The following is a 224628-nucleotide window of genomic DNA, read 5'->3' as shown; positions in this document are numbered from 1 at the left end:
CGCGGCTCAACGAGTAACCGCCGAATTCGACACGGGGAACGCGGATCGCGTCCCCCACTGCCCGCCCGAACGCGTCGCGCAGACCTACACCGGTTCCCATTGCCTGCATGGCAAGGTAATGACCGAACGTGTCAGGCAACAGGTCGCGGTCGCCGTCTAGCGTGTCCCCCTGCCGCTGCACGGCACAGGCGGCAGCGTACAGCAAATCGAGCGAAAACACGCCATCCATTCGACACTTCGGATACGCCCGCGCGAGATCATTCGTCAACACGTCAGCAGCATGCAGCGCGGCCGGGTCGGTATCTTCGGGGGTCATGTCCATCCAATCGCGGCCGGACGGGTTAAGGCTCGTGTCCCCGGCTTCGTCCCACTGGTCAGCATACGCGGACGCAAAGAACGCGCGAGCCATCGCCGCTTTGATCGTGCTGTGTGTGGTCATGCTCGCGCCTCCACTACGAACAGCACTGGGTTGCACGCGTCGATGTCGCGCCGTGCGACTGCTTCAGCCAGCTCCCTATACATCAGCCGCTTCCATACGCTGAAGTCAGCGCGAAGAATCACGTAATGCCTCATATCTACCCCGTTCAAGTGGTCTCATCAGTAGCGGCACAACCGCTAGACCCCGCTTAGGGGTTTCGACCTCATCGACTCGCTTTACTTTCGGGCGTGCTAAATCCAGCGTGACGCCGTGAATCTGAGGCGCGGGAAAAGCTCCCGGACATGCGCCCGCGCCTCTTCGACGCTCTCGTGATCAAACGTCACCTCTTGCCATCCGCCGCCGTTACCGTCTTTCCAGCAGACCGCACGGCCGTGCATGACATCAAAGAGCGCTTGCGCGTTCGCCTCGCCTTGTAGCTTGACCGTTACTCGCATGGCCGTTCCCCTTACCGATACCAGTACGTAGAGCCATCAAATTCGACATCCGAATAATCTGCTTGGATGTTCATTGCGGTCGCTTCCTCATCGATCACGATGTAATGCGGGATGTTGCGCGGGATGTCCCCAATGTCCGCGAGTAGCTCCATTGCATACTCCGTGAAGTGTTCGTCGCGGATCAGCGTGACCGGATACCAGTCCCCTTCCCATTGGTGATCGCCGCCGTAACCCCGGATGTCATCAAGCAGGGATTCAAGCGATTCCAGCTCGGCGGCGTCGTCCGGGTGCGTCTCCGCCCACTTTTCACCATCGCCGGAACATTCTGCCCAGTCGTCGCGGGCCTCGCGCAATTCTTCTACGCGGTCCGTGATGTCGCGCACGTCGATGATGTCGTCATAGCTGGTAATGTCGGTCATGCTCTACTCCGTTTCGTTGGTCTCATCAGTACGCGCCTAACGCGTAGACACCGGGCCGTTACCACGTCTGCCTCCCGGCGTTTCGACCTGCCCGCGTATGCGGGCTAGGGAATTCAGAATGCGTCCCCGTACTGCGTGAGAACTGCACGCGCCGCCCCAAGTACGCAGTCACATGGCTTGTTGAGTTCGAAGATCGCCGCGCACGCGCCGTTGTGCTTGTTGCCGACACCAGCGACCAGCCGGTCAAGTGCGGCCCCCAGTTCGCTATACGTCGGCAGGCCCGCGTTATTCAGGTATGCGTCAGCGTTCGCGATTGCTTCCGTTTTTGCGTTCATCGTCTTTCCCTTGGTGGACTCATCAGCGCACGCCTCACGTGCGGACCCGGAACGTCACCGGGTTTCGCCCTTTACTTATCATTCACTCGCTTTACTTGCGGGCAAATCGATAACGTCCGCAACCTCATCAAGCGTCAGCGGTTCGACCAGCTCGGCTGGCATCAGGGTTTGTCGCTGGAACAGTTCAGCCACGACCATCACAACACCTGTACCCAGTAGACGCGCACGGGAGGTCCGAACGCCTTTGCGCCATAGTTCGCGCAATCTGCCGTCGCGCGAGCTTGTTTCAAATCTTGGTACTCCCGCACCGGTACAGGCGCGGCTTCGTTGCAGTCGAACACCCAGATACGTGCACGCATATAAACCCCTCAATTCTCATTAACTCGCTTTATTTTCGGGCGAGCGTTGGCCCGCCCCTCCCCGGTCAGTGCACAAACAGCTTTGCAATCGCGGTCACTGCGCCGACGAGGGCAACCGCGTACATCAGCGGCATCCACCGGCTTTCCCGGTTCAGTTTTTGGGTCTCAGCGAGCAGCTTGCCCGCCTCCACTTGCAGCTTGGCGATTTCCGCCTCAGTCTTGAGAATGTCCAAGGGCTTCCCCGTTTGTGATGCTGTCTGCGGCATTCTAACCTCTTCTTCGATTAAGTGACTCGCTTTACTTCGCGGCGCTTCGTGCGCTGCGTTAGGTCGAATAATGAACGCGCTTTAACGCCATGTCAACAACTCGCTTTATATCCTTTCGCTTTAGTCAGGTATTCCGTGCCGTCCCGTGACAGCCCGTGATGGTCCGTGAGTCATGAGGCGTTCGTGTTTGGTCAGGGTCGCGGCATACAGCGACAAACAAAGGGAAGCCATGCAGCCTATGCGGTCTCAGGTCCCCTATAGAGGCATAGCGTCCCGGCGGTATCACCCTGTGCTGAGTTATTCGGCGTCCGTGACGGCCCGTGCAGCGAGCGCGAAGCGCGAGCAGCCCAGAGAACAAAAAAACAGAGGCTCGCAAGTGCACGCGAGCAAACGAAAGCACGCGCCAGCCCGTGCCGTCCCCGTCACGCTCAGGCGTCGCCGTGACAGCCCGTGCAGCGCAGCGAAGCCCGTAGAACACGGCGCAGCGTATTAGTAGAACTTTGCGCTTGAGCTGAAGCCCCTTACGTATCAATGAGTTAGGCGCGTCATCCGTGAAACGTGCCGGGCACCGTGTACGCTCGAACGCATCCCGCGCCATCCCCGCCTGCACCAGGATTGCTTCATCCGGCCTCGGAAACGCCGGGGAGGCCATGGGGGGATTTCGGCTCGCGCGGCCGGGGACACCTTGTCACGCATTTCTGGGAGGAAAATGAGGCCGTGATGCCTTGGTGTACCATGCCCGCCCTAACCATCCTGGGGCGCCCTATGCCATTCAAGAGCATTCGCTGGAAACCAATCGCCGTCGCTGCGCTCGTCGTGGTTACACCGAGCATCAGTTTCGCGGGAAAGAAGTTTACAGACGCCGCCGAGTGCGGCATCAAGGGGGCAGTAACAGGGCGCGTCGCATCTGCCCTAGCCAGCGGCTCGGTAACGATTCCCCAGTTGCGGGAGGCAGCAGCCAAGGACGGGAACCGTGCAGTCGAACGCATCGACTTCGCAATCGGACAGGTCCAAGTTATGCGTCAGCAGGGGGAGACCGATCCACTCATATTCGCATCCCGCTCCGCTGCGCTCTGCATGCTGGACTAAAGCAGCCCCAAGACAAACCAAGACGACCCAGAACGGCTCCGTGACCTCCGGTGTAGGCGCACCTACGTCCCAGGGGTCCCAGGCCGTTCTTGAGCGTCTCAGCGACTCGCTTTACAGGTGTGTGAACTCCTCGTGTTGGTAGACGAGTTCGCCATCAAACGTCCGTAGTGCATAGTCCCCTGCCGCGCTGCGCAAGCACCCTTCGATGAAGTCTTCGAGCAGAGCCTCCTCCTCTGCGTCCTTCATCTCCTTCGCCGCTTGATCTACGTCGACGCGAAGCGTGCTCACCAGCTCGGCAACCGCGCCCGCCAGCGCATCCAAGCGGTCGTCGTGCGACAGGCAGTTCCGCTCACGCGTCACGTGCGTCAACTGGTACATCAGGACGCCATCGGCCGCTACGGATTCGTCCACGACCAGGCGGTGCGTGGTCATGACCGGCTCCAGCGTCTCGATGATGCGGACTTCCTTCTGGGTGCGGCTCCACTCAGCTTCCCGCACGGTACAGCCTGCGGTGTCACCCGGCTTCTCTGCGGGCCAGAGCTTCGCCAGGATCGGCTCAAACGCGTTGATCCAGATAGCGCCAGCGTAGTTCGGCTCGACCACGATCTCGTGGACCTTGTGGTTCTTGGCCGCTGCCGCGATCTGCGCCATAGCCGTCCCTGGATCGCCCGAGACGCCGCCGCTCGCCACGGCATACAGCATGCCGTTGAGCGTCTTCACGATGGCCCACGCGGTCTCGTCCTTCCCGCGCCCCGAGGGGTCAACGAACAGCAGGGACTGCTCGTACTCGCGCCACTCGGTATCCACAAACAGCGGAGCGAGCCAGTGGTCCCCAGTGAACCCGAAGTTCATGAGGTCGATGCGCTTGTTGCGCCCGTTAGTGTCGTGGCCCCACTGGACGATCTGCGGAGCCTTGAACGGGTTGCAGGCCATCACGATCAGGTCGTGCTGCTTCAGCGGGTAGCGCTCGGCGTCGGAGAGCGAGGTATCGAGCTGGAACTGGAGAGCGAAGTACGAACGGCCCTTGGCCTCCCGGTTCTGTAGCTCCATCTCGTTGAAGCGCTCGGGGTCCGTAGGCTTCCACTGGAGGCTCGGGTCGAGGTCCACTGCACGCGCACGCGGCGAGAGACAGTCGAGGTCCGACATCCCCTCGCGCTTGAACACGTATGACTGGCGCTTGTCCGGCAGGGGATACCGAGCAGGGAGAATCCATCCGGTCGCTCCCATCTCGCGAATGAGCTTCGTGTAGATCGACTCCTCGGTCTGCGGCGTCCCCAGGAAGATCACGTCCGCCCCGCCCGTCACCTTGATCGCGGCGAACTCGTTGGTCTTGTGGAGCAGACGCTCACGCGCTTCCTCCGTCCGAGAGTTGTCCGTAACCTCGATGTCGTCCGCGATGATGAGGGTCGCACGGGAGCCGGTAATCTGGCCCGTGATACCCACGGCCTTCACGGAAGGCGACTGCGAAATGGACGCGCCGTTGACATCGAATGCCCACGCGGTGTCGCGTTGATCTTCCCGTGGACGCATGTGCTCGAACACGTCCATCGTCATCAGGAGCGTCTTCGCCATCGAGACGAACTCCTTGGCCTTCGTACCGGATGCGGAGACCACGAGAATCTTCTCGCTGAACGCTTTCCGGTACAGTCGCCAGAGCGCGAAGCCGGCAGTCAGGTACGACTTCCCGATGCCCCGGAAAGCTTCGATGATGTCTTCGCGAAACTTCTTGTCCGGCTCGCCCATGCGGGTGCAGCCAGTGCGATCCGGTTCCACGTCCTCGGGACCGAACCACTCGAAGATACTGCCGTCATCACGAACGCCGTAGCCTGCCCATCCGTGCTGAAGGAAGTACGCGATGTCGTACTGAGCCGGCGTAGGAGCCGGGAGCGCCATGTGCTCCCAGATCAGGTAGGCCATGTTGCGGAAGTCCGCAGCGAGCGGGTCTTCCGTGTCCCACCACCAGGGGCGTCCGATCAATTAGGACGCGCCCCAAACGGCATGCGCTTCTCGAACTGCGCCAACATGCCCTGGGCCTGGCCGGTCTTCGGTAGCGGGTCCTTCTTCGCGTTCGGGTCCAGGAGGTCCTTGAGATACGCGCGGACCACGGAGAGGAACGAGGAGTCCGGGGTGTCCTTCAGAATCTCACCCGTCCCCGGATCGGTAACAGGGGTGCCGTCCTTCGTCAGGACCGGACGCCCCTCCAGACCATCCAGCAGGCACTTCTCGAACTTCTGCTGGATGGTCGTGCGGTTATCACTCACGTGTTGTGGATTGCTAGTTTCCTGCGCCGCCTGCGCGAATGTGGATGAGTTTCTCCAGGAACTGCTCGCCCAAGACCGACGATGCAGCCGCGAGGCCGAGGACGGCCATCTGGCTCATACCGGGGACGAACGCCAAGAGCGAACCTGCGGCGACTGCCAGGCCCGCGCTTACGATGGCTCGCCCAATTGCGAGCCGCCAGGTGAACTTCTCGTTGGAGGCCAGGAGCTTCCCCAGGCCGATGATGACGCCCATGCCGATCAGGACTGCGAGGAACTGACGGAAGGAGAACTGGTCGGTCATTACGCGGCCGGCGCTTCCGTCTTCTTCGCGGCCTTCTTCGTGCCTGCTGCGTCAGCTCGGGCGTCCTCCGGAGGGTAGATATCGCCCACGCCGACCGGCGTATCGATATCCACCTCTGCGGCCAGAGTACCGTACGTGTTGTCCGTACGCTCGCCGGGGAAAGTAATTGCGAAGACTTGGCCGTTCTTGGTCCAAATGAGTTTCGTGTCTGCCATGATGTTTGAGGAGTGGAAGTGTTATACGGTCGGCGTGGCTGCCGGCTCAATCGGATCGACTACGAGGCTCGAAGCCGTCAGTGCAGCCACCTGGGAAGTGAGGTCTGCAACCTGCGCCCCGAGGGCGGAGACCTGGGCCTTGAGGCGCTCGTTCTCGCTGAGGGCCGAAGCAGTCACTTCGCCCAGGACGCTGACGAGATCAGGGTCCCCCGCCGTAGCATGGGTGATGTCAATAGGCGACTGGACGGTCGCAGCGATCACGGTGGTGTCGTTCAGAATCTCGGAGATGCGTTGGTGCTGCGCACCCACGGTCCCGTCCGAGTTGTGCCGGATCAAGGTCTCGTAAGGACGCGTACGTTCGGTAAGTGCCATTAGCTGACTACAGTTGAAGTGTTGAGGAGACACCAGTTGGTGCCGTTGCTGTAACAGACCTTTGCGCCGCCCGTTGCGTTGGTGACGGTGATCAGGAAGTTCTGAAAGGCCGCTGCACTCGGGAGCGTCGTGAGGGTGTACAGACCGCTTCGGAGCGGCCCGGACGTGATCGTGCTGCCGCTTACTTGGAGCGTAGTTGCCCCATCATCGGCCACGCCCACGCCGACGAGCACACGCCCTCCCCATGCCGCAAGAGCAATGTTCTTCTTAACCGTGTTCGCCTTGTTGAATGCCTCTAGCGAAACACCACCTGCGTAGTTCGACGCAGAGATCGTGAACTGCGTGTCGTTCGCACTACTGTAGGCCGAGATGTTGTTCCCGAACATGCCTGTGCCGGCGACTTGCAGCAGGTTGGTTCCGTCGTCGCTTGTTGTGCCAACAACGACTCGCCCGTTCGACGGCATGAGGCGCATCGTGCCGACATTGACGCCACTGCCGCGAGTGATTTGAAGCGCATCCTGGGCAGCCGAGTAACCGTCGTTAGCGGTGCGAAGACTGACAGACCCGACGCCATCGTGCAGCAATTCCCAACGCTTCTGGTCTGTCGGAGCGCCTTCGCGCACTAGGAAAACTGATGTTTGGCCGGAGCCTCCGCCGTTTGACGCAATAAGGGCACCGGACGAATTACTGCCTTTCACCTGGCCCGCGACCTGAACTTTCGTGCCGCCATCATCTACCGTCGTACCGATCAGGACTCGGCCAGTGTTCATGATGCGCATGCGCTCAGTGAGTGCGCCGGCCGCACTGGTGCCATAGGGGCGCGTTAGGAAGGCCAGTCCGCCCTGATCGTAGGCTCCGCCCGTATAAAGATTGTCGAGTACCCCTTTAATCTGAGACATAGCCGCAGACCCGAGGTTTGCCGCGAACGAGACAGCGCCGCCCCTACCATATGCGTTACCGCCTGCCACCAAGAGCAAACCAGTTCCGTCCCCACTCGGGCTGTACGTTTGCAGCGCGTTCGCACCGTCGTCTGTCGTCGTCCCTAGCAGCACACGGCCACCGTAGGACATGCGCATCACCCGAGCCATCTTCGAATCGCTGCGCCCATCATTGACGGTGTTGTTCAGGTAGAAGTCCAGGTACTCCGTTCCCCATGAACCGCCGTTGAAGCCGGCACGCAGTGATGCGACCAGTCGGTTTCCCGTGTCGGCATTGGTCCCACTGAACGTGCCGCCTAGCCGGAGCTTGCCTTCGTTACCGAGCGATCCAGAAGCCCCGCGAATGTCCACATGCCCCGTCGTGTCAGACTTAGGCGCTTCTACGATTAGCGGGCCGCTCATCAAGTCGCCCGTCTTAGCCACGCGACTTGCGGCCGCCGCCCCGGCAGCAGAGGCAGCAGATGCCGCACTATCCGCTGCGGACTTTGCCGACGCTGCGACATCGGCCGGCACATTGGTGTACAGCGCGATCAGGTCGGATACCTGATTCGCCAATGACTTCAAGTACGATGCAGTCGGGACAATGCCGTACTGAAGACTAGTACCGCTCGCACCCGCGTAAGCCCGTCGAAGCTTCAACTGCGTCGCTGATACGACTTCAGCGATCTCGTAGATCGTGCCGTCCTTCTGGATAACGAAGATGTCACCAGGTTTTGTGTTCGTGATGAACTGAGTGCCGTCAGCGGTGACGGCATCGGAGCCGTTCGTTACCGAGACGGTTCCTGTCGAATACCATGCCATTCGTTATAGATTACTTACGTCCACAAAGAGGCCCGACCAGTGGGTGTATTTCCACGCCAGTATCGGATTTGTTAATGGAATTACGCGGCTAGTTGAATAAACTGCCGCCATCGTCACGGTGCCGCCCGAGTGTTGCCACGCTGACAGCATTGTCTTCACCCTACCTAGGCCCTGCCCAGGAGCTGTCAAACCCTGGCCGGCATATGCCGTCGCAGTAACGCCGACGACTGTCGCCACTCGCGCGACCCCGAATGACCACTGCTGCGTGTACGTGCCCCCGCCTTGCATAGCCGTAGTCGGCGGGGGAACATTCAGGTCGCCTGACGCCGCCCCCACCACTTTCAGGAACGGGATAGCCGAATCCGCAATCAGCGTTCCTTGCGAGTTGAAGGCTTGGAATCCGAAGCTACTACCGCTCGGAGGGCAAGCTGCCATCTCATCGAATATGTACACGTCGAATGTCGTGGCTGTTGGACTACCGAACGTAGCCGTCCAGGTCCCGTTACCGTTCTCCCTACACGCCAGCAATGCAACTGCATCCCCAGGTGAGTAGAGCGCAACAATAGGCGACTGCGCCCCGAACGTAAGCTGCGTCGATACTGGGTACAGCGAGTTATATCCGGCCCCACCGTCCGAGGTCGTGCATACCGAGTGTTGGCGAAATCCGAAGTTGACTGACTCGCCGTCAATCTGGAAAACGCCCGTGTCGGTAAATGCTTGGAAGCCCGCGCCGATTAGTACACCCCGACGAGGATTGAGCCGGGGATTGGTGTTCCATCGTTGTATGAGTAGGTCACTGAATTCCCTGAGATGGTTATGGTTGGCGGAAGAATCTTATCGACCGCCGTTGCAATCGGAATGCTGTCCGCCTGGAAACAGGCGAACGGGGTTCCCGTGGTAAGACGGTCGTCCCAGAATGTCCCTGAGCCACCACCCACGCGCTGCCTGAAGAGAACGCGTCCGACCCGAGTGGTCGCATCGAACGCGAGACTTCCCCACTGGTCGAAAATCTGAAGACCAACTGGCATCACCAAACTCCCAGGCGAATCCGTAGGACGTTGTTGCCGTCAAAGGTCTGAATCAGATTGTTCGAGATTTCAGTACGGGCACCCCATGTCGCGGTGCGCAGGAGGCCGATGTTCGCAGACAGAGCAGACAGGGAAGGCGTGGAGATGCCTTCGGGCGTGATGAGCGTCCCGAGACCACTGGGCTTATACGGAGAGAGCCGTGTGGCTGACGCATGCGTCTCGGCCATCATCGGTTGCGTGACGAACAGCCACGAGTCCGTATCCGGGCTAACATTCATACCCTTGCGCAGCCCGATCAGTCCCAAAGCCGCGTTGACGGGTGCTTGCGCTATCCCGCCGATGCGAACGTAACCGTTCAGAGTCTTGCCACCGGCTGCCTGGCCTACAGTGGTCGCCGTGCCGGCCGCCCCGTAACCGTTGCTCGAAATCGCCGCGCCATTGCTGTCATACCACTCGATCCCGATATTCGCTGCGCAGCGGTGAACGCCGACATACGCGGAATATTCATAGAAGCTTCCGCCTACCACAGGAACCTTCTCGGTGAACACCCCGAACAGGACTGCGTTCGGGTCCGTGTTGCCCCACGCTCCGGTGGAACGTACGTACATCGTGTGGCCGCCAGCCAGTGTCCATTCCGCACCATTGTCCAGCCCAAGCACTCCTGTACCACCGCCGTTTGACCAGGTGCCCCACCCAACCAGATTGACTAGCGTCGAGTTCTTCAGCAGATTGACGCCGAGTCCCACCTGGAGCTTATCGGTCGAGATGGAGCCAGCGACAAGACGATCCCCTGTCACGGAGTTCACCTTGATACTTCGCGCCTCCACTGCGCCGTCTACGAGGACACGCCCAGGGAGCACCTTATCGCCTACGCGTGCCGAAGGAACCACAAGCGTCGGTGCGCCATCGACCATCCCGGCTTCCAGGAAAGGGACTAGAGCGCCGTTCGGGTTGTTCGGATCAGCGAATACAACCGAATCGGCCATCAGCGCGATCACCGACCCCGTGTAGTCGTCACTGGCCGTTGCTGCAAGCCCGATACCACTGACAACGGGCGTCCCATCCGGCCGCTTTACCTGCGCTTTCAGCGTGTATTGAGCCTGAAGATTCGCCACCGTCCCGTTCACCTTATCGATCTGGGTGTGCATCTCCTGCGCGACTTGCGCGAAGTTTTCGCCCATCTCGGACTGAATAACCGTTAGCTGGTCCGCCAGGGATTGGTCGGCGGCAGCTCGTGTCTTTTGTTCCTCGCGAATCTGCGCAGTGATGTCGTTCCCGACTTGCGCCTGAAGCGAAGTGATCTGCTGCGCCAGCGCCGATACCGCATCTGCACGTGTAGTCTGTTCGACCTGTAGTTGTGCCTTGATAGCGGTGTCGTTCGCGACTACGGCTGCCGATAGGGTCGTAATTTGCTGCGTCAGTACAGAGTCCGCTTTCACGGATGCAATGGCCGAATTAATCAACGATGCCGCTGCTGCCTCCGCATCACCGTCCCTCTCTCCGATCCGTGCGGACATGTCGGTGTATTGCGCAGCAAGCGCTTGCTCGGCTGTTGTACGTGTATCGCGTTCTGTCTTCAGCGCCGCCTTCATGGCCGCGTCGTTGGCGTCAACCTCCGCCGTCAGTTCGGATATCTGCTGCGCCACAGCCGAGTTCACACCCGACTGAGCGATCTGCTGGTCCTTGAGCTGTGCTTTGATCGCGGTGTCATTCGCATCCACCTCCGCAGAGAGATTCGATATCTTCTGCGCCGTCGCCTCGTTGACCGTTGCCTGCGCGGTCTGATTCGCCTGAATCTGCGCTTTGATGTCGGCGTCATTGGCCGCGATCTCGGCCGAGAGAGATTCGATCTTTGTAGCTAGAGCCTCGTCAGCGGATGCCGAAGTCGCTTGTTGCTCCTTGAGCGCAGCCTTATACGCAGCATCGCTTTTCTCGACCTCCGCCGAGAGCGTCGTAATCTGCGCGGCCAATGCAGAGTTCGTGTCAGCCTGCGCCGACTGGTTCACCTGAATCTGCGCCTTGAGGTCAGTGTTGTTCGAGCGCACCTCGACTGCAAGCGACGTGATCTGCTGCGCCAGCGCGTAACCCTGCTTTGCCGCCGCGACCGAGCCGTTCACTAGCGAAGCCAAGGCAGCGTCCTCTGCATCCCGCGAGTTGTTGTCGCCATTCGCTTCGATATTTCCGACGCGAGCGGACAACCCGGAGACTTGCGAATCTGTAATCGCACCGCTGGATTCAAGAAGTTGAACCCGCGCTCGAAACGCGTCCTGCTGACCAGCGAGGTTCACATCCAGCTCGCTCAGGCGATCAGTGATCTTCGTCAGGTCCACCTGACGTGCCTGCACTTCTTGGGTGATCTGGTCCCTGAGCGCCGCCGCTCCGTTCTCCTGGATCGTCAGGCGCACCGAGATATCACGAAGGGTGCCGAGACCCGCTTCGAGCACACCTTGAGCATGCGACAGGGAATCGAGGGCACCGGAGATCGTCTCGATCTCGTTGACCATTCCTGAGATCACATTGCCCACTGAACCAGCCATACCTCCGCTGCGCTCTTGGATCAAGAGCAGGCACTGCAAACGCGCCCGATTGAGGTCGTCTGCGGTCAGCTTCGCCGCATCCTTGAACTCCGCCAGCGAGATAAGGTCGGGAGTAGCCCGAGAGATCGTCAGCTTCTGCCCAGGCGGGAAAGGATTCCCGAAGGAGTCAGCGCAGCGGATCGTATGATCGTCAACGAACGTGAAGGCCCGCGCTGCGTTGTTCACGACGACGAATACGTTCGACCGATCCAGATACGGAAAGTCGAACGACCAGACGGTGGTGGAGCCGTCCGTCTGGTACGTCTGAGGAAATGTCATTAGTTGGAGGAGAGTAGCCTCGATATCATCTGGATTTGCTGATTGAGTGGCGCGAGCTGGAGAGCCTTCTTGCCCACCTTGTCGAACTCGCCGTTCAGGGAGTTCGCGGTGATGCTTTCAAGCGTCTCCACGTTCCCCTTCCACGGACCCATGAGGTTCGCGAGCCAGGAGTTCTGCGAGAACTTCGAAGCACCGCCGCCGAGCGTCCATCCGAGGTGATCGTTGAGCACGGGGTCCATTAGCTTCACTGCGGCGTCCGTATAAGACCCCGCCATGCCAAGTAGCCCCGAGCGTTGGATCACGTTGTAGGCGAACTGCTGCGGCTCCTGGTCGTTGATGTCCTGTCCCTTGCGGAACGTCGCAATCGCGTTCATGAGCACGCCGGCAGCCATCACCGTTCCGAGGGCCGACGCAAACCGCATGTGGTCCCCGGTGACGAAGCCGTGCTGCACACCAGCCCGGATGAAGTTGTTCGAAAATTGCATCGCCATAGACTGGAACTGGAGAAACATCTTCCCGTACCACTTGTCCATGAGGAGCGGCTGGTTCCCGTAGCCCGACGTGTACGAGGCCCGCTTCTGCGCCTTGATGAGCGCTGACTCCAGCACGTACTTCATGTGGTCGCCGTCGCGCTCGTTGAGCCACTGCGACATCCCAGGCGAGAACAAGCCCCGGCGTTGCTCAGACCCGTACTGCGAGAACAGCTCGTTGAGCCGCTTGGCCTCGGATTCCCCGATGCCGAGTGCGCCTAGCTGCGCGATCTTGCTCTTGTCGAGCTTGTCGTATTGCGCGACCCACTTGCGGATGTTCGCGAGTTGAACGAGACCGGCCGTGCGCCGGATGTTGTCGGACCATCCCTTCATCAGGGACAGCTTGTTCCCGTAGTCGGCCATTGTGTTCATGGCCGTCTCGATGGAGCGCGTGACCTGGCGAGTCTTCCCCGTGCCGAAGCCCAGGATGCCCTCCGCCTCTCCGCGCCCGAGAGCGCGATCCGATGAGTTCAGGTGTGTCCCGGTCTCCAGAGAGCCGAGGATCATCTCCAACTCCTGCGCATCCTTGTCACCCTTGGCGGCCTGCTTCAGGATGTACTGGTAGTCCCGTGCACCCTTGAACGCAATGGCCCGCATCAGCGAACCCTTGGCTGTAAGCACGGCTGACGCCAGGTCTCCGATGGAAGAAAATACGAAGCCTCCCATATAGCGAATGACGCCCATCTGGCGGAGACGGTCTGCGATCCATACGACGCCGTTGTGATCCTTCACGTCGTACTTGCCGAGGATACGGTCATGCGCACGGCGCACGTCGTCCAGGGCCGCAGCCTTCTCGGCTTGGTGGGCCGTCCGCTGCTTCGGGTCCATCGTGCTACCGATGAGTGCGTCGTAGTCGTCTTGGACTTCACGCAGAATGTCGTCAATGCCCCGGCCGTCCAGTGCGCGATGTGCTGCGAGCTGCCCGCCCAGGTCCTTGTAGTAGCCCTGAAACGCATCGTCCGCGTTGCCGGCAAGGAAGCCGTCCTCAACGAGGCGGTTGTACTCGTCAAAGTTGAACTGGAACTGGCGCTCCTTCAGGCGACCGGAGGTAGGCGACTTGTCGAGCAGGATGCCACGCGGAGCACGGTCCGTGCCGCGCAGGGAATTCACCAGGTCGTCCACGTACTTCGTGAGCGGGGACATGCTGGCGACGCCCTTGCGGGCCTGGAATGCCACTTTGCGAAGCTGGCTCGTAGCGCGGTCAGCAGCCTTCGCCGCTGCTCGTGCTTCCATGCCGGTGAGCTTCATGATGTCGAACGCAAAGCGCCGCGCATCTCGCGCTTCATCCAGGTTCTTCTTCAGCTCGGCTACTGCGGCCAAGTGGTCATTGACCTCCTTGCGCAGCCCTGGGTTCAGCAGCGACTCCGCCTCGTTGTCGATGATCGTGTTCACCTCCTTTGCCGCAGCATCGTGCCAGCGGCGCATATCGGCCTGCTGACGCGCCAGCTTGTCGAAGGTCGCATTGGCTTCCCGGAGATCGGCCTGGGCAGCGGAGCGCTCGGCCAGGGCCTCGCGAATCTCCTGCCGCACCTTCTGAATCTCGGCACGAGTCGCCTTGCCCTGCGCGTTCAGCGCGTCCCGCTGCTGGTTGAGCGGGTTCTTGGCTCGGACGAGTTCGCCGCCCTCAAGGTTCGCGGAGACATCCTTGAGTTCCCCCAGGACATCCCGCTTCTCTGCGAGGATCGATTGGCCCTTGGCCTTCAGCGAGTCAACGAGAGCCTTGGCTTCGCCCGTGTCGGCAGCGACCTTCTGAGCCTCCGCATGACGCGCACGAGCCTTCGCTACCGCAACGCCCGCGTCGTCCAGTGCGTAGCCGCCATCGACCATCTGACGCTGAAGGTCGCCCAAGACTCCCTCGTCACCGCCCAGACGGTTAAGGGCAGACTGGACAGCTTCGCTTGCGCGTTGTGCCCGCAACTGTGCAGAGGCCACGGAGCGGAGCACCGAGCGGCGCTCGATGTCGCGAGCAGCCGTTCGCATCTCTTTGATCTTGGCGTCACGCCAGTCCTTCTCCGTACCCTTCAGCCATTCCAGGACGGTCGCTGCCTTGTCCTGCGCCTTGAGCTGGCGCTGCTGATAGTCAGCGAGTTTCGACAGGAGATACTGGTTCTTGAAGTCTTGCTGCTCCCCGGCCCACTGCCGGAGAATCGAGTTGACCGTCGTGTCGTCGCCGGACTTCTTCAGGGTGTCCCAGGAATCCGGCAACGCATCCTCGCCAGCGACACGTGGTTGTGCCGGGTCCGCGATGAATCCGTTCTCACGGAGCCAGTCGTCGGTAGGCTTCGATTCCAGGTGCTCCATGAAGAATGCCTTGAGCCGCTCGGCGTTCTCGTCTACCGCATTGCGCATCCAGCGCTGCGGCATGCCGTACCGGCCATCCACGAGGTTCTCCGGGTCCAGCAGGCCATGCTTGACGGCCTCGTTCTTCATGGACTCGTAGGCATCGTGGTAGACCTTCTCGGCGTCGTAGACGCGGCGGTGTACCGCCTTCGCCTGGTCGAGCGAGAGGCCGGACTGCGTGAGCCGATCCATCACTGCCTGCGAAATTTCATCGTTCGTCGCACGAGCATTCGAGCTGCGCTGGATCAGCGAGATTGCCTCGTTGAACGTCTGCTGCGGAACGACGTTGATGTCGCGAGAACCCTGTGTGATCGTATTGAGCACATTGCCCGTTGAGGTACGGACCCCGGACTGGCCCAGGTCCGCATTCGCCGCGCGATAGATTGAATCGACGCGGCGGCGTACGTTGTTCATCTGCTGCTCGTAGATCGTCTTCAGGGTCTCAGCTTCGAGGCCAGTGGACTTCCCCGCAGCCATTGCGCGAGTCAGGAGACCACCCGTGTCTATCAGGCGGAGCATGGTGTCGCGCGTGAGCGCGTTCGAGTATCCGCCCAGGCGTTGCAGCGGCGTGTAGCTGCCGAGCGTCGTTGCCCAGTCCACCGCACGAGCGATGGGGTTCTTCGACGTAGCGATAAGCGAATCGGTGTCTGCCGTAGAACGCGCCGCACCGATGGAGTCCGCGCCGAACACCTGACCTTCCTCGGGCGTCTGCCCGATGTGGTGCTCGTTGATCGGAATGGCCCGATCCAGGTTGTCGGGATGCAGCGGGTTGTCGGGGTGCCCTGCCATAAGCGGGCTGTCCGGTTTAGCGTGGCGGAAGACAGCCCCCAGGCCAGCGCCCAGGGTCATGCCGACCCCAATGTTCATGAACGCTTCCTCGCGGGTCTGAGCGTCGTTGAGCGCCGAGACGCCCGCCTGCTGGATACCGATCTCGGTCCCGCCAGCGACTGCGCCGCGCACGGCACCGGCCAGGAGACCCGAGCCGACACGTGCCGACGCGAGCATCCCGGCACCCTCAGCAACCGGGCCGAGCAGGAGCGTAGCGTCGAGCATGGCTACAGGCATCGTTGCCACGGACTGCCATGTGTCGGCGGCGACGAGCGCTTCGCGATCCTTCAGGTTTCGGCGCTGCGCTGCTGCCCATGCGTCGAACGCGGCGGGCGAGTCCACGTTCTCGAACGTCATCGAGCCGCCCGTCACCAGCGGCATGAGGTCCTGGTACTGGTCCTTGTTCCGCTCGATGTGCGCGTAGGGATTGAACGTCGGGTCCGACTGCGCCTTGATGTCGTCGTCGTGGTAGTTGTTGATGAGCTGCCCCACGAGCGTACTGGAGCGCCACATTGCGGCAGCCACGTCCTGGGTGTCCGGGCGATTCAGGTGTGCGTACTCGATGTCCTCGGGCACGTAGCCAGTCTGCGCCGCTTTGAGCGGGACGCCAGAGTCGGCGGGGACCGCCTCGACCACATTGGGTGTGATGTTCGTGTCTGCCATAGTTGAGAGACCCGCCGAAGCGGGAGGTGTTACTTGGTGTAGTTGGAGGTCGTGGAGGCCACTTGCGTAGCCGCGCCATTCACGCCGAGGTACAGGTTGGCCTCAGCATTGCGCCGCACCTGGAGGGCCTTCTGACTCGAAGACGCGCCACGAATCTTCTGCGCGACCACTTGCGGGTCAGCACCCTTCTTCACGAGATCGGGGATGCCCGTCTTCTGGAAGTTGCCGTAACCGAAGTTGTAGAGCATCGAGACCAGTGCGGCTCGCTGGTAATCCGGGAGCGGCTTGTTGCCGACCAGATGGTCAAGCTGTGCATTGACCTGATAGATCATGTACTGCCGCAACTTCAGCCCCTGCTCGGGCGTGATGCCTTGCCGGCCATCACGGATCGCGTCGAAGCCTGCCGAGTCGATCCCGAGGACCTTCTGGAAGACCTGGCGCGAGTCCGCATTGCCGGTCAGGTTGTAGCCATAGCCGATCGACACCTCCGACTTGGTTGCGTCCGAGACTTGCCCCGGCTTCACGAAAATGTCGCCGGGTTTGCGGAGCGGCGAGTACACGCCGTGATAGGCGCGAGCCTCGAAACCTTCGGTGCCGCCAATGGCCTTGTCAGCCTGCGAAAACCAGCCGTTGCCGTCTTGTGCGGCACCGGGGAACGGTGGAACCACTGAGGTGTTCTCCTTAAGGTATTGGAAAAACGACGGGAGGTCCCAGAGGGCACCAGCCGTCGCAGGTTGGTCTGCGACCTGCCGCTGCACACGAAGCTCCCCGCTCATCGTCTTGGTGTCGATGATGTTCTGGAGAGCGTCATGCGTGATCTGCGAAGGGTCGAGGGATTGGTCAGCCGGAAGGCCCGGTTGTTGAGTAGGTGTGTCGGTCATCGAACGAACAGCGGGTTCGCGTTGTGCGCCTTGACTGCTGCACGATCTGCTTGCTCGGCGCGGAACTTGCGTTCCTTCTCTGCGCGGATCACAGCGGCCTTGGCATGGTCCACCTGTAGGCGGAAACCGTAGTTAAGCGTGTACTGGTTGTGATCCCGGTCGTACACGGCGAAAACGCCAGGTGGCAGGTTGTCCTTGAAGAACGCTGCGGCGACCTTCGGGTCCGAGGGAATTTCACCAGCGACCTTTCCGCCGCCACGGCGCTGCTGTACTTCGCGCAGGGCCATGTCGGGGTTGTTCGGGTCCACGAACGGCGCTTCGTCTATCGTGGCCTCCTTGCCGAGGACCGTGAGCTTCTGGCCCGCGTGGAGGATGATGGGGTTGTCCATCGAGTCGTGAATCTCAGAGAGGCCTGTGCGATCCGGGCGCTTCAGGGACAAGCCAGCGGCGTCCGGGACAATTCCAGGGAGACGCTTGCTGAGGCCAGCGAGGTCATCCTGCGCCGTCTTGAACGGGTCCTCCTGCTCGTTGGCAGCGTTCGCCATCGGGAACGAGGAGTACATCGCCGGATAGCCCTTCGTGATCGAGTACGGGTGATCGGGTGACGCATTGAGCGGAGAAGCTGCTGCGCGGCCTTTGCCACCGAACGGGTCTTCGATAACCTTCACTGCGCCGTTCATGCCGACCGTCGCCATACGCGTACCCTTGAACACCGTTGCTGCGTTCGTCACGGCGGCATCCAGGTCCACCTTGCCGTTGGCACGTTGAGCCATGAGTTGCTGGATGACGATGCCTTGGAACTGCTGGCGAAGGTCTGAGGACATCGAGGTCGTGGGGTTCCAGAAGAAGCCCTTGCGCCCCACGTCCTCCAACATCGCCTTCGACATCGCCTTGTTGACCGCAGCATCCACGTCGGGCTGCTTCTTGCCAGGGAGCAGAGGCTCCCAGTTGATGCTCCCGCCGTTACCGATCTTCTCCAGGACCTTCGCGTCCATGCCGCCATCGCGGATGGCCTTGTAGACCTGGGACACGTCACCGTTCGTCGGTGCGATTGCCTTGACACCCCAGTACATCGCAGATGCTTGGTCATCCTTCCCGAGGTACTGACCGAACGCATGGTCCCCCACAACGTCGTGGAGACGGTCCATGATTCGCCAGGCCCGCGAGGCCCGATCCGGGTCCCCGGACTTGATGGCCGACTGGAGGTCGTTCTGGATACGCTCGGGCATCGTGCCGTCCGAGATGTCCCGGATGCCTGGGGCAGTAACCCACCCCACGAATTCCGAGCCAGCCTGATCCGACGCAAGCGGGTCCGGAAGACCGGCGTTGCCCTGCATCGACTGCATGAGCGCCGGAAAGCGTGCGCCACCATCCTCGCGCAGCTTCTGCACCATGTATGGATCGTAGGACTTCTTCACTGCCTCAGCCGGGTCCACGCCAGCCAGGGAAGCGATGGTGTGGATGTTGTGTGAGCCGTTGACGCCGCGCTCCGCAGCAGCCATGTAGTTGATTACCGCCTTCTGCTTCGCGGCGGCCTGGAGACCCTCAAATACGCTACCGAACTTGTCCATACCCACGCCGTGGTTGGCATCCACGCGTTGCGCTTGGTACACCAGCTTCGCCCAATCTTCGGGCGCTGCGTTCGGATTCATCTTGAGCGCTATGGCAGCCAGGCGAACTCCGTCCACCTCCTCGGCGGCCTGCACCGACTTGATGCTCTGAATCTGCCTCACGGCATCCTGGGACATCTTGTCGTACTCGACAGGATTGCGGTCAGCCCACCCGGATCGCTCCAGGATGTTGAGGAGGCCCAGGGCCTGAGTCTTATTGCGGACGCTACCCATGAACTGCCCGACCATCTTGTCGGCCAATGTCTGGTCGCCACGAGTCAACGCGAGCGTGCGCTGTTCCAGCGTTGCGAAGCCCGCTTCGGACAGGCCCTGCGGAGAGTTGATCTGGGCGTTGGCACTGTTCTGAATCTCCAACGCCTGATTCCGCTCCTGCGTCTGCGCGACCTGCTCCGTTGCCTGCGCGACCATCGTCTGCGCTGCGGGGGCAAAGCGTCCCACAAGTGCCGAGTCGAAATCCTGGTCGCCAGTACCAGCGCCGTAGAAGTCCTTCCAGACTTGCTTCGCGATATCCTGGGGATTCACTGAGCCGTCCTGTGGCATCTCGCGCAGGCGCTTGCTCAGTTCCTGCTGCATGTCGAACGCCTGGTTCTGGGCAAACGACTGCTGGTATGCGTTCCAGTAGGACTCGCGATTCGTGTACAGCTCGTCCGGGGTGCGGCCTGCGGCTTGGTCAGCCTGGGCCTTCTTCGCGAGCGCCTCGTTCTCCTTGTGGATGTCAGCGACACGAGCCTGCTCCGTGGCAGCGTTGACGCGCTGGAGATCGCCTTGGAGATTCCCGAAGAAATTCCCGAACGAATTGGACAGGGACTGCATGGCCGCGACCTGGCCCGATGCGTCAACGCGGGGGGCCACCGCTTGCGCGGAAGTAGTCTGGACGCTCGGGGCCGCCGTTACGTCTAAGGTCGGGAGACGCGCTGCGCCATCCCGGAAGGTTTGCTGCTGTTGGCCTGTCATTTATTTCCCCACGGTGAAGTACGGACGCGGAGCACGAAGGGCCTTGGCGGTGTTCTCCTGTTGCACATTGCTGTAGTACGACGCGCCCGCCTGCGCGGCAGCGCTCGCGAGGCTCATGCCAGTACCGACTGCATTCGCGCGGCCTTGAGCTGCGAAGCCGTCGATTGCGGACTGGTTCGAGATAGCTGCCGCCCCCATCTGCGAGCGGATGCTCGACTTCTGGTTTGCCGTGCTGGCGTCGATACGCGAGAAGTCGTCGGCCTGAGCACCAGTGATGTTGACCGCCATTGCCGAGAGGGAACCGCCACCCTGAGCTGCGAGGACGCGAGCCTGGGCAAGCTGACGAGCTGCCGCGCGAGCACGGTCAGTGCGTTGCTCGAACGCCTGCTCATCCAAAGCCTGTTGGTTCGCCTGAGCAGCCATGTACTGCATTTCGGTGTTTCGGTTGGCAGATTCGGCCTGGGCTTCAATCGCCCTGTTCTGCTGGCTGTTCTGGACCACTGCGCTCGCAGCCGACACGGCGAGCATTACCAGCGGGATCGCTGCGGGACCGCACATGTGTGTATCCGATGAATGGGCCGTGGCCCGGATCGAATGCGGTGAAGCCGCACCAGTTGAGCCACGCTAGGTGAAGGGTGTTCTCGCGCCACGGAGTGCAGGCGAGGATGTCGTAGGCGTCATGCGCCTGTTCAATGCGACCTGGGCAAGCGCGGAGGAACGGGAGCGCGATCCCAGAGATCGCAGGCGTCCCGAGCATCCAAATTAGGCCGACCCCATCGGAGGGGCCGGGGTTGGTTCCCCACATCCCCGCAACCACACCAGAGTCGGTCAGGATCGCTTCGGACGTGCCGCCGTCAATCCAGAGACCGAGGATGTGGTCGTAAGGGTCCGCACCTCCAATGGAGAGCCGGAGTTCCTCACGGTCACACACCCGGAGGTTCGCAGCGAGGGCCGCGATATGGTGAGGTTTTGCGGGAGTGAGGATCATGCGTTCGCAAACAGGTTGGAGTAGCGAGCAGCCAGGGTGTAGCCCGTGACCACCATCGGTGCCGTAGAGGACGTGGAGACCGTGAGGGCCGCCTTGTTCCCCTGGGCGTTGAACGGGATCGCGTAGGTACGGTCCACGCCGGCGTTGGCGACCAACGCATCACCAACTACTCGCGGAGAGAGCTGCACCGTCATATCGACCCGATCTGGACGCACGAGCGTTGCAGTGAAGTCGCCAGAGCGCAGGCAGTCCAAGATGACCTTGTGGACCTGGAAGCGCCCCATGGGCGTCTGCACCTGATTGACGCTCGGGTAAAACGGAGAGAAGCGGAACGCGCGGGAGAATCGCAGGCCAATGAAGCCCGAGGTTCCCGCGACCTGCGATGGGAAGTGTCCGATCCACTGCGAGCCGTCCCATACCTTCGTGATCGGATGCTCGGCAAACCACCCACCTGAATCCGGCGTACACACCACGAGGTCGTCGTGTTGGTAGTAGCCATCCGGGAGCACCACCTCGCTTCGATTACGCGCCGCATTCCAGGTAACTTGAATGCGCTGGCGCAGGTCCAGCCGCAAGTCGATGTCCGGGTTCTCGCCCAGGTTCGCATCGACCGGCAGAGACAGCAGCGACAGATAGCCGATGCTGGTCTGCGCCAGGACGTACAGCGTGCCCTCGTCCACCCAGTGATGCCAGATAGACGTGACGTGTGCGAAGTTCAGCTTGCACCAGGCGTTCTGCGCTCGCTGCTGGCCCTGCCAATACGACGATTGCACGTAGAGCGTGGCGGGGTCGAGAGGCGTCCAGAGAAACGTCCGGCCCGACTGAGCCGAGCCGGCGATTCGCCGGATGCTGCCGGGGCAGTAGCGCGGGATGTGCTTGCTCAGGTCCTCCGCGTAGTTGTTCATCGTCGCCTGCTCGAACTGGTACTCCCACAACACGGACCGACCTTCCTGCGAGCCGGTGTAGAGCAGGACCGTACCGACCACCGAGGGAGGGCACGCGTCGTCAACGTCGTAGCGCGTGGCAACACCGAGGGCCGCCGTGTCCGGCTTGACCGGCTGCGAGCCGTCAAGTGAACACTGCGCCCCACGCATGAAGACCATGAGATCGTCACGGAAGCCTACGAGGTGGTTGACGTTGCCCAGGTCCGCTTCGGCCTGGACCTTTACCGGGTCCGAGGCGACGACCTCGCGGGCGCTGCTTTGCCAGAAGTTGAACAGGTCGTCCGGTTGCGAACCGACAACCCAAGAGGTCGAGGAGAACCAGAGCCGCCCCTTCCACAGCGCCATGTCCGTAATGGGCGCGTCGCGAAACGGCGCGGCCTCATTGCTATTGTCGTCGCCTACCTTGCGCGGTGCCCAGTCAATGGGTTGAATCTCGAATGAGTTCACGCCCGTCCGATGGATGCGCATGGGCATTGTGGACCGATCCCAGGTTCCGGCCGTGGCGAAGTTATCCAGCCACGCCGTCTCCTTGTACGTGTTTGTCGTCCGGTCGTACGTGACCCAGTAGGCCGACTTGGCGTCGCCGTTACCGAGGTCAACCATGATCGGCTCACCGGGAAACATCTGCGCAGGGAGATCGGTGATCGCACTGACACGCCCCTTGATGAGCACGAAGGCAGTCTCGTCCCAGTCATTGCCCCCGGTAAGCGTCGCGATGACGTTCTCGGGGCCTTCGACCTTAACCACGTTGGCGACGCGCCAGAACGTCAGACCCGGCATGCGGGCGATGCACTGCTCCATGAGTCGTTGTGCGACCCACTCGCGAGTCTTCACGCCGGCCGAGCCGTCGTAGGTCGTCACTGCACTGCCCGCGTCCGAGTTCAGGTAGAACGACTGTGCGTTTGAGGACAGCTTGCGAATCACGGCATAGGCTCGCGTCTTCGTAATGCCAGCCGCAGGGGCCGCGAACTTCGTGGAGATGCCCGTGTTGAGCACGAGCGTTGTGTCGGCCAGCGTCAGGAACTTCAACTGGCTGGCCGCGTTGATGTAGTTCTGGGCGAACGGCCCCACCGTAACCGCCGCAGGCGTCCCATTGTCGAGGTTGCGAATCTCGGGGTAGCCCAGGTCGGCGCGGCGAATGAACAGCCATCGCTGCCCATCCGTCGTTCGGAACATATACGTCCCGTTGGACTGGTACGGCGCTGCGGCTACGTTTGCGATGCAGGAGGTCCCCACGCGGTCAGCGAGGCCCCCGATGTCCACCGAGGGGAGGAAGTTGATGATCTCGTCCATCTGGGACGGAGACCGGAGGAGCGGAGCTTGACGGCTCACGCCCGCGTGCAACGACCCGATGCGGGGTTGCAAGAGACCGTCGATGGGCATCAGTTGATCGAGCCGTTGTTGAATGTGCGGCGGCGGAGCCAGGACAACTCGTAGGTGTCCAAGAGGTTGTAGTCCTCCGTGTCCGCCTCGGCGTCCTCTGCGATGGACGTGGCAACAGCTTCGTCTTCCTTCAGGAAGCCATCGGCTGTCTGGGAGCCGACGTAGAACTTCTGGTAACGCCGAGCTGCCTTCGTGACGATTTCCAGTTGCAGGGAGAACGGGAGGTCCTCAAAGCGGAGACCGAGAGTCACAGAAACCGTTACCGGGGCCGTGAAGACATCCGTGGCATTCGCCCGGTCATACAGGCGTCCCGCGCGAAACGTTACGTCCAGGTACGGATCAACCGTGTCCACCTTCAGAACTTCGGGCGGAACCACGATGTTTCCGTTCGTGTCAGGGACGAGCGTGCGGGTCTCGGTGTTGCTCTTGTAATCCTTGAGCAATACCTCCTGCGTGACTTGATCGAGGATGTCGGAACAGTTGGCGTAATCGCCAGCGCCCGTGACCTCGACCAGGATCACGGACTCACCTACTGCCGTCAGCATTCGGTTGACGGCCTGGAGTCGAGTAAGAGGCATTGCTGAAGAATCGAAAAAAATGGGGACCACCAGAAATGAATCCAGTGATCCCCAAGGGGAGTTAAGCGGCCGGGAGCGCGAACTCGACGGCGCACTCAGCGCGGAGCGTGCCGTGGCCGACTGCCTGCTTCGACACGATGAAGTCCTCTTGGCGACGAACGTCGCGGAAGGTCTCCGTCGAGATGCCCATGAGCGTCAGGACAGCAACCGCTTCCGGTTGCCACATGAGCGCCGAGAGCTTCGAGAAGTCCGCACGGTACTTCGAGAACACATCCTTGTTGGCCGTGTCGTTCGTCTGCGGGATGAGGTTCGACGGGAAGATCGTCACGCCCTCGAAGCGGATTGCTTCGGTCGGCACTGCGCCCGTACCCGCCGTTGCCAGCGAGATCATCGAGTTCAGGTTGACGAATTGGCCCGCCGAGTTCTTCGCGTACTTGATCGCGTCGAACGTGGCGTACGTGACAGCCATGTACCACGGCGAGCTTGCCGGGATGTTCTTCGAAGCCTTTGCCAGCTTCGCCTTGCGAATGGCGTCCATCCACGCGAGGCCGTCGATGGACGTACCGCTCGACAGGAGCGCCGAATCCACAATGCGGTCGCCGCCAGGAAACGGACCAACCGCAGCGGTACGCGCAGCGAGCGCGAGCTGACGGAAGTTGTTCTGGTCGTACATGCGAGCCAGCGCTTGGCCCATGTCCGCCGTCATCGGCCCGCGCACGTCGAACTGCGACATTGCTTGGTCGAAGTCCCACAGGGCGTGATGGGCAACCATCGGTGCGTCGATGGTCACTTCCACTTCGCCCGTGGCGAACGGATTACCAAGCATCTCCTGGCCGCGCTGGAGGTACTCGGCCTGCGAGGTGCCCGTGCGCGGGAACTGGTACGACTTGCCCGACGTGATGTTCTTCTCTCGGACCTTACCCTTCGTCAGGGTTGCAGCCGTGAACGAGGTGAGGACCTCGCCCGAGAACATCTTCAGGAACAGCGAGCGATCGTCTGCCGGGTTCGATTGACCCGAGCCGAACGCAACCGGATTGCCCGGATTGGTCGAGAACGTCATTAAGTCTCTTTAGGAAGGGAGTGTTGCCAGCCCACGAGCGGGGATGGCGGAGGGAGGGGGGGGATTCCCCCGCATGGGTCGGTCCGGGATGGACGCCCAGAGGCGGGGGAGGTAAAGCAGGGATTAGATGCGGGAGATGCGGAGCTTGTCGGCAACTTCCTTGCGGAACGCCTCCGACGTTTGGTAGCGCGGATCGGCCATTGCGGCGACGAGTTCCGACTGGTCGCGGAAGGCCGCGACTGCGCTGCCCGTGCGACCGTTCACGTTGACCAGCGCCGGGTCCGCCGACGCCTGCATCCGCTGCTTCAGGATGCCGACAGCCGACACCGCGTCCGGGCCGTTCAGCAGGTTCTCGTAGAACACCTTTTGGTCCTGGGGCAGATTCTTCTGGCCCCAGGCGATGAGCGCGTTGAACTCGGCTTTACCGCCAGCGGCGTCGAACAGCTTGCCCTCGGTCTCACGGGTCAGCGCTTCCTGGCCTGCGCGGAACTGCGCCTGCATCTGGAGCACCTGGTCGTTCGAGATGCCCAGGGCCTTCGCCATACCGGCGATGAGATCGGCGTTGGGCTTCTCGGCGTTGAACTCGATGACGAGCGACCCGTCATCGAATGCCTTGGCGAAGTCGTAGGTAGCAGGAGCATCGCCCTCGCCGTCCTTCTTCTCCGTGCCTTCCGGTTTGTCGTCTGCCTTCGATTCGCCAGCCGGCGCATCCGTCAGCTTCGGCGTCGACGCATTCGGGTCCGTCTCGGTGGAAGCCGGAGGATTTGCCTCGCCGGTCTTCGCCTCGGGGGCCGTCGTCGTGACACCGTTGGCTTCGTCAGCCTTGGCGATCATGGCCGCGCGGTATTCCGGGGAGTCCGGGACCAGCGTCGGGGTTTCGGTTGCGCCCGGACTTACCGGGAGATTCGTGTTGGTGGTTTCGGTCGTCATTGAGCCGGTGTGAGTGTGTTAGCCGCAATCTGGCCCGCAACGGGGCCAGCAGCAGCGCGTGCCATATCGGCCTGCATCGCCTGCTCCTGCGCAGCCGCTTGTTCCTGCTGGACTTCCTGGGCCGTCTTGATGGACTGCGGGAAGCCGAGGGCGGCGGCAGCGGGCGTTAGGATCGTGTCGAACTTCACGTAGCTCGCAGCCTCCTCCTGGAACGCCTGCGGCGTATTGCTCAAGAGAGACAGGAACGACTGGACCTTCTTCAGCTTGGCGTCCTTGCCCAGGGCAGCGAGACCGGTGGTCACGGTGATCTGGGTCTGGTCCTTGCCGATAGCGGGGAGTTCGTCCTTCGTCTGCATCTGCGCGATCAGCTTCTTCAGCCTCCAGCCAACCATCTCTGGTCCGAGGTACGAGTACACGCCCCCAAGGGCTTGCTCGATCTCGGAGACGATCATCTGGAGTTCGTAGGTGGTCACGCGCTCCGCATCGCGGCGCAGGTCGTTGGTGAGAAGAAAGGCGACGGAGAGGTCGCGCTTAAGGTCCTGCTTCTCAGCGTTCAGCGCCTGCATCGCTGCGGTGTTGTTGAACTGGAATGGCTGCACATCGCCTTGCGTCCCGCCGCGAGCCGAGATGACGGAGCCGTTACGTGCTTCCGTGATCCGCTTGCGCAGGTTCCCGCCCGCCGCATTGGGCGCGACGAAGATCAGGTTCCTCGCAGCAATAGCGCCGCACTCCAGGAGCTGCTGCGATGTCTTGTCGAGCGCGAGGAGGTCCGCGTAGTTCTGCTCGACGTGCGAGCGCCCATAGGACTCGCCGGGGACCAGCTCCCACGCCAGAGCGTTCGCGGGCATCAGCCCGTTATGCGTGCTGTACGGGACTACCGGCGCGTCATCAAGGTCCTGCTGGACCGCATAGACATCCTCGGAGATGAACTCGAAGCGCGTGTACAGCGTAATGTCCTCGTGTTCTTTCTTCGCGGAGAGCGTACGCAGCTCGGGCGTCAGTTCGCGGACCTTGAGCTTCTCGGCCGTTACGACCTCCAGCACGCGACCGTTGAAGTCACGCACGCAGACGTACTGCGGCAACGAGAACAGCTTGAGGCGGCCGTCCGGCTGAATGTACTCGCAGACGTTCCCGGCCACCACAAGATGCAGAAGCGACAGGTACGTCTGACGACGCCAGTTGAGGGCCTCGATCTTCGCGTTGATGAGCTGCTCGCACTGCGCCAGGCCCTTGATGATGTCAGGCGGGGGCGACAGGACACCCTCTTGGAGCAACACCTTGGTCGAGACCTCGATGTTGAAAGCGGAGTCTCCAGGCGGCATGAACGCCATCATCAGCTTCGATGCCACGTTGGTCGCGCCGCGATGCCCGAAGGACGTGTACGACTGGGGGAGAATCTGCTGCGGGGTCTGCCCTTGAGGCGGACAGACCGAAGGCACCGTGAGAGCGGCGCACGCTTGGGCACGTCGCCAGTACGCATCACGGTCCGGGACCAGCTCTTGATAGCGGTCCTGGAGCTTCGTCGTCAAAGCTGGACGCCCACCCCTTTAGCGGTCGATTGCGAATCATCAGCCGTCAAGTAACGGCGCAGGTTCATCTTCTTCTTCGCCGCGTTCACCGGGCTATCCTCGGCCGGCTGGATCAGCCGCGCTGCCGGTGCGTCCGGCTGCGGCGGATCGGGGGTCTTCGGAATGTCGGGTTTGCTCATAGAGGCTCAGGTGGAATTTGGCCCCCGCCCTGGAGAAGCCGAGCCGCTCCAGGTAGGGAATGTGTTGGGGAAGTGGACTGGCCGTCAGTACGGTGAACCCGGATTGCCGAGCGCCGTCACTGAGGGATCGCAGGACGCGGGGGTGAATCCAGCGTCCTTGAGCGTCACGGGAGGCGCATAGGTGAAGCGCTGCGCGTCCGTATTCCAGTCGCTCCAGCCACACCGCAGCCTGAATGCCAGCGCTGCCACGGACAGTCCAGAGATCACAGCGGCGCAGTAGACGGAGAGGCCAATCCGCGTGAAACGGATACTGGCAGCGAGCCAGGAAAGCATGAAGCTCACTGAAGGCCCGCTTCCGTTGCTGCCGCGTCTGCGTCCCGTTGCGCCGCGTCCAGGTCATCCGCCAACTGGAAGACGGCTTGGATGGCATCGTGGGCACCGACGAGTTCATGGGCCGCCTGGTAGTCCCGTGCATGCACCAGGTCCACCAAGCCAGCCAGGGGGTATTGAGAGAGGAGCCAACCGCCTACGGTACGGAGATCCGTCGAGCTAGGGCAATCAACCGGGATTTCGTTCTCGTCCCCTTCTCTAAGAGTCTTAGAGGTATATAGGGACCCTCTACCATGTGCGGAGTTATTCGGCGTGGCCGGTTCGGAGCCGCTCGTACCAGTCCTGGACAGCTTCAAGCTGCGCAGAATTTTTCCGACAAATCGCGTAATTTTCTTCGTCATTCCGCATCAGGTCCGCGAGGGTGAAAGAGGCTTCAGCGGGAGCGGTTTCCTCGCCAGCTCTGGGGGCATCGGGGGCAGGTCCCGGACTACCACTGACTGCTGCGTCGTGCAGGCGGGCAAGCTGCTGAGACAGGCGCACACCATCGGCGCGAGCAGCAGCAAGCGCAGCCTCCAGGCGAGTCGCGCGAGCTTCGTGCGCATCGGTTTCTTCCTTGAGTTTGGCGCGGAGGTCGGCCTCCGCCTTGTCTGAGATGAGCCGGTCGGCCGTGCGGGCGAGCGCAAGTTCCGACGCATGCTTCTGTTGTTCGGCGTTCTGCCCCGCCGCGTACCCCTCGCCGTAGACGTGGGAGCGGTAGGTCAGCGCCCCAGCAGCGAGGCCCACCACCAGGAGAACTCCGGCGATGGCCTTGCCTGCCCAGGAGGGCACCGGGATCACCGAGGCGCGACCGTCTGCGCTTCGCGCTTCGCGATCTCCTTCTCGATGTACCACTTCGCCTTTTTCAAGTCCTCGATGGCATCGTGTTTCAGGTCACAACGCCAGATGTACTTCACTGCGTTGCCGAGGTTAAAGCCCATATGCTGCGTGATCTGGATGCACTCGATGCCCGAGGGGTGCGAGCGGTAGTGCGAAGGGTTGATCGGTGTCACGGCGACGCTCGGTGCGGCCTTCTTCGGCTCGTCCCAGGTGCCCACCTTGAGGCGCGGCGTATCGATGTGCAGACGGCCGGCCTCATGGGCGATTGTCGCGTCCAGGGATAGCGCAGGAATCTGCGGGAGGGTGTGGTGCGTCATCGGAATGTAGCCTTCACTTTGCGAATGCTTCTGCATTGAATGAGATGTCCTTCTGACCAGGGAGTGCGTAGCGCACGTCGCCTGTTTCGTTGTCGTAGTCGGTGGGTCGGAGGATTCGGGCGAGCACCGCCATGCGGCGGAAGTCCAGGGCCGTCTGGGTAACGTCCTTGTACTTTCCCTTCTTCGGTTCGAGAAAGCGGAGAGCCGCGTTGTGCGCCATCTCCCGGAGCGTGCGGCATCCTTCCAGAACCGCCTCGGCCCCAGTAGGACCGCAGCCAACGCAGCCGCCGAATCCGTCCGTCGAGTCGCCCATAAGCGTCTGGTACATCCACTGCCAGTCCGCGCGGGTCTCGGTGATGGTCACGAGCTTCTTCGGGCCAGTGACGTATAGGCGACCAGGGATGGTCTTCATGTCCTTGTCGTTGGAGCAAATGACCTTGCCCTCGCCCGACAGGACACCCATCACGTCGTCAGCCTCCAGGCCCGGATGCCACTGGATACGCTCGTTCTCGAACACCCAGTCTTCCAGAGGCCGGTACTGCTCGGGCTTCTCGCCGCGAGCGCCCTTGTACTGCGCGTAGATGCCACGCCGAAACAGACCGCGCTCGCGAGGGCTGAGGCACACGATGTACTCGTCGGCATTCACGGCGTCGCACCAGGTACGGACGATCTCGTGGAACTTAGCCTTCGCTTCCTTGAAGGTCGGGGGACGGTCGATTACAGTCTCCGCTTCCCAATCGGTCTCCTCGACCTTGATGACCGTGGCCTTGTAGATGGCCTCGTCACCGTCGATAAGCGCAATGGTCACGTGGTCAAATACTTGAACGCAGCCAGTACGATCATCACTGGGACAGCGGCGGCCAGTCCGATGTAGACCAGTGTGCCGCCGATCAGAAACGCTGCTTTCATGCGCCCCTCGCTTCGAGGCCCGCGCAGTTCACGAAGGTCCACAGCGGATATTTCGCCTTCAGGCGTTGCAGACGCTTGGCCGACGAGTCGATGCGCCACGCGGCCTTTCCGTTGTCACCCATGTAGGTGATCGTCATGTGCTGCGCGTCGCGGAGGTAGGCGTCCGTGCTGAGAACACCCCACGGCGTCACGGCGATCTGCGACAACCCGAAGTCGAAGTCGTGCAGGTTCTCCAGTGGGTTCGTGATCTCGAACGGGTTGAGGTCAACGACGTTGAGGCGCGGGCGGCCGTCATCGAAGTGAATCTCGTACTCGAACTCCTCGACGCCCGAGGGGTCCTGCGGCTCCGTCACGTCGAAGCGACCGCCAACGAGATGAGCGAGATGCTCCAAGCTCGCGCGATGAACGCTACGGCCGGTCATCACGTCGATATCCTTGACCGGCTTACCGTGCAGGATGTCACGCGGTGCGCCGCCTGCGATCACGGCGTCCGGATAGACGCGGCGAATCTCGGTGACGAGGCGCTGAAGGTCAGTGAGTTTCATCGTATTCCTTTTGGGCTTGCGCCATGATCGTGTTGTAGTCCCCGCGCCACTGCCGTCCAGCGACGGCGATCTCTTCGAACCTGGGGACGCGCCAAAAATGCACATGGGATTTCGCGCCCTTGCTTCGCTTCGCGAAGTGGGTGTCACCAACGATCTCCAGATACCAAGCGCCATTGATCACGTATCCGGATTCGATCGAACCATCCGGATACCGACTTATGTTTTCGAGGTAAAGCTGCGCACGGCCATGAACGAACAGGACTGCTTTAGTGGGTTTCATGCCAGTTGTTTCCGATGTCGAATGCGCCATCGAGACGGCACCGGAAATTCCAGTGCTCGCCTGCCTTGGTGATTGCGTTCTTGAAGGTCGTGCCGATCAGCTCGGCGTATTGAGGGAGGCACTCTTGCTGCACCTCGTCGTGGACGTTCGCCAGGAAGCCGAAGTCTTTCCCATGAACCAGACCGTGTACCTCGGTGATCTCATGCCAGTAGATCGCTAGGGCCTTCTTCATGATGATTGCGCCCGTCCCTTGAAGCAGGGTGTTGAGCGCGGCATGGGCGTGGCGCACGCGAATGCGGCGACCGTCGATGCCCTTGAGCCAGCCGCGAGCTTTCGCCGCTTTCTCGATGTCCTTGATGAGGGCGCGGAAGCCCTTGATACCGTCCAGGAGCTTGCCCTTGACCACCTTGCCGATAGCCTTGGCGGGCTTGAGCTTCCCGTTGACGTGGCACCATGACGGCCATTCGGACACGGGCTTACCACTGGCCCGCCAGTCGGCGATCCAAATGTTCCCGGCCTTCTCGTCGCCCGCCCCGTACAGTGCCCCGTACAGGAGAGTCTTCGCGCCGTCTCGGGAGAACAGGTCGGTGTTCTTCCGGTTCATCGAGTGTGCGTCGGTGCCCTGGGCCTTGTCGCCTTCGAGCAGCGCACGGGTCAGCGCCCCACCGTCGTATCGCGCGAGATAGTGCGCGAGCACGCGCAATTCCAGGCCCTCGGCGTCGCACCCAACCTGCTTCCACGACTCGCGCGGAATCCAGATGTGGCGCATCTCCTTGTCGATGTTGGCCGAGTTCGGACGCGAGTGCGTCATCCGGCCAGTCACCGCGCCGTTCGTGTTCACGTACCCGTGGACACGGTGGTTCTCATCCGCGTGATGAATCCATCCGCCGCCAGTGCCGTTCTTCTTCGGCGGGGCGGCCAACTGGGTCCACTGCTTATCGACGCGGGCGAAGTTGAGAAGCGGCTTTACCTCAGCGAAGTCCAGCTTCTTAAGCACGGCTTCCGTGATGTTCGGATTGCCCTTCTCAGTCAACGGCGCACGCCAGCCGTACTTCCGCTTCAGGCGGTTGGCTACGTGGTGCTCGGAGCCGGGGTTGAACTCCTGGAGCACGATCTTCGTGTAGGGAGCACCGGCCGTGTACGAGACGCCCTGGCGAACCTGAGACCGCTTCGGCGTCGCCACGCCCGCGCTAACGTAGATCGGCGGAAACACGCGCTGCATCTCGGCCAGATAGCCGTCCCGGCGTTCCCAGAGTTCAGCAGCGAGCGTCATGGCCTCGCGCATGTTCAGCGGGAAGCCGTTCTCAATCTGGAGGTCGATGAGATAAGCGACGATGTGTTCGAGGTCGCATGACTCGCCCCAGGTGCGAACGCGCTGGAGCCTCTCGTACAGAGCCTTGGTAACTACAACGTCCTGGATGTTGTACTCCATCATCCCATCGGAGTAGCGGTCCCACTCGCTGTGGCTGCCCTTCAGGATGCCCATCTCGACCCCGTAGGATTCGAGCTTGTGGCCGCCAGCCCGCTCAGGTTCTGCAAGACGGCCCATTACGAGCGTGTCGAGAATTGCGGTGAACGGGATGTCCACACCAGCGACCTTCAGCAGCGCCTTGCGGTCGAAGCCGATGCCGTTGTGAGCTACGGTCCGGCCGCCAGCAGCCACATGTCGGCGCAAGCGTTCGATGCCTTCAGCGAGGGGGCGGTAGTTCGGGTTGTAATCGGTGTACCCAGTAACCTCGTCCGTGCCGATCTCGCCCACCGCCATACACCAGATTTGTGTGAGGCTCACGAGGAGCCCGTCAGTCTCCAAGTCCCATGCAAGGAGAGGTAGTTCGGCAGGACGGGTCTGCATCACGCCCCCTGTTCGGGAGCGACGTACACGACGATCTCCACCATCACCGGCTGGCGCTTCTCCGCGTATGCGGCAGCGTAGGCGCGTTCGGCGGCGGACTTCATCGCGACCACGAACGGCTGCTGGTCAGTCACTGCCGCGTGGCGATGGATTTGATACTGCTTGTCTACTTGAACTTCTTCGGTCATGTCTTCCGGTCAGCTATGTGTTGGTAAAAGGAGCAGATGCGCTCCAGTTCTTCGAGGGAGGCGTCCTTCTTGACCTCGTTGGCCCGCCAGCTCACGACCACGACGTTCCCTGGCTCATAGCCACGGGAGGAATCGATGCGATCGAGAGATGGGGAGTTGGGACTGGCGCGTCCCGAGGAGGTCTTCAGCCGCACGCCCAGGACAGGGCAATGCGTCGGCACAACTACGTCAGCGAGGGTGATCGTGTGGCGGATGCCATCACGCTTCGAGCGGTATCTAGAATTTCGGAGCAGCGTTCGTGCAATGGCGAGGTCAGAACTCGCCGTGCGCTTCCGCTGATTCATCCATATCCAGCGACCCGTCGTCGCGAGGCAGAGGCTTCAATCGGCCGGTCTTGGCGTCGTACTTCAGTCGGTCGGCCGGTCCGGTCTTTCCGCCACGGCGCACCTTCAGCACGCGAATCTGCGAGATGTCACGCTCGGCCTGGTCTTCGGCCTGCTGGTTGCGCTCCTTGGCGATGATTACGTCCGGGATTTGCTTCAGCGACCCTGAGCCTTTGATGCTGCTCAGGGATAGCGCTGCGCCCTCCTCTGCCGTCCGTGCGCCCGACTGTTCCTTGCGGACGTGAGCGATAGCGACGACGCTACAGCCGGTCCGCTCGACCATCGAGCGCAACTTCGTGAGGAGTTCATCCTGGCCGTCGTTGTCCAGTCCCGTCGCCGCGATGGTCAGGTGGTCCAAGTAGAGCTGCTCGGCCCCGTTGAGGGCCATGAACTCCATCTTGCTCACCAGGCCATCCGGGTCGGTCGCCCCGAAGTGGTCATACGCTTGGTAGTTACCTGAGGCGAACAGCTTCTCGTAGCTCGACTGCCACTGTGCGTCCGTCAGGAGGCTAGGGTTGTCTTCGAGGTCCTCGGCCGGAACGCTATGGTCCAGGGCCACTAGGTACTTGCCCGTGTCTTCCACGGACTCCTCCAGGAACAGCGCCCCGACCCTCTTCCCTTCGCACAACGCGGCGTACATGAACTCGCGTGCGTCGGTGGATTTGCCCACACCCGTCCCTGCGGTGATGAGCCAGAGCTGGCGCGGACGAATGCCACGCGTCATCTCGTTCAGGAGCGGATACGGCGTCTGCCATCCCGGCGCGGCCTTCGCCTTCAGGCGGTCAGGCGTCAGGTCCTCACCTGCGATCACTCCGTCCGGGCGGTATTCCTTGGTCTCCCAAGAGGCACTCACCACCGCAGTCGGCCCGTGCTCGCGCAGGAGGTCGTTGGCGTCCTTCAGCTCGTAGGGCGTCGTGATGAACTTCACGCGGCCCATCGGCAGGACTTTCGCGCACTCCTCAACGGCCTTGCGTCCCGGCTCGTCGTTGTCGAACCATAGGACGACCTCATCGAAGCCCTTGAACCAGTCGAGTTGCGCCACGATGGACTTTGCGGCCCCCTGCGCCCCATTAGGCACCGAGACGACCGGCCACTTCAGCGAGAGCGCCTGGGCCACGGAAAGGCAGTCGATCTCGCCTTCCGTCACGATGACGCGCTTGCCCTTCGAGCGGAACAGGTGCTGCCCGAACAGGCCCGCCTGCTTCAGCTTGCCCAGGACTACGAAGTCCTTGTCGGGCGTGCGCAGCTTCTGGGCTACCGGGCTTCCAGTGGAATCGCAGTAGTTGGCGATCTGCACAGGCTCCCCGTCGCGGTCCTTGCCCACGAGGTAGCCGTAGCGTCGGCAGGTTTCCTCTGCGATGCCTCGCTTGCCAAGGGCACGGTACTCGCCACGGAGAAGCGAAGCGTCTCCGGGACCAGAGACAGCATCGTGACTCGGTACTCGTGCTCCGTTCGGCTGACAGGTGTTACCGCAGGAAAAGCAGTGCGTGTGACCATCGTCATACTCCGCGTTGGCGTCGGACGATCCGCAGTTGTCGCACGGACCCTTCGACACGAGATTGGATTCGGATTCGTGCGTGTGCTGCATCAGCTACCCTTCTTCTTGACCGGGTGCTCGACCGTTTCCACGAGCGCGTATTTCCGTTCCTCAATCCGTAGGTCGTTCGGGTGCGGCATCCACGGAAGCGCACCCATCTTGGCGCGGCGCTCGTGATGCTTCGCGCATCGATTGACTGTCGCCGTGGCAGGCGCACGACAGACGTAGGGGCCAGCATATGCATAGCCCGTATCACGGCGCACGACGACGAACTGCGAGAGATGCAGACTCATCGTGCACCGCCTTTGCGCTTCGGACGCGCATTGAGAAGGTTGAGGAGTTCGCCGTGCGTCACGAGGCGGCGCTCGCCGCGACCGCGCAGCTTCCACATGTTGTTCACGCCTTGCTCAGCAAAGTAGCCACGGAATCGAATCGTTGCGGGGGTGTGTTGTTGCTTCATACTTACCATCCGTAGGACGTGTCGGTGATGTAAACCTGCGCGTTGCTGCGCAGTTCGTTCTCAACTTTGTGTTTGGAATTCCGCGTGATGCGGATGAAGAATCGGAAGCCTCGGGCTTTCGCGGGCATACCCCGGTGCCACGAGTGAGCGTCGAACTGCACGATGTCGCCCGATGCCGGTTGGAGGTGAACGCAGTCCTTCGCAACCAGACCGCGCTCGATAAACGTGTCGGCTGACTTGTAGAAGGTTCTGCCGGACTCCTTGTAGGCCCGCTCGATGTCTCCCTGCGGGAGTTCGACGGGACCGTCCAGGAACTCGGTGAGCGAGCCGGTGCCCGCATCGACCACGCACAGCAGGTGCTCGGTGACGTACTCGGGCGTGAAGATATTCGGCTGGCCGTCGCAGTAATCCTTGCTGCGCGGCGCATCGTCCGTGTGCCAGCCGGGGATGCAGGGGACCATCCCAGGCATCAGCATGTGATGGCGGGAGTCAACGATGCAGCCGTCCAGATTGCCCCAGAGGTCCTTGGCCGCGTGTAGGAAGTCCATCGTCAGCAGGTCCCCGTGGACAAATGCGAAGCCGGGGTCGGCGCGGAACAGCATTGGCTCCGCTTTGATGTTCTGGATCAGGGTCTCACGCGAGACGTGCGCGTTCTCTATCCGATTGAGATGGATCGTTACTTTGCTTTCGTGTCGGCTCATGGTCAGCTTTCGGGTAGTAGGTGCGTTGGTACTGCTCCTCGCACACCTCATAGATTCGTTGCGCCAGGGAGTAGTCCCCGGCCTCCAGTGCTTGGTCCAGCGAGCATCCCGGCTGGACCAGGACATCGCGGTAGCGGCGCATTACTTGTCCTGGTTGCGCAGGCGCTCGCGGCGAGCACGCTTGCCCGAGGCGTCGCGCATGAAGTCGCTGTAGGCGGACGGGATTTCGCGCTCGAAGAAGACTGCGCGAGCAACCTCCGCGCACACCTCGTATGCCTCCTTCGCAGCCCCCTTCACCGCCACGTACACCGTGACGAACGGAAGAAGCACGAGGAGCAGCGCCACTTTCAGTGCTGCGATGTACTTGTCCTTCGACTTTTCGTAGGGTTGCTTCATTGCGGGTTGATCCAGATGACGTTCTCGCGTTGGCGACACTCGTGGGTGTCGGGGAACTGGTGGCCGAAGCATGCGTGGCTGGCGCACCGCTCATCGGCGTGGAACACGCAGTCGGTACACTCGGAGTAGTCCGCCGGGATGGCGATAAGCCCGTCGTCGCGCTCGATGACGAGTCCGTTGTGGGTCTTCATCGCTCACTTCTCCAGCGTGTAGCGGACGTACTGCTGGCCCGTGCAGTCACGGCGGCGGACCTTCGAGATGCGGACGCCCGCGCCCTGAATCTCGGTGATGCGGCGCGACAGCGAGCGCACACGATGCACGGCGTTCGCTTCAACGTTGGTGATGCTTCCCACCGACTTGAGATGGCGGAGGACGGTCTGGGCTTGCGGGGTGAGTTTCATGGTCTGCGTGTCTTTCACGGTGGGTGTGGTTGAGAGACGGCGGCTTCTCGGTCCGGTGCCGCCGATACCGGTGTTACTGCTGCGCTGCTTGGTCGGCCTGCGCGACCGTTGCCGGGCCTGCGACGACATCACGCAACGCCGATGCAACCTGGCGAGCCTGGCGCGTCGCTGCGCGGTGTGCGTTCGCCTTGGAGACCTTCACTGCTGCGGCCTGGAGCGCGGCTTCGCACTTCTTCTGCTCCTTCTCGGCGGCAGATTCGAGGGCGACAGCGAACTTGGTGAGGAGCTTGAGGAGGAACTGGATCATGTGAGTTCTCGGATGAAAATTCGGATGTGGGGGTCTTCGCCCAGAACGGGGAAGCGCTTGCGGACTGCGAGCTGCATGATCTGGCGGTCGTCTTCCCACCAGCCCTCGTCAGTGAGGGTGTCCATCACGCCTTTCGCGAAGTTGTCCACGTCTCCCATCGGCGTCGTGAACTTCGACTTGGCGATGGGCTTGCAGACGAACTCCAGGATCACTTCGAGTTCGCCCGTGTATTGGGAGTCCAGCTTGGGAAGCGCCGCCGCGATGGCCTTCTGATAGACCTTGTATGCAGCGGGCATGTACGTACTGCCGAACTTCGTCACACGCGGACGCGGAGCCGGGGTCGGCACCACGTCCACGCGCAAATCAGAAGTCTTGATCGTCACTCGACGTGCTCGAATCGTCCGATTCGTCTTCGTTCAGCGACGGCGTACCCTCGTCGTTCTCGTAGTCTTCCGACTCGTCCTCGAAGCCGAGGTCCGATTGAGCGCGGCGCTCCAGAAGCTTGATGCCGTTGAGGTAGAGCGTGACGCCCTTGTTGCTGCCCGTGTCGTACTCGGCAGCAGCAACCGACATACGACCGTAGTCGCCGCTCTTGGCGGATTCCTTCAGCGTTGTCTTGCCGTCAGCGGCCTTCTGTTCGGGCTTCTGCTTAGACTTGGCCGTGATGACCCAGAAGCCGCGCAAGCGCTCCTTCTTGTCGTTGCCATCTTCTGCTGCTGCGTCGGCCAGCGCCGAGCCGTCCTTCGCGGGCTTCGCGTCGTTCTTGCCCTTTGCCGCCTTGTGCAGCTCGTTGAGCTTCTTCGCGAACGCGTCGTTCTCCGCAACGCCCTGCTCCAGCAGGATCGCGCACTTGAACTTGCCCTTGCCGTATTCCGAGTTGTCCGGCTTGTCGAGCCACGCATACTGGAAGACACCCTTCGGAGTCACGAACTTTCCGACGATCTTGGACTTGCCTTTCTTTGCTTCAGCCATGTGTTTGCTTTGTGTAGATGTGAAAAAGCCCGCTTGCGCGGGCCGGGGTTGTTAGGGTCGTCACCCTGTGCGGGGTTATTCCTTTTCGGTGATCGTCGTCTCGCCAACCTTCGTCGCATTCGAGATGCCCCGGATGCTCGGGAGCACTTCGCCTTCGCGAATGACGAACAGCGAGCCATTGAACGCGTGGCGGTAGATAGCGACCTTGCGCTCCACCATCTTCGGCGGGAGCTTGCCTTCGACCAGGTTGCGCTCCGATCGGAACTTGTGGGTGCCGTCCGTGTTGTAGCGCGGGGTCACGCGCTCCTTGCCTGCCTCGTCGCGGAGCGTCACGTCGAGGCGGTTGTGGCCGCGCACGAACGCCACGCCCACCACGACCTCGCGGGTGTGCGGCGTGTGGAACTCGGTGCCCGCGATGAAGCGTTCGAGGAACGGCTTCGCCGGGACGGCCGCAACGTTCACCGTGGCTGTGGTCAGCTTGGCCTTGAGTTGGTCCGCCAGGCTCGGAGCCTGCGACTCCACGTAGATGAACGCCACACAGGCTCTGTTGGCGCCGTCCGGGGTGAAGCAGCCGTAGCTACTCGTGCTGCCCTCGTAGTACACGTTCGCCACCTTGCCCGACGGGAGCGGTTCGATACGCGTCACGCGGCGGTCCCTGCCGCCATCCTTGATGCGGAACACCGTGCCCGCTTCGAGCGCGGCCTTCATCTGGTGGAAGTCGGTGTACGGGAGTTTCTTGAAGGTCTGCATAGCGTTTATTCGGTTATCAAATCACTTATCAGTGACTCGCTTTACTTTACGAGAAGAAAAATTCGGAGTCGAGGACGCGTTCCACGTCCAGGTTGCCGAGCGGAGGGACTTCAGGGACATCCGGGCACCCTGAGTGTGCGATGACGGACTGCCGCCATTGCTCCAGGGTGTCGTTGTTGTACAGCGCGACGAATTGCTGCTTGGTGACTTCAAGGAGAATGTCGCTGCTCTCTGCATGACAGCCGAACGAGTCGTGGACGAACGCCAGGTCGCGAACGCCCCGGTGCTTCATCTCGACACACACGAGTGCCAGGTGGGCCGCGTCGAACGAATGGACCACGTTCGGGGCCGCACCGAGCTTCTGCTTACCCGGCTTGAAGCCCGCGTCTGGTTCCTCGAATCGCACAGTGACATCGCCGTGGAGCGTGCGGATGCGCTTCTCGCCGGTCTTGTAGTACGCCTGCTTCCCGGTGAAGCCACTGGGCGTATCCCACACGAGGGGAAGCCCGCGCTCCTCCAAGAACACGGCGACCGAGCGGAAGTAGTCCATCGCGCGGCGCGGGGCCTCGATGGATTCGTCCAGCGCACCGACGATCTTCTGCGTCAGGTACTCCGCAGCGGCGTAGCGCTCCTTCCCGTTGGCAATGTGATCCGCGAAGCCGTCCTGAACCAGTTGGGTCAGGATGCCGCGCTCGGACACGCCGTAGGGGGTCGTCATCACGGCCCGCTTCACGGTCTTACGCTCCACCTTGCCGACCCAGAGGGAGGCCATAGCCATCGTGGCGCTATTCACCACGTCGCGCTGCACTTCAGCAGCCACTACCTCACACACGGCCTTGTAGATGTCCTCGCGCTTGCCCGTGGGGAGCACGTTGACGCGGACGGCAGACTTCTCGTCCTTCATGAGGGCCGCGAGATGCTGGATACCGGAGCACGTCGCGTCGTAGCGGCAGACCATGCGCGACTCGAAGCCCTCGCACGTCCCGTTCGCCAGCATAAAATCAGCGACTCGCTTTACTTCCAGGCACGCTGCAAGGAACTCCCACGGGGAGTCGCACGTGCTCCAGAACTCGAACGCCTTGTGGTCGTCCAGCGGGTCTGTGGCGACGGCAAGGATGCCCTCCAGGTGATCCATCGTCCACTGCGCACGCTCCGCGATGGGGAGCTTGTCCTCACCGAAGTAGTTGGCCGTGTTGACGCGAATCCAGTACCAGCCCCGGTCGGTCAGAGGGACCGGCTCCGAAAACTCCAGGATGCCCTTGACGAGGGAATCGCCCTGCGTGTGAAGGTCCTGGGGACGCGGGTAGAAGCGGCCACGGAAGTCCGCGTAGTGCGGAAACCACAGCGCAGGAAATTCCGACAGCTCCTCGGCCATCTGGAGCATCCCCCAGAGCTTCAGGCGCATCCCGGCGTTGCGTGCGTTCTCCGTGTGGATGCGCTCGCGCTCGCGGATGTGCGCCTTGAACTCGTCGGACTTCTTGTCCAGGTGCTCCGGGTACTCCGGCAACGCCAGCTCGTCGCTGCTCGGGAAGCCCGGAACCTCCAGGCCGCGAGCCTTGCACTGCATCGCGACAGACAGCACATCACGGTTGATGCGCCAGCGGGTCTTCTGGATGTGGTTCAGGGCCTCCAGATGCGCTCCCTTCAGGGGCAGGTCCAGGGCGGAGGTGTGGGAGTTGGCGAACTCCGTGGACTTCACGGCGTCGGTCTTGAGGGTCAGGTAGCCGCCTTGCAGCTTCGTCATGGTTTCAGTATCCAGTCAGCGTCTTCGGGGTGCCCGGATGGGCGTGTGGTGTTACGCGGTGCGGCCTTCGGCTTCGAGTTGCTTCGCCAGCTTCTTGAACAGCTTCGCCATCTCGCGCAGTTCCGACGACGAGTGCCACTGCCCGTCCACCGACACACGAATCGGGTACGCACGCGTGCCGTCGTCATGGAGGGTGACGGTCGCGCCAGCGTTGGCGTGGAACTTCGCGTCGCGGGTCGTGGCGAGGTCGTTCACGGTCTTCTTGATAGTGCTCATTTCGTTTCCTTGGTGTCGAAGTGTTCGAGGACGGCTTCCGCGACTGCGAAGGCCAGCTTCTGTTCGTACTGCGCGTCGCCAACCCGCACGGGGACCGGCAACTTCAGGTCGATGGTTTGTCCGGCGACGGTCAGCGTCGCGCGGCGATGGTCAGTGGTCTGCATATCAGTAACTCACTTTACTTGTGGACGTACGAAGGCCACGGGAACCCCATGTGAGGCCCGTGATTATAAGTGACTCGCTTTACATCTGGACGCAATAATCCTGCGGCTCGCAGATCATGGGGGCCAGGAACGGTCGTTGCAACTCGCAGGTAGTCTGGAGCCTCTCCGTGAAAGCCAGGGCGGCCTCGGTCATCCCGAAGACGAGCTTGGGCCACTTGCTCCCCTTCTCGCGCTGCTCCTTCACCTCGAACCAGCCGTTCGATTCGACCAGGAGCGCCATCACCGAGTCCCCGATGTGGACCTTCTGCTCGTGAGTCCAGTCGAGCTTCACGAGCGTTTGGGTCTTCTTCGACCACTTGTCGAACACCCGCTTATCGACTTCGCCATTGTTCCGGCGCAGCATCAGCTTGAACATGTTCACGCCGTCGAGCGCGTGCTCCTTGCGATGCTTCTCGGCTTCTCGCTCGGCTCGCGCCCACTCCTGGTACTCCAGTTCGTGGCGCAGACGAGCTGCGCAAGTAACCCGAACGCTGGTCCAGCCGGCGTCCACCGGATTCGCCAGGGCTGTGAGGACGGCACATGCAGCGATGGTCTCCGCATCGAGTGCCCCGAACACCGCATGGGCGTCCGCGATACGTCGCGTGTTCGGGTCTTCCAGCTTGGCGGCGTAGTCGGCCTGGGCCTTCTTCACTGCCTCCACCATCGGACGGATGATGTCCGAGGCGATGCGCTGACCATGCTGGACTTCACCGAGGTCTCGGGAAGTCGTGGTGCCGTCCTCTTTCTCGCGGATGAGGGTCCTGCGGTAGCGCTCGATGCCGCGCTGAACCTGGAAGTGCTCCCAGGATCGCTGCGCTGCTACGTCGTGTGCCCCTACAGGGACCGGCTTTTCCGTGTACGAAAACGTGCCGGGTGTAACTACTTGATTCGATTCGCTGTCAGATGCGAGCAAAATCTTTCCCCTTAAAAATCAATTACATAGGGAATCGATTGCACCGAGCTAACGTTGTAGCAAATCTTTACACGGCGGCGGCCGCGCGGCCGAAGGCGGCGGGCTCAAAAGGCGTTTAGCCCGCGTCGCTCAACAACACGCCCTTCTTGAAGATGAAGCAGCCGTAGCCGCGCAGCTCGCCGGTGACGATCACCGCGTAAGCCTGCTGCGCGCGCTCGTAGAACGCGAACCGGTCGACACCCGTAAGCGGCACCGCACGCCCTTCCGCGCGGTCGATCTCGGCCTGCACCTCGCGCTGCACGGGCGGCACCGCCGCCGCATCGCCGACGACTTCCATCCGCCATGCAGGCGTGTCGACGAACGTGTCGAGCGGCAGCACGGACAGCACCGCGCGCACGACGCGCGCCGAATCCGCACCGTCGATCCGCAATGCGCGGCCGACCACCGTGTGCTCCGCGACGGATTCCGCCGGGAAGTTTGCATCGCAGATCGCGATTTCGTCGCCGTGGCCCATCGCGCGCAGCGTGTGCAGGATGTCGGCGTGCAGCAGCGGGTCGAGATTCTTCAGCATGTCGGCTAGTCTCCGGGATCAGGAACGAACCGCATAACGTTACCCGATCCCGGTGGCCGCTGCGCGTGCATCGCTCGCGTCACGACGCCGCGGCCGGCATTTCGTCGATGAAGCCCGTCACTGACGCGAGGCGGCCCGACGCGTCGACGGTGCCGAAGTCCGAACCCTTCACGATCGCCGCGCCATCGGGCGACACGAGCGCCCACGAGAAGCGCAGGTGCGGGCCGAACCCGTCGACGTCGGTCGTGCGGCGGAAGCGGAACGCGGGGAAGCGCGCCTGCACGGCCGCGATCATCGCGTCGATGCCGGCGTGGCCGTCGCCGGTCATCAGCGGATCGCGATAGGCCGCGTCGCTCGCGTAGGTCGCGTCGATCAGCGCGCGGCGACGCGCGACGTCGGGTTCGTTCCAGGCGTCGATGTAGCGGTCGATCAGGTCGGCGTGAACGGACGAAGCGGACGATGCGGATTGGGCGGTGTTCATGGCGAGGCTCCTTGGGTCGATGAGAGGACGATGTCGCGAACGTCGCGCGTTGCGTATTGCGTGTTCGCGTGCAGACATCGTCGCCGGCCTCGCACGGGCGGTCGATTACGTGACAGGTAAGGAATTCGCACCGTCTGCGCGAGAGGTGCTGCGTGCGCCGGATCGTGAATTCGCCGCCGCAATGACAACGGGCGCCCGAAGGCGCCCGCATCGTTCGGCGGCAACGGCCGCGCGCGTCAGGTCACCGGCGCCGGGTTGAACAGCGTCAGCGCATTCGCGAGCTTCCATTGCTCGGCCCACGTGCGGCGCTTGCCGCTCGCGACGTCGAGCATCAACCGGAACAGTGCCCAGCCCGTGTCCTCGATCGTGGCCGCGCCGGTCGCGATCTGCCCCGCGTCGAGATCCATCAGGTCGTGCCAGCGGCGCGCGAGATCGCTGCGCGTCGCGACCTTGATCACCGGCACCTGCGCGAGGCCGTACGGCGTGCCGCGGCCCGTCGTGAAAATATGCAGGTTCATCCCGGCTGCGAGCTGCAGCGTGCCGCAAATAAAGTCGCTCGCGGGCGTCGCCGCATACAGCAGCCCCTTCTGCTTCGCGCGATCGCCGGGACGCACGACGCCGGCGATCGGCGCGCTGCCCGACTTCACGATCGAGCCCATCGCCTTCTCGACGATGTTCGACAGGCCGCCCTTCTTGTTGCCGGGCGTCGTGTTCGCGCTGCGGTCGACGCGGCCGCGCTGCAGGTAGCGGTCGTACCAGTCCATCTCGCGGATGATCTCGCGCGCCACGTCCTCGTTCGCCGCCCGTGACGTGAGCTGCGCGACACCGTCGCGCACTTCCGTCACCTCGGAGAACATGATCGTCGCGCCCGCACGCACCAGCAGATCGGCCGCGAAGCCGACGGCCGGGTTCGCGGTGAGCCCCGAGAACGCGTCGCTGCCGCCGCACTGCACGCCGACGACGAGATCGGATGCCGGGCACGTCTCGCGGCGGCGGCGGTTGAGCCGCTCAAGATGCGATTCGGCCATCTTCATGATCGAGTCGATCATCGAGTTGAAGCCGACGTGCGCGGCGTCCTGCAGGCACACCACGCCGCCGTTGTCGGTCGCACCGTCGGCCGCGACCGGAATCGTGCCGGGCGGCAGCAGGCGCTCGGGCTGCAGCTTCTCGCAGCCGAGGCTCACGGTCATCACCTCGCCGCCGAAATTCGGATTCAGGCTGATGTTGCGCAGCGTGCGAATCGGGATGTCGGCATCGGGCGCGTCGATCGCCACGCCGCAACCGTACGTGTGTTCGAGCCCGACCACGTCGTCGACGTTCGGGTAGCGCGGCAGCAGCTCGGCCTTGATCCGCTTCACGGCGTGCTCGACGACGCCCGACACGCACTGCACGGTCGTCGTGATCGCGAGGATGTTGCGCGTGCCGACCGAGCCGTCGGCGTTACGGAAACCCTCGAACGTATAGCCTTCGAGCGGCGGCAGCGGCGGCGCGGCGCGGGTGGCAAGCGGCAGGTCGTCGAGCCCCGGCGGCTCGGGCATGCGCATCGTGCGTTCGTTGACCCAGCTGCCGCGGCGCAGCTCGACCAGCGCATAGCCGATCACCACGTTGTAGCGGACGATCGGGTCGCCGGCCGCGAGGTCGACCAGCGCAACCTTGTGCCCCTGCGGCACGCCTTCGCGCAACGTCAGCCCGTCGGCGAACGTCGCGCCCTCGGGCAAGCCGCCGTCGTTGACGACGATCGCGACGTTGTCGTCCGGATGCACACGGATATAGAGCGGGGAAGCAGTCATCGGAATTCCAGGAGTCTGTCTGCGATATCGTTAGTCATCATACGACACTCAACCTCAGTCGACGATGCTGCGTAAACCCTTATCTGGAAAGACCCTACCCTTGACCCGCCAGCAAACCGCTTGCGCCGCTCTTTCTTGCGTTGTACGATGACATACAACGACATCGCCAATTCGGCTCGTATGCCGTTCCCGACGAACCAGCACTCGCGCTAGACGGACGACACCCACCATGACTTCACCGCAAGAACTCAAACAGATCATCTCCCACGGCCTGCTGTCGTTTCCGCTGACGGATTTCGACGCCGACGGCAGCTTCCGCCCGTCCACCTATGCCGAGCGCCTGGAATGGCTCGCGCCGTACGGTGCGAGCGCGCTGTTCGCGGCCGGCGGCACCGGTGAATTCTTCTCGCTCACGCAGCGCGAGTATTCGGACGTGATCCGTGTCGCGACGGAAACCTGCAAGGGCAAGGTGCCGATCCTCGCCGGCGCGGGCGGTGCGACGCGCGTCGCGATCGAATATGCGCAGGAGGCCGAGCGCCTCGGCGCGAGCGGCGTGCTGCTGATGCCGCACTACCTGACGGAAGCCAGCCAGGAAGGGATCGCCGACCACGTCGAGCAGGTGTGCCGTGCGCTGAAGATCGGTGTCGTGGTGTACAACCGCGCGAATTCGAAGCTGAACGCCGACATGCTCGAGCGCCTCGCCGATCGTTGCCCGAACCTGATCGGCTTCAAGGACGGTGTCGGCGAAATCGAAAGCATGGTGACGATCCGCCGCCGCCTCGGCGACCGTTTCGCCTACCTCGGCGGGCTGCCGACGGCTGAAGTCTATGCGGCCGCGTACAAGGCGCTCGGCGTGCCGGTGTATTCGTCGGCCGTGTTCAACTTCATCCCGAAGACGGCGATGGCATTCTACGAAGCGATCGCGAAGGACGACCACGCCACGGTCGGCCGCCTGATCGACGAATTTTTCCTGCCGTACCTGAAGATCCGCAATCGCCGCGCGGGCTATGCGGTCAGCATCGTGAAGGCGGGCGCGAAGCTCGTCGGCCATGACGCAGGCCCGGTGCGTGCGCCGCTCGTCGATCTCACCGACGATGAAGCAGCGGAGCTCGACGTGCTGATCAAGAAGATGGGGCCGCAATAAGCGGCGTTCGCCGGCGGCGCGCGATCTTCATCGGCGCCGCACGCCGGCGCCCCCGCGCGCCGTATCCGCATCACGCAATGGCCGCGCGGCTCGACGAGCCGGCGCGGCCATTGCGTTACATCTGCGCGATCGCGCCGATGATCCGCTGACGCACGCCGGCGAGCGTGCGCTGCGTCTCGTCGATTCCCTTGCGCGCCGCGATCGGCCGGCCGCGCGCGGGCGACTCGGCACCCACGATCTGTTCCAGCACGTCGCGATCGACGACCGCATCGAAGAACCGCCCGACCGTCAACATCGCGTACTGCTTCGCGGTCGCGAGATGCGTGTTGGCCTGCGTCAGTTCTTCGGCGCGCTGCGCACCGTTGGGCTCGTCGATGCTGCGGCGGTGCTTCAGCGCGAACACCACCGCCTCCATGTCGTGCCTGAAACGCTCGACGGCCCTGCCGAAGGTCAACGAATGCGGATCGGAACCCGCGACGGGCCGCCCCTGGTTGATCGTCACATCGAATTCGCTGCCGCCCAACTCGCGCTGCAGGGCGAACAGCGCGTCGGCCAGCACGCGCCCTTCGCTGTATTCGCCGATCTGGGTACGGACCGATTTCGCGACGTCGCCGATCGCTTTCCACAACCCGGCCGCGAACAGGTGGTCGCCACGTTTGCTGATGTTCATGATGCCGTTCCCTCTTGGTCTTTTTCTGGATCTCTCAGGTTTCGCCTGCGGGTCGGTCGACCCGGGGCTCCGGTACTGTATGAGAAATTCCGGCGACACGGAAGACGGCGAGATCAACGACCGCCTTTGCCCGCACGACGACGCCGGCGCTCGCCCCGGACACCGGCCCCTCTATGCCGCCTCGGCACGATCCAGATTCATTGCACACTCGGGTGCAGGCATCAGCATCAGCATCAGCATCAATTGATGCGATAGTTGATGCTTCGATCCTTTCCGGAGGCGCGCCATGCGCACGACCTTGTCCCTTGACGACGCCCTGCTTGCCAAAGCGCAGCAATTGACTGGCGTGACCGAAAAATCGGCCTTGGTGAAAGAAGCGCTGCGCGCGATGATCGCCCGCGAAAGCGCCCGGCGGCTCGCCCGTCTCGGCGGCACCGAACCTGATCTCGAATCCATCCCGCGCCGCCCGTCGGAGCCAGCATGATTCTTTTCGACGGCTCGCCGCGCATCCTGCCCACTGACGCGGCGAGATCGGCACCACCCAAACCTGCCATGCAAAAAAGGCGGAAGCGGCTCACCGGCCACTTCCGCCTTTTCGTTTGTTGCAACCGGCAAGCCCCCAGGCTCACCGGTCGCAATGGATCGCTCCCTCAATCGAGGTGCGTCATCACTCCGCCTTCCCGTCCCGCAGCCGCGGAATCGCGAGCGGATTGCCTTCCTGCAGCCCTTCGGGCAGCAGATCGTCCGGGAAATCCTGATAGCACACCGGCCGCAGGAAACGGTCGATCGCCGTCGCGCCGACCGACGTGACGGCCGGGTTCGACGTGGCCGGGAACGGCCCGCCGTGCACCATCGCGTCGCACACCTCGACGCCGGTCGGGTAGCCGTTGACCAGCAGGCGGCCCGCCTTGCGTTCGAGGATCGGCAGCAGCCGGCGCGCGAGCGGCTTGTCGTCGGCGTCCATCTGCAGCGTGGCCGTCAGCTGGCCTTCGAGTGCTTCGAGCACGCGCGCGACTTCGTCGAGATCACGGCAACGCACGATCAGCGACGCCGGCCCGAACACCTCGTGGCTGAATGCCGGCTCGGCCAGGAACGCCTGCGCACCGACTTCGTACAGCGCGCCGCCGGCCTGGCAGTCGGTCTGCGCCGCCTCGCCCGCGCCGATTTCGCGCACGCCCGGCAGCTCGGCCAGCTTGCCGCGACCATTGCGATACGCATCGGCGATGCCACGCGTGAGCATCACGCCGGCCGGCTTCTTCGCGAGCGCCTGCGCGGCGACCGTCTCGAAGCGGTCGAGATCAGGGCCGTCGATTGCGAGCACGAGGCCCGGGTTGGTACAGAACTGGCCGACGCCGAGCGTCAGCGAATCGACGAAGCCCGTCGCGATCGCGTCGCCGCGCGCGGTAAGCGCCGCCGGGAACAGCACGACCGGGTTGATGCTGCTCATTTCCGCATAAACGGGAATCGGCTGCGGACGCGCGTTCGCGTGCTGCACGAGCGCCATCCCGCCCTGCCGCGACCCGGTGAAACCGACGGCCTGGATCGCCGGATGGCTGACCAGCGCCGCGCCGATCACACGACCGGGGCCGACCAGCAGCGAGAACACGCCCGCCGGCATGCCGGTTTTCGCGACGGCGGCGCGGATCGCGCGGCCGACCAGCTCGGACGTGCCGAGGTGCGCCTCGTGCGCCTTCACGATCACCGGGCAGCCGGCCGCGAGCGCCGACGCGGTATCGCCGCCCGCCACCGAGAATGCGAGCGGGAAATTGCTCGCGCCGAACACGGCGACGGGCCCGAGCGCGACTTTCTGCAGCCGCAGGTCCGAACGCGGCAGCGGCGTACGCGCCGGCTGCGCGGGATCGATCGACGCGGCGAGGAAGCGCCCGTCGCGCACGACACGCGCGAACAGCCGGAGCTGGCCGACGGTACGGCCGCGCTCGCCTTGCAGCCGCGCGACGGGCAGGCCCGTTTCGGCGTGCGCGCGCTCGATCAGCGCGTCGCCGAGCGCGACGATTTCATCCGCGATCGCGTCAAGAAACGCCGCGCGGGCCGCGAGCGGCTGCGTGCGGTACGCATCGAACGCGTCGCGTGCGAGCTCGCACGCGCGGTCGACGTCGGCCTGCGTCGCGACGCCGAACGCCGGGGCCTCGATCGGCGCGCCTTTCGTCGGGTCGAACGCCAGCAAGGTGCCTGCCGAGCCGGCCACCGCTTCGGCGCCGATCAGCATCTCTCCTGTCAGTTGCATGGGATGTGCTCCGTGGTTCGGGAATGGATTGCTCATTGTAGCGCAACAGATACGATGTCTGCCGACAACCTCGCATCATTCGCGCCGCCTGCGAAGGCGCCGACGATACACGCGCAAGCCTTGTCCGGCCAGCATATCGCGACTTTCCCACACTGTGATGACTATCCCCAAAGGGAAAACCCGAGGTTTCTGAATCCGGACATTCTCAATAAACTTTCGCTCATGTCATACGACGACGTACATTTAAAGTGAGCAATCAGACCTCCCCTCGCGAGCTTCCGCTCGACCTCGCGCGCACCGCGCGCCGGACCGCCGTGCGCTACTGGATCCTCGCGATGCTGTTCGTCGTCACGACGCTCAACTATGCGGACCGCGCGACGCTGTCGATCACCGGCACGCCGATCCGCAAGGCGTTCGGCATCGATCCGGTGACGATGGGCTACATCTTTTCGGCGTTCAGTTGGGCGTACGTGCTCGCGCAACTGCCGAGCGGCTGGCTGCTCGACCGCTTCGGCGCGCGACGCGTGTATGCGGCGAGCATCTTCCTGTGGTCGGCGTTCACGCTGCTGCAGAGCACGATCGGCCTCGGCGGCAGCGCCGCGTTCGCGGTCGCCGCGCTGTTCGCGATGCGCTTCGCGGTCGGCATCGCCGAAGCCCCGGCCTTTCCGGCGAACGCGAAGGTCGTGGCGAGCTGGTTCCCGACCGCCGAGCGCGGCACCGCGTCGGCGATCTTCAACGCAGCGCAGTACTTCGCGGCCGTGGTGTTCTCGCCGCTGATGGCGTGGCTCACGCATGCGTACGGCTGGCACCAGGTGTATCTGTGGCTCGGCCTCGCGGGCATCGCGCTCGCGTTCCTGTGGCTGCGGGTCATGAAGGATCCGGCCGACCATCCGGCCGTGAACCGAGCGGAACTCGAGCATATCGAGCAGGGCGGCGGACTGGTGCGCACCGCCGCGCGCAGCAGCAACGGCGCGCGCGCGGAGGGCAGCCGCGTGGCCGGCTGGTACTACGTGCGCCAACTGCTGTGGAACCGGATGCTGATCGGCGTGTACCTCGGCCAGTACTGCGTGAACGTGCTCACCTACTTCTTCCTCACGTGGTTCCCGATCTATCTCGTGCAGGCACGCGGGATGTCGCTGCTGAAGGCCGGCTTCATGACGTCGCTGCCCGCGATCTGCGGGTTCCTCGGCGGCGTGCTCGGCGGGATGCTGTCGGACGGGCTGATCCGTCGCGGCGTGTCGCTCACGCTCGCGCGCAAGATCCCGATCGTCGGCGGGATGGCGCTGTCGATGGTCATCATCGGCTGCAACTACGTCGACAGCGAAGTGCTGGTGATCGTGCTGATGGCCGTGTCGTTCTTCGGCAAGGGGATCGGCTCGCTGGGCTGGGCCGTCGTCGCGGATACCGCGCCGAAGGAAGCGATCGGCCTGTCGGGCAGCCTGTTCAACATGTTCGGCAACACGGCCGGCATCGTCGCGCCGATCGCGATCGGTTACCTCGTCGGCGCGAGCGGCTCGTTCAACGGCGCGCTCGTGTTCGTCGGGCTGAACGCGCTCGTCACCGTATTCAGCTATCTCGTGATCGTGAAGGACATCAAACGCGTCGAACTGCGTCATCGCGACGCCTGACGCTCGGCTTCAAGACAAAACGACGGCGGCCGCATAAAACGGCCGCCGTCGTTGCATTCGACCGCCGGTATCCGCGGTCAGATCGACGAATGCGCGACGCGCAGCATGTCGTGCACGCCCGACGTCATCAGCGCGAGGAACGCGAGCAGGCCCACGTAGCAGAGCGCGTACGTCGTCTTCGTCTCGATCGACGTCGCGTAGTACACGCGGTTCTCCGGCGCGTCGGGGTCGTAGCGCCACGCACGCTTCAGCTGCGGCAGCGCGAGGATCGCCATCACGATCAGCAGCGGGCTCGGGCGGTACACGAACAGCGCGATCAGCACCGGCACGCCCGCGAACCAGATGCGCGGCGACAGCACCGCGGTGATCCGCCCGCCGTCGAACGGCGACAGCGGAATCATGTTGAACAGGTTCAGGAAGAAGCCCGTGTACGACAGCGCGAGCAGCAGGTTGCTGTCATAGTGGCGCGCGGCCGCGTAGCAGGCCAGCGCACCGAGCGTGCCGACGAACGGCCCGGCGAGCCCGACGTACGCCTCGGTTTCCGCGTCGTGCGGCATCTCCTTCAGCTGGATCCACGCGCCGACGAACGGGATGAAGGTCGGCAGCCCGACGTCGAGCCCGCGCCGCTGCGCGGCGATGTAATGGCCGGCCTCGTGCACCAGCAGCAGCGCCACGAAACCGGCCGCGAACCGCCAGCCGTAGAACACCGCGTAGACCGCGATCGACGCCAGCATGGTGCCCGCCGACACGAGCACCTTGCCGAGCTTGAGGCCGCCGAAGATCAGCAGCAACAGCTTCGTCATTCCTTGCGCTCCGTGCCGGATGCGTCGGAGACGCTGGATGCCTCGGCGACGGCCGGCACCGCGGCTGCCTTCGGCTTGCGCCCGAAGAAGCGCTTCAACGCCGCGCCGCCGGCCAGCAGCGCGACCGCGCCGATCTTGAAGAACTTCACCGCGAACGCGCCGATCAGCGCGAGCAAGCCAAGCTTCTTCGCGCCGACGCCGACGATCAGCGCCGCAAGGCCGTACTCGGCGACGTGGTCGGTCGACTTGTTGAAATCGGCATAGCGCTTGCCATCGTTGAAGCGGATGTTCGACAGCAGCTCGTCGGCCGACGCCTTGTATTTCGGCAGATCGGCAAGCGTCGACGCCATCGTCAGCGACAGGTAGCCGTCACGGCCGAGCACGAGCGTCCGGTAGTTCACGCCGTCGTTCTCGGCATTCGGGGCCGCGCCCTTGTCGCGGATGATCGCGGACCACACGAGCCGGTGCGTGGCTGCGTCGTAGGCGGGCGCCTTCGCCCAGCCGACCACCTCGGTCTCCGGCAGGCCGCGCTCCTTGCGCCCCGGGTTGTCTTCCTCGGTGCCGGACTGCAGGCTCTTCAGCAGCTCGTCGGGTTTCCAGTCCTTCGCATCGTCATCGCGGATATAGCCGCTCGGCTCGAACGACACGACCGAGATCCAGTCGGCATCGGGATCGTCGGGCAGTACGAGGCCGACCAGCTTGGATTCGTCGATCGAGTTGCCCATCGAGCGCAGGTAGCGGCCGGCTTCGGCGGCCGGCACGAACGATTCACCGGCTTTCAGCTTCAGCACGGCTTCGTGTTTCACGTCGATGTCGGTCGGGCCCTTCACGACCGCGTCGTTGGCGGCCGCGGCGGCGGCCCTCATTTCCACCTGCGCAGATTCGGTCTGCGCGTGGCCGGTGGTCGCGGCGAATGCAAGCGTCGCCACGCAGGCGAGCCGGACGGCAAGTTTTTTCATTGTTGGATTCCCCTGGAATGCCTTGTCGTAAATATGCACGGCACCGGCCCAGGCGCTTTCAATCGCGGGTCCGGCGTCGTCTCTCAGTTGGCACGGGGGCTATGGTAACGCAGCGCGGTGACACGCCCGGGGAACGGCGAGATGCTTACGTCGCAGGTAATGTCCATGGTGCGCGGGATTGCCTATCATCTGCTGCATGAACCCGACCGCCGCCCTCCATTCGCCCTCCCCATCCGCCGGCCGCGCGCCCGGCATCGGCCCGCTGTTGCGCACGTGGCGGCAACGCCGGCGCCTGAGCCAGATGGCGCTTGCGCTCGACGCGGAAGTTTCCGCGCGCCATCTGAGCTTCGTCGAATCGGGCCGCGCGCAGCCGAGCCGCGAGATGGTGCTGCATCTCGCCGAGCGTCTCGACGTGCCGCTGCGCGAACGCAATGCGCTGCTCGTCGCGGCCGGCTTCGCGCCGCTGTTTCGCGAACGGCCGTTTTCGGATCCGCAACTGGATGCCGCACGCCATGCGGTCGAAGCGGTGCTGCGCGGCCACGAGCCTTATCCGGCGCTCGCCGTGGACCGCCACTGGACGCTGCTCGCCGCAAACCGGATGCTCGGCGCGCTGGTCGCGCAGGCCGACCCGGCGCTGCTGCAGCCGCCCGTCAACGTGCTGCGGCTGAGCCTGCATCCGGACGGGCTCGCGTCGCAGATCGTCAACTGGCACGAATGGCGCGCGCACATCCTGCATCGGCTGCAGCGGCAGATCGATGCGAGCGGCGACCGCACGCTGCACACGCTGCGCGACGAACTCGCCGCATATCCGGCGCCGGCCGGCCAGCCCGACGACACGCAGGCGCGCACCGATTTCGCGGATATCGCCGTGCCGCTGCGGCTGCGCACGGCAGCCGGCGAGCTGACGTTCTTCAGCACGACGACGGTGTTCGGCACGCCGGTCGACGTGACGCTGTCGGAACTTGCGATCGAGGCGTTCTTTCCGGCGAACCCGGAGACGGTGGACGCGATGCGGGCGCTGGCGGACGCGTTGCCGGCGGAGTAATGTCGGCGTGCGGGTCGGCGGCGTGCACATCCCGCTCTCGTCGGATCGTTGCGTTTGCACACTACAATGAGCGCCATCCGCGCCGGATCTCGCCATCGCGTTTGCCACGGGCCGGACGGCCCGTGTCAGCTCCTCCGTTGACGATGCCGGCATGTCCTGGCTTTGCCGGGGCAAGACTCATCATGAATCCGCTCAGGCACTCGCCGCTCCCATGATTCCTGCTCCGCTTTTCTCCGGCGCCTTCCTCGCCATTCTCGGCATTTCGTTTCTGGCGACTGTCGCCGTGCTGCTTTGGGTCGTCACGCTGACGTTTTCTCCCGATGCGCGACGCGCATTTCGCGCGCGCTGGATACGCAAGTCCGTCCTGCTCGGCGTGCTCTGCTGGATGAGCAGCTTGTTCGTCGCGTTGGCAATCGCCTATTTGAAGATCGATCTGGATGCACGAAAGAAAGACGCCGCGGAACATCCCACGCTGGAAAAGACCACCCGGCTGATGGGCATCGACATGCCGCCCGGCACCCAACTGTCGCTCGGCACCGCCGGCGACATGCATTCGTTCGACACAGCCGTGTTTCCGCGCGAGGTCGATGTCTACGGCATCCCCGCCAAGGCGGTGGAGGTCCGGTCGGAATTCGACGACGAAGCGCCGCGGAACGACCGGAACCCCGTCCACCTCACTGCGCTGGGGCTGACGATCACCGGCCCCCGCTCGCTCGACGGATGGGTGTGCGATGCAGGCCAACCGATGGAAATCGTCTTGCGCAACGACGCCCGGACCAGGTCGCTGTGGTGGTGTCGTCTGGCCGACGGCAATCGGATAGCCGACGCCATCGTTCCGGCTGGATCGGACTTGATCCGTGACACGACCACCTATGGCGACGGTCTGCGCGACGACGACTACTGGCGTATCGATGTTGCCCAAGGCGGCGTATTTCAACTGGCGGGGCTGGCGCTGCACGGCGCGAGACTGCGACTCGACCGGCAGCATCGCATCGTCGCCTTCACATCTGCGACGCTGGCACGCGCAATCGACATCGGCGGCATCCACTACCCCGCCGGGACCGCGGTCTCCTCCGCGTTGCGCGGGCTCCGCGAGAAGTATCCCGGCGCCTGGGTCTTCACACCGACGCGCAGTCAGCCGGCGATCAGCAAAACCAATGGGCCGATCGCCGAAGGCATGTCGATCGTCCAGGCGCCGTCGGGAAAGACCTACGCGCTCGTGCGGGATGCGGCTTACTGAGTGGACGCTGAACCGGGCCGCACATCGTTCGGGTCAAGCCACCGCATCAAGAAACGCGACCGGCTGCCCGACCGGCCGCCCATTCAGCGCCTCGTCGCGCACGACAACCTGCCCGCGCACGACCGTATGCACGGGCCACCCCGTGACCGCGCAGCCGTCGTACGGCGTCCAGCCGCTCACGCTCGCGATCCATTCGTCGCGAATGGTTCGCCGCGCGCGCAAGTCGACGATGCTGAAATCGGCGTCGTAGCCCGCCGCGATCCGCCCCTTCCCCGCGATGCCGAAGATGCGCGCCGGCCCGGCGCTGGTCAGGTCGACCAGCCGCGCGAGGCTCAGGCGGCCCGCATGCACGTGATCGAGCATCAGCGGCAGCAGCGTCTGCACGCCGGTCATCCCGCTCGGTGACTGCGGATAGGGCCGGCGTTTCTCATCGCGCGTATGCGGCGCGTGATCGCTGCCGACCACGTCGACCACGCCATCGCGAACGGCCTGCCACAGTGCATCCTGATGATGCCGCTCGCGCACCGGCGGATTCATCTGCGCGAACGTACCGAGCCGCGCGTAGCAATCGGGCGCGTGCAGGCTCAGGTGATGCGGCGTGACCTCGACGGTCACGCGACGCCGGTGCCGCGCGAGGAACGCCATTTCGTCGGCGGTGGACACGTGCAGCACATGCAGCCGCCGGCCCGTCTCGGCAGCCAGCCCGACGATGCGCCGCGTCGCCGCCAGCGCGCTTTCCTCGTCGCGCCAGCGATGATGGTCCCGCACGTCGCCGCTCGCTTCCACGAGCGCCCGGCGCTCGCGCAACCGCGCCTCGTCCTCCGCGTGCACGGCCATGCGCCGCCGTCCGTTGCGCGCGATCCGGCGCAACACGGCTTCGTCGTCGGCCAGCAGGTCGCCGAACGAACTGCCCATGAAGACCTTCACACCCGCGCAGCCCGGCAGGTTTTCGAGCGCCGGCAGCCGTTCGGCGTTCGCAGCCGAGCCACCGATATAGAACGCGTAGTCGCACCACGCACGGCCGCGCGCGAGATCCAGCTTGGCCTGCAGATCCTGCGCGGTCAGCGTCAGCGGATGCGTGTTGGGCATCTCGAAGATCGTCGTGACGCCGCCGAGCACCGCGCCGCGCGTGCCGGCCTCGAAGGTCTCCTTGTGCGTGAGGCCCGGTTCGCGGAAATGCACCTGGCTGTCGACGACGCCCGGCAACACGTGCAGGCCGCCGGCATCCAGCAGGACGTCGGCGCGCCACGTGCCGTGCAACGCGCCCAATGCGACGACACGGCCGTCCACGCACGCAACATCGATCTGCTCGGCCCCGTTGGGTGTCATCACCGTGCCGCCATGCACGAGCAGGTCGGCGTGACGTCGCTTCAGCGCGTCGCTCGCGCCTCCTTCACGTCGGTTGCGCTCGTCCATGACTCAGAACTCGTTCTGGATGTGCTTGTAGCCCAGCACCAGCGCATTGTTCGTGCGTGCAACGTCCTCTGAGAAATCGCTCGCGTCGGCCGTCACCTGCGGCAACGCGGCGAGATCGGTTTCCGGCCCGATGCGCTCGGTCGAACGCACGTAGAAACCCGGCGGCAGGTGGCAGCCGTCGACGACCGCGTTGTAGCGCACCACGCAGCCGTCGTCGATCGTGCAGTTGAACAGCACGCTGTTGAAGCCGACGAACACGCCGTTACCGACCTTGCACGGCCCGTGGACGATCGCGCGATGCGCGATCGACGTGTGCCGGCCGATGGTGACGCTCGCGCCCGACTTCGAATGGATCACCACGCCATCCTGGATGTTCGAATGCGCGCCGATCACGATCGGCGCGATCCGGCCGCCGGCATCCGTTTCGTCGGCACGGATCACCGCGTACGGGCCGATGAACACGTTCTCCTCGACGATCACTAGCCCGCACAGAATGGCGGTCGGATCGACGAAGGCGCTCGGGTGAATCTGCGGCAGGTCGCCGCGCGGGTTCTTTCTGATCATCAGGATTCCTGCCTTGAAATGGGGCGGCCGCGCTTGATCCGCTCGAACAGGCCCGGATCGCGCCACTGCCCGGCGATGGCCGGCGCGAACACGATGTCGTCCAGGTCGATGCGGCCCATGCGCGGGTTGAACGCATCGTCGCGAAAGCACTGCGCGTAACCGGTCTCGGTCTCGTGAACGATGATCGAATGCAGTCGCACGCCGGCTTCGCCGTTCGTCATGCGGGTGCAGGACAGCGCCGCATCGACGAGGCGAAAGAACACGCGCGAGAACTGCTCGGCGCTCGGCGACACGGGCAGCAGCACCCAGCGCTCGGAATGCCGGCGCATGCTCTCGACATAGCAAGGATCGTCATCCGACCACAGCGTCACTGCGTGGTCGAACGCGTCGATCAGGTCGCGCACGTCGCCCTTGAGCAGCCCGAAGTCGTAGATCATCTGCCCGTGATCCAGCGCATGCGCTTCGAGCAGCAGCTCGACGCGGTACGAATGGCCGTGGATCGAATGCGAGCAGCGTCGCGTGCTGCAGCCGCGCACGACGTGCGCGTTCTCGAACCGGAACAGCTTGCGGATCAGCATGCGTCGGCGCCTTCGCGAACCGGCGCGGCCCAGGCCACCGCATCGTGCGGATGCAGGCTTTCCAGATGGCGCACGTGCACGCGCGGGGTCGCATGGTGGCCGTCCAGCGCGGCCTGGACCCGTCGCGCGGCATCCTCGACGAACATCAGGTTGCCGCCGTTCAGCACCGCGAATGCCTGCTCGTCCGCGCGCTTGACGGCCGTCTGCACCGGCGTGCCGAGCGCGTGCTCGATGCGATCGATCAGGTCGATCAGCCGCAGCGTCGCACCATCGGCGGGCAGCGCCACGCTGACGACGGCTTCGCTGCGCTGGCTGTGCGGCGTGGCCGCCGTCGCGTGCCGTTTCAGCCACGCGGCGACTGCCGCCGGCTCCACGCGATCGTCGCGGCCGAACGCCGCCAGGAACGCCTGCTCGACCCAGTGCCGCGACAGCGCGGCGGAGCACGGGCACGTCGACGAATAGACGACTGTCACCTGCGCGCGCAACTCGAACCGGGAGCCGGTCAGCGTCGCGTCGATCCGGACCGGATAGGCTTTCCATCCGGCCAGCCCGTCCGTCACCAGCGCGGCGCGGCGTGCCAGCAGGTCGAAGCGCAACCGTAGCCGCGCGCTGCGCGTGTCGCAGTCGCGATGGCTGTCGACCATCGCGTGCAGCACACGCTGAAGGCCGGCCGGCGACAGCGCCGCGCCATCGCCGAGCCCGTCGAGCAGACGGTACAGCCGCGACATGTGGATGCCCTTCACGTGCGGCGCTGGGAGATCGACCTGCACGTCGGCGCGCGCATGCACGTCGCGCCGGCAGCCGGGCTCGGCCACTGCAACGGGCAGGTCGATGCCCTGCATGCCGACCCATTCGAGCGGGCGGCCGCCCGGCGCGGCACCGGTCAGGGAAATATCGGGAAGGGGTGCGTTCATGCTCGGAATCCGGTGGAGCGCCTTCTCCATCCGGATCGATGCAGGAAGCGCGTTCAGGTCAGGGCCAGTCGCGAAACGGGTTGTCCCACGTGGTCCAGTGTTCGGGGCCGGTGGCCATCTCGGCGTCGGTCAGCAGACACGCGTCGAAGCGCGCGCGCAGCGCGGGCTCGTCCATGTCCATGCCGATCAGCACGAGTTCCTGCCGCGCATCGCCGACGTGCTCGTCCCAGCGCGCACGGATCTGCGCGACGGCTTCCGCGTCCTGCGGCCAGCGCTCGGGCGGCGTGGCCGCCCACCAGTAGCCGGCCGGCCCGTGCCGCGCGACCGCGCCGGCCTGCGACCACGAACCCGCGACGGTCGGATGGGTGGCGAGCCAGAAGAACCCCTTCGAGCGGACGACGCCCGGCCATTCGCTTTCGACGAGATCGAAGAAGCGCTGCGGGTGGAACGGTCGACGCGCGCGATACACGAAGCTGCGGATCCCGTACTCGTCGGTCTCGGGCGTGTGCGTGCCGCGCATCTCCTGCAGCCAGCCCGGCGCACGCGACGCGGCTTCGAAGTCGAACAGGCCGGTGTCGAGCACGCGCTCGAGCGGCACCTTGCCGAATTCGGCGATCTCGATCCGTGCGCGCGGGTTCAAGCCGCGCAGCAGCGCAACCAGCCGCTCGCGCGCGCTTGCGTCGATCAGGTCGATCTTGTTGATCACGATCACGTCGCAGAACTCGATCTGGTCGATCAGCAGATCGACGACCGTGCGCGCATCCTCCTCGCCCATCGATTCGCCGCGCGACTGCAGGCTGTCGCGCGATGCGTAGTCGCGCAGGAAATTGAACGCATCGACCACCGTCACCATCGTGTCGAGCCGCGCGACTTCGCCGAGGCTGCGGCCGTCCTCGCCTTCGAACGTGAACGTCTCGGCCACCGGCAGCGGCTCCGAGATGCCGGTCGATTCGATCACGAGCTGGTCGAACCGCCCTTCGCGCGCGAGCCGGTCGACCTCGATCAGCAGATCCTCGCGCAGCGTGCAGCAGATGCAGCCGTTGCTCATCTCGACCAGCTTCTCGTCGGTGCGCGACAGCCCCGCGCCGCCGTCGCGCACGAGCGCGGCGTCGATGTTGACCTCGGACATGTCGTTGACGATGACCGCGACGCGCCGGCCCTCGCGATTGTTGAGGATGTGGTTGAGCAGCGTCGTCTTGCCGGCGCCGAGGAAGCCGGACAGGACGGTCACGGGAAGCCGCGTGGACGGGGAGAGTGCGGTGCTCATCGGGCGATTCCGGAAGGAGGGTGGGCGATCATCGAGTGATACATTGTATCGCAACGATATAACATATCATTTCAGACGTCCAGCATGCCGGTTAGGTTTTGTCCGGAGCGGACCGCGCCGCTCCGGCATCACGCCGATTACGCCGTCACGTATAGAGCGACGCCTGCGGCAACTCGCCCGTCAACGCGAACCGGCCCACGTCGCGCAGCCGGTAGTCGAGCGGATCGTGCAGCGTATGCGTGCGCGCGTTCCGCCAGAAGCGGTCGAGGCCGAGCGACGCGGCCGTCGCGCGTGCGCCGCACGCGTCGAACAGCGCCTCGCCGTTCTCGAGCGCCGCGCGCTGCGCGACGATCTTCGCCTCCGATACCGCGAGCGCCACCTCGGCGCGCTCGTCCGCCGTCAGCGCATCCTGCCGCGCCCATGCACGCTGCAACGCGGCGGCCGCGCGATCGGCCAGCGCCGCCGCGGCGATCGCCCGCACGCGCATGTCGCCGAAGCGCTGCAGCGTGTACGGATCGTCGCTCGCCTGCGCGACGTCCGACTGAATCCACGGGCGGCCATGCTTCAACACGTAGTCGCGCGCTTCCGCCAGCGCGCCTTCCGCGAGCCCAACGAACAGGTTGGTCAGCACGAGCTGCGACACGAGCGTGCGCAGCGTCGCACGCGGGGTCGGCGGCGCCTCGGAACGGTGCAGCACTTCGTCTGCTGCCAGCGCCACGCCGTCGAAGCGCACGCTGCCGCTGTCGGTCTGGCGCTGGCCGATCGGATCCCAGTCTTCGTTGACCGTGATCCCCGTGCGATCGGTCGGCACCACGCCGAACACGGTGCGGCCGGTCTCCGGATCGTGCGCGGACACCGTCATCCGCTGCGAGCCGCGCGTGCCCGAACAGAAGCCCTTCACGCCATCGAGCCGGTAACCGCCGTCAGGCGTCGCCGTGGCCACGAGCCGCGTGTCGAGCGGATTGACCGCATTGCCCCACCACCATTGCCGCTCGACCGTGCCGCGCAGATAGCGCTCGCGCTGCGCGGGGTTGCCCCACACGTCGACGCTCACCACCTGCAGGCACTGGAACCCGACGAGATGCGCGAGCGCGCTGTCGACGCGCGCGATCTGCCGGATCGCATCGTAGATCTCGGTCCACGCGGCTTCCCGCCCGCCGAACGCACGCGGCACCGCGAGCGTCAGCAGGCCCGCATCGGCGAGCCATTGCTTCTCCCGCGCCGCATGACCGCCCGCGCGGTCGCGCGCGGCGGCCGTGGTGCGCAACGCGTCGATCGCTCGCGCCAGCGCGGCGGGGTCGAAAGCAGGCGTATCGGTATCGGGCGCGAAGGTCGCCGGGCCGCGTGGATCGTTCATGCGACGGCTTCCTGCGCAACCGCTTCGCCCGACAGCGGGACGAGCGCGTCGAGCTGGCGGCCGGTCAGCCGCGACAGGATCTCGCGCCGCCAGTCGTCGTAGATCGCGCGGTATTCGGCGATATCCGCGCCGAATACGTGCGCGGTGTGCGCGTACTCGTCGTGCAGGTAATCGTCGAGCCGCGCCTGCGTTTCCTCGTCGGCCGCGATCACGCGATCGATCAGCGCGTCACGCTCGGCTGCCGGCAGCGCCTTCAACGTGTCGAACCACCACTGGACGATCTGCACACGATGCCACTCCTCGTCCGGCCGGATCCGGTTCTCGCCATGCTCGCGCATCGCGGAATCGCCGATACGGCCGCTCTTGCGCTGGATCCACAGCTTCGCGAGGATATGCAGCTCGTAGTGCCATTCGAATGCGAGAAAACCCGCGACGTCGCGCACCGCGATGTCGCCGATGCGGGCCCAATGCGCGGCGACGAGCCGGTCGACTTCCGGCAGCGGGTCACGCCCCGTCAGTTCGGTCACGCGTTCGCGGCCGATCACCGCGTGCGCGCCGTCGTCGCCGAGCTGGCGCGACAGGATCAGCTGGAAATGCGGATCGTCGCGGAACAGCGTGTCGATCGCCTTCGCGACGACCTGCACGATGAACAGGTCGTGCGACGCCATCTTCGTGTAGTAGTCGGCGACGGCGGCCAGTTCGTCGTCGTTGCGCGGCTCGCGCGGCGGCGTCGCGAGCTTGGCCGGGAAGTCAGGACGATGGCGTCGCGCCACGTCGAGAAACAGCGATTCCTCGAATTGTCCGTTCCATTCGCGCGGCGCGCCGATGGGCAAGGTCATAGTGTTCTTTCTCTCAGGATCATGAATGAAGCGAGCAGGCGCTTGTGGCGTCGCTCAGGTACGCCGGGTCACACGTCGGACCAGGCGGTCGCCCGTGATTTGCACGGCCGAGACGAGCGCGATCAGGATCACGATCACGGTCGCCATGACGGTGGTGTCGAAACGCTGGTAGCCGTAGCGGATCGCGAGATCGCCGAGGCCGCCCGCGCCGACGGCGCCCGCCATCGCCGTCGAGCCGATCAGCGCGACGACGGTAATGGTGAAGCCGCCGAGCATGCCGGGCAGCGCTTCGGGCAGCAGCACGTGCCAGACGATGTGGCGGCGCTTCGCGCCCATCGCGAGCGCGGCCTCGATCAGCCCGCGGTCGACTTCGCGCAGGCTCACCTCGGCGATCCGCGCGAAGAACGGGATCGCGGCGATCGAAAGCGGCACGACGGCCGCCCAAACGCCGATCGTCGTGCCGATCAGCACGCGCGTGAACGGCAGCAGCGCAACGAGCAGGATGATGAACGGTGTCGAGCGGAACACGTTGACGAGCGCGCCGAGCACCGCATTCACGCCGCGCCGCTCGTAGATGCCGCCGGGCGCGGTCGTCACGAGGATCACCGCGAGCGGGATGCCGATCAGCGCGGCAATCACGGCCGACGCGGCAACCATCGACAGCGTGTCGCGGATCGCGTCGAGCAGTTCGGGCCACCAGAGGTCAAACATAGCCGAGCACCTCCGCGTGATTCGCGTGGCGGCGCGCGCGTTCGAGCAGCGCCGCCACCGCGCCGCCGCGGGCGGTCGATTGGCTGACGTCGTCCGCACGCGGGGATGCCGCGATCACGAGCCGCCCTTGCGCATGCCCCTGGATGCGCTCGATCCCGCCGTGCAGGAACCGCACCGAGCCGCCGAGCGCCACCGCGAGCGCGCCGACATCCGGCTCGCCGCCGCTCTCGCCCGTATAGCGGACGTCGAGCACGACCTGCGCGCCGTCAGGCAACGCGGCCTGGTCGGGCAGCGGCTGCACGCGCGCGGCCAGTTCGGCCGGCAGGTCGTGCACGAGCGTGCTGAGCAGTGCGCGCGTCGCGCCGTGACGCGGATCGCCGAACACGCGCCACACGGGGCCCGTTTCGACGACTTCGCCCTGTTCGATCACCGCGACCGTGTCGCACACCGCGCGGATCACTTCCATCTCGTGCGTGATCAGCACGATCGTCAGCCCGAGGCGGCGGTTGATGTCGGCGAGCAGCGCAAGGATCGACTGCGTCGTCTCGGGATCGAGCGCCGACGTCGCCTCGTCGCACAGCAGCACCTCCGGATCGTGCACGAGCGCGCGGGCAATGCCGACGCGCTGCTTCTGCCCGCCCGACAGGCTGGCCGGATACGCGTCGCGCTTCGCGGCGAGCCCGACGAGTTCGAGCAGCGCCTCGACCTTGCGCACGCGCTCGGTCTTCGGCACGCCGGCGATCTTCAGCGGCAGCGCGACGTTCTCGAACACCGTCTTCGCGGACAGCAGGTTGAAATGCTGGAACACCATGCCGGTGCGGCGCCGCAGCGCGACGAGGCCATCCTCGTCGAGCGCGCCGACATCGACGCCCTGCACGCGCACGCGGCCCGAACTCGGCCGTTCGAGCCCGTTCACGAGCCGCAGCAGCGTCGACTTCCCGGCGCCGCTGCGGCCGATGATCCCGAATACTTCGCCGCGCCGCACGTCGAGCGTCACGTCGCGCAATGCAGCGGCATGGCCGCGCGGCGTCGCGAACACCTTGCCGACCTGCTCCAGCGACACGGCGGCGCCGCCGGCGCGGGTCGATTCGGCCGACGCGGCCGCTTCGTCATGTGCCGTTGCCTCTGCGCCCGCACGTACTGCCGATGTCTCGACGAAACCCAACGTATCGAACAATTGCGTCATCGCTTCGCTCCGTCACGTTCACGCATGCGCGGGATGCGCGGGTTCGGCCACGGCGGCCGGACGGTGCTGCGCGCCCGTGTGCCACGCGGGCAGGCGCGGGCCCGCGCCGAACAGCTTCTCGCGCAGCGTCGGCGCGGGATCGTAGTCTTCCTTGTAGACGCCGCGGTTCTGCAGCTCGGGCACGACCCAGTCGACGAAATCCTCGAACGACTCGGGCATCACGGTGCGCGTCAGGTTGAAGCCGTCGATGCCGGTCTCGTCGATCCACGACTGCAACTCGTCCGCGACCTGCGACGGCGAGCCGACGATCGGCGCATAGCGGCCGCCGAGCGACATCTGTTCGAGCATGCGCCGCACGGTCCACGTGCCGGTCGTGCTCTTGCGCGAGATCGCGTCGACGGCCGACTGGATCGAATCGGTCTTCACGTACGAGATCGGTTCGTCGAGGCCGTATTTCGCGAAGTCGATGCCGGTCGAACTCGCGAAATGCGCGAGGCCGGCTTCCGGGCTCGCGTAGCGCCGGTATTCGTCGAACTTTTCGCGGGCGAGCAATTCGGTCTCGGCGGTCACGACGCTCACGCCGGCAAAGATCTTGATCGAAGCCGGGTCGCGGCCCTGCCGTGCGGCGGCGGCGCGAATGTCGAGCGTGGCCGCGCGCGCGGCGGCCTTGCTTTGCCCGTTCACGAACACGCATTCCGCGTGACGGCCCGCGAACTCGACGCCGCGTGCGGACGAACCGGCCTGGTACAGCACCGGCGTGCGTTGCAACGACGGCTCGCTCAGATGAATCGCGTCGATCGAGTAGAACGGCCCGTCGTGCTTCACGCGCCGCACCTTGCCCGGCTGCGCGAACACGCGCGCCTGCGCGTCGCGGATCACCGCATCGTCGTCCCAGCTCTGTTCCCACAGCTTGTAGACGACGTCCATGTAGTCGTCCGCGCGCTCGTAGCGGTCGTCGTGGCCGATCTGCTGCGCGAGGCCCATCCCGCGCGCGGCGCTGTCGAGATAACCGGTGACGATGTTCCAGCCCACGCGCCCTTTCGTCAGATGATCGAGCGTCGACATGCGGCGCGCGAACAGGTAAGGCGGTTCATAGGTCAGGTTCGCGGTCACGCCGAAGCCGAGGTGCCGCGTGACCTGCGCCATCGCGGGCACGAGCAGCAGCGGATCGTTGACGGGTACCTGCACCGACTCGCGCAGCGCGGCGTCCGGGCCGCCGCCGAACACGTCGTACACGCCGACGATGTCCGCCAGGAAGATCCCGTCGAACTTGCCGCGTTCGAGCGTCTTCGCGAGGTCGGCCCAGTAGTCGAGATCGGTGTAGTGCGCGGAGCGGTCGCGCGGATGGGTCCACAGCCCGTGGTTGATGTGCCCGACGCAGTTCATGTTGAACGCGTTGAGCAGGATCTTCTTTCGGTTCGCCGTCGTCATGCCCGCCTCCGTCACCACGCGATTGCGTACAGCGAGCCGAACGCGTTGTCGAGCGCCTTGCGCACGGCCGGCGACTGCTGGTAGATCGCGATGAACTTGCGGATGCGCGGATCGTTCACGCTGTCCGGCCGCACGACCCACTGGATCGCGAAGATCTTGTTCTCGGTGCCGTCGAACAGCAGCGCGCTGTTCGGGTCGGTCGTGCCGGCGAGCTTGATGAAGCTCGGGTAGCCCTGCGCGAGATCGACGTCGTCGAGCGAACGCGCGAGCTGCGACGCTTCGAGCGGAATGATCTTCAGGTGCTTCGGGTTCGACACGATGTCGTGCGTCGTCGCGCGGTAGTCGGCGCCCGGCTTCAGCGTGATGAGCCCTGCACGCTGCAGCAGCAACAGCCCGCGCCCGCCGTTCACCGGATCGTTCGCGATCGCGACCTTCGCGCCGTCCTTCAGCTCGCTGAAGCTTTTCACCTTCTTCGAATAGAGGCCGATCTTCATGATCGTGCCGGGTGCGATCGACACGAAGTTGTAGCCGCCCTGCTTGTTCGCGTTCTCGAGGAACGGGATGTGCTGGAAGTAGTTGACGTCGATGTCCTTGTTCGCGAGCGCCGCGTTCGGCGTATTCCAGTCGGTGAATTCGACGATCTTCACGTCGAGCCCCTGCGCCTTCGCCTCCTTCGCGGCGACCTTCAGCGCCTCGATCTGCGGGCTGGTCGAGATGCCGACCTTCAGCGGCGCGGTGTCGGCCTGCGCGCCGTTGAGCAACGCGACGCCAAGCACGGCGGCAGCCAGCAGACGCGCGACGCGGCCGGCGGATAAGCGGGCGGAAAAAACGGCATGCAGCATGAAACCACTCTCCTGTCCAAAGACGGTATCGACGGATGAGCGACGCCGCGGCGAACGCGCGGGCGTTCTCCGGACAGTCGTCGTCGCATCGGAAATAGATCAGGCGATGATAGAGAGCGGCGCAGGGGCGGTCTACGAAGCGATTGTGCGAAGAAAATCGCGCGCGGCGATATGGCGGGCGGCCATGCGGGATCGGGGGCCTGACCGGGCGCCTGGCCGGCCTCTTGGCCGAAATCTCGGCCTGGGCGCCGGGCGAATTCCGAAATCTCGGCCAGCCGGTCGGGCCGCCCTTTCCGCAGACGAAACAAACCCCTTATAAATCAATGCATTAAAAATATTTCGGCAGGCCGGATTTCTGGCACGGGGGTTGCGTAATAGACGGGCACACGATGCCGCGAAGCCATGCAGGCATACCAACATCAGGAGACACGTCTTGCAGACCTCTATCCATACCCCATCCCATCCGGAGCCGGTTTCCGACGCCGTCGCCGCCCCGCGCGAGCGCTTCTGGCCGGAAGGCTGGTGGAAACTGATGGAAATCCGCATCGGCATCATTCCGCTGCCCGTCTACTTCATCCTGCTCGCGCTGATCGTCGGCTTCTCGGTGACCGGCAAGGTGCCCGGCGAGATCTCGATGGCGATCGCGGTGCTCGCGTTCTTCGGCTTCACCTGCGCGGAACTGGGCAAGCGCCTGCCGCTGCTGCGCAACATCGGCGCGGCCGCGATCTTCGCGACCTTCGTGCCGTCGGCGCTCACGTACTACCACGTACTGCCCAAGCCGGTGCTGAACCTGACCGTCGAGTTCACGAAGTCGACCAACTTCCTGTACCTGTTCATCGCGTCGATCATCGTCGGCAGCATCCTGAGCATGGATCGCCGCGTGCTGATCCAGGGCTTCGTGAAGATCTTCATCCCGCTCGCGGCCGGCTCGGTCGCGGCCGCGATCGTCGGCACGGCGGTCGGCACCGCGCTCGGACTCGGCGCACGCCACACGCTGCTGTACATCGTCGTGCCGATCATGGCGGGCGGCGTCGGCGAGGGCGCGATTCCGCTGTCGATCGGCTATTCGGAACTGATGCACCTGCCGCAAGGCGAGATGTTCGCGATGGTGCTGCCGCCGGTGATGCTCGGCAGCCTGACCGCGATCATCCTGTCGGGCGCGCTCGACATGCTCGGCAAGCGCCTCCCGCACCTGACCGGCAACGGCCGCCTGCAGGTCGGCGAATCGGGCGACATGACGCCCGAGAACGAGGAAATCCGCGGCCACGTCGACGTCTCGCACATCGCGGGCGCCGGCATCACGGCCATCACGCTTTACCTGGTCGGCCTGATGGCGCACAAGCTGTTCGGCCTGCCCGCGCCGGTCGCGATGCTGTTCCTCGCGGTGCTCGTGAAGCTCGCGCGCGCGGTGTCGCCGCCGCTGCAGGAAGGCGCGTTCGTCGTCTACAAGTTCTTCTCGACCGCGGTCACGTACCCGCTGCTGTTCGCGATCGGCGTCGCGATGACGCCGTGGGACAAGCTGACCGCCGCGTTCACGATCGTCAACGTCGTCACCATCGTGTCGACCGTCGCGACGCTGATGGGCACCGGTTTCGTGGTCGGCCGCCTGATGAAGATGTACCCTATCGACACCGCAATCGTGAACGCCTGCCACAGCGGGCAAGGCGGCACCGGCGACGTCGCGATCCTGACTGCCGCGAACCGGATGCAGCTGATGCCGTTCGCGCAGATCGCGACGCGTATCGGCGGCGCGATCGTCGTCACGGTCACGCTAATCCTGGTCGCCCACTTCGGATGACGCGCCGCCGCGCGCACCGTCGCGCAGGCCGCTTTGCACGCGCCGCCGCCGGCCTAGCCGGCGCGCGGCGCGCGTCGTTCGGGGCGTCGTTTCGGACGTCGCGCCGGGCGGACGATTGCGGGCTTCGATGAGGGCGAACGTGCAGAAGAGCTTCAAGGGAATCCCGTGGTGGGGCTGGGCATCGGCCGGCGTGCTGTACGTGTGCGTGGCGGCCGCGGCCGTCGATTTCGCGTGGGAACGTGCGATCGACGCGCTCGAGGAAACCGGTGCGCACCGGCTCGACCTGTATGCGTCGAGCCTGAAGAGCGAGCTCGGCCGCTTCGAGATCCTGCCCGGCCTGGTCGCGCGGCAGGACGGCGTGCGCACGATGCTGAAAGCCGCCCCGCAGGACGCCCCCGCGCTCGTGCACACGGTCAACACCTACCTCGAAGCCGTGAACCGCGACGCGGGCAGCGGCGCGGTCGACGTGATCGACCTGCAGGGCAATGTGATCGCCGCCAGCAACTGGAACGAGACGCTCAGCTTCGTCGGCACCAACGTGTCGTACCGGCCGTACTTCAAGGACGCGCTCGCGCGCGGCAGCGGCCGCTTCTTCGGCATCGGCACCAACACCGGCGTGCCGGGCGTCTACTTCGCCAGCGCGGTGCGTGACGACGGCGTGCCGATCGGCGTGGCCGCCGTGAAGATCAGCGTCGATCCGCTCGAATCGGCGTGGCGCGCGCCGGGCGTTGCCGCGATGGTCGTCGACAGCAACGGCGTGGTCGTGATCTCGACCGAACCGGCATGGAAATTCACCGCGCTGCGCCCGATCACCGCACAGCAGCAGCGCGACATCCAGGCGTCGCGCCAGTACGCAGGCCGCACGGTCGACGCGCTGCCGTACCGCCATATCGGCGACCGCAGCGCGGCCGCGTGGTTCGGCACCTTCCCCGATACGCACCACAGCGGCCGCACCACGCGCTATCTCGTGATGTCGCGCCCCGCGCCGCAGGCCGGCGATTCGCTGATGGTGCTGCTCGACATCGCGGGCGCGCGGCGCCAGCAGCAGACGGCCTTCGTGTTCGTCACCGGCGCGTTCCTGATCGCCGCGCTGCTGGCCGGCTATGCGATCCAGCGACGCCGCGCGATCGTCGCGCGGCTGAACGCGCAGGACGCGCTGCGGCGGGCGAACGACCAGCTCGAGCTGACCGTCGCGCAGCGCACGGCCGCGCTGACGGCCGCGAACGAACGGATGCAGCGCGAGATCGTCGAACGCGAACGCACCGAGCAGCGGCTGCGCGCGTCGCAGCAGGAAGTCGTGCATGCGGGCAAGCTCGCGGTGCTCGGGCAGATGGCCGCCGGCCTCACGCACGAGCTGAACCAGCCGCTCGTCGCGATCCGCACGCTGTGCGACAACGCGCGCACGTTCTTCGAGCGCGGCCAGCCCGCGCCGGCGCTCGCCAATCTCGAACGGATCGGCAAGCTCGTCGACAGCATGGCGGTGCTCACCGGTGAGCTGAAGACCTTCGCGCGCAAGCCCGACGTCGAACGCGTCGCGGTGTCGCTGAACGAGGCCGTCGCGCATGCGCGGCTCATCTACGATGCGCGGATCCGCGACGAAGGCGTGCAGCTCGACGTGAACATCGCACCCGGCACAGTCGTGTCGGCCGAATCGAGCCAGTTGCAGCAGGTGATCGTGAACCTGCTCGGTAACGCGCTCGACGCGGTGCACGACGCGAGCGTGCGCCGCATCGTCATCGAGGCCGCCGGGCCGGACGAAGCCGGCCGCGTGCGCTTCACCGTCGCCGACAGCGGCGCGGGCATCGCGCCCGAAGTGCTGCCGCACCTGTTCGAGCCGTTCGTCACGACCAAGCCGCGCGGCCAGGGCCTCGGGCTCGGCCTCGCGATCACGTCGCGCATCGTCGAGGCGTTCGGCGCGAAGATCGCCGCGACGAACCGCGACGAAGGCGGCGCGCAGTTCAGTATCGAATTCGCGGCGGCCACGCTGCAAAGGACAGAGCATGGAAGATGAGATTCGGGTGCTGGTCGTCGAGGACGATGAAAACGTCCGGATCGGCGTCGAGCAGGCGGTAGCGCTTGCCGGCTTCGCGGTCGATGCGTTCGCGTCGGCCGCCGACGCACTGCATCACGTCGCGCCCGGTGCGCCGGTCGTGATCGTGTCGGACGTGCGGATGCCGGGCATCGACGGGCTGCAGCTGCTCGATCGCGTGATGGCCATCGACGCGCAGATCCCGGTCGTGCTAATCAGCGGTCATGCCGACATCTCGACGGCCGTCGGCGCGATGCAGGTCGGCGCGTACGACTTCATCGAGAAGCCGTTCTCGTCGGACGTGATCGCGGGGCGCGTCGCGCGCGCGGTCGAGAAGCGCCGCCTGACGCTCGAGGTGCAGGGGCTGCGCGCGGCGCTGAATAACTGGCAGGGCATCGAGGCGTTCGTGCTCGGCAAGTCGCCCGCGATGGCCGACGTGCGCAAGAAGATCCTGCGCCTCGCCGATACGTCGGTGTCGGTGCTGATCACCGGCGAAACCGGCACCGGCAAGGAACTGATCGCGCGCAGCCTGCACGATTTCGGCGGCCGGCGCGACGCGCATTTCGTCGCGCTGAACTGCGGCGGTTTGCCGGAGCAGGTCTTCGAGAGCGAACTGTTCGGTCATGAAGCCGGCGCGTTCACCGGCGCGATCAAGAAGCGCATCGGCAAGATCGAATGGGCGGACGGCGGCACGCTGTTCCTCGACGAGATCGAGACGATGCCGATTTCGCTGCAGGTCAAGATGCTGCGCGTGCTGCAGGAGCGCGTGGTCGAGCGGCTCGGCGCGAACGAGCTGATTCCGGTCGACTGCCGCGTGGTCGCTGCGTCGAAGGCCGATCTTGCCGAGCTCGCGGCCGACGGCCGCTTTCGCGCGGACCTCTTGTACCGCCTCAACGTCGCGCAGATCGAACTGCCGCCGCTGCGCGAGCGGCGCGAGGACGTGCCGCTGCTGTTCGAGCATTTCGTGCTCGCGGCCGCGCGCCGCTTCGGGCAGCCGGCACCGGTCGTCACGGCTGCGCAGGTATCCGAACTGATGACGCATGCGTGGCCCGGCAACGTGCGCGAGCTGCAGAACGTGGCCGACCGCTTCGTGCTCGGGCTGACCGGCGACAGCCTGCTGTCGTCCGGCGGCACGCCGGCCGCGGGCGGCACGCTCGCGGAACAGCTCGCGTATTTCGAGCGGATGCTGATCGAGGACATGCTGCAGCGTCACAACGGCAACGTTGCGGACGCAAGCGAAGCGCTTGGCATGCCGAAGAAAACGCTCTATCACAAGCTGCGCAACCTGCGGATTCCCGCGCGCGGCGACGCGGCGGCCGATGGCGGCGAATGACGCGAACGAGGACACGCACTCCAGCATGGATCGCATCGAAGTCACCGAACAGGGCCGCATCACCGGCCACTTGATCCGCGGCGTCACGCACGCGCAGAAGACCTTCCGCCCGAGCGACTGGCCCGAGCGCCTCGCGGGCGTCATCACGCTGTTCGTCGGCGAACGGCGGCCCGGCTATCCGTGCGCGCTGTCGCGGCTCGCGATGCCCGTCGTCGACGGCAACGTCAAATGCCTGTTCGTGTCGGACGAATTGCGCACCGTGTGTGCGGACGCGTTCGATTTCGCGATGCAGTTCGCGGCCGACAACGACCTCCCCGTCGTGCTTCAGACCGCGCCCGCGTTGACCGTGCGCTGACGCGCGGGCCGCTTTCGCGGCTCGCGTACCTGCTTCCCGTTTTCCCAAGGTGCCATGCGCGGATGCGCAGGTCGCCGCACGCCTGTTTCTAGCGTTTCTGGCGTTTCCGGCGCCGCGACCAATCGTTAGACGATTGAAAGCATCGATACCCTTCCCCTTCCGACAAGGGTTTCCAGCCGAGCCATCAATAAAATTGATCGTCACGATGAAAATTATGCGTTTTCCTTGCAGGTCGCCGTGATGCATAGTTGCGTCGTGTTGACGCACCTTTGAGTCTTTCAGTCATGAACATGCGAATCGAGCCGTCCGTGCTCGCGAACCCCGACCTGCAATTTGCGACGCTTTCGTCAGGCATCAGCCTGCCGTATGTCGAGCGGGGCAGCGGCGCGCCGATGGTGTTCGTGCACGGCTCGCTGTGCGACTACCGCTACTGGGATCCGCAGCTCGCGTCGCTGTCGGCCCACTACCGCTGCATCGCGCCGAGCCTCAGCCATTACTGGCCGGCCGTCGAAGCGGGCATCCAGGACGAGTTCAGTTGGCAGAACCATGTGGATGAGCTCGCCGAATTCATCGACGCGCTCGATCTCGGCCCCGTGCATCTCGTCGGCCACTCGCGCGGCGGCAGCGTCGCGTTCAACGTCGCGCGCCAACATCCGCATCTCGTCGAATCGCTGACGCTCGCCGATCCGGGCGGCCCGCTGCAACAGCCGGGCGTGCGCGAAGCCGCGCTGCCGGCCGCCGCACTCGCGCTGCGCACGAAGGCCGTGAACCTGATCGATCAAGGCGAAGTCGAAGCCGGCCTCGAAATGTTCGTCGATTCCGTGAGCCTGCCGGGTGCATGGAAGAAGAGCACGTCGCGCTTCCGCACGATGGCGATCGACAACGCGAGCACGCTGCCGAAGCAGTTGCGCGACCCGCTGCCTGCGTACACGCAGCACACGGCCGGCGACATCGCATGCCGCACGCTGCTGATCGACGGCCAGCGCAGCCCGAAGATGTTCCGCAACAACGTCGACACGCTGTCGCAATGGATCGGCAATGCGCAACGGCAGACCGTCGCCGGCGCGTCGCACGGGATGAACGCCGCGAGCCCTGCCGTGTTCAACCGTTACGTGCACGAGTTCGTCGCCGCGTAAGTGCTCCCGGGCGGCTTCTGCGCCGCCCGTTCTCCTCGCTGTTCAACGACGATGCGGATACACGCCGCATCGCCGCTTCATCAACCGACGTGCGTCACCGGCGCGTCCGTCCCGTCAATCTGCCTGCGCCATTCCGCCAACGCGGCTTACCACACAGCCGGTTCCGGCTCCGCCTTGCGCGTGACCGCATCCGGCAATCCGAACACGCTGTCGAACGCCCAGTTGTACGTGAACGTGAAGATCGGGAAGAACACGATCAGCACCGCGTCGTACAAGAACGCCTGCAGCAGCGACACGTCGAGCCACCACGCGATCAACGGAATCAGGAACGTCACGAGCGCAACCTGGAAGCCGATCGCATGCAGCACGCGGCGCCCGACCGTGCGCGTCGTCGCCGCGCTTCTGCGCTCCCACGCCTCGAACGCGAGGTTGTACAGGAAATTGACGGTGACACCCGTCGTCGAGATCATCACGCCCATCGCGCCGCTCGTCGCCACGCTCGCGCCGCTCAGCATGCCGAGCACCGACGATGCGATCAGGATGCCGAGCACTTCGAACACCACGACGTAGACTATGCGTCTCTTCCACCCTTGCATGACCATCCACCTTCTATCGAACGAGGTGGCGAGACTATCAGCGGGTAGCGTGTCCGCAAAAGTCAGGTCCTTTCAATTTTTCTGACAGGAGGCCAGTGCATGCTGACCAGCGACCACATCGACATGCTGCTGACCGTCATCGACAAAGGCTCGTTTTCCGCCGCCGCGCGGGCGCTCGGCCGCACGCCGTCCGCGATCAGCATGGCGATCGCGAACCTCGAGGCCGAACTCGACCTCGTGCTGTTCGACCGCGGCACGCGCGAACCGACGCCGACCGCCGCGATGGCCGCGCTGCTGCCCGACGCGCGCTCGATCGCCGAGCGCCTGCACGCGCTGCGCGCGCATGCGCAGCACCTGTCGGAAGGCGTCGAGGATACGTTGCGGCTCGGCCTCGCCGCCGAACTCGACGGCGCGCCCGTCGCCCGCGCGCTGACGGCCGTCGCCGCGAAATACCCGGCGCTCGCGATCAGCATCGTCACGGCGCCGCAGGACGTGATCGTCGATGCGCTGCATCGCGGCGCCGTCGATCTCTGTGTCGCGTATGGCGGGCTCGACCTGCATCCGCAGGAACAGATCCACGGGCTGTGGACCGAGACGCTCGTCGCGGTCGCCGCGCCGAGCCATCCGGCGATCGCCGAATGCGCGCAACCCGAGGCGATCGAGCGGTTGTCGGGCTTCCGGCAGATCGTGATCGCCGATCCCGAGCGGCCGCTGACCGACGTGCGGCCGTTGATCGGCAACCGCACGTGGAAGGTGACCGACATGGCGACCGCAATCGCGCTCGTGAAGGCCGGACATGGCTGGGCGAACCTGCCCGAATCCGTGACCAGCCGATACGTCGCCGACGGCGAGCTCGCGCCGCTCGTGTTCGCGAACATCCGCAACGGGCTGCCGCTGCCCGTGTTCCTGAGGCGGCCGAAGCACACGGGGCTCGGCAAGGCGGCCAGCGAACTGGTTCGCGCGCTGCGGGCTGCAGGCGATGAAAAGTGACCGGCGTGGCGGCGAGCGCCGCCACGCCGTCGGTCAACGCCATACGGCTTGACCGTTAGTTGCGATCAATGCGCTGCCGCCGCCGCGCTCTGGATCGAATCGACGAGCGACGCGTTGTCGTAGCGTCGTCCGGCAATGCCCCATCCACCATCGACCGCATGGACGACGTTCACCCACACCTGCGCGGGCGTCAGCCGCCCGCCGGCGCGGTGCAGCACGATCGCCGTCGCCCGTTCGACGAATTGCCGCTGACGGTCGGGCGCCGCGAGCGCCACGGCGGGCAGCTTCAGCTCGACGAACGCGGCGGGTTCCGCGCGTCCATGCACGAAGGTCCGGTTTCGCGGCAGCACGTTGAGCGTGCCCACTACGTTCGGCGCCAGGAACGCATTCCCGGCCAATCCCTCGACTTCCAGCAGCGCATCGGTCAACTCGGCAAACACCGGCCCCTCGTCGTCCGGCGTGAAAACCCCTTCGGATACGGTCAGCGTAATCGGCATTGCACTTTCTCCTGTTCAGGTCATCGGTTGGGTGACGTGATATAAATACCAGTCACTCTCTATACATTAGACACTGATCACTCTCTATGCAAGATAAAGAGTGATCGCTCTGAAGCGAGCCTGTCATGCGTTATTCCGTCGAGCACAAGCACGAAACCCGTACGCGCATCCTCGATGCCGCGAGCCGGCTGTTCCGCGAGGAGGGGTATGGCGGCTCCGGCATCGGTCCGCTGACGAAGGCGGCGGGGGTCACCAACGGCGCGTTCTACGGCCATTTCAAAACGAAGGGTGAAGCGTTCCGGCAGGTCGTCCTCGATGGCCTCGCCCAGCTCCGGCAAGGCGTCGCGACGTTCAAGGCCGAGCATGGCGCGCGCTGGCGGCGCCCGTTCGCGTCGTTCTACCTCGGTCCGCGGCGCACCTGTGAACTCGGTGAAAGCTGTGCGCTGCCGAGCCTGTCCCCGGAAGTGATGCGCGCCGATGACGAAACGCGCGATGCGTATGAACAGGCACTGCGGCAGATCGTCGACGAAGTGTCGGCCGGGATGGACAACCCACCCGATGACGATCGGGCCATCGCGTTTCTTGCGCTGCTGTCGGGCGGCGTCACGCTCGCGCGCGCAGTGCGCGATCCCGAACTCGCGCAGCGCATCGCCGATGCGGTCGGCCGTTACGCGGTGGTCATCGCCGAACGCACGGACGTGAAACCGGAGCAACCGGCCTGACCGCCCTGACTGACCGCCAATAAAAAACCCCGATCCGCATCGTCACGGATCGGGGTTCTTCGATCGACCGCCGGTTTCGGCGAGCCGGTTCGTCAACGCGCCGCCACGTCCTCCTTGACGGACGCCGCATCGCCCACCGCCGTCGGCACCGGCCCCCATCCGCCGCCCAGCGCGCGGATCAGGTTCACGGTCGACACGGCCTGCGCGCCGGTCAACTGGTTCGACTGCAATTGCGACTGCAGCACCGAGCGCTCGCTGTCGATCACGTCGAGATACGCGACCTCGCCTTCCTGATACTGCGTGCGCGACAATGTCGCCGCGCGGCGCGACGCGTTGACGGCCGCATCCTGCGCGCGGATCTGGTCGTCGAGCAGGCGCAGGTCGGCGAGATTGTCCTCGACCTCGCGGAACGCGACGAGCACCTGCTGCCGGTAGTTCGCAACCTGCTCGTCGTACTGCGCGCGTGCCTGCTGCACGCCGGCCGCACGGCGCCCGCCGTCGAACAGCGGCAGCGTCAGCGCGGTGCCGGCGAACGGCCCGAGCAGGAACGTGCGGCTCGACCACAGGAACAGGTTGCCGAGCGTCGATGCTTCATAGCCGAACGCCCCCGTGATGTCGAGCTTCGGGAAGTACGCCGACTTCGCGAGGCCGATCCGCGCGTTCGCCGCCGCCATCGCACGTTCGGCCGCCGACACGTCCGGACGGCGCTCGAGCAGCGCGGACGGCAGGCCCGGCGGCACCTTCACCGCAACCGGCACGATCGGCGTTTCCTTGAACGCGAAATCCGCGGGCGCCTTGCCGAGCAGGATCGCGAGCGCATGCTCGGACGCCGCGCGCCGGCGCGCGACGCCGACCGCATCGGCCTGCGCGGTTGCCAGCTCGTTCTTCGCGCGCGACACGTCGAGCTCGCTGATGTCGCCTTCGTTGAAGCGGCGCTGCACGAGCTTCAGTGCCTGCTCGCGCAGCTCCACCGTGCGGCGGTACAGGTCCTGGTCGGAATCGAGCTGACGCAGTTCGAAGTAGTTCTGCGCGACGTCCGCCTGCAGCGCGAGCTGCACCGATCGGAACAGTGCTTCGCTCTGCGCCTGGTCGGCACGCGACGCCTCGACGTTGCGGCCGACGCGGCCGAACAGGTCGGCTTCATACGACACCGTGCCCTGCGCGCGCCACAGCGTCGCGTTGGTCGGGCCCGTGCCCTGCGGCTGGAACTGCGACGCCGACGACAGCCCTTCGCGCGTCGGCCCGAAACCGGCGCCGACCTGCGGGAACCACTGCGAGCGCGCCGAACGCGTCGCCGCGCGCGCTTCCTCGACACGTGCGGCCGCGGCCTTCAGGTTCTGGTTCGCGGCGAGCGCCTGCGTCTCGAGCGAATCGAGCACCGGGTCGCCGAACACCTTCCACCATTCGCCGCGATGCGCGCTGTCCGACGGCTCGGCCGTCTTCCACGTGCCGGCCTGCTCGCCGGCGGCAAGCGTCGGCGCTTCCTTGAATGCGGCGGGCGTCGGCGCATCCGGGCGCTTGTAGTCAGGCCCCACCGCGCACGCGGCGAGCAGCGTCGCGAGCAGGGTGCTCGCGGCCGCCACCTTTGCGAAGCGCATCAGGCCATTCGTGTTGTGCAAGTTATTCATCTTCCTGTCCTCAAGCATCCGAAGCCGGCACGTGCTGGGACGGCACACCGTAGCCGGCCGAGTCCTTCCCGGCGACGTGGATCTTGCCGCCCGCGAGCGTGCGCAGCACGACGTAGAACACCGGCGTCAGCATCAGCCCGAACAGCGTCACGCCAAGCATCCCGAAGAACACCGCGACACCCATCGCATGGCGCATTTCCGAACCGGCACCCGTCGACGTGACGAGCGGCACCACACCCATGATGAAGGCGATCGACGTCATCAGGATCGGGCGCAGCCGCAGCCGGCTCGCCTCGATCGCGGCCTCGAGCGGCGTCCTGCCGTCGTGTTCGAGTTCACGCGCGAATTCGACGATCAGGATCGCGTTCTTCGCCGACAGCCCCACCAGCACCATCAAGCCGATCTGCGTGAAGATGTTGTTGTCGCCCTGTGTGAGCCACACGCCCGTCAGCGCCGACAGAATGCTCATCGGCACGATCAGGATCACCGCGAGCGGCAGCGTCAGGCTTTCATACAACGCGGCGAGCACGAGGAACACGAGCAGCACGCTGATCGGGAACACGTACATCGCCGAATCGCCGGCAAGAATCTGCTGGTACGTGAGGTCGGTCCATTCGAACCGCACGCCGCGCGGCAGCGTTTCATGCGCGATGCGTTCGATCGCGGCCTGCGCCTGCCCCGACGAGAAGCCCGGCGCCGGGCCGCCGTTGATGTCGGCCGCCGTGTAGCCGTTGTAGCGCACGACCATTTCCGGGCCGAACGTCGGCGTCACCGTGACGAGCGACGACAGCGGCACCATCTCGCCCTTGTCGTTGCGCGTCTTCAACTGCAGGATGTCGTCCGCACGCTGGCGGAACGGTGCATCGGCCTGCACGCGCACCTGGTACACGCGCCCGAAGCGGTTGAAGTCGTTCACGTACAGCGAGCCGAGATACACCTGCATCGTGTTGAACACGTCGGTCACCGGCACGCCCAACTGCTTCGCCTTCACGCGATCGAGATCGACGTTGAGCTGCGGCACGTTGATCTGGTAGCTCGTGAACAACGGGCCAAGCTCAGGCGCCTGCTGCGCGCGCTTGATGAAGTCGTTGGTCGCATCCGCGAGCCGCGCATAGCCGACCGCGCCGCGATCCTCCACCTGCATCTTGAACCCGCCCAGCGTACCGAGGCCGAGCACCGGCGGCGGGGGGAACACCGCGACGAACGAGTCCTTCATCGCGCCGTACTTCTGGTTCAGCGCACCCGCGATCGCGCCGGCCGACAGCGCCTTGCCGTGCCGTTCCGAGAACGGCTTCAGCGTGACGAACACGATGCCCGCGCTCGAGCTGTTCGTGAAGCCGTTCACCGACAGCCCCGGGAACGCGACCGCGCTCTCGACACCCGGCTGCTTCAGCGCGATCGAGCCCATGTCGCGGATCACCTTCTCGGTGCGGTCGAGCGACGCACCGTTCGGCAGCTGCGCGAACGCGATCAGGTATTCCTTGTCCTGCGCGGGCACGAAGCCGCCCGGCACGACCTTCGACACGAGCACGGTCGCACCCACCAGCACGAGGTACACGCCGAGCATCAGCGTCTTGCGCGACAGCACGCCGCGCACGCCGCGGCCGTAGTTCTCCGCACCGCGATGGAACACCTTGTTGAAGCCGCGGAAGAAGCCGCCGAGCACGCGGTTCATCACGCGCGTGAGCCAGTCTTCCTTGTCGCCGTGACCCTTCAGCAGGATCGCGGACAGCGCCGGCGACAACGTCAGCGAGTTGAACGCCGAGATCACCGTCGAGATCGCGATGGTCATCGCGAACTGCTTGTAGAACTGACCGGTCAGGCCCGACATGAACGCGAGCGGCACGAACACGGCGACGAGCGTCAGCGCGATCGCGATGATCGGCCCGCTCACTTCCTGCATCGCCTTGTAGGTCGCCGCGCGTGCGTTCATCCCGCTCTCGATGTTCCGCTCGACGTTCTCGACCACCACGATCGCATCGTCGACCACGATCCCGATCGCGAGCACCATCCCGAACAATGACAACGCATTGATCGAATACCCGAACGCGAGCAGCAGCGAGAACGTGCCGATGATCGACACCGGCACCGCGATCAGCGGAATCAGCGACGCGCGCCAGGTCTGCAGGAACACGATCACGACGATCACGACCAGCGCGATCGCTTCGAGCAGCGTGTGCACGACGGCCTTGATCGACGAACGCACGAACTGCGTCGGGTCATAGACGATCTTGTAGTCGACGCCCGCGGGCATGTCCTGCTTCAGCTCGGCCATCGTCTTGCGCACTTCGTCCGAGATCTGCAGCGAGTTCGCGCCCGGCGACTGGTTGATCGCCATCGCGACGGCCGGCTTGTTGTCGAGCAGCGAGCGCAGCCCGTATTCGGATGCGTCGAGCTGGATCCGCGCGATGTCGCGCAGGTGCGTGACGCCGCCGTCCGGCGTCGTCTTCACGACGATGTCGCCGAACTCGTCTTCCGTCTGCAAGCGACCGCGCGCGTTCACCGACAACTGCAGCGGCGTACCCGGCAGCGACGGCGACGCGCCGATCACGCCGGCCGCGACCTGCACGTTCTGCTCGCGGATCGCCTGCACGACGTCCTCGGCCGACAGCCCGCGCTGCGCGACCTTCTGCGGATCGAGCCACACGCGCATCGCGTAGTCGCCCGAACCCCACAGCTGCACCTGGCCGACGCCCTGGATCCGCGACAGGCGATCCTTCACGTTGATCAGCGCGTAGTTGCGCAGGTAGGTCATGTCGTAGCGGTTGTCCGGCGAGATCAGGTGGACCACCATCGTCAGCGTCGGCGAGCTCTTCACCGTCGTGATGCCGAGCCGCTGCACGTCTTCCGGCAGGCGCGGCAGCGCCTGGTTCACGCGGTTCTGCACGAGCTGCGTGGCTTTGTCCGGATCGGTGCCGAGCTTGAACGTGACGGTGATCGTCATGTTGCCGTCGCTGTTCGCCTGCGACTGCATGTAGAGCATGTCCTCGACGCCGTTGATCTGCTCTTCGAGCGGCGACGCGACTGTCTCTGCGATCACTTTCGGGTTCGCGCCCGGGTACTGCGCCTTCACGATCACGGACGGCGGCACGACTTCCGGATATTCGGAGATCGGCAGCAGGAACATCGCGATCACCCCGCCGAGCAGGATGATCACCGATAGGACTCCTGCAAAGATCGGCCGGTCGATAAAGAATTTGGAAATGTTCATGTGTGGCTCTGTCTGGTTGAACGCGGATACGAAGCGGCGGGCCGCTTACGAATCCGCCTTCGCCGGGGCGGCCGGCTTCGCGTTGCCCGCCAAAGGCGCGGACGGCGCGTCACCGCCCGTCATCGGGACCATGTGCGGCTTCACCTGTTCGCCGGGGCGCACGCGTTGCGTACCGTTCACGATCACGCGATCGCCGGCGGAGAGCCCGCTCACGATCACGCGCCGGTTGCCGTGCTGCATCCCCTGCTGCACTTCGCGGTACGACACGCGGCCTTGCTGGTCGACGACGAACACGAACTTCTTGTCCTGGTCGGTGTTGATCGCCGCGTCGTCGACGAGCAGTGCCTCGTGCGGCGCGCTGCCGCCCACCTTCACGCGTGCGTAGAGGCCCGGGACGAGCGCGCCGTCGGCGTTGTCGAAGCGCGCGCGTACGCGGATCGTGCCGGACGACGTATCGAGCCGGTTGTCGACCGAGTCGATCTCGCCGCTGCGCGAGTAGCCGGTTTCGTTCGCGAGGCCGAGCTCGACCGGCACCTTGCGGCCGCTGCGCGCGCCGTTGATGTATTGCAGGTAGGTCTGCTCGTCCGCGTCGAACGATGCGTAGATCGGCGACACCGACACCAGCGTCGTCAGCGGCGCGGCCGCTGCGCCGGCCGACACGACGTTGCCGAGCGTGATTTCCGCGCGCGACACGCGGCCCGACACAGGCGCCGTGATCCGCGTATAGCCGAGGTTGATGCGCGCCGTTTCCAGCGCGGCTTCGGCGGCCTTCAGGTTCGCCGTCGCCTCGCGGGCCGCATTCTGCTTCTCGTCGTAGTCGCGCTTCGCGATCGCGTTGTCGCCGATCAGCCGCTGCGCGCGCTGCCAGTCGGTCTGCGCGTAGCCGTTGCGCGCCTGCGCGGCCGCGAGCTGCGCGGCCGCACGGTCGGTTTCGGCCTGGTACGGGCGCGGGTCGATCACGAACAGCACGTCGCCCTTCTTCACGAGCGCGCCGTCCTTGAAGTTCACCGCGACGATCGTGCCCGACACCTGCGGGCGCACGTCGACTTTCTCGACCGCCTCGAGGCGGCCCGAATAACTCTGCCAGTCGGTCACGGTCTGCGGCACGACGGTCGCGACGTCGACTTCGGGCAGCGGTGCTGCCGCTTTCTCCGGTGCGTTCGCGTTCACGCGCATCGCGCCGAACGTTCCGAGGCCGACGACGGCGAGCGTCACGATCGCCGCTGTCGCGATTCGGGAACGGGAGGTGCGTAGGATGGCCATGTGGATCTCCAGTAAACGTGGATTGGTTTTGGTTATTCGGAACGATTCGGCTGGCGCGCCTGGAAGCGGCACTGGAAGAAGCGCACGGCTTCCTCGAAGGCGGCTTCGTGCGTCGCGAGCGCGGCGTGCGTGATGTCCGGATAGCGGATCACCTGCGTGAGCACGCCCGACGAGATCAGGCAGCCCGCATATTTCTCCGCTTCGACGTGCAGCACGTCGTTCTGCGCGGTGACGACGAGCGTTGGCGGCAGCCCCGCGAGGCGCACCGATTCGAGCGGCGCCGCGTACGGGTGCATGCGTTGCGCGGCCTGCGGCAGATAAGCGCGATAACAGGCCGCGCATTCGCGCGGAGTGATGTCGGAGGCGAGGCGATCGGCATCGCCGATGCGCGTCATGCTCGGGTCGAGCATCGGCCCGAACAGCGCCTGCGCGACGATCGACACTTCGCCGCGATCGCGCGCGATGAACGCGAGGCAGTTCGCGAGCTGGCCGCCCGCGTCATGACCCGCGACACCGATCTTCTTCGGGTTGCCGCCGAACGCGCGGGCGCGCGTCGCGGCCCACACGGCAGCGCGATACGCATCCTCCGGCGCGGCCGGAAAAGGGAAGGCCGGCGCGAGCGAATAGTCGACCGACACTACGAGCGCTGGTAAGCGTTCTGCTAAAAAACGCGCGGCGAAATCGGCGTCTTCGAGCGAACCGCGGACGAAACCGCCACCGTGGAAATAAAGCACTACTGGCAGCCCGGTCTTGTCCGGGCGGCGGTAGAGGCGCAGCACGATGTCCTGCGCGTAGCCGGGAATTTCCACTTCGGTGACCGTCAGCGCCGCGCCCGCCGTGGCTTGCGCGGGTAATGCGGCCTTCAGGAATTTGCTGAATTCAGAAGCGTCCATGACGATGCAGCATCCATTTCGAGATGGAACGAATTCTGGGTCCGGCAGACATTGGGATAAATGCCTATAATCCGGCAACACAATTCAACGCCCCCGAACAATCCGAGGCTGCGTTTACCCACGAGGTAGCGCAGCCTTGTCGTTCCGGGGGCTCATTAGATTGCGGAGGTTGTGATGGACCGGCTTCAGGCCATGCAGGTGTTTACTCGCGTCGTCGATACAAGCAGCTTCACCAAGGCAGCAGAAACGCTCAGCTTGCCGCGAGCGTCCGTCACGACGATCATCCAGAATCTCGAAGCATTCCTCGGTGTGCGGCTGATGCACCGGACCACGCGCCGGCTGTCGCTCACGCCGGACGGCGCCGCGTACTACGAACGATGCGTGCGGATCCTCGCGGACGTCGAGGAAACCGAGGCGAGCTTCCAGGCGAACAACCGGAAGCCGCACGGAAAGTTGCGTATCGACATGCCGGGTTCGATCGGGCGGCTGCTCGTGATTCCGTCGCTGTGCGAATTTCATACGCGCTATCCGGACATCGACCTGCAGCTCGGCCTGTCCGACCGGCCGGTCGACCTGCTGCAGGAAGGGGTCGATTGCGTGATCCGCGTCGGCGCCCTGCAGGACTCGTCGCTCGTCGCGCGCCGGGTCGGCCTGTTCGAATGCGTGACGGTCGCGTCGCCCGACTATCTCGAGCGCCATGGCGAACCGCAGACGATCGACGACTTGAACCAGCACAAGGCGGTCAACTACTTCTCGAGCCGCACGGGCCGCACGATCGACTGGACCTTCCTGATCGAAGGCAAGGAAGTCGAGATGAAGATGGAGGGCATCGTGTCGGTGAACGACGCGGATGCGTACGTGACCTGCGGGATCGAAGGCTTCGGCCTGATCCAGCCGCCGCTCTTCATGGTGCTGCCGCATCTGCGCGAAGGCCGGCTCAAGGAAGTGCTGCCGGGCGTCAAGCCGCTGCCGATGCCGATCTCGGTCGTCTATCCGCACAGCCGCCATCTGTCGCCGAAGGTGCGCGTGTTCGTCGACTGGATCGCCGAGGTGTTCGATCGCTGCCCGCTGCTGAGCGGCAAGGGCAGCCTCGACGCGACGTGCAGCAAGCGCACGTTCGAGGAAGCCGAACGCGCGCCGGCGCTCGACACGCCGGTCATCAACGAGTGGGTCGCGTAATCGTCTGAACTGCACGCGCGGGCTGCGAGGCCTGCGCGTCGCCCCGCCTCCGCGCCACGTACCCGCCCGGCGCACCCGATCCTTCCCGAATCCGCAGCAAACCTTTGTGCCAGCCGACGCAATCGCCCGCAGGCGTCGTCGCGCCCCGTCGCCGCACCCGTGCGAGGCCCGCTGCAAGCAGGTGCGGGCGATTTCCGCATAACCCTGCCGAGCGTACGGATGTCGATTGTTCCACTGACACGACAATTCAATTCGCATCTGCCGCATTTATCGCGACGGAACAGATACCTAGAGTAAACCCTGTCGCGCACCTCGTTGCGCATCGAACAGATCCCGCTTGATGGGACCGGAGTAAGCGCTCTAGCGCCAACTCCGACTTGCTTTGCATGGGATCTGAGTAAGCGCTGAAGCGCTAACTCATATCGACATAGGAGTTTCGCCATGAACCGCCGCCATCTTCTCTCCGCCCTCGCCCTCACGCTCGCCGTGTCCGCCCCGGCCTTCGCCGATTCGGGTACGCCGTATGCCGGCGACTACGGCAACACGTCGTGGTACTCGCAGCACGCTGGCCCGCGCACGCGCGCCGAGGTGAACGCGGAAGTCGAGCAAGCGCGCAAGGACGGCACGCTCGCGTACCTGCGCAAGGCCAACTCGTATCCGCAAGGGCTCGAACTGGCGCAAGGCCCGTATCGCTCGATGCCGGAAAGCAACCAGCTCGCCGGCGGAGGCCGGTAAATGCGCAACGCCGCGCAACGGGTTGCCCCGCGCGCGGCGTCGAGACACACCTATCGACGACTCGCTGAGTCAGTTAGTTGCAGGAGTACATGATGAACGATCAACTTCCTTCGCCGCTCGATCACTGGGACGACACCACACCGGTCTGGACGCCGTTCCGTTCGGCCCCGCACTCGCATTGACCCTCGACTGAAACGTCGTGTGGATTTCAACGACGCGGCACGCCATCACGCCATTCACCCCAGTGCGTGACAATGTCCTGCACCAGCGGATTGCCCGCGCGGTACAGGTTTTCGGTTGCCGGGGCGAAGAAGGTGCATCTGGAGTCGCTCGTGCATTTGATGGATACACGGGACGGCCATTGTCGATAACGGGCGAGCGTGCTGCCATCGCAGCGCAAACATTGCCGCGTCGACACAATCTATAACATTGGACAGCCACGATGCGGACATCCAGATGCGCCGCCACTCGGCCTAGCGCTTGACGAACGCAGACTTGCCTGACAAGCGAATCTCACGAACAGGCTCCATTGCTGTAAGCCATGTCGGCCATTGCCCACAGCGGTGCTGATCGCGTTGCCGTCGCGTCGCGCTGCACGCGGAGGTTCGCCTCTGCGCCGAAACCACGCCTAATCGTCATCCTTCTCGTTCACAGTTTCCAATAATCGGTGCCCACGGAAGCACGCGTCATCGACTGGTTCGGCACATCCGACATCGAAACCCGACGCACGCTGATAAACGGACTCGACGCCCTGGCTGACGTCATGGCAAGGCTGGACGCCAGGAACTTCGTCCGCACAGGATCAGATGCCGACCGCGCCACCGGCTGTCTACCCAATTTGACGTCCTTCTCCGCCTAAAGGCGGAGGATTCCCACACCTGGCGATGCACGTCCGCATCGGAGAATGTTCAGCGCAGCGTTGATATCACGATCATGCACGACACCACAGTCACTGCAGGCCCACTCTCTTATTCTCAGTCCCGCGATACCTTTCGGCCGCGTCGTGCTGTCTTTCGACCCGCACGCCGAACAGGACTGGGTAGAACCGCTTTCGTCGACTTCCTCGAACGTGACTCCGTGCGCCATCGCCTTGTAACGGAGCTTGTCCCGGAAGGACGACCAGGATGCGTCGTAGACGCTCTTCGCCATCCTGGTTCCGGCGAGTTTGACAGCCGACACGTTGCCGACCGCGATGTAATCGAAGCGCTGCACCAGATCGAGCGCGAGCTTATGCTGGAAGTCGGCGCGGGCATTCGCGACCTTGACGTGCAGCTTCGCGATATGCCGCTTGTGCTTTCGCGCCCGTTGCGCTTTCGCGAGCTTCTCGGCCGCTCGTCGACCGAACTGGTCATTGGGCAGCTTCTCGCCGATCGAAAGTGTGGCGAAGTCTTTCAGGCCGAGATCGATGCCGACACCGGAACGGATAGGTCGGGCCGGAACATCGGGCATCTCGATCACGATGTTGAGAAACCAGTTGCCGCGTGCATCCTGCGCAAAGTTGGTCCCGTCCTTGATCTTGCCTTCGGGAAGCGATCGGCTGTTGAATACGCGAAACGTGTTGCCGGCGAAACGGAACGCGTCACCCTCGCGCTTCAGATCACGGCCCTTCAGTGGCACCCAGCCCAGCGATTTCCTGCCGCGATAGCGCAGGGAGGGCCGACGGTGTTGACTGCGCGACTTCGCATATTGCTCGCACGTCGCGTTGACCGTGCCGGAGTGAATGCCGAGCGCCCTGCTGCTCCCCGTCGTCAACACGTTCAGATCGAATCCCGTCGGCCACTTCTTGCTCCACTTGAGCGCGTGCTTCTGCGTGTCGTTGCAGAAGTTCCAGACGTAGTTCACCGCGCGGCTCTGCTTGTTAAGCAAGCCGTTGAGCGACTTCACCCGGTAGCGATAGACGAGGATCATGCTGGTGATCCTAACGCGTGGTAGAAGCTGCCTGTCAACAGCACGCCTTTCCTTCCCGCCATCCATGGCGGGGTTTCTCGGAGCAAATTCGTATGAAGCGCACCTTCTTCTCCTTGCTGATTGCCGTCTTGCTTGGCCCGGTGCAAGCAAACGCGTGCAAAGTCCTGCTCACCGACAGCATCCAGTTGCCGTTGCACTCGACCGAGATAAGCAACAGCGCGAGGCTCAGCCTCGTCAGGCACTATCTGACGGCGCGAGAGTGGACACAGGAAGGCGCGATGGCCACGATCGATGCGCTTGCATACGAATGGGAGCACAAGCCGGCTCAATTGGCCAGGCAACGTGGCGAACAGATGAAATCCTTTCTCGTCGGACTCGGTATGGCACCGGACGATGTCTACGTACAAGAACGCATCTTCGCTCGCAAGGACGGCGAGCTCGACGCCGACAGCGCGAAGCAAATCTGGGTGCAATTCGTTCCGAAATGTCCGCCGGCCGGATGTCAGCAACTTTGCAATACGCCGGGGCTGGAAGGAATCGCCAGCTACGCGATAACACCTGCCACGCCCGGACCGCCTCCGGATGCCGACCGTCTGACGTGCGGCGACGATCCTGCCCCTGCGCGCACCCGCGTCGTGACCACCACGCGCTGGACCGAACGAACGAGCGATAACCCGCTGACGCTTCTGGATGATCAAAAGCGACCGCTGGCACGGACCTGCTATCGGATCAGCACGAGCGCCGCCCGATATTCGGGCATGACCGATGAACGTGGTCGAACCAGGCCCGTGCAGTTATTGGGGCCCGAATACACGAAAATCGAAATCAGAATCGAGAGACCGGACAGGTCCACTCCGTAGCAGCCCCCGACCTTTGCTCATCGCCGGCGGCGCAGTCGCATCCTGCGCTGCCGGAGGCCATCCGGCCCACTTGATCAACGGGACAGCACATCAATCTGCACCGTCCCATCGGATCAAATCAACTCAACGACGCGGCACGCCGTCGCGCCATTCGCCCCAGTGCGTGACGATGTCCTGAACGAGCGGATTGCCCGCGCGGTACAGGTTTTCTGTCGCCGGGGCGAAGCCGCCCTGATCCGCGTAGTTCAGCAGGTTGTCGGCACTCGTCTGCCCCGCATACGGCCGGTCGAAATCGGACCCCGTGCGCAGCACCGCCACGCGCGACAGGTCGACCCGCTTCACGCTCGCCGCCCGCTTGAGCGCTTCATACGTCGCGTTGTCTTCCTGCGCGGTCATGCAGTACGTGCCCTTGCCGTCGGTCAGGATCTTCGTCCACTGGCGCGCGCGCTCGCCGATCAGCGTGCCCGAGAACCACGTGTTGCCCGATGACGTATCGCACTGGATCACCGTCGGCGGCCGGTTCGCCGGCGCGTAGTTGAACTTCGCACGTGCAGCCTGCGCCTGCGCGCTGTCGGCGAGCACGACGTTGCGCGACAGCGCGACCGCGGCGTCGGTCAGCTGCGGGTTGAGCTGGAACACCTCGGTGCGATAGTCGAGCGGCGGCTTGTCGTTCGGGCTCTTCGTGTTGATGCCGAGGAAGCCGGTATTCCAGCCGGCCGGAATCTCGCGTGCATCGAGCTCCCACTGCAGGCTGAAATCGACCAGGTATTTCGACCAGGCGGCCGAACCGACCGTGCCTTGCGCGGGGTCGACACCCGCGATGCCGGAGATCAGGAAGTACGTGCGGCGCAGATCGAAGCGCTGCGAGAACGTGAGCGCCATGATCGTCGCCGACGCATTCGCATAGCCCATGCCGGTCGTGACCACGCATACGTCCTGCTTGTTGCAATGCACGTTCGGGTAGTCGGGCGACAGGCCGGGCACGGCGATGTCGCGCCACGGGCCGATCCGGTCGAGCCAGGCCTGGCCCTCCGGACCGAACATCGTGATGATCATGACCTTGACCGGGCGGCCCTGTGCACCGGTCTCGGCGAATGCATTGTTGCCCTGGTTGTCCTGCGCGATCGACGGCGCGGTCGCACAGGCTGCGAGCGAGAATGCAGCGGCGGAAAGAATGGAGCGAGTCAGCATCGGCGTTCCTTGTTTCGATGATGTTGGGTGAGAACGGCTCTCGTAGACTGCGCGTCGGAGTATAGAACGGGCGTGCCCGATGCGGAACCCGACTACGAAACGGCGACGGTGCATCGGTGCGGGTCTGGTACACGCGGGAATGACGAAGGAAATGGTCTCCGCGCGTCGACACACCATCAGGAATACTATCCGGTTGCTCGGCACCGACACGTCAATCGCACTTGCACGCGTGTAACCCGGCAAACCGCTACAACCGCGCCAGCCCCGCCACCCCGTAACCCAGCACGACAAGCGCCGCAACCACATGGCTCGCGGCGAGCAGCGCCGGCGACTTCACGATCCGGCCGATCACGCTGCCGCCGAATGCGAACACGAGCTGCCCCGCGAGGCTGCCGGCAAACACGCACGCGGCACCGAGCAGCCAGTGCCGATGCGCACCGGCCGCAGCCGTTGCATAGCCGTAGAACAACAGGATCGTGAGCGGGTTCGCCAGCGTGACGAAGAACATCGATGAAAACGGCCGGCTGCCTGGCGGCCGCGCATCACCGTCGAGCGTGTGGCGGCGATCCCGCAGCGCCTGCCACAGCATCCGCGCGCCCATTGCGAGCAGCACGAGCGCGCCGACCAGGCGAAACAGCGACAGATGTGCGGCGAGCGTGCTCGCGAGCATCGCGCCGAGCGTGAACGCGACGACCGCATAGCAGCCGTCGGCCGTCGCGACGCCCACCGCCGCGCGCACACCACTCGCGGTGCCGGCGCGCATCCCGTAGTTCGCGATCATCAGCGCGACGGGCCCGACCGACAGCGCGATCATCAGCCCGAACAGGAAGTCGTTCATCGGTCGTCGATACCTTCTCGATGGAAGGCATCGATTCTAGCGACCGCAAAAAATCCTGTGTGTCGCTTGAGCGTCACGCGACGTCGACGCGTGCAGGCCCGTCCACCATCTCTCCGATCACGCCCGCGCGGTCGAAGCCGTCCGCCCGGAAGCACGCGAGCACGTCGTCGACGGCCTCGGGGGCGCACGCGACCAGCAGGCCGCCCGACGTCTGCGGATCGGTCAGCAGCGCCTGCGCGACGGGCGGCAGCGTAGCGGCCAATTGCACGTCGGCGCCATACGCGGCCCAGTTGCGGCCCGACGCGCCGGTAAATACGCCATCGGCGACGAACGCCTCGACGCCCGCGAGCCACGGCAACGACGCATAGTGCACGCGCGCGGTGAGGTGTGCGCCACGTGCCAGCTCGAGCGTGTGGCCGAGCAGCCCGAAGCCCGTGACGTCGGTCAGCGCATGCACGCCCGGCAGCGCGGCGAGCTCGGCGCCCGGCCGGTTCAGCTTGGTGGTAGTCGCGACCATCTGCGCGTAGCCCGCGGCATCGAGCTGGTTCTTCTTCAGCGCGGCGGACAGCACGCCGACGCCGAGCGGCTTGCCGAGCACGAGCACGTCGCCCGCGCGTGCAGCTGCGTTGCGCTTCACGCGCGACGGGTGCACGACGCCGATCGCCGCGAGCCCGTAGATCGGCTCGACCGAATCGATCGAATGGCCGCCCGCGACCGGAATGCCGGCATCCGCGCACACCGATTCGCCGCCGCGCAGCACGGCCGCGATCGTCTCGTGCGGCAGCACGTTGATCGGCATGCCGACCAGCGCGAGCGCGAGGATCGGCTTGCCACCCATCGCGTAGACGTCGGACAGCGCGTTGGTAGCCGCGATGCGGCCGAAGTCGAACGGATCGTCGACGATCGGCATGAAGAAGTCGGTGGTCGCGACGATCGCCTGCTCGTCGTTGAGGCGGTAGACGGCCGCGTCGTCGGACGTCTCGGTGCCGACCAGCAGATCCGGGAACAGCGCGGGCGGCGTCGCGCGCTTCAGCAGCTCGGACAGCACGCCCGGCGCGATCTTGCAGCCGCAGCCGCCGCCATGTGACAGGCTCGTGAGGCGCGGAACGGCAGGCTGGGCTTGGGTGGCTTCGGTCATGGTCGGCATCCGGTGAATAACAACACGCCATTATCGACAATTCCATGCGAGTGCGCCCGATACCCACATAATGACGGCGCCTCCTCCGCTCCCGCCCCTGTCCGCCTCTTCGTCCATGGACCACCTCTTCATCGGCCTCGTGCTGTGCTCCGCGTTGCTGCACGCGATCTGGAATGCCTTCCTCCACGTGAGCGAAGACCGGCTCGTCCAGCTCGGCACGATGTCGCTGCCGTATTTCGCGTTCGGTGTCGTCGGCGCCGCGCTGCTGCCCGCGCCGGCGCCCGCCGCGTGGCCGTACATCGCCGCATCGGCCGCGCTCGAGGTCGCGTACTGCTTCACGCTGGCGCGCGCGTACCGCAGCGGCGAATTTGGGCAGATCTATCCGATTGCACGCGGGATTTCTCCGCTGCTCGTGTCGGTGCTGGCGCTCGCGATCCTGCACGAGCGGCCGACGCCGTTCGGCTTCGCGGGCATCGCGCTCGTGTCGTTCGGCATCATGTCGCTCGCACTGCGACGCGGCTTCCGGTTCTCCGGCGAAGGCGTGCCGTTTGCGCTGCTCACGGGCGTGTTCATCGCCGCGTATTCGATCTGCGACGGCATCGGCTCGCGCGTGTCCGGCAGCGCGCTCGGCTACATCGCGTGGGTGTACGTACTGTGGAGCGTGCCGCAGTTCGTGCTGGTCTGCGCGGTGCGTGGCGGCCCGCGCGCGGTGCTCGGCTCGCGCACCGCGCTCACGCAGGGCGCGATCGCCGGCACGATCTCGCTCGCGGCGTACGGGATCGTGATCCTCGCGTACCGGTACTTGCCGGTCGGGACGGTGTCGGCGCTGCGCGAAACGAGCTCGATCTTCGCGGTCGCGATCGGCTGGCTCGTGATGCGCGAGCGGCCCGGCGCGCAGCGGCTTGCCGCGTGCGCGCTGGTGGTGGTTGGCGCGGCGCTGATCCGGCTGTAGGCAGCAAGCGCGCCCGCGCCTGCCACCGCGTCAGAACTTGTGGCGGATGCCCGTCACCGCGACGATCTGCGTGCGCGTGCTCGACGGATTCGAGATGCCTTCGATCGCGGCCACCGTGTTCGACGACGCACGCTGGTAGAACGCGTTCACGTAGATATCGGTGCGCTTCGACAGGAAATACTGCGCACCGACGCTCGTCTGCAGGTAGTGCGAGCTCGGCTTCGGCCCCTGCGACGCGAGCACCTGCGTGTAGGTTTCGCCGAGCGCGAACTGCAGCGCGGGCGTCATCAGGTAGCGCACGCTGCCCTCGTAGTTGTTGAAGCGCATCGCGCCACCCGTCTGCAGGTTGATCAGCGAACTCGTGTACAGCAGCCCGAACGTCGCGGCGCCCCACGCATACGCGCCGCCCGCGCCCCAGATCTGCTGGCGCGTCACGCCCTTGATGAACGTGTAGTAGTTGTCGGATGCCGCCGCGCCGGTGGTGTCGAGCGCCGGACGATCGACGCGCACGTAGGCCGCGCCGAGTTGCAGCGGCCCGTTCTCGTAGCTCGTGCCGATGCTCCACACGCGGTTTTGCGCGAACGACGTCGAATTCGAGAAGCCGTACAGGCCGACCGCGCGCAAGCCATACCAGGTGGGCGTCTGGTACTGCACCGAGTTGTTGGTGCGGAACGTGTTGTTCAGGTCGTCGGTGTCGAACGGGTGCAGCGCATATTGAGTAAGGGCGGTGGTCGCGCCGATCTGCAGCGGCTCCAGCACTTCCTGCGCCGCGTTGTACTGGCGGCCCATCGTCAGCGTACCCCAGCGGTCGTTTTCCAGCCCGACGTACGCGCGGCGCCCGAACAGACGGCCGCCCTGGCTCGCGGCGCCGCTCTCGATGTTGAAGCCGTTCTCGAGCCGGAACACCGCGCGCGTGCCACCGCCGAGGTCTTCCTTGCCGAGCAGCCCGAAGCGCGTGCCCTGCTCGTTGCCGCCGGTTGCCTGCCACGCGGCGTGGCCGTTCTGGTTGTTGGTGTACGTGATCCCCGAATCGACCACGCCGTACAGCGTCACGCTCGACTGTGCGTGCGCGTGCATCGCACCCGCCGCCGTTGCGATACCCGCCAGCGCGACTGCCACCCCTTTTCGCTTCATCTCCAACCCCTTTTATCGACTGAATATGGGGAGCGATTTGTTTCGCTCGACACGTGTTTTATTGAATAAAACATCGTCTTATTCATTGTCGAATTCTGCGATTTGAAGCGTCAAGCGATGCCAAAAATCGCACACGGGAGTCGAATACCCCTGAATCTACAGTCGTTTCAATGAATGAAACAAGCCCAATAACCACGGGCATTACAGCCCGATCTCGACGCGTAATCCCGGTATCGCAAAAAGCCCTTGACCGCGATTTTCAGTCGTTGTGAAATATTGATACGATGTTTTAATGATTAAAACAAACGCACGAGACGCTTCGAGAAACTAGGTAAAGAACCTGATCCCCATGCTGACGTTTAATTGCAACAACGCGACTGCCGGCGCATCGCTTGCGTATTTCGTCGCGACGCCGACTGTGCCGGCCCTGCCGATCGTCGTCGACTCGCCGCACAGCGGCATCGCGTATCCGCCTGACTTCGCCACCATTGCGCCCGATGACGCGATCCGCACGACGTGGGACGCGTACATCGACGAACTGTGGGCCGGCACGCCCGCGCGTGGCGGCACGCTGCTCGGCGCGACGTTTCCGCGCGCATACATCGATCCGAACCGCGCGGAAACCGACATCGACGCGATGCTGCTCGCCGAGCCGTGGCCCGAGCCGCTTGCGCCGCAGCCGTACACGCAGCGCGGGATGGGGCTGATCCGGCGCGACGCGCTGCCCGGCGTGCCGCTGTACGACCGCAAGCTGTCGCTCGAAGAAGTACGCAACCGGATCGACGCGTACTACCTGCCGTACCGCCGCGCGCTCGCCGGCATCGCCGAGCCGCTGCACGCCGCGCACGCCGCGCTGTGGCATATCGACTGCCATTCGATGAAGTCGCGCGGCAACGCGATGAACGTCGACGCGGGCGAATGGCGGCCGGACGTCGTCGTCAGCGACCGGCGCGGCACGACCGCGGATCCGGCCTTCACCGGGTGGACCGCGCAGTGGTTCGCCGACGCCGGCTATCGCGTGCAGGTCAACGACCCGTACCAGGGCGGCGACCTGCTGACCGCGCTCGCCGATCCCGCACGGCAGCGCCACAGCATCCAGATCGAATTCAACCGCGCGCTGTACATGGACGAGGCCGCATTCGCGAAACACGCGGGCTTCGCCACGCTGAAGCGCTCGGTCGACGCGTACCTCGATGCACTCGCCGATTACGTCCGCGCGCGCATCGCGCCGCAGGGAGACCCCGCATGACGACCTATATCGTCGACGCCGTCGACAGCGCGCTGAAGCTGCTGACCTACGTGGCCGAACACCCGAACCTCGGCGTGACCGAGCTCGCATCGCAGCTCGGCATCAACAAGTCACGCACGTACCGGATGCTGTGCACGCTCGAACTGCACCGCTTCGTCGTGCAGGACCCGCGCACGTCCACCTATGCGCTCGGCCCGCAGGCGTTCGTGATCGGCGTGGCGGCGTCGCAGCAGAACGCGCTCGTGCGCGCCGCGCACCGGCACATGCTCGCGCTCAACCAGGCGATCAACGAGACCATCGTGCTGCGCGTGCGCGAAGGGCTCGAATCGGTGTGCGTCGCGCGGTGCGAAACGACGCACACGGTGCGTACCGTCGGCGCGGTCGGCAATCGCCGGCCAATCAATTTCGGCGCATCGGGCAAGGTGCTGCTCGCGTTCGCGCCCGACCCGGTGCGCGACGAATATCTCGCGCAACTGCGCAGGAACGGGCAGGCCGACGATCCGGCGAAGCTCGCCGGCGAACTCGACGCGGTCGCGCGCAAGGGCTACGCGGTGAGCAGCGGCGAGGTGACGCCCGGCGCGGTCGGGATCGCGGTGCCGGTGCGCGACCTGACCGGCGCGACAGTCGCGTCGGTCAGCGTGACGGGGCCCGAGGTGCGCGTGAGCCACGCCGACATCCCCGACTATCTCGAGCGCCTGCAGGCATGCAGCCTCGCCATTTCCGCCGAACTCGGCTACGTCCCGGCGCGCGCCGCGCTGCAACCGGCCTGACGGCCCGCTTCTTCTTCGACGAGGATCCGATGTCCGCCTCTTCTCCGAACCCTGCCGGCGCACGCGCCTCCGACGCCACCCCGCTTGCGGCACCGGCTGATGCAGCGACCCACGACGCGGCCGGCAATGCGCCCGGCGACGCATCGGCCCACGCCGGCCGCGCGCCGCATCCGCGCGGCAAGATGCTGCATCCGGTCGTGATGATGCTGTGGGTGCTGGCGGTCGCGATCGCACTCACCTGGATCGTCGATTCCGGCCGCTTCGAGCGCAACGGCCGGCTCGTCGTGCCGGGCACCTATCACGTGGTGCCGAAGACCACAGCGCTCACGACGCTCGTTGCACCAACAATCAGCCACAGCACGCCCACGCATGCGATGCCCGCGAGCCTCGTCTCGGCATTCGTCGCGATACCGGAAGGATTGCTGAAGAACGCGCCGCTGATCGTGATGGTGATGTTCGTCGGCGGGATGTTCGGCGTGATGCGCCGCACCGGTGTGGTCGATGCGGGCATCGACCGGCTGCTGCAGCTCACCGGCAACAATGTGTACCTGCTCACGCCGATGCTGATGATCCTGATCGGGCTCGGCAGCACGCTGCTCGGCTTCATCTCCGAGTATCTCGTGATCATTCCGATGGTCGTCGTGATCGCGCGGCGCCTGGGTCTCTCCGACCTCTACGCGGTCGCACTGGTCGCGCTTGCCGCGAAGATCGGCTATATCGCATCGGTCACGAACCCGCTCGCACTGGCCGTCGCGCAGCCGCTGGTCGGCGTGCCGCTGTTCAGCGGCGTGGCGCTGCGCGCGGCCGTGTTCGTCGTTTTCCTGACGATCGGCATCCTGTACCTGCTGCGCTACGTGCGCAGCACCGGCTATCGCGCCGGACAGACCGCAACCGGCCACGCCGCGGACGCAACCGCGAAGCTGTCGCTGCGCCACAAGGCGACACTGGTCGTGTTCGCAGCGGCGGTCGCGATGCTGATCTACGGCACGCGCGAACTGAAGTGGGGCAACATCGAGCTGGCGGCGTTCTACACGGCCGTGAGCATCGTGACGGCCATCATCGGCGGGCTCGATTCGCGCAGCGCGGCGGACGCGTTCGTCGACGGGATGAAGAACATGATCCTCGCGGCGCTGCTGATGGGGCTCGCAGCGTCCGTCGAACTGCTGCTGCAGAACAGCCTCGTGCTCGACACGCTGATCAATTTCTTCACGCGACTCGCGGACGGGCAGTCGCCGGTGTGGGTCGCGAACGGGCTGATGGGGGTGCAGATGGTGCTCGACGTGTTCATTCCGTCGGTGTCGGGCAAGGCCGCGGTCAGCATGCCGATCATCGGGCCGATCGCGCAGCTGTCGGGCGTGAGCGGCCAGACGTCGGTGCTCGCGTTCGTGCTCGGCGGCGGGCTGACGAACCTCGTCACGCCGACGTCCGGGATGCTGCTCGCGTATCTGGCTACCGCACGCGTCGATTTCGGTGCGTGGATCCGCTTCGTGCTGCCGCTGTTCCTGGCGCTGCTCGCACTGTCGTGCGTCGTGCTGACGTTCGCGGTGTGGATCGGGTATTGAGGTTCACGGCAGGGTCTGCGGAATGCACGTGCTCTTCGCGGTGCGGAGAGCACACCGCCGTCCGGTATCGATGGCCGCGGCGGGCATCGCAACGCGATACCGCCACCGAATGCGCCGCTCAAGCCACCTCGACCACCCGGCCAAACGCCCGCTCGTCGATCGCCTCGGCGAGCGTCGCGAACGCGGTCGCGATCTCGTCCTCCGGCACGCACGCATACCCGAGCAGCAACCCCGACGCCGCACGTTCGCGGTCCGCGTAATACCCGGACAACGGCCGCACGACGATATTGCGTTCGAGCGCGGCCTGCGCGACCGCGCGATCGTCGACGCCTGCCGGCAACTGCGTGACCAGATGCAGCCCCGCATCGCTGCCGAGCGCGTGCAGCGTGTTGCCGTAGCGCTGCGCGACCGCGTCGAGCAGCACCTCGCGGCGCTGCCCATACAACGTACGCATCTTGCGGATATGCGACACGAAGTGCCCTTCCGCGATGAATTCGGCCAGCACCGCCTGCTGCAGCAACTGCCCTTCGCGATACAGCTCGGCGCTGGCGGTCGCGAAACTTTCCGCGAGCGGCTCCGGTGCAACCAGGTAGCCGACCCGCAGCCCCGGGAACAGCGTCTTGCCGAAGCTGCCGACATAGATCACCTGCCCGGCCGTATCGAGCCCCTGCAGCGACGCGAGCGGCCGGCTGCCGTAGCGGAATTCGCTGTCGTAGTCGTCCTCGATGATCCAGCAGCCGTGCTGGCGCGCGTATTCGAGCAGCATCCGCCGCCGCGCGAGGCTCATCACCATCCCGAGCGGATACTGGTGCGACGGCGTGACGAGCATCAGCTTCGGCGGTTCGGCGAGATCGGCGGCCGATGGCGCGATGCCTTCGTCGTCGACCGGAATCGGCCGCGTCGTCAGCCCCGACACGTTCAGCACGCTACGCACGCCCCAGTAGCACGGATCCTCGGTCCAGATCGCGTCGCCCGGGTCGGTCAAGAGCCGCACCGCGAGGTCGATCGACTGGTGGATCCCGGTCGTGATCACGATCTGCTCGGGCGTGCAGCGCACCGAGCGCGACGTGCGCAGGTAGTCGGCCAGCGCCTCGCGCAGCAGCGCGAGCCCGCCGCCCGGCGCGTAGGTCAGCAGGTCGGGACGCAGGCGCCGCCAGTACTTGTTGTGCAGCCGCGTCCACACGCGCGCCGGAAATCGCGACACATCGGGCACGCCCGGCATGAACGCGCCGCCCTGCCGCTTCGACACGCCGGCGCCTTCGACGAGCCGCGTGCCGCGCGCGGACAGCCGCCGCGCGGAGGCCTGCACGAGCGCCGGGCGCGCGGCGGCCGCGTCGGGCGGCGCGCCAACGATCTCGTCCGGCGCGCTGTCGGCGACGAACGTGCCGCGGCCGGTCGCCGAGTTCACGTAGCCTTCGAGCGCAAGCTGTTCGTAAACCTGCGTGACCGTGTTGCGGGCGATCCCGAGTTCGGCGGCCAGGAGCCGCGACGACGGCACGCGCGTGCCGGCCGGCAGTTCGCGCGACAGGATCGCCTGTTGCAGCAGCCGGTGAAGCTGCCGGTAGATCGGCTGTTCGCCGCCGCGCACGAGGCGCTGCGCCAGCCAGTCCGACAACACGCTCGCGCGCATGATTGGCTCCTGAATATTTATTGAAATGGCTCTGATTGCCAGAGCCAAATGTGATTATAGTCGCCTCCATGGGCTGTCGAAGCGCCCGATTTTCACCTCACCGGAAAGAACATCAAGGAGATGACCGTGAAGAATGCCGACCTGCAGGCCCGCAAGAACGCCGCCACCCCGCGCGGCGTTGGCGTGATGTGCGATTTCTACGCAGCCCGCGCCGAGAACGCGGAACTGTGGGATGTCGAAGGCCGCCGCTTCATCGATTTCGCCGCCGGCATCGCGGTGCTGAACACCGGCCACCGCCACCCGAAGATCGTCAAGGCGATCGCGGATCAGCTGAACAACTTCACGCACACCGCTTACCAGATCGTCCCGTACGCGTCGTACGTCGAGCTGGCTGAGAAGATCAACGACCGCGCGCCGGGCGATTTCCCGAAGAAGACCGCGTTCTTCACGACCGGCGCCGAAGCCGTCGAGAACGCGATCAAGATCGCGCGTGCAGCGACCGGCCGTCCGGGCGTCATCGCCTTCTCGGGCGGCTTCCACGGCCGCACGATGATGGGCATGGCGCTGACCGGCAAGGTCGCCCCGTACAAGCTGAACTTCGGCCCGTTCCCGGGCGACGTGTTCCACGCCCCGTACCCGAACGCCGTGCACGGCGTGACGACCGCCGACTCGATCAAGGCGATCGAGATGCTGTTCAAGGCCGACATCGATCCGAAGCGCGTCGCCGCGATCATCTTCGAACCGGTCCAGGGCGAAGGCGGCTTCAACCCGGCGCCGGCCGAGTTCGTGCGCGCGCTGCGCAAGATCTGTAACGAACACGGCATCCTGCTGATCGCCGACGAAGTGCAGACGGGCTTCGCGCGTACCGGCAAGCTGTTCGCGATGCAGCACTACGACGTGCTGGCCGACCTGATCACGATGGCGAAGAGCCTCGCGGGCGGCATGCCGCTGTCGGGCGTCGTCGGCCGTGCGGACGTGATGGACGCGGCGGCTCCGGGCGGCCTCGGCGGCACGTACGCGGGCAACCCGCTGGCCGTCGCGTCGGCGCACGCGGTGCTCGAGATCATCGACGAAGAGAAGCTGTGCGAGCGCGCGACGCAACTCGGCGACGTGCTGAAGGCGAAGCTGAACGCGCTGCAGGCCGACGTGCCGCAGATCGCCGACGTGCGCGGCCCGGGCGCGATGATCGCGGTCGAGTTCCTGAAGCCGGGTTCGGGCGAGCCGGATGCGGAATTCACGAAGCGCGTGCAGACGCGTGCGCTCGAGCGCGGCCTGCTGCTGCTCGTGTGCGGCGTGTACTCGAACGTCGTGCGCTTCCTGTTCCCGCTGACGATCCCGCAAGCCGTGTTCGACGAAGCGCTCGTGATCCTCGAGGAAGTGCTGAAGGAAACGGTCGGCGTGCCGGCCTGAGTGTCCGCCGACTTCATCCACTGAATGCGCCGCCGCCGTCTTCATGACGGCGGCGGCCGTTTCATCCGTCCTTTTCGAAGCAGGTGATTCATATGAGCACTGTGCAGGAAACCCTGGCACTGAAAGACCCGTCGCTGTTCCGTCAGCAGGCGTACGTCAACGGCGAATGGCAAGGCGCGACGAACGGCGAGACGTTCGAAGTCCGCAACCCGGCGACGGGCGGCCTGCTCGGCACGGTGCCGGCGATGGGCACGGCCGAAACGCGTCACGCGATCGAAGCCGCGAACGCCGCATGGCCGGCGTGGCGCAAGAAGACCGCGAAGGAACGTGCGGTCGTCCTGCGCAAGTGGCACGACCTGATGATGGAAAACGCCGACGATCTCGCGCTGATCCTGACCACCGAGCAGGGCAAGTCGCTGGCCGAAGCGAAGGGCGAGATCGGCTACGCGGCATCGTTCCTCGAGTGGTTCGCGGAAGAAGGCAAGCGCGTGTACGGCGACACGATCCCGACGCCGGCGAGCGACAAGCGCATCGTCGTGACGAAGGAAGCGATCGGCGTGTGCGCGGCGATCACGCCGTGGAACTTCCCGGCGGCGATGATCACGCGCAAGGTCGGCCCGGCACTCGCGGCGGGCTGCCCGATCGTCGTGAAGCCGGCCGAGGCGACGCCGTTCTCCGCGCTCGCGATGGCCGTGCTGGCCGAGCGCGCGGGCGTGCCGGCCGGCGTGTTCAGCGTCGTCACGGGCGACCCGAAGGCGATCGGCGGCGAGCTGACGTCGAACCCGATCGTGCGCAAGCTGTCGTTCACGGGCTCGACGCCGGTCGGCCGCCTGCTGATGTCGCAATGCGCGGCGACGGTCAAGAAGGTGTCGCTGGAGCTCGGCGGCAACGCACCGTTCATCGTGTTCGACGACGCCGATCTCGATGCGGCCGTGCAGGGCGCGATCGCGTCGAAGTACCGCAACAGCGGCCAGACCTGCGTGTGCACGAACCGCTTCTACGTGCATGAAGCCGTGTACGACCAGTTCGCGCAGAAGCTCGCGGCAGCCGTCGGCCAGCTGAAGGTGGGCCGCGGCACGGAGCCGGGCGTTACGCAAGGCCCGCTGATCAACGAAGCCGCCGTGTTGAAGGTCGAGGCGCACATCGAGGACGCGCTCGCGAAGGGTGCGACCGTCGTGACGGGCGGCAAGCGCCACGCACTCGGCCACGGCTTCTTCGAGCCGACCGTGCTGACGGGTGTCACGCCGGCGATGAAGGTCGCGAAGGAAGAGACGTTCGGGCCGCTCGCGCCGCTGTTCAAGTTCGGCAGCGACGATGAAGTGATCCGCCTCGCGAACGATACCGAGTTCGGCCTGGCCGCGTACTTCTACAGCCGCGACATCGGCCGCGTGTGGAAGGTGGCGGAAGCGCTCGAATACGGGATGGTCGGCGTGAACACGGGCCTGATCTCGAACGAAGTCGCGCCGTTCGGTGGCGTGAAGCAGTCGGGCCTCGGCCGCGAAGGCTCGCACTACGGCATCGACGACTACGTCGTGATCAAGTACCTCTGCCTCGCCGTCTGACGGTTCGGGGCCTGCCGCTTCGGTGACAGGCCCTGACCGCCCGGCCGGAACCGGGCGGTCCGACGCGGGCCGGTACCCCTCTCCGCCGTGCCCGCGTCATCTCCCCCTCCTCTCCTCCCCCTTTCCCTTCCCCCTCACCGTTTCACGGGACCGCGATCACCGCATCGGCTTTGGTCGAACGGCTGACCACCGTCATCGCGCCACACCAGGCCCGCCACGCCCCTCCTCTCGCACAAAGCCGAAAAACGAAAGCCATCCCGACATCGGTACAAGCCTGCACCCACCAACCTTTCAAATTTGATACGATTCAATTTCATTTTGAAAGATTCCGGGATGCCGGACCGAGGTTGCCGGCGCCCGGCGCGAACGTGGTTCGACCGACTGCGCACCAGGCGCAGGCGGTCGTCGTGGTTCTTCGAGCCACGCTCAACGAGGATGCTGTTCATGGAAAGCCACGTAGGATCAACGTGCCTGCGCGCCCAACTCAAGCGGGGGCTGCTCGAGATCAGAGTCGACGCCGCCGCCCTGCCCCCCGCGAACCTGTTCGGTTTCGCGGAGCGCCGGAATCCCAAGCGAGCATTCCTCTTCGTATCCAAGGTCCTGGGCCGCCACATCCCGGTGCGCCCGTCGATCATGGCGGCGAGCTTCGAGCGCCTCGCGGCCGGAATTCCGGCGGACCTGCCCGGACCGGTACTGGTGATCGGCATGGCCGAAACCGCAGTGGGCCTCGGTGCCGGCGTGCACCGCGCCTATCGTGCGGGCCGCCCTGACAGCGTGTACCTCACCAGTACCCGTCATCCGCTGGGTACCCGCGTCTTTGCTCGATTCGAGGAAGAACACAGCCATGCGAGCGCTCATCTGATCCACTTGCCGGTCGATCCCGAGATTCGTGACCTGATGCTGAAGGCTCGATCGCTGATCCTGGTCGATGACGAAGCCTCCACCGGCAAGACCTTCCTGAACCTGCACCGCGCGCTGGTCGAAGCAGGTCTGAGCAACGTCCAGCGAGTGGTGACCTGCGTCCTGACGGACTGGACTGCCGGTGCCGCTCGTCACGCCATCGGGGAACCGGTCACCGCGGTATCGCTGCTGACCGGCGCCTACCAGTTCCACGAGGATCAGTCGGCGCCCCTCCCGGACATGCCGAACGTCGGCACCGTTTCCATGGGCGAATGGCCTCTCTCGCCCTGCAATGACTGGGGACGTCTGGGCGTTCGGGATGTGGACGACACGCTCGCGCCGGACGTTCAGGTCCAGCCCGGCGAGAAAGTCATTGTCGTCGGTACCGGCGAGTTCGTCTGGCGTCCTTTTCTGCTGGCGGAACGCCTGGAGCGATCTGGCGCGGATGTCCACTTCAGCTCGACCTCGCGGTCCCCCATCGCCCTGGGCCACGCCATCGAGCACGCGCTGTCGTTCCCCGACAACTACGGCCTCGGTATTCCGAACTTCCTCTACAACGTGAAGCCCGGTCAGTTCGACCGGGTCCTGATCTGCACGGAAACCCCCGCCCAGGCACTCCCTGTGGAACTCGTCGACGCACTGAACGCAGAGGTGATTGTCGATGAGCGGTAACCGTCCCCTGGCATTCGTCGACCTCGACGACACCCTGTTCCAGACCGCCCGCAAGATGGCTGAAGGTGTCCCGCGCACGGCAGCCACGCTGGACGTGCACGGTCAGCCAAACGGCTTCATGGACCCAGTCCAGCACGCGTTCATCACGTGGCTGCTCGCCACCGCCGACGTCGTTCCGGTCACCGCGCGCAGCGTGGAGGCATACGGCCGCGTCATGCTTCCCTTCACCGAAGGCGCAATCTGCTCGCATGGCGGCGTCATGCTCCGCCCCGACGGGTTACGCGATCGAAGCTGGCACGGGCGAATGGCCGAGGCCCTCCAGAGCGTTCAGGACCGACTGCCGGCACTGTGCGAGGCCACGCTGGCGATCGGCAGGGAACTCGGCTACTCACTCCGCGGCTGGGTGGTGGAAGAAGAAGGCTTGCGCCAATACGTCGTGGTCAAGCACAACGCGTCCGACGACGCGGTGCTCGCCGAGGTGCTGGCCGGCGTTCGGTCCCGGCGCATGGTGGACGGCATGCACGTTCACGCCAACGGCAACAACCTCGCCTTCCTGCCAACGGGGCTGGCCAAGCGCGCGGCCGTTCACGAGTGGTTGCGCCGCGACCGTGAGAGCCACGGCGAGCGACCGGTCCTGGGCTTCGGCGACAGCATCACCGATCTGGGGTACATGGACCTCTGCCACATGTGGGCGACACCGGCGCGCAGCCAGCTTGCGAATTGGGTGACGGGGACGATCCATGGGTAATCGCCTCGCGAGCCTGAACACCGTCGGCAGCGGCAGCTACGCCGCCGAAGACGTGCACTTCCTTCTGCGACACGTGCGGATGAGCGTCACCGACATCGAGGAGAAGGAGCGCCTGATTCAGACGAATCAAAAACACTACTCGGAAATGATCGGCCTCGAGCAGGCGCCCTCCGACGTGCACAAGCTCCTTTATGCCCGCGCGCTGCTGCAGAACGGCGCCCGCATGGCTTCGGATGTGCAGTCCCTGGCGATGGCGCTGAGCGCCGCCTACACCGGGCCGGACGTCGCCCTGGTCTCGTTTGTTCGCGCCGGCCTGCCGCTTGGCGTGCTGCTGCGCCGGGCACTCGTGGAGATGGGGCGCGACGCCCGCCACTACGGGATCAGCATCATTCGCGATCGCGGGATCGACACGGTTGCGCTGGAAGCCATCATCCGGCTGCATGGCGCCGAAAACATCGTCTTCGTCGATGGCTGGACCGGCAAGGGCGCCATTTCAGGCGAGCTCGCACGGACCCTCGCGGACGACACGCGCTTCCCCGAAGGTCCGCGCCTCGTGGTTCTGGCCGATCCTTGCGGCCGCGCGTGGCTGGCGGCCTCCGCGCAAGACTGGACCATTCCGTCCGGCATTCTCGGCGCAACCGTTTCCGGGCTGGTGTCCCGCTCCATCTGGCCGACTCAAGGCGGGCTGCATGGTTGCGTGGTCTACGAACACCTGCGCGAACACGATGTCACGCGCGAGTTCATCGACAGGATCGACGCCGAACGTCGGGCCCTTGCAGACGCCCGACCTGCCGCTCCATGGACCAACGATCAGCGACTGACGCTCCAGGCGTCCGCGGACGGCGTGGTGTCCGCGTTGGCAACCCGCTTCGACATCGGCAACCTGAACCGCGTGAAACCGGGTATCGCCGAGGCAACCCGAGCGGTCCTGCGCCGTGTGCCGGATCGTGTGCTGGTACGTGACCGCAATGACAGCGACGTTCAGTTGCTGCTGCACCTCACCGAACGCGCGGGCGTGACCGTCGAGGAAGCGGGCGCCGATCTGGGTCCGTACTGCGCGGTCACAATCATTCGGAGCGCGAATTGATTAAGACCATCTCTCCGTTCGCCCTCGGCGCGACGCTGTACATGCCGGCCACCCGCAGCGACATTCTGGATGTGGTTTCCGGCACCAGGCTCCCGGAGCTGCGCTCGCTGGTGGTCTGCCTGGAAGACGCGGTGGCGGCAATCGACGTCGACGGCGCGCTGGCGAACCTGCGGGCGCTCCTCGTGAATATCGATGCCCGGGGTGGGCGCGCCGAATCCGGTCCCTTGCTGTTCGTTCGGCCACGTGACGCCGCGATGGCGGCGGTACTGAACGACTGGCCGCTGATGAAGCACGTCGACGGGTTCGTCGTACCCAAGTTGACGCTGCGATCCCTTTCATCGTGGGAAAACGCGGTCAGTCATCCTGACCTGTACCTCATGCCGACACTGGAGACGGCCGACGTTTACGACCCGGGCGCAATGGTAGAGCTTGGCTCGGCCCTGAAGGCCAACCTGAACCGACGCATCATCGCGCTGCGAATCGGCGGCAACGACCTGATGGGTTGTCTTGGTCTGCGGCGCAATCCGGCCACCACGCTCTACAGCACGCCCCTCAGCTACGTGATTCCCATGCTTGCCGGAATCATGGGGGCCCAGGGCTTTGCCCTGACCGCGCCCGTCTTCGAGCAACTCGCCACGCCCCATCTCCTGAACGAGGAGCTGGAACTGGACATCGCTCATGGCCTGGTAGGGAAGACGGCCATTCACCCGAGCCAGATCCGCATCATCCAGGAGGCGCTGCGCGTGAGCCTCGAGGACTTCAACTGCGCCACGCTGATCGTCAACGAGGCGGCCCCTGCCGTTTTCAAGCACAACGACGCGATGTGCGAGCCGGCAACCCACTACAAGTGGGCGGTCAACATCCTCGAACGCGCCAAGTGGCACGGCGTGAAGCCCACCGCCCCGAGTAATGGCGAGCACGGCGTCCGACTGGCGGAGGCCGGCTGATGAGCGTGGAAATGCGTGAGGCTGCCCTCAAAGGCGCACGGTCTACCGTCCGCCGGCTCGATGTCGGCCGAGTAGCAGCAGCGACCCGCATCCGGACCGCGAGTGAGCGGCTGCCGCGCAACACGATTCATGGCGACGCTTTCCCCGTGTGGCGGCAATCCCGCTCGCGGTTTAGCAAAGCCGGGGACTCTGGAATGTGACTCCGTCCGATCCCTCACACGAACACTGAACACCGAACACTGAAGATCAACAAGGAGCGTAAAGATGGCACTCACCCTGAGCAAGAATCAGAGCATCTCGCTGGAAAAAACCGCGGGCCGTGGCTTGACCTCGATTAGTCTGGGCCTGGGTTGGGACCCGGTAAAGTCCGGCGGCTTCTTCTCCAAGATGCTGGGCGGCGGCAGCAACGACATCGACCTCGATGCTTCCTGCATCCTGCTGGACGGCGACATGAAATCCGTCGACCTGGTCTGGTTCCGACAACTGGAATCCAGGGACGGCGCCATCGAGCACTCCGGCGACAACCTGACGGGTGAAGGTGACGGCGACGATGAAACCATCCATGTCGACCTGCAGCGCCTGCCGGGCACCATCCAGCACCTGGTGTTCACCGTGAACAGCTTCCGCGGTCAGACGTTCGACCAGGTCGAAAACGCCTACTGCCGCATCCTCGACGACGCCCAAAACAAGGAGCTGGCGCGCTTCAACCTGGCGGAGAAAGGTCGCCACACCGGTGTCGTAATGGCCAGCCTCAGCCGTGGCGGCGGCGGCTGGGAATTCAAGGCGATCGGCCAGTCCACCCACGGCCGCACCGCGGACGATCTCGTCAATCTGGCGATTCAGGCGGTGCGAGCATGACGACACTGGTACCTGGCGGCAATGCGCCGGTGGCCACCGGCCAATTGCGTGTGGACATCAACTACGCGCCGATTCCCGGCGCGGAGATCGATATTTCTGCATTCGCGCTCACTGCTGCCGCGAAGGTCCGAGGCGATGGCGACATGTGCTTCTACGGCCAAACCAGCGTCCTGGGTGGCGCGGTTCAGTTGACCACCACGACGGCCGGCCGGGCAACGTTCACCGTGGATCTCGCTCGGATCGACCCTGCCGTCGAGAAAGTCGCGCTCACCGCGACCATCCACGAGAACAAGGCGACCTTCGATCGCGTTTCGATGCTGGCACTGGCCGTGACGGGAGGGATCGAGGCGCAGATCCCGACTGCCGGGATGAATGAGACTGCGCTGATCCTCGGGGAGTTTTACCGCCGTCAGGACGCATGGAAGTTCCGCTGTGTCGCACAAGGCTTTGCGGGCGGCCTGGAGCCGCTGGCCAAGCACTTCGGAGTCGACGTTGCCGCGCCGTCCGGTAGCCCGACGCAGAGCCCTCCCGCGCCGCCCCCGGCGCCCGTACCGGCGCCGGCGCTCGCGCCGGTCCCGCCTGGCGCACCGGCGTCCACGATCCGACTCAGCAAGGTCACGCTCGACAAATCACGCCCCAGCATCAGTCTGGAGAAGACCGCGGCCGGCTTCGGTGAAATCAAGGTGAACCTGAACTGGAACCAGGGGACGAGTGGGCTGCTCGGCGGCTTCCTGGGAAAACACGGTGCCATCGATCTGGACCTGGGTTGCCTGTTTGAAATGCAGGACGGACTCAAAGGGGCCGTGCAGGCGCTCGGCAAGCGTTTCGGCGATCTGCGGGCGGAACCCTACATCCAGCTGATGGGAGATGACCGTACCGGCTCGGTTGCCGATGGCGAGTGGCTTCGCATCAATGGGCAACAGTGGAACAAGATCGAACGCATCCTGATTTTCGCGTTCATCTACGACGGCGCGCCGAACTGGAAGGCAACGGACGGTGTCGTCACCATTTTCGTGCCCGGCCAGTCCGAAATCGAAGTTCGCATGAATGAGGAGGGAGGCCGCCACGGCATGTGCGCGATTGCCCTGCTTGAAAACGTGAACGGGGCCGTCAAGGTCTCTCGTCGAGTCGACTTCCACCCCGGACACGAGGAAATGGATCGTGCCTACGGCTGGGGGATGCGCTGGAAAGCAGGCTCCAAGTAACCCATGACCCGGCGGGGCCGTCCGGCCCCGCTCACTGAGAGGAAACACATGCTCGACTGGCTGAAAACCAACGCGGCCAAAGCCCGCGAAACCTTGACCATCGAAGTCGCCAAATTCAAGAACCGAACGTTCATGGAGGCGACCGCCAATGCTTGCGCGCTGATCTCCGCCGCGGATGGCGAGATCAAATCCGAAGAGAAGCTGAAGATGGTCGGCTTCATCAACAACTCCCCGGAATTGAAGGTCTTCAACCTGAGCGACGTGATCGCGGTGTTCAGCGACGCCTGCGGCAAGTTCGAATTCGATTTCCAGATCGGCCAGGCCGAGGCGCTGAAGGCCATCGGCAAGATCAAGGGCAAGGACGGCGAAGCACGTTTGCTGGTGCGCGTGGCCTGTGCCATCGGCGCATCCGACGGCCATTTCGACGACAAGGAAAAAGCGGCTTGCCGCCTGATTTGCCTGGAGCTCGGCTTGAACCCGGTCGACTTCGAACTGTAGGAAACCGAAACGTGGAAACGACACACATTGGCTTCCCGCCGTTGACCATGGCGGTATTCGTCGGCCTGGCGCTGGCCGCCCTGCTGCTGGACATGGTTACCCACCGCGACGACAAGCCGGTCACCCTCGCCCGGGCGTCCATCTGGTCGGTATTCTGGGTGGCCATCTCCCTTGCATTCGCCGGCTTCCTGTACGTGCAGCACGGCGCGGAAGTGGCCAGCCTGTTCCTGACCGGTTATGCACTGGAGAAGGTCCTCTCCGTCGACAACCTGTTCGTCTTCATGGCGATCTTCGCCTGGTTCAAGGTCCCGGACGGCTTGCGTCACCGCATCCTGCACTGGGGCATCATCGGGGCCATCGTATTCCGTGGTGTCTTCGTCGTCATCGGTACCGGCCTGCTGGCATTCGGGCCCTGGGTCGAGATCGCCTTTGCGCTGATCGTGGCGTGGACCGCCGTCATGATGCTCAAGGGCGGTGACGACGATGACGAGGCGAAGGATTACTCGCAGCATCTTGCTTGCCGCTTCGCGAAAAAGCTCTTCCCCGTATGGCCCAGGCTGCACGGCCACCACTTTTTCGTGAGCCGCAAGAAGCTCGAGTCGGAAGTACGGACGGCCGAACGGGACATGAGCCTGGCGGCCAAAGGCGGCCTTTTCGCTACGCCGCTGTTCCTCTGCCTGGTCGTGATCGAAGTGTCCGACGTCCTGTTCGCGTTCGACTCGGTCCCGGCGGTCATCGCAGTCAGCCGTGAACCCCTGATCGTCTACTCGGCGATGCTGTTCGCCATCCTTGGCCTCCGCACGCTGTATTTCGTTCTGGAAGCGCTGAAGCGCTACGTGGTGCATCTGGAAAAGGCCGTGATCGTATTGCTGTTCTTCATCGCGGCGAAGCTGGGCCTGAACGCGACCGACCATCTGTTCCACCACGGTATCAGCATCTCCCCGAACACCAGCCTGCTCATCGTACTGGTGGTCCTGGCAATCGGAATCCTGGCCAGCGTGATCTTCCCGAACAAGGAAGACGCGCAAGCCGAAAATCAGTAACCCGTCACAACCCAAAGGAGCTGTTTTCATGGCACTGACTCTTCAAAAAGGCGGCAACCTCTCCCTGTCCAAAACCGACCCGAGCCTGACCAGAATCCTGGTTGGCCTGGGCTGGGACCCGCGCGCAACCGATGGTGCCGAGTTCGATCTGGACGCCAGCGCCTTCCTGCTGGGGGCCAACGGCAAAGTCCGCGGTGAAGCCGACTTCATCTTCTACAACCAGTTGCGCAGCCAGGACGGCTCCGTCGAACATACCGGCGACAACCGTACCGGCGCGGGCGACGGCGATGACGAAGTCCTCAAGGTCGACCTGAGCCGCGTTCCGGCCGACATCGACAAGATCGCCTTCACGGTCACCATCCACGACGCCGAAGCGCGCAAGCAGAACTTCGGCCAGGTCAGCAATTCGTTCATCCGTGTCGTGAACGAGATTTCCGGCGCCGAGGTGGTCCGCTACGACCTGGCGGAAGACGCCTCCACCGAAACCGCGATGATCTTCGCGGAGTTGTACCGCAGCAGCGGCGAGTGGAAATTCCGCGCCGTGGGCCAAGGCTACGCCGGCGGCCTGCGTGCCCTGGCCAACGGCTACGGCATGAACTTCTGAACGGTCTCCTCACCTGAACAAGGAATCACACCATGGCTGTAAGTCTGTCCAAAGGCGGTAACGTCTCCCTGTCGAAAGAGGCCCCGGGCCTGAGCGAAATCGTCGTCGGCCTGGGCTGGGACCCGCGCGTCACCGACGGCACCGAGTTCGACCTCGACGCCTCGGTCTTCGTCACCGGTGAAAACGGCAAAGTCCTGAACGACGCCAGCTTCATCTTCTACAACAACAAGAAGTCCGCGGACGGTTCCATCGAGCACCTGGGCGATAACCGTTCCGGCCAGGGCGACGGCGACGACGAGCAGGTCAACGTGAAGCTGGCCGGTCTGGCGGCCGACGTGAAGAAGCTGGTCTTCGCCGTCACGATTCACGATGCCGAAGCCCGCAAGCAGTCATTCGGCCAAGTGAGCAACGCCTATATCCGCGTCGTCAACAAGGCCGACGGCAAGGAAATCGCCCGCTACGACCTGTCCGAAGACGCATCGACCGAAACCGCCATGATCTTCGGCGAGCTGTATCGCCACAACGACGAATTCAAGTTCAAGGCGATCGGACAAGGTTTCGCGGGTGGCCTGAAGCCGCTGGCAGAAGCTCACGGTGTGAGCATCGGCTGATCCGAAAGGCAGGAAAATCCGTGGTTTGACCGATCACGCCGTTCAGTTCGCAACTGAACGGCGTACACCACGCGTGAGGTCGGTCGAAATGCGTGAAGGCCAACGAGGCAAGCCACACTCACCGAAACACGTTCACCGCATCCACCAGCCGCGTCGCCTGCTGCTTCAGGCTCTCCGACGCCGCCGTGCTCTGCTCGACCAGCGCCGCGTTCTGCTGCGTGATGTTGTCCAGGTGCACCACCGCCTGGTCGACCTGCGACACGCCCGTGCTCTGCTCGACCGTCGACGAGCTGATCTCCGCGATCAGGTCCGACACGCGCTTCACCTGCGCGACGATATCCTCCATCGTCTTGCCCGCCTCGTCCACGCGCCGCGCGCCCGATTCGACGCGCTCGACGCTCGCGCCGATCAGCGTCTTGATCTCCTTCGCCGCGTTCGCGCTGCGCTGCGCGAGCGCTCGCACCTCACCCGCGACCACCGCGAAGCCGCGCCCCTGCTCGCCTGCGCGTGCCGCTTCCACGGCCGCGTTCAGCGCAAGGATGTTGGTCTGGAACGCGATGCCGTCGATCACGCCGATGATGTCGGCGATCTTGCGCGAGCTGGCCGTGATGTCGCTCATCGTCGCGACGACCTCGCCCACCGCCTGGCCGCCGCGTCCGGCCGCCTCGCTCGCCGACATCGCGAGCCGGTTCGCCTGCAGCGCGGTCTCCGCGTTGCTGTCGACGGTCGCCGTCATCTCGGCCATCGATGCGGCCGTCTCCTGCACGCTCGACGCCGCCTGCTCGGTGCGCGCGCTCAGGTCGTTGTTGCCCTGCGCGATCTCGTTGCTCGCGCGCTGCACGTTGTGCACCTGCTCGCTGACGTCGTCGACGAGCCAGCGGAACATCAAACCGAGCTGGTTGATCGTGCGCAGCGTCATGCCGATCTCGTCGACACGGTTCATCCGCACGCCGCGCCGGCTTTCGCCGGTCGCGACGTTCAACGCCTGGTCGTGCAGCCGCTTCAGCGGACGCACGATCTGCGCGTCGAGCCACAGGCCGGCCGCCGCCGCCACGCCGACCGTCACGCCGGCAAACGCCGCGAGCGCGCCGCCCGCCAGCCCGCATGCCCAGCCCGCACCGACGACCGCCGGCGCGAGCACGCACAGCGCCGAGTGCACGCGCGCGCGCACCGACATCGTCTGCGACAGCGACGCGATGCGCAGCAGCCCCGTGCGGATCACCAGCCCCTTGTGGAACCGGCGCTGGCCGGCCTTGCCTTCGCGGAACGCGCGATACAGCGCATCGGCGGCCTCGGACTCGTCGTGCGGCGCCTTCGTCCGCACCGACATGTAGCCTTGCGGCTCGCCGTTGCGCATCACGGGAATCGCGTTCGCACGCACCCAGTAGTGATCGCCGTTCTTGCGGCGGTTCTTCACCAGCGCGGTCCACGGCTCGCCGCGCCTGAGCGTCGCCCACATGTCGGCAAACGCTTCGCGCGGCATGTCCGGGTGGCGCACCGCGTTGTGCGGCTGGCCGACGAGTTCCTCGTTCGTGAAGCCGCTCACCTGTGCGAACGTCGTGTTGGCGTAGGTGATGATGCTGTCCGCGTCGGTCGTCGACATCAGCGTGACGTCGTCGGGAAAATCGAATTCCTGTTGGGTAACGGGCTGGTTATTGCGCATGCAAGGCTCCGAAAAGCGGATCTGACGTCCGCGTCGCGCTGACTTCACGCTCAGTAGCCGAAAAACGGTTTATCGCTTTACGACGGTTTTCATCTTACTGTCGGCATATTGGGGAAAAACCTTACCCTTTCTTCGCATAAAATATTCAATTCGGCGGTCACCATGATTTCGATCAAATAATCCGGCAATATTCGCCGCGCGTGTTCATCCACATGTCACGCCACGCTGCCCGGTCAACCCGTGCGGCAGGACAATGCGTATCGGCCGTTGCACACGGCGAAACGATTCCGTCTATCCTGCTCCATTCAACCGGTATTCGAATTCGATGAAAAAGGAATTGCACGAACTGAATCGGCTGTCGTGGAATACGGCGACAGTCGCGCATAACAGCCATAAAGGCGATCAGGCCGTATTTTTTCGCGCAGGCGGCTCGACGCTCTTTCCGGAAGAACGCGAACTGCTCGGCGACGTCAGCGGGCTGCGGCTCCTGCACCTGCAGTGCAACGCGGGGCAGGACACGCTGAGCCTCGTGCGCGACGGCGCGAACGCGACGGGCGTCGACATCTCCGACGAAGCGATCACCTTCGCACGGCAACTGTCGGCCGACGCGGGGCTGCCCGCGCGCTTCGAGCGCGCCGACGTGCTCGACTGGATGCCCGAGGCCGCGGCGCGCGGCGAACGCTTCGATCGCGTGTTCACGTCGTACGGCGCCATCTACGGGCTGTCCGACCTGAACGCATGGGCGCGCGGGATCGCCGCGCTGCTCGCGCCCGGCGGCCGTTTCGCGATGGTCGAGTTCCATCCGTTCGCACTGTATTTCGACGAACACTGGAAGCCGCACTACGACTATTTCCAGACCGACGCGACCGAGGAGCCGGCAGGTGTCGGCGATTACGTTGCCGTATCCGGCACGGGGCTCGGCGCACAGCACGACCATCCGGGCGTCGTCGATTTCGCGAACCCGCATCCGAGCTACGAGTTCATGTGGGGCATCGGCGAAGTCGTGAACGCGCTCGTATCGGCCGGGCTCGCGATCGACCGCCTGACCGAATATCCGTATTCGAACGGCTGGAAAGGCTTCGACCGCATGCGCGAGCTCGACGGCCGCCGGATGGTGCCGCCCGACGGGATGCCGCGCCTGCCGCTGATGTATGCGATCGCCGCGCATCGGGAGGCCGCATGACGCGCCGCACCGCCGCCGAACGCGACGCACTGTCCGCCCGCCTGCTCACGCGCGACGACGTGCCGCTCGTATGGACCATCGACCGGCGCGAAATCATCGAGCACCTGTATGTGCTGCGCGACGGCGTGCTGCATCTGGTGCCCGAGTTCTACGACGTCCGTGGCTGGCCCGACGGCGAAGCCGACCACTACACGCCGATCCTGCTCGACTGCCACGATCGCGGCGGCTGGTGCGTCGGCATGTTCGACGGCGCGCGGCTCGTCGCGGCGGTCGTCGTCGACAGCCAGCCGCTCGGCCCGCACGGCGACATGCTGCAGTTGAAGTTCCTGCACGTGAGCCACGACTGGCGCGGCTGCGGGCTCGGCGAGCAGCTCTACCGCGCGGCCCGTGAGCAGGCGCGCGCGATGGGCGCTGCGCGCCTGTATGTGTCGGCGACGCCGTCGCAGAACACGATCGACTTCTACCTGCGGCTCGGCTTCACGGTCAGCGCATCGCCCGACCCGGCGCTGTATGCGCTCGAGCCGGAAGACATTCATCTGGAAGCGCCGACGGCCTGACGCACCGGCGCGCGGGTGAAGCGTAGAATTTCCCGCTTTGCCACGGCCGCCATCGGCCATCGCGGCATCACGGAGAGCGAAATTGCAGAACGAAGCGCGGCCGCAAGCCATGCCGAAAATCCTCGTCAGCATGTGCGTGGTCGGTCATCCGGTCCGCTACAACGGCTCGGCCAGGACCGCCGCACACGAGGCGCTCGAACGGTGGCAGCGCGAAGGGCGCCTCGTGCCCGTCTGCCCCGAGCTTGCCGGCGGCTTCAGCGTGCCGCGCCCGCCCGCCGAAATCGCCGGCGGCGAATCGGGGCAGCGGGTGCTGTCGGGCGCCGCGCGCATCGTCGACGTGAACGGCAACGACGTGACGGCGCCGTTCGTGTCCGGCGCGCACACCGCGCTGGCCCTCGCGCGCGCGCACGATTGCCGCTTCGCGATCCTGGCCGACGGCAGTCCGTCGTGCGGCAGCACGTTCATTTATGACGGGAGTTTCGAGAACCGGCGGCACGCGGGCGCCGGTGTCACGGCGGCGTTGCTGCGCGAGCATGGCATCGAAGTGTTCGCGGACACCGAGATCGACGCGCGCGATGCGCGCCTCGAGCAGTTGTCGCAGGCCGGTTAACGACGATGCGCGAAGCGGCGCGTGCGCTGCCGCTTCGCCGTGTGACGCAGGTCAGACGCGCTCGATCGCGATCGCGATGCCCTGGCCGACGCCGATGCACATCGTGCACAGCGCAAAGCGGCCGTTCGTGCGATGCAGTTGATACATCGCGGTCGTCACGAGACGCGCGCCCGACGCGCCGAGCGGATGGCCCAGTGCGATCGCGCCGCCGTTCGGGTTCACGCGCGGATCGTCGTCGGCAACACCGAGCATGCGCAGCACCGCGAGACCTTGCGACGCGAATGCCTCGTTCAGCTCGATCACGTCGAACTGGTCGATCGTCATCCCGAGCCGGGCGAGCAGCTTCTGCGTGGCCGGCGCGGGGCCGATGCCCATCACGCGCGGCGCGACACCCGCCGTCGCGATACCCAGCACGCGTGCGCGCGGCGTCAGGCCGTAGCGCTTCGCGGTTTCCTCGTTCGCGAGCAGCAGCGCGGCGGCGCCGTCGTTGACGCCCGATGCGTTGCCGGCCGTCACCGAGCCGTCCGGGCGCACGACGCCCTTCAGCTTCGCGAGCGTTTCGAGCGACGTCTCGCGCGGATGCTCGTCGCGCGAAACCACCACCGGATCGCCTTTCTTCTGCGGAATCGTGACAGCAACGATTTCGTCGGCGAGCGTACCGTCCTGCTGCGCACGCGCGGCTTTTTGCTGGCTGCGCAGCGCGAACAGATCCTGGTCGGCGCGGCTGACGTTGTAGTCGACCGCGACGTTTTCGGCCGTCTCGGGCATCGAATCGACGCCATACAGCTGTTTCATCAGCGGATTGATGAAGCGCCAGCCGATCGTCGTATCGTAGATGTCGGCCTGCCGCGCGAACGCGCTCGCGGCCTTGCCCATCACGAACGGCGCGCGCGTCATGCTCTCGACGCCGCCCGCGACCATCAGCGCGGCCTCGCCGGACTTGATCGCACGCGCGGCCACGCCGACCGCATCCATCCCGGAACCGCACAGGCGGTTGATCGTCGAACCCGGCACGCCCTGCGGCAGCCCTGCGAGCAGCGCCGACATGCGCGCGACGTTGCGGTTGTCCTCGCCGGCCTGGTTCGCGCAGCCGTAGATCACGTCGTCGATCGCCGTCCAGTCGACGTCGCGGTTGCGCTCGACGAGCGCCTTGAGCGGCACCGCGCCCAGGTCGTCGGCGCGCACGCCGGACAGTGCACCGCCGTAACGCCCGATCGGCGTACGGATCGCATCACACAGAAAAGCTTCGGTCATCAGTGTCTCCGGTCCCAGGACAGGCTGGGGGAATGAACAGGGCGCGCCCCTTGCATTGCCCGTCGGGATGCGCTTAAATGTTCTATATACGAACATAAGATCGTGTATCGAACGTTCAACGCATCATAGGGAGTGCGGGGACGACCTGTCAAGCGCGCGGTCCGCCGCGCGGTTGGCGTGTCAGGCCCCATGCGCTATCTTCTCGGCTGCACGATATTCCAGGCGCTCATGACAACCGAAGACACTCAGACGAAACCCGGCGACTCCTATGTCCAGTCGTTCGCGCGCGGCCTTGCGGTGATCCGCGCGTTCGACGCGGCCCGTCCGGAGCAGACGCTCACCGAGGTCGCCTCGGCCACCGGGCTCACGCGCGCGGGCGCGCGCCGGATCCTGCTCACGCTGCAGACGCTCGGCTACGTCGAGGCCGACGGCCGGCTGTTCCGGCTCACGCCGAAGATCCTCGAACTCGGCTTCGCGTACCTCACGTCGATGCCGTTCTGGAATCTCGCCGATCCCGTGATGGAGCAGCTGTCCGCGCAGATCCACGAAAGCTGCTCGGCGGCCGTGCTCGATCGCACCGAGATCGTCTACGTGCTGCGCGTGCCGACCCGCAAGATCATGACGATCAACCTGTCGATCGGCAGCCGGCTGCCCGCGTACTGCACGTCGATGGGCCGCGTGCTGCTGTCCGCGCTCGACGACGCCGAGCTCGACGAGACGCTCGCGCAAAGCGGCATCCGCGCGCATACGCCGCGCACGATCACCGATCTCGGCGAACTGAAGGCGGCGATCGCGCAGGTGCGCCAGCAGGGCTGGGCGGTGGTCGACCAGGAACTCGAAGTGGGCCTGATGTCGTTGTCCGCGCCGATCCGCAACCGGCGTGGGCAGATCATCGCGGCGATGAACATCAGCGGCAACGCGCAGCGGCATACCGCGAAGCAAATGGTGAAGGAGTTTCTCGGGCCGCTGCAGCAGGCCGCGCAGACGGTGTCGGAGCTGGTGGCGCGGCGGGGGTGAGCGCGAGCCGTCACGCAACGCTTCGGCCTCGTGGAACCCGCGCGCCTGGTCGTCCTGGGCCGACAGCAGCCCGCACATAGGCGGACCACGGTGGCGTGAAGCGCTGCGCCTGTTCGTCGAGCCTTCTCGACTGTACCGGTGCCGGGGACGATTCGCCAGACACTGTCTGGCGGATTGGCGTGGTTAAGAAGAATGATCGGTTCTGCTGCAAGTTCCGACGACCGAACCCAAGACCGTCCCAATGTGTCCAGCTCAATTGTCGTATCAGCGATACGACAATCTGCTCGTCCGGAAAGGTGACGGCAATCTGCACCACGCGGCGAAAATTCTTCACGGCGAGGCCACCGCCGTCATCTTCCGTCAACGGCGCCGACATCGGCGTGCTGCCGAACCGTCGTCGCAGTGAAATAAAAAAACGGGCGGCACAGGCCGCCCGCCAAACTCCAATCGCTCTGCAACATCTTTCTTTCAAAACACGGAGCGAACTCCGCGTCGCTCAATTTACGGGCATGCGTACGCCCGATCAATTTGACAGGAACGAAATTGCGTTCCGAATCCGTCGGACAAAGTATCGTCACGCGCCGAGCAACATCCCCTTGCGCACCGGCACCGTGCCCGTCACGCGGCCGAGCGGCGCGCCGGCCGTGACGAACCGAATCGCGCGGCGCATGTAGAACACGCCGTCGGTCGCGCTCGAGATCGTCGTGACCGCATCGGTCAGCGGATCGACGATGTCGAACAGCGGATCGCCCGCACGGATCGTCGCGCCGATCGCCGCACGGTGCACGAGAATCCCGCTCACCGGCGCATGGAACTGCTCGCTGCCGGCCAGCGGCGTGGCCGGCGCGGCGAGCGGCGGTAGCGGCTTGCGTTCGCCCTGCACCGCGCCGCGCCACACGAGATAATCGACGAGCGCATCGGCATCGCGTTCCGCGTAGTCGTACGTCACGTCACGCTGGCCGCGGCACTCGACGGTCACCGCCACGGCGCCGGCCGCCATCGGCGTGCCCGCCGGCAAGTGCTGCCGCAATTGCGACCACAGCAGGTGATGCGCATCGTCGAACGCGTGCCCGCCCGAATCCTCGGCAAGCAGCGACACCTCCGAGCCGAGATAACGCGCGAGCGGCTCGACTTCCGGCCATGCGGTATCGCTCGTGTACACGTGCATCACAGCTTCGAGCGAACAATGCAGGTCGATCACGACCTCGGCATCGAGCGACAGCTTCAGTAGCGCGAGCTGCAGCGCATCGAACTCCGTGCGCGGCGCGATCTCGTCGAGCGCCGCGCCGACGCATTCGCGCACGATCGCGCGATTGCGTTCGCCGTCGTCGCCTAGCCGGTCACGCGCACGCGCGGCGATTTCCGCAAGCGGCAGGAAGCCACGATTGAAGTTGCGGCCGCTCGCCAGGTCGAAACGGCCGATGAACTGCCCGAGCAGATGATGATTGAGACCGATCGGATTTGCGACCGGCACGAGCACGATCTCGGCCGCGAGCCGGCCGTCAGCATCGAGCTGTGCAAGACGCTGCTTCAGCACGAACGCCGCGAGCATCGCGGGCGTCTCGTCCGCGTGCAGCGCGGCCTGCAGGTAGATCTTGCGGCCGGTGTCGGCCGGCCCGAAATGAAAGCTCGTCAGCGTGCGCTGCGTGCCGATCGACGGCGACAGGAGCGGCGTGGTGCGAATCTGCATCGATGGTCTCGAACGAAATGAAAACGAAGAAGCGGGTGAAACGTCGAGGTGGCTCGGCGCTCAGTCGCCGTACGGGTTGAAGTCGAAATACTTCCTGGCGATCCGGTCGTACGTGCCGTCCTTCAGCATCGATGCGATCGCGCCGTCGATCGACGCCTTGAGCGCCGTATCCGACTGCCGCATGCCGATGCCGACGCCGCGATCGCCCATGTCGAGCGGCGCGCCGACGAACGCGAAGCCCTTGCCCTTCGGCGTGCGCAGGAAGCCGTAGTCGGCTTCCACGGTGCCGAGCAACGCCGCGTCGAGGCGGCCGTTGACGAGATCGGCGAACACGTCGTCCTGGCTCTTGTACGGCACCACGCTGACACCGGCCGCCGCCCAGTGCGCGAGCGCCCACGATTCGAACTGCGTGCCCGACTGCACGCCGACGCGCTTGCCCGCAAGCGACGCGGTCGTGCTGTCGACGCCGCTCCCGGGCCGGGCGACGAGCCGCGACTTGAAGCGGAACAGCTTCGACGAGAACAGGATCTGCTTCTCGCGCTTCTCGGTGATCGCCATCGACGACAGGATCGCGTCGATCTTGCGCGCCTGCAGCGCGGGAATCATCCCGGAGAATTCGAGCTCGACCCACTGGCAGCGCAACTGCGCACGGCGGCAGATCTCGTTGCCGAGATCGACGTCGAAGCCCTTCAGGCTGCCGTCGGGCGCCTTCGAATCCATCGGCGGATAGGTCGGATCGATGCCGAGGCGCACGGGGCGCGTATCGAGTGCGTGCGCGGAACCGGCCGCGAACGCAAGGCATAGGGAAACGAGCGGCAGGAAGGTACGTTTCATGGTCGACGAAGGCGGGACGATGGGCAAACGGCACGAGCCGGACTGCCTGCGATCGTAGTGCGCACACGCCGCCGCCGGAATCGCCCGCTGCCTTATCATGATCACTTTTCCCGATCACCGGCCCCGCGCTTGCCCATGGCGTTCACGCTCTCCCAGCTCCGCATCTTCCAGGCCGTCGTCGAGCACGGCAGCCTGCGCGCCGCCGCACGCGCGCTCGACCTCGCGCAGAGCGGCGTCACGCAGCAACTGCAGAGTCTCGAGGCGACGCTCGGCGCGACGCTGTTCACGCGCACCAATCGCGGGATCGTGCCGACGGCCGTCGGCCAGCGGCTGCTCGCGCGCTCCGGTTCGATCCTCGGCGAATGCGAACAGGTCGAGCGGGAAATCCGGCAACTGAGCGGCGCGTACGAAGGCACCGTCACGCTCGGCCTCGTGGCCGAGCCGCTGATCGACGCGTTCGCGCCCGTGCTGAGCGCGTTCCGCGCGCGCTTCGACAAGGTCGACGTGCACCTGCGCACCGGCACGTCGCGGATGATGATCGGCTGGCTGCGGGAAAGCGCGGTCGATTTCGCGATCGCGCTGGTCGCGAAGCAGACCGACACGACCGATCTCGCGGTCACGCCGCTGCGTACGTCGGCGCCGGTGGTCGTGTGTCGCAACGGTCACCCGGCGATGCACGCGCAATCGCTCGCTGAACTGGCCGACTACGCGTGGGTGTCGACGCGCTCACCGAACCTGAGCGCCGATCCCGTCGTCAACCGGCTGCTCGCGTACTTCGACGTATACGGCCTGCCGCCGCCGACAATCCTCGCCACCGTCGAAGGGATGTTCGAGACGCTGCAACTCGTCACGCAGACCGATTGCCTGTCGCTCGAAACCGAAGCCGTGACGCGGCACGGGCCGTTTGCCGGCGCGCTCGCGAAAGTGCCCGTGCGCGAGCAGGCCGAATCGCAGGACATCTGCCTGCTGCAGCGCGCAGCCGTGCCGCTGACGCCGGCCGCCCAGGAACTCGCGACGATGCTCGCGTCGTATCTGAGGATGGTGCGCGGGCGGTAAGCGCGTATCGCCGCTTGCCGCCCGTCGTGCTGCGCTGCGCCGCGCGTCAGTCGATCGAATCGCGCGCCGTCTCGCGCAGCATCGCGACCGCGATCAGCGACAGCACCACGCACGCGGCCACGTAGCCGGCCGGCGCGAGCTTGCTGCCGGTCGTCTTCACGAGCCACGTCGCGATCAGCTGCGCGGTGCCGCCGAAGATCGTCACCGCGAGCGCGTACGCGATCGAGATGCCGGTCGCCCGCACGTGGCGCGGCAGCGACTCGCACATCAGCGCCATTTCCGACGCCGAGCCGAGCGAATAGAACAGCAGCATCAGCGCGGTCAGCGGCAGGATCACCGACAGCGTCGGGTGATGATTCATCAGCCAGAACGCCGGGAACAGCAAGGCGACCAGCACGCCGCGGCCGACGAAGATCGGCAGGCGCCGGCTGCCGAGCCTGTCCGACAGCCAGCCGAACAGCGGGCACGTGACCAGCATCACGCAGCCCGATGCGACGCCGACGAACATCGACAGCTTCATCGGCAGGCCGAGCGTATGGATCGCGTAGGTCGGCATGTAGAACGTCAGGATGTAGGTCGACACCGTGCCGCCCATCACCGTGAGCATCAGCAGCAGCACCGTGCGCGTGTGCTTCGAGAACAGCTCGTGCAGCACGCCGCGTTCGATGCCGTGATGGCGGTCGCCGGGCGCATCGTCGGCGAGCCGGCGGCGCAGGTACATGCCGACCGGCGCGATCAGCACGCCGACGAGGAACGGCAGCCGCCAGCCCCAGCCTTCCAGCGCGTCCTTCGTCATCGTGTTCGACAGCAGCGCCGCGAAACCCGAGCCCATCAGCGCGGCGCCGCCCTGCGTCGCGAGCTGCCAGCTCGCGCGGAACGCGCGGCGCGACGTGCCGCCCTGCTCGAGCAGCGTCGACGTCGCCGCGCCGAATTCGCCGCCCTGCGAGAAGCCCTGCAGCAATCGCGCGAACACGACCAGCAGCGGCGCGGCCACGCCGACCTGCGCATAGGTCGGCGCGATCGCGATCAGGCCGGTGCCGAGCGCCATCAGCATGATCGTCAGGTTCAGCGCGGCCTTGCGCCCCTTGCGGTCCGCGTAGACGCCGAGCACGACGCTGCCGAGCGGCCGCGTGAAGAAGCCGGCGGCGAACGTCGCGACCGACAGCAGCAGCGACGTGGTCGGGTCGCTCGACGGGAAGAACAGCTTGCCGATCAGCACCGCGAAGAAGCCGTACACGGTGAAATCGAAGAATTCCAGCCAGTTGCCGATCACGGCCGCGGCGATCGCACCGCGCCGCGTGACGGCAGGCGTGCCGCGCGTGTCGGTGACGGTGGCTTCGGCCGGGCCGGGGTGCAGCGCGAGATGGTCTTTCTGCATCGCTATCCTCTACTCTGAATGCGGCCGGAAGCGCCGGCCGCTCGCCCCACCGCCGGCATCACTGCCCCAGGTAACGCTCCACGAGACGCGTCCAGAACGCCGCGCCGATCGGCAGATTGCGATCGTTGAAATCGTATTTCGGGTTGTGCACCATGCAGCCGTCCTCGCCTTCGCCGTTGCCGAGCCGCACGAACGAGCCCGGCCGCTGCTGCAGCATGAACGCGAAATCCTCGCTGCCCATCAGCAGGTCGGTCTGCTCGACCACGTGCGCATCGCCGACGAGTTCGCGCGCCACCTGTGCGGCGAAATCCGTTTCGGCATCCGTATTGACGACGACCGGATAGCCTTCGATGTATTCGACGTGCGCGGTTGCGCCATAGCTCGCGGCCTGCGTTTCGGCCAGCTCGGTGATGCGGCGCTTGAGCAGCGCGCGCACTTCCGGGCTGAACGAGCGCACGCTGAGTTCGAGGCGCGCGCCGTTCGGGATCACGTTGTTCGCGGTGCCCGCGTGCATCGAGCCGACCGTGACGACCGCCGGCTGCGACGGGTCGACGTTGCGCGCGACGATCGTCTGCAGCGCCATCACGATGCTCGCCGCGACGACCACCGGATCGACCGTCAGGTGCGGCCGGGCCGCGTGGCCGCCGACGCCTTCGATCGAGATGATCGCCTTGTCGCCGGCCGACATGAACGGGCCGCGCCGCGTGAGGAACACGCCCGGTGCCGCGCCCGGATGGTTGTGCATGCCGAAGACGGCATCGCACGGGAAGCGTTCGAACAGGCCGTCGTCGATCATCTTCTTCGCGCCGCTGTCGACGCCGTGCTCTTCCGCCGGCTGGAAATACAGGTGCACGGTGCCGGAGAAGTTGCGGGTCTTCGCGAGGTGCTGCGCGGCGCCGAGCAGCATCGTCGTGTGGCCGTCGTGGCCGCACGCGTGCATCTTGCCGTGCGTGCCGCTCGCGTAGGGCAGCCCCGTCGCCTCGATGATCGGCAGCGCATCCATGTCGGCGCGGATGCCGATGCTGCGCGTGCCGTCGCCCACGCGCAGCGTACCGACCACGCCCGTCTTGCCGACCCCGCGCGTCACCTGCCAGCCCCACTGTTCGAGCTTCTCGGCGACGAGCGCGGCCGTGTCGTGCTCCTCGTAGGCGAGTTCAGGGTGGTGATGGATGTGGTGACGGATCTCGCGCAACCCGCCGGCGGCGGGCATCAGATCCTCGACTTCGGTGAATCGGGTATCGGTGGACATCAAGGGGCTCCTGCTGTTTGTCTGCGCACGCAACGGATGCGTGCGGGAAAGCGAGCCACTATATCCAGCCGATATCGGTTCAATAAGATACGGAATTTTTCACCGTGATAAGGTTTGTTAATCAGGGTTAATCCGGGGATTGCGCCCCCGGATAGTAATAAGAGAAGCCCGGTTCCTCACTGTTGACGATCGAATCCCGCTGTTGCATCCAGCTCGCAAGCTCCGGGTAAGCGCTCCATTCCTGCGTTATCGGGACACGCACATCGCTCGTATACCCGTCGTCGCTCTGCACATACCACGCGACGGGGCGGTTGGCCGCGATCGTGTGAAAGCCCGGATCGACCGACTTGCCGCGCATCAGCGGGTACAACCGCTGCAATGCGTCGGTGACCTGCTGAATCAGCGGTGCCTCCATCTGCCGGCCGTCGCTGCGCGTGAACTGCGCACCCGGTCCGCACGAATAGAACAGGATCGGCTTTTTGCCGTCCCACCCCGCGCCGATGATCAGTGCCGCCTCCTGTTCGGGAGTCAGTACGTTGCCCACGGAATTGAGAAACCCCTTCGGGCCTGCATGTTGATCGACGCCGAAATAGCCCGGCGGCACAGGCAGCAACAATGGGTTGCGCCTGCCGGATTCATCGACGCCGAGCAAGCGGTTCTCCGGGTAGCTATCGAAGGCGTTGATGTACACGGCGAGATCGGCTTCTCGAGGTGGATAGCTCGGCAGTTGCGTGCGGCCGCCGCCCGCCCGCGCGTTGATCACGTCGACGAGTTGGCCGTTCCAGTTACGAATCAGCGGCTCGTTCATGTCGAAGCCGGCCGGGTACATGACCGACACGCTGCCTGCGTAATCGCGCATGAAATCCGCCCGCCAACCGTTCGCAGTCGAATCCATCCCGGTCGGATTCTCGGCCGCCCCGAGCCGCAGCGTCGCGACGACTCGGCCCGAATCGTCGACGATCGCGACGGCGGGATTGACAGGATCGCTGCCACCTTTCGTGCCGATGGCCATGTAGCGCGTGCCGGCCAGCCGACCGCCGCTGCTTGCCAGCGCCGAAATGAACGCGTCCATCAGGTCGCCGTTCTGGCGCACGGCGTCGTGTACGACCCAGCCGCCCGTCTTCTCGTCGATCTCGATCGCCGGCCACGTGGTCGCACGCCCCGAATGCTTATACGTGAAGCGGATCGGCTTCGTGTAGCCGCCATTGACCTCGATCTCGATCGGATACTCCAACGGCCGCCCGGCCTTGATCGTCCCGATCACCGCCGCTGGCGGCACCGTGCCGTCCGCCGCTATCCCGCGCTCATCGACGATTGCAATGCCGTGCGTCGACGTGGCGTTGCCGAACGTTCGCGCGTCAAACAGGGACTGGCTGGTGAGCGGTTGACCGAGACCGGGCAAGGTACCCGGGGGGAGCGAGACAAGGGTCAAACCGCTCTGCGCCGGGTTCTCGCTATCCCGCGCAAGCACGACGTAAGTCGCGTGGTCGATGCTGCCTTGCGAACCCAGCACGTTCGACAGGACATTCGCCAGTTCAACGGGATTCCGGCGGGTCGCGTCGGGAACCGTATAACTGCGTGTCGGCGGTATGGCCGTGCCCGGCCGCGCGGTGATCCATGAGTCTGCGGGGTGATACGCGCGCAACGGCGCATCGCTGTCGTCGACGCCGTTGGCGCGCGCGACGCCGAAACCAAGTGCCGTCAAGCCTGCCGAACTCGCCAGGCTCAGCCAGTCCTGTGCCGTCACCGGCTTGCCCGCCAGCGCCGCGTGCGTCAATACCGCCGCCTGTTGCGCCATCGCCGTGCCGTTCGTGACCATTGCCGCGCCGCCCAGCAGCCTGGACGTCGTGCTGCCCTGCCACGCCTGCATGATCTCCGCGAAGGCCGCCGTGCCCTGCATCCTGCCCTCCGTAGCGGTCGTCGCACGCGTCAACCACTGCGCCGGCAGCGTGTCGTCGAACGTCGTCACCGCTCGCATGCCGTTTACCGCCGCCAGCGCCTGCACGTTCGCGAACTGCTGCGCGTTCGTGCCTCGCGCCACGGTCGTCACCCGTGCCACGTCCGCATAGGCGCTCGCCCCCGACGCAAGCCGGTCGCCGATCGTCGCTGCCCGCGCGACTGTCCCGAATCCGCTCGCCGCCCCGCCGGACAGGTTCGCCGCCAGGCCCAGCCAGTTCACCCAATCGCCCCGTCCGCGCGCCGTCGACAGCTGCTTCGCCGCGTTGACCGTGCCGACCGTTGCGCTCCATGTGAGGTAGGCATCGGCAGCTTCCGACATCAGCGCGAACCACAGCGGCGCCGTCTCCGGCGCCGCCGCCAGCGCCAGCACACCTGCCGCCGCCGTCCCCGCGATCTGCAGGTCCGCGCCCCACCGCTCCCACCAGCCCATATCAGGCTTGTAGTCGACGAAGTACGCGGCATCCGTCAGGTCCTGCCCCTGCGCGTTCACCACCCAGTGCGGCTGCGCGATCATGAAACCCTTCGCGAAACCCGTGTGCGACTGCCAGTCCGCGTACCCGTGGCGTGCGGTCGGATCGGCCGGCCCCACGTCGACCAGCCCGCCGTTCGCCGAGAGCCCCTCCAGCAGCGTGAACGGCGTGCCCTTCTGATCCTGGCTTGGCCGGCGGCTGCTCCACCACTCGCCCGACAGCGACGCGAGCGTCACCGGCGCGAGCCCGCTCGGCGTGCGCACGCCCTCGCCCTGCTTCAGGTTGTCGACCGCCTGACCCAGCGTCGTCTTGTGGCCGCTCGCGTCGAACACCGTCTCGTTCGGGTCGTACAACGCGAACGTCCCGTCGGACAGCGCCTGCTCCTGCGCGAGCGTCGTCGGCATGTGCGCCACCGTCACGCCGTAGGCGGACCCGGCCGCATTCAGCAGCGCGGCGTCGCTGCCGAGCGTCTGCATCCCGTCCGGCAACGGCAGCCCCACCAGACCGCCGCCCGTGCTCACCGCCGGGCCCGCACCCGGCACGTACGCCGCATCGGTCGGCAGCGCCGATTGGCCCGGCGCGCTCACGCTCACGCCGGCGGCCGGCTTGCCCGTGTCCTGGTACCCGGTCTCGCGGGCGATCTCCTTGCCGAGCGGATCCATCGCATCGTCGCCCAGCATGTCCCGCGCGAGCTGCATCGGCTGGTCGTGCTTGCGAAGGCCGCCGAAGCCGAGATCCTCGCCCCACACCACCGAACCGCCCTTGCTGATCACCCGGTGCTGCGGGTTGAGCTTCGAATCGCGGCTTTCTCCACCGAAGGTCGGATCGTCGCGCGTCACCATCGTCTCGAGCGCGTGGCGCAGATCGGTCATGTCCTGGTTCTGCGCGCCGCCCGCCCACCAGTAGATGCGCGAAACCTGCGTCGGGTCGTTCGCGTTGCGCGTCCACGCAACCAGTTGCTCAGGAGAAAAAACCGGCTGCGTTCCCCCCGCGCCGAACATCTGATGCACGAGTTGCGCGGACAGGTCCGTACTGCCGCTTCCCTGCACCAGGTCGGCGAGCAGCCCGAGCTTTTCCGCATCGCGCTTGCGGGACCGCACCTCGTCTTCGATCGTCGCAAACAGCTGCTGCATGGCCGGATCGCCCGCCACGGCGTCCTTCAGTTGCGCGTAGATCACCGTCGACTGGTACTGCTGCAGCAGCGAGCCGGCGGCGTGCAATCGCGCGTTCACATCCGCGCCGGCGTCGCCGTTGGCCGGACAGACCCACGGCGGCGCGGCAGCGCCGGCGATGCTCGCGAGCGCGGCCTTCCCGAGATTGCCGACGAACGCGTCGCCCATCACCTGCTGATAGAGTCCGGGATCGGCCTGCTGCAGTCCGGCCGTCTCGGCGGTCAGCGTCTGCGCGGCGCTCACGTTGCCGGCGGAAGGATCCGCGCCGGGCGGCGTCGCCAACCGCTGGGCCGCCTGTACGCGGCCGATGATCTGCAGCGCGTCGAGTCCGCGCTGCCACTGCTGGAGCACCGCGCCGTCTGCCGGCGCATCCTGCCCCGGCGCCGCCTGAATTTGCTGCGCGAGCGCGATCTGAGCCTTCCACAGCGTGTCCACGTACGCCGGGTCCGATTGCCAGCCGCTGTCGTTCGGTGCACGCCCCGCCGCCGCATCGAGCGCCGCCGACAGTGCCGCGTGATACTGCGTGAGCGCGGTGCTCGCCGCGTCCCGCGCATGGCCATCTTGCGGATTCGCGGCAGCGCCCGCCTGCGCACGCTGCCACGCGTCATACGCGTGCTGCGCCTGCGCGATCAGCCCGTCCTTGCCATTGAGCGCCGCCAGGTCCGGCTTGATATCCTGCGCCCAGCCCGGCACCGCCGGCCGGCCGTCGGATGCCGGCGTGCCATCGACCGTCCGCGCGATCAGCGCGGGGGCGAGCACGTTCGCCGGGCCGGGCGCGCTGCCGTCCGGCGCCTGCTTCATCGCATCGAGCTGCTGCGCGGCCAGTTTCATCGGGTCCTGGCTCGGATCGCCGAGGTACTGCTGCATGATGTCCTGCTGCCCGGCGCGCACCGTCAACGCCGCCTGCACCAGCGTCGATTCGGACGCCGGCGTGCCGCCGAGCCACGCACGCGTGAGCACGATGGCCTCGCGCATCGTCATGCCGTCGTTCACGAGTCGCTGCATGTAATCCGCTGCGCGCCCGCCGTCCATCAGCGACGGGATCTGCTGCTGCGTGGCGAGCGTACTGCCGTCGGCCAGCGTACCGCCCTGCAGCGCGTCCGCGGCAGTCACCAGCGTATTCGCATCGAACAGCTGATCGCCCGACAGCTCGCCCGCCGCCCGTTCGATCGGATCCTGCGGCCCGTTCGCGTTGCCGTCGGCATTCGTCTGGCTGTCGGCCCGCGCCTGCTCGACGATCGCGGCCTGCGCCCAGGTCGCGTCGCCGATCGCCGCGTTCGCGAGCGCCCCGTTCCGGTCCGTCGCGGCCCTGGCCGCATCGAGCGCCTTCTGCAGCGTCTGCGCATTCACGGGGCCGCCGCCCAGTTGCGCGTCGAGCGCTGCCTGTGCCTGCGCGAGTGCACTGGCGTCGGCCGGCCGGACCGACACCGTTGCCGCCGTGGACGACGGTTTGAGCCCCGTGTACTTTTCGAGCGTCCCGGCGAGTTCGCTCGTCGGCGCTTCGTCGATGAGCGCCTGGTAGACCGCGGTCGATCGGTTGTGCTGCGGGTCGTGCAGGAACGTGAGCGACTGGAACGGGTTGCTCAGCGCCTCCGTGCCGCCTTCGTCGAGTTGCGTCTGTTGCTGCTGCAACTGCGTGCGCAGCGCGTCGACCTCCGGCCGGGTCGCCGCGTTCCGCGGCCCGCCGGCGTCGTCGATGATGCGCGCGAGTGGTCCGTAGTACGTATCGTCGCCGCGCGACGCATCGATGTGCTGGATCACGTCGGGCCCTTGCCGGATCAGCCCGTCGATCTTGCCCTGCATCTGCGTGAACAGCGCCTGCGCCAGCTCGGGCGACGCCTGCGCGAGCGGATCGAGCAGGTTCGCGATGCCCTGCAGGTTGTCCGGCACGCCGACCGCGCGCAGGGTGTGCTGCGTCGTATCCGATGCGAGCGTGTCGTGCAGCAGCGCCGGGAACAGCACCGTGCCCCGGTAGCCCGACAACGCCGTGCCCTCGGCGGTCAGCGTTGCCTGCGCGCCGGCGCCCTGCACGCCGGTAATGTCGCCGAACGCCGCGTTCTCCAGCACCGCCGTGCGCGGATCGCTCATCACCTGCTGGTACAGCGCGTCGGTCGGCGATACGCCCGCAAGCTGCTGCGTGAGCACCTGCGCGGCCTTCAGGTTCGCGGCCCCGTTCGCGTTCGCGCTTGCGGGCGCGGCCTCCATCGCATCGAGCACTTCGCTCGCATCGAGCGCGGTCGACAGGTCGCCCGCGGCGGGCCCGTGCATGCCGGCCGCCGTATTCGCCGCCAGCACCGCCCGCTCGGCGAACCAGCGCCGGTCGCGCTGCGACGGATCGGTCGCCCAGTCCGCCGTGCCGGTCGTGCCCGCCGCCGGCCGGCCGGCCGCGTCGTCGAGCTCGGTGCTCAACGCTGTGTGATAGGCGCGCCAGTCGGCCGCGATCTGCGCCGGGGCCGCGTGAGCGGCAGTGTCGTGCTGCAGCGACGTCCAGATGGTGTCCGCCCGCGTCGCGTCGGACGCAAGCGCCGGCGATGGCGCCGCGGTCGTCTTCAGCGCGGCAAGCGCGGCGCGCTGGTGCGCATCGTCGAACAGGTGCAGGCTCGCGACCTGCCGTGCGGCATCGCCCAACACGTCGCCCTGGCTCGCATCGGCGCCGTGGGCGAGTGCGTCTCCCTGAATCGTCAGCGCCGCTTCATCGAGCACCGTCTCGTTCTGCGTCGAGCCGCCAAACTGCACGCGCGCGGCGTTGACCGCCTCCGACCACGTGAGCCCGTCGTTCAGCCCCGCCTGGATCGCGCCGCGCGCATCGACGAGGCTCACGGCTGGCGCCGTGCTCGACGGGACCGCGGATGCGGTCGGGAGCGCGCCGTTCGACAGCGATCGGGCGGCAGCGTCGAGCGTGTCCTGATCGAACTGGTGCGTGAGCCCGACTTCGCTCTCCGCCTCCCCGATCGGATCGACGCCGGGGGACGTCGCTCGGTGATGGATCGCGTCGTACTGCGCCTGCAACAGGATCGCCGCGCGTGCGAGCGCGTCCGCCGCGCTCGCCGCATCCTTTTCGCGGAGCTTTCTGAGCGCGTCGGCAAGCGACGCGCCGTTCGACGGGGGCTGATCGCCGAGCTGCGCCTGCAGGCCCGCTTTCGCCGCCGATACGTCCGCCGCCGTGGGCGGCGGCGGCAGGGGCAGCGACGGCGGTTCGTAGTGCAGCGACGCAACGCGTCCGTCCGGTCCGATCAACATGCGGCCCCCTCTCGATGAAATCGCTTTTCCCGCAGCGTCCATGCTAGGGGAAGCCTCGCGAGCGCCCATCCGCCCACTTCGTAGTTTCGAGTGGCTGCTCGGTAGGGACGCAACGCCGCGCATCTCGACACGGGGGCTGCCTACGCGGCCATACCCGGCAAGGCCGCAAGCCACCGCGGTGCGTGTCGATCGCGCGTGCCGATACAACGACGCCGTGCCCGCGCCTACTGCCCCCGACCAGTAAGCGCTTACCCCAAATGAGGGTGGACACGGGTGCCGGATCAATGTCGGCGAGACCAACGCCGTCTGCGCGCCATTGATTTTTGAGACGAACGGTCTATCAGTCGCCCATGGACCTGCGAACTGATCCGCCTCGCCGCCGCGGCAGGCCACCGAAACAGCCCGGGGACCTCGTCGCCACGCGGGACATGCTGCTGCGCACCGCAGTCGCCGTAGTGAGTACGGCAGCGCCGATCTCGAGGATGTTCATCATCGCGCGCAAGCTCGTGCTGTACCAACGGCGCGGCGGTGGCCAGTCGCAATTCTCGACCTTGCTGGAACTGAACGCGCGATCGGACCGCGTGCAAATGGCGCTGACCTACGCGAGCGAAAACCTGGCGAGCGATCTGTCGGTGGAACGCCTGGCAGAGGCGGCACGTTTGAGCCCGCGCCAATTCAGCCGCGTGTTCCGGGAGGAGACGGGGCAATCCCCCGCCAAGGCGGTTGAGCGGCTGCGCATCGAAGCCGCCCGCCTGATGATGGAAACGACGCGCCACCCGATCGAAATCATTGCGAGAGAAACCGGCTTCGGCGACCGCGAGCGCATGCGCCAAGCATTTCTGCGCGCGTTTGGGCAACCCCCGCAGACCATACAGCGAGCCTCCGGGGTTGCGCCGCTCATGAACTAGGACTGGTTGAACCAATCGGCGGACAGGTACGCGCCGTCTTGCTTGCCCAAACCGTGAGCGCTCGCTTCGCCCATCGCGAATGACGAGCGGGTCTCCGTCGATGAAGTGCCAGGGCTGCAGGCAGCTAGCGGTCCTGGCGGAAAATCTACTGCTCGCCGGGCGCCCACTCCGGACTATAGCCGCCAAGCGCCGGGTGGTACATTTCATCGCCGGAATGCTGCGTGAATTCGACATTGAGCCGATCCTCGCGCAAGCCGAGTATCTCCACGCAATGCGCGCAAAGTGCCTGCGCCACTTCCATGCGCTGCCCGGGCGGGCGACCCCGTCGGATATCCAGCATCATCACGGCAACCGGGACAGGCGCTTCGCCGGCCTCGGCAATACGCCAGACACCGCCTTGCCCCAACTCGCGGATCGCGACGCTGATACGCCGAATATCGACCGACATCATCCGCGCATAGGTCTCGCTCATTTTGGCGGCGAGCGATTGCTTGGTTTCCACCGAATAGTGGTCGTTCACGTCCAGTTGCAGATAGGGCATGGTATTCAGGATTCCGGGTGATTGATCGAACGCGTGCGGCATCGGCCTGTCCAGATACCGTCAGCCGATTCTGGCACCCGGCTCGCCGTCCTCACAATGTCGAATGAGCAATGATTCCGGACACTGGTTCAAAAACGACGCATGTTCGCGGAGCAGTCTCGCGACAGCCTCCCCGCGCTATGCAAATCCATACAGCTTCGCCGGGTTCGTGACGAATATCCGTTGCTGCCAGTCCGCACGCCCGATCCAGCCGGCGATCACGTCCAGCAAGCTCGCATCGTCCGGCTTGTGCGTCTTCTCCGTCGGGTGCGGCCAGTCGGTGCCCCACAGCATGCGCTCCGGCGCCATGTCGATCAGCGCCTTCGCGACCGGCGCGACATCGTCGTAGGCAGACGCGCCCGTCTTGCTGTCGACGTACGGCCCCGACAACGTGATCCACGTATGGCCCTTTTCGACGAGGCGTTGCGCGGTGCGAAACGCGGCCGACGACAGGCCACCGGGCTGCGGCACATGCGCGATATGGTCGATGACGAGCGGACAAGGCAGCACCGCAAGATGACGCTCGAGCTCCGGCAGCCGCGCGCCCTGCACCACCAGCTCGATATGCCATCCAAGGTTTGCGATGCGCGCGGCGAGTGGCGCCAGCATGTCGAGCGTCGTCGCGCCCGGATAGCTCAGGTTGAACCGGATCGCACGGACGCCGCCACGATCGAACGCCAGAAGTTCGTCGTCGCTCACGGTGCCGTCGACGACGGCCACGCCGCGCGCGTCGCCGCCGAACTGCGCGAGCGCCGCCAGCGTGCAGCGGTTGTCCGTCCCGTATGTCGACGGCGTCACGACCACGTTGCGCTTCACGCCGATCCGCGTCTGCACGCTCCGGTATTGCGCGACAGTCGCATTCGGCGGGCGCAGCGTCGTGCCCGGCGCGACCGGAAACCGATCGTCGTAGATGTGCATGTGACAGTCGATCGCCCCTTCGGGCAACTGGAACGCCGGCCGCTCGGTGCCGCTCGACCACGCTTCGTCGGCCGCGGCCAGCCTCGGCAATGCAGCCGAAGCCAGCGTGGCGCCCGCGATCCTGAGGAATTCGCGTCTCGCGATGCGCGCCATGATCAGATGGTCTCCGTCTTGCCGACCAGCTTGCCCGCCGAATGATTGCGCGTAAGCAGCAGCAGCGTCGCGACGCTCACGAGCGTGAGGATCGCGAGCGGCATCAACGCGAGCGCGTAGCTGCCCGTCGCCGCCTTCACCCACCCGTACACGTTCACCATCAGCCCGCCGCCAAGCAGGTTCGCGATCGCATTGACCGTCGCGAGCCCGGCCGCCACGGTGCTGTTGGACAGCATGTCGGTCGCAAGCGCCCAGAACGGGCCCTTGAAAGAATACGCGCCGACCAGCACCGCGCAGAGCATGCAGAGCGTCGGCAGCAGCGATCCGCTCAGCGACGTCGCGAACAGGCCCACGCCGATCAGCAGCATCGGCACGACCGTGTGCCAGCGCCGTTCGCCGACGCGGTCCGAGCGACGGCCCCAGTAGACCATCAGGACGGAGGCCACCGCGTAAGGCACCGAATTCAGCAGGCCGGTCTCCATGACGGTCAAGCCGAACGACTTCAGCAGTTGCGGCTGCCACACGGAGAGCGTGCTGCCTGCCGCGGAAGCGCACGTGTCGACGAGCGCGAGGCACAGCACGTAGCGGTTGCGGAACAGCTGCGTGAGCGGCAGCGACGGCACCTTCTTGCGCGTCTTGTGGCCGGCGGCCAGCGCGGTCGTGAGCCATGCGCGCTCGTCGTCGTCGAGCCACCTCGCGTCGTCCGGCTTGTTCGTCAGCACGAACAGGCACGCGATGCCGAGCAGCACGGTCGGAACGCCTTCGAGGATGAACAGCCAGTGCCATCCGCGCAGGCCCCAGACGCCGTCCATCTGCAACAGCAGCGCGGAGATCGGCGAGCCGACGAAGCTCGCGGCCGGAATCGCGACCATGAACGTCGCGACGATCCGCGCACGATACTGCGCGGGAATCCAGTACGACAGATAAAGCAGCACGCCGGGGAAAAAACCGGCCTCGGCCGCACCCAGCAGGAAACGCAGCACGTAGAACGTCGTCGCGTTGTGCACGAGCGCGGTCGCTGCCGACACGATGCCCCACGTGATCATGATCCGGGCGATCCAGATCCGCGCGCCGTATTTCTGCAGCGCGAGATTGCTCGGCACTTCGCAAAAGAAGTACGAAATGAAGAACAGACTGCTGCCGAAACCGAACACCTGCGCCGACATCCCGAGGTCATGGTTCATCTGCAACGACGCCATCCCGACGTTGCCCCGGTCGATGAAGGCAAGCAGGTAGCAGATCATCAAAAAGGGAATGAGTCGCCAGACGATCTTGCGTATGGTCCGGCGCTCGATCGCGGACGCTTCCATGAAACCGGTGTGCATGTTGTCTCCGTTTATTGTGCGCCTGAGCGCGTTTCTGTGAACCGTTGCCACGCGATGACCGCGATGACGCCGCAGGCGAGCACGGCGGCCATGGCGGCGAAGGTGTGTCGCACGCCGAGCGCCTCGGATGCGCTGCCGACGAGCAGATAACCGAACGGCATCGTGCCGTTGTAGGCCATGCCATACATCCCGACGAGCCCCCCGCGCACGTGATCCGGACACTGGCGCTGAATGGTCGCGTTCGTCGACGTGGCCGCGAACGTGAGGCTGAAGCCGAGTACATAGAACGCGGGGATCGATCCCGCCGCATCGGTGGTCGCGGCCAGCACGGCCAGCGCGCCGACGGCCGTCCACGGCGCATACGCGATGAACCGGTGCGAGGCGCGCGGCCCGAACGCCGACGACAGCAGCACCGCCGCGCTCAACGACCCGGCGCCGGCGCACGCGAAGAACACGCCGGTAAAGCGCGCCGCGTCGTGAAAGCCCTGGTCCGCGAGCAGCGGCACGAGCGTCTGGTAGCTGCCGGCAAACAGGCCGATGCACGCGAGAATCGGCAGATAGCGGGCCGAGAACGCATCGGACAGCACATAGCCGACCGCGTCGCGCAGGCCGCTCTCCGCGCGCGACGGGCGGTCCGCCGACGCAGTCCGGATCGACCGCACGCACGCCGCCATGAAGCACAGCGCGAGCGCATAGATCGCAAACGACGTCCTGGGGCCCAGCGTCGGATAGACGAAGCCGGCGATGGTCGGGCCGACCATGCGCCCGACGTTGTAGACCATCGTGTTCATCGCGACCGCGTTGGACGTGTGCGTCGCATCCTGCAGGCTCGTCAGCAGCAGCACCTGCCGCGCCGGCGTTTCCACCGCGCTCGACACGCCGATCGCCAGCGCATGCGCGAGGATCAGCTTCACGCCGAGCAGGCCGAGCAGCGACAACGTGAAGAGGCTGCCCGTCAGCAGCAGCGACGTCGTCAGCACGCATAGCGTCACGCGGCGCGCATTGGCCGAGCCGATGCGCGAGCCCGCCACCGGCGCGACGATCAGCTGCGGCCCGTACAGCAGGAAGTTGAGCAGCGCGAGGATCGCCGCCGAGCCGGACAGGTGATAGATCAGCAGATTCAGCGTGACGTTCTGCGTCCAGCTGCCGAGCACCGACGCGACCTGCCCGCTCAGGTAGCGCCGCAGCGACGCCTCCGACAGCGCGGGAAACAGCCTGTTCACCCACCCCGCTTGCGTTGCCACGTTCATGACAGCGCCTTTCCGCGCGTCTCGGGCGCGAACAACACGACCGCGGCCGCGGCGATGAACGCGACGATCGTCGTCGCGAGCCCGAGCACGAACCCGCCCGACGTCGACGCCAGCGAACCAATGACCAACGGCGCGATGAAACCGCCGAGCCGGCCGCCGTTGTATGCGAGACCCATGAAGAATCCGCGCGACGCCGTATTGCCGATGATCTCCGCGAGGAACGGGCCGGCACCCGCGAAGATGCCGTTCACGCTGAAGCCGGTCAGGAAGATCGCGGTCATCAGCAGCAACGGATTCGCCGACACGATGTATACGCCGACGGCCAGCGCACCGACCAGCAGGTACGCCAGGAACATCGGCCGCCGGCCGAGCCGGTCGACCCATGCCGAGAACAGCAGGAACCCGGCGATCGCACCGAACTGCAGCGCCAGCACGAACTTCAGGCTATGCACGAAGTCGAGGTGCTTCACCGTGACGAGGAACGTCGGCGTCCACGTGAATACACCCCAGTAGAGGTACTGCAGAAAGAAGATGAAGCAGAAGGCGGTGAGCAGGCCGCGCACGTTCAGCTTCTCGCGACTTGCCGTGTCGAGCTTGCGGGCCAGCGACTTCGCGTGCCTGCGTTCGAGCCAGATCGGCGATTCCGGCGTCTTGCGCGCGACCCAGAACAGAATGAAGAACGGCGACGCGCCGATCAGGAACAGCAGACGCCAGCTGTCGCCGGCCAATCCGTCATGCGCGGCGCCGACGATGCCCGAGATCGCGATCGCGAGAATCGCGCCGATCGGCAAGCCCATCTGCATCAGGGCACCGCCCTTGCCGCGCCGGCTCGGGTGCCAGGTCTCCGCGATGAGCGCCGCGCCGGCGGTCCAGGTTCCGCCCATGCCGAGCGCGCCGAAAAAGCGCAACGTGGCGAACGAGTGCGCGTCGGGCGCAAATGCGATCAGGCCGGAAAACAGCGAGTAGATGCCGACGCAGAGCAGCGCGGTGCGCACGCGCCCGATCCGGTCCGACACGAAGCCGAACAGAATGCCGCCGACGATCTGTCCGGCCGCCGTGACGCTGGTGAACATGCCGAGCTGCGCCTTGCTCAGCCCGAACTGCAACGCGAGCGTCGGCAGCAGCAGCGACAACAGGAACGAATCGTAGCTCTCGAACGTCCAGCCGAGCCCCGCGAGCGACAGCGAACGCCACTCGATACCGGTCACGCGCGTGAACCCTTTTTCCGCGGCTGCGGAATCGATGTCCTGCGCCGCCACGGTTGCACTCGTCTTCATGGGTTGTCTCCGGGAATCGCGACGCGATACGTCGAGGCGGCCGTCCGGCTGAATAGCGCGGCCTTTTCATCGGCCGACATCGCGGACGCGAGTCGCTTGAAGGCGTTCCACAGCACGCGATAGCTGAACATCCCCTTGTCGACGGGGAAGTTGCTTTCGAACATGCAGCGATCGACGCCGAAAAGCTCGACGCAAGTGTCGAAATACGGCTGCCACGCGGCCGCCAGTTCCTGCGACGACGGCGGCAGGTCGCGCGCGGCGAAGTCGAAACCGAACACGGTCATGCCCGCGCCGCCGAGCTTCATGCGCGTGTTCGGCAGCGCGGCGAGACGCGCGAGTTGCCATTTCCATTGCGCATGGACTTCCGCGCGCCGGCCGGCATGCGGGCCCACGCCGAGCGGACCGCCGAAATGATCGATGACGACGGTGACGTCCTCGCATGCGCGCGCGAGTTCGTACAGGTCGTCGAGCTGCGTGTGATAGACCCACGCGTCGAGCGACAGCCCGTAGCGGCCCAGCGTCGTCACGCCCCGCCGGAAAGCCGGGGCCGACATCCGGTCGCGCGGCGGCGTCACCGGGCTCGACCGCACGTCGGGGCTCGCATGCCACGCGAGCGGATTGCGAATCCCGCGCAGTCGCCCGCCGGACACCTGCAGCATCGTGTCGAGCACCGCATCGAGTTCCGCGCCGAGCGACAGATCGGCGCCGCCGACGATGGCCTCGCAGCACCGCGCGGAACCGTATGCGCCGCTGTCGAACATCGCGGCGACGCCGCTCGCGAATTCCACTTCGCCCACCGGCTTGAACGCCTCTGGCCCCCTTGCACGCAACATCGATCGACACTGCACGTAGACCGTCGACACGACCCGATGTCCGCTGTGCACGTCCGCACCGAACTCGTCCGCGAGATAGCGACCGGTCTGTCGGTCCCACAGGTGGTGATGGGCGTCGACGATGGCCAGCTCGGGTTCGAGCACCGGCTCGTCGCGCAACGCGAGCCACTCGGGCCTGACGGGAAGATGGGGTGCGAGAACGGTCTGCATCGCAATCGCCTTAGAACTTCTGGCGCATGCCGATCACCACGCCCGTCTGGTTGTGATCGGGTGCGACCGTACCGTAGCCGTTCACGCCGAACGCGGAGCCACCCTTGTTGCGCGCGAAACCGGCCGTCGCATAGATATCGGTGCGCTTCGACAGCAGATAGTCCGCACAGAGCACGGCGAGCCACGGGTCGGCGCTGGTCGAATGCACGTCCTGGTAATAGGCGGTTGCCGTGACCACGAACGCCGGGGACACCGCGTATTGCGCGCCGGCCCAGTACAGGTTCGCCGCGCTGGCTTCGGCGCCGTTCGCGACACGGATCGGGTTTGCCGGCAGGAACGCGTTCGACGCATGGAGGTAGCGATAGCCGGCGAATCCCTTGACCGGTCCGATCGCATACGACGCGGCGGCCGTCGCGCGACGCTCGGTGCCCGTGTTCGTCGCAACGGTGTTGCTGTTGCGCTGCTCGTACGACACGCTCGCGGCGAGCGGCCCTTGCGCGAAAGTCAACGCCCCGCTGAAGAAGCGGCCGGTGAGTTGCGCGCCCGGCACCTCGGCGCCGTACCCGGTGTCGTAGCGGGTGCTATACATCGCCTGCGCCGTCAGCGGACCGAACACGCCGGTGTACTTCGCCGAATTGTCGATACGCGCGGCCGCCGCGTAGTCGAGTGACAGCAACGAGTACCGCGACGACGCGCCCATCGGGTCGAACGCCACGGCCTGTTCGTAGAAGAGCGAATTCTGGCGGCCGAACGTCAACTGCTGGCCCCGGTACGCCAGCCCGACCCACGCCTGCCGGCCGAAAATTCGCGACGTCGTGGCGGCGTTCGAACCGAGGCCTTTCGTCGACTGCGCAGTCGTGCCGTCATTGATGTTGAAGCCGTTTTCCAGCTGGAAAATGGCCTTCATGCCGGCGCCGAGATCCTCGACGCCCTTCAGTCCCCAGCGCGAACCGGACAGATTGCCCGACACCTCGCGCGTCTGCGCGCCGCCGGTGCTCGTGTTGTTGATGTGCTCGATGCCGACGTCGGCAATGCCGTACAGCGTGACGCTGCTTTGTGCATATGCGGCGCCACACCACAAGGTCGCGCTGGCGACTGTAACGGCGCCGAGGGCGAAGCGGGGTTTCGGGCGGGCATTCTGGCTGGCCTGATTCGACAACATGGAGTCTCCAAACTGTTTTTTATAGGTAGGTCTGACGAAGGGAAATTCAGGTCTTGCGGGCTGCGGGCGCTTCGCCGGCGCCCGAGCCCGGATCGCCGAGCCACGCGATGGTCAACGCGCCGAGCAGCAACACACCCGACACGGCGATGAGCGGCGCGGTGAAGCCGCCGGAGAATTGCTTGAGCGCGCCGATCATCGACGGCCCGACGAAGCCGCCGAGATTGCCGACCGACACGATCAGCGCGAGTCCGCCCGCGGCGGCACGGCCGGTGAGGAATCCCGACGGGATAGCCCAGTACGTCGCCTGGAATGCGAGGATCCCGCTCACCGTGACGCACAGTGCGATCAGCTTGAAGGCCGGCGCATGAATGAAGGCGCTCGCGCACAACGCCACGGCGGCAACCGCCAGCGCACCGGCGACATACGGAATGCGGTTGATCGCGCGATTGGCGATGCGCGCCCACCAGAGCATCACGCAGGCGCCGATCGCATACGGAATGGCCGTCAGCCAGCCGACCACCGCGTGTTCGACGCCGAACTGCTTGATGATCTGCGGCATCCACAAGCCGACGCCGAGCGAGCCGACGATCCCGCAGAAGTTGACGAACGCGAGCACGAACACGCGCCAGTTCGTCATCGCGTCGCGCAGTGTGCTGCCGTGCTTCGCGCCGATGTCGCGCTGCTCGAACGCGAGGCGCTTCGCGAGCGACGCCTTCTCTTCGTCACTGAGCCACGCGGCTTTCTCGGGACGGTCGGCCAGCACGAACAGGCACGCGATGCCGAGCATCACGGCCGGAACGCCTTCGATCAGCAGCAGCCACTGCCAGCTGCGCAGCCCGTGCAGGCCGCCGAGTTCGAGCAGCGCACCGGAAATCGGCGACCCGATCATGTTCGCGACGGGGATGCCGACGAGGAAGGCGGCCGTCACCTTCGCGCGCCACTTGCCGGGAAACCAGTGCGTGAAATACAGGTAGATACCGGGCGTAAACCCCGCTTCGGCGAGCCCGAGCAGAAAGCGCGCCGCCGCAAAGCTCTTCGGTCCGACGACGAACGCCGTCGCCATCGAGAACAGGCCCCACGTGATCATGATTCTCGCGATCCACACGCGCGCCCCGACCTTCTGCATGATCAGGTTGCTCGGAATCTCGAACAGGAAGTAGCCGATGAAGAACAGGCCGGCACCGACACCGAACTGCTCGGCCGTCAGACCGAGATCCTTGTTCATCGTGAGCGCGGCAAAACCGACGTTGGTCCTGTCGAGATAGCTGATCACGTAGCAGACGAAGATGAACGGCAGAATGCGCCGGAACGCCTTCGCGAGCGTGCGCTCGCTGGCCGCGTAATCGTCGCCGGCCAGGCGCTCCGCGGACGATGCGTCGGCACGCGGTACGTCATCGCCGGCACGCAGCGCGTGCGAAATGGTCATGCTTGTCTCCTTCGTCGCGCGACTGGCGGCGCGATCTTTCGGCATACGGGCGGGAAACCGGCGAGCGGCTTCCCGGTTCGCGGGTTTCAGTCCTTGTTCGCTGCCTGTTTCGGCAGCGGGCCGGCAATGCTCATGTCCGCTTTCAGGACCGAACCGGACGTCGATTCGGTGATGAAGAGCGTCTTCATGTCGGCGCCGCCGAAGCACACGCTCGTGAGCGACGCCCCTTTCGGTCCGGTCAGGATCTCGACGGGCTCCGCGCAGTGGTTGAGCACCCATACGCGACCGAGCCCCGGATTCGCGACGAACAGGCGGCCTTCGAGATCGACGGTGAGGCCATCGGGGCCGCTCGGTCCGTATGACGTGAAGAACGGGCTGACCTTGGTGACGGAGCCGTCGGCCTGCAGCGGCATGCGCCACACCGCATTGCCGCGCGTCATCGCGACGAACAGCACCTTCTCGTCGCGTGACAGGACGAGCCCGTTCGGGCTCGGGCAGGTACCGAGCAGCATGTCGAGCTTGCCGTCGGGCGAGAGCCGATACACGCGGCCCGTCGGATCGTGCAGCCCGGTCTGCCCCTGGTCGGTGAAATAAATGTTGCCGGCCGAGTCGAACGTCAGGTCGTTCACGCCCTTGAAGCGCTCGGTGTTGCGGCGCTCGAGATACGGACGCACTTCACCGCGCTCGATATCGAGCAGCATCAGGCCGTTGCGGTAGTCGGTGATGATCAGGTGCGATGCGTCGAAGCGCTTCATCCCGTTGGGCTCGCCGTCGTATTCGACGACGAGATCCCAGTCGCCCGACGGCGAAATGCGGAAGATGCGCCCGTGCGGAATGTCGGTCACGAACAGATAGCCGTCCGGATCCCAGACCGGCCCTTCGAGAAAGGAGTCCGTGACCATTCCACCGCGATTCGCGCGCGCCCATTCCGTGCGGACGTCCGGCTTGCGAAACTTTTCCGGCATGCGCGTGAACACTTCAGCTTCGCGCACGTCGGGGTTCGTCAGATAAAACATGCGTACCTCAATGTCCAGGGTTCAAGCCGCGCTGTGCGCGCGTTCGTCGAGCACCGCGAGGATGTTGGCGGCCGCGCCCTTGCCCATGTTCACGTACGCGGCATCGCTCACGCCGCCGATATGCGGAGACAGAATCACGTTGGGGATCTGCTGGAACGGATGCGGCACCGTCATCGGCTCGACGTCGAAGCTGTCGAGCCCGGCCGCACGCATGTGGCCGCTCGCCAGCGCGTCGGCAAGCGCGGCTTCGTCGATCAACCCGCCGCGCGCGGTATTGACGAGAATCGCGCCGCGCTTGAAACGCGCGAGCGTGTCGCGGTCGAGCATCCGGCGGTTGTCGGCGGTCAACGGACAATGCAGCGACACGACGTCCGACTCCGCGTACAGCGTGTCGAGCGGCACGAGCTTCACGCCGGCGGGCGCTTCCTTCGCGAACGGATCGAACGCGAGAACCTTCATGCCGAACGCGGCGCCGATCGCGGCCACGCGCCGGCCGATCGCACCGAGCCCGACGAGGCCGAGCGTGCGCCCGTCGAGTTCGACGGACTTGTGCGTCGACTTGTCCCAATGGCCTTCGCGCATGCGGATATCGAGCTGCGGAACCGACTTCGCACACGCGAGCAGCAGCGCCCATGCGTGCTCGGCGACGGCGGCCGCATTCGCGCCGACCGCGGCGCGCACCGCGATGCCGCGCACGGCAGCTGCGTCCTGATCGATCACGTCGATGCCGCTGCCGTGCTTCGAAATCACCTGCAGGTTTTCGGCGGCGTCCATGATGCGGGCGTTGATCTTGCCGTACCGGACGACGATCGCGACCGGCTTGTGCCTGGCGCAGAGCGCCACGATGTCGTCCTCGGTCGGTTGCTTGCCGGCGAACACGACGTCGAACTGCGCGAGCATCTCGAGCGCTTGCGGCGCAAGGTCGGCGGCGGTCACGAGGACCACGGGCTTGTGCAAAGCGGTCTGCATCACAGTGCCTCGCCTTCGGCCAGCATGCCGGCTGCGCGCAACTCCTTCTCGATCCAGCCCGGACGAAGGTCTCCCTTGTGAATCGCTGCGATACGCGCGGTTTCGACGTCGAGCTTCTTCTGCGCCAGATCGACGATACGCGCGACGTCGGCGCGCGCAATGACGACGACGCCGTCGGCGTCGCCGACCACCAGGTCGCCCGGATTCACCGCCGTGCCGCCCAGCGAGATCGGCGCATTCACGCGCCCCGCGATGCTTTTGGTCGGGCCGCACGGATTGAGGCCGGCCGAGAAGATCGGATAGTCGCCGTTGGCCAGTTCGTGCGCGTCGCGCACCGCGCCGTCGATGACGATGCCGGCGATGCCGCTCGCCTTCGCCTGCGCCGCCATGATTTCGCCGAGCAGCGCGCACGAGATGTCGCCCTTGCCGTCGACCACGACGACGTCGCCCGGTTTCGCGACGGCGAGCGCCGCATGGATCGCCAGGTTGTCGCCCGCGCGGACTTCGACCGTGACCGCGGGGCCGGCGACCTTCATCGTCGGCGACAACGGCCGCACGCGGCCATGCACCGTGCCGCGGCGGCCCGCGACGTCGGCCAGGATCGCGGCCTGGTAGCGCGCGGCAGCCTGAACGAGTTCCGGCGCGACGCGTTCGATGTCGCGCGTGATCGGAGAAGTGCTGGCGGATGTGTTGCTCATGATTCGACCTCGGGTTGAGTGTTGTACTCTGTACAACACTGGTGTACATGGTGAAATCACTATAGCCAGAGGACACGTGTCATGGCACTGGCGTTTACCCTTTTACGTGGTAAACCAGCGTTTTACTCTGTACAATTCCGAGTGAATGTCGACGGGAGAGAGGAAATGGGAAACGACGGGGTCGTTGCCGTGGAAAAGGCGCTTGCGCTGCTGGACTGCTTCAAGCCCGGCGCCGAATCGCAATCGCTCGCGACGCTGTCGCAGGCATCCGGCATGCACAAGACGACAGTCTATCGGCTGATGAACTCGCTGGAGCGAATGGGCTATGTCGTGCGCGCGCAGTCCGGCAACTATTCGCTCGGACATCGCGTGCTGTACCTCGGCAAGCTGTACGAGCAGTCCTTCCATCTGTCCACGGTGGTCGAACCGGCGCTGCATGCGCTGGCCGCGCTGACGAAAGAAAGCGCATCGTACTACGTGCACGACAACGGGCAGCGGCTCTGCCTGTTTCGGGCCGAGCCGTCCGAAGGCCTGCGTGAAACGCGGCTCGCGGGGACGATGCTGCCGCTCGATGACACGGCCATCAGCCAGGTGATCCGTTTCTGGGGACTCGGCGAACCGATCTATGACAAGCCGCCCGCACTGCCCCTCTTCACCGCGGGTGCGCGCGATGTGCACACGGCAGCGTTCGCGGTGCCGGTCTTCGGCGCCGGCGACAAGTTCATGGCGGCGCTGACGCTTTCCGGTCCTGCATCCCGCCTCAGTGTCGCGCACGAGTCGGGCGAGCTGGATCGACCGCAACTGGATGCGGCCGCCGATCTCTCCCGGAAGCTGGGGGCGAGTGTTGCGCTCTGCGAGAACGTCTACGGCACCTGATCGCTGCTTTGACACAGGCAGGGTCCGGGTCGACGCGCCGTTCGTCGCCTGACCGCGGACACGTTCGCACGACGCCACGCGCGGGCCGGGGCGTGACACCTGCAGCGCAGCACCGACGCGACGGCCCGTCCGACCGGCTCGGCACACGGGCCATTGATTTTCGAGACGAACGGTCTATTATTCGCACATGGACGTTCGAACTGATCCGCCTCGCCGTCGCGGCAGGCCACCAAAACAGCACGAGGACCTCGTCGCCACGCGGGACATGCTGTTGCGCACCGGGCTGGAAGTGCTCACCGAAAAGGGCTTCTCGGCCACCGGTCTCGACGAGATCCTCGGGCGCGCCGGCGTGCCGAAGGGCTCCTTCTATCACTACTTCGACAGCAAGGAAGCGTTCGGCCTCGAACTGATCGACCGCTACGCCGAGTTCTTCGCGCGCAAGCTGGACCGGCATTTCAGCGATCCGGCACGCTCGCCGCTGCAGCGTGTACACGCGTTCGTCGACGACGCCCGCGACGGCATGGCCCGCTACGCGTACAGCCGCGGCTGCCTGATCGGTAACCTCGGACAGGAAATGGGCACGCTGCCGGAAAGCTTCCGCGAACGCCTGCGCATGACGTTCGAGGACTGGCAACGCCGCCTCGCCGAATGCCTGGCCGCCGCGCAGCAAGCCGGCGAACTGGCCGGGTCGGCCGATCCCGCCGAGCTGGCCGCATTCTTCTGGATCGGCTGGGAAGGCGCCGTGCTGCGCGCGAAGCTGGAGCGCAGCGACACGCCGCTGACCCTGTTCGCGCAGTTTTTCTTCAATGGACTACCGCGCCGCTGAATTTTTTTGCCATTAACTAGACGATCGGTCTAGAAAGGAGGACACATGTTTCAAGGCATCGTGATCGACAGGCATGAAACCGGGCAGCATGCCGGGCTCCAGACGCTGGACGACGCGCAGTTGCCCGCGGGTAACGTGACGGTACGCGTGGGCTATTCGACGCTGAACTACAAGGACGGGCTGGCGATCACCGGCAAGAGCCCGGTGGTCCGCAAGTTCCCGATGGTGCCCGGCATCGATCTCGTCGGCGAAGTCGAAGCGAGCACGCACCCGGACTATCGCCCCGGCGATCAGGTCGTGCTCAACGGCTGGGGCGTCGGCGAAACGCATTGGGGCGGCCTCGCGCAGAAAGCCCGTGTCGACGGCGACTGGCTGGTGCCGCTGCCGTCCGCCTTTTCGCCGCAACAGGCGATGGCCATCGGCACGGCGGGCTACACCGCGATGCTGTGCGTGATGGCGCTGGAGCGACACGGCGTGCGCCCGGACGACGGCGAGATCGTGGTGACCGGCGCGGCAGGCGGGGTGGGCAGCGTCGCCACCGCTATCCTCGCCAGGCTGGGATACCGCGTCGTCGCGGTAACGGGCCGCCCCGCCGATGCCGACTACCTGCGGCAGCTCGGCGCGGCGGAGATCCTGGAACGGTCGCAATTCAGCGAGCCCGGCAAGCCGCTGGGCAAGGAACGCTGGGCCGGCGCGGTCGACGTGGCGGGCAGCCACGTGCTCGCCAACGTGTGTGCGACCACGCGGTACCGCGGCGTCGTGACCGCCTGCGGCCTGGCCGCGGGCTTCGATTTCCCCGCGACCGTCATGCCGTTCATCCTGCGCGGCGTTACGCTCGTCGGGATCGACAGCGTCATGTGCCCGCGCGCCGACCGGCTGGAAGCGTGGCGCCGGCTCGCGTCCGACCTCGACGTCGAGAAGCTGGGCGCGATCAGCCACCTGGTCGGCCTGGGCGACGTCATCCCGCTTGCAGGAGAATTGCTCAACGGCAAGGTGCGCGGCCGCATCGTCGTCGACGTCAACGCATGACGCCGCTGACGACCACCCGCGCTTCTTTGATCGGACGACGGCTCGCGCATCGAGTGCGCCCGCGCCACGTTATCCAGGAGACCTCATGACCGCCGCAAACACCGCACCCATCAGCCGCTTTCCCGTACCCGCGCTCGAAGACCTGCCCGAGGACATTCGCGAACGCATCGCGGCCGTCCAGGAAAAGTCGGGCTTCATCCCGAACGTATTCCTGACGCTGGCGCATCGCCCCGACGAGTTTCGCGCGTTCATGGCCTACCACGACGCGCTGATGGACAAGCCGGGCAACCTGAGCAAGGCCGAGCGCGAGATGATCGTCGTGGCCACCAGCAGCGTGAACCAGTGCCAGTACTGCGTGATCGCGCACGGGGCGATCCTGCGCATTCGCGCGAAGGATCCGCTGATCGCCGACCAGGTCGCCGCCAACTACCGCAAGGCCGACATCACCGCCCGGCAGAAGGCCATGCTCGACTTCGCGATGAAGGTGTCGCAGGCCGCGCATCAGGTGGGCGAAGCGGACTTCGACGCGCTCAAGTCGCACGGCTTCGTCGAAGAAGACGTGTGGGACATCATGGCGATCTCGGCTTTCTTCGGCATGTCCAACCGCATCGCGAACGTGACGAACATGCGGCCGAATGCGGAGTTTTACGCGCTGGGGCGTTGAGCGCACACGACGCTCGGGGACGCGGCGCCCGCGTCGCGCCCTCTATCGACGCCGGTAAACCACGCCCTCGCCGGGCTCCGGCGCCGCATTGGCCGCCTCGTCGAAACGCTCGCGCGCTTGCGCGATCGGCTGCTTGTTTTTCTCCGCCCACCTGACGAGCGCCATCACGGGCTCCAGCAGCGTTGCGCCGAGCGGCGTGAGCGCATAGTCGACGCGCGGCGGAATCGTCGGGAACATCGTCCGCGTGACCAGCCCGTCGCGCTCCAGTCCGCGCAATGACAGCGTCAGCATGCGCTGCGAAATCCCTTCGATCTCGCGTTTCAGCTCATTGAAGCGCCGCGAACCATCGTTCAGCGTCGCGATGATATAGAGGCTCCATTTGTCGCCGATCCGGTCGAGGATCTGGCGGGTCATCTGGCAGTCGTTGTCGCTGGGTCGGGGCATGGTGGCAGGAACATCGATGTGACTGGGGCACAACCCTGTGCGTTCTTGTGGGGCCCGGGCGCGAACCCTAGCATTCCACATGCTTTTCGGTAACTCAGTCATCAAAAGTTACCGGGTTCTCATCTTATCCCTAAAGGAACGCTCATGAGCCGCATCCTGCTGATCACCTCCAGCCCCCGCAGCACCGACAGCCTGTCCACGCGCTTCGCGCACGACCTCGCGCAGCAACTCGCGGCGCGCGACGCAAACAGCGCCGTGACCTTGCGCGACCTCTCCACCGATCCGCTGCCGCATATCGACGACGCATACATCGTCGGCCGCACGCTGCCGCCGGACGCGCGCAACGCGGAGCAAGCGCAGGCCGTCGAGCTGGCGCAAGCGCTGATCGACGAACTGCGCGCCGCCGACGTCGTCGTGATCGGCTCCGCGATGACCAACTTCGGCCCGTCCACGCAGTTGCGCGCGTGGTTCGACCGCGTGATCTGGCCGCAGGTCACGTTCCGCTACGGCGAAAGCGGCGTCGCCGGCACACTGGAAGGCAAGCAGGTCTATCTGGTCACCGCCAGCGGCGGCGTCTTTTCGGAAGGCCCGTATGCACCCTTCGACTACCAGTCCGGCTATCTGAAGCATCTGCTCGGGTTCATCGGGATGACCGACATCCGCGAAGTGCGCGTGGAAGGCACCGTGTTGGGCGCCGATGCTGTGCAAGCGGCCATCGCAAAGGCCGGGCAGGAAGTGCAGGCGCTGGTGGAACAGGCCGGTTGAGACAACGGCAGCGCCCGTCGATCGCACGGGCGTTACCGACCGATGCCCGCGTGCACGCGCCGGCATCGGTCATCCGCTCACTTCGCCCGTGCGGCCGGGCGAATGTCAGCGCTCACTCCAGCCCCTTCAGCGCCTCCAGCCCGTCCGGCAGCTTCGCATCCGGAAATTGCGTCGACAGCGTCGTGTCGCGCCACCGCGCGGCCTCTTCCGCACGCTGCCGTTCCGCCTGCTCGCAGACGAACAGCGCATCGCCGCCGAGCAGCAGGCGCATCGGCACGTCCTCGCGGCGCGACAGCTCGACGATCAGCGCCGCGATTCGTGCAGGATCGCCGACTTCGTGGCCGCCATACGCGCCGAGCAATTCGAGAATCTTCCCGACCGACGGCTGGTAGTCGGGCAGCAGACCGTCGATGTCGCGCTTCGCCTGCGCGGCCCAGTCGGTGCGCATCCCGCCCGGCTCGAGCGTGCAGACGCGCACGCCGAACGGCGCGACCTCTTTCGACAGGACGTCGCTGAACCCGCCGACCGCCCACTTCGCGGCCTGATACGCGGACAACCCGGGCGTCGACGTGCGCCCGCCGACCGACGACACCTGGAAGATGTGCCCCGCACGCTGCGCGCGCATCGTCGGCAGCACCGCACGCGTCAGGTTGATCACGCCGAACAGGTTCGTTTCGATCTGGTCGCGGAAATCGTCGGCGGCCATCTGCTCGAACGGCGCCGTATGACCGTAGCCGGCATTGTTCACGAGCACGTCGATGCGGCCGAACGCTTCGCGGGCGGCCGTTACCGCGCCCGCGGCGGCCGCTTCATCGGTCACGTCGAGCGCGACCGGCAGCAACCGATCGCCGTACCGCTCCACCAGATCCGCCAACCGCGCGGGATCGCGCGCGCCGGCCACCAGCCGGTCGCCCGCCGCCAGCACGGCTTCCGAAATCGCTCGCCCCAGGCCGCGCGCGGCCCCTGTTACCAGCCAGACTTTCGACATTTTCCACTCCTTGATCGTAGTGAAACCACAAAATGAATGATTACTCACTCATTAATAACGGCGATGTATCGGTCATTCGCGACCTTCATCGCCCTGCCTGAAACCCGCCGCCCGTCGTCGTCGCGGCACGTGAGCGTGTAACCGCACGCGCCAGCACGACCGCAACCCTTGCCTCACACCGCGTGCAACACGGCCCATAACGCGCGAAACCCGGCCTCCCGGTACGCATCGGCCCGCGCCGGATCACGCGCGATCGACTCCATCGCCGTTTCGGCGATTGACGTAAACAACGCCGCGCAGAACGTGTGCGCTTCGTCGGGATTCAGCGCGCCCGACGCGGCGACCTGCTCGCGCAACAGCGCATTGATCCCGCCGAAGCCTTCTGCGCCAGCCGCACGATGCGCGTCGTCGATGCGCCCGCTCACGCCCAGTTGCTGCAGCGCGCGCCGCCCGTCCGGGTTCGAGACGCCCCACGACACATAACCGTTCCACGCGTGCCGCAGCGCCTCCTCGACCGGCGCGCGCTCCGGGTAACCGGTCATCATCGCGTCGCGCATGTCCGCCTTCAGGCTCACGTACAGCGCGTTCAGCAACGCGTCCTTGGTTTCGAAGTACGTGAACACCGTGCCTTCCGCCACGCCGGCGAGCCGCGCGATACGCGCGGTCGTCGCGGTCGCACCGTCCTCGGCGAGCGCCCGTGCGGCGGCGGCCAGAATGGCTTCGTGCTTGTCGGGACTGCGCGGTCGGGCCACGTTCGATTCCTTTAATGAGTGAGCACTCAATCATAATGGGGCAATCATACGGAGCGCAAGTGCTGTTACATCCGGGGGAACCCATACGCAATCCATCAAAACCGTGCACTATTAGCGTTTTCACGTACTGGTGCGTTCACGTATCGGCGCCCGGTGCCTCGACGTTCGTTTCACGTTCCCCGTTTCAAACCGCGAACCTCCCATGACGAATCAGCCTACCCAGACCGGGGCCGACCGGCCCGTCGACATGATCATCTTCGGCGGCGGCGGCGACCTGGCCGCCCGCAAGCTGTTGCCCGCGCTGTACATGGCGCACCTGCACTGCAACCTTCCGCCCGACACGCGCATCATCGCGGTCGGCCGCCGCGACTGGGGCATCGACGGCTATCGCAAGTTCATGGACGAGCAGTCGCGCCCGTTCATCGACGAAAAGGCTTTCGATCCCGCGGCCTGGGGCCGTTTCCTCGACCTGTTCAAGTACGTGCTGATCGACGTGAACGCGCCGGACGACTACCTGCGGCTCGCGGAAGCGGCGCGCGGCGACGCGATCCGCGTGTTCTACCTGTCGACGTCGCCGGAGCTGTTCACCACCATCTGCAACAACCTGTCGGCCGCGCATCTCGTCGACAGACACTCGCGCGTCGTCCTCGAAAAGCCGCTCGGCCACGATCTCGCGTCCGCGAAGGCGATCAACGATGCGGTCGGCAAGCACTTCGAGGAATCGCAGATCTATCGGATCGACCACTATCTCGGCAAGGAAACCGTGCAGAACCTGATGGTGCTGCGCTTCGGCAACCCGATCTTCGGGCCGCTGTGGCAGGCGCCGAGCATCCGCAGCGTGCAGATCACGGTGGCGGAGACGGTGGGCGTCGGCAGTCGCGCGGGCTTCTACGACCATACCGGCGCGCTGCGCGACATGGTGCAGAACCACCTGTTGCAACTGCTGTGCATCGTCGCAATGGAGCCGCCGGTGTCGCTCGACCCGGACGCGGTGCGCGACGAGAAGCTGAAAGTGCTGCGCTCGCTGCGGCCGATGGCGGTGGCCGACGTCGCGCGCGACACGGTGCGCGGCCAGTACACGGCCGGCGCGGTCGACGGCCAGCCGGTGAAGGGCTATCTCGAGGAAGACAACGTGCCGGCGGACAGCCGCGCGGAAACCTTCGTCGCGCTGCGCGCGCACATCAACAACTGGCGCTGGGCGAACGTGCCGTTCTTCCTGCGCACCGGCAAGCGGCTGCAGCGCCGCCAGTCGGAAATCGTGATCGAGTTCGCGGACATGCCGTTCTCGATCATCCCGACCGGCCCGCGCCACTACAGCAACCGTCTCGTGATCCAGCTCCAGCCGGAAGAGTCGATCCAGCTGCAGATGCTCGCGAAGGAACCGGGCAGCGGGATGAACATGGTGCCCGTGAGCCTGAACCTCGACCTTCAGCAGGCGATTCCGGAGCGGCGCGCGGAAGCGTACGAGCGTTTGCTGATCGACGTGATCCGCGGCCGCCTCACGCACTTCATGCGCCGCGACGAGCTCGAAGCCGCGTGGTCGTGGGTCGAACCGATCCTCGACGGCTGGAAGCAGCTCGGCGACCGGCCGCGCCTGTACACGGCCGGCACGTTCGGGCCCGCAGCTTCGTCGGCGCTGCTCGCGCGCGACGGGATGTCCTGGTCCGAAGAGGCGTAACCGCCACGCGACGGCGTGCCCCGGTGGGGTACGCCCGATCGCACGTCAAATCCCGTATCAAACCGCACGGGGCGTCACCCGCCCCGTCGTCCTGCCGTCGCCTACCGCGGCTCCATCCACGACGCCGCCTTGCGCCGCCCCGGCGCATCGTTACCGCTGCCGCCCAGCGCCTCGATCAGGTAATCGACGAACGACGCGATCCGCGACGAGATCGCGGTATTGCGGTAGTACACCGCGTGGATCGGCTGCTCGACCTCGAACGTCTGGCGCGCGAGCACCTGCACGAGCCGGCCGGCCTCGCGATCCTGCGCGGTCATGAAATCCGACAGGCACGCGACGCCCGCGCCGTCGAGCGCGAGCTGCCGCAGCGTCTCGCCGCTCGACGAGCGGATGCCCGGCTCGATGCGGTACGGCTCGCCGTCGGCGCCGAGGATCGGCCACACGTTCAGCGATTCGGGCTGGGTAAAGCCGAGCAGCGTGTGCTTGTCGAGATCCTCCACCTTGCGCGGCTGGCCGTGCGCCGCCACGTACGCGGGGCTCGCGAGCATGCGTATCCGGCTGGTGCCGATGCGCCGGCTGTGGAGTGTCGAATCCTTCAGCCGGCCGATCCGGAACGCGACGTCGGTGCGCCGCTCGAGCAGGTCGATGATGCCCTCGTTGCTGTTCAGCTCCAGCTCGACTTTCGGGAAGCGTTCACGGTAGCCGCGCACGAGCGGCACGATCACGTGCAGCATGAACGGCGTCGCCGCATCCACGCGCAGCCGCCCCGACGGCATCTCGCGCCGCGCGAGCATCTGCTCTTCCGCCGTCTCGACCGATTCGATGATCGCGCGCGCGTCCTGCAGGAACGCGTGCCCTTCCTCGGTCAGCTCGAGCCGGCGCGTGGTCCGGCGCAGCAGCGTGGTCTTCAGCTTCTCCTCGAGCCGCCCGAGCGTGCGGCTCGTCGCCGACACCGTGAGGTCGAGCTGCTGCGCGGCCGCCGTGATCGAACCGGAGTCGACCACGGCGGCAAAGGCCTGGAGTTCGTCGAGCGTAATCTTCATCGTTGCATTCTTGATTTCAAATCAAAACAATTTGGTTTATAAGCCTGTTTTTCAGCAAAAGTAAAGGCGGCACACTGCGCTCCATCCTCACCGGACCCTGGAGCACCCCTCATGCCACTCGCCCTGCTTGCGCTGACCATCAGCGCATTTGCCATCGGTACCACCGAATTCGTGATCGTCGGGCTGATCCCGACGATCGGCGCCGACCTCGGCGTCAGCCTGCCGTCCGCCGGCCTGCTCGTCAGCCTTTACGCACTGAGCGTCGCGATCGGCGCGCCGCTCCTCACCGCACTCACCGGCCGCGTGCCGCGCAAAACGCTGCTCGCCGCACTGATGGCGTTGTTCACCGTCGGCAACCTCGTGGCCTGGCAGGCGCCCGGCTACGAATCGCTGATCGTCGCGCGCATCCTCACCGGCCTCGCGCACGGCGTGTTCTTCTCGGTCGGCTCGATCATCGCGACCACGCTCGTGCCGAAGGAGAAGGCCGCCAGCGCGATCGCGACGATGTTCAGCGGGATGACCGTCGCGTTCGTCGCCGGCATTCCGCTCGGCACCTTCATCGGCCAGCACTTCGGCTGGCGCGCGACGTTCCTGGTCGTCGCGCTGTTCGGCCTCGTCGCATTCGTCGGCGCGGTGGCCTTCGTGCCGCGCGGGTTGCCGCAAACGGCGCCCGCGCCGCTCGCCCGCCAGTTCCGCGTGCTCGCGCAGCCGCGCCTGCTGCTGGTCTATGCGATGACGGCCGTCGGCTACGGCGGCTCGCTGATCGCGTTCACCTACATGGCGCCGCTGCTCGAGCAGATCGCCGGCTTCACGCCCTCGCAGGTCAGCCTCGTGCTCGTCGGCTACGGCGTGTCGGTCGCGTTCGGCAACGTGTGGGGCGGCAAGCTCGCGGACGCCGTCGGCCCCGTGAAGGCGCTCAAGCGGATCTTCCTGCTGCTCGCGATCGTGCTGCTCGCGCTCACCTTCACGATCCACGTCAAATGGCTCGCCGTGCTGACGATGCTCGCATGGGGCGCGGTGGCATTCGGCAACGTGCCGGGCCTGCAGGTGTACGTCGTCAAGCAGGCGCGCCACTTCGCGCCCGACGCCACCGACGTCGCATCCGGCTTCAACATCGCCGCGTTCAACCTCGGCGTCGCGGGCGGCTCGGCACTCGGCGGCGTGATCGTCGCACACGTCGGCCTCGGCCATACGCCGTGGATCGCGGCGGCCGTCACGCTCGGCGCATTCGCGCTCACCGCCCTGAGCGGTCGCCTCGACCGCAGCGCGGGCCTGCCGGAACGTACGGCGGAACCCGTCCAGCTCGCGCACTGAACGTCACTGTATTGCAGGAGTTTGCACACATGAATGCACCGACCCCACGCCCGCCGTTCGCCGGCAAGACGTTCGAAGTGCGCTACGACGGCCTCACCGCGCTCAACGCGTACGACGATGACGGCCGCCACATGCGCTACGAGATCACCGAAGGCCCGTACGCGGGCGCGGAGGGTGAAATCGAATACACGTGGCAGCACCTCGCCGGCGAAACCTACGCGATCTCGTGGCAGGAAGCCGACCGCGCGACGGTCGTGCACATCGACGATTTCGCCGTCGGCACGTCGCGGTCTTTCTTCACCGCGTCGTCGCTCGATTTCTACCGGCTCGAAGGCAGCCTGCGCGCGATCTGAACGGAGCTCGACCATGTCCACTTCACTCACAGCACTCGACAAACTCGCCGACGGCGGCTTCAGCATCGGCCTCGAACTGCCGCTCGACAACGACTGGTCGCCGGCCGGCAACGCGAAGCGCCAGCACGACCGTCGCTACCCCGGCGTACCCGACCTCGCGCTCCACGCGACGCTCGCGCAACGGGCCGATACGCTCGGCTTCCGCGCGCTCTGGGTGCGCGACGTGCCGGTGTACGACCCCGCGTTCGGCGACGCCGCGCAAGTGTTCGAAACCTTCTCGTATCTCGGCTACCTCGCCGGCATCACGAACGACATCCTGCTCGGCACGGCGGCCGTCGTGCTGCCGCTGCGCGAGCCGCTGCTCACGCTGAAATCGGCCGCGACGATCCAGGAACTGAGCGACGGCCGCCTGATGCTCGGCGTCGCCAGCGGCGACCGGCCGGTCGAATATCCGCTGTTCGGCCGCGACTTCGCGTCACGCGGCGCGAATTTCCGCGACCAGATCGCGCTGCTGCGCGACGGCGCGCACGGGCACCTGCCGCCCGGCCTCGACGTGCTGCCTGCCGTCCGTACGCCGCTGCCGCTACTCGTCGCGGGTCTCGCGCAGCAGACGCCCGCGTGGATCGGCGAACACATGGACGGCTGCCTCGCGTATCCCGGCACGCCGGACGACCATCGGCACCGCGCCGCGAACTGGCGCGCGGTGGCCGGCGACAAGCCGTACGTGAGCTTCATCCACCTCGACCTCGCGGAAGATCCGCACGAACCGCTGCAGCGGCACCGCTTCGGCGCACGCGCGGGGCGTCTTGCGCTCATCGGGGAACTCGCGGCCATGCGCGAAGCGGGCGTGCAGCACATCGGCCTGCATTTCCGCCGCAACCGGCGTCCGCTCGACGAGACGATGGCCGAGATCGCGGCAGAGGTGCTGCCGGTGTTCCACGCGGATGAAAACGCACGCAAGCGCGTTGCATGACACCGCCCGAACCCACTCGCGATACTTGATTTCAGATCAAATATTTTTGACCTGCAACGGCGTTTATCTCACCAATCCAAAACGCCAGAATGACTTCCATAGCGAACCTGTTCCACTCTCCCAGGAGCACATGATGAGCAAGATTCCCGCATTCGGCCTCGGTACGTTCCGCCTGCAAGGCCAGGTCGTCATCGACTCGGTGCGCAATGGCCTCGAAGTCGGCTACCGCGCGATCGACACCGCGCAGATCTACGGCAACGAAGCCGAAGTCGGCGAAGCGATCGCCGCGTCGGGCGTGCGCCGCGACGAGCTGTTCCTCACGACCAAGATCTGGGTCGACAACTACGCGCCGGACAAGCTCGTGCCGAGCCTCGAGGAAAGCCTGCGCAAGCTGCGCACCGACCATGTCGACCTGACGCTGATCCACTGGCCGGCCCCCGACAACGGCGTCGCGCTCGACACGTTCATGACCGCGCTCGCCGATGCGAAGGCGCAGGGCCTCACGCGCCGGATCGGCATCTCGAACTTCAACATCGCGCTGACGAAGGAAGCGATCGCGGCCGTCGGCAAGGATGCGATCGCGACGAACCAGATCGAGCTGAGCCCGTACCTGCAGAACCGCAAGCTCGTCGAATTCCTGAACGCCGAAGGCATCCACGTCACGTCGTACATGACGCTCGCGTACGGCAAGGTGCTCGGCGATCCGGTGATCGGCGCGATCGCGCAGCGTCATGACGCGACACCCGCACAGGTCGCGCTCGCGTGGGCGTTGCAGCTCGGCTACTCGGTGATCCCGTCGTCGACGAAGCGCGAGAACCTCGCGAGCAACCTGCTCGCGCAGACGCTGCGCCTGACCGACGAAGACATGGCGCAGATCGCCACGCTCGAACGCAACGGCCGCGAAGTCGACCCGGCCGGCCTCGCGCCGAAGTGGGACTGAACACGCCACCCGCCACTCACATTCGATTCACCGCGGCCCGAAAACCGCGGCACCCACAGGACATCAGCACCATGACCCAGGACCCGCTTTTCCAACCGCTGCGACTCGGCGCGCTGACGCTGCCGAACCGCATCGTGATGCCGCCGATGACGCGCTCGCGCGCCAGCCAGCCCGGCGACGAAGCCAACGAACTGATGGCCGCGTACTACGCGCAGCGCGCGAGCGCGGGCCTGATCGTCAGCGAAGGCACCTATATCGCGCCGCTCGGCAAGGGCTACGCATGGACGCCCGGCATTCACACGCCGTCGCAGGTCGCCGGCTGGCGCAAGGTGACGGACGCCGTGCATGCCGCGCACGGCCGGATCTTCGCGCAGCTGTGGCACGTCGGCCGGCTGAGCCACACGAGCCTGCTCGGTGGCCGGCAGCCGGTGTCGTCGTCGCCGCTCCAGGCGAAAGGCGTGAACGTGTTCATCGCGGGTGAAGACGGCAGCACGCCGGGCTTCGTGCAGGCGTCCGAGCCGCGCGCGCTGACGATCGACGAGATCCGCGAGATCGTCGATCAATACCGCGCCGCCGCGCGCCATGCGATCGAGGCCGGCTTCGACGGTGTCGAGCTGCACGGCGCGAACGGCTATCTCGTGAACCAGTTCATCGACTCGAACGCCAACACGCGCACCGACGCGTACGGCGGTTCGCTGGAAAACCGGCTGCGCTTCCTGCGCGAAGTCACGCAGGCGCTGATCGAAGGCACGGGCGACGCGTCGCGCGTCGGCATCCGCCTCGCGCCGCTGACGACGCTGAACGGCTGCGTCGACGACGATCCCGAAACGACCTACCTCGCCGCTGCCAAGCTGCTCGGCGAACTCGGCGTCGGCTACCTGCACATCGCGGAAGCCGACTGGGACGACGCACCGTTGATGCCGGTCGAATTCAAGCGGCAACTGCGCGCCGTGTTCCCGGGCGTGCTGATCTACGCCGGCGCGTACACCGCCGAGCGCGCTCGCGAAGCGATCGCCGCCGGCTGGGCCGACCTCGTCGCGTTCGGCCGCCCGTTCGTCGCGAACCCCGACCTGCCCGAGCGGCTGCGCACGGGTGCCGCGCTCACACCGCACGACCGCAACACGCTGTTCGGCGGCGGCGAGCGCGGGCTGACCGACTATCCGACGCTGGCCCAGGCCGCGGCCTGAATCGGCCTACCCGAGAATCCCCATGAGAATCACGCTCCCTTCCCGCCTGGGCTTCGGCACCGCGCCGCTGGGCAACATGTACCGGGACATCCCGCACGAAGAAGCGCTGGCCACGGTCGACGCAGCGTGGGAAAGCGGTATCCGCTACTTCGACGCCGCGCCGCTGTATGGCGCCGGCCTCGCCGAGCTGCGCCTCGGCGAAGCGCTCGCGGGCCGCCCGCGCGACGCGTATTCGCTCGGCACCAAGGTCGGCCGGCTCGTCCTCGACGAACACGAGGACGCATCGCAACGCGATCTCGGCGAAAAAGGCGGCCTGTTCCGCCACGGGCTGCCGAACCGGATCGTCTACGACTACACCGAGGACGGCACGCTGCGCTCGATCGACGCGAGCCTCGAGCGGCTGCGCACCGACCGGCTCGACACCGTGTGGATTCACGACCCGGCCGTCGACTTTCACGGCGACGCATGGCGCGACGTGTTCGACGTCGCGATGTCGGGCGCGGCCAGGGCGCTCACGCGGCTGCGCGACGAGAAAGTCATCCAGGGTTGGGGCCTCGGCGTGAACCGCGTCGAGCCGTGCGAACTCGCGCTCGAACGCGCGGACCCCGACGGCTTCCTGCTCGCCGGGCGCTACACGCTGCTCGATCATGCCGGCGCGCTCGAACGGCTGATGCCGGAAAGCGCCGCGCGCGGGCTCGGCATCATTGTCGGCGGCCCGTACAACTCGGGCGTGCTGGCGGGCGGCACCCATTACGAGTATCAGCCGGCCACGCAGGCCATGCTCGACCGTGTCGCGCGCATCCGCCAGATCTGCGAACGATTCGGCGTCGATGTCCGCGCGGTGGCGCTGCAATTCTCGCTCGCGCACCCGGCCGTCGCGGCCGCGATCCCCGGCGCAAGCCGGCCCGATCGCATCGACGACAACCTGCGCCTTGCCGCGGTGTCGATCCCGGCCGAACTGTGGGAGACGCTGAAGGCCGAACGCCTGATTGCCGCGCAGGCACCGACGCCGGTTGGCCCGGATCGAGGTTGAATCGGGCCTGCGCGGCCGCGCCGACCAGCGGCCGCGCATCCCGGGCCGCGTGCGATCGCAACGGCTATCGCCACGATCGCCATTTGCGCATTGCAGCCGGCGCAATTGGCGTCTAGCGTTTACGGGTTCGTCGACGAATACCCGTCCCCCGACCCGAAAGGATGCCTCGCCATGCGAAGCCGCTTCCCGAAACGCCTCATGCTACCGGCCGCCGTGGCCTGCGTTGCACTCGCCTTCTGCGCGTCGTCCGCCCGCGCCGACGACTCCGCCGGCCTCGCGCCGCCCCAGCCGGCCACGCCCGTGCTGTCGACGACCGCGGCCGGCATACAGGTCTACACATGCGACTACGATGCCGGACACAAGCTCGCGTGGGTGTTCCAGCACCCGGAAGCGATGCTGTTCGACGCGAGCGGCACGCTGGTCGTCCGGCACGGCGCCGGGCCGTCATGGGAAGCGCTCGACGGCAGCCGCATCACCGGCAAGAAACTTGCGGAAGCGCCGAGCGCGCGCGCCGGCAGCGTTCCGCAACTCCTGCTCGCCGCGACGCCGGCCGCAACGGGCGCGAAGGCCACGACCGGCACGCTCGCCGGCGTGCGCTTCGTGCAGCGGCTCGATACCGCGGGCGGCACGCCGCCGGATGCAGCGTGTTCGACCGAGCATGCGGTCGGCCGATTTCCGTATTTCGCGCGCTACGTGTTCCTGAAGTAACGCGCGACGGCGCCCGGAGCACCGGGTGCCGTCGCGGCGTCGTTCTCCGCTCGCATCACATTGATCAGTCATCCTATTCTTGACGTACGGATGCCTGCCCTCGTTCAGGGTCCGCGAAGCTCAGCCGATCCGCATCGACAGCTCGACATCGCCGCCGAACGGCACTGACAGATAGCCGTTCTCCGGCGCGCGCACGTAAGCGAGATAGTCGGGGCTGAAATCGGCATTGTCGGCCACGACGAACGCGCCGGGTCGCAACCGCTGCTCCACGAGTGCAAGCACCTCCGGATACAGCGCCTTCGCACCGTCGAGCAGCAGCAGGTCGACCGAATCCGGTAAATCGGCGGCCAGCGTACGCAGCGCATCGCCCTCGCGAATCTCCACGAGATCGACCATCCCGGCTGCCGCCAGGTTCGCCCGCGCCCGCACGACCTTCGACGGCTCGAACTCGCTCGTGATCAGCCGGCCGCCGCCGTTGTCGCGCAGTGCGGCCGCGAGATGCAGCGTCGAAATGCCGAACGACGTGCCGAATTCGACGATCGACCGCGCGCGGCCGCTGCGCGCGAGCATGTACAGCAGCGTGCCCGTCTCGCGCGACACGGCGAGCGGATAGTCCTTCAGGCGCGCATACAAATCGGTATAGCCGGTCTTGCTGCGCATCAGCCGCGCTTGCTCGTCGCGCGACAGGCCCGCGAAGTCCGGGCTCGTCGCGGGCGACGAGGCGTCGGCTTCGTCAAACAGGCGCGCGAGCAGCGAGGCCAGCGGGTCGAGCGTCAGGGTGGTCATGCGAATCTCCGGGTTCAGGTTGAGTGCGTCGTTGCACCCGATTAGAATATGACGAACTATTCAGGTTTTACTATTCGCATTGGCCAGCCGCCCATGACCGACCGCCCGAACGCCCGGATTGCCACGCGCAAACAGCCTCAGCAGGCTCGCTCGACCCAGCTCGTCGAGGCCGTCCTCCAGGCCGCTGTTCAGGTTTTGGCGAACGAAGGCGCGCAGCGCTTCACGATGGCGCGCGTCGCCGAGCGCGCCGGCGTGAGCGTCGGCTCGCTGTACCAGTACTTCCCGAACAAGGCGGCCGTGCTGTTCCGGTTGCAGCATGACGAGTGGCGGCAGACGGCCGAGATGCTGCGCGGGATGCTGGAGGACGTGAACCGGACACCGCCCGAGCGGCTGCGCACGGCCGTTCACGCGTTCATCCGTTCGGAATGCGACGAGGCGCGGATGCGCATCGCGCTCGACGACGCCGCACCGCTCTATCGCGACGCCCCCGAGGCACACGAAGCGAAGGCGGCCGGCAACCGCATCTTCCAGGCGTTCATGCGCGAGGCGCTGCCCGGTGCACCGGCCGCCACGCGTGAACTGGCATGCGACCTGATCACCACCACGCTCATGGCGGCCGGCAAGGCGTTTTCGGAAAGCGAGCGCTCGCCCGATGAAATCGACGCGTATTCGAACGCGATGGCCGACATGTTCCGCGCCTATCTCGACCACCTCGCGCACAATTGAGGCCGGGGCGACGACGAAAACCGCCCCTGCGCGATGGCACTCTCGTCCGAATGCAGGTTGCGCGCGGCGGCGGATCCCGTCACGGGCCCCTGTTTCCACCGGCCTGCCCGGCCACCATGAAAGACATTCGTAATTTTCGATGCATCCCCCGCTTGCCCTTTGCCCGTCGACCCCGCATTCAAATAATCGCCTTAACGGATTCGAACTAGGCGTATACACGCGTGTCGACGCGACGGAGCCCCGTTGCACGCCGATATAAGCGCTGAGACATGCGCTGCATGCTCTTCCCCCAATGGGACGTGATGGGCGGTTCGCCTAACCTTCGCTACGGCAAAGCACACGTGACGGGGTCGACTCCACAACGCGTCGCACGACGCGACACCCTCGCGATCGTTTCGATTCGCACGTAACGACACGGATCACGCGTCATTCGTCCCCACGACGTTGCCGACAATCCCAACTAGATACGAGACACCCTGACGACGGTTCGCTACGGGCCGTTTCAGCATGCTGATAAAGGAGCAAGCTCATGAGTGATACCCCGGTGCAGCCGACGGTCGGCGTCGGCGCGGAAGAAACTGACTTTGGCACCAAGGGAGTCATCGACCGGTACTTCGGCATTTCGTCGCGCGGCAGCACGCAGCGCCGCGAGATCATTGCCGGCGTCACGACCTTCCTCGCGATGGTCTATTCCGTGTTCGTCGTGCCCGGCATGTTCGGCAAGGCCGGCTTCGACACGAGCGCCGTGTTCGTCGCGGTCTGCCTCACGACTGCGTTCGGTTCGCTGCTGATGGGCCTGTGGGCGAAACTGCCGATCGCGATCGGCTGCGCGATCTCGCTGACCGCGTTCACCGCGTTCGGCCTCGTGCTCGGCAAGGGGCTGTCGCCGACGGTCGCGCTCGGCGCCGTGTTCCTGATGGGCCTCGTGTTCACCGGCATTTCCGTTACCGGCGTGCGTTCGTGGATCCTGCGCAACCTGCCCGCGGGCGTCGCGCACGGCACCGGGATCGGCATCGGCCTGTTCCTGCTGCTGATCGCGTCGAACGACGTCGGCCTCGTGATCAAGAACCCGGGCGCCGGCCTGCCGGTTTCGCTCGGCCAGATCACCGCGTTCCCGGTCATCATGTCGATCATCGGCCTCGCCGCGATCTTCGGCCTCGAAAAGCGTCGCGTGCCGGGCGGCATCCTGCTCGTCGTGATCGCGATCTCGATCTTCGGCCTGATCTTCGATCCGAGCGTGAAGTACCACGGCATCTTCGCGCTGCCGTCGCTGAGCGCACCGGGCCATGCGTCGCTGATCGGCGCGATGGACATCAAGGGCGCGCTGTCGATGGCCGTGCTGCCTAGCGTGCTGGCGCTGGTGATGACCGCCGTGTTCGACGCGACCGGCACGATCCGCGCGGTCGCGGGCCAGGCCGGCCAGCTCGACGAGAATGGCCGCATCATCAACGGCGGCCGTGCGCTGACCGCCGATTCGCTCAGCTCGATCTTCTCCGGCTTCCTCGGCGGTGCACCGGCGGCGGCCTACATCGAGTCGAGCGTCGGCGTGGCCGCCGGCGCGAAGACGGGCCTCGCGGCCGCCGTGGTCGGCCTGCTGTTCCTCGTCGTGATGTTCTTCTCGCCGCTCGCGGGCCTCGTGCCGTCGTACGCCACGGCACCGGCGCTGATGTACGTCGGCCTGCTGATGCTCGGCAGCGTGAGCAAGCTGCACATGGACGACATGGTCGACGCGATGTCGGGCCTCGTGTGCGCGGTGTTCATCGTGCTGACCGCGAACATCGTGACGGGCATCATGCTCGGCTTCTCGACGCTCGTGATCGGCCGCATCGCCAGCGGCGAATTCCGCAAGCTCAACGTCGGCACCGTGCTCATCGCGGCCGTGCTCGTCACGTTCTATCTCGGCGGCTGGGCGATCTGACCGCGAATCGTGCGCGACGTCGCCGGCAGAAGGACGGCGCGCATCGGGACGACATCGTCTCCTCCACCATCATCGTTGATGGTCTCAGGCCTGGGAACGCAAGTTTCCAGGCTTTTTTTGTTGATGGGGCGCAGTGCGGCGCACATCGCGGAAACGGCGCGGCGCGAATCCGCCCCCGGTGCTACGATCGGGCTTTGCCTTCGGGAGTCCCCATGAACGCGCTCGGCATCGTCTCCGAATCGAGCACCCGGACGTCGGCGCGCAAGCCGCCGTTCATCCCGTCGTTCGGCTTCCACGAAGTGCACGAATCGAAGCCGATCGATGCCGCGCCGGCGCGCATCATCGACACGGTCACCACGCTCGACATGCGCACGGATCCGATCGTCGACGCCCTGCTCAACGTCCGCGAATTCCCGGCTACCGTTGCCGCGTCGCTGCGCCCCGGCACGACACGCGTCGAACGCGAACGCTTCGGCCTCCATGCGTTCACGCCGCTGCATCGCGACGAAACGTCGCTGTCGCTCGGCCTGATCGGCCGTTTCTGGCGCCCGGACCCCGGCGTGCCGAAGATCGCCGACGCGGCGGCGTTCGTGCGGCACGACGATCCGCGCGATGCGAAGCTGGTGCTCCGCTTCGAAGTCGTCGGGCTCGCGTCGGGTGCGCACGTGCTGCGCACCGAAACCTTCGTGCATTGCCCGACCGCCCGCACGCGGCTGCTGTTCATGCCGTACTGGCTCGCGATCCGGATGGCGAGCGGCTGGATTCGGCGCCGGACGCTGACGGCGGTGGAGATGGCGCTGGCGTAGCGCCCTGCCACGCCGGCCATGACGGCATGCGCGGGCCATCCGCATCAAAACGGCTTGATCACTACCAGCCCGACGGCGATCGCCGTCGCGGCCACGACCGCACCTGCCGCCTGCCCGAGCCACGGCGCCGGCACGACGACGAGATCGTCGCGTTCCATGCGCCGCAGCGTGCCGGCCAGGATCCCGTGCAACGCCGACAGCGCCGCGACCACCCCGAGCTTCACCGACAGCCACGCCGCGCCGAACCAGTGACCGTTCAACGCCAGCACGATCCCTGCCATCCAGACGAGAGCAAGCGCGGGGGCCGTCACCGTGCGGTCCCAGCGGCGCACGGCGCGATGCACGGCGAGGTTGGCAATGCGCAAGCCGACGGACAACATCAGCAGGCCGCCGACGAGCGTGACCACGGCAACGACATGAACGGCCTTGAGCCACAGGTAGATCATTGCGCGTGCCTCCGGCGCGCGATCCATCCGGCACTCGTCAGGCCGACGAACGGCACGACGGCCGCCAGCACGAGCCGCGCGACCTCGGCCTTGCGCCACAGCCCGCTCGACGCGGTGCCGACGACCGCCCACACGTACATCGCGAACGCGATGCCGTGCACCGGGCCCATGATCGATACCGCGGCCGGATAACCGGCCAGGTGCTTGAGCGGCACGGCGACGCACACCAGCACGACGAGCGTGGTCGCCTCCAACAACGACAGGTATTGCAGGTTCCGCAGCGCATTGCGATCGTCTTGTTGCATCGGCAGCCTCCAGGTTGGACTGCGGCGATTGTCGCGTGTGGTGCCGCTCGGGGCCATTGGCTAAAATGACATCTTTAAACGGATTCTGGCCAAGCCCTCGAACGCCATGCACACGGTCGCCGTTCTCGCCCTGCCCGATGTCGTCCCGTTCGATCTGGGCATGGCGTGCGACACGTTCGCGCGCGTGCGTTCGCCCACCGTCGCGCAGCCCTACCGCGTGCGTGTGTGCAGCGAGCACGCGCGTGTCGCGGGCGACCTGTTCGACCTGCGCCCCCCGTTTCGTCTCGACGCGCTCGCCGATGCCGACACGATCGTCGTTCCCGGCACGTCGGTGCCGCTCGCGCCCACGTCGCGCCCCGTGATCGCGGCGCTGCGCGCGGCGGCCGCGCGCGGTTGCCGGATCGCGTCGATCTGCAGCGGTGCGTTCGTGCTCGCGGAAGCCGGGCTGCTCGATGGCCTGCGCGCGACGACGCACTGGCTCGCGGCAGCGGAACTCGCGCGCCGCTATCCGCACGTGACGGTCGATCCGAACGTGCTGTTCGTCGACAACGGGCAGATCCTGACGTCGGCCGGCGCGGCGGCCGGCCTCGATCTGTGCCTGCACATGATCCAGGCCGACTACGGCGCGGCGGTCGCCGTCGACGCGGCGCGCTGCGCGGTGGCGCCGCGCGTCCGCGAAGGCGGTCAGGCGCAGTTCATCGCACCGGAATGGCCGAGCGGCACCGACGGCCTGCACGACCTGATGGACTGGCTGCAGGCCAACCTGCGCAAGCCGCTCACGCTCGACGCGATGGCGCGCCAGGCGTCGACGAGCGTGCGCACGCTGACGCGGCGCTTCCAGGAACAGACGGGCACGTCGCCGCGGCAATGGCTGCAGACCGCGCGCGTCAGGCATGCGCAGCAGCTGCTGGAGGTCACGGCGCTGTCGATCGAGCATGTCGCGACGGAGGCCGGCTTCGGTTCGGTCACCGCGTTCCGCGAGCGGTTCGCGCGCATCGTCGGCACGACGCCGCAGCGGTATCGCCAGGCATTCCGCGCGCGGTCCGGCGCATGATGCACACTGCACAGCCCCCCACCGCGCCCCGGCTCACGATACCTCGCCACGGTGGCGAAAAAACCTGCGCACGCAACCGTCAGGATGGCTACCGAATGCCGCCACACCCCATCGCCCGCCACAGCATCGCGCCAACCGGACCCGATCGATGACCCGCATCCGCAACCCCCTGAACCTCGCGCAGCTCCAGGCGTTCGTCTCCGCCGCGCATCACAAGAGCCTGCGCGCCGCCGCGCGCGAACTCGGCGTCACGCAGCCCGCGATCACGCATACGATCCGCGAGCTCGAAACGGCGCTGAACGCGGAGCTGCTCGCGCGCAGCGTACGCGGCGTCGAGCTGACCGCGTGCGGCCATGCGCTGCTGCCGCGCGCCGAGCAGCTGCTCGGCGACATCCGCCGCACGGTCGAGGCCGTCGAGCAGGTGAAAGGCGAAATGTCGGGGCGCGTGGCGGTCGGCACGATGCCGTCGATCGCGCTCACCGCGCTGCCACGCGCGGTGACGGCATTCCGCCAGTCGATGCCGAACGTGAGCCTGCATCTCGAGGAAGTGACGGTGCCCGACGCGCTCGCGCAGTTGCGCAACGGCACGCTCGACATCGCTGCGATGCACCATGTGCCCGCGCTCGACCGCGATTTCACGCAATCGCCGCTGCTGTCGACCGAATTCACCGTCGTGATGCGCGAAGGCCACCCGCTTGCGCATGCGCGCCGGTTAGAGGAATTGCTCGATGCCGAGTGGATCGTCACCGTCGGCGCCGAGCAGTTTCCGCACAGTGTGATGGTCGGGATGTTCGAGGCGCACGGGCTGCCGCTGCCCAAACGTTTGCTGCGCTCGCCGATGTCGTTCGCGGTGACGCTCGGCCTCGTCGCGCGCTCGGACGTGATCGGCTGCTTCACGCGCCCGCTCGCCGCGATGGTCGCGCCGTTGGGCATCCGCACGGCCGAACTCGACGAGAGCATGCCGCGCTTCGACCTGTCGATCATCGCGCGGCGCGACCTGCTGCCCACGCCCGCCGTCACGCAATTCGTCACGTGCCTGCAGCGCGCGGTCAACGAAACGCTCGGCTGAATCGTTCCTGTGTCTGAAACGGCGGCGCCCGCAACGCGCCGCCGCCGGGCCCGGTATCGGGGCATGTCCTAGGCGCCCTGCCGGTATTTTGTCTTGATAATCTTCCGCACGTCGCGCGCCCGCATCGGGTGGGCGAAACGGACAGCCTGTCGCGAAGCCGCGCCGGGCCGAAGGCTTACGGCGCGGCACAACCGCGCACCCATCGAACAAAACGAGGAGTCACCTGGTGAAAAAGATTCTTGCGGCTGTGACCGTTGCCCTGCTCGCCGTATCGGCCGGCGGCGCGTACGCGAAGGACTGGTCGACCGTGCGGTTCGGCGTCGACGCAAGCTACCCGCCTTTCGAATCGAAAGGCGCTGACGGCAAGGTTGTGGGTTTCGACGTCGATCTCGGCAACGAAATCTGCCGCCGCATGAACGCGAAATGCGTGTGGATCGAGAACGACTTCGACGGGATGATCCCGGCGCTGAAGGCCCGCAAGTTCGACGGCGTGCTGTCGTCGATGTCGATGACGCCGGCGCGTCAGGAACAGATCGCCTTCTCGGCGAAGCTGTTCAACACGCCGACGCGCCTCGTCACGAAGAAGGGCACGGGCCTGATGCCGACGGCCGAATCGCTGAAGGGCAAGTCGGTCGGCGTCGAGCAGGGCACGATCCAGGAAACCTATGCGAAGACGTACTGGGCCTCGAAGGGCGTGAACGTCGTGCCTTACCAGAACCAGGACCAGGTCTACGCCGACCTGATCTCGGGCCGCCTGGACGGCGCGCTGCAGGACGCGGTGCAGGCTGAAATCGGCTTCCTGAAGACGCCGCGCGGCGCGAACTACGAGTTCGCCGGCAAGGACATCGACGATCCGAAGACGCTCGGCAACGGCGCCGGCATCGGCCTGCGCAAGGAAGACACCGACCTGAAGGCGAAGATCGACGGCGCGATCGCCGGCATGCGCAAGGACGGCACGTACGACAAGATCGCGAAGAAGTACTTCGATTTCGACGTCTACGGCAAGTAATCCGCCCGGCAAGCGCACGCTTCGCTTCGGCACGAACGGGCTCCGCAAGGAGCCCGTTTTTATTGCGGGGGCCGCACCGGCAGCGTTATTTTTTCCGCCCCAACCTGATGATTCTCAAAGAGAAACGGCGTGTTCTGGCGCCGGTTTGATGGCGGCGAGGAAGGCAACGTACAATCGATCTTCCACGCACACCGGACATTCGCGGCTGCGCCGCACTCCCCCATCATGCAAACGCAGACCCATCCGCTGATTTCCCCCGCCGTCGGTACCGAACGCCAGATCACGAGCTTTCACTACGGCCCGCGCGGCGGCAAGAAGGTCTATATCCAGTCTTCGCTGCACGCGGACGAACTGCCCGGCATGCTGGTCGCCACGCTGCTGCGCCGCAAGATCGCCGCGCTCGAGACGGCCGGCAAGCTGCGCGGCGAAGTCGTCATCGTGCCCGTGCCGAACCCGATCGGCCTGTCGCAACACGTGTTCGGCGATCACCTCGGCCGCTTCGAGCTCGGCTCGATGCAGAACTTCAACCGCAATTTCTACGATCTCGCGGCGCTCGTGCTGCCGCGCGTCGAACACCGCCTGACTCACGACGCGCAACACAACCTCGTCGCCGTGCGTGCCGCGATGCGCGAAGCGCTCGACGAGCAGAAGCCGCGCACCGAGCTCGACTCGCAGCGCCTCGCGCTTCAGAAACTGTCGTTCGACGCCGATATCGTGCTCGACCTGCACTGCGACAGCGATGCGGTGATGCACCTCTACACGAATCCCGATCTGTGGCCGGACGTCGAGCCGCTGTCGCGCTACCTCGACGCGCAGGCGTCGCTGCTCGCGCTGAATTCGGTCGGCAACCCGTTCGACGAGATCCACAGCTTCTGCTGGTCGGACCTGCGCAACCGCTTCGGCGATCGCTTCCCGATCCCGAACGGCGCGATTTCCGTCACGATCGAGCTGCGCAGCGAGCGCGACGTGTCGTACGAGTTCGCCGAAAAGGACGCACAGGCGATCGTCGAATACCTGACCGAGCGTGGGGTCGTCGACGGCACGCCGGCGCCGCTGCCGCCGCTCGCGCATCCGGCCACGCCGCTCGCGGGCACCGATCCGCTCGTCGCGCCGGTGTCGGGCGTGATCGTGTTCCGCACGCCGGTCGGCGTGATGATCGAGGCCGGCCAGGCCGTGGCCGACATCGTCGATCCGCTGACCGATCGCGTCGTCACGCTGAAGAGCAGCGTGTCGGGCGTGCTGTACGCGCGCCAGATCGTGCGCTTCGCGACGGCCGGCATGGAAGTCGCGCGGATTGCCGGCGCGACCGCGATCCGCACCGGTTCGCTGCTGTCGGCCTGAGCGGCCGGCCCGCGCGCCGGCGCACGGCGCGCATCGCGCTCACCCGCCCGCACCAACGAAATCGCCCGCTTGCGCGGGCGATTGGCTTTCCGGACCGTCGATATCCGGCCATCCGGTACGTGAAAACGTTCAGAACGCCGGTATGATCGCGCCGCCGAACTTCTGGTCGATGAACTTGCGCACGTCGTCCGATTCATAGGCCGCGACGAGCTTCTTCACCCACGGCTTGTCCTTGTCCTGCGCGCGCACCGCGATCAGGTTCGCGTACGGCCCGCGCAGATCCTCGATCGCGATCGCATCCTTCACCGGCGTGAGCCCGGCCTTCACCGCGTAGTCGGTGTTGATCGACGCGGCATCGACGTCGGGCAGCGCGCGCGGCAGCTGCGCGGAATCAAGCTCGACGATCTTGATCTTCTTCGGGTTCTCGGCGATGTCGAGCGGCGTCGCGTTCACGCCGTTCGCGCCGACGCCCGCCTTCAACTTGATCACCCCGTACTTCTGCAGCAGCAGCAGTGCGCGGTTGCCGTTCGACGGATCGTTCTGGATCCCGACCTTCGCCCCCACCGGCAAGTCCTTCAGCGACTTGAGCTTTTTCGAGTAGAAACCCATCGGCGCCGTGTACGTGAGCCCGACGTTGACGATCTTGTAGCCGCGCTGCTTGATCTGGCTGTCGAGGAACGGCTGGTGCTGGAAGCCGTTCGCGTCGAGATCGCCGGAATCGAGCGCCGCGTTCGGCTGCACGTAGTCGTTGAATTCGATGACCTTGATCGCAAGACCTTCGCGCGCGGCGACCTTCGTCACCTCGGTCCAGATCTGGGCGTCGGGGCCGCTCATCGTGCCGATTTTCAGCGTTTGCGGGTCGGCGTGCGCGCCGGGCGCCGCGAATGCCAGCGCGGCGGCGAGTGCGCCGAGGCCGGTCAGGAATGAACGTCGCATGGTGTCCTCTGTCCCGTGTCGTTTGTTGGAACACGGATCGTGGCATGGGGCCGGAACGCCGCCAACCAAGCTTATTTCATGTGCATATTCCCGATTCCGATCGAATCTCAGTCTGAATCGGTATAACCACCGACTATACAAGCGGGCAGAATTCAGTGTCGCATCGACGCCACAGATTCTTCATATGACAGTCGCTGTCATATTCATTACGTGGCCCCTCGATAAAGTTGCCGCCGGTCCGTGAAAGCGCCCATAGAGAGCGCCGGAACCGCAACTGGACACGCCATTCATTCGCTCGGAGAACCCTTTGAACAAGAAACTGTTGACCATCGCCGCTCTGGCAGCAACGGCCGGCACGGCGCACGCACAAAGCAGCGTGACCCTGTACGGCGTCATCGATGCCGGTATCAGCTACGTGAACCACAGCAAGACCGCCAACGGCGGTACGGGCAAGCTGTTCAAGTACGACGACGGCGTTGCCCAGGGCAGCCGTTGGGGCCTGCGCGGCACCGAAGACCTCGGTGGCGGCCTGAAGGCGATCTTCGTGCTCGAAAACGGCTTCAACAGCGGTAACGGCACGATCGGCCAGGGTGGCGCGATCTTCGGCCGCCAGGCTTACGTCGGCCTGAGCCAGTCGCAATACGGCACGGTCACGTTCGGCCGCCAGTACTCGTTCTCGACCGACATCCTCGGCTCGAACTACTCGACGGGTGGCAACACGGTCGCGGGTAACTACGCGTACCACGTGAACGACCTCGACCAGCTCACGTCGAGCCGCATCAACAACGCCGTGAAGTTCCAGAGCGCGAACTACTCGGGCTTCACGTTCGGCGCGTTGTACGGCTTCTCGAACTCGACGGACTTCGCAGGCGCACCGGCGACGACGACGGGCACGACGACGACGGCAGGCTCGTCGCGCGCATACAGCTTCGGCCTGAACTACGCGAACGGCCCGATCTCGGTCGGCGCGGCCTACACGGACATCCGCTTCCCGAGCCAGTCGACGCCGGCCTTCTCGACGACGATCGCGAACATCGCGACCGGCAACGTCCGCGACCTGCGCACGTACGGCGTCGGTGGCCGCTACGTCTGGGGCCCGGCAACGGCATGGCTGCTGTGGACGCGTACGCAGTTCTCGACGGTGTCGGGCGCGGGCGGCACGTTCTACAACGCGTATGAAGCAGGCGCGAAGTACGCCTTCACGCCGGCGCTGTCGGGCGGCCTCGGCTACACGTACACGAACGCGACGCAGAGCGGCAATTCGTGGCACTGGAACCAGGTCAACGGTATCGCCGACTACGCGCTCAGCAAGCGTACGGACGTGTACGGCCTGGTCGTGTACCAGCAGGCATCGGGCAAGGGCGTGCAAGCGCAGATCGGCTCGAGCACGAGCTACTTCAACACGTCGGGCACGGGTTCGAAGAACCAGATCGCCGCACGTATCGGCATCCGTCACAAGTTCTAAAGCATCCGCTTAACTCGCGGATCACGACGGCAAGAAGCGCCCCGCTCCACGCGGGGCGCTTTTTTATGTGCTTTTAAGTTTCGCTTAATTCTGGGCTGAGAGGATGCTCTCACCCCCCCTGTTGGCCGCCTGAACATCGGCGGCTTTTTTTTTGAACCGCCGACGGCGCCGCCATCGATTGCCCACAAGACAGGATCGGAGGCCATGATGATCGAAGATACCGTTTTCAGCCATCTGCACGCGATTCTGACGTGCCAACACTCGATGCCGGTCCAGAGCTGCCGCGTATCGGTCGAAATGCAGCGTCCGTGGGGACGGCCATATCGTCTCGTCGAATGGACGATGCATCTCGACGCGCCCGCGCGGCGCCAGATCGTGCCGGCCGAGTCGACCGACGAAGAGATCGCCGAGGTCGTCGCCTCGCACGTGCCGGGCCGGCTTTACGGCGACGGCCGCCTGCAGTTCTGAACGCCTTCCCGCTCCATCCGCTTCCCCGGTTTCGCCCGCGCCGCACCCATCGTGCGGCAGTCGGTCTCGTTTGATGCCGCAACGAAACCTGCTACGCTGCGCGTTTTCGTCCACGCGACACACGATGGAAAACGCATTCAACGAACGCGGTGTGATGATCACGCGCAACGGCCTGTCGGCCGCCGGGCAGGTATTCGCACTCCGTGACATCCGCCAGGTCGACGTCGTCAAGATTCCGAAGAACCGCCTCGTACCGTCGCTGATCTCGCTGATCGGCGCGGCCACCGCCGTCGCAGGCGGCATCGCCGGATCGAGCGCCGCGCTCGTCGTCGGCGTGATGCTCGTCGTGGTCGGCTATCTCTCATGGGCCACGCAGGACGTCACGTATCGCCTGATGGTCGAGATGCCCGACGGCAAGCGCGAAGCGCTGTCGAGCGTCGACGTCGAGTTCGTCGAACGCGTCGCGCAGGCCGTGCGCGATGCGCAGGCTGCGAAAGCGGCCGGCTGATTCCGTTCGCCTCCCTGCACGCTTCGATTCGCGGTGCTCCGGCCACGCGTGGCGCGTTTCGCGCCGCGCAACGGCAGCGTCGATTACCCCGTCGAATCGCATTCCGCCTCCTCGTCGCCCACACCGCGCCTGCGCTGCGACCGCCGACCGCCTAGTATGGAAAGAGCGGCTCGCCGCCGCATCGTCCGATGGAGGCCAGCATGAACGTCCAGACGCTGTCCGGCACGCTTCGCGCGCAGGAACTGCTGATCGTGTCGATGATCCGCGCGCTTCCCCCTGACGCACGCCGAGTGCTCGTGGACCTCTACACCGAACAGATCGCGTTCGCCGAGCAGGCCGGCCTCGAAAGCCACGGCGATCGCGCGACGCACGACGCGTTCATCACGCATGCGCGCAACCTGCTGATCCGCATCGAAGCGCTGGCCTAGGGCCCACGTTTTTCCCGAATTTCCCGCCGTGGCCCGGCCCGGGCCGCGCAGGTAAGCGCTCACCCACGCGAGCCGCTTTCCATCCTTGTATTGATAATAATTCTCATTTACACTGGTAAAGTTATCAGTTGCCTTTCAATTCGCCGCTCGCTGCCTTCCGTGCGCGGGCGGGCCAGCCAGGTGAACGCGTCACCCAGCCAGCCTTCGGGCTTGTTTTCGTCAATGGGAGACCACCTGTGCATTGCTATACGCTGGCGCGGCGGCCGATCTGTGCCGCGCTGTTCGGCGCGTTCGGCCTGTCCGCCGCCACGGCTCACGCCGATTCGACGCCGCAAGGCGCCAACCCGCCTGCCGCCCTCCTCGTCGCCGCGTCCACGCGCGGCGATGCTGCGCTGCTCGATCCCGTCACCGTGACGGCCAACCGCACCGCCACGGCTGCGAGCCGCACGGCGGCGTCCGTGTCGGTGATCACCGACGAGGATCTGGAAGAACAGCAGGCCACCAACATCAAGGACGCGCTGCGCTACGAGCCGGGCGTCACCGTGCGCCGCACCGCGTACCGGCCCGGCAGCGCCGCGCTCGGCGGCGGCCGCGACGGCGATTCGAGCATCAACATCCGCGGCCTCGAAGGCAATCGCGTGCTGCTGATGGAAGACGGCATCCGCCTGCCGAATGCGTTTTCATTCGGCCCGCTCGAGGCGGGGCGCGGCGACTACGCCGATCTCGACACGCTCAAGCGCATCGAGATCCTGCGCGGGCCGGCGTCGGCGCTGTACGGCAGCGACGGCCTGACCGGCGCGGTGAACTTCATCACGAAGGACCCGCGCGACCTGCTGTCGATCTACAACAAACCCTATTACTTCTCGTTCCGGCCGAGCTACGACTCGGCCGACCGCAGCGTCGGCGCGACCGTGTCGGCCGCGAGCGGCAACGATCGCGTGCAGGGGATGATCATCGCCGACGGCCGGCGCGGCCACGAGGTCGACACGCGCGGCGGCAACAACTCGGCGAGCACGCTGCGCACCACGTCGAACCCGCAGGACGTCTATTCGGAATCGCTGCTCGGCAAGCTCGTGCTGACGCCCACCACGCGCGACACGATCAAGTTCACCGCCGAAACGGTGCAGCGCCGCGTGAGCACCGACGTGCTGTCGGCGATCAGCCCGCCGACCACGCTCGGCCTCACGACCTACGACCGGCTCGAGCGCAACCGCTTCAGCGCCGACTACGACTTCCACGACGACGCGTTCCGCTGGTTCCAGACCGCGCACGTGCAGTTCTACTACCAGGACGCGAAGCAGGACCAGTACGCGTTCGAGACACGCGGCCGGGCGGCTTCGCGCTCGCGCGACAACCAGTACAAGGAGCGGACGTTCGGCGGCTTCGCGTTCGCCGAAAGCGGCTTCGCCACCGGTCCGTTCGCGCACAAGCTGCTTTACGGCGTCGACGGCAGCGTGTCGCGCGTGACGAACATGCGCGACGGCACGGTGCCGGGCGTCGGCGAGGCGTTCCCGAACAAGGCGTTCCCCGACACCGACTACACGCTGTTCGGCGCGTTCGTGCAGGACCAGATCGGCTACGGGCGCCTGCTCGTCACGCCGGGCCTGCGCTTCGACACGTACCGGCTGAGCCCGACCGAGAACGATCCGCTGTTCACCGGCAAGGCCGTGTCGACGAGCGCGAACGAACTGTCGCCGCGCGTCGCCGTGCTCTACGAGATCACGCCCGCGGTCATTCCGTACGTGCAGTACGCGCACGGCTTCCGCGCGCCGACGCCCGACCAGGTGAACAGCAGCTTCTCGAACCCGGTGTACGGCTACACGTCGATCGGCAATCCGAACCTGAAGCCCGAGACGAGCGACACGTTCGAAGCGGGCCTGCGCGGCAAGGCCGGCACCGGCTACGGCGTCGTGCGCTACAGCGCCGCGGCCTTCACGGGCCGCTACCGCAACTTCATCTCGCGCACGACGATCGCCGGCAGCGGCCGGCCAACCGACCCGTTCGTGTTCCAGTACGTGAACTTCGCCGACGCGCGCATTCACGGCCTCGAAGGCCGCGCCGAATGGGTGATGCCGAACGGCATCACGCTGAAGACGGCGATGGCGTTCACGAAAGGCTCGACGCAGAACGACGGCGCGGCCAGCCAGCCGCTGAACACCGTCAATCCGTTCTCGGCCGTGTTCGGCGTGCGCTACGAGCCGACCGAGCGCTGGTACGTGCAGACCGACCTGCTGTTCCAGGCCGCGAAACGCGACAAGGACATCGACAAGTCCGACTGCTCGAACAAGGCATGTTTCTCGCCGCCGTCGTCGTTCGTCGTCGACCTGCGCGGCGGCTACCGCTTCAACAAGCACGTGAGCGCGACGATCGGCATCCGCAACCTGTTCGACCGGAAGTACTGGAACTGGTCGGACGTGCGCGGCATCGCAGCCGATTCGCAGGTGCTCGATGCCTATACGTCGTCCGGACGCACGGTCGCCGTCAGCATGAAAGTGGATTTCTGATGCGCGCCGCCCGCGCTGCCACCCCAACCGTTACTTGAAGGAGTCCGACATGATGCAATCCGCCCTTCCCGGTCAACCGGCCACGCCGGCCCGCGCGGCCGCCGCGCTGCGCGACGCGTTCATCAAGCTCAAGACCGAGCGCCAGTTGCGCAACCGCGACGTCGCGCAGGCACTCGGCGTCAGCGAAGGCGAGGCGCTCGCCGCGTTCGTCGGCGAGCACGTCGTGCGGCTCGACGCGCGCTTTCCTGAGATGTTCGAGGAAATGCCGCGCCTCGGCCGCGTGATGGCGCTCACGCGCAACGATACGGCCGTTCATGAAAAGGATGGCGAATATGCGCAGATGAGCCACGACGGCCCCGTCGGGCTCGCGCTCGGCGATATCGACCTGCGCATCTTCTATCGTCACTGGGTATCGGCGTTCGCGGTGCGCGACGAGACCGCGCACGGCCCGCTGAAGAGCCTGCAGTTCTTCGACGCGCAGGGCCATGCGATCCACAAGGTCTACCTGCGCGCGCACAGCGATCATGCCGCGTACGACGTGTTCGTCGAGCGCTGGCGTGCGCCGTCGCAGGAGCCGGGCCTCGACGTCGCGCCCGCCGCGCCGAAAACGCCCGAGCGCGCCGACACCGAGATCGACGTCGCCGGCTTCCGCGCCGCGTGGGACGCGATGACCGACACGCACCAGTTCTTCGGGATCACGCAACGCTTCGGCGTAAGCCGCATGCAGGCGCTGCGGCTCGCCGAGCCGCAATACGCGTACCCGGTCGAAACCGCGCATGCGTTGCGCCACGTGCTCCAGCAGGCCGCGCAGAGCGGCCAGCCGATCATGGTGTTCGTCGGCAACGCGGGAATGATCCAGATCCATACGGGCCCCGTCGCGAACGTGCGCGAGGTCGGCGCATGGATCAACGTGCTCGACCCGGGCTTCAACCTGCACGTGCGCGAAGACCTGATCGCCGCCGCGTGGGTCGTGAAGAAACCGACCAGCGACGGCATCGTCACGTCGCTTGAACTCTTCGACCGGCAGGGCGACCACGTCGCGCTGCTGTTCGGCGAGCGCAAGCCCGGCAACGTGGAACGCGACGACTGGCGCGCGCTCGTCGCGACGCTGCCGGCCGCGGCACGCGGGGGCGCACGGTGAGCGCGCGGCCGTTCGATCCGCGCCGCCGCGCGCTGCTGGCGAGCGCGGCGGCCGGCGCGCTCGCGGGCGCGCTGCCCGGCAGCGTGCTCGCCCAAAGTGCGCAAGCCGCGCCGAAGCGCGTGGTCGTGATCGGCGGCGCACTCGCGGAAACCGCGTTCGCGCTCGGCGGCGCGGAATCGCCGCGCTACCGGCTTGTCGGCGCCGACACGACCTGCACGTACCCCGACGCCGCGAAGCGGCTGCCGAAGGTCGGCTACCAGCGCGCGCTGTCGGCCGAGGGGCTGCTGTCGCTGCGCCCCGATCTCGTGCTCGCGTCGGCGGAAGCCGGCCCGCCCACCGCGATCGCGCAAGTCAAAAACGCCGGCGTTGCCGTAACGACGTTCGATGAACGCCACGACGTCGAATCGGTCCGCGCGAAGATCACGGGCGTCGCGCAGGCGCTCGACGTGCGCGACGCGGGTGCCGCGCTGCTGCAACGTTTCGACCGCGACTGGCAGGCCGCGCGCGATGCGGTCGCTGCCCGCGCGCCCGGCGGCGCGCAGCCGCCGCGCGTGCTGTTCGTGCTGAACCATACCGGCAACCAGGCGCTCGTCGCCGGCCAGCGCACGGCCGCCGACGCGATGATCCGCTACGCGGGCGCGCGCAACGCGATGCAGGGCTTCGATCACTACAAGCCGCTGACGACCGAGGCGCTGGCCGCCGCCGCGCCCGACATCGTGCTGATCTCCGACGAAGGGCTCGCGGCCGTCGGCGGCCGCGCCGCGCTGCTCGCGACGCCCGGCTTCGGCGCGACGCCGGCCGGCCGCGCGCAGCGCGTGGTGGCGCTCGACGCGCTGTTCCTGCTCGGCTTCGGCCCGCGCCTGCCGCTCGCCGTCACGACCCTGCACCGACGCCTGTCGGATGCGCTCGCCTGATTCCGGACTGCCCCGATGCCCGCTCACGCTTCGCCCTTCCCCGCATCGTCGCCCGCGTCAAGCGCCGGCGCCGCGCGCATCGGCACGTCGCGCCGTTTCGCGCCGTTCGCGCTGGCTGCGCTCGCCTGCCTCGTGTGCGCGATGTCCGTCGTCGCGCTGTGCGTCGGCGCCTATCGTATTCCGCTCGCGGAAGCCTGGGCCGCGCTGACCGGAGATGCGGCCGCGCAGCAGGCGCGCGCGGTGCTGTTCGACATCCGCGCACCACGCGTCGCGCTCGCGCTGCTGGTCGGCGGCGGCTTCGGCGCGACCGGCGCCGCGATGCAGGCGCTGTTCCGCAACCCGCTTGCCGATCCGGGGCTCGTCGGCGTGTCGAGCGGCGCCGCGCTCGGCGCGACGACGATGATCGTGCTCGGCCCCGCGCTCTTTGCCGCGCACGTGAGCACGACCGCGTTGCCCGTCGCCGCGTTCGCGGGCGCGCTCGCGGTTGCCGCGCTCGTCTACCGGCTCGCCGCATCGCGCGGCCGGCTCGCACTGCCGCTGCTGCTGCTCGCCGGCATCGCGATCAACGCGCTGGCCGGCGCGGCGATCGGGCTCCTCACGTTCGTCGCCGACGACGCCCAATTGCGCTCGCTCACGTTCTGGAGCCTCGGCAGCCTCGGCGGCGCGCAATGGTCCGCACTGGCAGCCGTCGCGCCGTGCGTCGCGATCGGCGGTGCGCTGCTCGCGCGTGAACGCGACGCGCTGAATGCCTTGCAGCTCGGCGAAACCGAGGCACTGCACCTCGGCGTGCCCGTGCAGCGGCTGAAGCGGCGCGTGCTCGTCGCGGTCGCGCTCGCGGTCGGCGCGCTGGTGTCGTGCGCGGGCATCATCGGCTTCATCGGGCTCGTCGCGCCGCACTGCGTCCGGCTCGCGTGCGGCCCCGACCAGCGCATCGTGCTGCCGGGCGCCGCGCTGCTCGGCGCGCTGCTGACGCTCGCCGCCGATCTCGCCGCGCGCACGGTTGCCGCGCCCGCCGAAATTCCGCTCGGCGTACTGACCGCGCTGCTCGGCGCACCGTTCTTTCTCGCGCTGCTGTGGAAGAGCCGCGGCGCGCTCGGCGGCTAACCCTTCTGTTACGACGACCATGCTGACCGCCCATCACCTCGACGTCGCCCGTCGACACAACGCGATCCTGCGCGACCTGTCGCTGTCGATCGAACCCGGTCGCGTGACCGCGCTGCTCGGCCGCAATGGCGCGGGCAAGAGCACGCTGCTGAAGACCTTCGCCGGTGAACTCACCGGCGGCGTCGCACCGAACGGCGTGCGCGTGACCGGCGACATCACGCTGAACGGCGAACCGCTCGCGCGCATCGACGCGCCGCGGCTCGCGTGCCTGCGCGCGGTGCTGCCGCAGGCCGCGCAGCCGGCATTCCCGTTCAGCGTCGACGAAATCGTGCTGCTCGGCCGCTATCCGCACGCGCGGCGCAGCGGCGCGACGTCGCATCGCGATCGCGAGATCGCGTGGTGCGCGCTCGAACGCGCGGGCGCGAATGCGCTCGTCGGCCGCGACGTCACGACGCTGTCGGGCGGCGAACTCGCGCGCGTGCAGTTCGCCCGTGTGCTCGCGCAGCTGTGGCCCGATGACGAAGCGGCGGAAAGCGGCCCGCGCTACCTGCTGCTCGACGAGCCGACCGCCGCGCTCGATCTGTCGCATCAGCACCGCCTGCTCGAAACCGTGCGTGCCGTTGCACGCGAATGGCAGCTCGGCGTGCTCGCGATCGTGCACGATCCGAATCTCGCCGCACGGCACGCGGATACGATCGCGATGCTTGCCGACGGCACGATCGTCGCGCACGGCACGCCGCGCGACGTGATGACGCCGGCCCATATCGCGCGGTGCTACGGATTCGCGGTGAAGATGGTGGACACCGGCGACGGTGCGCCGCCGGTGATGGTGCCGGCGTAGCGCGGGCGTGTGTCGCATGAGCATTGCGTCTCGCGATGTCATGCTTGATCGATCGCGACGACTTTCACAACGCATCATTCGCGCTTCGCGCATCCCTTCAAGGAGACTCACGTGCCGCTTCCGATGACCCGCGTCATCCTGTACGCCCAGGACGTCGCATCGCTCAAGTCGTTCTACCAACGGTATTTCGATCTGCCTGTCATCGAGGAAATCGAAAACGAGTGGGTCGTACTCGGCGCAGGCACCGTCGAACTCGCGCTGCATCTCGCCGGCCCGGCGTTCCGCCACGCGGTGACCGCTCACACGGACGCGCGCGCGGAAAACCGCCACGTGAAGTTCGTGTTCTCGATCGGCCAGGCCATCGGCACGCATCGCGACCGGCTGGCCCGCAGCGGCGTGACGGTGCGCGATCTCAAGCGCCATGGCGGGTTCGCGTACACGATGTACGACGGCATCGATCCGGAAGGCAACGTCTTCCAGGTAATGCAGGCCGACTGACTGTCCGTTCGGCCTCGTCCGGCGCTGCGCGGACGGCAAGCCTCCCGGCTCAATGCTCGAGATCCGCCGCGCCGAACGTCCGCATCTTCCAGCCGAGCCGCACGGCGAGCATCCGCATCGAGAATCCGGCCGCCAGCGCGACGATCGTCGCGAACCCCGCATCGATGCCGAGATGCTGCATCCCGACATAGAGCCCGCCCGTAACGAACGCGACGCTCGCATACAGCTCCTCGCGCAGGATCAGCGGCATCTCGTTGCACAGCAGGTCGCGCAGCATCCCGCCGCAGACACCCGTGATCGCGCCGGCCAGCACAACGATGATCGGCGCGGTGCCCGTCGACGCGCCGACGTCGCAGCCGATGATCGTAAACGCCGCGAGGCCGATCGCATCGACGGTGACGAACAGCGTCTTCATTCGCGTGACATGCCGTGCGGCCCACGACGCGACGGTCGCCGCGACCAGCGTGATCACCAGGTACTCGGGATGTGCGATCCAGCCGAGCGGATAGTGGCCGAGCAGCACGTCGCGCACGGTGCCGCCGCCGAGCGCCGTCACCGCACCGACGAGCGCGAGCCCGAAGCGGTCCATCCCGCGGCGCATGCCCATCAGCGCTCCCGACATCGCTTCCGCGACGATTGCAATCAGATAAAGCGTATGCATGGTGCGCGTCAATCATCCGTCCGGAACAGGTCGAGCACGCGTTCGCGCTCGGCCGCATCGACCGCCGCAGGCATCGGCTCGACAGGTTTGCCGTCGTTGCCCGGCGCGTCGGACGCACCGGCCGCCGCCGCAGCCCCGCCGCACGCGAAGCGGCTGCGGATGTACGACGGCACGTCGGCCGTGCACGCGCCGCGCGTGTATTCGGCGTAGACGAAGTCGCCGTCGACGAGCGCGACGTCCTGCGGCGGCGTTGCCTCGACCGGCGTACGCCCGTCGACGGCCGTCTTCATGTAGTCGAGCCAGACCGGCAACGCGAGCGACGCACCGGTCGCACGCCCCATCGGGCGCGGCGTGTCGTAGCCGAGCCATGCGACCGCGACGATGCCCGACGAGTAGCCGGCGAACCACACGTCCTTCGACCCGTTCGACGTGCCCGTCTTGCCGGCCGTGTCGTCGCGGCGCAGCGCAAGCGCGCCGCGCGCGGTGCCGGACTTCACGACGTCGCGCAGCATGCTGTCCATCATGAAAGCGTTGCGCGCCGACACGATGCGCTCGCCTGCCGGCGCCGTCGCCTCGTACATCGCGCCGCCGTGACGCTGCTTCACCGACAGGATCAGGCGCGGCTCCATCCGCGTGCCGCCGTTCGCGAACACGCTGTACGCGCTCGCCAGTTCGAGCGGCGTCACGGCGCCCGCGCCGAGCGCGAGCGGCAGCGACGCCGGATTGCGCTGCGCGTCGAAGCCGATGTGCACCGCGTGCTGCTGCACGTAGCGCGCGTCGGTGGCCTGCATCAGGCTGACCGCCACCAGGTTCTTCGAGCGCATGAGCCCGCGCCGCACCGGAATGAAGCCCTCGTAGTGGTTGGCGAAATTGCGCGGGCGCCACGGCCGCGCGCCGGTTTCCTCACGCGTGAGCGTGCGCTGCGTATCGTCGACGAGCACGCCCGGGAAGTAGCCCTTTTCCAGCGCCGCCGAATAGACGAACGGCTTGAAGCTCGAACCCGGCTGGCGATACGCCTGCAGCGCATGGTCGAACACGTTGCGGTTGAAATCCGCGCCGCCGACGAGCGCGAGCATGTCGCCCGTTGCCGCATCGAGCGATACCAGTGCGCCTTCGAGCCCGTTGCGCGCATCGCGCTTCGCGCGCGGCTGGCGGCTCAGCGTGCGTGCGAGCGATGCTTCGGCCGCGCGCTGGTCGCGCATCGAGATCGTCGTCGTCACGTCGAGGCCGAGCGTATAGGCATCGTCGTGAAAACGCTCGACCATCATCCGGCGCGCGCGCTCGGCGACGTACGGCGCCGCGATGATCCCGGGCGGCGGCGTGGTGGCCAGCGCGATCGGCGCGTCGACGGCCGCGTGATACGTCGCGTCGTCGAGCTGGCCGAGCGCATGCATCCGGCCGAGCACGTAGTTGCGCCGCGCGGTCGCGCGTGCCGGATTGACGACCGGGTTGAACGCGGACGGCGCCTTCGGCAGCCCCGCGAGCACGGCCGCCTCGCCCGCGCTCAGCGCGTCGAGCGGCTTGCCGAAATACACGTTCGCGGCCGCCGCGAAACCGTACGCGCGCTCGCCCAGATAGATCTCGTTCATGTACAGCTCGAGCAGCTTGTCCTTGCTGTATTCGCGTTCGAGCTTGGTCGCCATCAGGATCTCGGCGAGCTTTCGGCTCAGCACCTTGTCGCGCGTCAGGTAGAAGTTGCGCGCGACCTGCATCGTGATCGTGCTGCCGCCCTGCCCCGGCTGCCCGGTCACGACGTTCGCGAACGTCGCGCGCGCGAGGCCGTTGAAATCGACCGCGCCGTGCTGGTAGAACTTCGCGTCTTCGGCCGCGAGCAGCGCCTGCCGCATCAGCGGCGGGATGCGTTCGAGCGGCACGAACTCGCGCCGCTCGACGCCGTATTCGGCCAGCAGGTCGCCGTCGCGCGAGAAGATCCGCAGCGGCAGCGCGGGGCGGTACACGGCGAGGTGCTCGACGGACGGCAACTGCGTCCAGATGCGCTGGATCGTCCATGCGCCGATGCCCGCGCATGCGACCGTCAGGCCGAGCAGCGCGCCCGCGAGCGTGCGCCACACGCGGCGACGGCGTGGCGGCGGCGGGGCGGGTGGCGGCGGCGGGGATGCGGTGTGGTCGGTCAAGTCGGGCTCCTTCTTCGATGCTGCGACGGCCGGTGCGCGAGCGGCACCGACTGGTCACGAAAGGCGCGCATTGTCGAAGGGATGGCGCGAAACCGGAACATTCTTTAGCCAAAGTTTGGCTGGCTAAATTTTATTTAGGAAAGTACGCGTGGGCCGTTCAAGTCGCGTCTGCGACCGCGTGACGCACCGTTGGACGAACCGTGCTGCGCGCGCGCCGGTTCGGCGGTAGCATCGTGTGATGTTCGATCGATACCTGGGCCTATGGGGCCTCGTTCCCGACGGCGGCCCGATCCTGACCGCGAGCGGCGGCCTGCTGCCCGTCGTCTGGCAAGCGCGGCCGGCGATGTTGAAAGTCGCTACCTGCGACGAAGAGCGTCGCGGCAATGCGCTGATGACCTGGTGGAACGGGCAAGGCGCCGCGCAGGTGTGGCTGCACGACGGCGATGCGATTCTGCTCGAACGGGCGCAGCCGGCGCCGACGCTGGCCGGTTTTTCGGCTTCAGGCCACGATGACGACGCGATTCGCATCGCCTGCGGCGTCGTCGAGCGACTGCATGCGCATCGTGCGCCGGAGCCGCCTTCGGTCGTGCCGCTGCACGACTGGTTCCATGCGCTGCTGTCGGATGCTTCCGGCAGCGACGTGCTACACCACTCGGCAGCGGTCGCGCGCCAGCTGCTCGCCGGGCCGCCTGTCGATGAAGTCGTCCTGCACGGCGACATCCATCACGGCAACATCCTCCATTTCGGCGATCGCGGCTGGCGTGCGATCGACCCGAAGGCGCTGCGCGGCGATCGCGCGTTCGACTACGCGAATTTGTTCTGCAATCCCTCGCACGATATTGCGGTCGATCCCGTGCGCTTCGAGCGGCGTGTCACGCTGGTGGCCGAGGCGGGGAAGCTTGATCGCCGCCAGCTGCTGCAGTGGATACTCGCTTGGTCGGGTTTGTCGGCGGTGTGGCTGATCGAGGACGGCCTGTCGCCCGATACGCGGCTGCAGGTCGCAACGCTTGCGGCGATCACGCTCGGCCTGTAGTGGTACGCACCGACCACGAAAACGAGGTTCATCGCGAATTCCCTGAGCATGCGGGGAAAGCCGGCTGCTCTCGACCATCGTCGGCCGTTCGTCCAGTTGTGCCGTGGGGCGCCGGATCCGCCGGTTCAGCACCGGACAGCGGACGCTCACCGAATCAATGGCGACATATCATGCGCGGCCAAAGTCGAAAATTACGTCTCCCTTACCCTCTTGTCGGGCGCCCCGCCCAGCCAACCGGAATCGGCCATGAAGTTTCATCCGCGTTTCCGCCGCCACGGTCAAATTCCGGTTGCCGATCTTCGACGCCACGAGTCTCTTCTCACCGGAATTTCGAGCAGTCGATATTGCTCAATTCCACATATGAAAATTTCACAACGTGCATTGTTGCCTGCGACCCTTTCAGCGTTTTTCAAGGAAATGTAAAAGGATTCGGCGCGTCGATCGCGACTCGATGGAAATAGTAACAATACGGCATCCCCCCTGTCCGGGTGAGCCACGCCCGGGTCGAACCCTTCGCCGCGCCCATTTGTCGCACTTGCCCTTCTTTGCATTTCGTTACAAGTCGGGTTGATTCGTTGCGGACACATCCCGTAAATTTTGCGGGTCGTCCGGCGGCATCCGGCAGTTGGGCGATGTTTCATTCTGCCTATCACGCCATGCCGGATACCGACAGTTCGCCATCCGACCCTGCAAGCCCGCACACCGTGCGGACTTCAGCGGTCGAACTCGCAATGAGTATCGATTCGACTGTAAGCAGTCCGACAGGACCCCGACGCTCCGTAATCGGGTCGCCGAGTCGTTCTTTTCATGCATGACTTAAGCCGGCGTAACAGCAGGATTCGTTGTCTTATTTTAATACTTTAATCGCACTCCTAATTTACTGAGGAGAATCAACCGGGTTTTTGACGGTACAAATTAAATTTGCGCATTGCGCGAACGAGGACAGAAAAATGGAATTCGTACGGTTGGGTATTGTCTTTATTCATCTCATCGCCTGCTGTGTCGCGATTGGTCTCGTGCTGACCAGTGACATTGCGATGGTCAAGCGGCTTTTGGATTCCGACGCACCCGAGGATCTTGACCAGGTCCACCTGGCCAGTCTGCAGCGCACCGTCACGTTGGCGCTGACGGTGCTCTGGATCACCGGCATTGCGATCATTGCGTTCGACATGCGGACTCAGGGCCTCACGTACCTCCACAATCCCAAACTACAGGCCAAGATCGGCATCGTCGCCTTGCTGACCTTCAACGGTATCGCCTTGCACTCGATGGTCCTCCCGGCATTGCAAAAAGTGGGCTCCTTGCTGGACCTTTCCTTTGAACGGCGTATGGTTGCCATTTTCGCTGGCGTGATTTCCGCAGTGTCGTGGTTCTATGCGGCGATGCTGGGCGTCGGGCGCCCATTGAGCTGGAAGTATTCGTTGTTCCAGATCCTGGCCGCTTACCCTGTACTGATTGCCGGCGGAATCGCCACCATGTTGTTCATCACGGCACTGGCGAAATCCAGGAAGCCCCTTGAACAGCAGCACACCGAAAAGATCGCAGCTTATTGATCGCCGACACCCGAGGGATGCGTACGACTCGCGGCAGTATGCATCCCGTTGCCCCGCAATCCGCGCTTCGGCTGGAGCGGGATCGCGGATTCCCGGACGCAGGCGACGCGCTCGGCGGTCATGGTTCCCCGGAAGCGGCCGGAGGCACTGCACGGGCCTGAAGGGCGGCAACGGGTCGGCAAACGACATCCGCGACAATCCATCAAGCCAAAAAAAGCCCGCCGGTATTCCCCGGCGGGCTTTCACATTCGACTGATCCGACTGCCTGAACGACGCTTAGCGCGCCGGGTTCAGCAACAGGTTCATGTGACGGTTCACGTCCTTGTACAGCAGATAACGGAAGCGGCCAGGGCCACCCGAATAGCACGCCTGCGGGCAGAACGCGCGCAGCCACATGAAGTCACCGGCTTCGACCTCGACCCAGTCCTGGTTCAAGCGATACACGGCCTTGCCTTCCAGCACATACAACCCGTGCTCCATCACGTGCGTTTCAGCGAACGGAATCACGCCGCCCGGCTCGAACGTCACGATGTTCACGTGCATGTCGTGGCGCATGTCGCTCATGTCGACGAAGCGCGTCGTCACCCATGCACCGTTGGTGCCCGGCATCGGGATCGGCTCGACGTCCTGCTCGTTGGTCACGAAGGCTTCCGGCAGCGGAATGCCGTCGACGGCCTGGTAGTGCTTGCGCACCCAGTGGAAACGCACCGCGGCATCGCTGACGTTGTGCAGCGTCCAGTCCGCACCCGGCGGAATGAACGCGTAGCCGCCCGGCTTCAGCACGTGCTTCGTGCCTTGCAGCGTCAGCTCGGCTTCGCCTTCGACTACGAACAGCACGGCTTCGGCGTTCTTGTCCTGCTCGGGCTTGTCGCTGCCGCCGCCCGGGTTCACTTCGACGATGTACTGCGAGAAGGTTTCCGCGAAACCCGACAGCGGACGGGCGATCACCCACAGGCGCGTGTTCGTCCAGAACGGCAGCCAGCTCGTGACGATGTCGCGCATCACACCCTTCGGGATCACCGCGTACGCCTCGGTGAACATCGCGCGATCGGTCAGCAGATCGGTCTGCGGCGGGTGGCCGCCATGCGGCGCGTAATACGTTGTCTCAGACATAGTGCATCCAGGCAATGGGTTGGTCCGGCCCCGGGTGCCAACGGCATCGGGCGGCACGTACGCGCGTGGGGCACGCATGCGGCGGCGGGATATCGTTGCCGGGGTGGCTTGAAAGCGCATGCGCCTTCGTTCGGTCGGCCAGGCTTCGCGACGGGTTCGTCCGGTTCATCGGACGCGGCGGCCCATGCTTGTGGGGCCGGCAGCCAGGCCGTGGCGCTCGCGATCATGCGGCGAGGCGCGGCCGGCGGCACGGTGCGATGCCGTACGCGAGCATCGCCGACGATAGCGAACTCATTCGCAATCGACCAATTAAATGTTGCGATGGATTCCATTCGATTTCCCACTACTCGCCGGCAGCCGCGATACGCGGTGAGGAAGTGCGAAGCGACGCTCCGGCTATCAGGGAAATCCTGACGGGCGGGGCAACGCGCACGTTAACCTGGACGCAAAAGGCGCGAGCGAATAACCGCAGCTGTTTCCCGTTGCACGCGCGGGTCGCGATACACCTGGTTACGCCGATTGGAGTGCGACGACGTGCGTATCGCAGCAAGCCGCACCGCGCCAATCATGAGCCATCGCGGGCCGCAGAACGTGCCAACGGAAATCGAACGGGACGCGAATGGTATCGGCACGCCTCGGACGCATTCACTCGCGAGAGACGGTGTAGTCGGAAAACGGGGAAATACAGCGAGGAGGGAAACTTGCCGGCCCGTCGATCGGGCGTCTGGCCGCGGCTGGGGAAGCCGGAAAGGGTTCGCCGGTCTGGCCGGCGATGACGGCCCGGCAGGCCGCCGGGCCGAATCTCGCGTCGGGTGCCGACGCCGTCGGCGCGCCGGTGCGCCATTCGCGCACCAAGCCGCGCCAGCGGCGATCAGTCCCAGTCGCGGTGGTGGTGATGCTTGCGGTGGCGATAGCCACGATCGCCGCGACCGCCGTAATCGCGCTCGTACGAGCTGCGCGACATGTTGCCGCCGAGCGCCGCGCCGGCGCCGCCGCCGACAGCCGCACCCAGCAGGCCGCCCGTGCGGCCGCCCATCGCGTTGCCTGCCGCGGTACCTGCGCCGCCGCCAAGGGCGCCGCCGATGATCGCGCCGGTGCGCTCGCGACGGTTCGACGTCACCGCGCCACCCGCGCCGCCGCCGATGGCGCCGCCGATCACCGAGCCCGTGCTGCCGCCGAGCGCACCGCCGACCGCTGCGCCGGCTACCCCGCCGAGCGCGCCGCCAAGCGCGTTGTTCATGTCACCTGCCATGGCCGGCAGTGCAGTCGCGCCGGTCAACGCGGCGACGACGAGAGCGGGGGCGATTTTCTTCCACATTCCCGTATTCTTCCTTGTTCGCAATCTGGTTATTGAAGGTCCGCTCGGTACGACGATCTGAATCGATCGACGTCCGGTCAGGCATTGTGCCGAACCGCGGACCAATTCATTTCAATGAGCTTGCGGCGAAGAATAGCACCGGTCCCGCATCCTTGCCGTGGACATTCTGGTAACAAGTTGTTTACGAATAAGCGCGTCCGAACGGCCGCGCCAGAATGCCCGCAAACCCGCGCCAGTATTGGCTTCGCCGAGGGTCCGGCGCTGCGCAACGACAGGCCGGCCATGCACGGCGTCGCACGTTTGCGACACACGCGGCAACACATCGGGAACGAATCGTGGGCCGGGCCCGAAACGGCGGCGGGGAAGAGATGAAGGGGGTCAGTACACGCCGGGCAGCAGACGCCAGGTCCGCGCGCAATACGCGTCGTATTCGGCGCCGAATTGCGCACGCAGCAGCGCCTCCTCGGAGCGGATGCGTGCGACGAGCGGCACCATCGTCAGCACGACCAGCAACAAGCCGACACCCGAGCGGAATGCCAGCGCCCACCCGACCGAATTGACGACCAGGCCGAGATAGCTCGGATTGCGGATGCGGCGGTAGATGCCGTCGGTCACGAGCGTATGGCCCGGCTGGATCGCGACGAGCCCGCTGAAGCGCTTGCCGAGCACGAATACGGGCCAGATGCGCAGCACGCCGCCCGCGATGTACAGCACGACGCCGAACCAGCGCACCGCATCGCCGCCGAACGTCCAGAAATCGAGCCGGTCGGTCAGCGCCGGCAGGTACGCGAGCAGGAACCCGCTCACCCCGAACGCCGCGAGCACCCAGCGGTTGTCGCGATTCTCGCGCTCGCCGCTGCTCAGGTTGCCTTCGGTGAACAGCGCGGCGACGGCCATCGCGAGCGTCGCGACGACGACGACGGTCAACGGTGGATGCGAGAAGAAGGCCGCGAACCCGCCGCTGCCGAGCACCGCGAGCCCGAGATAGACGAGCGTGGCGATGGCGGACGCGACTGCGACCTTGCGGGTGACTGTCATGGCGGCCTCACCGGAGTGCGGAATGCACTTTCCTGTGAAGTATAGGAAGCGCGCGCACGCCGTGCAGCGCACCGTCGTTATGCGAGACGCGAATCCGCTGGAGTCGTCAGGCGGACGCGGCGCGCCTGACCGATGCGGCCCGCACCTGCGCCCGGTGCCCGATCAGCGGATGCGGAAGTTGCCGCCGATCCCGACGCTGACGGGCGGCGCGTAATACGCCGGCGCATAGCCGTAGTAGGCCGGCGCGGGCGCGTAGCCGTACGGCGGCGCGACGTAGCAGCCGGACAGGCCGCCGATCAGGGCAAGCGTGATGAGAAGTCTGGTCATGGCTCGATTCCCGGCGCGAAAGACGAATGGCACCTCGCGAAAGCCGTGCTGCCGCGAAGGGCGGCGGCCGGCACGAAGAGGCGATCCGCCCTTCCTGTCGCTCGGTGAAGCAATGCGCGGAGTCTAGCGCCGGGTGGGCCGGGCCGAGTTTCGTCGGCGGTTACACGTGTTACCTCGCATGACCGCTGAAACAGGCGTTGGCACGGCGGCTGGCCGGTGCGCCATGCCGCGCCGTCGCCGCGTGCAATCGACGCGTTACACGAAACGCGCGCGAATGCGCTGCGCGAGCGCTTCGAGCGTCGCCGCGTCGGCGATTTCGCGCGCATGCATCCGCAGCTCCGCGCCTTCCCAGCGCGGGATCACGTGGAAGTGCACATGCGGCACCGTCTGGCCGGCGGCCGCGCCGTTGAACTGGCCGATGAACACGCCGTCCGGCTCGAGCGCCGCGCGCACCGCGGCCGCGACGCGCTGCGTCATGCGAATGCCGGCCGCCGCCGCGTCGCCGGACAACTCGAAGATCTGCGCGGCCGGCTCCTTCGGGATCACGAGCACGTGGCCGTCGGCCTGCGGCATCAGATCCATGATCGCGAGGGTCGTGTCGTCTTCCGCGACTTTCACGCACGGCAGTTCGCCGCGCAGGATCTTGGCGAACGGGTTGTTGTTGTCGTAGGACATGGCGTTTTCCGATAACGGTTGGACTGGGAGAGTGGGAAAGCGATGCCGGACGATTATCGGCCGACGGCGGGTCGGATTTCAACTTGTCAGGCCGCATCGCCCTTACGGCGAACAATGGCCGCCGGCTCGCCTGCAACATCGGTAACGGAATGGAATATCCGGCCGTCGCCGTCCGTTTATTTCGAGCGTGGGTTCACGCGGCAACAGCACGATCGCGAACCCGCGCCGGACACCCGTCGGCTGCGCAGGCCGGCAGCCGGGATGACTGCTCGCGATCATCAACCGGAGTCATGCCATGGACCCTCTCCCCTCCTGTCGTTCCCCCGCCGCGCCCGTCCTTGCGGTTGACCTGCCGGTCGTTGCGCGCGTCCGGCGCACGCTTGCGCACTCGCTATGCCGCGCGGCATGCGGCGCCGGGCTGCTCGCGTTGTCGTCGGCGTTCGCATGGGCCGGCGGCAGCGACATCATCTTGCCGATTCCATCGTTCACCGCGTCGACCGTGCCCGCCAACGGCGACGTCAATCCGTACGGCATCGCCTTCGTGCCGCGCGGCGTGCCGAGCTGGAGCACGCTGAAACCCGGCGACGTCGTCGTGTCCAACTTCAATGCGGCGTCGAACACGCAAGGCACCGGCACGACGATCGTCAAGCTGTCGCCCGGCAAGACGCCGGCGGCCTTCTTCCAGGGCAGCAATCTCGGCCTGACGACCGCGCTCGTGGTGCTGCGCAGCGGCTTCGTGCTGGTCGGCAACGTCCCGGCGCCGGACGGCAAGACCGTCGTGCCGCCGGGGTCGCGGCTCGTCATCGGCCCGCAAGGCAATCTCGTCACGCAACTCAGCAGTGCGGCGCTGCTCGACGGACCGTGGGACATGACCGTAATCGATCGCGGCCAGCGCGTGACCGCGTTCGTGTCGAACGTGCTGAACGGGACGGTCTCGCGCATCGAACTCGCGATCGGCGACAACGGCGTCACGATGCTGCCGGGCTCACGCGTCATCGCGTCGGGCTACGTGAATCGAACCGATCCCAGCGCACTCGTCGTCGGCCCGACCGGCCTCGCTTACGACCCGAACATCGACGTGCTGTACGTCGCCTCCACCGGCGACAACGCGGTGTTCGCGATCCAGAACGCGGCGTCGACGAATCGCAACGGGGGCGTCGGACGGATGATCTACTTCGACGCGGCGCACCTGCACGGCCCGCTCGCGCTGGCGCTCGCACCGAACGGCCATCTCGTGACCGCGAACGGCGACGCGGTCAACGCCGACCCGCAGCAGCCGAGCGAGATCGTCGAATTCACGGTGGACGGCCGCTTCGTCGCGCAGATGCAGGTCGACACCGTTGCAGGGGCAGCGTTCGGCCTGGCGTTCGGGCGCGGCAGCAAAGGCCAGCTGGAATTCGCAGCCGTCGACGACAACACGAATACCGCGACGGTCTGGACCCTGCGCTCCGACAACAACAACGCGCAGTAACGCGCCGCCTGGACGGGCCGCATGCGGCCCGTTCGCCCCAAACGATCGACACACACGAGTCACACACGCCGGGCACCTTGCGCGCTGTCGGCGCCGCCCGGCGCCGCACGCACCCGCGATTGCCACCGCCGGCCCGAACCTGCGACACTGCCGGTTCATGTTCAGCCTGCCGACAATCGAGGACGCTCGCGCATGACGATCCCCTTCAAGAAGCTGATCCTGCGCGGCGTCGCGCTCGCCGTCGTCGCCGCGGTCGGCTACACGGGCTATATGTTGTCCCGGCTCGCGCCGATCGCGACCGGCTATGCGGCGAAGGCGCTGTGTTCCGGCGTGTACGTGTCGGGCCGCCCGGCCGCGTCCGTGATCGACGTCGACATCATGGCCGGCGTGCATCCGCTGCTGAAACTGGTGCACCCGTCGATCGATCCCGACCATCATCGCGCGACGGCGACCTTCGCCGGCTTCGCCGAGCGCGAAGCCGACTTCCGGCCCGGGCTCGGCTGCACGCTCGCGCTCGGGCCGTCGCCCGGCACGTTGCCGGCCGCGCTGCCGCCCCTCCCTGATCCGCCATCCACGCAGCCGCCACCGGCCACGCCGCCGGCCGGCATCGACGCGCAGAAGCTGCAGACCGCGCTCGACCGCGCGTTCGACGAGCCCGATCCGGCGCGGCCGCGGCGCACGCGCGCGGTCGTCGTGATGTGGCGCGGCCAGGTGATCGCCGAACGCTATGCGCCCGGCTTCACGGCCGACACGCCGCTGCCCGGCTGGTCGATGACGAAGACCGTCACGGCCGCGCTGGTCGGCACGCTCGTCGCGCAGCACAAGCTGTCGCCCGATGCGTCGGCGCTGCTGCCCGAATGGCGCGGCAGCGGCGATCCGCGCGCGGCCATCACGCTCGATGAGTTGCTGCGCATGACGAGCGGCCTGCAATTCAACGAGGACTACGACGACCCGCTGTCCGACGTCGCATTGATGCTGTACGCGCAAGCCGATACCGCGCGGTTCGCGTCGGCGAAGCCGCTCGCTGTGACACCCGGCACGCGGTGGTCCTACTCGAGCGGCACGAGCGCGATCCTCGCGCGCGTGATGCGCGAGGCACTGGGCGGCAGCGACGGCGACTACCTCGCGTTACCGCGCCGCGCGCTGTTCGCGCCGCTCGGGATGCGCAGCGCGGTGTTCGAGCCCGATGCGTCCGGCACGCTCGTCAGTGCGTCATACATGTATGCGAGCGCGCGGGACTGGGCGCGCTTCGGGCAACTCCTGTTGCAGGACGGCGTGTGGGACGGGCAGCGGCTGCTGCCGGAAGACTGGGTGCGCTACCTGACGCGCACGACGCCGCAGTCGGCGCGCCAGGAGTACGGCGCGCAGCTGTGGGTCAAGGTGCCGGAGCCGTTCAACGATCGCGATCCGCATGCGGTCGCGATGCCGGCCGACGCGTTTCATGCGGTCGGCCATGAAGGCCAGTTCGTCAGCGTGGTGCCGAGCCGGCAGTTGGTGGTCGTGCGACTCGGGCTGTCGCGGCCGGAATCCGCGTGGAATCACGAGGCGTTTCTCGCGCGCGTGCTCGACGCGGTGCCCGCGCCCGGCGCGTGAAAACGAGCCCGCGGGCCCGTGCATGCCGGTCATGACGCAGACGCGGCGGCGATAGCCACACCGCCGCACCGCGCATTACCTGTGCGGCATCACGGGTTCGCGCTGCCCGCGTACTTCTGGAAGCCTTCGCGCGTCGCGAGACGTTCGATATAGCGCTTCGCCGCCGGGAAATCCGGGTGCTCGAACGGCGTGCCGAACCAGCGGTTCACCGACAGGCCGATCGGAATGTCCGCGAGCGTGAAACTGTTGCCGGCCACGTACGCGCCAGTCGCCTCGAGCTGCGCGTTCAGCACCTGCATGTGCTTCGTCCAGCCCGCGATCGACTGCGCGATGCCGGCCGGATCCTGGTGATCGGGCGATTTGCGCACGAGGCCGAGGAACGCGCCGACCCACGAGCGGTTCAGGTCCGCGCCCTGCCAGTCGATCCATTGATCGACCCGCGCGCGCGCCTGCGGCTCGGCCGGATACAGCGCGTCGCCGCCATAGCGGTTCGCGAGGTAGCGGATGATCGTGTTCGATTCCCAGAGCACGAAATCGTCGTCCTTGATGACGGGCACGAGACCGTTCGGATTCAGCGCGAGATAGGCCGGATCGTTGGTCGTACGGAAGCCCGCGCCCCAGTCTTCCTGTTCGAACGGCAGGTTCAGCTCGGTGCACAGCCACAGCACCTTGCGAACGTTGATGGACGGAATCTTGCCGAGGATGTGCAGCATGCAGTCTCCTTGTGAGGTCGATGCGGAGCACCCGGGACGCAGGACAGGTCCCGAATGCGTTCACGCCGAGTTTATACGCGACTACGCGGCAAACGACAGGCCGTACGCGGAAAATCCGCATGCGGACGATTCGTCAGGTCACGCAGCGCATGCTCGGCCGTCGGGAACCGGAACATGAATCCGTCCTGATGCAGCCGCGCCGGCATCACGCGCTGGCCGTCCAGCAGCAGCTCGGCCATCTCGCCCATCGCGACGCGCAGCAGCGCGGCCGGCACGTGCAGCCAGGCCGGACGATGCAGCACCTTCGACACGACCTGCACGAACTCGCGCTGGGTCAGCGGCGCAGGCGCAACCGCGTTGTAGACGCCGTGCATGCCCGGGTTCGCCATCGCACGCGCGATGATCCGCAGCACGTCGTCCCGGTGGATCCAGCTCATCACCTGCGTGCCGTCGCCGAAGCGCCCGCCCATCCCGAAGTAGTGCGGCAACAGCATCGGGCGCAGCGCGCCGCCGGGGCCGAACACGACGCCCAGCCGCAGCACCACCAAACGAACGCCATGACGCTCGAGCGGTTGTGCAGACTGCTCCCACCGCCGGCACAGCTCGGACATGAAGCCGGTGCCGGCGCTGCTGCCTTCGTCGAGCCGCTGGTCGCCAGGGCGCACGCCGTAGTAACCGATCGCCGATGCCTGGATCCACGTGCGCGGCTTGACCTCGGCGGTCTCGACCCAGCGCATCAGCGATTCCGTGACGCCGACGCGGCTCGCGAGCAGCACTGCCTGCCGGCGCTTGCTCCAGCGTGCACCGAGCACCGGCGCGCCCGCGAGATTGATGACCGTGTCGAAACGCTCGTGCGGCTGCAGCTGTTCGACGGACGTGATGCTACGCACGCGGCCGTGAAACTGATACGCCGCGCGCAGCGGATCGCGGGCCAGCAACGTGACCGCATGCCCCGCATCGAGCAGCTGGTTCACTAGGGTTTCGCCGATGAAGCCGGTCCCGCCGGTGACGAGCACGTTCCCCGGCGGCTGCCCCGCGAACGGATTGGCAACCGGCGCGCGTCGCGCGATCCGGCAGGCCGCGATTCCGTCGCGGATTCCCGATACCGTCACGCCGACGGCAAAGAGGCTCAGCACCCAGCCGCGCCAGCCGAGATCGAGCGCCTGCAGCGCGGTCGGCTCGTGCACCCACGCGGCCAGCTGCATCGCGATCATCCCGAACAGCGCACCACCGTTGACGGCCAGCAGCGTGTGCAGCACGCGTTCGGTTGCGGGCAACTTGCGGCTCTGGTCCTCGATGACGAAATCCCACAACGTCAGCACCACCTCGACGACGACCACCGCCGCGAGAGCCACGACCCACGCGCCGTGAAAAGCGACGTTCGCGATCGATGCGAACACGAGGCCGTAAAGCACGGAACGCACCGCGTGAATCGCCAGCTCGAGCCGCGCGCCCGGGCTGTGCGGCAGATCCTGCGTGAGTTCGTGGTGATAAAGCGTATCGAATGCGCCCATCGCACCCTGCACGATCAGCAGGTTGAGCGCCCAGTCGAAAGCGGGCAAGGTGTTCATACGGTGTCCCTCCTCCAAAGCCAGACAAGCGGCGGCACCATCGCGACGAGTGCCGCCGCGTCGATCGCCACGTGGCCCGATACATGGGCCTGCAATGAAAACAGCATGTCCTGCGGCGCCCAGATCAACAGGCCGGCCAGCAGCCATCCCCACACTTCCCGTTTCTGCAACCTGTTGCCGAGATGCACGAGCGCCAGCATCCAGACCGACGCGCATTGCACCGTCGCGCCCATCAGCGACATCCACCAGATCTGCTGCGCACGCGCCGGTTCGGGTGCCGCTCCGGCCCAGAAATGCTGTTCGATGACGCGGTGATACGCATCGAGCCACGGCGCGCCGGCAACCCAAGGAACGGCAATGCCGACGAGCAGGTGTGCGATCGCGGCGCCGTACATCCAGGTCACGACGTTGCGTCGCGCAGCGTCACCCGCCGGACGATCTGCTGTGGGTTCGGCGGTACGGTCGCGACCGCTACCGCACGCCGCCCCGTCGCACGGCGCTTCCGCGCGATAGCCGAGCCAGCGCGATACCGCATGCCGGTTGCGCGCGAAGCGGCGATACAGCGGCGCCAGCGCACGGCGCACGGCCGGCACGCGAAGCAGCCGGACGAGCCAGCGGCGGCCGGTCAGCGCATGGGCGGCCAGGATGCTGTCCACGCCGGTCAGCATGCGTCCGTCGGGCAGGCGCGCGTGCAGCTCGCGATTCAGCGCAGGCAAGTCGACGCCCAGCGGCGCGGGATCGAAACCCGGCTCGGCGATATCGACGAAAGCCAGCCGGTGCCGCGTATCGCGGGCGCCGAGACGCTCGATCTCCGCCACGCATAACGGACATCGTCCGTCGAAGTACAGCATCAGTTCACTTGAGTCCATGATTCGCACTCCTTTTTTTCCGTCGCATGCCTCATGAATCGATCGACTGCTTTCCGCCATGCCGCACCGCCGCTTCTGCGCAGCGGCGGCAACGCACTTACATCGGCTTGAGCACCATCAGGAAGTAGACGGTCAGCATCGCGAAGAACGCCGGATAGCCGAGCAGTTCCCAGCGCTTCGCGTAAAGCCAGTACCGCTCGGGCAACGCGGCATCGCCATTCGCATGAGCGAGCTTCGCCATCGCGGCCAGCTCGACCTGCAGCCACACGACCGGCAGCCAGCACGCGCCGGCGATCGCATACAGCACGATCGACGCGACGAGCCACGGCGTATGCCACGGCCAGCCGGCCGTATGCGCGAGCCAGAGCCCCGATGCCGGCTGGAAGATCACGGCCGGCGTCGTGAACCACCAGTCCGCGCGCACCACGAGCCGCGACACGGCCGCGATCGCGGGCACCGAGCGCGTGCGGTTCGCGAAGAACAGGTAGAACGCGGTGCCGAACCCGGTGCCGACCAGCAGCACCGAGGACAGGATGTGAAGCGCCTTGATGACGAGATAGGTGTTCATGATTGTTCTTCTTCTGAAAAAAGGATCAACAGGATCGCGAGAATCGGCACGTTCTTGAGCACGGGGCCGAACGGTTCGGCGAGCAAGCCCGGCATCGTGACCGCGATGACCGCCGAATACGCGACGATCAGCGCTGCTTGCGCCGCCCACAGGCGCCGCGACGGCGCGATGATGGTCGCGATGCCGAACGCGAAATCCAGCGCGCTGGCCGCGTAAAGCGCGATCAGCGCGGGCAAGCCCGTTACGTGTGCAGGCGCCAGCAGCGCGAGGCTCGCGCGCAGCGGATGGATGAACGCGCTCGCGATCGCCGTCCAGATCCACACGATCGCGAGCGCGCCCAGCAGCAACGGGCGCCGCCACATCGCGAGCGCGTCGCGGCGCAGCGCGGCGGCTTCCGCGCCGATGAAGCTGCCGATACCACGCGGCGGCCGGCCGAGCACGGCCGCGGTGGCAGCCGGATCGCCGGTGTTGCCGCCGCGCAGCATCGTCCACGTGTCGCGCGTCAGCATCGCCCCCGGCAACGCGCCGAGCAGTGCGGCCGCCGCACCGACCAGCGGGCCGGGCAGCGCCACACGGGCCGCCGGCGGAAATCCGAGTGAGGCGCGGTAGCCGGCCAGCATCTCGCGGTATTCGACCTCGTCGCTGCCGACCACGTCGATCACGCGGCTGCCCGCCGCCGGCGAATCGCCCGTTTGCACGACGCACCGCGCGACGACTTCGGCGAGATCGTCGACGTGCACGGGGCGCAGCCGCTGATGGCCGCCCGCCGGCAGGACCTGCACCGGCAGGCTCGCGAGCATCCGGAAAAAGCGCGCCGACGCGCCGTCCGTGCCGTAGACGAGTGCGGGACGCACGATCCGGAAGTCGATTGGCAGCGTCTGCAGGAAGCGGTCGGCCGCGGACTTGCTCGCGAAGTAGCGCGTATCGCCACGCTCGACGCCGAGCGCCGAGATCTGGATCACGCGCCGCACGCCGGCGCGGCAGCACGCGGTGAAGAGCGCGCACGGCGCGGCGCGATGCACGACGTCGAGCGTCGCGCCGCGCTGATCGGCCAGGATGCCGACCGCATTGATCACCACGTCGACGCCTTCCAGCCGCGCGAGCCACGCGTCCGGGTCGACGTCCTTCGCGAAGTCGATCGCGACGTCGGACGGGCCGGCCGCCTGACGCACGCCGCGCAGCACGCGATGGCCGCCGGCTTCGAGCTGCGCGCACAGTGCCCGCCCGATGAAGCCGTTCGCACCGCACACGAGAACGGTCATGCTGCGCGCCCCGGTGCGGCCATGCGGGCGGGTCGACGGCAAGACGGTGTCCATTTTCATCCTCTATTTACAGTTATTTCTGTACGGACAGAAATAACCACCCCAAAAAAAGCGGGCTGGCTGCCCGCACTGCGCATATCGCTTACTTCGACGGCTTGCGCCTGACCGTCTGGCTGATCTTCGCGCCGATGCCGAGCGCCTTCATCAGCGTATCGGGCTTGAGCCGCAGCATCTCGTCCGACCAGGTCGTGAGCGTCTCGACGAACTGCAGCGTGTCGCGGATGCGCTGCTCGGTCTCGCGGCTCTCGCTCGCGATCTCGGGATTCGTCAGGCAGTCGCGCAGCACCGTGAGCGTCGGCTCGATCTCGCGCTGCCGCCGCCCTTCGACGATCAGCTTGAACAGTTCCCAGATGTCGGTCGACGTCTCGAAGTGGTCGCGGCGGTCGCCCAGCACGTGCACGACTTTCGCCAGCCGCCACGCCTGAAGCTCCTTCAGGCTCGTGCTGACGTTGGAGCGCGCCACGTTGAGCGTCTCGGCGATCTCGTCGGCCGCGATCGGCCGGCCGGCCAGATAGAGCAGCGCGTGGATCTGCGAGACGGTGCGGTTGACGCCCCACCGCGAGCCCATTTCGCCCCAGTGGAGAATGAATCGTTCGGCAATCGGTGTGAGTTCCATGACGTGAAATTTAGGCATTTCAGTTATTTCTGTCAAGAGAGAAATAACCGGACGATCCGCCCGGTTCCGGAAGCGTCCGCCCGCGATCGGCCGCTTCCTTTACAATGCGCGGGATTTTCCCGAATTCAGGCCGTCCCAGCCTTTCTGACTAGAGGTTCCCATGATCATCAAACCGCGCGTGCGTGGCTTCATCTGCGTGACGACTCATCCGGTCGGCTGCGAAGCCAACGTCAAGGAACAGATCGACTACGTGACTTCGCACGGCCCGATCGCCAACGGCCCGAAAAAGGTGCTCGTGATCGGCGCGTCGACCGGCTACGGCCTCGCCGCCCGGATCTCGGCCGCCTTCGGCTCGGACGCGGACACGCTCGGCGTGTTCTTCGAGCGTGCCGGCAGCGAGACGAAGCCGGGCACGGCCGGCTGGTACAACAGCGCCGCGTTCGAGAAATTCGCCGCCGAAAAGGGGCGCTATGCGCGCAGCATCAACGGCGACGCATTCTCCGACAAGGTCAAGCAGGTCACGATCGACACCATCAAGCAGGATCTCGGCAAGGTCGATCTCGTCGTCTACAGCCTCGCGGCACCGCGCCGCACGCATCCGAAGACGGGCGAAACCATCAGCTCGACGCTCAAGCCGATCGGCAAGACGGTCACGTTCCGCGGCCTCGACACCGACAAGGAAGTGATCCGCGACGTCACGCTGGAACCGGCGACGCAGGAAGAGATCGACGGCACCGTCGCCGTGATGGGCGGCGAGGACTGGCAGATGTGGATCGACGCGCTCGATGAAGCCTGCGTGCTGGCCGACGGCGCGAAGACCACCGCGTTCACGTATCTCGGCGAGCAGATCACGCACGACATCTACTGGAACGGCTCGATCGGCGAAGCAAAGAAGGATCTCGACAAGAAAGTGCTGTCGATCCGCGACAAGCTGGCCGCGCACGGCGGCGACGCGCGCGTGTCGGTGCTGAAGGCGGTCGTCACGCAAGCCAGCTCGGCCATCCCGATGATGCCGCTGTACCTGTCGCTGCTGTTCAAGACGATGAAGGAAACCGGCACGCACGAAGGTTGCATCGAGCAGGTGTACGGCCTGTTCAAGGACAGCCTGTACGGCGCGACGCCGCACGTCGACGAAGAAGGCCGCCTGCGCGCGGACTACAAGGAACTCGATCCGCAAGTTCAGGCGAAGGTCGTCGCGCAGTGGGACCACGTGACGAACGAGAACCTGTACGAGCTGACCGACTTCACCGGCTACAAGACCGACTTCCTGCGGTTGTTCGGCTTCGAGATCGCCGGCGTCGACTACGACGCGGACGTGAACCCGGACGTGAAGATCCCGGGCATCATCGACACCACCGTCTGACGGTACGGCCCGCCACCCCCGCTGCCCGGGCAGCGCGGGTGGCAGGTTCGAGATACCGGCGACGTCAACGCGGCGCCGGTTCCTCCAGATAAACGCCTGACGACAACGTGGCCTTCACCTGCCGCGTGAATTCGTCGGTCGACACTTCTTCTTCCCCCGCCTCGATCGCTTCGTACGCCTGGCGCACGACGTCGGCCGGCGTCGCCTTCGGCACGTCGAGGCCTGCCGTCAGGTCGGTATCGATGAAGCCGGCATGCAGCCCGACGACCTGCGTGTGCTGCTCGCGCAGCGAATGGCGCAGCCCGTTGGTCAGCGCCCACGCCGCCGATTTCGACACGCCGTAGCCCGACAGGATCGGCCGGTTCACCCAGCTCGCGACGGACAGGATGTTCAGGATCGCGCCGCCGCCATGGCCGGCGAGGATGCCCGCGAACGCGCGCGACATCGCCAGCATCCCGAACACGTTGGTTTCGAAGTGATCGCGCAGCGCGTCGGGCGCGCCGTCGTCCGTCAGGCTGCCAAGCCGCGCGATGCCCGCGTTGTTGATCAGCAGCGTGACGTCGCGGGCGGCATCGGCCGCCGCGGCGACGGCCACCGGATCGGTCACGTCGAGCTTCACCGGCACGACGCCCGGCAGCGTCACGGTGGCCGGATCGCGCGCCGCCGCATAGACCTTGCGCGCCCCTCTCGCGAGCGCCTGCTTCGCGAACTCGAGCCCGAGCCCGCGGTTCGCGCCCGTGATGAACACCACTGCACCTTCGATCTTCATGTTCGTTCCTTTCGCATGATGAATCGCATGCGCGCCGGCTCGCCGCGCGCGTGAGATCCGGTGGAAAACCAGCCTGCCCTTGCTTACCGAACCGTGGCGCCGCCGCCCGCAGACGGCGAGCCGCCCGCTGCCCGTGACCCGGCGGCGCCCAAGACGCCGACCGATTGCCATCCGGTGTTCCGGCAGCGGCTTTGCACCCGCCGCCAAGTCGGCTACACTCGATGTCAATGTCGATCACCATTGTCTTTGCGGTGCATTGTGTTCTCGCGCCTCGGGCATGTCAATGGCGATCGCCATTGTGTTTTCCAATCGACGCGATCGACAAAATCAGGGAGGGATCGATGGGCGTGTCAAGACAGCAGGCTGCCGAGAACCGGAGCGCGATCGTCGCGGCCGCCGAGCGGCTGTTCCGCGCGCGCGGCGTCGACGCGGTCGGGCTCACGGAACTGATGAAGGAGGCCGGCTTCACGCAGGGCGGCTTCTACAACCACTTCAAGTCGAAGGACGCGCTGGTCGCCGAGGTAATGGAAAAGGCGATGCAGGACCGCGCGGATTCGCCGAATGCCGGCAGTCTCGACGCGCAGGTGGCGTGGTATCTGTCGGCCGCGCATCGCGACAACGTCGAGGCCGGATGCCCGCTGTCCGGTTTCGCCGGCGATGCGCCGCGCCTGACCGACGCGGCGCGGGCGTGCTATGCGCGCGGCCTCGCCACGTATCTCGATCGACTGGAACGGATGGTGGCCACGGAAGGCGCGACGCCGGCGCAGACGCGTCGCGATGCGGTCGCGGTGTTCAGCCAGATGGTCGGCGCGCTCGTGTTGTCGCGCGCGATCGCCGGCACCGATCCGGCGCTGGCTGACGAGATCCTCGCTGCCGGACGGGAGACACTCACCGCCGGGCGCGCCGGCGTAGCCGCGCCATGACGTCGTGACGGGTCGGCTTGCGCCGTGTGCGGGTGGGTCAACGTGCGCGCCGACGTTTCGGCGTCTTGCCGCGCTATTCGACCGCCCGTGCGGCATCCCACAGCGGCTGTGCACCGCGCGCCGCATTCCAGGCGGCAAAACGCGTGCGCCACGCTTCGAACGGCTCCGCCAGCGGGTGGCGCGGATCGTCGCTGAGCGAATACGCCATCCCTTCGATCAGCCAGCGCGGCCTGGTCGCGACGGCCAGGTTGCCGAGCACTTCGGCCTGCCGGTGATGGATCAGCTCGTGCGCGAGAAAATAGGTCTGCCAGCCGCGCGGCGCGACGACCACGCCGAAATTCCCCAGCGTCAGCGCCGCGCGCTGGCCGAGGCCGAACGCATCGGCGCACGCCCGCGTCGAGCAGAACACGACGCGCGGCGCCGCCTGGAATGCACCGACGGCCGCCGCCGCGCGCGCATAGCCGTCGCGATAGAGCTGCTGCGCGTCGCCGAGCTTCGCGGCATCGTCCGTGCAGATATCGGCGCTCGGGCACGACACACCGGGGACCAGCGCGGGCGCGACGACGCGCAACGGCTTGACGAGCGCATACGCGGCAATCGGCAGCGCGACGAGCAGGCCCGTGAGGGCAAAAGCGACATGGGAGCGTTTCATCGGGGCGGTGGTTACGGGGCGTTCTCGTTCTGCTGAAGTCTTTCCTGCGTGAATATATCGGACCGGCGACGTCTGCGGACTGGCTTGATTCGCGGCCGGCGCCCGTTTGCACGCTTGCGCTCGTCGCGATCAGGGAGACGTTCCGGCGCTTGCCATTGCGATCTGCCGTTTCGTCGAAAGGAAAGCCTTGTGCGACCTAATGGCCCCCATGGCCTTGAGCCTCGCCAGCCGGCAGCTAACGGGAGAGGCGCCAGCCATCCGACCGCCGAACCCCGCCGCACACGGTTGAAACGAGCCCTGCCAATCAGGCAACATGCCCCGTGCTCGCCTCGCCGGCACCTGTCATCCGGCGGCTCCAGCGCAGCCCCAGCCACAGAAGCGCGACACTGCACACGAACAGGAGCGCCTCGACCAGCATGGTATCGACATGCCAGTACCGCGTCAGCAGCACGACGGCGAGGTCGAGCAGGAAATGAAACGCGATCGCATACGCGAGCCAGCGCTTCGTGCCCCGGACGAATGCCTGCAGCACGATCAGCGACAACCCCACATGCGCGGCCATGGCACTCGCGCGCTCGAACAGCGCGAGAAACGGCCACGCGAGTGTCATGCCCGAGAACTGCGACCCGATCAGCGACTGCGCACCTTCAGGCACCACGACGCCCGCTCGCGCGAGCAGGTAGCCGGTTCCGAGCGCGATGAATCCGACGCCGACCAGCAGCATCGCTTCCAGTCCGCCGTGCCCGAGCCCGAGCATCACGGCCGTCGGCGCATCATGCCGCTTCGGCAGCAAATACCGGAAAGCGACCCAGCGCCCGCACTCCTCGAAGAGCCCGGCCGTCAGCGCCGCGAACACGAGCATCGGCAGGTGCCAGCGAGGATCGTTCCCGAGCCAGTGGAACGACGGCACCTGCCACGACAGGCGCAGCACCGGCTGGAACACGAAAAAGGTCAGCATGCCGTAGGAAAACACCCGCAACGGCACCTGCGTGCGGCGCCGCCACGCGGCCGCGAGCAACACCGGCGCGATCAGCGCCACGACACCCGCTGCGAGTGTGAGACACAGGAGCGCCGGGGCGACGGGATGCATGACGAATGCCGTTACGCGAGTTGCTTGTGGAAATACGTCGTCGCGCAGAGCGTGCCGTCGGGCATCAGCGCGTAGTTCGGCACGACACCGACGCGCTGCCAGCCGGCCCGCTCGTACAGCCGCTCGGCGTCGCCGCCCGTCACGGTATCGAGCACGAGCACGGTCTTGCCCGCGTCGCGCGCGGCCGCATCGGCCGCCGCCATCAGCCGCGCGGCAATCCCCTGCCGGCGCGCACGCCGCGACACGAGCATCTTCGAGATATCGGCGCGATGCGGCTGGTTCTCGGGCTGTGCGGTCACGACCTGCACGGTGCCGACGATCCGGCCGGCCGCGTCCTCGGCAACGAGCAGGATGCGCTCGCCGTTCGCGACGCCGTCGGCGACATTCGTCCAGAACGCGACGGCGGTCGGCCGCTCGATCGGCAACATGAAGCTGACGGACGCGCCGCCCTCGACGCAATCGATCAGCACGTCGGCCAGTGCTTCGACACAGCGCTTCGCTTCGCCCGCGTCGACGCGGCGGACGGTCACGGATTCGGTCATGCCAACTCCGGTAGTCAGTTGGGCCGCACACGTGGGTTCGGCGTGCGTCCGGATGGGAAGGAACACCGGCCGGCCGTCGCGGCTCGCGCAACGGCGGCAGGCGCGCGGCAACGCCGCACCCGGTCGGCGCGTGTTACCGCCCCATCATCCTACGCGACGAAAAATTCCGTTGCATCGCCGTTCGCCTCTCCTATACTTAGCCGCATGGCTAACTTTCAACCCGGCATCAGCGACGTTTTCCACGCCCTCGCCGATCCGACGCGCTGCGCGATCGTCAGCATGCTCGGCCACGGCGAACGGACCGTCTCCGCGCTGGCCGAACCGTTCGACATGGCGCTGCCGTCGTTCATGAAGCACGTCGCCGTGCTCGAGCGCAGCGGTCTCGTCCAGACCCGGAAAGCCGGCCGCTCGCGCACCTGCACGCTGGTCGGCAGCCGGCTGACCGAAGCCGAGGCATGGCTCGCCGCGCAGCGCGCGCTGTGGGAAGCCCGATCCGATCGCCTCGTCGAATTCGTCGAACGCCGTCACCAGGAGGAGCACGATGTCAGCCAGCCCCGTCGACCCCGTTGAAGCCCACGATCTCGTCATCACGCGCACGCTGCGTGCGCCGCGCCACGCGCTGTGGCGTGCATGGAGCGACCCCGAACTGCTGAAGGAATGGTGGTGCCCGAAACCGTGGACCACCGAAGTGCGCGCGTTCGACCTGCGGCCGGGCGGCGCCTTCCACACAACCATGCGCGGCCCCGATGGCGGCACCAGCGACAACCCCGGCTGCTTCCTCGACATCGTGCCGGAATCGCGCATCGCGTTCACGTCGATGCTCACGGGCGGCTGGCGGCCGCAGACGCCGTGGATGGGCTTCACCGCGATCATCACGATGGCCGACGACGATGCGGGCAGCCACTACGAGGCGCGCGTGATGCATCCGGACGCCGCCACGCGCGAGCGCCACGAAGCGCTCGGCTTCTTCGAGGGCTGGAACACCTGCATCACGCAGCTCGACGCGTTCGCGGCCGCGCTGCGCTGAGCCGACCGCGGCCGCATGTGCGGTCATTGCATGCCGCCTCGCGCGCGCCTAGGATTCCTGAAGGAAGCCTGACGACACGCCGGCCACCGGCGTGCACCGTCGGGCGCGCTCCGCGGGAGGCAACATGTTGCACACGCACACGCATTCGACCCGGGTCAGCCGGCACCTGAACGCCCCGCGCGGCCGCGTCTACCGCGCGCTCCTCGATCCCCACGCGGTCGAGCAATGGAAGGTGCCCGACGGCATGACGTGCCGCGTGCATGCGTACGACACCCGCGAAGGCGGTGCGCTGCGGGTATCGCTGAGCTATGACGCGCCGTCGGCCGGCACCGGCAAGACCACCCCGCGCACCGATACCTATCACGGCCGCTTCGTCACGCTTGTGCCGGACGAGCAGATCGTCGAGATCGACGTGTTCGAGACCGACGACCCGATGCTGCGCGGCGCCATGACGATCACGATCACGCTGTCCGACGAAGCGGGCGGCACGCGCGTGGACGCCGTGCACGACGGGGTGCCGCCCGGCGTCCCGGCCGCCGACAACGAGACCGGCTGGCAGATGGCGCTGGCGCGGCTCGCGGCGTTGGTGGAGGCCGGGTGAGCAAGGGCCGGGCCCGCCGCGGCGCGCGTCAGCCGAGCCGGTAAGCGTGCGTGACCGTGCCGCGGAACAGCGCGTCGCGCTCGTCCGGGCTCGCCTGCGCGGTCAGCCGCTTGAATGCATTCCAGCCGTTCACGAACGAATACGAGCCCTTGTCGACCGGGAAATTGCTCTCGAACATGCAGCGCCCGGGGCCGAACGCGTCGATGCAGGTCATCATCCACGGCTTCCACGTGTCGGCGAGCTGCGCGGAAGACGGCGGCCGTTCGCCCTTCTCGAAATCGAAACCGTTGATGCGCATCCCGAGCCCGCCGACCTTCACGTACACGTTCGGCAGTTGCGCGAGCGTGCGCATCGACGCCGACCAGCGCTCGAACACCTCCGGCCTCTTGTCGGCATAACTGGCGATCCGCACGACACCGCCGCAGTGATTGACGATGACACGCGTATCGGGGTTCGCCTTCGCCAGCTCGAACAGTTCGGGCAACTGCGGAAAGAACAGCCACGCGTCATACGAAAGCCCGAGCGGCGCGAGTTGCGCGACGCCCGCCCGGTACGCGGGATCGAGCAGCAGCCCGCGCGGCACGGCCGACAGCGGATTGGCGAGCGTCGGATCGGCGTCCCATGTCGTCAGGTGACGAACCCCGCGAAAGCGCCCGCGACCCGCTTCGAGATGCGCTTCGAGCACCTCGCGCACGCGTTCGCCGAGACGCAGGTCCGCGTGGCCGACGATGCCTTTCGCGACCGCCACCGGGCCCTGCTGCAGCGGCTCGGTCACGCCCGCGACGTAGGCCGTCTCGCCCACCGGTCTCAATTCGGCAGGCCCCGAATCGCGATAGCGCGTCTGCGCCTGCATGTAGACGGACGCCTGGATGTTGTGGCCCGAGCGCGCATCCTGCAGATAGTCGTCGAGCAGGTAGATCCAGCCCTGCCGTTCATAGAAATGATGATGCGCGTCGACGATCGGCAGGTCGGGCTCGAGCGCGGGTTCGAGCGCCGACGCGAGCCAGTCGGGGCGGACCGCGAGATAGTTGCTTTGCGTCGTCATGCGGGAAACTCCTTCCTGGGTGGCCGCGCGCGTTCCGGTGAACGCGGGCAGCGCGAGCGATGCGGCGGCCGCACCGAGCAGCCGGCGTCGCTTGATCGACATCGTCGTGTCCATGTCATTCGCTCCGGTCGAACGCATACAGCGACAGCGTGAGCAGCGTCGTGATCGCCAGCACGATCGCGAGGCCGAGCATGCCGGCGGTAAAGGTGCCGAAGCTGTCCTTCAGGTAGCCGACGAGATACGGGCCCGCGAAGCCGCCGAGCGCGCCGATCGAGTTGATCAGTGCAAGCCCGCCGGCCGCGGCCTGGCCGGACAGGAAGCGCGAGGGCAGCGTGTAGAAGATCGTGCGGCCGGCGATCGTGCCGATCAGCGCGAGCGTGATGCCGACGAGTGCCGGCCCGAGCGTCAGGAAGTGCGTCGACACGCCGAGCGCCACCGCGCCGATGAACAGTCCGATCGCCAGGTTCGCGACCGGGCCGCCGCGCCGGTCCACGCGCTTCGCCCACCACAACAGCGCGATGGTCGCGAAGAAGTACGGCACCGCGGACAGCCAGCCCGTCTGCATCGTCGACATGCCGTGCGCCTTCAGCATCTGCGGCAGCCAGATGCCGATCCCGTAGGAACCCATCGTGAAGCCGAACGAGATCAGCGCGAGCAGGTACACGCGCACGTCGCGCAGCGCGACGCCGAAGCGCTTCTTGCGGCCGGCGGCCGCGCCGTCGCGCTCGAACGCACGCTGCAGCGCCGCACGCTCGTCGTCGGACAGCCACGCGGCATGCGCCGGCGAATCGGACAGCAGCTTCAACACGAGAAAACCGAGCGCGCACGCCGGCAGCCCTTCGACGATGAACATCCATTTCCATCCGGCAAGCCCGAGCGCACCGTCGAGCTGCAGCAGCCACGTCGACAACGGACCGCCGATCAGCGACGACAGCGGCGTCGACACGGTGAACCACGCCAGCACGCGCGTGCGGTAGCTCGCCGGAAACCACACGGCGAGGAAGAAGATCACGCCCGGAAAGAATCCGGCTTCGCCGATGCCGAGCAGCAGCCGGATCGCATAGAAGCTGGTCGGCCCGGTCGCCAGCGCGGTCGCGGCCGCCATCAGCCCCCACGTGATCATGATGCGGGCGAGCCAGCGCCGCGCGCCGAAGCGGTACAGCGCGAGATTGCTCGGCACCTCGAACACGCAGTAGCCGGCGAACATGATCCCCGCGCCCCAGCCGAACTGCGTCGCGGTCAGCCCGAGATCGCGGTTCATCGTGAGCGCCGCGAACCCGACGCTCGTGCGGTCCAGGTAGTTGAAGAAGTACGCGAGCGCGAGCAGCGGGATGAAGCGCCACGCGGCCTTGCGCACGGCCCGTTGCTCGATCGATGCGTCGGTGTCGCGATCGTCGGCCAGTGCCGGGGAAGCGGATGTCATGGTTGTCTCCGTGGATGGGGCGGCCGCGCCCGTGCGTGGCACGGCCGGGACGCCTTTGTTCGTTCGGTGGATCGCGGCCGCGCTACGCGCTCGCCAGTTCGTTCGGTGACGGCGCGCCGCCTGGCACCGCATCGTCCGCGCCATGCTGCCCCGCGACGACACCGGCTTCGATCAGCGCACGCGCATCGTCCGGCGTGTAGCCGAGCTCGCCGAGCAGCGCGCGCGTGTCCTGGCCGAGTGCGGGCGGTGCCGAGCGCAGCCGCAGGCGTTCGCCGGCAAGCGTCAGCGGCAACAGCGCGGTGCGCGTGTCGACCGGCCGCCCGGCGCTGCTCGCGTCGGCCGGCAGCGTGACGGCCTCGAGGCCGCCCGTGGCGAGCAGGTGCGGGTCGTCGAACAGGTCCTGCGGTTTCGTGATCGGCGCGTACGGCAGGCCGTTCGATTCGAAGATCGCGCCGATCTCCGCGGCCGAATGCCGCGCGAGCCGCGCGCGCAGCTCGGGCAGCAGCCACTCGCGCGCCTGCACGCGCAGGTTGTTGGTCGCGAGACGCGGATCGTCCTTCAGCGCAGCCAGGCCGAATGCGTCGCAGAACAGCGCCCACTGCGTGTCCGATACGACCGCGAGAAAGATCTGTTCGTCATCCTTCACTGAAAACACGTCGTAGACGGCCCACGCGGAAATCCGGCTCGGCATCGGCGATGCGGCCTGCCCGGTCACCGCGAACTGCATCATGTGCTGCGCGACGAGGAACACGTTGTTCTCGAACAGCGAGCTTTGCACCTGCTGGCCGCGGCCGGTGCGTTCGCGCTGCGCGAGCGCGGCCATCGCGCCGATCGCGCCGAACATGCCGCCCATGATGTCGTTCACGCTCGCGCCCGCGCGCAGCGGCCGCCCCTCCGGGCCCGTCATGTACGCGAGGCCGCCCATCATCTGCACGACCTCGTCGAGCGCGGTGCGATGCTCGTACGGCCCCGGCAGGAAACCCTTGTGCGACACGTACACGAGGCGCGGATTCAGCGAATGCAGCGCCGGATAGCCGAGGCCGAGCCGGTCCATCGTGCCGCTCTTGAAGTTCTCGCTGAAGACGTCCGCCGTCGCGACGAGCCGCAGCACGATCTCCAGCCCGCGCGGATCCTTCACGTCGACGGCAAGGCTCTTCTTGTTGCGGTTGAACATGCCGAAGAAGCCCGCGCCGGAACCGCGCAGCGCGCGCGTGCTGTCGCCCGCGATCGGTTCGATCTTGATGACCTCCGCGCCGAGATCCGCGAGCAGCATCCCGCAGGTCGGGCCCATCACCATGTGCGTCATCTCGATCACGCGCGTGCCTGCATACGGCAGCGCCGAAGCCGGTTGATGGTCGTTCATTGCGCGACTCCCGTCAGGCATCCTTCCGGTTGCACCGCGGTCGGAGAGCGGCCGTCCGCGTAACGAAAGCCCTTCGGCAACCCGGCGTCCGGCACATGGCCGTACAACGCCTCGGCCGGCAGCGCCGCGTGCAGGATCGCGCGCGCGGCGAGCAGCGCGTCGACGTCGATACCCGTGTCGAATCCCATCGACTCGAGCAGGAACACGAGATCCTCGGTGACGATGTTGCCGGTCGCGCCCGGCGCATACGGACAACCGCCGAGGCCGCCCTGGCTCGCGTCGATCGTCGTCACGCCCGCGTCGAGCGCGGCGACGACGTTCGCGAGCCCCTGCCCGCGCGTATTGTGGAAATGTGCGCCACCGGCCTTGTCGCCGACTTCGCGCTGCAGGCGCACGAACAGCCGGCGCACCTGCGCCGGATTCGCATAGCCGCTCGTATCGGACAGCCCGATCTCGTCGACGCCGCATTCGGCCATCGCCACTGCCATCGCGATCGTCTCGTCGTCGCTGACGGCGCCCGCGATCGTGCAGCCGAACGCGACCGACACGCCCGCCTCGATCTGCACCGGCGGAAACCGCGCGTCGCGCAACGCGACGATCGCACGCACCTCGTCGATCATCTGCGCGGGCGTCTTGCGGATGTTCGCCAGCGAATGCGCTTCCGTCACCGAGACCGGCAGCGTCAGCTTGTGCACGCCAGCCTCGAATGCACCCTCGGCGCCGCGCAGGTTCGGCGCGAGCGCGGCGACGTGCAGCCCGGGAATCGCCAGCGCGTGCGCGACGACTTCGCGCACATCGGCCATCTGCGGCAGCAGCCTGGCCGGCACGAACGACCCGACCTCGATCTCGCGCAGGCCGGCCGCGGCCAGCGCGGTGATCCAGCGCAGCTTGCCGGCCGTCGGCATCACGGCCTGAATGCTCTGCAGGCCGTCGCGCGGCCCGACCTCGCTGACCAGCACCTTCGGATATTCGGAAACGCTCATTTGACACTCCATCGTTCTATCTGAAAGAACATCGTTCTGTTTGATAGAACTCTATGCGCGCACCAAATGGACTGTAAGCGGGGTATACCCCTGAAATTGCGTTTTTTTGGAACTTGAGTTCTGTCAGGCAGAACGATATAGTCGATCGATCATCCTCGGAAGGAAGCAGGCAGTGCCCAAGACTCACACCGATCACGCCGGCAGCGAACCCGATTCGCCGGTCGAAGAAGCGTCCAGCGGCGTCGCCGTTCTCGATCGCGCGTTCGCGATCCTCCGTGCGTTCGGGCAGACCGACGACCGGCTGTCGCTCGCGGAGCTGTCGCGCCGCACCGGGCTGTACAAGAGCACGATCCTGCGCCTGCTCACGGCGCTCGAATACGGCGGCTTCATGCGCAAGCTCGACGACGGCCAGTACGCAATCGGACACGAGCCGCTGCGGCTCGCCGCGCTGTATCAGCGTTCGTTCCGGGTCGGCCCGGTGGTCGAGCCGCTGCTCGAGACGCTGAGCCGCGAACTCGGCGAAACGGCGTCGTTCTACGTGCGCCAGGGCGACATGCGCTCGGTGCTGTACCGGGTCGAGCCCGCCCGTGCAGTGCGCGTGTCGATTCGTGTCGGCGAAGAGTTTCCGGTGCGCCAGGGCGCGTCCGGGAAGGTGCTGCTGGCGTTCACCGACACGCAGGATGCGCAATGGAACGACGTGCGCGAACAGCTGTGGGCCGCGTCGTACGGCGAGCGCGACCCCGAGACGGCGTCGGCATCCGCGCCCGTGTTCGGCGCAGCCGGCGAGTGTGTCGGCGCGCTGACCGTATCGGGCCCGAAATCGCGGCTCGCCGACGCACCGGCCATGGCGGCGGCGCTCGCGATGCTGTTGCCGCTCGCGCAGAAGGCGACCGTGGCGCTCGGCGGCTCAGGCGCACGCTACGACGCGGCGGCCGTGCGCGACAGCCTCGCGCGGCTCGCATCGCCAGCCGACCACGGCGACGCCGCGTCGTAACCGGCGGCGCGCGCCTGGCCACGCAACAGCGCAAAAGGCGGCCGCGTGCGACACTGGCCGCCGATGCATGCATCGCGCGCCGCCTGCGGGCGTGCCGCGCGAGCCCCCGCCAACCGGACACGCTTGAGGGCTGCCACCATGAACGCCGCGCGCACCGCCACCTGGTATTTCGATTTCGTTTCGCCGTTCGCTTACCTGCAGCAGGCGCAATTCGACCGGTTGCCGGCCGCCGCCGCGTTCGAGCCGAAGCCCATCGTGCTCGGCGCACTGCTCACGCACTGGGGCCAGAAAGCGCCGGCCGAGATCGCGGCGAAACGCGTCTTCACCTATCGCCACGCGCAATATCGCGCGGACAAGCTCGGCATTCCGTTCCGGATGCCGCCCGCGCACCCGTTCAATCCGATCAAGCCGCTGCGTCTCGCGATCGCGATGGGCAATTCACTCGACGCGATTCAACGCATCTTTCGGCATATCTGGCGCGACGGTAATGACGTGTCGACGCCGGAAGGCTTCGCCGCGCTGTGCGAAGCGGTCGGCTTTCCGGAAGGCGTGACGGCCGTCGACGCCCAGCCGGTGAAAGACGCGCTGCGTGCGAACACCGACGATGCGATCGCGCACGGCGTATTCGGCGTGCCGACCTTCGCACTCGACGGCGACCTGTTCTGGGGCGAGGATGCGACCGACATGTTCGCCGACTGCGCGACGTCGCGCGCATGGCTCGATTCGCCCGAGGTGCGCCGCATCAGCGCGCTGCCCGAAGGGATCCGGCGCGGCTGACGACACCGTCGCCGCCCGGTGCTCGCGGCGCATCCCGCGTCGGAGGTCAGGTATCGCGCCCTTCGACGAGCCCCGGCACGGCCTCGCGCATCATCGCGGCGAACCGCACGAGCCGCGACGGATAGAACTGCGCATGCGGGTAGGTCAGGTAGACGGGCAGCGGCGCGGCCTGCCACTCGGGCGCAAGATGAACGAGCTCGCCGCGCGCGAGGTCGTCGGCCAGCATCCATGACGAGCCGACGCACGCACCGACCCCCAGCAGCGCCGCACTGCGCAGCGCGTACAGGTTCGCGGTCGTGATGCGCGGGCGAATCGCAATGCGCCGCGTCTCGCCCGTGACCGAATGCGTGAGTGCCAGCTCCGTGCGGTAGTACGTGCGCAGCGCGAGCCACGGCAGTGCGGCCAGCGCATCGGGGTCGGCCGGCACGTCGGCGCCGTTCAGCACGGACGGCGCGGCGACCACGAAGCGCGGCACCTTCGAGAGCCGGATCGCGACCACGGCCGGATCGGTCGGCTCACCCACCTGGATCGCGCAATCGATGCCGCTGCCGACGAAATCCCGCACCTCGTCCTGCAGCAACCACTCGACCGACACGCGCGGATAGTCGCGCAGGAACTGCGCGAGCGGCTCGACGAAACGCTCCTGCCCGAACGCGTGCGGCACCGCGACCCGCAACAGCCCGTCCGGCTCCTCCTGCGCGCCGCGCAGATCGGCTTCGAACGCCGCCCAGTTCGCCAGCAGCTCCTTCGCGCGCTTGAAGCAGCGCTCGCCGTCGACGGTCAGCCGCATCGTGTGCGTGGTCCGCTGCAGCAGCCGCATGCCGAGCGAGCGTTCGAGCGCCTGCAGCCGCCGGCTGATCGTCGGCTGCGTCGTATGCAGTTGCGCGGCCGCGGCCGACAGGCTGCCGGCTTCGACTATGCGCACGAAGGTTTCCATCAGCTCGAAACGATAGCCGGCGCCGTCCACCGGCACGGCCTGAATGCGCGGAGACCCGCCTGCAGCGGGAGAGAAGGGAGATTTTTCGGTCATGCGTGGAGCGTATAACAAATCTGCGCAGGACGGCACTACCGTGGCCGGCCGCATCCCGCCACACTCGCGTCCATTCCTTCATCGCACCCAGGATGCACGCCATGTCCACTCCGTCCCGTCTCGATGCCGCGCCCCGCGCCGCACACACCCCGGCCCACCCGGCCGAGCATTCGATGCCCGATCGCCGGCTCGTGCTGCTGCTCGCGGCCGCCGCCGGCCTTGCGGTCGCGCCGCTCTACTACGCGCAGCCGATGCTCGGCGCGCTCGGGCCCGATCTCGGCGCGTCGGCACGCGCGATCGGCTTCGTGCCGACGCTCACGCAGCTCGGCTATGCGCTCGGCATCCTGCTGCTCGCGCCGCTCGGCGACCGCTTCGACCGCCGCCGCGTGATCGTGACCAAGGCCGCGACGCTGGTCGTCGCGTTGCTGCTCGCCGCCATCGCACCGTCGCTCGGGCTGCTGCTCGCGGCGAGCTTCGCGATCGGCCTCGCGGCGACGATGGCGCAGGACGTCGTGCCGGCCGCCGCGACGCTCGCGCACGACGCGCATCGCGGCCGCATCGTCGGCACGGTGATGACGGGGCTGCTGCTCGGCATCCTGCTGTCGCGGGTCGTGGCCGGCTTCGTCGCCGAAACGGCCGGCTGGCGCGCGATGTTCGCGCTCGCGGCCGCCAGCGTCGCCGTGATCGGCGTCGTGGCCGCACGCGGGTTGCCGCACTTCGAGCCGACCACGCGCCTGCCGTATCGCGCACTGATCGGGTCGCTCGGCGCGTTGTGGCGCCAGCATCCGGCACTACGCCGCGCCGCGCTCGCGCAGGGGCTGCTGGCCATCGGGTTCAGCGCGTTCTGGTCGACGCTCGCGGTGATGCTGCACGGCGCGCCGTTCCACCTCGGCAGCGCAGCCGCCGGCGCGTTCGGCCTCGCAGGTGCAGCGGGTGCGCTGGCCGCGCCGATTGCCGGACGCCTGGCCGACCATCACGGTCCCGAGCGCGTCACGCGCATCGGCATCGGCATCGCGACGGTGTCGTTCGCGTCGATGGCCGCCGCACCGTTGATGTCGGCGCATGCCCAGCTCGCGCTGCTCGCGGTCGCGACGATCGGCTTCGATCTCGGCGTGCAGGCCACGCTGATCGCGCACCAGGCAATCGTCTACCGGATCGACCCCGCGTCGCGCAGCCGCCTCAATGCCGTGCTGTTCGTCGGCATGTTCATCGGGATGGCGGCCGGCGCCGCGATCGGCAGTGTGTTGCTCGCGCAACTGGGCTGGAATGCGGTGACCGGGCTGGCCGTCGTGACGTCGCTCGCCGCGCTCGCCGTGCGGATCTGGCGCCGCTGAATTTCCGCGTCGCACCCATCCGGCGGGCAGGCCCACAAGGGCTTGCCCGCCTTTTCTTTTATTTTCGATCGGCGCACGCATGACGCGGCGCAGCCTGGCAGATTCGTGCGTATTCGGCACGAAAAGCCCCCATCCCGCGCAAGGTCCGCACCCGCTCGAACGAATGTCCAGTTCAACCGATTATTTTTCCGGCGGCCGTGCGCGTCGATGCGAAAACGTCGGACGATTCGATGCGCCCCGCCACGTGGCGCCCGGCCATCCGGCCCCACCGCGCAGCCCCGTTTTATCAGGGGATTCCCGGTATTTTTTCGCATTTTCTTCGAAATAACGGGTGACATACTTGCCCCCCGTTGCGCTCGGGTACGAGCGCGCTTTCCGATCCTGCCGGCCGCATGTCATGCGCTGAGCGTCCGCCCGGGTCGCACAGAACATGAACGATTTCGACACCACGATCCAGACCTTCCTCACCCACATCACGTTCGGCCCGCTGATGAATCACGCGATCCGCGTGATCGCGGGCCTGTACACGTTCAAGGGCTTCGTGCTCATTCCCGTGCTGTGCTGGCTGTGGTTCCAGCCGGGCCCGAACCGCGAGCGGCAGCGCGAGCTGGTCGTCGCGACGATCGCGAGCGGGCTCATCGCGCTCGCGTTCGGCCGGCTGCTCGCGCAGGTGCTGCCGTTCCGCGTGCGGCCGATCTACAACCCCGACCTGCACCTGCACTTTCCGTCGGCGGGACTCCGCGCAGCCACGCTGCAGGCATGGAGTTCGTTTCCGAGCGATCACGCGATGCTGTGGATGGCGATCGCCACCGGCATCTTCATCATTGCGCGCCGCGTCGGCGTGTTGGCACTGGTGTATGCGGTCGTGTTCATCTGCGTGCCGCGCGCGTATCTCGGCTTTCACTATCCGACCGACCTGATCGCGGGCGCCGCGATCGGCATCGCGCTCGCGTGGATGCTGACGCGCGATGCGATCCGCTCGCGCTTCGCGCCGCAGGTGCTCGCGATGATCGAGCGCTTCCCCGCGCCGGCCTATACGCTCGCGTTCCTGCTGTGCTTCGAGCTGATCACGCAGTTCGACGAGCTGCTGACGCTCGCGCAGTCGGCCACCCACACGATGTGACGGGGAGACGCCGCGATGCTGCCGCTGCTCACGTTCCGCCGCCCCGGCACGCGTTGCCGGCCATGCGCAGTGGCGGCGCGCCGCGCGTCGCCCGCGCCGATCAGTCGCGATCAGGCGCACCCAGCGGAAAGAACGGGCGAAACGGCCGCGCTTCGTCGACCGCGCGCGCGAACGACGGCCGCGCCAGCAGACGCTGGCGGTACGCCGTCACGTTCGCGAACGACGGATCGATCCGGTGCGTCCAGTCCGCGTAGAACAGGAACGGCGCCGCGCCGCAGTCGGCGAGGCTGAAGCGGTCGCCGGCCGCCCATTCGCGATCGGCCATCTTCTTGTCCAGCCACGCGTACGACGTTTCCAGCATGGCGCGCGCATCGGCCACACCGCGCGCATCGCGCTCGGCCTCCGGCCGCAACGCGTCGTGCACGACCTTCTGCTGCGGCGTCGACACGTAGTTGTCGAAGAAGCGATCCATCGCCCGCACCTCGAGCGCCGCGTGTGGATCGTCGGGCAGCAAGCGCACGGGGCCCGGGTGATTCAGGCCGAGATACTCGATGATGATCGACGCCTCGACCACCGTGCGGCCGGCATCGACGAGCACCGGAAAGCGCTTCAGCGGCCACAGCGCGGCCAGTTCCTGCATCGGCTTCGGATCGTCGTGCGCGAGCACGCGATACGCGAACGGCGTGCCGTTCTCGTACAGCGCGGTCAGCACCTTCTGGCAGTAGGACGAAAAGGGATGGGCGTATAGCGTCGGCATCATCGTGCGGTCTCTCAGGGTTTCGGCGCCGCGTGATGCGGCGCCACGTGATCGGATACCTTGACGACGAACGGCACGCGGCCATTTCGACAGCGATCCGGAATTTTTTTCATGCACCTTGGGGCGTTACGACCGGCCGTCCATCACGACGCGCCCTTCGGCACGCCAGCGCAGCATCCCGCCGCCGAGATTCGCCACCGTGTCGAAGCCGGCCTTCAGCAGAATGACGGTCGCCTGCGCAGATCGCCCGCCGGCCCGGCACACGGTCACGACCGGCCGATCGCGTGCGATCTCGCCGGCGCGCGCGGCCAGTTCGCCGAGCGGAATCGGCGTCGCGCCGGGCAGGTGGCCGAGCGGGCCCGTGAATTCGTCCGGCTCGCGCACGTCGACGACCTGCACCGCCGGCAGATGATCCTCGAGCCATTGCGGATCGATTTCCCAGAAGCCGGCGAACGTATAGACGAGCGGCGCCCAGTCGGGCGCAGCCTGTACATCGGGCGCGTTCGCGGCGACGCCGCACTGCAGGTTCGCCGGCACCGCGACGTCGATCTGGCGCGGATGCGCGAGCCCGAGGTTGCGCATGTAGCCCGCGAAATCGTCTTCGCTCAGGTCGCCGCCGAGACGCGGATTGAAGCGCCGCTCCTCGCCGACGCTCGTCACCGTGAGCCCGCGATAATCATGCGCCGGATACAGCAGGCACGCGGCCGGCAGCGTGAAGAGCCGGCCGTGCACCGCGCGATACAGCGCGCGCGGGTCGCCCTGCTGGAAGTCGGTGCGGCCCGTGCCGCGAATCAGCAGGCAATCGCCGGTGAACGCCATCGATTCGTCGTCGAGCACGAGGCTGATGCAGCCGCTCGTATGGCCGGGCGTCGCGCGCACGGTCAGGTAGCGCGCACCGAACGCACAGCGATCGCCGTCGTTCAGGTAGCGGTCGGCGCCCTGCGCGCCGCTCGCGGCCGAGATCGCGATCGTGCTGCCCGTGCGCTGCTTCAGCAGCCACGCGCCCGTCACGTGATCGGCATGCACGTGCGTGTCGACGGTCGCGACGAGCCGCAGCCCGAGCTCGTCGAGCAACGCCGCATCGCGGCGCACCTGCTCGAACACGGGATCGATCAGTACCGCGTCGCGCGATGCGCTGTCGGCAAGCAGGTACGTGTACGTCGACGATTGCGGGTCGAAGAGTTGCCGGAAGATCATCGCGAAGTCGCTCCGTCGCTGGTTGAGGCTTGTTTGATGCGGACCTGATGCTGTCGTCCGGCCCGCGCCGCGACTGTCGCCGTCGCGCGGGCCGCCCCGTCGTGGTCCTGCATGGCCGGCATCCGGCCGGCACGGTGCGTCAACGCGGCTGCGTCACGTAGCGCAGGTACGGCTTCAGCGTCCGGAAGCCGTCCGGATACTTCTGCTTCGCCGCATCGTCCGACACCGACGTCGGAATGATGACATCGTCGCCGGGCTTCCAGTTCACCGGCGTCGCCACCGTATGCTTCGCGTTGAGCTGCAGCGCGTCGAGCAGGCGCAGCACCTCGTCGAAGTTACGCCCCGCGCTCATCGGATAGACGAGCATCGCCTTGACCTTCTTGTCCGGCCCGATGATGAACACCGAGCGCACGGTCGCGTTGTCGACCGCCGTGCGCGGGCCGCCGCTCGCATTCGGATGAATCATGTCGTACAGCTTCGCGACCTTCAGCTCGTCGTCGCCGATCAGCGGATAGTTGACCGCGTGACCCTGCGTTTCGGCGATATCCGTCACCCACTTCCGGTGATCGCTGACCGGATCGATCGACAGCCCGATGATCTTCGTGTTGCGCTTGTCGAATTCCGGCTTGAGCCCGGCCATGTAGCCGAGTTCGGTCGTGCATACGGGCGTGAAATCCTTCGGATGGGAAAACAGGATCGCCCAATGGTCGCCGATCCATTCATGAAAGCGGATCGTTCCCTCAGTGGTCTCCGCGGTGAAATCGGGCGCGTCCTCGCCTAGTCGAATCGACATGTTCGTCTCCATCAAGTGGGAATCGTCACGACGCCCGCGCCGCGGCTTGCGCGCGACGCGCGATCGTCCGCGCGCGAAGGGCCGGCATGGCACATGCCGGGTTCCGCGCGTTCATATAGCGTAGGTCAAAATGCGCGCGCCACCGGCATGCGGTGGGCGGGATCCGGCGTGCCGTGGCCGATTCCGGCGACGAATGCGGTGCAGCAGGACGCTGCGCCGGGTCCGGACGCTAGCTGGTACGCACTGACTTACACTACCGGCTGTTCTCGTCTTACGTTCACAGGAATTCCACCGGCATGTCGATGACGATTGATTCGAAGCAGGCTGCCGCGCTGCTGGCCGTCGCCGACACGGGCAGCTTCGAGCAGGCAGCCGTGCGCCTGCACGTGACCGCATCCGCCGTCACGCAGCGGGTCCGCGCGCTGGAAGCAAGCCTCGGCACGCCGCTCGTGCTGCGCACGCGGCCGTGCCGCCCGACGGTGGCCGGGCAGCGCGTGCTGCAGCACCTGCGCCGCGTCGCGCTGCTGCAGGCCGACCTGCAGAGCACGCTCGCAACCGAACGCGAATCGCCGATCTCGGTCACGATCGCGCTCAATTCCGATAGCCTCGGTACGTGGTTTCTGCCGGCGCTGACATCGGTGCTCGCGGGCGAGCGCATCCTGTTCGAGCTGATCGTCGAAGACCAGGATCACACGTTCGCGCTGCTCGAAAGCGGGATGGCGGTCGGCTGCGTGACGACCGAGCCGAAGCCGATGCGCGGCTGCCTCGCGACGCCGCTCGGCACGATGCGCTACCGGCTGCTCGCGGCCGCCGCGTTCGCGGTGCGCTGGTTTCCGCGCGGGCTGAACCGCACGAGCGCGCGCAAGGCGCCCGTCGTCGCGTATTCGCGGCGCGATACGCTGCAGTCGTCGTTCCTGAGAGAGAAATTCGGGTTGCCCGAGGGTGCCTATCCGTGCCACTACGTGCCGGGTACCCATTCGCATTTCGCGGCGGTGCGGCACGGGCTCGGTTACGCGATGGTGCCGGAGCCGCTGATCGGCAGTGCACCGCTCGACACGCAGGGGCTCGTCGATCTCGCGCCCGCACATCCGACCGACGTCACGCTGTACTGGCACGCGTGGACCGTGCAGTCGCCGACGATGGCGTCGTTGTCCGAGCGGGTCGTCGAAGCGGCGCGCCGCCTGCTCGCGCCGCTGCCGTGACGCGGGTATGAGCGACACCGCCGACGCGGTGTGCGATGTGCGATGTGCGGCGCGGTACACCTAAACGAGGAGAATCCCCGCCACGCCGCCTATACTTTTTCCATCGGCCCCGCGAGCGCGCCGCGCGGCCGATTACGCACATCCGGTCGTTCGCTTTCCTGCAAGGAGAACATCATGTCTCGCCGCTACATCGATTGCCGCGAGTTTCCCAGCGCGACGAATTGCTCGGTCGCGATTTCCGCCGACTCCGACAACGAACTGCTGGAGGCCGCCGTGCAACATGCGGTCCAGGTGCACCAGCACACCGACAGCGCCGAACTGCGCACGCAACTGAAAGCGCTGTTCCACGACGGCACACCACCCGCCGACGCACCCCGGCAAGCATGATCCGCCGGCTCGCCCGATATCGACAGACGGGTTGCCACGTCGCCCCCGTCGCCTCTACGCTCCCTGCTTCGCGCCACATCGGGCCGGCGTCCCCGCCGGCCGGCGCATTTCACCTTACGCGCGGCGCTGCGCGAAATACGCACCGACCGCGTCGATGAACGTATCGATGTCCGCACGCGACACGTCGCAGTGCGTGACGAAGCGCGACGCGTACAGCATCTGCGTGAGAATCCCGCGTTCCTTGAGCCACGCCTCGAGCGGCGCGCAATCGGCTTCGGGGAATTGCGCGAACACCATGTTCGTCGCGTGCGACAGCACCTTCACCGTATCGATGCGTGCGAGACCTTCGGCGAGATGCGCGGCATTCGCGTGATCGTCCGCGAGCCGCTCGACATTGTGGTCGAGCGCATACAGGCAGGCCGCCGCGAGAATGCCCGACTGCCGCATCCCGCCGCCGAGCACCTTGCGCCAGCGCTGCGCGCGCTCGATCAGCGCACGGTTGCCGACCAGCACCGAGCCGACCGGAGCGCCAAGCCCTTTCGAGAAGCAGATCGACACGCTGTCGAACGGCGCGCACAGCTCGGCGATCGACCGGCCCGACGCGACGGCCGCGTTGCACACGCGTGCGCCGTCGAGGTGCAGCGACAACCCGCGACTGCGCGCGAACGCGGTGGCTTCCTGCACATAGCCTTCCGGCAAAACCTGGCCGCCGATCGTGTTTTCGAGCGCGAGCAGGCGTGTGCGGGCAAAGTGATTGTCGAGCGGCTTGATCGCCGCGGCGATCTTCGCGAGCGGCAGCGTGCCGTCCGGCGCGTTCTCGATCGGCTGCGGCTGGATGCTGCCCAGCACGGCCGCACCGCCGCCTTCGTACTTGTAGGTGTGCGCGAGCTGACCGACGATGTATTCGTCGCCGCGCTCGCAATGGGCCATCAGTGCGGCCAGGTTGCTCTGCGTGCCGCTCGGGAAGAACAGGCCGGCCTCCTTGCCGGCCCGCTCGGCCGTCACCGCCTGCAGGCGCAGCACGGTCGGGTCGTCGCCCCATACGTCGTCGCCGGTTTCGGCGGCAGTCATCGCGGCCAGCATTGCCTGGCTCGGACGTGTCACGGTATCGCTGCGTAAATCGATCATCTTCGTGCCCTGAGTGAACGCGGACCGGATCCGATGCGGCCGGCCCTGCCGAAACGAGACTCAGAGTGTACGCAAATCGTGCGGCACGTGCCGATGGCCGGATGCGCATCACGTCCGGCCATCGGCGGCCGGACCAGATGCCCGGCGACACCGCGCCGCGCGCCGCCGTCTCTGCATCCGCCGCATCGTTCCGATGACGCGACGCGCCATATTGCCGCACGTGCGTCAGACCGCCACGCCGCGGCCGCGCGCGCCGCAAGCAGCCTTCTTGATACGAATCAACGATTTACCCCGGAATCGCGCGCGGCGGGCTGGACATCTGCGACGAGTTGGCGCATTTCGCGGTGCAACATCGCGGCCCATACTCCAGCCAACCCCGACGCCCGTCCGGCGGGGTCCGCCGGCACCCGCCGGCGGGTATCGTCAGCCTCGGTCAACTGGTATGGACACCGCTCTTTCGGCCCTCGATCTGGCCCGCCTGCAATTCGCGTTCACCGTCTCCTTTCACATCGTCTTTCCGGCGCTGAGCATCGGCCTCGCCAGCTTCATCGCCGTACTCGAATATCGCTGGCTGAAAACCGGCAAGCAGTACTACAAAACCCTCTGCCTGTTCTGGTCGAAGATCTTCGCGGTCGCGTTCGGGATGGGCGTCGTCTCCGGCGTCGTGATGAGCTACCAGTTCGGCACGAACTGGTCGGGCTTCTCGAGCTTCGCCGGCGCCGTCACCGGGCCGCTGCTGATGTACGAGGTCATGACCGCGTTCTTCCTGGAGGCCGGCTTCCTCGGCATCATGCTGTTCGGCTGGAACCGCGTGAGCCCGCGCGCGCACTTCGGCGCGACGCTGATGGTCGCGATCGGCACGCTGATCTCGACGTTCTGGATTCTCGCGTCGAACAGCTGGATGCAGACGCCGCAGGGCTTCGAGATCGTCGACGGCCGCGTCGTGCCGACCGACTGGTTCGCGATCATCTTCAACCCGTCGTTCCCGTACCGCCTGTTCCACATGGCGATCGCCGCGTTCATCGTCGCCGCGCTGGTGGTGGCCGCGACCGGCGCCTGGCACCTGCTGAAGGGCCGCCGCGACAAGGGCGTGAAGAAGATGTTCTCGATGGCGCTGTGGCTGCTGCTCGTGCTCGCGCCGCTGCAGGCCGTGATCGGCGACCAGCACGGCATCAACACGCTGAAGCACCAGCCCGCGAAGATCGCCGCGATCGAAGGGCTGTGGGAAACCGAAAAGGGCGGTACCGCGCTGAACCTGTTCGGCATTCCGGACATGCAGGCGGAAACGACCCGCTACGCGGTGAAGGTGCCCCACCTCGGCAGCCTGATCCTCACGCACAGCTGGGACGGCGAGATCCGCGGGCTGAAGGACTTCCCGCCGGAAGACCGCCCGAATTCGACGGTCGTGTTCTGGAGCTTCCGGATCATGGTCGGCCTCGGCTTCGCGATGATCGGCCTCGCCGCGCTCGCCTGGTTCCTGCGCCGCCGCGGCCGCCTGTATGAATCGAAGTGGTTCCAGCGCTTCGCGCTCGTGATGGGCCCGACCGGCTTCGTGTCGCTGCTCGCGGGCTGGGTGACGACCGAAGCGGGCCGCCAGCCGTGGGTCGTGTATGGCGTGATGCGCACCGCGCATGCGGTATCGCCGCTGTCGGTGCAGCAGGTCAGCCTGTCGATGATGACGTTCGTGATCGTGTACTTCCTCGTGTTCGGCACCGGCGTGTACTACATGCTGAAGCTGATGAAGGCCGGCCCGGCGCTGCCCGACGTGAAGCACGACGACACCCCGGACACGCGCCCCGACCACACTGCGCGCCGCCCGATGTCGGCCGTCGACGAGCCGCTCGAGACCGTCTGAGCCCACCCTTTCCGCATACGAGAAAACCTATGGACGTCACCGTAATCTGGGCCGCGATCATCGCATTGGGGCTCTTCATGTACGTCGTGCTCGACGGCTTCGACCTCGGCATCGGCATCGTCTTCCCGTTCTTCCCGGACGAGAAGGAACGCGACCTGATGATGAACACGGTCGCACCCGTGTGGGACGGCAACGAGACGTGGCTCGTGCTCGGCGGCGCCGGGCTGTTCGCGGTGTTTCCGGTCGTCTATTCGACCGTGCTGTCCGCGCTGTACCTGCCGCTGATCTTCATGCTGGTGTGCCTGATCTTCCGCGGCGTGTCGTTCGAGATCCGCGCGAAGGCGCGGCGCACGAAGCAGCTGTGGGATCTCGCGTTCATCGGCGGCTCGGCCGGCGCGACGTTCTTCCAGGGGATCGCGCTCGGCGCGTTCCTGCAGGGCATCAACGTGAAGGACGGTGTATTCGCGGGCGACGCCTTCGACTGGCTCACGCCGTTCAGCCTGCTGACCGGCCTCGGCCTGATCGTGACCTATGCGCTGCTCGGCTGCTGCTGGCTCGTCGCGAAGACGGAAGGCGACCTGCAACGGCGCCTGCATCGTGTCGTATGGCCGCTGACGGTCGTGCTGCTCGGCTTCATCGCGGTCGTCAGCCTGTGGACGCCGCTGCAGGATCCGGCCATCGCGCAGCGCTGGTTCGACTCGGGGCTGTTCTGGCGCCTGCTGCCGGTGCCGTTCCTGGTCGCCGGCTGCGCGGTGTGGATGCGCCGCGCGGTGCGTGCCCGGCACGACATGACCCCGTTCGTGCTCGCGCTGGCGCTCGTGCTGCTCGGCTACGTCGGCCTGCTCGTCACGTTGTTCCCGTATGCGATTCCTCAGACGATGACGATCTGGGAAGCCGCGGCGCCGCGTTCCAGCCAGACCTTCACGCTGGTCGGCGCAGCGGTTATCCTCCCGATCATCATCGCCTACACGACGATGGGTTACTGGGTATTCCGAGGCAAGGTGCGCCATGAAGACCAGCATTACTACCACCACTGATTCCGCCGATCGCCAGCCCGCTACGCCGAAGCCGCGCATGCGCGGCTGGATGTGGTTCGTCGTCCTGTGGGCGGGCGGCGTGATCGGTGCCGTCACGCTCGGCTATGCGTTCAAGATCTTCATGAACCTGACGCTGTTTGCGGTGAAGTAGGCGAAACGGCTGCCGGGTCGAGCGATGGCCCGGGCGGCCGTTTTGTCGTTGGGCGGCGGCTTCGGCCGCACGCTGCCAGCGCCCAATAACGAAGAAGCCGCGGACGACGCATCTCCCGGCTACGCGTCCTGCCGCACCACCCCCAGTTTGAGCCCCAGCGTGCCGAAGATACGATTCATCGTCTGGACCGTCCCGTCACTGCGGCCCTGCTCGATATCCTGAATCGCCTTCGTCGACACGCCTGCGAGCTTGGCTATTTCGGCGCTCGTCAGCCGCATCGTCTTCTTCAGATGGCGCACCGATTCGCGCAACGACCATTCCGGGTGCGCAAGCACGTCTTCGATTGCTTGCCGCCTCAGCGCGAGCTGTTCGGGAAGCGACATCGCGTTGTAGCGTTTGTCCATTTCAGCAGAAATCTATACAAATCGCGCCTAACGCGGCCCGCAAATTATGTAGATATCTGCCGAAATGCCCGGTATCGGCATGCTTGTCAGCGGAAAATATTGCGCTGTCGCTTGCACCCTACCCCCGCCCGCGCAACGCCGCCTCGATCTTGCGATCGGTCTTGTACTGACTCAGCGCATACACCGACCAGATCGCGGCCGGCAGCCAGCCGATGATCGTGATTTGCAGGATCAGGCAGATGATCCCCGCAATCGGGCGGCCGATCGTGAAGAACTGGAACCACGGCAGCAGCAGGGCAAGCAGAAGGCGCATCTGGAATCCTCTCGAGGCGTCGTTGAACGTTCGTGCATCGCCAATATGGCGAGTCGCCCGCGCCATTTCAAGTCCGCTTCAGACGATCACCGGACGAGAAGCCTCAACCTCATCCCATCGGCCTAAGCCGCGTCGGCCAGCCACCGCGCAACCCGCGCGACGAGCCGGTCCGCTTCGTCGAAGCATTCGGCGCCCGCCACGCGCGGCGCGTCGCAAATCGCGAACACCGGCTTGCCCCACTGCAACCCGAGCGCGATCTCGGACAGCGTCCCGAGCCCGCCGCCGACCGCGACCAAGCACAGCGACGCACGCGCGACCAGCGCGTTGCGCGTGATGCCGAGCCCGGTCGGCAACGCGACGCTCAGGTAGGGATTCGCGAGTGTCGCATCGTCTTCCGGCAGCAGCCCGATCGCGCACCCGCCGGCCGCATGCACGCCGCGCGCGGCCGCCTCCATCACGCCCTGCTTGCCGCCGCCGACGATGGCGACACCCGCCGCCGCGAGCGCATGCGCCACCCGCTCCGCGACCCGCATCTGTTCGTCGGTCGCCTCGCGCGGACCGATCACGCCGACCGGCATGCGATGCCGCCGCGTGCCGCGCTGCCGCTGCGCGAGTTGCGCCAGCGCGTCGCACGCCGCTTCCGACCACTCATCCATGACGTCGTTGCCGTACAAGGCCTTCCCCCAATGCAAGAACGCAGGTGCAGATCGCCGTCAGCACGATCGACAACACCGCCGCCTGCGAGAAATCGGTTTGCCCGTCCGACAGCTTCAGATACATCAGCAGCGGCAGGATGTTGATCTGCGTGCCGGCCAGCGCGAGCGCCGTGCCGTAGGTGCCGAGCGCGATCGCCGTGACGAGGCACCACGCCGACGCGACCGACGGCCACAGTTCGCGCCACGCGACGTCGAGCCACGCACGCCACGGCCGCGCGCCGAGCGTCAGTGCCGCCTCGAGCGGCCGCCGGTCGAGATTCGCGAGCGCCGGGTAGATCATCAGCGCGACCCGCGGGATCAGGTAATACGCATACGCGACCGCCAGCCCCGGCATCGTGTAGATCGCGCCGCCGAGCACGGTCGGGTCCGCGCCCAGCGACGCCGCCAGCGTGGTGACGAAGCCGGCGCGGCCGAACGCGAGGATGAAACCGTAGGCGATCACCAGCCCGGAGAACGCGAGCGGCACGCCGAGCAGGGCGAGCATCCAGTGGCGGCGGGCGGGCGACTGCCCCGCCAGCGCGAATGCGACCGGCACGCCGACGCCGACCGACAGCGTGCCGGCGCCCACCGCCAGCGCCAGCGAACGTGCGATCGCATCGGCGACGAGCGGGTCGCGCAGCACCACGCCGAACGCGCGGCCGCCGTCCGTGAAGGCCGAGCCGACGAGCGCGGCGAGCGGCAGCGCGAAGCACACCGCCAGCAATACCGCCGCCGGCACCGCGCCGAAGCGGCGCAGCGCGCCGCGTTCCGCCAGGGAGGTCTGCATCGTGTGCCCCTTACTGGCCGAGCGTCGCCTGCGACCAGAGCTGGTCGATCTCGGCCTTGCGGGCGGCCGCCTTCGCCACGTCGAGCGGACGCACCTGCGGCGCCTTCGGCAGCTTCGCCGCGACGTCCGGCGCGACCGGCGTGCCGGGTACGGCCGGCCGCACGAAGCCCTGCGCGAACAGCCCCTGCCCGACGTCGCTCATCACCAGGTTCAGCCACAGCTGCGCGGCGGACGGGTTCGGGCCGTTCTTCACGAGGCTCATCGCATACGGTGCCGATACGCTGCCGTCCTGCGGAATCACGACGTCGGCCGCGTCACCCATGCCGTCGACGTACTTCGCCTTCAGGCCATCGTTCTCGTAGCCGATCAGGATCGGAATCTCGCCCTTCACGAACTTCGCATAAGGCGTCGTGCCTTCGACACGCAGCACGTTGCCCGCGCGCTTCAGCTTGCCGAAGAACTCCGCGCCGGGCTTCGGGTTCTCGACGCTGCCGCCGTTCGCATATGCGGCCGCGAACACGGCGACCTGCCCTTGCCCGGTCGAACGCGGGTCGAGATAGACGACCGCGTTGCGATACTCCGGCTTCAGCAGGTCGGACCAGCGCTGCGGCACGTTCTTCACGAGCTTGCGGTTGACGAGGAACGCGATGTTCAGCGAGTGCACCGCGAACCAGCGGCCGTCCGCCGAGCGAAACACGTCCGGCAGCTTGTCGAAGTTGACCGGCTTGAACGGCGCGACGACATCCTTGCTTTCGGCGTCGAGCGCCGACGCGGCGAAGTAATACGCGGTATCGGCCTGCGGACGGCGCCGTGACTTGTCGAGCGAGACCACGGTCGCGGCCGAGCCGATGTCGTTGTAGGTGATCTCGACCTTCGGATAGCGTTTGCGGAACTCGGCGAACAGCGCCTTCCAGTTGGCCCATTCGGGGCCCGTGTCGAACGACACGACGAGCCCTTCGTCGGCGGCCTTCGCATACAGCGCGTCCTCGCCCGGATACAGCGGCGCGGCATGCGCCGGCGCGACAGCCAGCGCCGCGAACGCGCAGAGCGCCAGCACGCCGGCGCGCATGGTTTTCACAAGAGGGGGGCCTGCAAGCATCGGGGATCTCCGTTGAAT

Annotated in this window: 219 protein-coding genes and 2 pseudogenes (1 of these 221 cut by a window edge); 87 read left to right on the top strand and 134 right to left on the bottom strand. The window is 66.2% G+C overall.

Translation table 11 applies throughout. The features are described from left to right. From CFB82_RS20100 to CFB82_RS20080, 4 genes are all read right to left on the bottom strand, one after another. On the bottom strand, nucleotides 1–439 hold the 5' portion of the coding sequence (locus CFB82_RS20100) for a hypothetical protein (protein ID WP_089484986.1). The gene continues 11 nt to the left of window position 1, outside the view; 439 of the gene's 450 nt are visible here — the first part of the coding sequence; its start codon is at nucleotides 437–439; its stop codon lies beyond the left edge, outside the window. Nucleotides 440–884: 445 nt separating this feature from the next. Next, complete coding sequence (locus tag CFB82_RS20090; protein WP_089484984.1) at nucleotides 885–1292, bottom strand: hypothetical protein; 408 nt, start codon at nucleotides 1290–1292, stop codon at nucleotides 885–887. Between the two features lie 113 nt (nucleotides 1293–1405). Continuing rightward, nucleotides 1406–1627, bottom strand: a complete 222-nt coding sequence (locus CFB82_RS20085) for a hypothetical protein (protein WP_089484983.1) — start codon at nucleotides 1625–1627, stop codon at nucleotides 1406–1408. 424 nt (nucleotides 1628–2051) lie between these two features. Continuing rightward, complete coding sequence (locus tag CFB82_RS20080; RefSeq protein WP_373558828.1) at nucleotides 2052–2219, bottom strand: hypothetical protein; 168 nt, start codon at nucleotides 2217–2219, stop codon at nucleotides 2052–2054. Nucleotides 2220–3017: 798 nt separating this feature from the next. Between CFB82_RS20080 and CFB82_RS20075 the strand changes: the two genes are divergently transcribed. Then, entirely contained in the window at nucleotides 3018–3341 is a 324-nt protein-coding gene (locus CFB82_RS20075; protein WP_143750944.1) for a hypothetical protein, read from the top strand. Between the two features lie 111 nt (nucleotides 3342–3452). Here the strand turns inward: CFB82_RS20075 and terL are convergent, their stop codons facing one another. From terL to garD, 43 genes are all read right to left on the bottom strand, one after another. After that, a complete protein-coding gene (gene terL / locus CFB82_RS20070) occupies nucleotides 3453–5258 on the bottom strand; it encodes a phage terminase large subunit (protein WP_143750943.1) in 1806 nt (601 codons plus the stop codon). Between the two features lie 56 nt (nucleotides 5259–5314). Next, nucleotides 5315–5602, bottom strand: coding sequence for a hypothetical protein (locus tag CFB82_RS20065; RefSeq protein WP_089484979.1), 288 nt, complete (start codon nucleotides 5600–5602; stop codon nucleotides 5315–5317). A gap of 13 nt (nucleotides 5603–5615) precedes the next feature. Continuing rightward, nucleotides 5616–5903, bottom strand: a complete 288-nt coding sequence (locus CFB82_RS20060; RefSeq protein WP_010107865.1) for a hypothetical protein — start codon at nucleotides 5901–5903, stop codon at nucleotides 5616–5618. Then, nucleotides 5903–6118, bottom strand: a complete 216-nt coding sequence (locus CFB82_RS20055; RefSeq protein ID WP_089484978.1) for a hypothetical protein — start codon at nucleotides 6116–6118, stop codon at nucleotides 5903–5905. The genes CFB82_RS20060 and CFB82_RS20055 overlap by 1 nt, the downstream gene beginning before the upstream one ends. 21 nt (nucleotides 6119–6139) lie before the next feature. Then, nucleotides 6140–6490: a hypothetical protein gene (locus CFB82_RS20050; protein ID WP_179255427.1), complete on the bottom strand. Its 351-nt coding sequence runs from the start codon at nucleotides 6488–6490 to the stop codon at nucleotides 6140–6142. Continuing rightward, complete coding sequence (locus CFB82_RS20045; protein WP_089484977.1) at nucleotides 6490–8229, bottom strand: hypothetical protein; 1740 nt, start codon at nucleotides 8227–8229, stop codon at nucleotides 6490–6492. The genes CFB82_RS20050 and CFB82_RS20045 overlap by 1 nt, the downstream gene beginning before the upstream one ends. A 1027-nt stretch (nucleotides 8230–9256) precedes the next feature. Continuing rightward, a complete protein-coding gene (locus CFB82_RS20040) occupies nucleotides 9257–12112 on the bottom strand; it encodes a phage tail fiber domain-containing protein (protein ID WP_089484976.1) in 2856 nt (951 codons plus the stop codon). Further along, complete coding sequence (locus CFB82_RS20035) at nucleotides 12112–16473, bottom strand: hypothetical protein (protein ID WP_179255426.1); 4362 nt, start codon at nucleotides 16471–16473, stop codon at nucleotides 12112–12114. Before CFB82_RS20035 ends, CFB82_RS20040 begins: the two co-directional genes overlap by 1 nt. 29 nt (nucleotides 16474–16502) lie before the next feature. After that, the gene (locus CFB82_RS20030; RefSeq protein WP_089484975.1) at nucleotides 16503–17354 is read right to left on the bottom strand and encodes a glycoside hydrolase family protein; all 852 of its coding nucleotides are present in this window, start codon (nucleotides 17352–17354) and stop codon (nucleotides 16503–16505) included. After that, a complete protein-coding gene (locus CFB82_RS20025) occupies nucleotides 17351–19798 on the bottom strand; it encodes a hypothetical protein (protein ID WP_256990392.1) in 2448 nt (815 codons plus the stop codon). The genes CFB82_RS20030 and CFB82_RS20025 overlap by 4 nt, the downstream gene beginning before the upstream one ends. A gap of 141 nt (nucleotides 19799–19939) precedes the next feature. Next, on the bottom strand, nucleotides 19940–20497 hold the full coding sequence (locus CFB82_RS20020) for a virion core protein, T7 gp14 family (RefSeq protein WP_089484973.1): 558 nt from the start codon (nucleotides 20495–20497) through the stop codon (nucleotides 19940–19942). Nucleotides 20498–20923: 426 nt separating this feature from the next. Next, nucleotides 20924–23254, bottom strand: a complete 2331-nt coding sequence (locus CFB82_RS20015; protein WP_089484972.1) for a hypothetical protein — start codon at nucleotides 23252–23254, stop codon at nucleotides 20924–20926. Further along, complete coding sequence (locus CFB82_RS20010) at nucleotides 23254–23832, bottom strand: hypothetical protein (protein ID WP_089484971.1); 579 nt, start codon at nucleotides 23830–23832, stop codon at nucleotides 23254–23256. Before CFB82_RS20010 ends, CFB82_RS20015 begins: the two co-directional genes overlap by 1 nt. A gap of 61 nt (nucleotides 23833–23893) precedes the next feature. Then, complete coding sequence (locus CFB82_RS20005; RefSeq protein ID WP_089484970.1) at nucleotides 23894–24892, bottom strand: hypothetical protein; 999 nt, start codon at nucleotides 24890–24892, stop codon at nucleotides 23894–23896. Between the two features lie 123 nt (nucleotides 24893–25015). Next, entirely contained in the window at nucleotides 25016–25822 is an 807-nt protein-coding gene (locus tag CFB82_RS20000) for a capsid assembly protein (protein ID WP_143750941.1), read from the bottom strand. Next, complete coding sequence (locus tag CFB82_RS19995; RefSeq protein ID WP_089484968.1) at nucleotides 25819–27351, bottom strand: portal protein; 1533 nt, start codon at nucleotides 27349–27351, stop codon at nucleotides 25819–25821. The genes CFB82_RS20000 and CFB82_RS19995 overlap by 4 nt, the downstream gene beginning before the upstream one ends. Then, a complete protein-coding gene (locus CFB82_RS19990; RefSeq protein WP_089484967.1) occupies nucleotides 27348–27530 on the bottom strand; it encodes a hypothetical protein in 183 nt (60 codons plus the stop codon). The genes CFB82_RS19995 and CFB82_RS19990 overlap by 4 nt, the downstream gene beginning before the upstream one ends. An 84-nt stretch (nucleotides 27531–27614) precedes the next feature. Beyond that, nucleotides 27615–27863, bottom strand: coding sequence for a hypothetical protein (locus CFB82_RS42295; RefSeq protein WP_143750940.1), 249 nt, complete (start codon nucleotides 27861–27863; stop codon nucleotides 27615–27617). Between the two features lie 300 nt (nucleotides 27864–28163). Then, nucleotides 28164–28688: a hypothetical protein gene (locus CFB82_RS19980; RefSeq protein ID WP_143750939.1), complete on the bottom strand. Its 525-nt coding sequence runs from the start codon at nucleotides 28686–28688 to the stop codon at nucleotides 28164–28166. A 5-nt stretch (nucleotides 28689–28693) separates the two neighbouring features. Then, the gene (locus CFB82_RS43720) at nucleotides 28694–29089 is read right to left on the bottom strand and encodes a DUF3310 domain-containing protein (RefSeq protein WP_218829071.1); all 396 of its coding nucleotides are present in this window, start codon (nucleotides 29087–29089) and stop codon (nucleotides 28694–28696) included. Then, nucleotides 29067–29861 (bottom strand): hypothetical protein, encoded by a 795-nt coding sequence (locus CFB82_RS19970; RefSeq protein ID WP_089484964.1) that lies wholly within the window; start codon nucleotides 29859–29861, stop codon nucleotides 29067–29069. Before CFB82_RS19970 ends, CFB82_RS43720 begins: the two co-directional genes overlap by 23 nt. A 97-nt stretch (nucleotides 29862–29958) precedes the next feature. Continuing rightward, nucleotides 29959–30507 (bottom strand): hypothetical protein, encoded by a 549-nt coding sequence (locus CFB82_RS19965; RefSeq protein ID WP_089484963.1) that lies wholly within the window; start codon nucleotides 30505–30507, stop codon nucleotides 29959–29961. Further along, nucleotides 30494–30787, bottom strand: a complete 294-nt coding sequence (locus CFB82_RS19960; RefSeq protein ID WP_089484962.1) for a hypothetical protein — start codon at nucleotides 30785–30787, stop codon at nucleotides 30494–30496. Before CFB82_RS19960 ends, CFB82_RS19965 begins: the two co-directional genes overlap by 14 nt. Beyond that, entirely contained in the window at nucleotides 30774–32576 is a 1803-nt protein-coding gene (locus CFB82_RS19955; protein ID WP_179255424.1) for a DNA polymerase, read from the bottom strand. The genes CFB82_RS19960 and CFB82_RS19955 overlap by 14 nt, the downstream gene beginning before the upstream one ends. Before the next feature lie 62 nt (nucleotides 32577–32638). Then, nucleotides 32639–32827: a hypothetical protein gene (locus CFB82_RS19950; protein WP_089484960.1), complete on the bottom strand. Its 189-nt coding sequence runs from the start codon at nucleotides 32825–32827 to the stop codon at nucleotides 32639–32641. A 312-nt stretch (nucleotides 32828–33139) separates the two neighbouring features. Further along, on the bottom strand, nucleotides 33140–34798 hold the full coding sequence (locus CFB82_RS19945) for a DnaB-like helicase C-terminal domain-containing protein (RefSeq protein WP_089484959.1): 1659 nt from the start codon (nucleotides 34796–34798) through the stop codon (nucleotides 33140–33142). Then, a complete protein-coding gene (locus CFB82_RS19940; protein WP_089484958.1) occupies nucleotides 34798–35040 on the bottom strand; it encodes a hypothetical protein in 243 nt (80 codons plus the stop codon). The genes CFB82_RS19945 and CFB82_RS19940 overlap by 1 nt, the downstream gene beginning before the upstream one ends. Continuing rightward, nucleotides 35037–35207 carry a hypothetical protein gene (locus CFB82_RS43305; protein WP_179255423.1) on the bottom strand — a complete coding sequence of 57 codons (171 nt, stop codon included), beginning with the start codon at nucleotides 35205–35207 and terminating at the stop codon, nucleotides 35037–35039. Before CFB82_RS43305 ends, CFB82_RS19940 begins: the two co-directional genes overlap by 4 nt. Before the next feature lie 2 nt (nucleotides 35208–35209). Continuing rightward, nucleotides 35210–35908 carry a hypothetical protein gene (locus tag CFB82_RS19935; RefSeq protein ID WP_089484957.1) on the bottom strand — a complete coding sequence of 233 codons (699 nt, stop codon included), beginning with the start codon at nucleotides 35906–35908 and terminating at the stop codon, nucleotides 35210–35212. A 141-nt stretch (nucleotides 35909–36049) separates the two neighbouring features. Beyond that, on the bottom strand, nucleotides 36050–36304 hold the full coding sequence (locus tag CFB82_RS19930; protein ID WP_089484956.1) for a hypothetical protein: 255 nt from the start codon (nucleotides 36302–36304) through the stop codon (nucleotides 36050–36052). After that, nucleotides 36301–36495, bottom strand: coding sequence for a hypothetical protein (locus CFB82_RS19925; RefSeq protein ID WP_089484955.1), 195 nt, complete (start codon nucleotides 36493–36495; stop codon nucleotides 36301–36303). Before CFB82_RS19925 ends, CFB82_RS19930 begins: the two co-directional genes overlap by 4 nt. Before the next feature lie 3 nt (nucleotides 36496–36498). Continuing rightward, nucleotides 36499–36705: a helix-turn-helix domain-containing protein gene (locus CFB82_RS43300; RefSeq protein WP_179255422.1), complete on the bottom strand. Its 207-nt coding sequence runs from the start codon at nucleotides 36703–36705 to the stop codon at nucleotides 36499–36501. Between the two features lie 73 nt (nucleotides 36706–36778). After that, complete coding sequence (locus CFB82_RS19915) at nucleotides 36779–37012, bottom strand: hypothetical protein (RefSeq protein WP_089484953.1); 234 nt, start codon at nucleotides 37010–37012, stop codon at nucleotides 36779–36781. Beyond that, nucleotides 37009–37395, bottom strand: coding sequence for a RusA family crossover junction endodeoxyribonuclease (locus tag CFB82_RS19910; RefSeq protein WP_179255421.1), 387 nt, complete (start codon nucleotides 37393–37395; stop codon nucleotides 37009–37011). The genes CFB82_RS19915 and CFB82_RS19910 overlap by 4 nt, the downstream gene beginning before the upstream one ends. Continuing rightward, nucleotides 37376–37939 (bottom strand): ssDNA-binding protein, encoded by a 564-nt coding sequence (locus tag CFB82_RS19905; protein WP_179255420.1) that lies wholly within the window; start codon nucleotides 37937–37939, stop codon nucleotides 37376–37378. Before CFB82_RS19905 ends, CFB82_RS19910 begins: the two co-directional genes overlap by 20 nt. A gap of 120 nt (nucleotides 37940–38059) precedes the next feature. Next, nucleotides 38060–38734, bottom strand: a complete 675-nt coding sequence (locus CFB82_RS19900) for a hypothetical protein (RefSeq protein WP_089484950.1) — start codon at nucleotides 38732–38734, stop codon at nucleotides 38060–38062. 46 nt (nucleotides 38735–38780) lie between these two features. Then, entirely contained in the window at nucleotides 38781–40478 is a 1698-nt protein-coding gene (locus CFB82_RS19895; RefSeq protein ID WP_089484949.1) for a DNA-directed RNA polymerase, read from the bottom strand. A 51-nt stretch (nucleotides 40479–40529) separates the two neighbouring features. Next, entirely contained in the window at nucleotides 40530–40754 is a 225-nt protein-coding gene (locus CFB82_RS19890; RefSeq protein WP_089484948.1) for a hypothetical protein, read from the bottom strand. Beyond that, nucleotides 40751–40918, bottom strand: a complete 168-nt coding sequence (locus tag CFB82_RS43295) for a hypothetical protein (protein WP_179255419.1) — start codon at nucleotides 40916–40918, stop codon at nucleotides 40751–40753. Before CFB82_RS43295 ends, CFB82_RS19890 begins: the two co-directional genes overlap by 4 nt. Nucleotides 40919–40997: 79 nt before the next feature. Further along, nucleotides 40998–41870, bottom strand: coding sequence for a hypothetical protein (locus CFB82_RS19885; protein ID WP_089484947.1), 873 nt, complete (start codon nucleotides 41868–41870; stop codon nucleotides 40998–41000). Nucleotides 41871–41985: 115 nt separating this feature from the next. Next, on the bottom strand, nucleotides 41986–42441 hold the full coding sequence (locus tag CFB82_RS19880) for an RbsD/FucU family protein (protein ID WP_069252540.1): 456 nt from the start codon (nucleotides 42439–42441) through the stop codon (nucleotides 41986–41988). A 79-nt stretch (nucleotides 42442–42520) separates the two neighbouring features. Continuing rightward, the gene (locus tag CFB82_RS19875) at nucleotides 42521–42922 is read right to left on the bottom strand and encodes a nuclear transport factor 2 family protein (RefSeq protein ID WP_069252541.1); all 402 of its coding nucleotides are present in this window, start codon (nucleotides 42920–42922) and stop codon (nucleotides 42521–42523) included. A gap of 236 nt (nucleotides 42923–43158) precedes the next feature. Next, nucleotides 43159–44712 carry a galactarate dehydratase gene (gene garD / locus CFB82_RS19870; protein WP_046546146.1) on the bottom strand — a complete coding sequence of 518 codons (1554 nt, stop codon included), beginning with the start codon at nucleotides 44710–44712 and terminating at the stop codon, nucleotides 43159–43161. Between the two features lie 229 nt (nucleotides 44713–44941). Here garD and kdgD point away from each other — a divergent pair, with 229 nt between their 5' ends. After that, nucleotides 44942–45856 carry a 5-dehydro-4-deoxyglucarate dehydratase gene (kdgD, locus tag CFB82_RS19865; RefSeq protein ID WP_089484946.1) on the top strand — a complete coding sequence of 305 codons (915 nt, stop codon included), beginning with the start codon at nucleotides 44942–44944 and terminating at the stop codon, nucleotides 45854–45856. Between the two features lie 115 nt (nucleotides 45857–45971). On the opposite strand, the gene CFB82_RS19860 is transcribed toward kdgD, so the two are convergent. After that, nucleotides 45972–46526: a hypothetical protein gene (locus CFB82_RS19860; RefSeq protein WP_069252543.1), complete on the bottom strand. Its 555-nt coding sequence runs from the start codon at nucleotides 46524–46526 to the stop codon at nucleotides 45972–45974. A gap of 286 nt (nucleotides 46527–46812) precedes the next feature. Here CFB82_RS19860 and CFB82_RS19855 point away from each other — a divergent pair, with 286 nt between their 5' ends. Beyond that, complete coding sequence (locus CFB82_RS19855; RefSeq protein ID WP_089484945.1) at nucleotides 46813–47010, top strand: type II toxin-antitoxin system VapB family antitoxin; 198 nt, start codon at nucleotides 46813–46815, stop codon at nucleotides 47008–47010. Nucleotides 47011–47193: 183 nt separating this feature from the next. On the opposite strand, the gene CFB82_RS19850 is transcribed toward CFB82_RS19855, so the two are convergent. After that, nucleotides 47194–48771, bottom strand: a complete 1578-nt coding sequence (locus CFB82_RS19850; protein WP_089484944.1) for an aldehyde dehydrogenase (NADP(+)) — start codon at nucleotides 48769–48771, stop codon at nucleotides 47194–47196. Between the two features lie 248 nt (nucleotides 48772–49019). Between CFB82_RS19850 and CFB82_RS19845 the strand changes: the two genes are divergently transcribed. After that, entirely contained in the window at nucleotides 49020–50399 is a 1380-nt protein-coding gene (locus CFB82_RS19845; protein WP_089484943.1) for an MFS transporter, read from the top strand. A gap of 77 nt (nucleotides 50400–50476) precedes the next feature. On the opposite strand, the gene CFB82_RS19840 is transcribed toward CFB82_RS19845, so the two are convergent. Together CFB82_RS19840 and CFB82_RS19835 are read right to left on the bottom strand one after the other, a co-directional pair. Beyond that, a complete protein-coding gene (locus CFB82_RS19840; protein WP_069252547.1) occupies nucleotides 50477–51202 on the bottom strand; it encodes a site-2 protease family protein in 726 nt (241 codons plus the stop codon). Next, nucleotides 51199–52161, bottom strand: a complete 963-nt coding sequence (locus CFB82_RS19835; RefSeq protein ID WP_089484942.1) for a DUF2167 domain-containing protein — start codon at nucleotides 52159–52161, stop codon at nucleotides 51199–51201. Before CFB82_RS19835 ends, CFB82_RS19840 begins: the two co-directional genes overlap by 4 nt. Before the next feature lie 196 nt (nucleotides 52162–52357). Between CFB82_RS19835 and CFB82_RS19830 the strand changes: the two genes are divergently transcribed. Continuing rightward, nucleotides 52358–53206, top strand: a complete 849-nt coding sequence (locus CFB82_RS19830; protein ID WP_089484941.1) for a helix-turn-helix domain-containing protein — start codon at nucleotides 52358–52360, stop codon at nucleotides 53204–53206. 151 nt (nucleotides 53207–53357) lie between these two features. Next, nucleotides 53358–54446 (top strand): hypothetical protein, encoded by a 1089-nt coding sequence (locus tag CFB82_RS19825; RefSeq protein ID WP_143750938.1) that lies wholly within the window; start codon nucleotides 53358–53360, stop codon nucleotides 54444–54446. Between the two features lie 33 nt (nucleotides 54447–54479). Here the strand turns inward: CFB82_RS19825 and CFB82_RS19820 are convergent, their stop codons facing one another. From CFB82_RS19820 to CFB82_RS19770, 11 genes are all read right to left on the bottom strand, one after another. After that, complete coding sequence (locus tag CFB82_RS19820; RefSeq protein WP_089484939.1) at nucleotides 54480–55862, bottom strand: dihydroorotase; 1383 nt, start codon at nucleotides 55860–55862, stop codon at nucleotides 54480–54482. 3 nt (nucleotides 55863–55865) lie between these two features. Then, the gene (locus tag CFB82_RS19815; protein WP_089484938.1) at nucleotides 55866–56426 is read right to left on the bottom strand and encodes a gamma carbonic anhydrase family protein; all 561 of its coding nucleotides are present in this window, start codon (nucleotides 56424–56426) and stop codon (nucleotides 55866–55868) included. Next, complete coding sequence (locus tag CFB82_RS19810; protein WP_089484937.1) at nucleotides 56426–57004, bottom strand: 6-pyruvoyl trahydropterin synthase family protein; 579 nt, start codon at nucleotides 57002–57004, stop codon at nucleotides 56426–56428. The genes CFB82_RS19815 and CFB82_RS19810 overlap by 1 nt, the downstream gene beginning before the upstream one ends. Further along, nucleotides 56998–57918 (bottom strand): GTP cyclohydrolase FolE2, encoded by a 921-nt coding sequence (gene folE2, locus CFB82_RS19805; RefSeq protein ID WP_089485018.1) that lies wholly within the window; start codon nucleotides 57916–57918, stop codon nucleotides 56998–57000. Before folE2 ends, CFB82_RS19810 begins: the two co-directional genes overlap by 7 nt. A 58-nt stretch (nucleotides 57919–57976) precedes the next feature. Then, the gene (gene zigA / locus CFB82_RS19800) at nucleotides 57977–59185 is read right to left on the bottom strand and encodes a zinc metallochaperone GTPase ZigA (protein ID WP_089484936.1); all 1209 of its coding nucleotides are present in this window, start codon (nucleotides 59183–59185) and stop codon (nucleotides 57977–57979) included. A gap of 145 nt (nucleotides 59186–59330) precedes the next feature. Further along, nucleotides 59331–60542 (bottom strand): acyl-CoA dehydrogenase family protein, encoded by a 1212-nt coding sequence (locus tag CFB82_RS19795; protein ID WP_089484935.1) that lies wholly within the window; start codon nucleotides 60540–60542, stop codon nucleotides 59331–59333. Then, nucleotides 60539–61381: a hypothetical protein gene (locus tag CFB82_RS19790; protein ID WP_089484934.1), complete on the bottom strand. Its 843-nt coding sequence runs from the start codon at nucleotides 61379–61381 to the stop codon at nucleotides 60539–60541. The genes CFB82_RS19795 and CFB82_RS19790 overlap by 4 nt, the downstream gene beginning before the upstream one ends. A gap of 54 nt (nucleotides 61382–61435) precedes the next feature. Continuing rightward, nucleotides 61436–62092 (bottom strand): methionine ABC transporter permease, encoded by a 657-nt coding sequence (locus tag CFB82_RS19785; RefSeq protein ID WP_046546161.1) that lies wholly within the window; start codon nucleotides 62090–62092, stop codon nucleotides 61436–61438. Then, nucleotides 62085–63278, bottom strand: a complete 1194-nt coding sequence (locus CFB82_RS19780; RefSeq protein WP_089484933.1) for a methionine ABC transporter ATP-binding protein — start codon at nucleotides 63276–63278, stop codon at nucleotides 62085–62087. Before CFB82_RS19780 ends, CFB82_RS19785 begins: the two co-directional genes overlap by 8 nt. Nucleotides 63279–63296: 18 nt before the next feature. Then, the gene (locus CFB82_RS19775; protein ID WP_069253048.1) at nucleotides 63297–64709 is read right to left on the bottom strand and encodes an LLM class flavin-dependent oxidoreductase; all 1413 of its coding nucleotides are present in this window, start codon (nucleotides 64707–64709) and stop codon (nucleotides 63297–63299) included. Nucleotides 64710–64720: 11 nt separating this feature from the next. Beyond that, complete coding sequence (locus tag CFB82_RS19770) at nucleotides 64721–65551, bottom strand: MetQ/NlpA family ABC transporter substrate-binding protein (protein WP_069252558.1); 831 nt, start codon at nucleotides 65549–65551, stop codon at nucleotides 64721–64723. 433 nt (nucleotides 65552–65984) lie between these two features. Between CFB82_RS19770 and CFB82_RS19765 the strand changes: the two genes are divergently transcribed. The 5 genes from CFB82_RS19765 (at nucleotide 65985) to CFB82_RS19745 (ending at nucleotide 72202) form a co-directional block, all read left to right on the top strand. Beyond that, nucleotides 65985–67349: a 2-hydroxycarboxylate transporter family protein gene (locus tag CFB82_RS19765; RefSeq protein ID WP_089484932.1), complete on the top strand. Its 1365-nt coding sequence runs from the start codon at nucleotides 65985–65987 to the stop codon at nucleotides 67347–67349. 127 nt (nucleotides 67350–67476) lie between these two features. After that, complete coding sequence (locus tag CFB82_RS19760; protein ID WP_089484931.1) at nucleotides 67477–69360, top strand: sensor histidine kinase; 1884 nt, start codon at nucleotides 67477–67479, stop codon at nucleotides 69358–69360. After that, nucleotides 69350–70711, top strand: coding sequence for a sigma-54-dependent transcriptional regulator (locus CFB82_RS19755; RefSeq protein WP_089448491.1), 1362 nt, complete (start codon nucleotides 69350–69352; stop codon nucleotides 70709–70711). Before CFB82_RS19760 ends, CFB82_RS19755 begins: the two co-directional genes overlap by 11 nt. Before the next feature lie 25 nt (nucleotides 70712–70736). Next, the gene (locus tag CFB82_RS19750) at nucleotides 70737–71066 is read left to right on the top strand and encodes a DUF3579 domain-containing protein (RefSeq protein WP_089485017.1); all 330 of its coding nucleotides are present in this window, start codon (nucleotides 70737–70739) and stop codon (nucleotides 71064–71066) included. Between the two features lie 284 nt (nucleotides 71067–71350). Then, nucleotides 71351–72202: an alpha/beta fold hydrolase gene (locus tag CFB82_RS19745; protein WP_089484930.1), complete on the top strand. Its 852-nt coding sequence runs from the start codon at nucleotides 71351–71353 to the stop codon at nucleotides 72200–72202. A gap of 146 nt (nucleotides 72203–72348) precedes the next feature. On the opposite strand, the gene CFB82_RS19740 is transcribed toward CFB82_RS19745, so the two are convergent. Next, nucleotides 72349–72798, bottom strand: coding sequence for a PACE efflux transporter (locus tag CFB82_RS19740; protein WP_069252563.1), 450 nt, complete (start codon nucleotides 72796–72798; stop codon nucleotides 72349–72351). A 99-nt stretch (nucleotides 72799–72897) separates the two neighbouring features. Here CFB82_RS19740 and CFB82_RS19735 point away from each other — a divergent pair, with 99 nt between their 5' ends. Continuing rightward, entirely contained in the window at nucleotides 72898–73788 is an 891-nt protein-coding gene (locus tag CFB82_RS19735; RefSeq protein WP_089484929.1) for a LysR family transcriptional regulator, read from the top strand. A gap of 65 nt (nucleotides 73789–73853) precedes the next feature. Here CFB82_RS19735 and CFB82_RS19730 read toward each other — a convergent pair whose 3' ends face one another. After that, nucleotides 73854–74285 (bottom strand): Tautomerase enzyme, encoded by a 432-nt coding sequence (locus CFB82_RS19730; RefSeq protein WP_089484928.1) that lies wholly within the window; start codon nucleotides 74283–74285, stop codon nucleotides 73854–73856. A 125-nt stretch (nucleotides 74286–74410) separates the two neighbouring features. On the opposite strand from CFB82_RS19730, the gene CFB82_RS19725 reads away from it, so the two are divergent. Next, nucleotides 74411–75007 (top strand): TetR/AcrR family transcriptional regulator, encoded by a 597-nt coding sequence (locus tag CFB82_RS19725; protein WP_089484927.1) that lies wholly within the window; start codon nucleotides 74411–74413, stop codon nucleotides 75005–75007. A gap of 92 nt (nucleotides 75008–75099) precedes the next feature. Here CFB82_RS19725 and opcM read toward each other — a convergent pair whose 3' ends face one another. The 4 genes from opcM to CFB82_RS19705 are packed head-to-tail and all read right to left on the bottom strand — an operon-like array spanning nucleotide 75100 to nucleotide 82002. Next, nucleotides 75100–76635, bottom strand: a complete 1536-nt coding sequence (opcM, locus tag CFB82_RS19720; protein ID WP_089484926.1) for a multidrug efflux transporter outer membrane subunit OpcM — start codon at nucleotides 76633–76635, stop codon at nucleotides 75100–75102. A gap of 10 nt (nucleotides 76636–76645) precedes the next feature. Then, nucleotides 76646–79846 carry a multidrug efflux RND transporter permease subunit CeoB gene (ceoB, locus tag CFB82_RS19715; RefSeq protein ID WP_046546174.1) on the bottom strand — a complete coding sequence of 1067 codons (3201 nt, stop codon included), beginning with the start codon at nucleotides 79844–79846 and terminating at the stop codon, nucleotides 76646–76648. Nucleotides 79847–79891: 45 nt separating this feature from the next. Continuing rightward, complete coding sequence (gene ceoA / locus CFB82_RS19710; protein WP_069252569.1) at nucleotides 79892–81109, bottom strand: multidrug efflux RND transporter periplasmic adaptor subunit CeoA; 1218 nt, start codon at nucleotides 81107–81109, stop codon at nucleotides 79892–79894. A gap of 32 nt (nucleotides 81110–81141) precedes the next feature. After that, the gene (locus CFB82_RS19705; RefSeq protein WP_089484925.1) at nucleotides 81142–82002 is read right to left on the bottom strand and encodes an alpha/beta hydrolase; all 861 of its coding nucleotides are present in this window, start codon (nucleotides 82000–82002) and stop codon (nucleotides 81142–81144) included. 174 nt (nucleotides 82003–82176) lie between these two features. Here CFB82_RS19705 and ceoR point away from each other — a divergent pair, with 174 nt between their 5' ends. After that, on the top strand, nucleotides 82177–83181 hold the full coding sequence (ceoR, locus tag CFB82_RS19700; RefSeq protein WP_089484924.1) for a putative multidrug efflux transcriptional regulator CeoR: 1005 nt from the start codon (nucleotides 82177–82179) through the stop codon (nucleotides 83179–83181). Nucleotides 83182–83622: 441 nt separating this feature from the next. Beyond that, nucleotides 83623–83916: a DUF4148 domain-containing protein gene (locus tag CFB82_RS19695; protein WP_089484923.1), complete on the top strand. Its 294-nt coding sequence runs from the start codon at nucleotides 83623–83625 to the stop codon at nucleotides 83914–83916. 208 nt (nucleotides 83917–84124) lie between these two features. Here CFB82_RS19695 and CFB82_RS44565 read toward each other — a convergent pair whose 3' ends face one another. Further along, entirely contained in the window at nucleotides 84125–84334 is a 210-nt protein-coding gene (locus tag CFB82_RS44565) for a hypothetical protein (protein WP_373558825.1), read from the bottom strand. A 437-nt stretch (nucleotides 84335–84771) separates the two neighbouring features. Then, a complete protein-coding gene (locus CFB82_RS19690) occupies nucleotides 84772–85824 on the bottom strand; it encodes an RNA-guided endonuclease InsQ/TnpB family protein (protein WP_089484922.1) in 1053 nt (350 codons plus the stop codon). 92 nt (nucleotides 85825–85916) lie between these two features. Here CFB82_RS19690 and CFB82_RS19685 point away from each other — a divergent pair, with 92 nt between their 5' ends. Next, on the top strand, nucleotides 85917–86684 hold the full coding sequence (locus CFB82_RS19685; protein WP_089484921.1) for a hypothetical protein: 768 nt from the start codon (nucleotides 85917–85919) through the stop codon (nucleotides 86682–86684). 123 nt (nucleotides 86685–86807) lie between these two features. On the opposite strand, the gene CFB82_RS19680 is transcribed toward CFB82_RS19685, so the two are convergent. The 3 genes from CFB82_RS19680 to selD all read right to left on the bottom strand — a co-directional run bounded on the left by CFB82_RS19680 (nucleotide 86808) and on the right by selD (nucleotide 89851). After that, nucleotides 86808–87875, bottom strand: coding sequence for a purine-nucleoside phosphorylase (locus CFB82_RS19680; protein ID WP_089484920.1), 1068 nt, complete (start codon nucleotides 87873–87875; stop codon nucleotides 86808–86810). Nucleotides 87876–88122: 247 nt separating this feature from the next. Beyond that, nucleotides 88123–88713 (bottom strand): LysE family translocator, encoded by a 591-nt coding sequence (locus tag CFB82_RS19675; protein ID WP_089484919.1) that lies wholly within the window; start codon nucleotides 88711–88713, stop codon nucleotides 88123–88125. Between the two features lie 73 nt (nucleotides 88714–88786). Continuing rightward, nucleotides 88787–89851 (bottom strand): selenide, water dikinase SelD, encoded by a 1065-nt coding sequence (gene selD / locus CFB82_RS19670; protein ID WP_083266178.1) that lies wholly within the window; start codon nucleotides 89849–89851, stop codon nucleotides 88787–88789. Between the two features lie 115 nt (nucleotides 89852–89966). On the opposite strand from selD, the gene CFB82_RS19665 reads away from it, so the two are divergent. Next, the gene (locus CFB82_RS19665) at nucleotides 89967–90803 is read left to right on the top strand and encodes a DMT family transporter (RefSeq protein WP_089484918.1); all 837 of its coding nucleotides are present in this window, start codon (nucleotides 89967–89969) and stop codon (nucleotides 90801–90803) included. A gap of 30 nt (nucleotides 90804–90833) precedes the next feature. Here CFB82_RS19665 and CFB82_RS19660 read toward each other — a convergent pair whose 3' ends face one another. Beyond that, nucleotides 90834–91937 (bottom strand): porin, encoded by a 1104-nt coding sequence (locus CFB82_RS19660; RefSeq protein ID WP_089485016.1) that lies wholly within the window; start codon nucleotides 91935–91937, stop codon nucleotides 90834–90836. Between the two features lie 349 nt (nucleotides 91938–92286). Here CFB82_RS19660 and CFB82_RS19655 point away from each other — a divergent pair, with 349 nt between their 5' ends. The 3 genes from CFB82_RS19655 to CFB82_RS19645 are packed head-to-tail and all read left to right on the top strand — an operon-like array spanning nucleotide 92287 to nucleotide 95518. Continuing rightward, complete coding sequence (locus CFB82_RS19655) at nucleotides 92287–93186, top strand: N-formylglutamate amidohydrolase (protein ID WP_089484917.1); 900 nt, start codon at nucleotides 92287–92289, stop codon at nucleotides 93184–93186. Continuing rightward, complete coding sequence (locus CFB82_RS19650; protein ID WP_089484916.1) at nucleotides 93183–93956, top strand: IclR family transcriptional regulator; 774 nt, start codon at nucleotides 93183–93185, stop codon at nucleotides 93954–93956. The genes CFB82_RS19655 and CFB82_RS19650 overlap by 4 nt, the downstream gene beginning before the upstream one ends. Nucleotides 93957–93985: 29 nt before the next feature. Continuing rightward, on the top strand, nucleotides 93986–95518 hold the full coding sequence (locus CFB82_RS19645; RefSeq protein ID WP_089484915.1) for a YfcC family protein: 1533 nt from the start codon (nucleotides 93986–93988) through the stop codon (nucleotides 95516–95518). Nucleotides 95519–95636: 118 nt separating this feature from the next. Here the strand turns inward: CFB82_RS19645 and pdxR are convergent, their stop codons facing one another. Beyond that, nucleotides 95637–97148: a MocR-like pyridoxine biosynthesis transcription factor PdxR gene (gene pdxR, locus CFB82_RS19640; protein WP_089448503.1), complete on the bottom strand. Its 1512-nt coding sequence runs from the start codon at nucleotides 97146–97148 to the stop codon at nucleotides 95637–95639. Nucleotides 97149–97274: 126 nt separating this feature from the next. Here pdxR and CFB82_RS19635 point away from each other — a divergent pair, with 126 nt between their 5' ends. Together CFB82_RS19635 and gabD are read left to right on the top strand one after the other, a co-directional pair. Beyond that, nucleotides 97275–98558 carry a 4-aminobutyrate--2-oxoglutarate transaminase gene (locus tag CFB82_RS19635; RefSeq protein WP_083266220.1) on the top strand — a complete coding sequence of 428 codons (1284 nt, stop codon included), beginning with the start codon at nucleotides 97275–97277 and terminating at the stop codon, nucleotides 98556–98558. 92 nt (nucleotides 98559–98650) lie between these two features. Further along, entirely contained in the window at nucleotides 98651–100120 is a 1470-nt protein-coding gene (gene gabD, locus CFB82_RS19630; protein WP_021156413.1) for an NADP-dependent succinate-semialdehyde dehydrogenase, read from the top strand. Between the two features lie 134 nt (nucleotides 100121–100254). On the opposite strand, the gene CFB82_RS42285 is transcribed toward gabD, so the two are convergent. Beyond that, nucleotides 100255–100566, bottom strand: coding sequence for a hypothetical protein (locus tag CFB82_RS42285; RefSeq protein WP_143750936.1), 312 nt, complete (start codon nucleotides 100564–100566; stop codon nucleotides 100255–100257). Between CFB82_RS42285 and CFB82_RS19625 the strand changes: the two genes are divergently transcribed. The 10 genes from CFB82_RS19625 to CFB82_RS19580 all read left to right on the top strand — a co-directional run bounded on the left by CFB82_RS19625 (nucleotide 100565) and on the right by CFB82_RS19580 (nucleotide 109293). After that, nucleotides 100565–101692 carry a phosphoribosyltransferase domain-containing protein gene (locus tag CFB82_RS19625; RefSeq protein WP_089448709.1) on the top strand — a complete coding sequence of 376 codons (1128 nt, stop codon included), beginning with the start codon at nucleotides 100565–100567 and terminating at the stop codon, nucleotides 101690–101692. The genes CFB82_RS42285 and CFB82_RS19625 overlap by 2 nt on opposite strands. Further along, nucleotides 101682–102440, top strand: coding sequence for a trehalose phosphatase (locus CFB82_RS19620; RefSeq protein ID WP_089484914.1), 759 nt, complete (start codon nucleotides 101682–101684; stop codon nucleotides 102438–102440). The genes CFB82_RS19625 and CFB82_RS19620 overlap by 11 nt, the downstream gene beginning before the upstream one ends. Beyond that, nucleotides 102433–103527, top strand: coding sequence for a cysteine protease StiP domain-containing protein (locus CFB82_RS19615; RefSeq protein WP_089484913.1), 1095 nt, complete (start codon nucleotides 102433–102435; stop codon nucleotides 103525–103527). Before CFB82_RS19620 ends, CFB82_RS19615 begins: the two co-directional genes overlap by 8 nt. Beyond that, a complete protein-coding gene (locus tag CFB82_RS19610; RefSeq protein WP_256990389.1) occupies nucleotides 103524–104474 on the top strand; it encodes an HpcH/HpaI aldolase/citrate lyase family protein in 951 nt (316 codons plus the stop codon). Before CFB82_RS19615 ends, CFB82_RS19610 begins: the two co-directional genes overlap by 4 nt. Nucleotides 104475–104738: 264 nt before the next feature. Next, on the top strand, nucleotides 104739–105332 hold the full coding sequence (locus CFB82_RS19605; RefSeq protein WP_089484912.1) for a TerD family protein: 594 nt from the start codon (nucleotides 104739–104741) through the stop codon (nucleotides 105330–105332). Then, nucleotides 105329–106537 carry a TerD family protein gene (locus tag CFB82_RS19600; RefSeq protein WP_089484911.1) on the top strand — a complete coding sequence of 403 codons (1209 nt, stop codon included), beginning with the start codon at nucleotides 105329–105331 and terminating at the stop codon, nucleotides 106535–106537. Before CFB82_RS19605 ends, CFB82_RS19600 begins: the two co-directional genes overlap by 4 nt. A 48-nt stretch (nucleotides 106538–106585) precedes the next feature. Further along, nucleotides 106586–107035: a tellurite resistance TerB family protein gene (locus CFB82_RS19595; protein ID WP_089433392.1), complete on the top strand. Its 450-nt coding sequence runs from the start codon at nucleotides 106586–106588 to the stop codon at nucleotides 107033–107035. An 11-nt stretch (nucleotides 107036–107046) separates the two neighbouring features. After that, nucleotides 107047–108078: a TerC/Alx family metal homeostasis membrane protein gene (locus CFB82_RS19590; protein ID WP_089484910.1), complete on the top strand. Its 1032-nt coding sequence runs from the start codon at nucleotides 107047–107049 to the stop codon at nucleotides 108076–108078. A 28-nt stretch (nucleotides 108079–108106) separates the two neighbouring features. Next, the gene (locus CFB82_RS19585; RefSeq protein ID WP_089484909.1) at nucleotides 108107–108682 is read left to right on the top strand and encodes a TerD family protein; all 576 of its coding nucleotides are present in this window, start codon (nucleotides 108107–108109) and stop codon (nucleotides 108680–108682) included. A 32-nt stretch (nucleotides 108683–108714) separates the two neighbouring features. After that, nucleotides 108715–109293, top strand: coding sequence for a TerD family protein (locus CFB82_RS19580; RefSeq protein ID WP_089448511.1), 579 nt, complete (start codon nucleotides 108715–108717; stop codon nucleotides 109291–109293). A 118-nt stretch (nucleotides 109294–109411) separates the two neighbouring features. Here the strand turns inward: CFB82_RS19580 and CFB82_RS19575 are convergent, their stop codons facing one another. After that, nucleotides 109412–110956 (bottom strand): methyl-accepting chemotaxis protein, encoded by a 1545-nt coding sequence (locus tag CFB82_RS19575; protein ID WP_089484908.1) that lies wholly within the window; start codon nucleotides 110954–110956, stop codon nucleotides 109412–109414. Between the two features lie 325 nt (nucleotides 110957–111281). On the opposite strand from CFB82_RS19575, the gene CFB82_RS19570 reads away from it, so the two are divergent. The 3 genes from CFB82_RS19570 to CFB82_RS19560 all read left to right on the top strand — a co-directional run bounded on the left by CFB82_RS19570 (nucleotide 111282) and on the right by CFB82_RS19560 (nucleotide 113306). Further along, a complete protein-coding gene (locus CFB82_RS19570) occupies nucleotides 111282–112139 on the top strand; it encodes a class I SAM-dependent methyltransferase (RefSeq protein WP_089484907.1) in 858 nt (285 codons plus the stop codon). Beyond that, nucleotides 112136–112696, top strand: coding sequence for a GNAT family N-acetyltransferase (locus CFB82_RS19565; RefSeq protein ID WP_089448514.1), 561 nt, complete (start codon nucleotides 112136–112138; stop codon nucleotides 112694–112696). The genes CFB82_RS19570 and CFB82_RS19565 overlap by 4 nt, the downstream gene beginning before the upstream one ends. Before the next feature lie 109 nt (nucleotides 112697–112805). Further along, nucleotides 112806–113306 (top strand): DUF523 domain-containing protein, encoded by a 501-nt coding sequence (locus CFB82_RS19560; RefSeq protein ID WP_373558830.1) that lies wholly within the window; start codon nucleotides 112806–112808, stop codon nucleotides 113304–113306. 51 nt (nucleotides 113307–113357) lie between these two features. Here the strand turns inward: CFB82_RS19560 and pcaF are convergent, their stop codons facing one another. Continuing rightward, the gene (pcaF, locus tag CFB82_RS19555; RefSeq protein ID WP_089484905.1) at nucleotides 113358–114560 is read right to left on the bottom strand and encodes a 3-oxoadipyl-CoA thiolase; all 1203 of its coding nucleotides are present in this window, start codon (nucleotides 114558–114560) and stop codon (nucleotides 113358–113360) included. A 228-nt stretch (nucleotides 114561–114788) separates the two neighbouring features. On the opposite strand from pcaF, the gene CFB82_RS19550 reads away from it, so the two are divergent. Continuing rightward, nucleotides 114789–115577 carry an IclR family transcriptional regulator gene (locus tag CFB82_RS19550; protein ID WP_039367952.1) on the top strand — a complete coding sequence of 263 codons (789 nt, stop codon included), beginning with the start codon at nucleotides 114789–114791 and terminating at the stop codon, nucleotides 115575–115577. A gap of 6 nt (nucleotides 115578–115583) precedes the next feature. Here the strand turns inward: CFB82_RS19550 and CFB82_RS44700 are convergent. The 3 genes and pseudogenes from CFB82_RS44700 to CFB82_RS19535 form a co-directional block, all read right to left on the bottom strand. After that, nucleotides 115584–115917 (bottom strand): annotated as a pseudogene (locus tag CFB82_RS44700) (hypothetical protein); the annotation flags it as partial. Nucleotides 115918–116151: 234 nt separating this feature from the next. Continuing rightward, entirely contained in the window at nucleotides 116152–117267 is a 1116-nt protein-coding gene (locus CFB82_RS19540) for a succinylglutamate desuccinylase/aspartoacylase family protein (RefSeq protein WP_089484904.1), read from the bottom strand. Nucleotides 117268–117327: 60 nt separating this feature from the next. Continuing rightward, a complete protein-coding gene (locus CFB82_RS19535; RefSeq protein WP_089484903.1) occupies nucleotides 117328–118101 on the bottom strand; it encodes a transporter substrate-binding domain-containing protein in 774 nt (257 codons plus the stop codon). Between the two features lie 135 nt (nucleotides 118102–118236). Here CFB82_RS19535 and CFB82_RS19530 point away from each other — a divergent pair, with 135 nt between their 5' ends. Next, nucleotides 118237–119157 carry a LysR family transcriptional regulator gene (locus tag CFB82_RS19530; RefSeq protein ID WP_089484902.1) on the top strand — a complete coding sequence of 307 codons (921 nt, stop codon included), beginning with the start codon at nucleotides 118237–118239 and terminating at the stop codon, nucleotides 119155–119157. A gap of 46 nt (nucleotides 119158–119203) precedes the next feature. Here the strand turns inward: CFB82_RS19530 and CFB82_RS19525 are convergent, their stop codons facing one another. From CFB82_RS19525 to CFB82_RS19515, 3 genes are all read right to left on the bottom strand, one after another. Next, entirely contained in the window at nucleotides 119204–120535 is a 1332-nt protein-coding gene (locus CFB82_RS19525; RefSeq protein ID WP_089484901.1) for an MFS transporter, read from the bottom strand. 58 nt (nucleotides 120536–120593) lie between these two features. Beyond that, nucleotides 120594–121784 carry a M20 aminoacylase family protein gene (locus CFB82_RS19520; protein WP_089484900.1) on the bottom strand — a complete coding sequence of 397 codons (1191 nt, stop codon included), beginning with the start codon at nucleotides 121782–121784 and terminating at the stop codon, nucleotides 120594–120596. 127 nt (nucleotides 121785–121911) lie between these two features. Next, the gene (locus CFB82_RS19515) at nucleotides 121912–128625 is read right to left on the bottom strand and encodes a hypothetical protein (protein WP_089484899.1); all 6714 of its coding nucleotides are present in this window, start codon (nucleotides 128623–128625) and stop codon (nucleotides 121912–121914) included. 491 nt (nucleotides 128626–129116) lie between these two features. Here CFB82_RS19515 and CFB82_RS19510 point away from each other — a divergent pair. Beyond that, nucleotides 129117–129533: pseudogene (locus CFB82_RS19510) on the top strand (helix-turn-helix domain-containing protein); the annotation flags it as partial. A gap of 145 nt (nucleotides 129534–129678) precedes the next feature. Here the strand turns inward: CFB82_RS19510 and CFB82_RS19505 are convergent. From CFB82_RS19505 to CFB82_RS19455, 11 genes are all read right to left on the bottom strand, one after another. Beyond that, a complete protein-coding gene (locus tag CFB82_RS19505; RefSeq protein ID WP_039350098.1) occupies nucleotides 129679–130074 on the bottom strand; it encodes a tautomerase family protein in 396 nt (131 codons plus the stop codon). Nucleotides 130075–130251: 177 nt separating this feature from the next. Then, on the bottom strand, nucleotides 130252–131184 hold the full coding sequence (locus CFB82_RS19500) for an amidohydrolase family protein (RefSeq protein WP_089484898.1): 933 nt from the start codon (nucleotides 131182–131184) through the stop codon (nucleotides 130252–130254). Nucleotides 131185–131186: 2 nt separating this feature from the next. Continuing rightward, nucleotides 131187–132509, bottom strand: coding sequence for an MFS transporter (locus tag CFB82_RS19495; RefSeq protein ID WP_089484897.1), 1323 nt, complete (start codon nucleotides 132507–132509; stop codon nucleotides 131187–131189). A gap of 11 nt (nucleotides 132510–132520) precedes the next feature. Further along, nucleotides 132521–133759: an MFS transporter gene (locus tag CFB82_RS19490; RefSeq protein ID WP_089448526.1), complete on the bottom strand. Its 1239-nt coding sequence runs from the start codon at nucleotides 133757–133759 to the stop codon at nucleotides 132521–132523. Next, nucleotides 133756–135036 (bottom strand): MFS transporter, encoded by a 1281-nt coding sequence (locus tag CFB82_RS19485; protein ID WP_089484896.1) that lies wholly within the window; start codon nucleotides 135034–135036, stop codon nucleotides 133756–133758. The genes CFB82_RS19490 and CFB82_RS19485 overlap by 4 nt, the downstream gene beginning before the upstream one ends. Further along, complete coding sequence (locus tag CFB82_RS19480; protein ID WP_089484895.1) at nucleotides 135033–136079, bottom strand: amidohydrolase family protein; 1047 nt, start codon at nucleotides 136077–136079, stop codon at nucleotides 135033–135035. The genes CFB82_RS19485 and CFB82_RS19480 overlap by 4 nt, the downstream gene beginning before the upstream one ends. Nucleotides 136080–136089: 10 nt before the next feature. Beyond that, entirely contained in the window at nucleotides 136090–137241 is a 1152-nt protein-coding gene (locus CFB82_RS19475) for a porin (protein ID WP_089484894.1), read from the bottom strand. 46 nt (nucleotides 137242–137287) lie between these two features. Further along, a complete protein-coding gene (locus tag CFB82_RS19470; protein ID WP_089448529.1) occupies nucleotides 137288–138667 on the bottom strand; it encodes an MFS transporter in 1380 nt (459 codons plus the stop codon). A gap of 86 nt (nucleotides 138668–138753) precedes the next feature. Continuing rightward, complete coding sequence (locus CFB82_RS19465; RefSeq protein WP_089484893.1) at nucleotides 138754–139683, bottom strand: SMP-30/gluconolactonase/LRE family protein; 930 nt, start codon at nucleotides 139681–139683, stop codon at nucleotides 138754–138756. A 21-nt stretch (nucleotides 139684–139704) separates the two neighbouring features. Beyond that, entirely contained in the window at nucleotides 139705–140652 is a 948-nt protein-coding gene (locus CFB82_RS19460; RefSeq protein ID WP_089484892.1) for an NAD(P)-dependent oxidoreductase, read from the bottom strand. Continuing rightward, the gene (locus CFB82_RS19455; RefSeq protein ID WP_069252606.1) at nucleotides 140652–141350 is read right to left on the bottom strand and encodes a methyltransferase; all 699 of its coding nucleotides are present in this window, start codon (nucleotides 141348–141350) and stop codon (nucleotides 140652–140654) included. Before CFB82_RS19455 ends, CFB82_RS19460 begins: the two co-directional genes overlap by 1 nt. Before the next feature lie 165 nt (nucleotides 141351–141515). Here CFB82_RS19455 and CFB82_RS19450 point away from each other — a divergent pair, with 165 nt between their 5' ends. From CFB82_RS19450 to CFB82_RS19435, 4 genes are all read left to right on the top strand, one after another. Beyond that, a complete protein-coding gene (locus tag CFB82_RS19450) occupies nucleotides 141516–142226 on the top strand; it encodes an IclR family transcriptional regulator (RefSeq protein WP_089484891.1) in 711 nt (236 codons plus the stop codon). 187 nt (nucleotides 142227–142413) lie between these two features. After that, complete coding sequence (acuR, locus tag CFB82_RS19445; RefSeq protein WP_089484890.1) at nucleotides 142414–143052, top strand: acrylate utilization transcriptional regulator AcuR; 639 nt, start codon at nucleotides 142414–142416, stop codon at nucleotides 143050–143052. A gap of 45 nt (nucleotides 143053–143097) precedes the next feature. Further along, entirely contained in the window at nucleotides 143098–144081 is a 984-nt protein-coding gene (gene acuI / locus CFB82_RS19440; protein ID WP_089484889.1) for an acrylyl-CoA reductase (NADPH), read from the top strand. Between the two features lie 85 nt (nucleotides 144082–144166). Continuing rightward, nucleotides 144167–144745 (top strand): peroxidase-related enzyme, encoded by a 579-nt coding sequence (locus CFB82_RS19435; protein WP_089484888.1) that lies wholly within the window; start codon nucleotides 144167–144169, stop codon nucleotides 144743–144745. Between the two features lie 42 nt (nucleotides 144746–144787). Here the strand turns inward: CFB82_RS19435 and CFB82_RS19430 are convergent, their stop codons facing one another. Next, nucleotides 144788–145222: a winged helix-turn-helix transcriptional regulator gene (locus tag CFB82_RS19430; protein ID WP_179255431.1), complete on the bottom strand. Its 435-nt coding sequence runs from the start codon at nucleotides 145220–145222 to the stop codon at nucleotides 144788–144790. 111 nt (nucleotides 145223–145333) lie between these two features. Between CFB82_RS19430 and CFB82_RS19425 the strand changes: the two genes are divergently transcribed. Beyond that, nucleotides 145334–145954 (top strand): FMN-dependent NADH-azoreductase, encoded by a 621-nt coding sequence (locus CFB82_RS19425; RefSeq protein WP_089484887.1) that lies wholly within the window; start codon nucleotides 145334–145336, stop codon nucleotides 145952–145954. Nucleotides 145955–146066: 112 nt separating this feature from the next. On the opposite strand, the gene CFB82_RS19420 is transcribed toward CFB82_RS19425, so the two are convergent. Then, on the bottom strand, nucleotides 146067–146942 hold the full coding sequence (locus tag CFB82_RS19420; RefSeq protein WP_089484886.1) for an SDR family NAD(P)-dependent oxidoreductase: 876 nt from the start codon (nucleotides 146940–146942) through the stop codon (nucleotides 146067–146069). A gap of 173 nt (nucleotides 146943–147115) precedes the next feature. Further along, nucleotides 147116–147694, bottom strand: coding sequence for a TetR/AcrR family transcriptional regulator (locus tag CFB82_RS19415; protein ID WP_089484885.1), 579 nt, complete (start codon nucleotides 147692–147694; stop codon nucleotides 147116–147118). A gap of 202 nt (nucleotides 147695–147896) precedes the next feature. Here CFB82_RS19415 and zwf point away from each other — a divergent pair, with 202 nt between their 5' ends. Beyond that, nucleotides 147897–149372 (top strand): glucose-6-phosphate dehydrogenase, encoded by a 1476-nt coding sequence (zwf, locus tag CFB82_RS19410; RefSeq protein ID WP_089484884.1) that lies wholly within the window; start codon nucleotides 147897–147899, stop codon nucleotides 149370–149372. A 101-nt stretch (nucleotides 149373–149473) separates the two neighbouring features. Here zwf and CFB82_RS19405 read toward each other — a convergent pair whose 3' ends face one another. Next, nucleotides 149474–150415, bottom strand: coding sequence for a LysR family transcriptional regulator (locus CFB82_RS19405; RefSeq protein ID WP_089484883.1), 942 nt, complete (start codon nucleotides 150413–150415; stop codon nucleotides 149474–149476). 111 nt (nucleotides 150416–150526) lie between these two features. Between CFB82_RS19405 and CFB82_RS19400 the strand changes: the two genes are divergently transcribed. The 7 genes from CFB82_RS19400 (at nucleotide 150527) to CFB82_RS19370 (ending at nucleotide 156923) form a co-directional block, all read left to right on the top strand. Next, entirely contained in the window at nucleotides 150527–151729 is a 1203-nt protein-coding gene (locus tag CFB82_RS19400; protein WP_039349950.1) for an MFS transporter, read from the top strand. Nucleotides 151730–151758: 29 nt separating this feature from the next. Next, a complete protein-coding gene (locus tag CFB82_RS19395; RefSeq protein WP_089484882.1) occupies nucleotides 151759–152082 on the top strand; it encodes a MoaF-related domain-containing protein in 324 nt (107 codons plus the stop codon). A 13-nt stretch (nucleotides 152083–152095) separates the two neighbouring features. Further along, complete coding sequence (locus tag CFB82_RS19390) at nucleotides 152096–153055, top strand: TIGR03571 family LLM class oxidoreductase (RefSeq protein ID WP_089484881.1); 960 nt, start codon at nucleotides 152096–152098, stop codon at nucleotides 153053–153055. A 133-nt stretch (nucleotides 153056–153188) separates the two neighbouring features. Further along, complete coding sequence (dkgB, locus tag CFB82_RS19385; protein ID WP_069253054.1) at nucleotides 153189–153995, top strand: 2,5-didehydrogluconate reductase DkgB; 807 nt, start codon at nucleotides 153189–153191, stop codon at nucleotides 153993–153995. A 71-nt stretch (nucleotides 153996–154066) separates the two neighbouring features. Next, a complete protein-coding gene (locus CFB82_RS19380; RefSeq protein WP_089484880.1) occupies nucleotides 154067–155182 on the top strand; it encodes an alkene reductase in 1116 nt (371 codons plus the stop codon). Nucleotides 155183–155204: 22 nt separating this feature from the next. Beyond that, complete coding sequence (locus CFB82_RS19375) at nucleotides 155205–156215, top strand: aldo/keto reductase (RefSeq protein ID WP_089484879.1); 1011 nt, start codon at nucleotides 155205–155207, stop codon at nucleotides 156213–156215. 171 nt (nucleotides 156216–156386) lie between these two features. Beyond that, nucleotides 156387–156923, top strand: coding sequence for a DUF3455 domain-containing protein (locus tag CFB82_RS19370; protein ID WP_089484878.1), 537 nt, complete (start codon nucleotides 156387–156389; stop codon nucleotides 156921–156923). 120 nt (nucleotides 156924–157043) lie between these two features. Here CFB82_RS19370 and CFB82_RS19365 read toward each other — a convergent pair whose 3' ends face one another. Continuing rightward, nucleotides 157044–157709, bottom strand: coding sequence for an O-methyltransferase (locus tag CFB82_RS19365; RefSeq protein WP_089484877.1), 666 nt, complete (start codon nucleotides 157707–157709; stop codon nucleotides 157044–157046). A gap of 48 nt (nucleotides 157710–157757) precedes the next feature. On the opposite strand from CFB82_RS19365, the gene CFB82_RS19360 reads away from it, so the two are divergent. The 3 genes from CFB82_RS19360 (at nucleotide 157758) to CFB82_RS19350 (ending at nucleotide 161159) form a co-directional block, all read left to right on the top strand. Further along, nucleotides 157758–158435 (top strand): TetR family transcriptional regulator, encoded by a 678-nt coding sequence (locus CFB82_RS19360; protein WP_089484876.1) that lies wholly within the window; start codon nucleotides 157758–157760, stop codon nucleotides 158433–158435. Nucleotides 158436–158964: 529 nt separating this feature from the next. Next, nucleotides 158965–160353: an NCS2 family permease gene (locus CFB82_RS19355; RefSeq protein WP_089448547.1), complete on the top strand. Its 1389-nt coding sequence runs from the start codon at nucleotides 158965–158967 to the stop codon at nucleotides 160351–160353. A gap of 212 nt (nucleotides 160354–160565) precedes the next feature. Further along, entirely contained in the window at nucleotides 160566–161159 is a 594-nt protein-coding gene (locus tag CFB82_RS19350) for a hypothetical protein (protein WP_089484875.1), read from the top strand. Nucleotides 161160–161203: 44 nt separating this feature from the next. Here CFB82_RS19350 and CFB82_RS19345 read toward each other — a convergent pair whose 3' ends face one another. Continuing rightward, nucleotides 161204–161605: a CopD family protein gene (locus CFB82_RS19345; RefSeq protein ID WP_089485013.1), complete on the bottom strand. Its 402-nt coding sequence runs from the start codon at nucleotides 161603–161605 to the stop codon at nucleotides 161204–161206. Continuing rightward, the gene (locus CFB82_RS19340) at nucleotides 161602–161910 is read right to left on the bottom strand and encodes a DUF3817 domain-containing protein (RefSeq protein WP_069252625.1); all 309 of its coding nucleotides are present in this window, start codon (nucleotides 161908–161910) and stop codon (nucleotides 161602–161604) included. The genes CFB82_RS19345 and CFB82_RS19340 overlap by 4 nt, the downstream gene beginning before the upstream one ends. Before the next feature lie 106 nt (nucleotides 161911–162016). Here CFB82_RS19340 and CFB82_RS19335 point away from each other — a divergent pair, with 106 nt between their 5' ends. The 4 genes from CFB82_RS19335 to CFB82_RS19320 all read left to right on the top strand — a co-directional run bounded on the left by CFB82_RS19335 (nucleotide 162017) and on the right by CFB82_RS19320 (nucleotide 166383). Further along, nucleotides 162017–162964 carry a GlxA family transcriptional regulator gene (locus CFB82_RS19335; protein WP_089484874.1) on the top strand — a complete coding sequence of 316 codons (948 nt, stop codon included), beginning with the start codon at nucleotides 162017–162019 and terminating at the stop codon, nucleotides 162962–162964. 148 nt (nucleotides 162965–163112) lie between these two features. Continuing rightward, nucleotides 163113–164033, top strand: a complete 921-nt coding sequence (locus CFB82_RS19330) for a LysR substrate-binding domain-containing protein (protein ID WP_166889860.1) — start codon at nucleotides 163113–163115, stop codon at nucleotides 164031–164033. A 226-nt stretch (nucleotides 164034–164259) separates the two neighbouring features. Next, entirely contained in the window at nucleotides 164260–165042 is a 783-nt protein-coding gene (locus CFB82_RS19325; protein WP_089484873.1) for an ABC transporter substrate-binding protein, read from the top strand. A gap of 225 nt (nucleotides 165043–165267) precedes the next feature. After that, entirely contained in the window at nucleotides 165268–166383 is a 1116-nt protein-coding gene (locus CFB82_RS19320; protein ID WP_069252629.1) for a succinylglutamate desuccinylase/aspartoacylase family protein, read from the top strand. Nucleotides 166384–166512: 129 nt separating this feature from the next. On the opposite strand, the gene CFB82_RS19315 is transcribed toward CFB82_RS19320, so the two are convergent. Further along, a complete protein-coding gene (locus CFB82_RS19315; protein ID WP_089448551.1) occupies nucleotides 166513–167319 on the bottom strand; it encodes a MetQ/NlpA family ABC transporter substrate-binding protein in 807 nt (268 codons plus the stop codon). A 307-nt stretch (nucleotides 167320–167626) separates the two neighbouring features. On the opposite strand from CFB82_RS19315, the gene CFB82_RS19310 reads away from it, so the two are divergent. From CFB82_RS19310 to CFB82_RS19265, 10 genes are all read left to right on the top strand, one after another. Continuing rightward, nucleotides 167627–168784, top strand: a complete 1158-nt coding sequence (locus CFB82_RS19310) for a porin (protein ID WP_069252631.1) — start codon at nucleotides 167627–167629, stop codon at nucleotides 168782–168784. Between the two features lie 207 nt (nucleotides 168785–168991). Continuing rightward, on the top strand, nucleotides 168992–169252 hold the full coding sequence (locus tag CFB82_RS19305) for a DUF2866 domain-containing protein (protein ID WP_011353838.1): 261 nt from the start codon (nucleotides 168992–168994) through the stop codon (nucleotides 169250–169252). A 124-nt stretch (nucleotides 169253–169376) separates the two neighbouring features. Further along, entirely contained in the window at nucleotides 169377–169760 is a 384-nt protein-coding gene (locus CFB82_RS19300) for a DUF6232 family protein (RefSeq protein ID WP_089484872.1), read from the top strand. A gap of 200 nt (nucleotides 169761–169960) precedes the next feature. Beyond that, nucleotides 169961–170188, top strand: coding sequence for a hypothetical protein (locus tag CFB82_RS19295; protein WP_069253056.1), 228 nt, complete (start codon nucleotides 169961–169963; stop codon nucleotides 170186–170188). Between the two features lie 236 nt (nucleotides 170189–170424). Beyond that, the gene (locus tag CFB82_RS19290; RefSeq protein ID WP_089484871.1) at nucleotides 170425–172692 is read left to right on the top strand and encodes a TonB-dependent hemoglobin/transferrin/lactoferrin family receptor; all 2268 of its coding nucleotides are present in this window, start codon (nucleotides 170425–170427) and stop codon (nucleotides 172690–172692) included. A 49-nt stretch (nucleotides 172693–172741) separates the two neighbouring features. Next, nucleotides 172742–173833, top strand: coding sequence for a hemin-degrading factor (locus CFB82_RS19285; protein ID WP_089484870.1), 1092 nt, complete (start codon nucleotides 172742–172744; stop codon nucleotides 173831–173833). Next, nucleotides 173830–174747 (top strand): heme/hemin ABC transporter substrate-binding protein, encoded by a 918-nt coding sequence (locus CFB82_RS19280; protein ID WP_089484869.1) that lies wholly within the window; start codon nucleotides 173830–173832, stop codon nucleotides 174745–174747. The genes CFB82_RS19285 and CFB82_RS19280 overlap by 4 nt, the downstream gene beginning before the upstream one ends. Nucleotides 174748–174762: 15 nt before the next feature. Next, nucleotides 174763–175851, top strand: coding sequence for a FecCD family ABC transporter permease (locus CFB82_RS19275; RefSeq protein ID WP_089484868.1), 1089 nt, complete (start codon nucleotides 174763–174765; stop codon nucleotides 175849–175851). 19 nt (nucleotides 175852–175870) lie between these two features. Beyond that, the gene (locus CFB82_RS19270; RefSeq protein ID WP_089484867.1) at nucleotides 175871–176692 is read left to right on the top strand and encodes a heme ABC transporter ATP-binding protein; all 822 of its coding nucleotides are present in this window, start codon (nucleotides 175871–175873) and stop codon (nucleotides 176690–176692) included. 111 nt (nucleotides 176693–176803) lie between these two features. Beyond that, nucleotides 176804–177190 (top strand): VOC family protein, encoded by a 387-nt coding sequence (locus CFB82_RS19265; RefSeq protein WP_089484866.1) that lies wholly within the window; start codon nucleotides 176804–176806, stop codon nucleotides 177188–177190. Between the two features lie 49 nt (nucleotides 177191–177239). On the opposite strand, the gene CFB82_RS19260 is transcribed toward CFB82_RS19265, so the two are convergent. Then, nucleotides 177240–177851: a trimeric intracellular cation channel family protein gene (locus tag CFB82_RS19260; protein WP_089448558.1), complete on the bottom strand. Its 612-nt coding sequence runs from the start codon at nucleotides 177849–177851 to the stop codon at nucleotides 177240–177242. Between the two features lie 8 nt (nucleotides 177852–177859). Further along, nucleotides 177860–179986 (bottom strand): penicillin-binding protein 1A, encoded by a 2127-nt coding sequence (locus CFB82_RS19255; RefSeq protein ID WP_089484865.1) that lies wholly within the window; start codon nucleotides 179984–179986, stop codon nucleotides 177860–177862. A 238-nt stretch (nucleotides 179987–180224) separates the two neighbouring features. On the opposite strand from CFB82_RS19255, the gene CFB82_RS19250 reads away from it, so the two are divergent. From CFB82_RS19250 to CFB82_RS19245, 3 genes are all read left to right on the top strand, one after another. Further along, nucleotides 180225–181019, top strand: a complete 795-nt coding sequence (locus CFB82_RS19250; protein WP_089484864.1) for an aminoglycoside phosphotransferase family protein — start codon at nucleotides 180225–180227, stop codon at nucleotides 181017–181019. Between the two features lie 246 nt (nucleotides 181020–181265). Further along, nucleotides 181266–181442, top strand: a complete 177-nt coding sequence (locus CFB82_RS43285) for a hypothetical protein (RefSeq protein WP_179255418.1) — start codon at nucleotides 181266–181268, stop codon at nucleotides 181440–181442. A 527-nt stretch (nucleotides 181443–181969) separates the two neighbouring features. Continuing rightward, nucleotides 181970–182572, top strand: a complete 603-nt coding sequence (locus CFB82_RS19245; RefSeq protein ID WP_089484863.1) for a hypothetical protein — start codon at nucleotides 181970–181972, stop codon at nucleotides 182570–182572. Between the two features lie 276 nt (nucleotides 182573–182848). On the opposite strand, the gene CFB82_RS19240 is transcribed toward CFB82_RS19245, so the two are convergent. From CFB82_RS19240 to CFB82_RS19225, 5 genes are all read right to left on the bottom strand, one after another. Continuing rightward, nucleotides 182849–183685, bottom strand: a complete 837-nt coding sequence (locus CFB82_RS19240) for a bifunctional allantoicase/(S)-ureidoglycine aminohydrolase (RefSeq protein WP_089484862.1) — start codon at nucleotides 183683–183685, stop codon at nucleotides 182849–182851. An 871-nt stretch (nucleotides 183686–184556) separates the two neighbouring features. Next, a complete protein-coding gene (locus tag CFB82_RS19235) occupies nucleotides 184557–185003 on the bottom strand; it encodes a hypothetical protein (protein WP_043181055.1) in 447 nt (148 codons plus the stop codon). Between the two features lie 378 nt (nucleotides 185004–185381). After that, nucleotides 185382–186041 carry a methyltransferase family protein gene (locus CFB82_RS19230; protein ID WP_089484861.1) on the bottom strand — a complete coding sequence of 220 codons (660 nt, stop codon included), beginning with the start codon at nucleotides 186039–186041 and terminating at the stop codon, nucleotides 185382–185384. Nucleotides 186042–186203: 162 nt separating this feature from the next. Further along, nucleotides 186204–186368: a hypothetical protein gene (locus CFB82_RS43280; RefSeq protein ID WP_011353821.1), complete on the bottom strand. Its 165-nt coding sequence runs from the start codon at nucleotides 186366–186368 to the stop codon at nucleotides 186204–186206. Between the two features lie 255 nt (nucleotides 186369–186623). Next, on the bottom strand, nucleotides 186624–187043 hold the full coding sequence (locus CFB82_RS19225; RefSeq protein WP_089484860.1) for an HIT family protein: 420 nt from the start codon (nucleotides 187041–187043) through the stop codon (nucleotides 186624–186626). Nucleotides 187044–187338: 295 nt separating this feature from the next. Here CFB82_RS19225 and CFB82_RS19220 point away from each other — a divergent pair, with 295 nt between their 5' ends. Continuing rightward, nucleotides 187339–188514, top strand: coding sequence for a hypothetical protein (locus CFB82_RS19220; protein WP_179255417.1), 1176 nt, complete (start codon nucleotides 187339–187341; stop codon nucleotides 188512–188514). A gap of 192 nt (nucleotides 188515–188706) precedes the next feature. Next, the gene (locus CFB82_RS19215; RefSeq protein WP_089484859.1) at nucleotides 188707–190107 is read left to right on the top strand and encodes a serine hydrolase domain-containing protein; all 1401 of its coding nucleotides are present in this window, start codon (nucleotides 188707–188709) and stop codon (nucleotides 190105–190107) included. Nucleotides 190108–190196: 89 nt separating this feature from the next. On the opposite strand, the gene CFB82_RS19210 is transcribed toward CFB82_RS19215, so the two are convergent. From CFB82_RS19210 to CFB82_RS19185, 6 genes are all read right to left on the bottom strand, one after another. Beyond that, nucleotides 190197–190820 (bottom strand): glutathione S-transferase family protein, encoded by a 624-nt coding sequence (locus tag CFB82_RS19210; RefSeq protein WP_069252645.1) that lies wholly within the window; start codon nucleotides 190818–190820, stop codon nucleotides 190197–190199. A gap of 71 nt (nucleotides 190821–190891) precedes the next feature. Then, a complete protein-coding gene (locus tag CFB82_RS19205; protein ID WP_089484858.1) occupies nucleotides 190892–192391 on the bottom strand; it encodes a TIGR01777 family oxidoreductase in 1500 nt (499 codons plus the stop codon). Then, the gene (locus CFB82_RS19200; RefSeq protein WP_089484857.1) at nucleotides 192388–193260 is read right to left on the bottom strand and encodes a thiol-disulfide oxidoreductase DCC family protein; all 873 of its coding nucleotides are present in this window, start codon (nucleotides 193258–193260) and stop codon (nucleotides 192388–192390) included. The genes CFB82_RS19205 and CFB82_RS19200 overlap by 4 nt, the downstream gene beginning before the upstream one ends. Nucleotides 193261–193357: 97 nt before the next feature. Continuing rightward, nucleotides 193358–193828 (bottom strand): DUF2269 family protein, encoded by a 471-nt coding sequence (locus tag CFB82_RS19195; protein WP_089484856.1) that lies wholly within the window; start codon nucleotides 193826–193828, stop codon nucleotides 193358–193360. Continuing rightward, on the bottom strand, nucleotides 193825–195144 hold the full coding sequence (locus CFB82_RS19190; RefSeq protein WP_089484855.1) for an SDR family oxidoreductase: 1320 nt from the start codon (nucleotides 195142–195144) through the stop codon (nucleotides 193825–193827). Before CFB82_RS19190 ends, CFB82_RS19195 begins: the two co-directional genes overlap by 4 nt. An 88-nt stretch (nucleotides 195145–195232) precedes the next feature. Next, nucleotides 195233–195766, bottom strand: coding sequence for a GbsR/MarR family transcriptional regulator (locus CFB82_RS19185; RefSeq protein ID WP_089484854.1), 534 nt, complete (start codon nucleotides 195764–195766; stop codon nucleotides 195233–195235). A gap of 160 nt (nucleotides 195767–195926) precedes the next feature. On the opposite strand from CFB82_RS19185, the gene fabV reads away from it, so the two are divergent. Further along, on the top strand, nucleotides 195927–197129 hold the full coding sequence (gene fabV / locus CFB82_RS19180; RefSeq protein WP_089484853.1) for an enoyl-ACP reductase FabV: 1203 nt from the start codon (nucleotides 195927–195929) through the stop codon (nucleotides 197127–197129). A 64-nt stretch (nucleotides 197130–197193) separates the two neighbouring features. Here the strand turns inward: fabV and CFB82_RS19175 are convergent, their stop codons facing one another. Further along, nucleotides 197194–197898 (bottom strand): SDR family oxidoreductase, encoded by a 705-nt coding sequence (locus CFB82_RS19175; protein WP_089484852.1) that lies wholly within the window; start codon nucleotides 197896–197898, stop codon nucleotides 197194–197196. 341 nt (nucleotides 197899–198239) lie between these two features. On the opposite strand from CFB82_RS19175, the gene CFB82_RS19170 reads away from it, so the two are divergent. Next, on the top strand, nucleotides 198240–198821 hold the full coding sequence (locus CFB82_RS19170) for a TetR/AcrR family transcriptional regulator (RefSeq protein ID WP_089484851.1): 582 nt from the start codon (nucleotides 198240–198242) through the stop codon (nucleotides 198819–198821). A gap of 73 nt (nucleotides 198822–198894) precedes the next feature. On the opposite strand, the gene CFB82_RS19165 is transcribed toward CFB82_RS19170, so the two are convergent. From CFB82_RS19165 to CFB82_RS19155, 3 genes are all read right to left on the bottom strand, one after another. Beyond that, nucleotides 198895–199473 carry a hypothetical protein gene (locus tag CFB82_RS19165; RefSeq protein WP_069252651.1) on the bottom strand — a complete coding sequence of 193 codons (579 nt, stop codon included), beginning with the start codon at nucleotides 199471–199473 and terminating at the stop codon, nucleotides 198895–198897. 304 nt (nucleotides 199474–199777) lie between these two features. Further along, the gene (locus tag CFB82_RS19160; protein WP_089484850.1) at nucleotides 199778–200563 is read right to left on the bottom strand and encodes a YhfC family intramembrane metalloprotease; all 786 of its coding nucleotides are present in this window, start codon (nucleotides 200561–200563) and stop codon (nucleotides 199778–199780) included. An 11-nt stretch (nucleotides 200564–200574) separates the two neighbouring features. Continuing rightward, entirely contained in the window at nucleotides 200575–201105 is a 531-nt protein-coding gene (locus tag CFB82_RS19155; RefSeq protein WP_089484849.1) for a GNAT family N-acetyltransferase, read from the bottom strand. Nucleotides 201106–201309: 204 nt separating this feature from the next. On the opposite strand from CFB82_RS19155, the gene CFB82_RS19150 reads away from it, so the two are divergent. The 3 genes from CFB82_RS19150 (at nucleotide 201310) to CFB82_RS19140 (ending at nucleotide 202733) form a co-directional block, all read left to right on the top strand. Further along, nucleotides 201310–201675 carry an ArsR/SmtB family transcription factor gene (locus tag CFB82_RS19150; protein ID WP_089484848.1) on the top strand — a complete coding sequence of 122 codons (366 nt, stop codon included), beginning with the start codon at nucleotides 201310–201312 and terminating at the stop codon, nucleotides 201673–201675. Beyond that, complete coding sequence (locus CFB82_RS19145; RefSeq protein WP_089484847.1) at nucleotides 201647–202132, top strand: SRPBCC family protein; 486 nt, start codon at nucleotides 201647–201649, stop codon at nucleotides 202130–202132. Before CFB82_RS19150 ends, CFB82_RS19145 begins: the two co-directional genes overlap by 29 nt. Before the next feature lie 124 nt (nucleotides 202133–202256). Beyond that, nucleotides 202257–202733: an SRPBCC family protein gene (locus CFB82_RS19140; protein ID WP_089484846.1), complete on the top strand. Its 477-nt coding sequence runs from the start codon at nucleotides 202257–202259 to the stop codon at nucleotides 202731–202733. Nucleotides 202734–202761: 28 nt separating this feature from the next. Here CFB82_RS19140 and CFB82_RS19135 read toward each other — a convergent pair whose 3' ends face one another. The 4 genes from CFB82_RS19135 to CFB82_RS19120 form a co-directional block, all read right to left on the bottom strand. Beyond that, the gene (locus CFB82_RS19135) at nucleotides 202762–203892 is read right to left on the bottom strand and encodes an amidohydrolase family protein (protein WP_089484845.1); all 1131 of its coding nucleotides are present in this window, start codon (nucleotides 203890–203892) and stop codon (nucleotides 202762–202764) included. Nucleotide 203893: 1 nt separating this feature from the next. Then, the gene (locus CFB82_RS19130; RefSeq protein WP_089484844.1) at nucleotides 203894–205201 is read right to left on the bottom strand and encodes an MFS transporter; all 1308 of its coding nucleotides are present in this window, start codon (nucleotides 205199–205201) and stop codon (nucleotides 203894–203896) included. Nucleotides 205202–205283: 82 nt separating this feature from the next. Then, the gene (locus CFB82_RS19125; protein WP_089484843.1) at nucleotides 205284–206564 is read right to left on the bottom strand and encodes a CaiB/BaiF CoA transferase family protein; all 1281 of its coding nucleotides are present in this window, start codon (nucleotides 206562–206564) and stop codon (nucleotides 205284–205286) included. After that, nucleotides 206561–207547, bottom strand: coding sequence for a hydroxymethylglutaryl-CoA lyase (locus tag CFB82_RS19120; RefSeq protein WP_089484842.1), 987 nt, complete (start codon nucleotides 207545–207547; stop codon nucleotides 206561–206563). The genes CFB82_RS19125 and CFB82_RS19120 overlap by 4 nt, the downstream gene beginning before the upstream one ends. 172 nt (nucleotides 207548–207719) lie before the next feature. Here CFB82_RS19120 and CFB82_RS19115 point away from each other — a divergent pair, with 172 nt between their 5' ends. Together CFB82_RS19115 and CFB82_RS19105 are read left to right on the top strand one after the other, a co-directional pair. After that, nucleotides 207720–208541, top strand: coding sequence for an IclR family transcriptional regulator (locus CFB82_RS19115; RefSeq protein WP_089484841.1), 822 nt, complete (start codon nucleotides 207720–207722; stop codon nucleotides 208539–208541). Nucleotides 208542–208679: 138 nt separating this feature from the next. Beyond that, complete coding sequence (locus tag CFB82_RS19105) at nucleotides 208680–209318, top strand: 2-hydroxychromene-2-carboxylate isomerase (protein WP_089484839.1); 639 nt, start codon at nucleotides 208680–208682, stop codon at nucleotides 209316–209318. A gap of 46 nt (nucleotides 209319–209364) precedes the next feature. On the opposite strand, the gene CFB82_RS19100 is transcribed toward CFB82_RS19105, so the two are convergent. Then, entirely contained in the window at nucleotides 209365–210348 is a 984-nt protein-coding gene (locus CFB82_RS19100; RefSeq protein WP_089484838.1) for a LysR family transcriptional regulator, read from the bottom strand. A gap of 101 nt (nucleotides 210349–210449) precedes the next feature. Here CFB82_RS19100 and CFB82_RS19095 point away from each other — a divergent pair, with 101 nt between their 5' ends. Both CFB82_RS19095 and CFB82_RS19090 read left to right on the top strand, forming a co-directional pair. Next, complete coding sequence (locus CFB82_RS19095) at nucleotides 210450–211682, top strand: MFS transporter (protein WP_089484837.1); 1233 nt, start codon at nucleotides 210450–210452, stop codon at nucleotides 211680–211682. A 430-nt stretch (nucleotides 211683–212112) separates the two neighbouring features. Beyond that, nucleotides 212113–212805: a phosphatase PAP2 family protein gene (locus tag CFB82_RS19090; protein ID WP_089484836.1), complete on the top strand. Its 693-nt coding sequence runs from the start codon at nucleotides 212113–212115 to the stop codon at nucleotides 212803–212805. Between the two features lie 100 nt (nucleotides 212806–212905). Here CFB82_RS19090 and CFB82_RS19085 read toward each other — a convergent pair whose 3' ends face one another. The 3 genes from CFB82_RS19085 to CFB82_RS19075 all read right to left on the bottom strand — a co-directional run bounded on the left by CFB82_RS19085 (nucleotide 212906) and on the right by CFB82_RS19075 (nucleotide 215552). After that, the gene (locus tag CFB82_RS19085) at nucleotides 212906–213565 is read right to left on the bottom strand and encodes a glutathione S-transferase family protein (protein ID WP_089484835.1); all 660 of its coding nucleotides are present in this window, start codon (nucleotides 213563–213565) and stop codon (nucleotides 212906–212908) included. Nucleotides 213566–213688: 123 nt separating this feature from the next. Continuing rightward, nucleotides 213689–214759, bottom strand: a complete 1071-nt coding sequence (locus CFB82_RS19080) for a rhodanese-like domain-containing protein (RefSeq protein WP_069252667.1) — start codon at nucleotides 214757–214759, stop codon at nucleotides 213689–213691. 139 nt (nucleotides 214760–214898) lie between these two features. After that, nucleotides 214899–215552 (bottom strand): peroxiredoxin, encoded by a 654-nt coding sequence (locus CFB82_RS19075; protein WP_089485010.1) that lies wholly within the window; start codon nucleotides 215550–215552, stop codon nucleotides 214899–214901. A 296-nt stretch (nucleotides 215553–215848) separates the two neighbouring features. Between CFB82_RS19075 and CFB82_RS19070 the strand changes: the two genes are divergently transcribed. Together CFB82_RS19070 and CFB82_RS19065 are read left to right on the top strand one after the other, a co-directional pair. Further along, on the top strand, nucleotides 215849–216754 hold the full coding sequence (locus tag CFB82_RS19070; RefSeq protein ID WP_089484834.1) for an HTH-type transcriptional regulator ArgP: 906 nt from the start codon (nucleotides 215849–215851) through the stop codon (nucleotides 216752–216754). 174 nt (nucleotides 216755–216928) lie between these two features. Beyond that, complete coding sequence (locus CFB82_RS19065) at nucleotides 216929–217141, top strand: DUF1059 domain-containing protein (RefSeq protein ID WP_069252668.1); 213 nt, start codon at nucleotides 216929–216931, stop codon at nucleotides 217139–217141. A gap of 114 nt (nucleotides 217142–217255) precedes the next feature. Here CFB82_RS19065 and ltaE read toward each other — a convergent pair whose 3' ends face one another. Beyond that, a complete protein-coding gene (ltaE, locus tag CFB82_RS19060; RefSeq protein WP_089484833.1) occupies nucleotides 217256–218269 on the bottom strand; it encodes a low-specificity L-threonine aldolase in 1014 nt (337 codons plus the stop codon). A gap of 442 nt (nucleotides 218270–218711) precedes the next feature. Here ltaE and CFB82_RS19055 point away from each other — a divergent pair, with 442 nt between their 5' ends. From CFB82_RS19055 to CFB82_RS19045, 3 genes are read left to right on the top strand one after another with little or no spacing between them, the layout of a single operon-like run. Then, nucleotides 218712–220124, top strand: a complete 1413-nt coding sequence (locus CFB82_RS19055; protein WP_069252670.1) for a cytochrome ubiquinol oxidase subunit I — start codon at nucleotides 218712–218714, stop codon at nucleotides 220122–220124. A 29-nt stretch (nucleotides 220125–220153) separates the two neighbouring features. Next, nucleotides 220154–221161, top strand: a complete 1008-nt coding sequence (gene cydB, locus CFB82_RS19050) for a cytochrome d ubiquinol oxidase subunit II (protein WP_039364378.1) — start codon at nucleotides 220154–220156, stop codon at nucleotides 221159–221161. After that, nucleotides 221133–221312, top strand: coding sequence for a hypothetical protein (locus tag CFB82_RS19045; RefSeq protein ID WP_069252671.1), 180 nt, complete (start codon nucleotides 221133–221135; stop codon nucleotides 221310–221312). The genes cydB and CFB82_RS19045 overlap by 29 nt, the downstream gene beginning before the upstream one ends. A gap of 119 nt (nucleotides 221313–221431) precedes the next feature. On the opposite strand, the gene CFB82_RS19040 is transcribed toward CFB82_RS19045, so the two are convergent. From CFB82_RS19040 to CFB82_RS19020, 5 genes are all read right to left on the bottom strand, one after another. After that, entirely contained in the window at nucleotides 221432–221716 is a 285-nt protein-coding gene (locus CFB82_RS19040) for a helix-turn-helix domain-containing protein (protein ID WP_089484832.1), read from the bottom strand. A gap of 118 nt (nucleotides 221717–221834) precedes the next feature. Further along, nucleotides 221835–222029, bottom strand: a complete 195-nt coding sequence (locus tag CFB82_RS19035) for a YqaE/Pmp3 family membrane protein (protein ID WP_059582194.1) — start codon at nucleotides 222027–222029, stop codon at nucleotides 221835–221837. 122 nt (nucleotides 222030–222151) lie between these two features. Beyond that, nucleotides 222152–222685 carry a TIGR00725 family protein gene (locus CFB82_RS19030; RefSeq protein ID WP_089484831.1) on the bottom strand — a complete coding sequence of 178 codons (534 nt, stop codon included), beginning with the start codon at nucleotides 222683–222685 and terminating at the stop codon, nucleotides 222152–222154. Continuing rightward, the gene (locus tag CFB82_RS19025) at nucleotides 222678–223511 is read right to left on the bottom strand and encodes an ABC transporter permease (RefSeq protein WP_069252674.1); all 834 of its coding nucleotides are present in this window, start codon (nucleotides 223509–223511) and stop codon (nucleotides 222678–222680) included. Before CFB82_RS19025 ends, CFB82_RS19030 begins: the two co-directional genes overlap by 8 nt. Nucleotides 223512–223521: 10 nt before the next feature. Further along, nucleotides 223522–224610 carry an extracellular solute-binding protein gene (locus CFB82_RS19020; protein ID WP_089484830.1) on the bottom strand — a complete coding sequence of 363 codons (1089 nt, stop codon included), beginning with the start codon at nucleotides 224608–224610 and terminating at the stop codon, nucleotides 223522–223524. Nucleotides 224611–224628 lie beyond the last annotated feature (18 nt).

This window comes from Burkholderia sp. HI2714, assembly GCF_002223085.1.
Lineage (GTDB): Bacteria > Pseudomonadota > Gammaproteobacteria > Burkholderiales > Burkholderiaceae > Burkholderia > Burkholderia lata_D.
This window is presented reverse-complemented; position numbering and strand designations above follow the sequence as displayed.

Bases quoted from the DNA above. Each gene is read 5' to 3' on its own strand.
- CFB82_RS20090 (WP_089484984.1), bottom strand. From the start codon at position 1,292: ATGACCGACATTACCAGCTATGACGACATCATCGACGTGCGCGACATC.
- CFB82_RS20085 (WP_089484983.1), bottom strand. From the start codon at position 1,627: ATGAACGCAAAAACGGAAGCAATCGCGAACGCTGACGCATACCTGAAT.
- CFB82_RS20075 (WP_143750944.1), top strand. From the start codon at position 3,018: ATGCCATTCAAGAGCATTCGCTGGAAACCAATCGCCGTCGCTGCGCTC.
- terL (WP_143750943.1), bottom strand. From the start codon at position 5,258: ATGGCCTACCTGATCTGGGAGCACATGGCGCTCCCGGCTCCTACGCCG.
- CFB82_RS20060 (WP_010107865.1), bottom strand. From the start codon at position 5,903: ATGACCGACCAGTTCTCCTTCCGTCAGTTCCTCGCAGTCCTGATCGGC.
- CFB82_RS20055 (WP_089484978.1), bottom strand. From the start codon at position 6,118: ATGGCAGACACGAAACTCATTTGGACCAAGAACGGCCAAGTCTTCGCA.
- CFB82_RS20050 (WP_179255427.1), bottom strand. From the start codon at position 6,490: ATGGCACTTACCGAACGTACGCGTCCTTACGAGACCTTGATCCGGCAC.
- CFB82_RS20045 (WP_089484977.1), bottom strand. From the start codon at position 8,229: ATGGCATGGTATTCGACAGGAACCGTCTCGGTAACGAACGGCTCCGAT.
- CFB82_RS20040 (WP_089484976.1), bottom strand. From the start codon at position 12,112: ATGACATTTCCTCAGACGTACCAGACGGACGGCTCCACCACCGTCTGG.
- CFB82_RS20035 (WP_179255426.1), bottom strand. From the start codon at position 16,473: ATGGCAGACACGAACATCACACCCAATGTGGTCGAGGCGGTCCCCGCC.
- CFB82_RS20030 (WP_089484975.1), bottom strand. From the start codon at position 17,354: ATGACCGACACACCTACTCAACAACCGGGCCTTCCGGCTGACCAATCC.
- CFB82_RS20025 (WP_256990392.1), bottom strand. From the start codon at position 19,798: ATGCAGTCCCTGTCCAATTCGTTCGGGAATTTCTTCGGGAATCTCCAA.
- CFB82_RS20020 (WP_089484973.1), bottom strand. From the start codon at position 20,497: ATGTGCGGTCCCGCAGCGATCCCGCTGGTAATGCTCGCCGTGTCGGCT.
- CFB82_RS20015 (WP_089484972.1), bottom strand. From the start codon at position 23,254: ATGCCCATCGACGGTCTCTTGCAACCCCGCATCGGGTCGTTGCACGCG.
- CFB82_RS20010 (WP_089484971.1), bottom strand. From the start codon at position 23,832: ATGCCTCTTACTCGACTCCAGGCCGTCAACCGAATGCTGACGGCAGTA.
- CFB82_RS20005 (WP_089484970.1), bottom strand. From the start codon at position 24,892: ATGACGTTCTCGACCAATCCGGGCAATCCGGTTGCGTTCGGCTCGGGT.
- CFB82_RS20000 (WP_143750941.1), bottom strand. From the start codon at position 25,822: ATGACGACCGAAACCACCAACACGAATCTCCCGGTAAGTCCGGGCGCA.
- CFB82_RS19990 (WP_089484967.1), bottom strand. From the start codon at position 27,530: ATGAGCAAACCCGACATTCCGAAGACCCCCGATCCGCCGCAGCCGGAC.
- CFB82_RS42295 (WP_143750940.1), bottom strand. From the start codon at position 27,863: ATGCTTTCCTGGCTCGCTGCCAGTATCCGTTTCACGCGGATTGGCCTC.
- CFB82_RS43720 (WP_218829071.1), bottom strand. From the start codon at position 29,089: ATGCAGAAGCATTCGCAAAGTGAAGGCTACATTCCGATGACGCACCAC.
- CFB82_RS19965 (WP_089484963.1), bottom strand. From the start codon at position 30,507: ATGAAACTCACTGACCTTCAGCGCCTCGTCACCGAGATTCGCCGCGTC.
- CFB82_RS19960 (WP_089484962.1), bottom strand. From the start codon at position 30,787: ATGAAACCCACTAAAGCAGTCCTGTTCGTTCATGGCCGTGCGCAGCTT.
- CFB82_RS19950 (WP_089484960.1), bottom strand. From the start codon at position 32,827: ATGACCGAAGAAGTTCAAGTAGACAAGCAGTATCAAATCCATCGCCAC.
- CFB82_RS19945 (WP_089484959.1), bottom strand. From the start codon at position 34,798: ATGCAGCACACGCACGAATCCGAATCCAATCTCGTGTCGAAGGGTCCG.
- CFB82_RS19940 (WP_089484958.1), bottom strand. From the start codon at position 35,040: ATGAGTCTGCATCTCTCGCAGTTCGTCGTCGTGCGCCGTGATACGGGC.
- CFB82_RS43305 (WP_179255423.1), bottom strand. From the start codon at position 35,207: ATGAAGCAACAACACACCCCCGCAACGATTCGATTCCGTGGCTACTTT.
- CFB82_RS19935 (WP_089484957.1), bottom strand. From the start codon at position 35,908: ATGAGCCGACACGAAAGCAAAGTAACGATCCATCTCAATCGGATAGAG.
- CFB82_RS19930 (WP_089484956.1), bottom strand. From the start codon at position 36,304: ATGAAGCAACCCTACGAAAAGTCGAAGGACAAGTACATCGCAGCACTG.
- CFB82_RS19925 (WP_089484955.1), bottom strand. From the start codon at position 36,495: ATGAAGACCCACAACGGACTCGTCATCGAGCGCGACGACGGGCTTATC.
- CFB82_RS43300 (WP_179255422.1), bottom strand. From the start codon at position 36,705: ATGAAACTCACCCCGCAAGCCCAGACCGTCCTCCGCCATCTCAAGTCG.
- CFB82_RS19915 (WP_089484953.1), bottom strand. From the start codon at position 37,012: ATGATCCAGTTCCTCCTCAAGCTCCTCACCAAGTTCGCTGTCGCCCTC.
- CFB82_RS19900 (WP_089484950.1), bottom strand. From the start codon at position 38,734: ATGCAGACCTTCAAGAAACTCCCGTACACCGACTTCCACCAGATGAAG.
- CFB82_RS19895 (WP_089484949.1), bottom strand. From the start codon at position 40,478: ATGACGAAGCTGCAAGGCGGCTACCTGACCCTCAAGACCGACGCCGTG.
- CFB82_RS19890 (WP_089484948.1), bottom strand. From the start codon at position 40,754: ATGAGCACTATCAAGAAGACCGTGAACGACCTCGCCACGACCCGCGAC.
- CFB82_RS43295 (WP_179255419.1), bottom strand. From the start codon at position 40,918: ATGCAGACCACTGACCATCGCCGCGCGACGCTGACCGTCGCCGGACAA.
- CFB82_RS19880 (WP_069252540.1), bottom strand. From the start codon at position 42,441: ATGCTGAAGAATCTCGACCCGCTGCTGCACGCCGACATCCTGCACACG.
- CFB82_RS19875 (WP_069252541.1), bottom strand. From the start codon at position 42,922: ATGAACACCGCCCAATCCGCATCGTCCGCTTCGTCCGTTCACGCCGAC.
- garD (WP_046546146.1), bottom strand. From the start codon at position 44,712: ATGACTGCTTCCCCGCTCTATATCCGTGTGCATCCGGACGACAACGTC.
- kdgD (WP_089484946.1), top strand. From the start codon at position 44,942: ATGACTTCACCGCAAGAACTCAAACAGATCATCTCCCACGGCCTGCTG.
- CFB82_RS19860 (WP_069252543.1), bottom strand. From the start codon at position 46,526: ATGAACATCAGCAAACGTGGCGACCACCTGTTCGCGGCCGGGTTGTGG.
- CFB82_RS19855 (WP_089484945.1), top strand. From the start codon at position 46,813: ATGCGCACGACCTTGTCCCTTGACGACGCCCTGCTTGCCAAAGCGCAG.
- CFB82_RS19850 (WP_089484944.1), bottom strand. From the start codon at position 48,771: ATGCAACTGACAGGAGAGATGCTGATCGGCGCCGAAGCGGTGGCCGGC.
- CFB82_RS19840 (WP_069252547.1), bottom strand. From the start codon at position 51,202: ATGACGAAGCTGTTGCTGCTGATCTTCGGCGGCCTCAAGCTCGGCAAG.
- CFB82_RS19835 (WP_089484942.1), bottom strand. From the start codon at position 52,161: ATGAAAAAACTTGCCGTCCGGCTCGCCTGCGTGGCGACGCTTGCATTC.
- CFB82_RS19830 (WP_089484941.1), top strand. From the start codon at position 52,358: ATGAACCCGACCGCCGCCCTCCATTCGCCCTCCCCATCCGCCGGCCGC.
- CFB82_RS19825 (WP_143750938.1), top strand. From the start codon at position 53,358: ATGTCCTGGCTTTGCCGGGGCAAGACTCATCATGAATCCGCTCAGGCA.
- CFB82_RS19820 (WP_089484939.1), bottom strand. From the start codon at position 55,862: ATGGACGAGCGCAACCGACGTGAAGGAGGCGCGAGCGACGCGCTGAAG.
- CFB82_RS19815 (WP_089484938.1), bottom strand. From the start codon at position 56,426: ATGATCAGAAAGAACCCGCGCGGCGACCTGCCGCAGATTCACCCGAGC.
- CFB82_RS19810 (WP_089484937.1), bottom strand. From the start codon at position 57,004: ATGCTGATCCGCAAGCTGTTCCGGTTCGAGAACGCGCACGTCGTGCGC.
- folE2 (WP_089485018.1), bottom strand. From the start codon at position 57,918: ATGAACGCACCCCTTCCCGATATTTCCCTGACCGGTGCCGCGCCGGGC.
- zigA (WP_089484936.1), bottom strand. From the start codon at position 59,185: ATGAGCACCGCACTCTCCCCGTCCACGCGGCTTCCCGTGACCGTCCTG.
- CFB82_RS19795 (WP_089484935.1), bottom strand. From the start codon at position 60,542: ATGAACGATCCACGCGGCCCGGCGACCTTCGCGCCCGATACCGATACG.
- CFB82_RS19790 (WP_089484934.1), bottom strand. From the start codon at position 61,381: ATGACCTTGCCCATCGGCGCGCCGCGCGAATGGAACGGACAATTCGAG.
- CFB82_RS19785 (WP_046546161.1), bottom strand. From the start codon at position 62,092: ATGTTTGACCTCTGGTGGCCCGAACTGCTCGACGCGATCCGCGACACG.
- CFB82_RS19780 (WP_089484933.1), bottom strand. From the start codon at position 63,278: ATGACGCAATTGTTCGATACGTTGGGTTTCGTCGAGACATCGGCAGTA.
- CFB82_RS19775 (WP_069253048.1), bottom strand. From the start codon at position 64,709: ATGACGACGGCGAACCGAAAGAAGATCCTGCTCAACGCGTTCAACATG.
- CFB82_RS19770 (WP_069252558.1), bottom strand. From the start codon at position 65,551: ATGCTGCATGCCGTTTTTTCCGCCCGCTTATCCGCCGGCCGCGTCGCG.
- CFB82_RS19760 (WP_089484931.1), top strand. From the start codon at position 67,477: ATGAGGGCGAACGTGCAGAAGAGCTTCAAGGGAATCCCGTGGTGGGGC.
- CFB82_RS19755 (WP_089448491.1), top strand. From the start codon at position 69,350: ATGGAAGATGAGATTCGGGTGCTGGTCGTCGAGGACGATGAAAACGTC.
- CFB82_RS19750 (WP_089485017.1), top strand. From the start codon at position 70,737: ATGGATCGCATCGAAGTCACCGAACAGGGCCGCATCACCGGCCACTTG.
- CFB82_RS19745 (WP_089484930.1), top strand. From the start codon at position 71,351: ATGAACATGCGAATCGAGCCGTCCGTGCTCGCGAACCCCGACCTGCAA.
- CFB82_RS19740 (WP_069252563.1), bottom strand. From the start codon at position 72,798: ATGCAAGGGTGGAAGAGACGCATAGTCTACGTCGTGGTGTTCGAAGTG.
- CFB82_RS19735 (WP_089484929.1), top strand. From the start codon at position 72,898: ATGCTGACCAGCGACCACATCGACATGCTGCTGACCGTCATCGACAAA.
- CFB82_RS19730 (WP_089484928.1), bottom strand. From the start codon at position 74,285: ATGCCGATTACGCTGACCGTATCCGAAGGGGTTTTCACGCCGGACGAC.
- CFB82_RS19725 (WP_089484927.1), top strand. From the start codon at position 74,411: ATGCGTTATTCCGTCGAGCACAAGCACGAAACCCGTACGCGCATCCTC.
- opcM (WP_089484926.1), bottom strand. From the start codon at position 76,635: ATGAATAACTTGCACAACACGAATGGCCTGATGCGCTTCGCAAAGGTG.
- ceoB (WP_046546174.1), bottom strand. From the start codon at position 79,846: ATGAACATTTCCAAATTCTTTATCGACCGGCCGATCTTTGCAGGAGTC.
- ceoA (WP_069252569.1), bottom strand. From the start codon at position 81,109: ATGGCCATCCTACGCACCTCCCGTTCCCGAATCGCGACAGCGGCGATC.
- CFB82_RS19705 (WP_089484925.1), bottom strand. From the start codon at position 82,002: ATGGACGCTTCTGAATTCAGCAAATTCCTGAAGGCCGCATTACCCGCG.
- ceoR (WP_089484924.1), top strand. From the start codon at position 82,177: ATGGACCGGCTTCAGGCCATGCAGGTGTTTACTCGCGTCGTCGATACA.
- CFB82_RS19695 (WP_089484923.1), top strand. From the start codon at position 83,623: ATGAACCGCCGCCATCTTCTCTCCGCCCTCGCCCTCACGCTCGCCGTG.
- CFB82_RS19690 (WP_089484922.1), bottom strand. From the start codon at position 85,824: ATGATCCTCGTCTATCGCTACCGGGTGAAGTCGCTCAACGGCTTGCTT.
- CFB82_RS19685 (WP_089484921.1), top strand. From the start codon at position 85,917: ATGAAGCGCACCTTCTTCTCCTTGCTGATTGCCGTCTTGCTTGGCCCG.
- CFB82_RS19680 (WP_089484920.1), bottom strand. From the start codon at position 87,875: ATGCTGACTCGCTCCATTCTTTCCGCCGCTGCATTCTCGCTCGCAGCC.
- CFB82_RS19675 (WP_089484919.1), bottom strand. From the start codon at position 88,713: ATGAACGACTTCCTGTTCGGGCTGATGATCGCGCTGTCGGTCGGGCCC.
- selD (WP_083266178.1), bottom strand. From the start codon at position 89,851: ATGACCGAAGCCACCCAAGCCCAGCCTGCCGTTCCGCGCCTCACGAGC.
- CFB82_RS19665 (WP_089484918.1), top strand. From the start codon at position 89,967: ATGGACCACCTCTTCATCGGCCTCGTGCTGTGCTCCGCGTTGCTGCAC.
- CFB82_RS19660 (WP_089485016.1), bottom strand. From the start codon at position 91,937: ATGAAGCGAAAAGGGGTGGCAGTCGCGCTGGCGGGTATCGCAACGGCG.
- CFB82_RS19655 (WP_089484917.1), top strand. From the start codon at position 92,287: ATGCTGACGTTTAATTGCAACAACGCGACTGCCGGCGCATCGCTTGCG.
- CFB82_RS19650 (WP_089484916.1), top strand. From the start codon at position 93,183: ATGACGACCTATATCGTCGACGCCGTCGACAGCGCGCTGAAGCTGCTG.
- CFB82_RS19645 (WP_089484915.1), top strand. From the start codon at position 93,986: ATGTCCGCCTCTTCTCCGAACCCTGCCGGCGCACGCGCCTCCGACGCC.
- pdxR (WP_089448503.1), bottom strand. From the start codon at position 97,148: ATGCGCGCGAGCGTGTTGTCGGACTGGCTGGCGCAGCGCCTCGTGCGC.
- gabD (WP_021156413.1), top strand. From the start codon at position 98,651: ATGAGCACTGTGCAGGAAACCCTGGCACTGAAAGACCCGTCGCTGTTC.
- CFB82_RS19625 (WP_089448709.1), top strand. From the start codon at position 100,565: ATGGAAAGCCACGTAGGATCAACGTGCCTGCGCGCCCAACTCAAGCGG.
- CFB82_RS42285 (WP_143750936.1), bottom strand. From the start codon at position 100,566: ATGAACAGCATCCTCGTTGAGCGTGGCTCGAAGAACCACGACGACCGC.
- CFB82_RS19620 (WP_089484914.1), top strand. From the start codon at position 101,682: ATGAGCGGTAACCGTCCCCTGGCATTCGTCGACCTCGACGACACCCTG.
- CFB82_RS19615 (WP_089484913.1), top strand. From the start codon at position 102,433: ATGGGTAATCGCCTCGCGAGCCTGAACACCGTCGGCAGCGGCAGCTAC.
- CFB82_RS19605 (WP_089484912.1), top strand. From the start codon at position 104,739: ATGGCACTCACCCTGAGCAAGAATCAGAGCATCTCGCTGGAAAAAACC.
- CFB82_RS19600 (WP_089484911.1), top strand. From the start codon at position 105,329: ATGACGACACTGGTACCTGGCGGCAATGCGCCGGTGGCCACCGGCCAA.
- CFB82_RS19595 (WP_089433392.1), top strand. From the start codon at position 106,586: ATGCTCGACTGGCTGAAAACCAACGCGGCCAAAGCCCGCGAAACCTTG.
- CFB82_RS19585 (WP_089484909.1), top strand. From the start codon at position 108,107: ATGGCACTGACTCTTCAAAAAGGCGGCAACCTCTCCCTGTCCAAAACC.
- CFB82_RS19580 (WP_089448511.1), top strand. From the start codon at position 108,715: ATGGCTGTAAGTCTGTCCAAAGGCGGTAACGTCTCCCTGTCGAAAGAG.
- CFB82_RS19575 (WP_089484908.1), bottom strand. From the start codon at position 110,956: ATGCGCAATAACCAGCCCGTTACCCAACAGGAATTCGATTTTCCCGAC.
- CFB82_RS19570 (WP_089484907.1), top strand. From the start codon at position 111,282: ATGAAAAAGGAATTGCACGAACTGAATCGGCTGTCGTGGAATACGGCG.
- CFB82_RS19565 (WP_089448514.1), top strand. From the start codon at position 112,136: ATGACGCGCCGCACCGCCGCCGAACGCGACGCACTGTCCGCCCGCCTG.
- CFB82_RS19560 (WP_373558830.1), top strand. From the start codon at position 112,806: ATGCCGAAAATCCTCGTCAGCATGTGCGTGGTCGGTCATCCGGTCCGC.
- pcaF (WP_089484905.1), bottom strand. From the start codon at position 114,560: ATGACCGAAGCTTTTCTGTGTGATGCGATCCGTACGCCGATCGGGCGT.
- CFB82_RS19550 (WP_039367952.1), top strand. From the start codon at position 114,789: ATGACAACCGAAGACACTCAGACGAAACCCGGCGACTCCTATGTCCAG.
- CFB82_RS19540 (WP_089484904.1), bottom strand. From the start codon at position 117,267: ATGCAGATTCGCACCACGCCGCTCCTGTCGCCGTCGATCGGCACGCAG.
- CFB82_RS19535 (WP_089484903.1), bottom strand. From the start codon at position 118,101: ATGAAACGTACCTTCCTGCCGCTCGTTTCCCTATGCCTTGCGTTCGCG.
- CFB82_RS19530 (WP_089484902.1), top strand. From the start codon at position 118,237: ATGGCGTTCACGCTCTCCCAGCTCCGCATCTTCCAGGCCGTCGTCGAG.
- CFB82_RS19525 (WP_089484901.1), bottom strand. From the start codon at position 120,535: ATGCAGAAAGACCATCTCGCGCTGCACCCCGGCCCGGCCGAAGCCACC.
- CFB82_RS19520 (WP_089484900.1), bottom strand. From the start codon at position 121,784: ATGTCCACCGATACCCGATTCACCGAAGTCGAGGATCTGATGCCCGCC.
- CFB82_RS19515 (WP_089484899.1), bottom strand. From the start codon at position 128,625: ATGTTGATCGGACCGGACGGACGCGTTGCGTCGCTGCACTACGAACCG.
- CFB82_RS19505 (WP_039350098.1), bottom strand. From the start codon at position 130,074: ATGCCCTATCTGCAACTGGACGTGAACGACCACTATTCGGTGGAAACC.
- CFB82_RS19500 (WP_089484898.1), bottom strand. From the start codon at position 131,184: ATGGCGCGCATCGCGAGACGCGAATTCCTCAGGATCGCGGGCGCCACG.
- CFB82_RS19495 (WP_089484897.1), bottom strand. From the start codon at position 132,509: ATGCACACCGGTTTCATGGAAGCGTCCGCGATCGAGCGCCGGACCATA.
- CFB82_RS19490 (WP_089448526.1), bottom strand. From the start codon at position 133,759: ATGAACGTGGCAACGCAAGCGGGGTGGGTGAACAGGCTGTTTCCCGCG.
- CFB82_RS19485 (WP_089484896.1), bottom strand. From the start codon at position 135,036: ATGAAGACGAGTGCAACCGTGGCGGCGCAGGACATCGATTCCGCAGCC.
- CFB82_RS19480 (WP_089484895.1), bottom strand. From the start codon at position 136,079: ATGCAGACCGTTCTCGCACCCCATCTTCCCGTCAGGCCCGAGTGGCTC.
- CFB82_RS19475 (WP_089484894.1), bottom strand. From the start codon at position 137,241: ATGTTGTCGAATCAGGCCAGCCAGAATGCCCGCCCGAAACCCCGCTTC.
- CFB82_RS19470 (WP_089448529.1), bottom strand. From the start codon at position 138,667: ATGACCATTTCGCACGCGCTGCGTGCCGGCGATGACGTACCGCGTGCC.
- CFB82_RS19465 (WP_089484893.1), bottom strand. From the start codon at position 139,683: ATGTTTTATCTGACGAACCCCGACGTGCGCGAAGCTGAAGTGTTCACG.
- CFB82_RS19460 (WP_089484892.1), bottom strand. From the start codon at position 140,652: ATGCAGACCGCTTTGCACAAGCCCGTGGTCCTCGTGACCGCCGCCGAC.
- CFB82_RS19455 (WP_069252606.1), bottom strand. From the start codon at position 141,350: ATGAGCAACACATCCGCCAGCACTTCTCCGATCACGCGCGACATCGAA.
- CFB82_RS19450 (WP_089484891.1), top strand. From the start codon at position 141,516: ATGGGAAACGACGGGGTCGTTGCCGTGGAAAAGGCGCTTGCGCTGCTG.
- acuR (WP_089484890.1), top strand. From the start codon at position 142,414: ATGGACGTTCGAACTGATCCGCCTCGCCGTCGCGGCAGGCCACCAAAA.
- acuI (WP_089484889.1), top strand. From the start codon at position 143,098: ATGTTTCAAGGCATCGTGATCGACAGGCATGAAACCGGGCAGCATGCC.
- CFB82_RS19435 (WP_089484888.1), top strand. From the start codon at position 144,167: ATGACCGCCGCAAACACCGCACCCATCAGCCGCTTTCCCGTACCCGCG.
- CFB82_RS19425 (WP_089484887.1), top strand. From the start codon at position 145,334: ATGAGCCGCATCCTGCTGATCACCTCCAGCCCCCGCAGCACCGACAGC.
- CFB82_RS19420 (WP_089484886.1), bottom strand. From the start codon at position 146,942: ATGTCGAAAGTCTGGCTGGTAACAGGGGCCGCGCGCGGCCTGGGGCGA.
- zwf (WP_089484884.1), top strand. From the start codon at position 147,897: ATGACGAATCAGCCTACCCAGACCGGGGCCGACCGGCCCGTCGACATG.
- CFB82_RS19405 (WP_089484883.1), bottom strand. From the start codon at position 150,415: ATGAAGATTACGCTCGACGAACTCCAGGCCTTTGCCGCCGTGGTCGAC.
- CFB82_RS19400 (WP_039349950.1), top strand. From the start codon at position 150,527: ATGCCACTCGCCCTGCTTGCGCTGACCATCAGCGCATTTGCCATCGGT.
- CFB82_RS19395 (WP_089484882.1), top strand. From the start codon at position 151,759: ATGAATGCACCGACCCCACGCCCGCCGTTCGCCGGCAAGACGTTCGAA.
- CFB82_RS19390 (WP_089484881.1), top strand. From the start codon at position 152,096: ATGTCCACTTCACTCACAGCACTCGACAAACTCGCCGACGGCGGCTTC.
- dkgB (WP_069253054.1), top strand. From the start codon at position 153,189: ATGAGCAAGATTCCCGCATTCGGCCTCGGTACGTTCCGCCTGCAAGGC.
- CFB82_RS19380 (WP_089484880.1), top strand. From the start codon at position 154,067: ATGACCCAGGACCCGCTTTTCCAACCGCTGCGACTCGGCGCGCTGACG.
- CFB82_RS19375 (WP_089484879.1), top strand. From the start codon at position 155,205: ATGAGAATCACGCTCCCTTCCCGCCTGGGCTTCGGCACCGCGCCGCTG.
- CFB82_RS19370 (WP_089484878.1), top strand. From the start codon at position 156,387: ATGCGAAGCCGCTTCCCGAAACGCCTCATGCTACCGGCCGCCGTGGCC.
- CFB82_RS19365 (WP_089484877.1), bottom strand. From the start codon at position 157,709: ATGACCACCCTGACGCTCGACCCGCTGGCCTCGCTGCTCGCGCGCCTG.
- CFB82_RS19360 (WP_089484876.1), top strand. From the start codon at position 157,758: ATGACGAACTATTCAGGTTTTACTATTCGCATTGGCCAGCCGCCCATG.
- CFB82_RS19355 (WP_089448547.1), top strand. From the start codon at position 158,965: ATGAGTGATACCCCGGTGCAGCCGACGGTCGGCGTCGGCGCGGAAGAA.
- CFB82_RS19350 (WP_089484875.1), top strand. From the start codon at position 160,566: ATGAACGCGCTCGGCATCGTCTCCGAATCGAGCACCCGGACGTCGGCG.
- CFB82_RS19345 (WP_089485013.1), bottom strand. From the start codon at position 161,605: ATGATCTACCTGTGGCTCAAGGCCGTTCATGTCGTTGCCGTGGTCACG.
- CFB82_RS19340 (WP_069252625.1), bottom strand. From the start codon at position 161,910: ATGCAACAAGACGATCGCAATGCGCTGCGGAACCTGCAATACCTGTCG.
- CFB82_RS19335 (WP_089484874.1), top strand. From the start codon at position 162,017: ATGCACACGGTCGCCGTTCTCGCCCTGCCCGATGTCGTCCCGTTCGAT.
- CFB82_RS19330 (WP_166889860.1), top strand. From the start codon at position 163,113: ATGACCCGCATCCGCAACCCCCTGAACCTCGCGCAGCTCCAGGCGTTC.
- CFB82_RS19320 (WP_069252629.1), top strand. From the start codon at position 165,268: ATGCAAACGCAGACCCATCCGCTGATTTCCCCCGCCGTCGGTACCGAA.
- CFB82_RS19315 (WP_089448551.1), bottom strand. From the start codon at position 167,319: ATGCGACGTTCATTCCTGACCGGCCTCGGCGCACTCGCCGCCGCGCTG.
- CFB82_RS19305 (WP_011353838.1), top strand. From the start codon at position 168,992: ATGATCGAAGATACCGTTTTCAGCCATCTGCACGCGATTCTGACGTGC.
- CFB82_RS19300 (WP_089484872.1), top strand. From the start codon at position 169,377: ATGGAAAACGCATTCAACGAACGCGGTGTGATGATCACGCGCAACGGC.
- CFB82_RS19295 (WP_069253056.1), top strand. From the start codon at position 169,961: ATGAACGTCCAGACGCTGTCCGGCACGCTTCGCGCGCAGGAACTGCTG.
- CFB82_RS19285 (WP_089484870.1), top strand. From the start codon at position 172,742: ATGATGCAATCCGCCCTTCCCGGTCAACCGGCCACGCCGGCCCGCGCG.
- CFB82_RS19275 (WP_089484868.1), top strand. From the start codon at position 174,763: ATGCCCGCTCACGCTTCGCCCTTCCCCGCATCGTCGCCCGCGTCAAGC.
- CFB82_RS19270 (WP_089484867.1), top strand. From the start codon at position 175,871: ATGCTGACCGCCCATCACCTCGACGTCGCCCGTCGACACAACGCGATC.
- CFB82_RS19260 (WP_089448558.1), bottom strand. From the start codon at position 177,851: ATGCATACGCTTTATCTGATTGCAATCGTCGCGGAAGCGATGTCGGGA.
- CFB82_RS19250 (WP_089484864.1), top strand. From the start codon at position 180,225: ATGTTCGATCGATACCTGGGCCTATGGGGCCTCGTTCCCGACGGCGGC.
- CFB82_RS43285 (WP_179255418.1), top strand. From the start codon at position 181,266: ATGAAGTTTCATCCGCGTTTCCGCCGCCACGGTCAAATTCCGGTTGCC.
- CFB82_RS19245 (WP_089484863.1), top strand. From the start codon at position 181,970: ATGGAATTCGTACGGTTGGGTATTGTCTTTATTCATCTCATCGCCTGC.
- CFB82_RS19240 (WP_089484862.1), bottom strand. From the start codon at position 183,685: ATGTCTGAGACAACGTATTACGCGCCGCATGGCGGCCACCCGCCGCAG.
- CFB82_RS19235 (WP_043181055.1), bottom strand. From the start codon at position 185,003: ATGTGGAAGAAAATCGCCCCCGCTCTCGTCGTCGCCGCGTTGACCGGC.
- CFB82_RS19230 (WP_089484861.1), bottom strand. From the start codon at position 186,041: ATGACAGTCACCCGCAAGGTCGCAGTCGCGTCCGCCATCGCCACGCTC.
- CFB82_RS43280 (WP_011353821.1), bottom strand. From the start codon at position 186,368: ATGACCAGACTTCTCATCACGCTTGCCCTGATCGGCGGCCTGTCCGGC.
- CFB82_RS19225 (WP_089484860.1), bottom strand. From the start codon at position 187,043: ATGTCCTACGACAACAACAACCCGTTCGCCAAGATCCTGCGCGGCGAA.
- CFB82_RS19220 (WP_179255417.1), top strand. From the start codon at position 187,339: ATGGACCCTCTCCCCTCCTGTCGTTCCCCCGCCGCGCCCGTCCTTGCG.
- CFB82_RS19215 (WP_089484859.1), top strand. From the start codon at position 188,707: ATGACGATCCCCTTCAAGAAGCTGATCCTGCGCGGCGTCGCGCTCGCC.
- CFB82_RS19210 (WP_069252645.1), bottom strand. From the start codon at position 190,820: ATGCTGCACATCCTCGGCAAGATTCCGTCCATCAACGTTCGCAAGGTG.
- CFB82_RS19205 (WP_089484858.1), bottom strand. From the start codon at position 192,391: ATGAACACCTTGCCCGCTTTCGACTGGGCGCTCAACCTGCTGATCGTG.
- CFB82_RS19200 (WP_089484857.1), bottom strand. From the start codon at position 193,260: ATGGACTCAAGTGAACTGATGCTGTACTTCGACGGACGATGTCCGTTA.
- CFB82_RS19195 (WP_089484856.1), bottom strand. From the start codon at position 193,828: ATGAACACCTATCTCGTCATCAAGGCGCTTCACATCCTGTCCTCGGTG.
- CFB82_RS19190 (WP_089484855.1), bottom strand. From the start codon at position 195,144: ATGGACACCGTCTTGCCGTCGACCCGCCCGCATGGCCGCACCGGGGCG.
- CFB82_RS19185 (WP_089484854.1), bottom strand. From the start codon at position 195,766: ATGGAACTCACACCGATTGCCGAACGATTCATTCTCCACTGGGGCGAA.
- fabV (WP_089484853.1), top strand. From the start codon at position 195,927: ATGATCATCAAACCGCGCGTGCGTGGCTTCATCTGCGTGACGACTCAT.
- CFB82_RS19175 (WP_089484852.1), bottom strand. From the start codon at position 197,898: ATGAAGATCGAAGGTGCAGTGGTGTTCATCACGGGCGCGAACCGCGGG.
- CFB82_RS19170 (WP_089484851.1), top strand. From the start codon at position 198,240: ATGGGCGTGTCAAGACAGCAGGCTGCCGAGAACCGGAGCGCGATCGTC.
- CFB82_RS19165 (WP_069252651.1), bottom strand. From the start codon at position 199,473: ATGAAACGCTCCCATGTCGCTTTTGCCCTCACGGGCCTGCTCGTCGCG.
- CFB82_RS19160 (WP_089484850.1), bottom strand. From the start codon at position 200,563: ATGCATCCCGTCGCCCCGGCGCTCCTGTGTCTCACACTCGCAGCGGGT.
- CFB82_RS19155 (WP_089484849.1), bottom strand. From the start codon at position 201,105: ATGACCGAATCCGTGACCGTCCGCCGCGTCGACGCGGGCGAAGCGAAG.
- CFB82_RS19150 (WP_089484848.1), top strand. From the start codon at position 201,310: ATGGCTAACTTTCAACCCGGCATCAGCGACGTTTTCCACGCCCTCGCC.
- CFB82_RS19145 (WP_089484847.1), top strand. From the start codon at position 201,647: ATGTCAGCCAGCCCCGTCGACCCCGTTGAAGCCCACGATCTCGTCATC.
- CFB82_RS19140 (WP_089484846.1), top strand. From the start codon at position 202,257: ATGTTGCACACGCACACGCATTCGACCCGGGTCAGCCGGCACCTGAAC.
- CFB82_RS19135 (WP_089484845.1), bottom strand. From the start codon at position 203,892: ATGGACACGACGATGTCGATCAAGCGACGCCGGCTGCTCGGTGCGGCC.
- CFB82_RS19130 (WP_089484844.1), bottom strand. From the start codon at position 205,201: ATGACATCCGCTTCCCCGGCACTGGCCGACGATCGCGACACCGACGCA.
- CFB82_RS19125 (WP_089484843.1), bottom strand. From the start codon at position 206,564: ATGAACGACCATCAACCGGCTTCGGCGCTGCCGTATGCAGGCACGCGC.
- CFB82_RS19120 (WP_089484842.1), bottom strand. From the start codon at position 207,547: ATGAGCGTTTCCGAATATCCGAAGGTGCTGGTCAGCGAGGTCGGGCCG.
- CFB82_RS19105 (WP_089484839.1), top strand. From the start codon at position 208,680: ATGAACGCCGCGCGCACCGCCACCTGGTATTTCGATTTCGTTTCGCCG.
- CFB82_RS19100 (WP_089484838.1), bottom strand. From the start codon at position 210,348: ATGACCGAAAAATCTCCCTTCTCTCCCGCTGCAGGCGGGTCTCCGCGC.
- CFB82_RS19095 (WP_089484837.1), top strand. From the start codon at position 210,450: ATGTCCACTCCGTCCCGTCTCGATGCCGCGCCCCGCGCCGCACACACC.
- CFB82_RS19090 (WP_089484836.1), top strand. From the start codon at position 212,113: ATGAACGATTTCGACACCACGATCCAGACCTTCCTCACCCACATCACG.
- CFB82_RS19085 (WP_089484835.1), bottom strand. From the start codon at position 213,565: ATGATGCCGACGCTATACGCCCATCCCTTTTCGTCCTACTGCCAGAAG.
- CFB82_RS19080 (WP_069252667.1), bottom strand. From the start codon at position 214,759: ATGATCTTCCGGCAACTCTTCGACCCGCAATCGTCGACGTACACGTAC.
- CFB82_RS19075 (WP_089485010.1), bottom strand. From the start codon at position 215,552: ATGTCGATTCGACTAGGCGAGGACGCGCCCGATTTCACCGCGGAGACC.
- CFB82_RS19070 (WP_089484834.1), top strand. From the start codon at position 215,849: ATGTCGATGACGATTGATTCGAAGCAGGCTGCCGCGCTGCTGGCCGTC.
- CFB82_RS19065 (WP_069252668.1), top strand. From the start codon at position 216,929: ATGTCTCGCCGCTACATCGATTGCCGCGAGTTTCCCAGCGCGACGAAT.
- ltaE (WP_089484833.1), bottom strand. From the start codon at position 218,269: ATGATCGATTTACGCAGCGATACCGTGACACGTCCGAGCCAGGCAATG.
- CFB82_RS19055 (WP_069252670.1), top strand. From the start codon at position 218,712: ATGGACACCGCTCTTTCGGCCCTCGATCTGGCCCGCCTGCAATTCGCG.
- cydB (WP_039364378.1), top strand. From the start codon at position 220,154: ATGGACGTCACCGTAATCTGGGCCGCGATCATCGCATTGGGGCTCTTC.
- CFB82_RS19045 (WP_069252671.1), top strand. From the start codon at position 221,133: ATGAAGACCAGCATTACTACCACCACTGATTCCGCCGATCGCCAGCCC.
- CFB82_RS19040 (WP_089484832.1), bottom strand. From the start codon at position 221,716: ATGGACAAACGCTACAACGCGATGTCGCTTCCCGAACAGCTCGCGCTG.
- CFB82_RS19035 (WP_059582194.1), bottom strand. From the start codon at position 222,029: ATGCGCCTTCTGCTTGCCCTGCTGCTGCCGTGGTTCCAGTTCTTCACG.
- CFB82_RS19030 (WP_089484831.1), bottom strand. From the start codon at position 222,685: ATGGATGAGTGGTCGGAAGCGGCGTGCGACGCGCTGGCGCAACTCGCG.
- CFB82_RS19025 (WP_069252674.1), bottom strand. From the start codon at position 223,511: ATGCAGACCTCCCTGGCGGAACGCGGCGCGCTGCGCCGCTTCGGCGCG.
- CFB82_RS19020 (WP_089484830.1), bottom strand. From the start codon at position 224,610: ATGCTTGCAGGCCCCCCTCTTGTGAAAACCATGCGCGCCGGCGTGCTG.